Raw genomic sequence first — 230,686 nt, forward strand, 5'->3', positions numbered from 1 at the left:
CGCGAGACACATCGCTGACACTCCGCCGCCGACGCCACGCCGGACCGCGTGTCCCACCGGCGCCCGTGAAGGAGCCATACTCGTCCCAACGTTTTTCGAGGAGAGAGGGGTCCGGCGACACGATGACGGTTGCGCGCCACACCCTGCTCGCCGCCGCGTATGACAGCTTGCGGGCCGCGGTCCTCGACGGCTCTCTCGCTCCCGGATCCCGGGTCACCGTCCGCCCGCTGGCCGAGCAGCTCGGACTCAGCCCCACCCCCATCAAGACCGCCCTGGCCGCGCTGGAGCGCGAGGGGTTCCTGGTCGCCGTCCCCCACCGCGGCTACTTCGTCCCCGAGGTCAGCACCGACGACCTGCTGGAACTGTACGAGCTGAGAGAGGCCGTCGACGGGATCGCGGCCCGACGGGCGGCGTCCGCCGCCGACCACACCCGGATCGCCGACCAGCTGGCACGGCTGGTGACCCGGCAGCGCCGGGCGGTCGCCGCGGACAACCTCCGCTCGTACGGCGACCTCGACCTGGCGTTCCACCGGCTCATCTGGGAGGCATCGGGCAGCCGGCGGCTGATGCCGATCGCGGAGAACCTGGTCGGCCAGGTGCGGCTGGGTAACCGGTTCTCCGCCCAGGCACCCGGCCGGCTACCCGTGGCCCTCGACGAGCACGAGGCGATCCTGACGGCGATCCGGGAGGGCGATCCGCGAGCCGCGGAGCGACACATCCGCCGCCACGTCCGCGCGGCGAGCCTGGCGTTGCGGCGGTACCTGCGCGCGTCCGGCGTCGCCGGGCGGGCCGGGCGGTAGCGCCCGGCCCGCCCGTGCGCGGTCAGCCGGGCGTCGGTCAGCCGGCGCTGCCTCGCCGGACACCATCCGCGCGACGTCTCGCCCGCGGCGCGGTCAGCCGGGCGTCGACGCGGGCAGCCGGTCGATCGCCTGGACCAGCAACGGGTACAGCGCCCTCGCGCCGACACGCCGCCCGTCGCCGGTGAGGCTGAGCACCACCACGACGTCGCCCCGCCGGGCGGCCAGCCAGGTGTCGCCCGCGTACGCCTCGTCGCCGACACCGGGCAGCGGCTGTCCCCGGTGGCGGGCCCGCATCGCCAACCGGCCGGGCAGCCCGCCCGCGGCCATCGTGTGGAGCACCGGCCGGTCACCCGGGCCGAGGAAGATGGCCGGCCGCACCACCAGCGCGGAGGCGTCGGCGGGCAGCGACCGGACGGTCACCGGGATGCCCAGCGCCTGGCTCACCTCGGTCCCCGACAGCAGGTCGGGCAGGCCCGCGCCCGGCGCGAGCAACAGGCCAGCCAGTCCCCTGCCGGCGGACCTGGCGTCCGGGTCGGGGCTCTCGACCCGGGCGGCGGCCGCGTCGGCCTCGGCGAGGGCGCGGCCGGTGCCGGGCGCGTCGACGGTCACCTGGGTTACCCGGCGACTCCACCGGCGCACGGTGAGGGTGACCGTGTCGCCGGTCTCCGCCTGCCCGGCCCGCTCGCTGGGCAGGCCCCACGCGGTGGTGCGGTCGCCGCCGCCGTCGTCCACGGCCAGGTAGTGCAGCCACGGCTTGGGCGGCTGGTCCTCGCCGCCGCTGGTGGAGCGCCAGACCTGCTTCCACAGCACCTGTCCGGTCACCGTGGCCGGGGCGGCCAGGTCGACGACGGTACGGATCAGCACGTACGCGCCGTATGCCGCCAGTACGCCGCCGACGACCAGGCCGCCGGCGCGCACCGGGTCGGCGAAGTCGGCCGCCGGACCGTCGCCGACGACCTGAGAACCCAGTGCCGCGGCCACTCCCCGGGCCCAGTAGTACAGCAGCACGAAGCCGACCCCGCCGCACAGGACTCCCCGCAGCACCAACCGGCCGGCCGGTTTGCCGTACCGCGGCCAGAACGTCGGGTACCGCACCCGTACCCGGTGCCAGACGCCGCCGTACGAGGACCACACCTGCTTGCGGTTGCCCATGCCGAGGTCGATGACGGCGGCGCAGGTACGGGTGGTGCCGAGCGCGTCGCCGTACGACAGGTACCGGTCCCACACCGCCACCGCCGCGGGCGGCAGGTCGCCGAACGTACCCGTGCGTTCCAGCCAGGTCCGCACGCCCAGCCAGCGGGCGGCGGCCTCGCGCCCGGCCGGGGTGTCCCGCTCGCCGAGCCGGCGGTTCGCGACGGTGGTCAGCACCGCGAACGCGATGACCCACCCGTACCCGCCGCTGACCAGCGCGTCGCCGCTGTCGTGCCGGGTCCGGGCCAGCATCGCCACGCACACGGCCACCCCCGCCCCGGCGGCGAGCGCGGCCCCGGTGAGCATGGACCGGATCCCCTTGCCGAAGCGGCGCTGGGACAGGCCGCGCTCGCGGGCGTCGGCGATGACCGCCGTCCGCAGCCGCTTGGCGAAGCCGGCCGCCTGCGCCTGATCGCGGAAGGTCAGCGCGGTCAGCGGCAGCACGTTGCCCACGGCCAGCCCGGCGACCCGTTGGTAGACCGCCCGCTCGTACGCGTTCAGCTCGGACACGTCGGCGTCGTGCAGGTGGATGGTGGTGTGCGCCGGATCGTTGCCCGGCTGGCGGAACTCCAGGAAGTGCCGGGCCGCCAGGTCGATGAGGGTCGACTCGGCGGCGTCCTCCGTCACCTCCCAGTGATTCGTCAGCAGGCTGACCACGGCGGGCGGCTCGGTGCCGGGCAGATCCTGGGTGGGCGGTGCGGGCTGTGGCCGGGACGGCCGGGTGGCCAGCAGCGCCAGCCCGTACAACGCGAACCAGGCACCCGCCGAGGCGACGCCGATCAGTACGGCGACAACGGTGTTGATGGTGATCACGAGAGTGTCAGAACCGGACCTGGACCGGGCCGCGCTCGTCGCCCAGCGCCTCGAACAGGTCCCGGGCCCGGAACCCGCCGACACCGGCGATGACATTGGTGGGTATCGACTGGGTGCTGGTGTTGTAGGTCTGCACGGCACCGTTGTAGAACTGTCGCGCGTACGCGATCTTGTCCTCGGTACCGCTCAACTCGCTCTGCAGGCCGGCGAAGTTCGCGCTGGCCTTGAGGTCCGGGTAAGCCTCGGAGAGCGCGAACAGCCGGCCCAGCGACTGGGTCAGCGCGTTCTCGGCGACGGCCCGTGAGGCGGCGGGTGCTCCGGCGGCGGCGACGGCCGCGTTGCGCGCCTGCACGACGGCGTCCAGGGTGCCCCGCTCGTGCGCGGCATAGCCCTTCACCGTCTCGACAAGGTTGGGGATGAGGTCGTAGCGGCGCTTGAGCTGCACGTCGATCTGGGCCCAGGCGGCGTCGACCTGATTGCGCTGGCGGATCAGCCGGTTGTAGGCCGCGAGCGCCCAGGCGGCGAGCAGCACGAGAACCAGGCAGACCAGGCCGCCGAGGACGAGGGCGAGGATTTCCATTCCAGGGGGTGCCTTCCGGGGAAGAAGCCAAATGATCGTGGCCCGATGGTGGCTGCCGATCGGCCGCGCTTCAGCTAACTGTCCGCCATCCGATAGTGCAAGATCGCAAACCGGGGCAAGCCCCGCATCCCTTGTGGTGTACCGGGTTGCCGGGGTGTGACGTCGCCCTGACCGGAATCTGTCCGGTGCGTGGACCGGCGATCCGCGACAGTCACCCGGTCGATGGGTTGAGGCCGGATCCGCGCCCGGAGCGCCGGCACCGCGTGCCAGGCTCTACGTGGCGGTCGCGACCCGCCGGGGGGTGCGCGGGTCCATCGACAAGAGCGGGCGGGTTTTCCGCGCCACCTGGTCACCCCATGCCCGGTCCCGATGGAGTGATCATGGCGACGTCTCCCCCACCGGCATCCGGGCCCCCCAACGGAGACGCCCCGCTGGCGGCGCCCGCGCCGACCGCCGAGCCCGGCAACAAGTGGTGGACGCTCGTCGCGGTGTGCCTGGGCACGTTCATGCTGCTGCTCGACATCACCGTGATCAACGTGGCACTGCCGGATATCCAGCAGGCGCTGGGCTCCAGCTTCGCCGGACTCCAGTGGATCGTCGACGTGTACGCGCTGACCCTCGCCGCGCTGCTGCTGCCCGCCGGCAGCCTCGCCGACCTGTACGGGCGGCGGCTGCTCTACGTCATCGGGCTGGCGGTGTTCACCATCGCGTCGCTGTTGTGCGGAGTGTCGGTGTCGACGCTGATGCTGCAGATCTCCCGTGGCGCGCAGGGGGTCGGCGGCGCCATCATGTTCTCCGTCTCGCTGGCGCTGCTCGCGGACGCCTTCCGAGGCAAGGACCGGGGCGTCGCGTTCGGGGTGTGGGGCGCGATCACCGGCCTCGCGGTGGCGATCGGCCCGCTGCTGGGCGGTGCGCTGACCTCCGGGCTGTCGTGGCGCTGGATCTTCTTCATCAACCTGCCGATCGGCATCATCGCGGTCGTGCTGACGTTCGGGCGGGTACGCGAGTCCCGGGTCGCGCACGCCCGGCGCCCGGACCTCCCCGGCTTCATCGTGTTCACGCTCGCGCTGAGCAGCCTGGTCTACGGGCTGATCGAGTCGAACGAGCGGTCGTTCTCCGACACCCGGGTGGTCGGCTGCCTGGTCGGTGCGGGTGTGCTGCTGGTCGTGTTCATCCTGATCGAGATGCGGGTGCCGCACCCGATGTTCGCGTTGAGCCTGTTCCGCCTGCCGACCTTCAGCGGCGGCGCGGTGGCGGCCGTTGGCATCAGCGCCTCGCTGTTCTCCATCCTGCTGTACCTGGTGCTGTACCTGCAGGATGTGCTCGGGTACAGCGCGTTCAACACCGGCCTGCGGCTGCTGCTGGTCTCCGGCGGCATCATGCTCACGACTCCGGCCGCCGGGCGGCTGAGCTCGCACATCCCGGTCCGGTTCCTCATCGGTCCGGGGCTGCTGCTCGTAGGGATCGGCCTGCTGCTCATGCGCGGCCTCGACGCCGGCTCGTCGTGGACCCACCTGATCCCGGGCATGCTCATCGCGGGCGCCGGTACCGGGTTGGTCAACCCGCCGCTGGCCTCGACGGCCGTGGGCGTCGTCACACCGGAGCGGGCCGGCATGGCCTCCGGCATCAATTCGACGTTCCGCCAGATCGGCATCGCCACCGGCATCGCCCTGCTCGGCACGCTGTTCACCGGCAAGGTGACCGCCGACGTGCTCGCGCAGACCCAGCGGGTACCGGGACTGTCCGGCAAGGGGCAACGGCTGGCCGACGCGATACAGTCCGGCAACGACCGGGGCGCGGTCGCCGCGCTGCCGCCGGCGCAGCGCGGCACCGTCGAGCGCATCATCCGCGGCTCGTTCACCGCCGGGCTCGACCGGATCCTGCTGGTCGCCGCCATCATCGCGCTGGCGGCGTCGGTCATCGCGTTCGCCACCATCCGCAGCAAGGACTTCGCCGCGCGCCGGCCCGGTGGGCCAGCCGCCTGAGCGCAGCAGGGCCTGTGGCGGAGCCGGTCTGTGCCGGCGCCGGTCTGTGCCGGCGCCGGTCTGTGGCGGCGCCGGTCTGTGGCGAAGGCGAGCACGGGCATGCAACACCGCTCGATTCCCGAACAGTCCCGTAGGTGACTCTTCTGCACGGTGCCGGTGCGTCGGCGGATAACCTGACTCGTACCGTGAAGCCGGGTGGATGGGTAACGCAACGCCAGTCCACCCGTACCGGTCGGGTTTCGCTGGGGGGCGAGCCGCGGCTGGTGGAGGCGGCTCCGGTGTGGGGGCCGGAGCCGCCGTCCACGGGACGCTCAGGTAGGTCGGAGCGGGTCTGTACTCAGGTGTCGAGCGCTCAGGTGTCGAGCGCGCTGAACTGGATGCCGGCCAGCCGCCATCCCTCCGGCAGTTCCACCCAGGTCTGGCTCAGCCTGACCGTCAGCGTCATCGCCTCACCACGCCACGACGCCTCGCCGCGCCGGACGCAGCGCACGATCGCCGCGCGGTCGTAGTGGCGAACGTCCAGCTCGGTCGTCTCCAGCGAGAGGTACGTGAAGTCGGCGTGGGTGTCGATCCACTGCCGCTTGTCGAGCAGGAAACCCCGGTCGCCGATGGACATGAAGTCGTCGGCCAGCAGGGCGTCCAGGCGGCCGGTGTCGCCGCGCAGTTCGGCGTCGTCGAACGCCCGCACGAGTGGGAGGAGGTCGGTACTCACCCGACCATCCTGCCACCGGCCCGCGGTTGTTCCACCGGCGGAGGCGCGTCGAGCGCCGACAGGTCCAGCCGTCCGGACTGGCCGTAGAACTCCGCCGGGTTGCGCCAGAAGACCCGGTCGACGTCGTCCCGGCTGAAGCCGGCGGCCAGCATCGCCCGCGCGGTCGCGACGGTCAGCAGGGGGTCCGACCGTCCCCAGTCCGCGGCCGAGCTGACCAGAACCCGGTCCGTGCCGTACATCTCGAGGAAGTCCACCATCCGCTGCGGGGACATCGTCGCCTCGGGATAGATGGAGAATCCCATCCAGCATCCGGCCTCGCGGACGATGGCGGCGCTGACCTCGGTCAGGTTGTCGATGACCACCCGGCCCGGTTCGATCGTCGACTCTCCGACCACCGCGAGGCTGCGGCGCGCGGCGCGAAGCCCTTCGCAGCACGGGATGCGGACGAACGCCGGAAGTCCGTGCGCCACAGCGAGACCGAGCTGGGCGGCGAACGCCTCGTCCTCGGTAGGCGTCATCGAGTCGTACCCGATCTCCCCCACCGCGACCACGCCGTCCCTGTCGAGGTACTCCGGGAGCAGGTCGATCACATCGTGGCAGCGCGGATCGTTGGCTTCCTTCGGATCCAGCCCGAGCGCGGCATGGTGGCGGATGCCGAACTGGACGGCCCGGAACGGCTCCCAGCCGATGAGGGCGTCGAAGTAGTCAGCGAACGACGCCGGGTTGGTGCGTGGCTGCCCGGGGCAGGACGCCGGCTCGACCACCGCGCGGACACCGGCCGCGGCCATGCGTTCGTAGTCGTCGGTGGTCCGGGACGTCATGTGGATGTGCGCGTCCAGGATGCGCGGCCGCCACGGGGAATCGTGGGCGTCGCGCTTCCCGGCCACGCCACTCTCAAGCGTAGTCACGCTACCTATCATGCGACCGCTTCCGATCATCGCCAAACCCGCTGACGAAAAAACCACGCCGTGGCCCCCGATTCAGACGTTTCCCCCGGTGTCTCGCCCGTTCACCGGCGCCGGCCGCGTGCGGCAGCTCCCCCGGCCCTCGCCTTCGATCCGCGCGCTCCGGCGGGCGCCGGTCGACCGGCAGCGGAGCGCGCGGGCGCCTTCTGGACGGCGTCGGAGACGGCGTCCGCGGGTGCCTCCCGCGTCACGGCCGCCCTCCGCCGGCTCGCGACCCGGCGGGCGTGCGCCCGCAGCTGCGGTTGGCGCTGCTTGAGGCTCACCAGCACCGGGGTGGCGAAGAAGATGGACGAGTACACCGCCGCGCCCATGCCGACGAACAGCACCAGGCCGAGATCCTTGAGGGTACCGGCGCCCAGCAGACCGGCGCCGATGAACAGCAGGCCGCCGACCGGCAGCAGAGCCACCAGCCCGGTGTTGATGGAGCGCATCAGCATCTGGTTCACCGCGAGGTTCGCCGCCTCGCCGTAGGTCTGGCTCGCGCGGGTGGTGATCCCGCGGGTGTTCTCCTGGATCTTGTCGAACACCACGACGACGTCGTACAGCGCGAAGCCGAGAATGGTGAGGGCGCCGATGACCGTATTCGGCGAAACCTCCCATCCCACCAGGGAGTAGACCGCGGCGGCGAACACCAGGTCGAAGGCGAGCGAACTGACCGCCGCGACCGCCATCCGCCACTCGAACCGGATGACCAGGTACCCGATCACCAGGATCAGGAAGATGCCCAGGCCCAGCAGCGAGCGCTGGGTCACCTGGGAACCCCATGCCGCGCTGACCCGGTTGTCGCCGATCTGCGAGGCCGGCAGGTGCAGGGTGCCCTCCACCGCCGACTTCACGGCGGCGGTCTCGTTCGCCGTCATCGGCGAGGTGCGGACCAGGTAACTCGGGTGGTCGCCGCCCAGCCGCTGGGCGGACACCACGGACGCGTGCGGGTCGACGGCGGTCACGGCGTGGGCGATCGCGCTCTGGGCGCCGTCCAGCGTGGTGGCGGACGCGGGTACCTGGAACTCGGTACCGCCGCGGAAGTCGATGCCCAGGGTGAAACCCCGCAGGCCGAAGCTGAGCAGGGCGACCAGCAGGACGGTGCCGGCGACGCCGAACAGGATGCGGCGCCGGCCGACGACGTCCAGGCCGGCCTCACCGCGGTACAGGCGCGCGGCCCAGCCGGATGCCTTCGGCGGCGGGGCCGCCACCGGTGTGGCGGTCTCCGCCGGTGCCGGGGTACCGGTCATCTCACACTTCCTTCGCTCGGGAGGCACCCCGGCCGGCGCCGAGCCGCCCGGCCTCGGTCCGGGCCGGTGCCCGGCGCTCGGCGATCCTGCCCAGCCCGCTCACCTTCGGCGACAGGAACGCCTTGGTGTTGGCGAACAGCGTCATCACCGGATGGCGGAAGAGGAACACGACGACGAGGTCGAGCGTGGTCGCCATGCCGAGCGCGAACGCGAAACCCTTCACCGTGCCGACCGAGACCAGGTACAGCACGATCGCGGCGAGGATGGTGATGACGTTCGCGGACACGATGGTGCGCCGGGCCCGCGCCCACGCCCGGGGTACCGCGCTGCGCGGGCCGCGGCCTTCGCGTATCTCGTCCTTGAGCCGCTCGAAGTAGATGACGAACGAGTCGGCGGCCACGCCGAGCGACACGATGAAGCCGGCGATGCCGGCGAGGGTCAGCGTGAAGCCGATCTGCCGCCCGAGCACCACCAGGAAGCCGTAGACCAGCGCGGCGGACAGGCCGAGACTGAGCACGATGACGGTACCCAGCAGCCGGTAGTAGAAGAACGAGTACAGCACCACGAGCAGCATGCCCAGCCCGGCCGCGAGCAGGCCGGCGCGCAGTTGGTTGCGGCCGATCGACGCGGAGATGCTCTGCGCCTGGCTCTGCTGGAACGTCAGCGGCAGCGCGCCGAACTTCAACTGGTCGGCCAGCAGGTTGGCCTGGCTCTGCGAGAACCCGCCGGTGATCTGCGCGTCACCGGTGATGACGCCTTGGATCGCGGGCGCCGAGACGACCTGGTTGTCGAGCACCACCGCGACCTGTTGCTGTGCGCCGTTGTCGTACGCCTGCTCGCTCAGGCTGGTCCACTTGTCCTGCCCGGAGCCGGTGAACGACAGGTTCACCACCCAGGCGCCGGTCTGCGGGTCGGTGGCGGCCTGCGCGTTCGCGACGTCGGTGCCGAGCACCTTCGCGGAGTCCAGCAGGTACTTCGTGGACTGGTCGCAGGCGACCGCCTGGGTACCCGCCTGCTGGATCGAACCGGCGGCCCGCTTGTCGAGCTGGTCGCACGTGATGTACGGGACGTTGAACGCCACCTCCGGTGGCAGCACCGCCACCTCGGCCGGGGACAGCGAGGCGAACGGTTGCAGGGCCGCGACGCTGGCCGGATCGCCGCTGGCGTCCGCTGGCCCGGTCAGCGCCTGCGCCGCCGGGTACGCCGCGCCCAGCTTCTTCTCCACAGTGGACAGTGGCACGGTACCGGTGGTGGACGTGCCGGCCGGCGTCGTACCGCCGGCGGGCGGCGCCACCCCGGGCGTCTGGTCGAGTACCTCGCGGAAGCGCAGCTGCGCCGGTACGCCGATCTGCTTGATGTCGTCGTTGGACTGGCCGGGCACCGACACCACGACGTCCCGGTCGCCCTGGGTCACCACCTGCGCCTCGCTCACGCCGAGCCCGTTGACCCGGCTGGAGATGATGCGTCGCGCCTCCTCCAGCCGCCCGGCGTCCGGCGCCTTGCCGTCCGGCGTACTGGCGGACAGCGTGACCTGGGTCCCGCCGATCAGGTCGAGCCCGAGCTTGGGTGCCAGCCGCTGGCGCAGGCTCGAGTCGCCCTTCACCCCGGCGAAGAACACCAGGGACGCGAGGACCAGGAACACCAGCCCGAGTACGGCCAGCGGTCGTCCCGGATGGGGACGTCCGCGAGAGGGTGCCACGATGCGCGTCTCCTTCACGAACTGCCGGGGCGGTCGGTCGCCTGCCGGGACACAGTGTGTGCGCACGCACCGGTGTGGTGGCGGCGCGCGGAACGGCGGAGCGGGACGGGGTCACCGTGCCGCCGGGCGGTCGGCGGCACGGTGGGCTCGGCAGGTTCGCCGTCCGGCAGCGGCCGGGCGCCACGGTCGCGCCCGGCCAGGTACGCGTACCCGAAGCAGCCGACCATCCCGGCCACGATCACGATGCGTACCACGATGTCGGCGGTGTGGTGGGTCACCGAGTCACCGCACAGGTGGTTCGGCCGCCCAGGGCGCGCCGGCCGCACGCGACGCGCTTCCGGGCGGTGACGTTGTCGGGGTTCCCGGCCGCACGGGCTCGGGCGATCGAGGACATAGTTCTTCCGGAGAGGAGGGTGAGGCAGCGTGAACCGGCCTCCGGCGCGGAGGCGGACGGGTCGAGGTGAGTGGGCGGCGCGGCGGCCTAGGTCGGCTGGTCCCGGTTGTCAGACGGCGCCGCGGTCGCGAGCACCGGCACCGAGGTCACAGACACCCCGGTGCCGGTGCTCGCGACCGTGCCGGAGTCCGCCCGCGACGCGGCACCGGCCGGGGGCGGTTGCGCCGCCGGCTGGCACCCGCGATGTGGGCGGCCCTCACTGGTCACCGGGCAATTGAAGCGCCCGCGATTCGGCGCGTCCAGGCTCGAAGCCGCTTCTTGACGGCATTTCGACGTCAAAGCAACGCGGCCCCGACGGCGGGGCGGCGGCGCCGACCGCGGAGCCGGCGGGACCGACCGCGGAGCCGGCGGGACCGACCGCGGAGCCCGGCGGGACCGGGCGGCTCGCGCGGACGGCGGGGCGGTGTGAGTGGGCCCGGTACCGGCGGCATCCGCCGATCCGTCATGCTGGCGTCGTGGACGGGATCAGGCCGGAGTGGCGCAGTACCACCCTGGCCCGGGTCATCGACCGACTCGAAACGGAACTCGCCCGCGCGTGGGCCGACCTACTGACCGACCAGCGCATCGCCGCCGGCTCGCCGGACGAGACCGCGCTGTGCTGGTTGGTGGTCGAGGATCCCGCCGCGCACGACTGGCGGGTCGTCGACGCGGCGCTGGACCGCCTGTCCTGCGCCGACTGCGGCCACATTCTCACCAGGGGGCCGGCCGCCTGCGAACGGTGCGGCTTCCACCACAACATGCGCTTCGGGGCGCGGGAGGTCGATCGGGCCGGCGTTCCGCCCGGCAACGAGCACGCCATCCGCGTCGCCTTCGCTGTCGCCCGCGCTCGTGCCCGGTACTCGCCGCGGGCACGGGTCGGCTACGAACTCGTGCTTCCCGCGCTCGTCGCCGGTGCCCTGCCGACGACTCCACAGGCCCAGGCCGCGAAAGCCCTGATCAACAAACTGACACCCGAGGAATGCGACCGGGTGACGACCCTCACCGAGGTCGAACGGCTCGCGCACGGCCGCCGAGCGGGCAGCCGCTGAAAGGGCGGTCGCCGAAAGGGTGGCCGGCGAGAGGGTGGGAGCCGAGCGCGCGGCCGGCGACGGCAGCACCGCGCCGGCAGAGACGCGACGGCCCAGCAGAGACGCGGCTTCCCGGCCGCGTGCGGTCGGGAAGCCGGTCAGGCGCCGCGCTGGGCGGCGTCCGCGTTGCGCCGCGGCAGCTTCCAGTCCGGCCGGATGTAGTGGCAGGTGTAGCCCTCCGGGTAGCGCTCCAGGTAGTCCTGGTGCTCGGGCTCGGCCTCCCAGAAGGGTCCCGCGGGGCTGACCTCGGTGACCACCTTGCCCGGCCACAGCCCGGACGCCTCCACGTCGGCGATCGTGTCCTCCGCGACCCGGCGCTGCTCGTCGTCGGCGTAGAAGATGGCCGACCGGTAGCTGAGCCCGATGTCGTTGCCCTGGCGGTTCTTCGTGGTCGGGTCATGGATCTGGAAGAAGAACTCGAGCAGGTCGCGGTATGACACCTTGGTGGAGTCGAACGTGATCTCGATGGCCTCGGCGTGGGTGCCGTGGTTGCGGTAGGTCGCGTTCGGTACGTCACCACCGGTGTATCCGACCCGGGTGGCCAGCACACCGGGCCGCTTGCGGATGAGGTCCTGCATCCCCCAGAAGCAGCCTCCGGCGAGGATCGCCTTCTCGGTCGTGTCAGCCATGGCCGCGCTCCCCTGCCTGGTCGAATAGTCCGCGGTACTCACCATAGCCCTCACGTTCGAGGTCGCCCACCGGGACGAAGCGCAGCGCGGCGGAGTTCATGCAGTACCGCAACCCGCCCTTCTCCGGCGGCCCGTCGTCGAACACGTGACCGAGGTGGCTGTCCCCGTGCGTGGACCGGACCTCGGTGCGCACCATGCCCAGCGCCGAATCCTGCACCTCGACCACGTTCTGCGGTTCGATCGGGGTGGTGAAGCTCGGCCAGCCGGTACCGCTGTCGAACTTGTCGCTCGACGCGAACAGCGGCTCGCCGGACACGACGTCGACGTAGATGCCCGGGTCCTTCTTGTCCCAGTAGGCGTTGTTGAAGGCGGGCTCGGTGCCCGACTCCTGAGTCACCCGGTACTGGTCCGGAGTCAGCCGGGAGACGGCCTCCGGATCCTTGCGATACTCCTTACCCACCGCCGTCGCTCCTCCCAAATCGCATACGGACATCGGGGACGGGGCTTCACACAGCCGGCACGCGGCAAGGAACCGGGCCGGTGTGGTGGGGGATGCGGAAACGAGTCCGGCGCCGTGGCGCCGATCCCCTCCATTGTCGCACCGGGAGCGGAGGTACCGCTCGACTTCGGCGGTAAACCACGGGTTGTGCGCCGTCCGGTTCCGGCCGGCCGCTCAGGGCCGGCGCCGCCGCCGGGCTACCGCACGGCTTTGCCCGCGGCGTCCCAGTTGGCGTGCAGCCGGTCCAGATAGGACTGTGCCACCGCGCCGGGCCTGGCGCCGTCGGCGAACTCCGCCATGCTGCCACCTCCGGCGTTGTAGCCCAGGGCGAGCAGTTCGTCTTTCGTGTACCTGGCGGGCCAGTGCCGCGGCAGGTCGGTGGCCAGGTCGTGCAGGTACCAGGCGGCCGCCTCGATGGCGAGGCCCGGATCGTCGGGCAGCTCCGTCCAGTCCCGGTCGGCGAAGTCCCGGCCCCGCTTGGCGTCGTCGAACGCGGCCCGGTGCATGTTGGCGATCCCGAACGCGGCGTTGGGGTCGATCTTCTGCCAGGCCCGTTCGAGGTTCGGGTCGTGCGGCTTGTACGACTCGTTGTAGAGGATCGCCATCAGCAGTTGCGCGTCGATCCCGGCCCGGCGTGCGTACGTGCGGACCTGGGCCGCGAAGGTGGCCGGCTTGTCCGGGTCCGGGCTGGCGGTGGTGCTTCCGGAGGCGGTGCTTCCGGGGCCGGTGTTTGCGGAGGCGGTGTCGCCGGACGCGGCGGAGCCGGTCGGCCGGGGCGGAGCGATCGGCTTGCCGGACCGGGCCGCCCCGGCCGATCCGGAACCCTCGGGGTGAGGGCCGCCCGCGGCACTGCCGGAGTGCGCGCACCCCGTGCCGGCGAGCACCGCCGCCGTCGCGGCCGTCACCGCCAGGGTGCGCCGCCACCCGTACCGCGTCATGCCGCTCACCCCCCGCCGGTCCGCCGTCGCCGTACCGGGCCATGGTATGCGCCGGGCACACCCGGGCAGGCGAGGTTGCCCGGTACCCGGCCCTACTCGGCGCGCAACGCGTTCGCCACCCGGGTCCGCGCCGCCCATCCGGCCGGTACCAGCGCCCCGGCGGCGGCCAGGACGGCCCCGGCGGCGCCCAGCGCGACAAGCTCGGCCACGCCGTACACCGCGACGATCGCGCCGGGCAGGTCGGTACCGGCGGCACGGCCCATCACCGGCAGGATCCAGTGATGCAGCGCCACCCCGGCCGGTGCCGCGAGCACCCCGGCGACGAGCCCGAGGCCCACCATCGAGCTGACCACCATCGCGCGCAACTGCCCCGGGGTCATCCCGAGCGCCTTGAGGACGCCGATGTCGTGGACCCGCTCCCGGGTGTTGAGCACGACGGTGTTGAGCACCCCGAGCGCGGCGACCCCGCACAGCAGGACGGTGAGCGTCGCGATGAGCGCGTCGAGGATGATGAACGTGCGGTTGTCGTTGTCCTGCGTGCGTTCCTCGACGTAGACGCCCTCGTCCGGTGAGAATCTCCGCTGGAGCGTCTCGGCCCACCGGGCGGAGTCCCGCCCCGGGTCCAGCCCGACCTCGAACCGTTGCGGGGTGGTCTGCCCGGCCACCGGGCCCATGGTGGTGGCGCCGGCGACCAGGTCGTACGCGGTCTGGCCGTCGAGGAACGAGCCGACGATCGTGACGGCGCGCTGCCCCGCGTCGCCGGCCAGGGTGACCCGGTCACCGACCCGGTGCCCGGTCTGGCGCAGCAGGTACGAGGAGGCGACCACCTCGTCCGCGGCGTGGTACCAGCGGCCGGAGACCATCGGGAACCCGGCCCAGCTGGCGTCGGCGTCGTAGGTCTGCACGGTCACCGCCGCACTGATCCCGGCGAGGTGGGCGCTGACGTCGGTCTCCCCGGCGACGTGCGCGGTACCGGGCTGGGCGGCGATGGTGGCCCGCACCTCCGCCGGGTCGGCGGTGCCCGCCGGGACCGGGCCGGTAGCCGGGCCGGTCGCCGGAGCCGGGCCCCCGGTCGACGGGGCCGGACCGGCAGTCGACGAGGCCGGACCGGCAGTCGACGGGCCCGGACCCGGTCCGGTGCGCTCGACGTGCTTGCCGCCCGACTGCGCCAACTGGACCACAACCGGTACGGCGTCGACCCGGGTGAATCCGCTGTGCACCCGGTGCAGCGACGCGGTGAGCCCGACCGCGAACACCAGGGTGCCCGCGCCGAGCAGGACCGCGACGACGGTACCCGCCGCCCGTGCCGGCCGGGCCAGCGGCATGCCCAGCCCGAACGCCAGCGCCCGCGGCAGCCGGGCCGCGGCCAGCAGCCGGCGCACCCGGAACCCCCGTCCGGAGCGCGGGGCGCGGCCGGTGCTGATCGCCTCGTTCGCCGGCAGCCGCCCGGCACGCAGCGCCGGGCCCAGCGCCGCGACGGCCACCAACAGCGGCGCGCCGGCGGCGACCGCGACCAGCACCGACACCGGTACGCCGCCGACGTTGGCCGGCAGGTTGTAGGCGCGCTCGGTCTGGCCCAGCAGCGGTACCGCGAGCGCGAGGCCGGCCCCGATCCCGGCCGCGCAGCCGACCAGGGCCGGCACCGTGACCTGGGCGACGTAGGCGGCCACCACCTGGCGGGGGGTGAAGCCGAGCGTCTTGAGCACCCCGATGGTCCGCATGCCCGAGACCACGGCGCCGTTGACGATGTTCGCGGTGATCAGCACCGAGAGGATCAGGCCGAGGACCGCGAACGCGGTGACGAACGGAACGAACGCCGAGATCGACCGGTTCGCCGCCTGGCGGACGGCCAGCCAGCTCGCCGAGCCGGCGACCGCGCCGGGCGGCAGCGCGGCGGTGACCGTGGCGAGGTCGGCCGCCATCGTCCCGGTGGTGCCGGCGGAGGCGAACCGGTAGAGCATCTGCCGGGAGGTGGTGGCGCCGGCCGCGTGCAGCACGTCGGCCTGCGTGGGCCACACCCACCCGTCGGCGGTACCGGTGATGGAGTCGGCGATGCCGACCAGCCGCACGGTCGGATCGCCGGGCAGGTTCAGGGTCACCTCGGTGCCCAGGTTCGCCGGGTCGGCCAGCGGGCCGGCGAACGCGCGGGACAGCACCAACTGCCCGGGTCCGGTGAGCCAGTGCCCGCTGTCGAGGCTGAGCCGGTCGACCGCCCCGTCCCGCGCCGACCGGCCGGCGATCGTGCCGGTACCCAGCATCACGCTCCAGGCGCTTCCGTCGCCGGTACTCGCCGACGCGACCACCTCGTCGAACGGCCCGGCGGCTGCGGTCACCCCGGCGGTGTGCGCGGTGGCCGCCAGGTCGCCGGCCGGGACGCCGGGCGCGGCGGTGACGCTCAGCTGCGCGCCGGCGGCCTTCCGGAACGCGGTGTCGAACGGGGCGTGCGACACGGCCAGCAGCCCGAGCGCGACCACGCAGGTGGCGGCGGTGAGCAGGACGACGGCCGCGATGATGACGGTCTGGAGCTTCCGGCGGGCCACCGCCGCGCGGGCCGCCACGACGATGGCACTCATGAGGCCACCACCGCTCCCGCGTGGCCGCTCTCCCGTGCCGAGCCGTCCCGCATGGTGACGGTCCGGCGCGCGCAGCCGCCGGCCATCGCCGGGTCGTGGGTGACGAGCAGCAGCGTCTGCCCGTCCGCGTTGAGCTCGCGCAGCAGGTCGCACACGCCGGCCGCGGCGGCCGCGTCGATCGCCCCGGTCGGCTCGTCGGCCAGCAGCAGCGCGGGCCGGTTCATCAGCGCGCGGGCGATCGCCACCCGCTGTCGCTGGCCGCCGGACAGGCGCGCCGGGTACGCGTCGGCGTACCGCGCGATGCCCAGCGCGTCGAGCAGTTGCGCGGCGCGGGCGCGGGCCTGGGCGCCGCGCGCCCCGGTCAGCTGCGCGGGCAGCAGCACGTTGTCCCGGACCGTCAGCTCGTCGAGGAGGTGGAAGAACTGGAAGATGATGCCGATGTGCTCGCGCCGGAACCGGGCCAGGCCGCGTTCCGACAGGGTGTCCAGGCGCACCCCGGCGACCTCGACGGTGCCGCCGGTCGGCCGGTCGAGTCCGGCGATCACGTTGAGCAGGGTCGACTTCCCGCTGCCGGACGGGCCCATCACCGCCACCGCGTCGCCCGCGTGGACGGTCAGGTTCACCTTCGCGAGCGCCGGCGGGCCGGCGGAGTCGTACGTCTTGTCGATGTCGGTCAGGTGGATCACAGCGGGCATGGCAGCCGCCCTCCGGTCGCAGGTCAGGTGTGTGATGACCGGTGACGGTAGGCCGCCGGACCGGCGCCGGTCGTCGGGCGCGACGATGAGTGCGGGTCGGCCGTGGCGATGAATCCGCATGCCGGATGCGCCGCGCGGATGACCCGGGTACGTAACGCGGCCGATGCCGGCCGGCCCACCGCTTGCCAGAATGGGCGCGTGGACCTGCCCGTACGCCGCCTGGCCGCCGCCCTGCGGTCGCCTGCCGCCCGGCCGCGTACCGCCGACGTGGCGCTGGCGGCGGGGCTCGCGGTCGCAGGGGTGCTGTGGGTGGTCGTGACGGTCCGGCACCCGTCCGGGGACGATGCCGGCCCGCTGAAGATGCCGTTCCCGCCCGGGATCGGGTTCGACCGGCCGCCGCCGCCGATTCCCGGAGTGCCGCCACAACCGGAGGAGCACGTCGAGTGGGTGCGGCCGCTGCTGGTCAACCTGTTCGCCACCCTGCCGGTGGCGATCCGCCGGCGGCTGCCGTACCTGGCGTTCGCGGCGGCCCTGACCGGCGTGTTCGCGATCCGCGAGGGGCTCGTCCTGCCGGGCTTCGTCGGCATCCTGATGTGCGCGTACTCCACGGTCGCGTATGGCCGGCGCCTCGCCGTGGCACTGGGCATGCTGCTGGTCGCCGCCGCGGCGGCGGCCGCCGCGTTCGACGAGTCGATCCCGTCCATGCCCGGCTGGCTGACGCCGTTCGCCGTGCTCGCCCCGATCGGCCTCGCCGCGGCGACGATCCGCAGCACCCGGGACCGCGCGGTGGCCGCCGCCCGGCGGGCGGACGCGGTCGTCCGGGAGCGGGACGCGGCCACCCGCGCGGCGATCGCCGAGGAGCGTGCCCACATCGCCCGGGAACTGCACGACCTGGTCAGCCACCACGTGAGCGTCATGGTGATCCAGGCGGGCGGGGCGGGGAAGATCCTGGACAGCCGGCCCGACCTGGTCGCGGCGGCGCTGGCCGCCATCGAGGCCAGCGGGCGCGACGCGATGGCCGAGCTGCGCCACCTGCTGGGGTTGATCGCCCCGCTGGACGACACCCTGCGCCCGCAGCCGGGCCTGGCCGACCTGGACGCGCTCGCCGGGTCGGTACGCGCCGCGGGCCAGCCGGTCACCCTGGACCGGGTGGACGGCGCGGTGCCGCACGGGATGGAGCTGACCGTGTACCGGATCGTCCAGGAGGGGCTGACCAACGCGATGCGGCACGCACCCGGCGCCCGTACCACCGTGCACATCCACCGGGAGAACGCGAGCACGCTGACCGTCCGGGTCCGCAACGAGGCGCCCACGGACCTGGTCGGCGACTGGTCTGGGTCGTGGCGCGGCGTCAGACGCGCCGAGCCAGACTGGTCGGAAGGACCGGGTGCCGGCCACGCCGCGCCGGCCGGACGTGGGAGCGAGACGACCGCGGCACGGTCCGAGGGCGGCCGGGCGCCCGAGGGCGGCGGGGCTGGGCTGGTCGGGCTGCGCGAGCGGCTGCGCCTGCTCGGCGGCACCCTCGAGACCCGGCGCCGGGTCGGCGGCGGATTCGAGCTGTGCGCCCGGATCCCGGTGGAGGCAGGCGCCACGGACGGAACCGGGAGCACCGGGGCGACCGCAAGCACCGGCACGACCGAGGGGTCCGGCACGACCGAGAGGACCGGGGTGACGGGATGACCGGGGTGACCGGCGAACCGCGGCTGCGGGTCGTGATCGCCGACGACCAGGCACTGGTCCGCAGCGGCTTCGCGATGATTCTCGCGGCCGCCGACATCGACGTCGTGGGCAACGCGGCCGACGGCGCGGCCGCGGTCGCCGCCGTGCGCCAACTGCGGCCCGACCTGGTACTCATGGACGTCCGCATGCCCGAGGTCGACGGCCTGGAGGCGACCCGCCGCATCCTCGCCACCGCGCCGACGACCACCGGCGGAGAGCCGGTACGCGTGATCATCCTGACCACGTTCGACCTCGACGAGTACGTGTACGCCGCGCTCCGCGCGGGCGCCAGCGGCTTCCTGCTCAAGGACGTCACGCCCGACCACCTTGTGCACGCCCTGCGGCTGGTGCGTACCGGCGACGCCATGCTCGCGCCGAGCATCACCCGCCGGCTGATCGCCCGGTTTGCCCAACCCGGCGCCGGCCGCCCGCCGCTCGCCGGCGACCTCGCCACGCTGACCGCCCGCGAGCGGGAGGTCCTCGTCGAGATGGCCGCCGGCCAGTCGAACCGGGAAATCGCCGAGGCGATGTACCTGTCCGAGGCGACGGTGCGCACCCACGTCGCGCGGATCCTCGCCAAGTTGCACGTCCGCGACCGGGTCCAGGCCGTCGTGGTCGCCTACGAGACCGGGCTCGTGCAGCCGGGACGGTCCGGCACCGGCTCTACCCCGTTGGTACGTCACCAGAAACTTGGGTGACCGCCATCGACGTGTCATTCCCATGCCACGGGCGCGCCGGCTCAAGTCCATCTATTGATCTCAAGATTCCCAGTCATGACAAAGCTGAACCGCCGCACCTTCGTTCTCGGTGGGCTCGTGACAGCCGGCGCCAGCGCCCTGCCGGTCGGGGCCAGGGCGGCCCTCGCCGCGGGCGTCACGCCGTACCCGTTCACTCTCGGGGTGGCCTCCGGCGACCCCGACTCGTCCAGCGTCGTGCTCTGGACCCGGCTGGCTCCCTCGGCCACCAACGCCGACGGGCAGGGCGGCATGCCCAACGCGAACGTGGCCGTCGACTGGCAGGTGTCGCGCGACTCCACGTTCGGCACGCTCGTCGCGTCGGGTACGGTCACCGCGCAGTACGCCAGCGCGCACTCCGTGCACGCCGTCGCCGGCGGGCTGGCGCCCGACTCCGACTACTACTACCGTTTCCGGGCGCAGGGCTACATCTCGCCGGTCGGGCGTACCCGCACCGCGCCGGCAGCCGGCACCACGGGGCGCGACCTGCTGATGGCGTTCACGTCCTGCGCGCACTACGAGTCCGGCTACTACACCGCGTACCGGCGGATGGCCGACGACAACCCCGGCCTGATCCTGCACCTCGGCGACTACATCTACGAGGACGCCGCGACCGCCGGTTCGGTGCGCCAGCACCTCGGCGCGGAGTGCGTGACCCTGGCCGACTACCGCCGCCGGTACGCGCAGTACAAGTCCGACCCTGACCTGCAGGCCGCGCACGCGGTGGCGCCGTGGATCGTGGTACCCGACGACCACGAGGTGGAGAACAACTACGCCAGCAACGTACGCGCGGACAACAGCCCGGCGCTGACCGCCGCGCAGTGGACCGCCCGGCGCACCGCGGCATACCAGGCGTACTACGAGAACATGCCGCTGCGCCCCACCTCGGTACCGTCCGGCACCAGCATCCAGCTCTACCGGCGGCTGCTCTGGGGCAAGCTGGCCGCGTTCCACATGCTCGACACCCGGCAGTTCCGCGACGACCAGTCGTGCGGCGACGGCACCAAGGTGTGCGCCGACGCGGACTCGCCGACCCGTACCATCACCGGCGCCACCCAGGAGGCGTGGCTGCTCGACGGCCTCGGCCAGCACCTGGCGACCTGGGACATCATCGGGCAGCAGGTGTTCTTCGCCCGGCATTTCACCGCCGACGGCGCCGGCAGCATGGACGCCTGGGACGGGTACCGGGCCTCGCGCTCGCGCATCCAGCAGGGCTGGGTGGACCGGGCGGTACGCAACCCGGTGGTGCTCTCCGGCGACGTGCACCGGTCGTACGCGAACAATCTCCTGGCCGACTACGCGAACCCGGCGTCGAAGGTCATCGGTACCGAGCTGGTGTCCACGTCGATCAGCTCGGACGGCAACGGTTCCGGGTCGACGACCATCCCGAACGGGGCGAGCAACCCGCACGTCAAGTTCTACAGCGACCGGCGCGGCTACGTGCGCGCCACCATCACCGCCAGCCACCTGGCGGTGGACTTCCGCAGCGTGGCCACCGTCAGCGAGCACGGCGCGGCGGCGACCACCACCCGTTCGTTCGTCATCCAAGACGGCCAGCCCGGCCTCGTCAACGCCTGAGAGGGACCAGATGCATTCCGTGCGTGCGCACGCACTTCTCCGTCGCCTGCCGAGAGTCGCCCTGCCGAGAGTCGCCGCGGCCGGCACGCTGTCCGCCGCGGTGGTCGGCGCGACCATCCTGCTCGGCGCCGGTCCGGCGGTCGCGGCGGGGCCGACCATCTGGATGACCGCCAACAGCGCGTCGGCCGGCGACCAGGACGGCGCGGCCATCGCCGCGAACCGCGCCGGGGATGTCGCGGTCACCTGGGAGGACGACCGGGACAGCACCGACCCCGGCGACAACACGCACTCGGAGATCTACCTCCGGCTGTTCCACAATGGAGTGTCGAGCTACGAGGTCAAGCTGTCCGGCGGCGGGACCGCGGGCACCAACTGGAGGCACCTCACCCCGGACGTCGGGCTGGACGACCGGGGCGACGCGGTCGTCGTGTGGGCCGATGACCCGGACGGCAACGGGTTCTACAACGTCGCGTACCGGGTGGTGTCGCCGGCCGGCGCGATCCTCGGTTCCGGGCACGCGAACGCCGACTCGGGCGGGCAGCAGATCAACCCGAAGGTGAGCGTCGACCCGGACGGCGCCCCGACCAGCGCCACGGCCGTGGCGTTCACCGCGGTGTGGGAGGACATCCAGGGCACCGCGGCGGCGACGGTCAAGGCCGCCGGGTTCACCGGCACCGCGACCAAGGCGTACGAGGTGACCGTGAACCAGGCCGGCGGATCGCACCACCGGCCGGACGTCGCCGTGTCCGCCTCCGGCGACGCGACCGTGGTGTGGGACGAGGACACCGACGGGAACGGGTTCTACAACATCGGCCTGACCCGGCTGGCGAAGGCCAACGGCGCGGTGACCCTGTCCCGACGCTCGGCGAACACCGTCGCCGACGGGCAGCAGGAGCACCCGGCGATCGCGGCCAACTTCAACGGCGGCTTCACCGTCGCGTGGGAGTCGGACCACACCGGTACCCCCGGGGTCTGGGCGCGCTCGTTCGCGGCGAACGGCACCGGGTCCTCGGCCGAGGTCCAGGTCTCGTCGGGTACCGGTGCCGCCAACCCGTCGGTGGGCGTCGACGACCAGGGTGACGCCGTGGTGGGCTGGTCGGTCGCGGGTACCGACCCGGCGGTGTGGGCACGCGGGCTCAACCCGGACGGCACCACCGCCGGCCGGCTGCCGGCCCAGTCGTGCAGCCAGGTCACCACGGGGCGCCAGGAGGAGTTGGCGGTGGCCTCGTCGCCGTTCGGCCAGCTTGCCCTGGCATACACCGACGACAACGACGGCAACGGATTCGATCAGGTGATCCTCGGCCTCGGCGCGAGCAACTCGGACTGGTAGCCGCCACCCGGTGCCGGGCCGGGGCGGTGTCCCCGGCCCGGCACCGGCCGGCCCGGTACCGGCAGCCCGGCCGCGGCCGGCGGGCACGCAGGGTTCACGGGCCGTCCGGCCGTGGTTCGCGCAATCGCGAGCCTCCCGCCCCGGCGCCGGGTTAGCGTCCCGGCAGGCGCGCCGCACCGACCCGTTCCGGCCGCGCTTCCCGAAAGCCCAACCATCTCCAACCGATCGGACACCTGACATGGTCAGTGCGCTCGGGCAGTCCGTGCCACCCACGGGAGACCGGCCACACCGGACCCTGCTGGCCGGCAAGCGCCCCCTGCCCGCACACGTCGCCGTCTACGCCTTCGTCACCGTACCGTTGGTGGCCCTCATCGTCGCCGTACCGCTGTCCTGGGGCCACGGCCTGACCTGGCTGGACGTGATCCTCACCGCCGCCTGGTACACGGCGACCTGCCTCGGCGTCACCGTCGGATTCCACCGCCACTTCACCCACCGTTCGTTCAAGGCGACCCGCCCGCTGCGCATCGCGCTGGCCGTGGTCGGGAGCATGGCGGTGCAGGGGCCGATCCTGCACTGGGTGGCCGACCACCGGCGCCACCACGCGTACTCCGACCGGGACGGCGACCCGCACTCGCCCTGGGCGTTCGGCACCTCCCCGGCCGCGCTGGCGCGCGGCTTCTGGCACGCCCACCTCGGCTGGATCCTCAACCGGGACCTCACCAACCAGCGGCGCTTCGCCCCCGACCTGCTGGAAGACCGCGACCTTCGCCGGGTGGACGACCTGTTCTGGCTGTGGACGGTCATCACCCTGGCCGGGCCCGCGCTGATCGGTGGCCTGGTCACGTGGTCCTGGTGGGGCGCGGCGACCGCGTTCCTGTGGGCGAGCCTGCTGCGGGTGGTCCTGCTGCACCACATCACCTGGTCGGTGAACTCGGTGTGTCACCTGATCGGCGACCGGCCGTTCGCGTCCCGCGACAAGTCAGGCAACGTCTGGCCGCTGGCCATCCTGAGCATGGGCGAGTCCTGGCACAACCTGCACCACGCCGACCCGACCTGCGCCCGGCACGGCGTCCGGCCCGGTCAGATCGACATCTCCGCGCGCCTGATCTGGATCTTCGAGAGGGCCGGCTGGGCCTACGACGTCCGGTGGCCGACCTCCGACCGGCTGGCCCGGCTGAGCGTCGCCGCGGGTGCCGACGGCTGACCGTCCCGCCCGCAGGGCGGTCCACAGTGGACCACTTCGTTCAGTCCACTGTGGACCGGCCGGAAGCGCGGCGAGCAGTCCCAGACTCACCCACACGTACGCGTTGCCGCCAATCGCACCGGCCAACCCGGACGGGAACGGCGACCACAACCAGATCAGGCCACCGCACAGCAGGGCGTAGGAGCACACCGCCCCGGCGAGCAGCGGACCCCGCCGGCCGGGCCGGCCGGCCAGCGCGCGATCGGCGAGCAACGCGAACGCGGGTACCAGCCAGACCAGGTGGTGCACCCAGGTGACCGGGCTGATCAGGCAGGCCGCCACCCCGGTGAGCGCGAAGCCGCCGGCGTGGTCGCCGCGGGTACCGGCCCGCCACGACCGGTACGCCCACAGCGCCAGTACGAGCACGACCGCCGCCGCCCAGGCCGCCCCGCCGTACCGGTCGCCACCCAGCCGCGCCGCGGCACCCCGCAGCGACTGGTTCGACACGTACCCGGTTACGCCCACCCGGCCGGTGTCCCACAACGCGCCGGCCCAGTAGACCCGGCTGCTGCCCGGTGCCACCGCCGCGGTCAGCACCGTTGCCGCCAGGAAGGTCGCCCCGGCGACGGCCGCGGCACGCCAGCGCCGGGCGAGCAGCAGGTACCCGATGAACAGCCCCGGGGTCAGCTTGACCGCCGTGGCCAGGCCGGTGCCGAGTCCGGCGTACCGGCTGCCGGTGCGCAGGCCGCGCAGGTCGGCGAGCACGAGCACGGCCAGCACCAGGTTCACCTGGCCGAAGCTGACCGTGTCCCGTACCGGTTCGAACGCCGCCAGCAGCAGGGCGGCGCAGCACAGCGCGTACCCGCGGTGCCACCCGTGCCGCGCCGCGACCGGCTCGACGAGCCAGTACAGCACCAGGACTCCGGCCACCACGTTCAGCGCGACGCTGAGCGCGACGGCTGTGTGCCAGCGCAGCGGCGCCAGTGGCAGCATGCAGAGCGCGGCGAACGGCGGATAGGTGAATCCGTACCCGGTCCCCGGGCGCAGGTAGTCGTACAGCACCCCGCCGTGCACCCAGTACCGCACCGCGCCGTAGTAGACGCCCACGTCGAACCAGCCGCGCCGGCCCGGCGCGGCGACCTGGGCCACCGTCTCGGCCACGGCCGCGAGAGCCAGCGCGACCACCGCCCGGGGCCCGGGTCGCCACCGGCCGGGCCGTCCGCCCGGCGCCGGCGACAGGGCCGGGGACAAGGACGGAGACGGGGACGGGCCACCGGGCGCCTCGCCGACCCCGGCGGCCGGCCGGTCGCCGACACCGAGCCCGGTCACGCCGAATACTCCGGCTCCGGCCCCGGCGCCGGGCCACCGGCCGGGAAGGTGAGCACGCGGCCACGGACCCGGCCGGCGCCCCACAGCCCGATCCCGGCGGCGAAGGCGCCCAGCGCCGCCAGTGCCAGCCGCGCCCCGGTGGGCGCGAACCCGCTCGGCGGCACCGAGAACGCCAGAGCCACGCAGGCCAGGCGCAGCCAGCGGCCGGCGGCCCGATCCGGGCCGGACACCGCGATCGGCACCAAGCCCCAGAGCAGGTACCAGGGGCGGATCGACGGCCCGAGGACCACCACCGCGGTGAGCATGAGGCCGAGGGCGAAGACCACGCCGAGGCGGTCCCGGTACCACCAGAGCAGCGCGCACAGCGCCACGGCGGCGGTCATGCCGGCCCAGCGCCAGGCCGGCGCCGCCTCGGCGGCGAGCCCGCCGGCCCAGGCGCGCAGCAGCAGTCGGCTCGCCCGGCCCAGCACCTCGGTGACCGACCAGCTGCCCGGCGACGCCGGCGTGTCCAGCGCGCCCAGCCAGCCGTACCCGAGACCGGTCGCCGCGCTGACCGCGACCGTGGTGGCCGCCGCGATCCCGCCGGTACCCGCGAGCGCCCGTGCCAGCGGCCGGGGCCCGGTCACGCTGCCCGCCCACAGCGCGGCGACGGCCAGCAGCCCCAGCGCCGCCGGCGCCTTGACCAGAGCCCCGAGGGTGACCAGCACGGCGGCGACCACCGGCCTGCGCCGAACGGCCGCCGCCAGGCCGGTCGTCAGGAACGCGAGCATCAGCGCGTCGTTGTGCGCGCCGGCCACCAGGTGCAGCAGGACGAGCGGGTTCAACCCGGCCAGCCACACCGCGGAGACCGGCCGCACGCCGCTCGCGGTAGCCAGGCGCGGCAGCGTCGCGACCATCACCGCCAGCCCCAGTAGGGCCAGCAGGCGCATGCCGAGGATGCCGAGCAGGAGGTGTGACGAGGTGGCGGCGGCCACGGCCGCGGCGACGGTGAGGAAGATCGGCCCGTACGGCGTGGGGGTGTGTTGCCAGACCGCGGGGATGTTTGCCAGCAGCGGGCCGCCGAGTGCCGCCGGACCGGACCGGTACGCGTCGATCCGGGACACGGTCATCGCGCCCTGCGCCAGGTAGCTGTAGGCGTCCCGGCTGAACAGGGGCGGGGCGAGCAGCAGCGGGCCGGCCCAGGCGGCGAGCGTCAGGTACAGCTCGCGCAGGCTCGGTGGGTCGCCCGACTCGCGCAGCGCCGCGCCGAGGCGCGACCAGGCCACCACGAGGACGGTCACGCCCGCGTACACCAGGATCAGGCCGACCGCCTCGGGCCGGTGGAGGTGGCCGAGGCCCCGTGCCGGTACCCCGTGATGGACCGGCGCCGCCCCGGCCAGCAGCCCGCCCGCGGCGAGCAGAACCGAGCCGGCCAGGCCGAGCCCACGACATCGTCGCGACATCGTGGTCCCACCCATCCCCGACACCGGGGCAGCGTTCCATGCGGCGGTTGATGGCGGACGACGAGTTGACGAAGAGAGGGCAACGAATCGCCGTCCCACACGGGTGTCCCGCCGGGTGTCGCGCCCGCGCGCCGGTCAGCCGCCGGTGCGGGGCGGCCGGCGTACGGGCGCGCGGGGTGGGCGCCGGCTCAGGCGCGCGCCGCCTCGGCAGGCAGGGCGGTGCCGGTGAGCCGCTCCGCCTCGGTCCACAGCCGGGCCGCCGCGACATCGTCCCGCATCCGGCGGTTGAGCCTCGCGACCTTCGTCGGCCCGACCAGCTCCATGAATCCGCTCGGTCCGTAGTAGCCGCCGTTGACCGCGTCCGGGCTGGTCGCGGCGTACAGCAACGGCTCGGTCCCCTGCTCCGGTCCCTGCGTGGGCAGGATCGGCAGCCTGGTCATCGGCGAGCGCCGGGGCTTGTCTCTCCCGAGGCTGGCGCCGGCGGTCTGCAGGTTCGTGCGGGTGTAGCCGGGGTGCGCCGCGTTGCTGGTCAGGTGCCAACCACGTCGCGTGGCGACGGTCGCCAGTTGCCGAGCCAGGAACAGGTCGGCGAGCTTGGACTGCGCGTACGCGCGACCCGGACTGTACCGGCGCTCCCAGTTCAGGTCGTCGAACTGGATGCGCCCGAAGTTGGCGGTGCCGCTGCTCATCGTCGTCACCCGGGGCGCCGGCGCGGTCAGCAGCAGCGGCAGCAAGCGCATGGTCAGCGCGAACGGGCCGAGGTAGTTGCTGCCGAACTGAAGCTCGAACCCGTCGGCCGTGGTCATCCGGGACGGCGGCGTCATCACGCCCGCGTTGTTGATGAGCAGGTCGAGCGGGGTGCCGCCGAGGATCAGGGCGTCGGCGAACTCACGCACGCTGGTCAGGTCGGCGAGGTCCACGCGGCGGACCTCCAGCCGGGCGCCGGGGTGGGCGGCGAGGATCTCCGCGCGGGCGGCCTCGCCCTTGGCCGGAGTGCGCACAGCCATCACCACGTGCGCGCCGGCCGCGGCGAGTCGCTTGGCCGCCTCCTTGCCGGTGCCGCTGTTGGCGCCGGTGACGACGGCGAGAATGCCGGTCTGGTCGGGTACGACGTACATGTTTCGCCTCACTGTCCGATTTTTGAAGACCATCGGTCTGTTATTCGGAACAGTATCGGACCACCGGTCTCTTCGCAAGGGACCGGCGGTCTGTACGATATCGGTGATGGACACGCCCACCGAACCCGCCACGGAACACACTCCGTCGCAGCCCGCCGGATTCCAGCGAGCCCGCAGCGACGAGCAGCGGGAGGCCCGCCGCCGGGCGATCCTGGGCGTCGCGGCGGACATGGTGGGCGAGATGCCGGTCGCCGACCTCAGCCTCAACGAGCTGAGTCGCCGGGTCGGCCTGGCCAAGTCCAACGTGCTGCGCTACTTCGAGAGCCGCGAGGCCGTTCTCCTCGAACTGCTCGACAGCGCCTGGCGCGACTGGCTGGGCCGGCTCGCCGCTGCCCTGCCGGACGGCGTCGACGCGGCTGCCCCGGCGCGGACCCGGTACGAGCAGATCGCCACCGTCATCGCCGGTTCGCTGGTCGACGACCGGCTGTACTGCGAGCTGATGAGCGTCTCGGCGGCGGTCCTGGAACGCAACGTCTCCCCCGAGGTCGCCCGGCGGTACAAGCTGGCCGCGATCGCGAACACCAACGCGCTGGCGGAGCTGGTCGGCGCCCGGCTGACCGAACTGAGCCCTCAGGGGGCCCTCTACTTCGCCGCCGGTACCCTCGTCGCCACCGCCGGCCTATGGCCGCAGGCCCAGCCGTCCAAGGCGATGCTGTCGGTGTACGAGGAGCCGGCGATGGCGGTGCTGCGCCTGGACTTCGGCACCGCGATGTACGAGATGCTGGCCACCGTGCTCACCGGTTGCGTCGCCCGGTGGCCCGCCACGCCGCCGGAGTGAGCGATCCGGGGAACGGTCCGGGCGCGCGCCACGACGACGTCGCTGCCAGACTCGGACGGATGATGCGGATGAACCCGTTCCGGACCGCGGTGGTCGCCTGGGCCGCGGACGGTGCCGACGCCCCCGCGGCGGCCGAGGCGGTCCGGACGATGGACCTCCGGCAGTTGCGCCGGGTCGTGCTCGTCGAAGGGGTCAGCGACCGGGTCGCGCTGGAGACGCTGGCCGGGCGGCGGGGCCGGGACCTCGACGCGGAGGGCGTGTGCGTGCTGCCGATGGGCGGCGCGATGAGCATCGGCCGGTTCCTGCGATTGCTCGGACCGCAGGGCCTCGACGTCGGGCTGGCCGGCCTGTGCGACGTGCGGGAGGAACCGTACTTCCGGCGCGGCCTGGAACGTGCCGGACTCGGCGCCGACCTGACCCGGGACGCGATGGCGGCGCTCGGCTTCGCGGTGTGCGTCGCGGACCTGGAGGACGAGCTGATCCGCGCGCTCGGCCCGGACCGGGTGGAGGAGGTGATCGCCGCCCAGGGCGACCTGCGCCGGCTGCACACCTTCCGGAACCAGCCGTTCCAGCGGGACCGGACGGCGGCGCAGCAACTGCGGCGGTTCATGGGTACGATCAGCGGCCGCAAGGAACGCTACGCGGCGGCGCTGGTGTCCGCGCTGGAGCCGGACGGCGTGCCGGAGCCGCTCGACCGGCTGTTCGCCGGCATCCGCCCGCCCACCGCCTGACCGACCGGGGCAGGCCGCGCCCGCCGCGTGGCCCGCAGTGCCTGGCCCCCGGGGCGGGCCGCCGCGCTCGCGGCCCGCCCCGGGACGGTCAGCTCTTCGCGATCCGGCCGTCGGTGCCGTACGTGAACGGGTTCGGCAGCGTACCCACGTAGCTGACCAGCGGCACCAGCTCCGCGTCCGGGGTCTGCACCACGTCGCTCGCACCCTCCAGGACGGTGAACCCGTCGCCGCCACCGACCATGAAGGAGTTCGCGGTCGCGGTGTAGCTGGCGCTGGCGTCGTTGGGGATCGGCGCGCCGTCGTTGCCCGGTGCGCCGAGCCAGACACCGGTGATCGCGCCGGATCCCTGGCTGCCGCTGTAGCTGAAGTGCAGTCCGGAGATCTGCATGATGCCGCCGGTCCCCGCGGCCAGCTGCTGTCGCAGCAGCGCCCACACCTGGGCGCCGGTCAGGCTGAACGTGTCCACGTAGTCGTCCTGGAACGGCTGCATGGTGAACAGGTCGCCGTAGGTGACCTGCCCGGCCTGAAGGCCCGCCCGTACGCTGCCGGTGTTCACGAACGCCAGCTGGGTGTGCGCGTACGCCCGCTGGGAGTCGGCGATCAGGTCACCCGCCGGCGACTCCCCGGCCGCCGTCGCACCACCGTCGCGCTGTGACGGCACGTCGGCCGCGGCGGTGTTGATGACCCGCTGGGTCACCGGATCCGTGGCGGCCAGCGCGGCGTTGACGATCGCCTGAACCTTCGGGTCCGGCGCGACCGCGGGCGCCGACGGGTCGGTCGACGCGGGAACGGTGTTCTCCCACACCGGCCGCACCGACCCCCACGCCGCCGCGACCGTCCCGGACCGGCGGTCCATCAGCAGGTGGACCTCGTCGTACGCGCGGGTGAACGAGGACGCCTGGATCACCAGGGTGCGACCGACCCGGGTGTCCACGACGGTGTGGCTGTGCCCGCTGATGAGCACGGACACCGCCGGGTCGAGGTGCGCCGCGATGTCGTGGACGCGGTCGTTCACGACGCCGACGGGGTAGGTGGACTGGCTGCCGCCCTCGTGCACCACGGCCACGAACGCGTGCACCCCGGCGTGTTCGAGCTGCTTGACCACGCCGTTGATGGCGGTCGCCTCGTCGATGAAGTGCACGCCGGTCGTGCCGCCGGTGGTGACGATGGTCGGCGTGGTGACGGTGGTGGCGCCGATGAACGCGACCGGTACCCCGCCGACCCTCTTGATGGTGTATGGGTTCATCAGCGGCTTGCCGGTGGCGTCGCTGATCACGTTGGCGTCCACCACCGGGAAGTTCAACTTGTCGAAGGTGATCGAAGAGTCCACTGTGGACTGTCCACCGTTGACCTGGCGCAGCATCTCGGTCACGCCTCGGTCGAACTCGTGGTTGCCCAGCGTCCCGACGTCGATGCCCATGGCGTTCAACGCGTCCAGGGTCGGCTTGTCGCGCAGCAGGCCGGACGCCGGCGGGCTCGCGCCCACCATGTCGCCGGCTTCCACGGTGACGGTGTTCGCCGGGTCGGTGGCCTTGGCGCGCTCGAGGTACGTGGCGAGCGTCGCGATCCCGCCCGCGGTGTCCCGCGCCCCGCTGTACGGGTCCGCGTACGTCAGGCCGTCATCGGTCAGGTTGCCGTGCACGTCGTTGACCGCGAGCAGTTGACCGGTCGAGTACCGGTGGCCGTCGTCGAGGATGGACGTGAGTACCCGGCCCTGCGCCTGCAGCGGCGGGTCGAAGCCGCCCAGGACGGCCAGGGTCGGCGCCAGGTCGACCGCCCGTACCCCACGCACCGACGGGACGTGGGCCACGTCCGGGCCGCCCGCCACGAACGTGGCGTGCATGTTGATGTTGTGCTTGAGGTCCACGTCGTCGGGCAGGTACCCGTGCTGGCCGAAGAACTTCGACGGGGCGACGAGGGTACCCACCGTGTTGCCGTCGAACTCGTACGGCACCTTGGTGACCACGACGACGTCACCGGACCGGGTCGGGTTCAGCGAGTCGCTGCCGTCGACGTCGGCGAGCTGCGCCTTGGTCAGCACCTTCTCGACGACCGGCTTGCCGCTCGCCGGATCCTTCAGCCCCCGGTAGGCGCTGACAATCCTGTCCACGGTCGCCTGGTAGTTGGCCGGATCGAGGACACCGTCCGGATCGCGGCCCTTGAGGTTCAGGTAGATCTGGGCGGTGCCACCGGCCCAGCACGCCTTGGCGACCGTGGCACCGGCGGCGCTGTCCGCGGCCGGCCGGCAGTTGCCGGTCTGCTCGACGTCCTGCAGCCCCAGTTGCTTGAGGACCAGCGGTGCGTCGACCGCCTCCCACTGCGGCGCGAACCCGTGGTCGCTGGAGGCCAACACGTCCGGGTCCTTCAGCAGTGACCGCACCAGCCCGAGCCTCGCGTCGGCCGACGCGTACGCGCCGCGGAGGTAGCCCTCGCGCTGAGCCAGCCGGTTGTCCCGCGGCCCGGTACCGGCGACCCGGTCGTAGTACGGGTTCGCGCTGCCGTCCGGTGCCGTCGGCGTGAGCAGGCCGAGGATCTGGTGGCTCACCTCGTCGGTCTGGTCGGTGCCGGCCAGCAGGACGTCGGTGTGCGGCTGGAGCTTCTTCAGGACGTAGTTGAACACCGCGAGGTCGTACGCCTGGTTGAGCCCGACGGTCTGCGCGTACCAGGTGTCCTCGTCGATCAGGCCGGCCTCCTCGGGAGCGAAGTCACCGAAGATGGCCGGCGGCAGGTTGTCCGCGATGTACTTGGCCAGCCGGTCCTCGCCGGGCGCCCCGGCCGGCAGCGCGTCACAGGCCGCCGTCGCGCAGTGCGCGTTGGGCCGGGTCACCGACGTGAAGTACAGCTGGAAGCTGGACAGGTCGGCGGCGAGGTGCGTGACGTCCACGTAGAAGCCGGCGCTCTCCCCCGCGGCGCTGCCGATCAGGCCGTCGGATCCGGTGAGCTTGACCGCGCCGTAGGTGCCCGGCGTCAGGGTCGCCGCCGCCTTCGCGCCGTCCTTGCCGGCGGCGGTCGGCGTCATCACGACCCGGTCGTACCCCTTGTTTCCGCTGGCGTACACGTACAGGTCGTAGGTGCGCGTCGGGTTCAGGCTCGCCGACGTGGACGCGACCGTGAGCACGCTCTGGCGCGCGGGTGCCTTCACGCTCGCCGGTACGTGGGTCCAACCGCTCGCCGGCGTGAACGCGGCGACCTGGTACGAGAGGCCGAAGCCGGCCGCCGACGCCTGCTTGGTGGTGTTCGCCGGGTACTCCAGCACGCCGCGGGTGGAGTAGAAGGTCGCGTAGTCGACGGTCGGCCCGTTGATGTTGGCGTTCAGCCCGCCGGTCCACTCCAGCTGCGCCACCGTCTTGCCGGCCAGCTCCGCGGACGAGGCGACCGACTGCGCCTCCAGCACGTTGGTCGGGTCGGTGCCCGGGCTCGCCCCGTTGCCGTGGAAGGAGAACGACGTCGAGCTGCTGAACGGCTGGCGGGTGTCGAAGAACGTGTTGTTGGTGCTGCCGTGCACGCCCGGCCACGCCCCGGTGGCCATCGTGTACCAACCCTGCCCGGTGTTCGGCGGGAAGCCCTGGGTCAGCCCGTTGTCACCGGTGGCACCGTGGCGCATCAGCGACGCGTAGGTCGGCATGACGCCCCGCGCCGCGTAGCGCTGCATCAGGTCGGGACGCATGCCGTCGGAGCTGAACAGCACGACCGGCGTGTCGCCGTGCTGCTTCTGGGTCGCGGGCGCCGCGTCGGCGGCGCTGGCCGCGGCGGTGACCGCCAGGCCGAGCGCGGTGAGTGCGGCAGTGGCGAACGCGGCCGCGCGGCGGGACGCGGTGGCGGAGGGTCTGCGGGTACCGAACGGTGTCATCTCGCACCTTTGCGATCGTGAGACGGGTGTAGCGCGACTGGTCTGGGTCGTCGCGCGGCGACAGACGCGCCGAGCCAGACCAGTCGGAGACGGCCCACTCTTACCAAGGGCCGGACACGGTCGTCAATACACTTCGACCGTCCGGGCGGGTTCCGTTCCGCTGGCGGTCACGCGGCGTTCGTGGGCGCGCCACGGGAGCCGCCGACTTACCGGGCAAAGCGGGTCACGGCCGGTTTCACCGCTTGCTGTGCCGGCTCGCCGTTTCCTGGGCGAAACGGCGGGTTCGCGGCCTTCGCCGCCGGTCCCGGCACGGCTCGGTACCCGTGGCTTAGACTCCCCTGATGTCCCCAGCCGGTATGACCGACGAGAGCGCTGCGCTCCTTACCGCCCTGACCGCCCAGCGCAGGCACGTGCTCGGCATCCTGGAGGGCCTGTCCGACGACGCGCTGCGCCGGCCGGTCCTGCCGTCCGGGTGGACCTGCCTCGGGCTGGTCCGGCATCTCGCCCTCGACGTCGAGCGGTTCTGGTTCCGCGCTGTGGTCGCCGGCGAGCGGGTCGACCTGGAGACCGGGGACGGCGGCTGGCGGGTCCCGGCCGAGCAGCCGGCCGAGGACGTGTTCGAGCTGTACCGCGACGAGATCGCGCGCGCGGACGCCATCATCGCCGCCACGCCTCCCGACGCCGACGCGGCCTGGTGGCCGGTGGACGTGTTCCCCAACCAGCCGCCGGAGAAGCTGCGGGAGACCATCCTGCACGTCATCACCGAGACCGCGTGCCACGCCGGGCATCTCGACGCGGTACGGGAACTCATCGACGGCAAGACCTGGCTGGTCCTGACCTGACCGGACCGGGTTCCCTGAATTCCCATTTGACAGATGGGTTTTATCGGCTAATCTACCGGCATGGGTTCCGAGGCTTCCTGGTCGCCCGCCGGCGGTGCCGGCGCGCTGCCGTGCTGTTGTTGACGCCAGCCTCGAGGTAACCCCGCGGCGTTCGCCGCACCGCGTCGCGCGAACCGCTTCCGCGCACCCGATGCCGGGTTCCCGCGCGCCCGGTTGCCTTCCGCGCCGTCCAGTCCCGTTCCCCGCCCAGTTTCCGTTCCGCGCCCAGCTCGGTCCGCGCAGGCCGGTCCGCCCGGCCCGCTGACCGGCAGCCGGGCGAATCCACCATGCCAGGAGACTCCACGTGTTGACGCTTCCCACCGACCGGACGCTGGCCGGGTTGGCCGCGCTCGCCGAGCACTACGCCGGGGATCCCGCGCGCTGGCCGGTACCGCCCCGGTTCACCGCCGCCACCCGCTGGTACGCCCGGATCGCCGCCACCGCCGGCCACGAGGCGTGGCTGCTCACCTGGCTTCCCGGCCAGTCCACCGACCTGCACGACCACGGCGGGGCCACCGGAGCCTTCCACGTGGTCGCCGGCGACCTGACCGAGCAGACCCCGCCGGGCTCGGCCGGTACCGGGCTGGTCGACGCCCAGTACCCGGCGGGAGCCACCCGCCGGTTCGGCGCCCGGCACATCCACCGGATCGCCAACCCCGGCCCGGTACCCGCGATCAGCGTGCACGTCTACGCCCCGGCGCTGACCACCATGACCCGCTACCGGCTGGACGGTCCGGTACTGCGGGCGGTGCGCGTCGAGCGGGCCGGAGCGGACTGGTGAGCCCGACCGCGGCCGGGCCACGCCCGGCGGGCGCCCGCGGCATCGATCAGATCCTCGCCGAGGCGAGGTCCCGGCTGGACCGGCACGATCCGCTGCGCGCCGCCCGCGCACGGGACGCGGGGGCGGTGCTGGTGGACATCAGGCCGGCCGCCCAGCGGGACGCCTCCGGCGTGATACCCGGCGCGCTGGTCGTCGAGCGCAACGTGCTGGAGTGGCGGTTCGACCCGGCCAGCGACGCCCGGCTGCCCGTCGCCGACCGGTACGACCTCCGGGTCATCGTGTACTGCCAGGAGGGGTACACCTCGTCGCTGGCCGCGGCCGCCCTGCAGGATCTCGGCCTGCGCCTGGCCACCGACCTAGCCGGCGGGATCGTCGCCTGGCAGCGCGCCGGCCTGCCGGTGGTGTCCGGCGCGGCGAGGTAAGGCGCTCAACCGGCCCGGTCGGCGACCGCCGCCCCGGCGAGCCTGCCGAGCGCGGACAGGATCACCCGGGTGGCCGCGCGGGGCTCCTCGACCGACCACAGGTGCCCGGCGCGCGGGACCACGTGCAGTTCCGACCGGGCAAGGTGCCGGTGCAGCGCCGCCAGCGCGGCCGGCGACGCGAGCCGGTCGCGCTCGCCGCCGACCACGACGGTCGGCGCCGGTATCCGGCCGGCCACCGCCGCCATCGGCGTGTCCCGGATGCTGCGGTAGATCTCGACGATCGCCCGTACCTCGGCCCGCGCGGCGGTGTCGTAGTCGGACTCCAGGATCCGCCGGCGCACGCGGCGGTCGGCGGTGGTGAACATCGACCGGTCGGACAGGTACACGGCGGCCCGGCTGAGGAACCAGAACCGGGCCGCCCGCGCCGGAAGGGCCGCGCCGAGACCGTAGTACGCCCGGACGGGCCAGGTGTCGGGGCCGTTCCGGGACGAGACCGGGCTGATCAGCACTAGCTCGCGCACCCGGCGCGGGTACGCCGACGCCAGCGCCAGGGCGATGCTCGCCCCGAGCGAGTGCCCGACGACGGTCACGTCCCGCAGGTCCAGGGCCGCGCAGAAACCGTCCAGCACCCGGGCGTAGTTCTCCAGGCAGTGGGCGCCGGCAAGCGGCCCGGAGCGGCCGAAGCCGGGCAGGTCCGGGGACACCACCCGGGTGTCGGGCCACAGCCGGGTCAGGGTCAACAGCCCGTCGTGATCGGCGTTCAGCCCGTGCAGCAGCAGCACGGTTCGGGACGCCGCCGGCCGGTCGACGGCGGAGGAACACCAGTACGCCAGGCGCGTGCCGCCGACCGTGCTCGACATCTCCCGCATGACAACCAGAACCCTACCGACCGCCGCGCGGCCGGGTCGGGCAAACGCGGCACCCCACAGACCGGCTCCGGCTGCGCTCAGCCTCTACTGCGGGGGCCTGTGCTCACCTCCGCCACAAACCGGCTCCGGCTGCGCTCAGGCGCCAGCCGCGGTCACGACGAAGTCGGTCGCGAAGCCGAGCAACAGACCGCCGAGCAGGCCCCAGTACAGCGGCGTGACACGCCCCAACCGGAACGCCACCTTGAGCAGTTGCAGCACGACGTACAGGATCGAACCGGCGGCGAGAGCCAGGAAGCCCAGGTACACGGTGTCGTTGACGAACGACTGGCCGACCACCGTACCGAGGAAGGTCGGGCCGCCACCGATGAGACCGAGCACCACCAGCAGCCGCCAGCTGGGCCGCTCGCCGCCGCCGGCCAGCGGGCCGACGATGCCGAAGCCTTCGGTCGCGTTGTGCAGGCCGAACCCGATGATCAGCAGTACCGCCAGGCTCAGCTCGCCGCTGGCCGCGGACTGACCGATCGCGAGGCCCTCCGAGAAGTTGTGCAGCCCGATGCCCACCGCGATCAGCAGGGCCAGCCGTCGCGCCGGGTCGGCGAGGTCGAGCGGAGTCTTCGCCGGGCGTTCGGCGACCGACATCGCGCCCGGGCCGTGCCGCCGCGGCTGCCCGGCCGGCCGGCGCCGGGCCATCCACCGGTCGTAGTAGACGAGGCTGATCAATCCGAGTGCCAGCCCGACCGCGAAGACCGCACACAGCCCGGCGAACCGGGGCCAGCCTCCGCGGTGGCCGCCGGTGGCGGACGTCAGCGCCTGCTCGATCGGGTCGACCGCGTGGGTGAGCACGTCCCACAGCAGGAAGACCAGGATGCCGATGGCCACCGCGTTCAGCGTGGCGCGCAGGCCGTCCGATCCGCGGCGCAGCCGGCCGAGAGGCAGGCCGAGGAAGATGGTCAGGCCGGCGATCGCGCCGAGGCCGACGACTTCCGCTCCACTCATGTTTCCACGCTCCAGGGCAGGGCAGCCTTACTTAGGTTAGGCGAACATACCCTACGCGCTGTAGGAGCTGTCAACGGGCGGCCGACCGGACCTTTGGCGGCCACCCTTACACTACAGTTTGTAGGGTTGGATGCCCGCTGACCGGCCCCAGGCACAAGGAAGTCCCGCATGCACGCACTGGCCCACGTGGCCGTCGACGCCATCGGTACCGGCGTTCTCGATCCGAAATCGCTCATCCGCTCCTTCGGCCTGCTCGGCGTGTTCGTGATCGTCTTCGCCGAGACCGGGCTGCTGGTCGGGTTCTTCCTGCCCGGCGACTCGCTGCTGTTCCTCGCCGGGATCGCCGCCTCCCCGGTGGCCTCCGACCTCATCGGAGTCCACCTCCCCCTGCCCGCCCTGCTGGTCGGCGCACCCCTCTGCGCCGTCGCCGGGGCGCAACTCGGGCACCTGCTGGGCGCCCGCTACGGCCGCCGGATGTTCGCCAAACCGGACTCGCGGCTGTTCAAGGCCGTCTACGTGGAACGCGCCGAGTACTACTTCAACCGGTACGGGCGGGCCAAGTCCGTGGTGCTGGCCAGGTTCATCCCGGTGGTACGGACGTTCCTCAACCCGGTCGCGGGCATCCTGCGGATGCCGGCCGGGCGCTTCCTGCTCTGGAACGCCGTCGGCGGCGTCGTGTGGGCCGACGGCGTCGTGCTGGCCGGCTACCTGCCCGCGAAACGGCTGCGCGACAGCATCGGCGCGACCAACATCGACAAGTATCTGCTGCCCGCGATCGCCGTCATCGTGCTCATCTCGGTGACCCCGGTCGCCATCGAGTTGATCCGCGGCCGCCGCCGGCAGGCCGCCGCGGCCACCGGTGCGCCGGGTGGTGGCCTGACGCAGTCCACGGAGGCGGCATCCGCGCCCGACACCGACGGGAATCCCCACGACTGAGACTGCCGCCTCCCCGGGCGACGTCAGGGTTCCCCGTACGGGGCATCGCGGTTGGTTTCCAGGGATCAGCCCGGACGCCCCGAGGTCACCGCGCCACTAGCGTCGGACCAGTAGACGGTCACACCAGGTCCGGAGGGAATCACCGACAATGATCGAGGCAGAGGGGCTGACGAAACGGTACGGCGAACGCCTGGCCGTCGACAGCCTGACATTCACCATCCGCCCGGGGCAGGTGACCGGATTCCTGGGCCCGAACGGCGCGGGCAAGTCCACCACCATGCGCATGATCCTCGGGCTCGACACACCCAGCGCGGGCGTCGTGACCATCGACGGGAAGCCATTCACCGCGATGGACAACCCGATGCGTGAGGTCGGGGCGCTGCTGGACGCGAAGGCGATCCACGGTGGCCGCAGCGCATACCAGCACCTGTGGTGCCTGGCCCAGCTCGGCGGCATCCCGAAGCGGCGGGTCGACGAGGTACTCGAACTCGTCGGGCTGACCGGGGTGGCCCGCAAGCGGTCGAAGGGCTTCTCGCTGGGAATGGGGCAGCGGCTGGGGATCGCCTCCGCGTTGCTCGGCGACCCGAAGGTGCTGATGTTCGACGAGCCGGTCAACGGGCTTGACCCCGAGGGCATCCTGTGGATCCGCAACCTGATGAAGTCCCTGGCTGCCCAGGGGCGCACCGTGTTCGTCTCCAGCCACCTGATGTCGGAGATGGAGAACACGGCCGACCACCTGCTCGTCATCGGGCGCGGCCGGCTCATCGCCGACTGCCCGGTGCACGAGTTCATCCGGAAGAACTCGGAACTGGCCGTCCGGGTCCGCACCGCCGAGCCGACCCGGCTGGCCGAGCTGGTCACCGCCGAGGGCGGCCGCGTGACGACCGACGGGGACGGCACGTTACTGGTCACCGGGATGGGCACCGACCGCATCGGCGATCTGGCCTTCGACCACCAGGTCCGGCTGCACGAACTCGCCGCTCTGCGGGCATCGCTGGAGGAGGCGTTCATGGAGATGACGCGGGACAGCGTCGAGTTCCAGGCCGCCGTCCCGGCCGGAGCGGTCGCACCGGAGGTGGCACGATGACCACGCTGAACCTCACGGGCACGCTGCCCGCCGCGACCGGCCGGTCCGGCCTTACCAACGCGTTGCGCTCCGAATGGACGAAAATCCGGTCGGTGCGTTCGACGCTGTGGTCGATCGGCGCCATGGCCGCCGTCGCTGTCGGCCTCAACGCGCTCATCAACTGGCTGACGATCGACCGCAGGTGGGCACAGATGGTGCCCGGCGAACGATCCTCGGTTCTGGCGAACCCGCTGGACAACATCCTGGCCAGTCCGATGACGGTAGCCCAGTTCGCGGTCGCGGTCATCGGCGTGATGGCCATCTCGGCCGAGTACTCGACCGGCATGGTGCGCTCGACGCTGCAGGCGCAGCCCCGGCGCATGACGATCCTCGGCGCGAAGATTCTGGTCATCGTCGGGCTGATGCTCGTGGTCGGCGAGGCGTTGAGCTTCGCCGCGTACGCGACCGGAAAGGCGGTCATCGCGCCGCACGTCCCGGTACACCTGAGCGATCCGGGTGCGCTGCGGGCGGTGATCGGCGCCGGGCTCTACATCCCGGTACTCGCGCTGTTCTCCCTCGCGGCCGGCGCGATCCTGCGGCACACCGCCGCCGCCATCACCGCGGTACTGGGCATCATGCTGGTCGTGTCGAACCTCACCCAGCTGCTGCCGGACAGCTGGGGGCACCACATCAACGCGTACATGCCGATGAACGCCGGCAGTCTGGTGTTCCAGCAACACGTCGCGCCGAAGCAGTTGCTGACCCCGTGGCAGGGGCTGGGCGTGTTCGCCGCCGAGACGGCGATCCTCGTCGTCGTGGCCGCTTTCCTGATGCGGCGTAGGGACGCGTGAACCGTCGCTTTCGCTGAGGGGGCGGGTCGGTGGCAGCGTGGGGGCTTCCACCGACCCGCCTTTCCGCTTGGCGGATCTAGTTGGTGTGCTTGCGCTTGCCCGGCTCCTGCCTCGGTACCACCTGGTCGGTGGTCGGCTGGACCGGCAGCGGGAACTGCGCCGCCTCGTACTGGGCGAGGTTGAAGTCCCGGTTGGTGTCGGGCAGTCCCGGGTAGTCCCCGCCCGGCCGGTCGAAGTTGAACGCGGACGTGAGGTCGCCCAGGTTCTGCCGGCGCCACTGGCTGATGTTCGTCGCCATCACGCCGGTCACCTGCTCCAGGAACCGCAGCTGCGAGGTGTGGTCGAACGGCTCGGAGGCCACGTAGCCGCCGACGGTCCACGGCGAGACGATGACGCACGGTACCCGGAAGCCCGGACCGATCGGCAGGCCGCCGCCGTCCACTCCGGTCGCCGACGTCTTGGTGACGAACTCGTCCGGGGTTCCCGGCTTCGGGGTCGGCGGCGTCACGTGGTCGAACAGGCCGTCGTTCTCGTCGTACGACAAAATGAAGACGGTCTTCGCCCACACGTCCGGGTTGGCCGCGATGGCGTCAATCTTGCTGGCGATGTACTGCGCGCCGGCGGCGGGCATCCGGGCAGGGTGCTCGTCGTTGGCGACCGGGGGCATCAGCCAGCTGACCGTGGGCAGCTTGTCGTTCAGCGCGTCGTACTCGAACTGGCCCGTCGGCACCGCGGTCAGTCCCTTGACGTTCAGCGGCGAGGTCGGGTCCTTTGCCGCGTCCTGGAACTGCTTCATGTTCTGGATGAGCGCGAGGCCGGTGCAGCCGACCGTCTCGTGGTAGAACTTCCAGCTGACCCCTGCCGCCTCCAGCTGCTCGGCGTAGGTGGGCCAGGTGTAGGCACCCTTCGCCTCGCCGTTGTCCAGCGCCGGCCCGCCGTGCTCGCCGTTCGGGTCGATGGTCCCGGTCATCCACATGTACCGGTTCGGGTGCGTCGGCCCGAGCACGCTGCAGTGGTAGTTGTCGCAGATCGTGAAGGCGTCCGCGAGGGCGTAGTGGAACGGCAGGTCGTCACGGGTGAAGTAGCCCATCGTGTACCGGCCGTTGACGGCGCCGTTGGACGCTACGTGCGCGGGCACGAAGTTGTCCATGGCGCCGTTGTTCCACGCGTTGTGCTGTACCTGCCAGGCGTGGCTGAGCGACGGGATGGTCTGCGCGGCGCTCACGTGCGAGTCGAGGTGATACGGCAGCAGGTAGCCGTCCGGGTTGGACGGGTCGGGCTGGTAGAACACCGACTTGCCGTTGGAGATGCGGGCCGCGTGCGGGTCGCTGAAGCCGCGCACGCCGGACAGGCTGCCGAAGTAGTGGTCGAAGCTGCGGTTCTCCTGCATCAGCAGCACCACGTGCTCGATGTCTTCGATGCGGCCCTTCTTCTTGGCCGGCGCCGCGATCGCCTTGCGGACATTGGCCGGCAGCACCGTCGACGCGGCGGCCATGCCGGCGACGGCCGCACCGGAGCGCAGCAGCCGGCGGCGGGTGGTTCCCGGGTTCGCGGAGGCGTCAGTCATTCGGTTCGGTTCCTCACTGTCGTCGACCGGACGGCGTCCGCGTCCGGCGCCTCCACGCTGGTCACGGTGGCTGGCCGGGCTCTTCAGTCGAGGAGACAAGCAGGGGAACAGTTTTTGATCTTTCGGTGCGCGCGCACGCGTCGCGCGGGCGCCGGCGGGCCCCCGCGCGACGGTGTCAGGACGCGTGGATCAGGTACACCTGCTGGGTGCCGTCGCGCTGCGACCGGGTGGCCCGCCGGTCGCTGGTGAACACGACGACACCGGCCGAAACGGCCGGCCAGGTTCCGTTGCCGGCGATGGTGAGCCGCGCCGGCTCGGTCCACCCGTGACGGAGGTCGAACCGACTGGTGAACACCTTCCACCGCCAGTCCGACGAGCGGGTGTCGTACCACACCGCCCGTACCGTGCCGTCCGGGTCGCGGGACAGCCGGGGCCGCTGGCTCATCGCGGACGGCTCCGGCGCGACCGGCTGGTGGGCGGCCCAGGTCCGGCCGCCGTCGGTCGACCGGCTGGCCCGCAGCGACAGGTTGGCACCCGAGCTCCGCAGGGCACTGCTCTCCCAGATGGCCACCAGCCCGCCGTCGGTGTCCACCGCGACGGCGGGGTGCCGGTCGGCGACCGTGGTGTCGGCGCTGACCGGAACCGGAGCGCTCCAGGCGTGCCCCGGCTCCCGTACGCTCGCCAGGATCTGCCAGTTGTCCGGATCGGTACCGCCGCCGGGGGCCTGGCCGGGGGTCGGCGTGTGCCCGGTCCACAGTGGATCGGGATCGAACCGGTCGTCCTGCCACGCCACGACGACACGCCCGCCGGGGGCCACCGCCACGGTCGGGAACAGCGAGGCCGGCCAGCGCGGGGAACGGGCATCCGCGGCGGTGCCCGGGCTCGTCGTCTTGCCGGTGGCCGACAGGTTCACCGGGGCCTGGTCGACGCCGACCACCTGGGCGTACACGTCGAATGCCCCGCCGCTGTTGTCCGCCCAGACCACCACAGGGCGGTCGGCGGACAGCAGCGCGACTGCCGGCTGGATCGCCCGCCCGGATCCGCCGGAAAGCCGCACAGCGGGTTCAAACGAGTGCCCGCCGTTGCGGCTGTGTCGCAGGTAGACGGCCGGGCGGTGCGGCTGCTCCTGGCCGCGCTCGTCCTGCCACACCACCCAGACGTCGCGCCCGGACACGGCCACCCGGGGCGCCCGCGCGGTCGCAGAGCCGGCCGACAGTTCGACCGTCTTGGCCGGCTTGCCGTGCGCGGGCACCTGGCGGTACACCACGGTGGTCGACGCGTCGCCGTGCTGCTCCGCGACGACATGCGCGACTCCGCCCTGCACGGCCACGTCGGCGAAGCCCGCGAACCCGCCGTCCCCGCCGAGGACAAGTGTCGCGCGGTCGTCGCCGGTCGCCGGTGCGGGCAGGGCGATCTCCGGCTGCGGCTGCGCCGGCTGGCCGACCGAGAGGAACACCGGTGAGGTCGCCGCGCGCAACTGATCGGGCAGCGTCGGGTCGGCGCCGGCGCCGGAGGCGGCACCCGGCTGGCGGACCTCCACCCGGTACCAGGCGTGCGCACCGGTCAACCGGATCGGCACCAGGTACGTCTCGTCCGCCGACGCGGACGTGAACGTGGCGACCGGGCCGGCCGAGCGCCCCGGCGAGGCGTACACGAGCACCCGGGCCCCGGTACCGCGCTGGACCCGTACCCGCAGGCTTGCCCGGTGCGGCAGGGTCTGCCCGCGCACGGTCACCTCGTCGCCGCCGATGGCCTCGAACACGCCGTCGCCGTCGACGTCGGCCTCAAGCGTCGCGAACGGGCCGGTCTTGCTCACCGACACCGTGGTGTGCCCGGCCGCAAGGGCGTCGAGGATGCCGCGCACCGATCGCTGCTCGGCGAACACCCAGGTGGTCGGCTGGCCCGGGCCGGCGATGCCCCACAGTTCCCGGAAGTGGCAGTCGCTGGCCGCCGTGACGCCGAACCGGAAGCCCCGGTTCCACCGGTTCTCCGCGTAGTCGACCTGAGCGTCCGGGTCGGCCGAGACGTTGTAGACCTCGACCGTGTTCATCCCCTGGACGCTCGCGTTGTCGTTCGGTCCGCCGTCGGGCGTGTACTCGCCGTCGTCCGGGTGGGCCACCGACCACACCGCGTTCTGCGCGTGCACGTCCCACACCGACTGCTGGACGTGCCGGAACGACGCCGAACCGGGCGGGTTGGCCCCGTCCACGACGGTGTCGACGGCGCCGAGCACGATCGCGTGCGGCGAGCCGTTGGCCTCCTCCCCCGGGATCAGCAGCAGCTTCGACGACTGCCAGCCCGGGTCCCACTGCTGGTCGTAGGTGCGGTGATCGGTCAGCGGCAGGAAGTCCAGGCCGGTGCGCTCGGCCTGCCCGATCTGGTCGGCGACCGGCAGGTTGCCGGGCAGCGCCTGGCCGGACTCCTGCCGGGGCAGGCTGCCGTCGGACGAGTGGTCGTCGTGCGCGTGGGTGTCACCGGCCAGCCACGTCCCCTTCGGCGCCTTGCCGGCCGCGGTGGCGTCGTGCGCACCGGGATCGGCGGACGCGGGCGAGCCGGCCAGGCCGGTCGCGGCCACCACGGCTCCCCCACTGATCGCCATCAGTTGCCGGCGACTCAGTTCCATCTGATGTTTCCCCTCTGGACACCTGGTGCGCTGCCGGCGCGAGACTCGGCCGGGTTGGCGCGGCGTGGATCGACGCTTTGCCGGTCGGGCATGTCGATCTCATCGCGGCCAGGCTAGTGAGGCGTCCGTGAACGCCGGTCGGGCGTCGTGGTGCCCGGCCGGTGAACTCTGGCCGATGCCTCGGCGTCGACATCCCGATCCGCCCGCGACGGGCACTCGCGGGACGGCCTTTCGCGAGGTGACGGTCATTTCCTCGCGCCGGTGGACCGTTATGGTCGCAGGATGGATTCCGAAGCCGCCGCCACCCAGCTGCGCGACGCGCTCGTCGACGGGCTGCGCGACCACGACCGGTTCCGGGAACCCCGGATCGGGCAGGCGCTGCGAGCGGTCCCGCGGCACCGGTTCCTGCCGGTGACCGTCCCGCTGGAACAGGCGTACGCCGACGACGCGGTGGCCACGAAGTACGACGCGGACGGGGTACCGATCAGCTCGGCGTCCCAGCCCGCGATCGTGGCCATCATGCTGGAGCAGCTCGACGTACGCCCGGGCCAGCGGGTACTGGAGATCGGCGCGGGTACCGGCTACAACGCGGCACTGCTGGCCCGCCTCACCGGCCCGGCCGGCGGCGTCACCACCATCGACGTGGACCGTGACCTGGTCGACGGCGCCCGGTCGAACCTGGACGCGACCGGGCACCGCGACGTGCGGGTGGTGCTGGGCGACGGTGCGCTCGGGTACCCGCCCGGGGCGCCGTACGACCGGGTGGTCGCCACGGTCGGCGTGTGGGACCTGCCGACCCCCTGGCTCACCCAGCTCGCCGAGGGCGGGAAGTTGCTGGTACCGCTGCGGATCCGGGGCAGCGTGGCGCGCTCGATCGGGTTCGGGCGCACCGGGGGCCGCTGGCGCGGCGGCCCCTCGCAGCAGTGCGGGTTCATGCCGCTGCGCGGCGGCGTCGCCGACCCGTACCGGATGGTCCCGCTGACCACCGACCGCTCCGTCCTCCTGGAGACGCACCAGGAGCAGGACATCGACGCGGCGGCGCTGGCCGGGGTGCTGGAACGGCCCGGTGTCGAGCTCGGGACCGGGGTGCCGGTCGGGCCCGCCGAGTCGCTGGAGTGGCTGTACCTGTGGCTGGCCTGCGCACTGCCGAACGCGGTCAGCCGCCTGACGGCCACGCCGGACGCGCCCGGGTCCGGACTGGTGCGCCCGGCGCCGGCCCCTGGTCCGCTGGGTACGGTCGAGGGTGGCAGCCTCGCGTACGTCGCCCTGCTGCCCAGCCGGTCTGGGTCGTGGCGCGGTGCCAGACGCGCCGAGCCAGACCGGTCGAAAGGGCCGGCACCGGACCGGCGCGAGATCGGCGTGGTCGGCCACGGGCCGGACGCCGACCGGCTCGCGCACCGGATGGCCGACCAGGTACGGCTCTGGGCACGCGACCACCGCGCCGGCACGGCCGAGTTCGAGCTCCAGCCACTTTCCGCCGCGCCGGCCACGACATCGGCCGCCGCACCGGCCAGCGGGCGGTTCACGCTGCGCACGCCGACCAACCTGCTGGCCGTGACCTGGCGGTGAGCCCGGGGCTGCCTACCGGTCGGGGCGCGCCAGGCCGTGCCGGTACGCGTACCCCACGGCCTGCGCCCGGTCCCGCAGGTCCAGCTTGGTGAGCAGGTGGTTGATGTGAGTCTTGACGGTGGTCTCGCTGATGAACAGCCGGGCCGCGATCTCGGTGTTGGACAGCCCGTCGGCGATGAGGCCGAGCACCTCCGCCTGCCGCTGGGTCAGGCCACCGGGCAGTGCGCAGGAAGCCGGCGCGGCCGGTGACGCGGCCGGAGGTTCGGGCCGGTCCATCGCGCTGATCGCGTCGACCAGATGGTGCGCGACGGCCGGATCGATGGCCGCGTACCCGTCGACGACCCGGCGCAGGGCGCGCTCGATGTCGTCGGCCCCGGCGTCCTTGGTGAGGAATCCGCGCGCGCCGGCCCGCAGCGCGTCCAGCACCGAGCGGTCGTCGGCGTACGTGGTCAGCACGACCACCCGCACGTCCGGGTGCCGCTCCGCCAGCCGCCGGGTCGCCTCGACGCCGTCGCAGCCGGGCATCCGCAGGTCCATCAGGACCACGTCGGGCAGCAGGCTCCGGGTGAGGGCGAACGCCTCGTCGCCGTCCGACGCGCAGCCCACCACCTGCACGCCGGGCATCAGGCCGAGCAGCATCTCCAGGCCGTCGCGGACGACCCGCTGGTCGTCGGCCACCAGCACCCGGATCGGCGGTCCGCCGGCCAGTGGACTCGGGTCGGGCCGGCCCGGCGCGGGACCGCCGGACGCGGACGGCTCGGGACCGTCGGACGCGGGCCGGCCGGACTCGGCCGGCTCGGCGGCCACCGGTCCGGCCGCCGAGGGGGCACCGGTGCCCGGGCCAATCATGCCGGGATCTCCAACTCGACCAGGAACCCGTCGCCGGTCGGCGCCGCGGTGAGCGTGCCGCCGAGCAGCGCGGCCCGTTCCCGCATGCCGGTCAGCCCGTACCCCGGGACGGTCGCGGGCCCCGCCGGCATCCGCCGCCACGACCGGTTGATGTCCCGGATCCGCAGCCGGATCTGGTCCGGCTCGTGCGCCAGGTCGATGACGACCTCACCCGGGTCGGCGTGCCGGCAGATGTTGGTCAGCGCCTCCTGTGCGGTCCGGTAGATAGCCAGTCGCGCCTGCGCCTCCGGTTCCCGCCACTGGCCGGTGGTCGTCACCCGGCAGGTGACCCCGGTGTCGCGCTGGAAGTCGGCCGCCAGGGTGGCGAGATCCCCGGGGCCGGGTACGTCCTCGCCGCGCAGCAGACCCACCGCCTCGCGGGCCTCGCCGAGCCCGGACTTCGCCAGTTCCCGGGCCCGCTCGATCGCCTCGACCAGCTTCGGGTCGCAGGAGGTCCGGGTCGCCAGCAGGCGGGCACCCTCCAGCCGCACCAGCAGCCCGGACAGCGAGTGGGCGAGCACGTCGTGCATCTCCCGGGCCAGCCGCTGCCGCTCGGCCAGCGCCGCCGCGCGCAGCTGCGACTGGCGGGACGCGGCGAGGTCGACCAGCAACCGCTCGGCCTGCTCGTTGCTGTCCCGCAGCCGGCGCGCGCCGACGGCGAGGCTGTAGAGGGTCACCACCGCGATGACGCTGACGAGCGTCGCGCTGACCTGGCCGTGGTCGGTCGCCGCCCTGGCCGCCACGATGAACACCAGCGTGGCCGCGAGCAGCACCCCGCCGGCCCGGTCGGACAGTCTCGGGGCGGCCCCGCTGACCGCCACCAGGATGCCCAGCACGCCCAGTCCGCCGGGCTGTACCAGCAGCAGGGCGGCGGCCCCGGCGAAGAACACGGCGAACGCGGCGACCTGCGCCGGCACCGGCCACCGCGCGCTGGCCATGGCCGCGGCCCCGCCGCCCACCAGGGCGGCCAGTCCGAGGAGCACGTCCAGCGGCCGGCCGTGCAGGCCCGGCGCGGGGTGACCGCGCAGCACGGTGACGACGACGAGTACCGCGACCGCGACCGCCAGCGGCCGCCGGAGCCGTTGCAGCGAATCCCAGCGTGCCCGGGCCCGACGGAGCTCGGCGAGTGTGGTCGCCGGTGGGGCTGGGCTGTCCATCCGGCCACTGTACGGCGCGTACGGCCGCCGACCGGCCGGTCTACGGGTGGGTATCCAACTTCCACCCCAGGGTGGACGCGCCCCGCGCCGGCGGATCGATCCGTGGACCGAAGAAGACCCGGTACCCGGCGGCCGACACTGTGCCGGTCAACCGCTCGACCCGAAAGGCCACAGATGTTCCTGCTCTTCGGACGCAACCCCCTCGTCACCGGCATCGTCATACTCGCCGGCGTCGCCCTGCTCGCTTTCGGCATCGACCGAGGCAAGATCCTGATGATCGTTCTCGGTGTAATCCTCGTCGGGCGCGGCGGGCTGAACCTCGCCGGGTACTGGCGCCGGCACGACCGGGCCGGCCGCCGGTGAGCGCCGTCGAGGTGCGGCGCCTCGTGAAGCGGTTCGGCGCGTTTCCCGCGCTGGACTCGGTCGACTTCACGATCGAGCCGGGGACGGTGACCGCGCTGCTCGGCCCCAACGGCGCCGGCAAGACCACTGTCATGGACATCCTGGCCGGCCTCGCCCGGCCGACCAGCGGCACGGTCCGGGTACTCGGCGCCGACCCCCGGCACGGCCGGCGGGAGTGGCGGTCGCGGATCGGTGTCGTGGCCCAGTCCAACGGGATCGACCTGCAGCTCACCGTCGCCGAGGCGCTGCGGCTGTTCGCCCGCCACTACCCCCGGCCGCTGCCGGTCGCCGAGGTGCTGGACCTGATCGACCTGACCGACGACGCGCACACCCGGATCGGCGCGCTCTCCGGCGGCCAGCGCCGCCGGGCCGACCTCGCCGTCGGCGTCATCGGCCGCCCGGAACTGTTGTTTCTCGACGAGCCGACCACCGGGCTGGATCCCGAGGCGCGGCGCGGGCTCTGGCAGGTCGTGACCCGGCTCGTCGACCAGGGCACCACCGTCCTGCTGACCACCCACTACCTGGACGAGGCGCAGCACCTCGCCGGGCGGCTGATCGTGCTCGTCGGCGGGCGGATCGTCGCCGACGCCGCACCCGAACAACTGCGTACCCGCGACCTGGCCCCGACGATCCGGCTCCCGCTGCCACCCGGCGTCTCCCTCGACGGCCTGCCGGTCTCGCTGGCAGCCCACCGCGACCCCGAGTCCGGTGAGCTGCGCGTCACCAGCGCGGACCTGACCACCGACCTGGAGGCGTTGCTGGGATGGTCCCGGCACAACCGGATCGACCTCACCGGCCTGCAGGTGGGATCACCCAGCCTGGAGGACGCCTACCTCGCCCTCGTCGCCGAACCAACCGGGAGCCCGTCGTGACCGCCGCCGTAGCCACCACCCACGGGTCCAGCCACCGGATGCCGGGGCTGTGGTCGTTGCTGGCCTCTCAGGTCGGGTACCAGTTGCGGCTGCTGTCCCGTACCCCGCGGGCGATGTTCGGCAGCATCCTCATGCCGGCGATCCTGCTGGCGTTGCGGGTCGGCCAGGTCGATCGCGGCAGCGCCGGGGCGGCCGCGCGGACCGTGCCGCTGGTCGCCGGGCTCGCCGTACTCGGGCTGACCAGCACCGCGTACGTCACCTACGCCAGCAGTCTGGTCTCGGCGCGGCAGGACGGCGTCCTGCGCCGCTGGCGCACCACTCCCCTGCCGGCGGTCGGGTACTTCTGTGGCAAGATGGTCGCCGCCGTCCTGCTCGCCGAGGGCGCCGCGGCGGTCGTCATCGCGATCGGGGTCGCCATGACCGGCACCCATCTCGACGTCGCGGCCGTCCCGGTGCTGGCGGCGGTCATCGCGGTCGGCGCGTTGGCGTTCGCCGCCCTGGCGACCGCGGTGACCGTGCTCATCCCGACCGCCGAGTCGGCGTTCCCGGTCCTCGCGGTCACGTTCTATCCGCTCGTCCTGCTGTCCGGGGCCTTCGGATCGCTGTCGGTCGAGCCGGCCTGGCTCACCACGCTCCTGTCGTACCTGCCGGCGCAGCCCCTGGTGGACGCCGTCACCGGCGCCCTGCGCCATTCCGCCGGGGTGCCGCCGCTGCCCGGCCGGAGCCTGCTGGTGCTGGCCGGCTGGGGCGCGGTCGGGTTGCTGGCCGCGGTGCGGTTCTTCCGCTGGGAACCCACCAGGCCGCCGCACGGCCGGACCGACCGGCGCACCGGCGATCGATCCGCCGGCGGGTCGGCGGACCGGCCGCGGAGCCAGTGAGCCGACGACGGGCTCGGTCAACCGGCGACGGAGTCGTGAGCCGGCGTGGGTTCAGTGAGCCGGCGGCAGGGTGACGGACAGGCCCCGGCCGGTCCACCGCCCGGACGGGTCGCCGGCCTGGACCGTGACGGTGTGCCGGCCGGGCGCCAGCCCGGTGAGGACCAGGCCGGTACCGGTGACCGTGCTCGCCGTACTGACCGGGGTGAACACCGCGCCGGTCGGCACCGGCCGGCCGTCCAGATACACCCGGTATCCGGCGACGCCCCGGGCGTCGTGCGCCGTCGGCCAGGCCAGCGCGACACTGGTCGATCCGGTGCGTCGCGCCCGCAACCGGTCGCCGGGCGCCCAGGCCGGGATCCCGGTGTCGTACGGCGGATTCGTGGTGACCGTGAGACCGGCCGGGTAGCTCGTGGTGTTGCCGCTGGCGTCCACCGCCGCGACCGTGACGGTGTATGGCGTCCCGGGTCGCAACCGGGTGACCGTGACTCCGGTCGCGGTGCCCGGCGCGGTGGTCGCCGGCCGGCCGTCGACCGCGACGGCGTAGTGGTCGACGCCGTACGTGTCGGTGGCCGCCGGCCAGCTCACCCGGGCCCAGGTGGTCCCGAGCCCGCCCGGGACCAGGGTCACCGCCGCGCCGGCCGGTGCCTGCGGCGCCCCGGCATCCGGCGCTCCACCGGTGGTGACCCGGGCGGTGGGACCGTCGGCGGTGTTTCCGGTCGCGTCCACCGCCCGTACCGTCAGGTCGTAGCGCAGCGCCGGGGACAGGCCGGTGACCGTGGTCGAGCGCGTGCCGCCGGGTACCTGGGCCAGGGTCGTGGAGCCGGAGCGGATCAGGTAACCGGCGACCGCCGTGTCATCCGACGCGGCCGGCCAGCTCAGGGTGGCCGTGGTGGCGGTCGCCGAGGCGGTCAGCGTGGCGCCGCGCGGCCAGGCCGGACCGGCGGAGGCGTCCACGCTGACCGGGGTCGCGGTGCTGCCGCCCCGGAACGTCAGGCCGGTGGAGTTCGTGATGACCCACGGGTTGGGCGTGTTGTCGAACACCACACCGGTGAACGTGCTGTCCCGCAGGTACGCGATGGACGCCGGGTTGGCGTGCAGGAACTCCACGTCGGTGAAGTGCAGGCCCTGATGGTACCGGTCGGGTACGCCGATCACGCTGATCGACTGGCTGCCGGTACCGTCGACGGTCACGTGCTCGACCCGGACGTCGCGGAACTGCGCCTTGGTGGCCGAAGGCTCCACCACGATCGCGGCATTCGGATCGGAGTAGGCCGACGTGAAGATGAACGCCTGCGCGGTGACCGACCGGATCGCGTTGTCCCGGAACAGCACGTCGCGCCCGCCGCCGCCGTTGTTCGGATCGGTCTTCATCCGCAGCCCCACATCGGTGCCGTCGATGACGTTGTCCTCGGCCACGATGTCCTCGATCCAGGCGCCGGTGTGACTGCCCAGCACGACCGCGCCGTGACCCTTGCGGAAGTAGTTGTCGGCGATCCACGCGTTGCGGGTGGGCGGATCGTTCGGTGCGGCGGCACCCAGCCCGGCGGCGAAGTTCATGTCGTCGTCGCCGGTGTCGAAGACGTTGTTGATGACGGTCAGTCCATTGCCGTGGGTGAACTCGACGCCGTCGGCGTTGTTCACCCCCTCGGTGAGCAGCCGCACCCCGTTGACGGTCACGTTGTCGCTGTGCAGGTTCACCAGTGTGTGCTGCGCCGGGTTCACCGCCGTGAACCCTCCATAGTAGACATTCGTGACGCCGCGCATGGTGATGAGGTTGGACCGGGTGGCGTAGGTCGACGCGCTGCCCAGGGCGGCGGCCGCGGCCACCTGCGCCTTGGCCAGGATCCCGTTCGTCCCCACGGTGCTGGAACTGCTGGGCAGCGCGACCGGGAAGCCGTCCGGGTCGGGCCCGGCCTGCTTCCAGCCGTTGCCGTCGATCGTGCCGGGCCCGACCACCCGGATGTCGCGCAGGCTGCCGTAGTCGTAGGTGTGCGCGTTGATCAGGGAGTAGAAGCGCGGGTCGGTCGAGTAGTCGTACAGCAGGTAGTTGTACGGGTAGTCGGCCGGGGTGTCCGAACCCAGCAGGGTGGCTCCGGCGGCCACCTGCAGCGTCATGTCGCTGTGCAGCCAGATGGCGCCGGACTTGAACACCCCGGCCGGAATCAGTACCTTCCCGCCCGGCGTGCACGCGTCGATGGCCCGCTGGATGGCGGCGGTGTCGACGGTCGTACCGTCGCCGACCGCGCCGTAGTCGGTCACGTCGAAGACCCGGGGTGCCGGCGTCGTGGACTGGGTGACCGGGGCGCTGTCGGCCGACTCGCGCCCGGCGGAGTCGACCGACCGCACGGTGAACCGGTACCGGGTGTGCGGCGCGAGGCCGGTCGCGGTGAACGTGTCCATCACCGCGCGCACCTGGGCGGCGTTGGCCGGATCGGCGTAGAACCGGTCGAGGTACGGCTTGGCCGGCGAGGTGGACGCGTCGCTGGCCAGTCCGAGGCGTCGCCCGTTCAGGTACACCCGGTAGTCCACGATTCCGGCGTGGTCGCGGGGCTTCTCCCAGACCAGGGTCACGCTGCTCTCGTCGTACGCGAGGGCGGGCACCCGTACCCCGGTCGGGGCGGCCGGCCGGGTGCCGTGGCCGGGTGCCCCGGAGGCGGCCGCCGGGCCAGCGGTCAGCGCCAGCACCAGCACCGGGGCGAGCAGGACCGGAACCGGGGCGGTCAGCCGGCGGAGCGCGGGCGACCACGCGAGGAGTCGGGCAACGGGCACGGCATCTCCCAGAGTGCGGCCGGACGCACCGGCGGAAAGAGTCCGGCGTGCGGTCGTGGCCACGCCGGCCGCGGTCGGTGGAAAGCGCATTCCGGAACCACCGTGGCAGCAGCGCCCGATACCGGTCAAGGAATTGCGTGTGCAGGTTCGTTGCAGTCCGGAAGGGCAGCCGTCGAAAGGGCACCGCGTCGATCCGCTCCGTCCTTTCCGGACAGGCTGCCGTTCCCGGGCAACCATCGGCAGCGGTGGGTGCGTATATACCTGGCGTGACCTACCTGAGGAGGGCCGCGTGACCGACCGGCCGGAGTACGACCGTTTCGTCGCGGAGCGTTCGCCCCGCCTCCTGCGCGTCGCCTACCTGATGACCAGCGACTGGGGAACCGCCGAGGATCTTCTCCAGTCCGCGCTGATCAAAGCGTGGTTCGCCTGGTCGCGGGTGTGCGGCGACCCGGAGGCGTACGTTCGCCGGATCATCGTCACCACCCACATCTCGTCGCGACGACGACGCCGCACCGCGGAGATCCCCTGGGACGATCCCGACTCGCGCCGGTCGCCCGCCGGCGCGGACCTGGCCGGCGCGTACTCGCCCGATCTGGCCACGCAACAAGCGGAACGGGACGCGGTGTGGCAGGCGCTGCGCCGGTTGCCTCGCCGGCAGCGGGCCATCCTGGTGCTGCGGTACCTCGAAGACCTGACCGAGGCGCAGACCGCGCAGGCCCTGGGCATCGCGGTCGGCACCGTCAAGGGCCAGGCCAGCCGGGCGCTGGCCAAGCTGCGCGAGATTTCCGACCTGCGTCCACAATCGGAGGAGTTGACCCGATGACAGACTTTGAGGACCGGTTCCGTGGCTTCCTGAGGGACCTCACCGACCGGGCCCCCACGGCGCCGCCGGATCGCGGCGCGGTGCTGCACCGCCGGATCGCCCGGCGTCGGCGCATCCGCGTAGCCGGCACGACCGGTGCCGCCGTCGTCGCGCTGGCCGGCGTGTCGGCGGGGTTGGTGACGCTACGTCCGGTGGCGCACCACGCACCCCGCATCGCCGGTACCTCCGCCACCGCCGCGCCGTCGCACGCGGCGCTGGACGGCGCGAAGAACATCCTGCTGGCCGGAGAGGGCCCGGACGGCACGAACGATCGGGGCTCGGCCGACTCGATCATCATCCTGCACCTGGCCGCCGATCACCGCAGCGCGTACCTGGTCCCGATACCCCGCGACGCCTACGCGCGGATCCCCGCGTACGACAACGGCGCCAGCCGGTACCCGGGCGGGCAGGACAAGATCGGCGCGGCCTACCGGTACGGCGCGCGGGGCCTGAGCGGGACGGCCGCCCGGCAGCACGGACTCGACCTGCTCGCCAGGACCGTCACCGAACTGTCCGGCATCACCGTCGACGCCGCCTCGTTCACCGATCCGCTCGCGCTCCAACAGATCGTCAACGCCGTCGGTGGCGTCGACATGTACGTCGACGAGCGGACCGTGTCCGCCGATATCGGCTACGACGCAGCCGGACGGCAGGTGGCACCGCTCAAGACCAGCGCCGGTGGCGCGGTCGACCCGGTACCCGGGGTACGGGCGCTCATCTACGAGGTCGGCAATCATCACTTCAACGGCATCCAGGCGATGGACTATGTCCGGCAGCGGGTACTGCTGGCCAATGGCGACGGCGACTACGGCCGCCAGCGCCACCAGGAACAGCTCCTCGTCGCCCTGTACCGCAAGGTGGCCGGCAGCGGAATTCTCACCAACCCGCAGCGGCTCGCCGGCCTGCTGACCACGGTCTCCAAGACGGTGACCTTCGAAGGCGGCGGCGCGTCCCTGACGGACTGGCTGTTCAGCGTGCGTGGCCTGTCCACCGACAGCCTGGTCGGAATCGCGATGAACCGTGGCCAGTACCACCCTCTCGAGGTGCCGGGCGTCGGCTACGTGGAGCAACTGGACGGCACCAGTCAGCAACTGTTGGGCGCGGTACGCGACGACAGCGTGGGTCAGTTCGTCACGGCCCACCCCGACTGGGTGGTGTCCACCCGGTGAGCCGTCGCGGGTGACGGGAGCTCCGCGCGCCCGTCACCCGTCGCGGCGTGCGTTCTCAGGTCGCGGCCGTGGCGAGCAGCCGCTCCACGAGGGCGCGGGCGCTACGGGCCGGCCCGCCGTCGCCCAGCGCCTGCACCGAGGCGTACACGCCCTCCATGACGAGCGCCAGGTAGTCCGCGAGCTGTTCCGGGTCGGCGACCGGCACGGTGCGGGCGTGGTCGGCCACCAGTTCCCCGAACCGTTGCCGCAGCCAGGTCTTCTGCTCCACCGACGTCCGGTGCGCCGGGTGGTTCGCGTCCGGGAATTCGGCCAGGGCCATCAGGAACGGGCAACCCCGGCACTGCTCCGGACCCACCTGGTCGGCGATGGCGTCGAAGATCGCCAGGATCTGGTCGCGCGGCACGTCGCCACCGGCCCGCGCCGACTCGTCGAACCAGGACTGGTAGTACCCCTTGGAACGGTCGATGTACGCGGCGATCAGGTCGTCCTTGGACGCGAACAGCCGGTACAGAGTGGTGGGCGCGACTCCGGCCTCGGCAGCCACCCGGTCGACCCCGGTGGCCCGGATGCCCTGCCAGTAGAACAGCTCGTGGGCCACCCGGAGCACGTGCTCGCGAGTTTCGGTACCGGCACGTCGCATATGGTTCAGACCTCTTCCACGGCACCAACGCCGGGCCTATAGTAGCCCGATGTTAGGGGTCGTTCCCTAACATCGGGACCTGGCGCTCCGGCAACGGACACCAGGTGTGGCGCGACGGCCACGGGGGACGTCGACACCACCCTCCCGGCTGGCTCGCGGTGACCGGTGCTGGTCAACGACGGGTGCTGGTCACCGGCGACCAAACCACCAATCAGTGTGTGCGCACACACGGGTAGTGCCGTGTGTGCGCACACGCGCGTGTGCCCGGTGTCGGGTAGATGCCAGCCGGGCGAGCGGGCGGTGGCTAGAGTCCCGCCATGCCCGCCTCATCCCCCGCCCGGGTCGCCATCCGTCGCGTCGCCGATCTCGGCGGGGACGACTGGAGCGAGATCGGCGAGTTCGGCTCCCGCTACTTCGAGGGCGCCTTCGTCGCCAGCATCCGGTCGAAGCGGGATCTGGTGCAGCTCCGCGGCGACGACGGCCGGCTGGTGGGCATCGGAGCGGTCGAAACGTTCGACCTCGTCCACGCCGGCCGGACGGTCACCGTGATCCACGCCGGGAACGCGGCCTTCACCGACGAGACCCGAGGCCAGGGGTACGTGCAGCGGATCGGGTTCCGGTATTTCCTGCGGGCCAAGGCCCGGCACCCGCTGCGCCCGGTGTACGTGGCCTTCACGACGTTCAGCTGGCGCAGCTACCTGAGCCTGACGCGCAACTTCCGGTACTTCTGGCCGCGGTACGGCAGCCAGCCGCCGGAACTGGAGGCCGGTCTGTTGGCGGTGCTCGGCGCGCGCCTGCTGGACGACCGGTACGACCCGGCCGCCGGTGTGGGTCGCAACCTCGACCGGCGGCTGCGGCCCGACATCGCGCTGATCCCGCATCACCTCGCCGCCGATCCGGACGTCGGCTTCTTCGCGGCCCGCAACGCGGGCTACGCCAGCGGGGACGTGATGCTGTGCCTGGCACCGCTGAACGCCTCGAACTGGTGGACGGCCGCATCCCGGATCGTCCGGCGGCGGTTGCGCCGGTCCGCCCGGAAGCCGGCCGCGGCCGCCGTACCGGAGGCCGCTCGCCCGGCGGACGCACCCGCCGCTGGCCGCTGACCGATTCCGTGGCCGCCGCCGTTGCGTCCTGTCGGGCGCGGCGAGCACAGGCCCACCGAACACGCTGAGCGCTAAGCCGGCGTGAGCCGCGCGATCCCGGCCGCCCAGCGCCTGACCGCGGCCGGGTCGTCCGCGGTGACCGCCTGGACGCCCAGGGCCATGCACTGCCGCAGCTGCTCCTCGCTGTTGGCCGGCCAAGCGTCCACCGAGATCCCGGCCGCGGCGCACTCCGCCACGTGATCCGGCGTCAACCGGGTGATCCCCGGCGCGAGCCAGGCCGCGCCGACGGCACCGGCCTGGGCGACCAGGTCGTCCGGAGTCTTGCCGAGGATGAGCGCCCGCGGGAGCTCCGGCACCACGCGGGCCGCGACGCGCAGCGTGTCGGCCGAGGCGGCGGACAGCACGATCCGCTCGGCGACGCCGAGTTCGGCGACGATCCGGGCGAACGGTTCGAGCGCCGCGGCGTCCTTGACCTCGGCCTGGATCGGCAGCCGCACGGTGGTCAGCACCTCGCGGATGGTCGGGATGCGCTCGCCCAGGCCGGCGTCCAGGCCGCGCAGTTCGGCGAGGCTCATCGCGTCGACCCGTCCGCTGCCGTCGGTGGTGCGATCGACCGTGCCGTCGTGGATGACGACGACCTCACCGTCGGCGGACAGCCGCAGATCGAGTTCGATCTCGTCGGCGTCGTCCGCCTCGGCCCGCAGAAAGGACCGCAGGGTGTTTTCCGGCTCGGTCGCCATCGAGCCGCGATGGGCGATGATGCGGGGAATACTCACCGGCGTTCGCTCCTTGACCCGGGTTCCGTCTCGGCGGCCGTCAGACGTGCTTCTCGATCTGCGCCTTGACCTGTCCGGTCGCCTTCGTCAGCTGGCTCGCCACATCGTCGAAGACGCCCTGTACCGGGGCGTTGTCGGACCAGATCTTCTGCAGCCCGGTGTAGATCATCACGTTGCTGTTCGGCACCATGAGCCGCACCTCGTCCTCCTTGCGCACCTTCGCCAGTTGCTGGACGGCGACGTTGTAGTTCGGGTTGGCTTTGAGCAGTGTGGCCAGCTGCGGGTCGTTGACCGCCTCGCCCACCGCCGGCATGTAGCCGGTCTTCACACACCAGTACGCGGCGTTGGCCGGGTCGGCGAGGAACTTGATGAAGGCGAACGCCGCCTTCTTCCGCTTGCTCGTGGCGTACCGCATGATGGACAGCCCGCCGCCCCCGGTCGGTACCACCTGCCGCGCCTTGGCCGGCACGAACGCGGTACCCACCTCCCAGCCGCCCTTCTTCGCGGCCGCGACCGCCGTGCTGAGGCTGCCGGTGGAGGTCACCATGGTGGCCACCAACTGGTTGGAGAAGTCGGTGGTCGGGCTGTCGGCCATGTAGGCCATCTTGTCGTCGAAGATGAGCTTGCGCTGCCACTCCGCGGCCGCGACCGCCTCCGGCTTGTTGATGGTCACCGTGAGCCCGTCAGAGTATGAACCGCCCCACTGCCAGACCGATCCCTGGAACTGCCAGTCCCCGTCGACCTTCTGGTAGCACTCCATCTTGACCTGCTTGCCGCTGGCCTGGAGGCCCTTCAGCTGCTTGCTCCAGCCGTACCACTCGTCCCAGTCGGCCGGTCCACGGTCGGGCAACCCGGCCTTCGCGAACAGCGTCTTGTTGTAATAGAACAGCGGCGTCGATCGGGCGAACGGCAACCACCAGGTCTTGCCTTTCAGCACGCCCTCGGAGAGCAGTTGCTGCTGGTACACCGACTTGGCGAAGTCGCCGGTGAAGTAGCCGTCCAGCGGCTCCAGCAGATCGTTGAGGTAGAACCGGTGCCAGGTGACCTCCGAGAAGGTGACCAGATCGGGGATCTGCTTGGCCTGGACCGCCGCCGCGGTCTTCTGCGACGCCTGGTCGTAGGTGCCCTGGAACTGCACCTCGACGTAGACCTCGTCCTGGGAGTCGTTGAACTTCTGTGCCAGGGCGGACAACGTCGTACCCGGCGTGCCCGAGTACGCCGACCAGAGCACGACCCGGGTGCGCTTGGCGTACTTGTCCGGCACGTTGCCCTTCGCCTGGCCGTACCCGGAGTCCGACTTGCCGGAGCAGCCGAAGGTGGTCAGAGCCAGGGCCGCGGCACCCGCTCCGCCAAGCAGCGACCGGCGGCTGACAACAGTCGAGGTATCCATGAATATCTCCGTTCGCGGACGACCCAGCCGCCACGTCGGGCGCCGGGTACAGCAGTGAGATCGGAAGGTGAGCGGGTGGCCGGGGTCAGCCCTTGGTCGCCCCCTGGGTCAACCCGGCCACGAGGTGCCGCTGGGCGAAGAAGAACACCACCAGCACGGGTACCACGGCCAGCACGGCGCCGGCCAGGATGGCACCCCAGTTGTTGTATCCCTCCTGGGATTTGAGCAGTAGCAGCCCGACCGGCACGGTGCGCATGTTGTTGGAGTTGGTGACGATCAGCGGCCAGATGAAGTCGTTCCACTTGGTGACGAGCGTGACGATGCCGACGGTCACCACCATCGGACGCGACACCGGAAGCACGATCTTCACCAGAGTCCGCAGGTGGCTGGCGCCGTCCATCCGCGCGGCGTCGAGGATCGCGTCCGGCAGCGTCAGCATGTGCTGGCGCAGCAGGAAGGTACCGAACACCGATCCGAGCCCGGGCACGATCAGACCCTGATAGGTGTTGACCCACCCCAGGTCGGAGATGGTGAGGTAGTTGGGCAACAGGGTGACGTTGCCGGGCACCATCATCGCGCCCAGCAGCACCAGGAACAGCACCCGCTTGGCGGGGAAGCGAAGGAACGCGAACGCGTACGCGCACAGCGTGGCAAAGACCAGTTCCACCGCCGTGGCCACCGTCGACACCAGTACGGAGTTGACGAAGAACCGGCCGACGGGTGCGGCGTGCCAGGCGTCGCTGAAGTTCGCCCAGCGCAGGTGGAACGGGACCCAGATCGGCGGGTACCGGTAGATGTCCACTGTGGGCTTGAGCGCCGACGCGGCCAGCCAGTACAGCGGGCCGACGAAGACCAGTCCCACCACGATCAGCACCAGGTACATCGGCAGCCGGGACTTCGGCCAGCCGGCCCGGCGCGGCCGGGCGGTCGGGGTTCGCACGGTCATCGGTAGTGCACCCTCCGCTCGAGGAAGCGCGCCTGCAGGGCCGTCATGGCCACCAGAAGCACGAACATGATCATTGCCGCCGCGGCGGCGTGACCGGCGTCCGAGGCGACGAATGCCCGCTGGTAGATGAACCAGCTCAGCGTCGTCGTCGAGGTGCCGGGCCCGCCCTCGGTCATCAGCGCGATCACATCGAACGCCTGGAAGGCGCTGATGATGGTGGTGAGGAACAGGAAGAACGTGACCGGGGACAGCAACGGAAGGGTGATCTTGCGGAACAGCCGCCAACTGCCGGCGCCGTCCAGCGCGGCCGACTCGTACAGGTCCCTGGGCAGGTTCTGCAGCCCGGCGAGGTAGACGATCGCGATGAACCCGGTGCTCTTCCACAGGTACACGATGATCAGGCCGGGCAGCGCCCAGCGGGAGCTGGTCATCCAGGGCGGCGAGGTCAGCCCCAGCGGAGCCAGCAACGGCCGGATCAGGCCGTAGTTGGGATCGAAGATGAACAGCCAGAGGGTACCTATGGCCGCGCCGGACAGCACGTGCGGAGCGAACGCCATCGTGCGCACGAACCGGCGCCCGACGAGGCGCTGGTTGAGCAGCAACGCGGTCGCCAGTCCGAGCACCATGCTGCCGACCACCACGCCCACCACGAACACCACCGTCTGCCGCAGCGTCGCGAGAAAGTCCGGGTCGGTGAACAGGTCTCGGTAGTTCGCGAGGCCGACGAGGTCCTTGGTCGGCGCGAGCATGTTCCAGTCGGTCAGGCTGAGGTAGCCGTTGTAGATGACCGGCCAGTACGCGAAGACGAGGACGAACAGGAAGTTCGGTGCGATGAACGCGAGGAACAGCAGGTACTCCGGGTAGCGCCGGCGGCGCCGCGCCGGGGTTCCCCGGCCGCGGCCGGACCGGGTCGACTCGACCGTGGTGCCGCCCCGGGTCCCCTTCGTCGTCCCCCTCGCCGTCGCGGCATCGAGCGAAGCCATCCGCCTCGCCTCCCTTCACCGCGGCCGCCAGAACCGGCCCGGAGCGCATGCCTCACGCGGCACCGCCACCGGCCGATAGATGAGATATCGGCGTGAAAAACAACAGACCGATGTTGTGATCGGTGGTAAGTTAACATCGTGTTCACCGGTCGGCAAGGTCCGGTCAAACGGAAAAACGCCGGGACGCCACCATCGGCGAAACCACCGTCGGGGACACGGCAGTTCGAGACCCCACCGGCGGGGACTACGCCCTTGCGGTATCGACCACCCGGACGGTCACACCCTGCGCGGTCAGGTCCGCGACCACGTCCGGCGCCAGGCCGGAGTCGACGAAGACGGCGTCGAACGCGGTCAGCGGACACAACTCGTTGAGCGCGCGACGCGCGAACTTGGTGTGGTCGACCAGCAGGATCCGCTCCGCGGCCGCTGCCATCAGCGCGCGCTTGACCTGGATCGTGTCGGTGGAGGTGTGGTAGCAGACGCCGTCGGTCACCGCGGTGGTGGACATGAACAGCAGGTCGGCCCGGATCGGCTGGACCGCCTCCAGCGTGCGCATGCCGAGGAAGGCGTCGTAGGCCGGGTAGTAGGCGCCGCCGAGACCGACCAGGTCGATGCCGGGCGCTCCGGCGAGCAGCTTGATGGTGGCCAGAAAGTTGGTCACCACGGTCACCGGCAACCGGCCGGGCAGCAACTCGGCCAGCGACAGGGCCGTCGTGCTGTCGTCGAGGATCACCGCCTGCCCCGGCCGGATCAACTCCACCGCGGCCGCCGCGATCGCCTGTTTGGCCGGCCGCATGGCATTGCTGCGGTGGCCGAAGTCTCCGTGGAACACCGCGGACGGCTCGGCCGTCGCACCGCCGCGCACCTTGCGCAGCCAGCCCTGACTTTGCAGCACATCGAGGTCGCGGTGGATTGTCATGGAACTCACGCCGAACGTCTCGACCAGATCCTGGATGCGCGCGGAGCCGTGCGCCGCGACGTGATGACGGATGTGCTCCTGGCGGGCCCGCTGGTCTCTGAGGCTTGCCGCGCCGTCGACAGAATCGTGGTTGACGGTCATCGGTGCGGTCCTCCTGCTGTTGCGCGGCGGGCGAAGCAGGGTTCGGCCGACTTCCGGGCGACGTTCATGGTAATGCCCTCGAACCCTTTCCGTGGTCGTCAGATTACGGCATTGGCGGCTGGGCAATGTTATATCCGTGTGACATGATGCAACGATGTCACACGGCAATGATCCACAGATCGGCGGGCCGCGGCGGACAGGCACATGACCATCCTGGCCATCGACGCCGGCACCTCGTCGATCAAGGCAGTCGCCTACCACGACGGTCGCCAGGTCGGCACCGGTTCCGTCGACACGCCGGTGCAGCGCACCGGCAGGTACCGCGAGCAAGACATGATGACGACGTGGAAGGCCACGGTGGCTGCCGCCCGGACGGCGCTGATCACCGCCACGGCTCCGGTCGAGGGCATCGTCACCACCGCGCAGGGCGACGGCTGCTGGCTCGTCGACAAGGCGTTGGAGCCGGTCGGGCCGGCCATCCTGTGGAACGACGCGCGCGCCACCGGGGTGGTCGACACCTGGCGCCGGGACGGGACGCTGGACCGGGCGTCGGCGCTGACCGGCTCGCCGACGTTTCCCGGCCTGCTCAACGCCGTCCTGGCCTGGCTGCGTGAGCGGCAGCCCGACCGGCTCGCCGCGGCGAGCGCCGCACTGACCTGCAACGGATGGCTGTTCGCCAAGCTCACCGGCGCGCTCGCGGTCGACGAGTCGGACGCGTCCGCGCCGTTTCTCGACCTGACGAGCCGCCGGTACGACGAGCGACTCATCCAGCTGTTCGGCCTCGACGACCTCGCCCGGCTCCTGCCGCCGGTCCGTCCGGACGAGCAACGGATCGAGCCGCTGCGCGGCGACGCCGCCGACGAACTGGGACTTCCGGCCGGGACGCCGGTCGTCGTGGCGCCCTACGACGTGCCCGCCACCGCGATCGGTGCCGGCGCACTCGAACCGGACCAGGCGTGTTGCGTCCTCGGCACCACACTGTGCGCCTCGATGGTGCTCGACGCGGTACCGGTACCGGATCAAGCGGCCGGCTTCACCCTCGCGATCAGCCCGCCCGGCCGGTACCTGCGGGCGTTCCCCACGCTCACCGGCGTGGAGGCGCTGTCCTGGGCGGCGGACCTGCTGGGCGTGTCCGGTCCCGAGGAGCTGGCCGCACTGGCGTCGACCGCCCGGCCGGCCTCCGATGACCTGCTCGTGCTGCCGTACCTGTCGCCGGCCGGCGAACGCGCGCCGTTCTGGGCACCGGCCGCCCGCGGGGCTGTCTTCGGGCTCTCCTTCGAGCACGGCCGCGCCGAACTGGCGCGTGGCATCTTCGAAGGGCTCGCGCTGGTGGTGGCCGACTGTGTCCAGGCCACCGGCCGGCGCCCCGATGGCATCCGGCTGTGCGGTGGCGGCGCGCGAAGCCGCCTGTGGTGCCAACTCATCGCCGACGCCACCGGTGTGGACGTCCTGCGCGGTACCGATCGGGAGGTGGGCGCGCTGGGCGCCGCGATCTTCGCCGAGGTGGCCCTCGGCCGGCACCGCGACCTGACGACCGCTGGCGAGGCGCTCCGGGGACCGGTCGAGCGGCTGGTCCCGGACCGGAACCGGGCCGACCGGCACCGGCGGTTGGCGGAGGAGTGGGTGCGTCGCCGGCCGCTCGCCTCGACCGTGTTCGCGGACGGCGCCGAGACCGCCGGTGCCCAGACTGCCGGCGCCCAGTCCGTCGGTGCCGGATCCGTCGGCGCCCAATCCGTCGACGCTCAGTCCGTCGGCGCCGAATCCGTCGGCGCCCAGACTGTCGGCGCCGAATCCGTCGTCGGCGCCGAGAGCGGAGGCGGCCGTGGCTGAGGCGTGGCTGGGCATCGACGTCGGCACGCAGGGCGCGCGAGCCGTCCTGATCGACGGCTCGGGCGGCGTCCTGGGGCAAGGCAGCCGTCCGTTGACGAGCGTCCGCGCGCCCGGACGCCACGAACAGGACCCCCGGGACTGGACGGACGCGGTGGCCGGAGCCTGCCGCCAGGCGCTGTACGGCGCGCCTGGGTACCGGGTCGCGGCACTGGCCGTGTGCGCCACGTCCGGCACGATCACCGTGGTCGACGGGCGTGGCCGGCCGCTGGCCCCCGGCCTCATGTACGACGACGTCCGGGCGGGCGCCCAGGCGGAGGCGGCCAACCGGGCCGGTGCCGAACTGTGGTCCCGGCTCGGCTACCGGGTGCAGCCGTCCTGGGCGCTGCCCAAGCTGCTGTGGCTGCTCGCCCAGCGGCCGGCGCTGCCTCCGGACGCACGGCTGCGACACCAGAGCGACGTGGTCACCGGCTGGCTGGCCGGCAACCCGGTCGCGACCGACTGGTCGCACGCGCTCAAGTCCGGATACGACCTCCTGGAGCTGCGGTGGCCGGCCGAGCTGCTGGACGCGCTGGGCGTACCGCAGCCGTTGCTGCCCGACGTGGTGGCGCCCGGACAGGTCATCGGTACCGTCGGCGTGGCCGCCGCCGCGGAGACCGGCCTGCCGCCGGGCACCCCGATCGTGGCGGGAATGACCGACGGCTGTGCCTCCCAACTGGCCGCCGGGGTGGTCGCCGCCGGCAGCTGGAACTGCGTCCTGGGTACCACGCTGGTGTTCAAGGGAGTCACCCCGGCGCTGGTCCGCGACCCGGAGGGTGCCGTCTACTCCCACCGCGCGGCGGACGGATCGTGGCTGCCCGGGGGCGCGTCCAGCGTCGGGGCGGGCTATCTCGCCCACGCGTTCGGAGACGCCGACCACGAGCGGCTCGACGCGCTGGCACGATCGGTGGAGTCCACGGCTCCGGTGCTGTACCCGCTGGTCGGCCGGGGCGAGCGCTTCCCTTTCGTCGCGCCCCAGGCCGAGTCGTTCGCGCTCGGCGAGATCTCCGGGACGGCTGAGCACTACGCCGCCGCGCTGCAGGGCGTCGCGTTCATCGAGCGGCTCGGCTTCGACTACCTGAGCCATCTGGGCATGCCGGTCGACACGGTGACGCTCACCGGTGGCGGCAGCGCCAGCCGGTACTGGTGCCAGGTGCAGGCCGATGTGCTCGGGCGCCCGGTGTCGGTCACCCGGCACGCCGACGCCGCGTTCGGCATGGCCGTGCTCGCCTCGCGACGCGACAGCCGCCAGGCCGGCGAACTGGCCCGGACGGCGGCGAAGCCGGTGGTCATCGAGCCCCGGGCACACGCCGCCGGGGCGTACACGGGGCGGTACCTGGAGCTGGTCGACGAGTTGACCCGGCGAGCATGGCTGCCCGAGACCATCGCCGAGACCGCCAGGGAGAGGTTCACATCATGACCCGCATCGTCCTGACCCGCCACGGTGAAAGCCAGTGGCACTCCGACAACCGGTACACCGGCACCTCCGACGTCGCCCTGACCGAACGGGGGCTCGCTCAGGCCGAGACGCTGGGCACCTGGGCACGCGACGCCGGGCTCGCCGCGGTGTGGGCCTCCGACCTGGACCGGGCCCGGCGTACGGCGCTGCCCGCGGCGGCCGCGATCGGCACCGAGGTCCGGATCGAGCCACGCCTGCGGGAGCTGGACTTCGGCCGGGCGGAGGGGCACACGCTGGAGGAGATGCGGGCGACCGATCCGGACGCCGTCGCCGCGTTCCTCGCCGATCCTGCCGGCTCGCCGATGCCCGGCGGCGAGTCGCCCGCTCTCGCGGCGCGGCGGGCCCACGACGGGCTGGCACACATCGCCGCCCGGCACCCCGGCGAGCGGATCCTCGTGGTGACCCACTCGACCCTGCTGCGGCTGCTGCTGTGCCGGCTGTTCGGGCTGCCCCTGATGCGGTACCGCTCGGTCTTCCCGTTCGTCCGCAACGCGAGCATCACCGAGATCGGTTTGCGGGGCGACGAGGTGACGCTGCTGGAATTCAACTCACCGATCGACCATGTGAGGAGCCTCGTTCCATGACCACCCGGGTACTGCTGGCCGGAGACCACTTCATCCGCAACGATCTGATGGCCGCCGCGCTCACCGAACGCGTCGACCGGCCGCTGGAGCTGCGCGAGGTGGTCGGCGCCTGGCCGTACGAGCCGTTCGGGCGGGTGGCCGAGGTCGACGAGGCGTCCGCGAACGAGGACGAGATCCTCGACGCGGTCCGGGACGTCGAGATAGCGGTGACCCAGATGGCCCCATTCACCGCCCGGGTGCTGGCCGCCGCCGAACGGTTGCGGCTCATCGTCTGCTGCCGGGGCGGCCCGGTCAACGTCAACGTGGCCACCGCGACCGAACGTGGCGTGTCGGTCGCCTACACGCCCGGGCGCAACGCCTCGGCCGCCGCCGAGCACACCGTGGCCCTGATGCTCGCGGCGCTGCGGCGCATCCCGTACACCCAGGGCACCCTGATGCACGGCGAGTGGCGCAGCGACCTCTACGCGTACGAGGAGTGCGGGCTGGAGATCGACGGCGCCACGGTGGGGCTCGTCGGGTACGGCGCGATCGGCCGACGGGTGGCGACGACACTGCACGCTCTCGGCGCCGAGGTGCTGGTGCACGACCCGTACGCCGATGCGGCCGACCTTCCCGCCACGCCGCCGGTGCGACTGGTCGGCCTGGACGAGTTGCTGCGTCGCAGCCAGATCGTCAGCCTGCACGCGCGGCTGACCGACTCCAACCGTCACATGATCGGCCGCCCCCAGCTCGCCCTGATGCCCGCGGGCGGCGTGCTGGTCAACACCGCGCGGGGCGGACTGCTCGACTACGACGCGCTGTGCGACGCGCTGGACGACGGTCACCTCGCCGCCGCCGCGCTGGACGTGTACGACGCGGAACCGCTCGCCGGGGACTCCCGGCTGCGGCACACGCGCAACCTGGTCGCCACCCCGCATCTGGCCGGCGCAACCCGGCAGACCGCCACCCACGCCATCGGCATGGCCGCCGACGAGGTGGCCCGGTACCTGGGCGGCGAACCGCTGGCGTACCTGGCCAACCCGGCGGTCGCCGCCCGCACCTGAAGTACCCGCGCCGAAACGCGTCGCCCGCATTCCCATCACCGTCGACGGAGGATCGAGCTTGACAGACAGGACACCGGCCCGCTTCGGCAGGAGGGCGCTGCTGCTGGCCGGAGGCGGCGCGTTGGCCGCCGCCGGTCTCGCCCAGGCGGCGCCGGCCGCCGCACACGCCGCCCCGACCGGTCGCCACGGATCACCGCCCCACCGGCCCTTCGACCTCACCCGCCCGGCCACCGCGCTGTTTCGCGCCAAGCCGCTGCACAACAACACGGTGCTGCAGTCGTTCGCCTTCGACGACCACAACCGGCGGCTCTACGCGGTGCAGCTGATGGCCGGCGGGCAGCAGTTGCCGGACGAACCGGCGCCGGTCAGCGGCGCGACCCGGGCCGCGAACGGCGACCTGTGCCTGACGCAGCTCGACCCGGCCGGCAACGAGACCGGCCACATGTTCCTCAAGGGATTCGGCCACGGCGTGCAGATCGGCGTCGAGCCGCACCGCTCGGGCGCGTACCTGTGGACCGAGGTGGCATCGGACAACTACGGCGGGACGAACGGCTGGGGGCAGCACCTGGGCCGGTTCCGTTTCGCCGACGGCGCCGTCCTGACCGCGTCGGACCCGCGCATCCGGCAGGTCGCGCTCATCCCGGGAACCGACCACACGACCGTGTCGGTCAACGTCCGCGAGGACCTGCTCCTCGTGCGGTACGCCCGATCCGGCGTGTTCCACTACGCGCTGTTCCGGCTGTCGGAGGTCAACCGGGGGCGGTGCCGCGTCCTGACCGACATCGCCCAGCCGACGCTGCCCGGCACGTTCCAGGGCTTCACCTTTTCCGGCGGGAACCTGTATCTGCTGACCGGCGACGCGTACGGCGCCGCCGGTTCGGTCAGCCCGGTCGGGAACACGCACATCTCCCGCGTCGACCTCCGTACCGGCGGCATCGTCGCCGATTCCCTGATCGAGGCCGGCGCCGACCTGCTCTTCCGGGAGCCCGAGGGCATGGCCGTCGCGACGCCGGATCCCCGCCGGCCCGGCAACCTGCGCCTGTGCTGGGGTTTCGCCTCGACGGTGTCGAGCACCGACACGGCGAAGCTGGCCAGCGTCTACTACCAGGACCAGCGGGGCTGAGGACACGGCGACGATGGGACAGCTCTTCGATCCGGCATCCGCGCTGCCGGCCGCGCGCCGGGCGGTGGACCTCGCGGTACACCTGCTGCGCACCAGCCGGCCGGGCACGCTCACCAGCAAGGGCGACCGGGACATGGCGTCCGAGATGGACTACGCGGTCGAACGCGCCCTGCGCCAGTACCTGCGCGACGAGACCCCGCACATCGGCTTCCACGGCGAGGAGGACGGCGGTACCGACCTGGCGAGCCAGACGAGCTGGATCCTCGATCCGGTGGACGGTACCGCCAACTTCGTGCACGGCATCCCGCTGTGCGCGGTCTCCCTCGGCCTCGTCCACAATGGACATCCGGTGCTCGGGGTCATCGCGATGCCGTACCTCGGCGAGCGGTACTGGGCGGTGCGCGGCCACGGCGCGTTCGACGAGAGCGGCCGGCTGTCGGTGCCCGGTACCCGCCGGCTGCCGGACGCCATCGTCGCGCTCGGCGACTACGCCGTGGGTACCGGGGCGGATCACGAGAACCGGCTGCGCATCGCGCTGACCGACCGGCTCGCGGCGAACGTCCAGCGGATCCGGATGGTCGGCTCGGCGGCGATCGATCTGGTCTGGCTCGCGGCCGGACGCTTCGACGCGTGCGTGGCGCTGAGCAACAAGCCGTGGGACACGGCGGCCGGGGTCGTCCTGGCCGCCGAGGCCGGCGCGCTGGTGGTCGACGCCGACGGCAGCCCGCACGGTCTCGATTCGACGGCGACGATCGCGGCCAATCCGGCGCTCATTCCCGCGCTGACCGGGCTGGTGAGCGCCGCGCGAGAGAGTCTCGCCACGGTACGGGGGTAGCCGGTCGGGTGCCTCCGGTGGGCCCGGGGGCACCCGGCCGGCTGGCGCGGGACTTCCGCGATCCGCTACGCCGCCGCCACCGCCAGCGCGTCCGGCCGGCGACCGTCAGGGCGGCGCGGGGTCGGCGTCGCCGCCGGAGATGGCGAGGATGCCGTCGATGTCGGCCAGTGCCGCGGTGAGTCCGCTGACCGATCCGGAACCCTGGATGGACAGGCACACCGTGACGGCGCGCGGGTTCGCGCCGTCGCCACTCTGCTCGATCGACAGGTCGCCGACGGTGAAGCGGTAGCGGGCACACTCCGCCAGCGCCAGGCGCAGGGCACCGCGTCCGGCCAGATAGGACAGCCGGAGCCGGGACGGGGCGTACTTCGACCGGGGCAGCCGGAGCGCCAACGGAGTGAAGGCCACGGCGACCAGGAAATGGCCCGCGGTGACCAGGATCGCCAGCAGCCACAGCCCGCTGCCCGCGGCCATGCCGATGGCGGCGGTCAGCCAGATGGTGGCGGCCGTGGTCAGGCCGCGCACCGCGTCGTGCCGCACGAAGATCAGGCCGCCGCCGATGAACCCGATGCCGGACACGATCTGGGCGGCCACTCGGGACGGGTCGAGCGTGACGTGGGTACCCAGCACGTCGCCGAATCCGTACTTGGACACCAGCATGATGAGTGCCGAGGCGAACCCGACGAGGCTGTGGGTACGCAGCCCGGCGCTCTTCTGCCGGATCTCCCGCTCCACCCCGACCGCGGTGGACAGTGCCAGCGCGAGAGCCAGTTCCCCCACCTGGGCCCAGCCCTGGCCGAAGAACGTCACCACGTGTCGGCCGGTCTCGCCGCGGCAGGCGACGCGGTGGGGACGGCGGCACCGCCGGTGGAGCCGCCCAGGATCGCGGCCAGCGCCCGCCGCTGGTCGGCGAGGTCGTCCAGGACGACGTCCGCACCGGCCGCGGCCAACGCTTCGCGGGAGGTCTCCCCCGTCGCCACCGCGACGATCCGTACCCCGTTGTCCCGGGCGGTCTCGACGTCCAGGCGCGAGTCGCCGACCAGCACGATCGGTCCCACGCGGTCGGCGCCGTACGCCGCCTCGGCACGTGCCCGCGCGACCGGCACCAGGGCGGGTCGGTCCTCGCTGTCCGAACCGAACGCGCCGGCCGCCAGGTCGAGCGGCGGCACCAGGCCGAACGCGGCGAGTTTGAGGCGCGCCGTGTCGACCTGGTTTCCGGTCAGCACCGACTGGACCACCCCGGCCGTGCGGGCCAGCGCCGCGACGACCGCGCGCACACCGGGCAGCACCCGGCCGTGCTCGGCGAACCGGGGCCGGGCCGCCGCGACGCCGGCCACCTCGCGCCGCAACGCCTCGGGCAGCAGACGCTCGGCGGTGGCCGGGTCGGCGCCGTACTCACGCAGGATGGACCGCAGGATCGGCCGGATGGTGCTGCCCTGCCGCACCGCGGCCGGGCGGACCGGCACTCCCACCAGGTCCGCGCACAGCGAGAACCACACCTGCCGGTCGACGGTGCCGATGTCCAGCAATGTCTGGTCGACGTCCCACAGCACCAGCACCATCGCTCACCGCACCGCCCGCTCGACCGGCACGACCAGTCCGGCCCGTGCCGGCAGGACCACCGGCACCCGGCCGGCCGCGGCGCGGGCCGCCGCGAACGACTCCTCGTCGTCGTAGCCGAGCAGGTGGCTGACGACCAGCAGGCCGACCCCGGCGGCGTCAGCCAGTTCGCCGGTCATCCGGGCGGTGAGGTGCCCGTGCTCGGCGAGCATCGCCGGGTCGGCCGTCAGGTACGTCGCCTCGCACACGAACACGTCGGCGTCGCTCGCGGCGGCGAGCACCCCGTCGCACCAGCCGGTGTCGGACGAGAACGCCAGGATCCGGCCGGCCAGGTCGAAGCGCAGCGACGCACTCGGCACCGCGTGCCGGGCGCGGTGAGCGGTGAGGCTCACGCCGTCCGCGATCGGCACCGCCGTCGCGCCGTCCCGCACCAGCGGCCGTACGTCGAACGCGGTCGCCAGCGGCCGGCCCACCACCGGATCGGTGGGTACCGCGGCCCACTCGTCGAGAGCGGCCAGCGTGTCGACGCTGTCCTCCGGTATCCACAGCGGGATGCGTGGCGGCGGTTCCTTTGTCAGCAACCGAGTGAACGCGAGCGGCACGACGTCGAAGGCGTGGTCCTGGTGCAGGTGGGTCAGAACCACAGCGTCGAGCCGGTGTTCCAGGCCCCGCGACACGAGCTGGGTCACGATTCCCGGGCCGCAGTCGACGAGGACCCGGACCTCGCCGTGCTCGACCAGGTAGCCGGAGCAGGCAGAGACCGCGTCTGGCCGGCCGGCCCGGTAACCCAGCACTGTCAGTCGGGTGTCAGTCACCGATACTCCCTTTGTCCGTCGGTGGTCACAGTGGTCAGGTCGGAACGCGGCCCGGGTACCGGCGCGGAGCCGCCGTCCCGGTGCCGCCGGGTTCCGATGGTCTGTTCCAGCGTGCGGTTCTTGGTCTCCGGTGCCAGGACGGCGGTGGTGACGAGGCCGAGCACGCCGGCCGCCACGAACAGCCACAGTGCGCCGGTCACGCCCCAGGCGGACACCAGGTCGGGGAAGACCAGCACACCGAGGATCGCGCCGATCCGGCTCACCGCGGTGCCCAGTCCGGTGCCGGCCGCGCGCAGGTCGGTCGGGAACAGCTCGGTGCAGTACACCATGTCCAGCGTGCCCGGACCCATGTTGGAGAACAGGATCGCGATCGCGAACAGCACCACGATGAGCGCCAGCGCCGGTGCGTGGGCGAGGGCCAGGGCCACCAGGACGGCCGTCTCGCCGGCGAACGCGGTGAGCAGCACCGGCCGGCGGCCCCACGAGTCGACGAACAGCACGGCGATCACCGCGCCCACCACGCCGAGCGCCGCGATGATCGCCGATCCGATGTCGGCTGCCAGCTGCGTGGAGCCGCCGAGCGAGGTCAGGATCGTCGGGCTGTACATCTGGATGCCGTAGTACGCCACGTCGTGGGCGAACCAGAACACGCACACGAAGAAGGTCGCGCTGATCAGGCCGCGGGAGAACAGCCGGCGCCACTGCCCGGTTCCGGTGGCGGGCTGGCCGGTGGCGGGCTGGCCGCCGGCGAACTGGCCGACCGGCCGGTCTGGATCGGGCAGCACCACGTCGGCGGCGGCGAGCCGGCTGCCGGGGGCCTCCCGGTTGACCAGGTCGGCGACGATCCGCCGGGCCTCGTCGGCGCGGCCGTGCGCGATCAGCCACCGGGGCGACTCCGGGATGCTGGCCCGGAACACCAGGGTCACCAGGGCCAGCGCGGCACCGACGAGCAGCATCCAGCGCCAGCCGCTGGTTCCGATCGGCAGGAACGCCACGCCGACGAGGTAGGCGGCGAGCGCGCCGACGTTCCACATCAGGCTCAGTACCACCACCAGCCGGCCGCGGTCGCGGGGGGACCCGAACTCGGCGGTCAGCGACGACGAGATCGGATAGTCCGCGCCGATGCACAGTCCGAGAAGGAAGCGGAACAGGATCAGTTCCCACACGTCGGCGGAGAAGGCTGCCAGCGCGGCGAACACGACGAACCCGATGAGGTCGATCAGGTACATCTTCTTGCGGCCGACGCGGTCGGCCACCCGGCCGAAGACCAGCGCGCCGACGAACATCCCGACGATCGCCGAACAGCTGGTCACGCCGAGCGTGAAGGACGTGAAGGTCCAGGATTTCTTCAGTACCGGCAGTGCGACGGCGATGACCGTCAGGTCGAAGCCGTCGAGAAACATTCCGATCGACGACAGCAGCGTCAGCCTGCGACGGAACCGGGACAGGTCGGCGGTGTCGAGCGTTGCGGCGGTCATCTGGTCAGCTCCCGCTCCGCGTGCTCGGGCGAAGGGGCTTGTCGACTGGGCATGGCGGCACCTCGGTCTCCTGCGGCGGCGGGGCGACCGGGGCCGGTCGTTCAGCCGCGAGTGAGAAATTATCGCTGTGCAGCGACAAGTTACCATCGGACGGCTTAATATGCAGGCACTGTTTTCGACAGAATCGGTTCGGCGGCCGCGAGTCGCATCCTCGCCGGCGGTAGTCTGACCAGCACCGCGCGCGAGCGCGGTGACCACCGGGTGGAGGGCACGGATGACGGACCGAGGGCGGCGCAAAGAGCCGGCCACGCGCCAGCAGGATGTCGCCGAATACTTGATGCGGGTCGGCACGGCCAGCGCGCAGGACCTGGCCGACCTGTTCGACGTCAGCCTGGTCACCGCGCACCGCGACCTCGACGAACTGGCCCGGCGCGGGCTGGTCCGCAAGTTCCACGGCGGCGTGACCGCCCTGCCCTCCAGCGTCTTCGAGAGCAACGTCGGTTACCGGAGACAGCTGGCGCTCGCCGAGAAGCGGGCCATCGCGCGGGAGGCCGTCGAGCTCATCGAGCCCGGCATGTCGGTGCTGTTCGACGACTCGACCACCACGCTCGCGCTCGCCGAGCTGGCCGCCGACATCGAGCCGCTGACCGTCATCACGAACTTCGCACCGATCATCACGCTGCTGATGGGCCGCAAGAACATCCGGCTCATCGCGCTCGGCGGGGAGTACAACGAGCTCCACGATTCGTTCGTCGGCGTGCCGTGCACCGAGTCGGCTCGGGCGCTGCACACTGACATCGGCTTCTACTCGTTCGCCGGTGTCGCCGACGGCGGCGTCCACCACCAGGAACAGGAGATCGTCGTCACCAAGCGGGCGATGCTGGATGTCGCGAGCCGCCGCGTTCTGCTGGTCGACCACAGCAAGCTGGGCAGATCGGCGCTGCACCGGGTCACCGACCTGGCCAGGTTCGAACGGCTCGTCACCGACGACGGCGCCGCACCCGAAGCGCTGCGCGCGCTGACCGAGCAGCAGATCGCCACCACGGTCGCCGCGCGTACCGGTCCGGACGCCTCTGGGTAGCGTGGTGCCCATGGCCGCACTGCCGCGGGATCTGCCCATCGTCGAGCGCGACGTCGTGCGCCTGGTCGTCCGGGACACGCTCGACCGCATCCTGCTCTTCCACACCCACGAACTCACCGCGCCGGAACTCGGCCAGTGGTGGGAACTGCCCGGTGGTGGCATCGACCCCGGCGAGACCTACCGCCAGGCCGCGGTGCGCGAACTGCGCGAGGAGACCGGCATCGCCGTCGCCGACGCTCAGGTCGGCGTACCGACGTGGACCCGCGACGGCTCGTTCCGCCACCGCCGGGTCCGCCGTCTCCAGCACGAGAGGGTGCTGGAGGTACGGCTGGAGGGACCCGGACCCGCCATCGACGGCGACGGCCGGCTGGACTACGAGAAAGAGGACTACTTCGACTTCCGGTGGTGGCCGGCCGCCGAGGTGGCCGCCAGCACCGATCGGTTCTACCCCGGGCAACTCCCCCGGTTTCTGACCCGCTTCCTGGCCGGCGACACGATCGACGAGCCGCTGGAAGTGTGGTCCTGACCGGTCCGGCTGGCGGCCACCGGCGTCACCGGCTGCGTTCGAGCGCAGCGGCTTCCGCCGGCCCGGCCGCCGCACGGCCGGGTCCCAGCGGATCGACGTTCGCGGCCTGAACCAGCGCGCGGACGGTCGCGGCGAGCACCGACTTGTCGCGCGCCACCGCCCATCCGGAGCGATGCCCCACCCGGAACTCCAGGTAGGTGATGGCGGCCGCGTCGCTGCCGGGACCGAGCGACTGCTGGGTCAGCCCGAGCACCTCGACCGGTACGCCCAACTCCGCCAGGATCAGCCGCAGCCCGTCGACCGGACCGTCCCCGGTGCCGGACCGCTGGACGATGCGGCCGTCGACGGTGAGCGTCACGGTCAGCCGGTCCCTGCCGTCCGCGGTGCGCTGGGTGCTCCAGGAGGACAGCGCGACGCGCCCGGTCTCCGGCGTCAGGTACACGGCCTGGAACAGCCGCCACAGCGCGGCGGCGGTGACCTCCTCGCCCGTGGTGTCGGCGTGCCGCTGCACGTGGCGGGCGAAGTCGATTTCCAGGCGCCGGGGCAGCTGGAGGCCGTGCCCGGTGTGCAGCAGGTACCCGACGCCGCCCTTGCCGGACTGGCTGTTGACCCGGATCACCGCGTCGTAGTCGCGGCCGACGTCGGCCGGGTCGATCGGCAGGTACGGGACCTCCCAGGGCGCGGCCGACTCGGGTACGCCGGCCGCGACCGCCCGGCGGCGGTGCTCGGCGAATCCCTTGCGGATGGCGTCCTGGTGCGTACCCGAGAAGGCGGTGTAGACCAGGTCACCTGCGTACGGGTGCCGTTCGTGCACCCCGATCCGGTTGCAGTCCTCGACGGTACGGCGGATCTCGTCGATGTCCGAGAAGTCGACCATCGGGTCGACGCCCTGGGCGTGCAGGTTGAGCCCGAGCGTGACGAGGTCGACGTTGCCGGTGCGCTCCCCGTTGCCGAACAGGCACCCCTCAACCCGTTGCGCGCCGGCGAGTACCGCGAGTTCGGCACAGGCCACCCCGGTACCCCGGTCGTTGTGCGGGTGTACGGACAGGATGACCGCGTCCCGCCGGTCCAGGTTGCGGTGCATGTACTCGATCTGGTCGGCGTACACGTTCGGCGTGGCGACCTCCACGGTGGCGGGGAGGTTGAGCACCACCGGCCGGTCGGGCGCCGCGTCCCAGAGCGTGGTCATCCGCCGGCACACGTCGAGCACGTAGTCGGGTTCGGTCAGGTTGAAGACCTCGGGCGAGAACTCGAACCCGATCCGCGGATCGTCGCCGGAGCGCCGCAGCACGTCCCGCGCCCCGGACTCGATGAGCGCGGCGAGTTCGTCGCGTTCGCGGCCGAGGACGACCCGCCGCCACACCGGGGCGGTCGCGGTGTACATGTGCACGATGACCCGGTGGCGCATGCCGCGGATGGATTCGAAGGTGCGCTCGATGAGGTCACGCCGGGCCGGGGTGAACACGACGATCGTGACGTCCGGCGGTGCCAGGTCACTTTCGGCCAGCAGCCGTACGAAGTCGAAGTCGGTCTGTGAGGCCGACGGGTACCCGACCTCGATCTCCTTGTAGCCCATGGCGACCATGAGTTCGAAGAACCGGCGCTTGCGGGCGGGGTCCATCGGTTCGACGAGCGCCTGGTTGCCGTCGCGCAGGTCGACGGGTACCCACAGGGGCGCGGCGGCGATGCGGTTGCCCGGCCAACTCCGGCCGGAATCAGGCACCGGAACCCGCGCGTACACGTCGCGGTAGCGGTGGGAGGGCATCTGCGAGCGGCGCTGGCGGTTCCACGCCGGTTGGCCGGCCGGGATCTCACCCGCCGGAGTGCGCAGGGTCCGAAAGGCTGTGCGCTGGGTCATGACGTAGGTCTCCTGTGGTCTCGACGACTGGCCAGACCGGCGCGCGGAACCCCCACGGCGGGGTGCCGGCCGATCGGGCCCCGCCGTGGCGGCTAAGGAGAAGCAGCGCGCCCCACGACACGACGGCTATGCTAGGCGGAGTCAACTCCTCAGACAAGCTGAGAAGTTCGAGCGATGACGGGAGACGTGGATGACCGATCGGATCCGCCGGCATCCACTGGCCGAGCAGGCCGCGGAGGCGATCCTCGCGCGGGTCGGCGCGGGCGAGTGGGCGCTGGGACACAAGCTGCCCGGCGAGACCACGCTGGCCGTGACGCTCGGCGTCGGCCGCTCGACCGTCCGGGAGGCCATCCGCGAGCTGGCCGGCCGGGGTGTCCTGGAGAGCCGGCAGGGGGCGGGCGTCTTCGTGCAGTCCACCCAGCCGGTCGAGGTCTGGCCGACGGTCATGCGCCGGGCCGGCATCGCCGAGGTCATCGAGGGGCGGATCGCCATCGAGTCCGAGGCCGCGCGGCTCGCCGCCGACCGCCGGACACCCGCCGACCTGCGCGCGATGCGGTCGCTGCTGCGCGAGCGGGAGCGGGCCGCCCGCCAGGCCGGCAACGAGGGGTACGTCGACGCGGACACCGCCTTCCACCGCGCGGTGGTCGCGGCCGCGCACAACTCGGTACTCACCGAGCTGTTCCAGGCGTTCGTCCCGCGGGTCCGCGGCGCGATGCTCGACATGCTCCGGCTCGCGCCAGCGCACCGCGGGCGTGCCGACCACGAGGCGCACGCCGCGATCGTCGAGGCGATCCGCGACCGCCTCCCGGAGGACGCGGCGACACTCAGCCGCGCGCATCTGGCCGCCATGCGGGACAGGGTGGTCGGTCGCCCGGCGCCGGAAGCGCGCGCGTCGGGCAGAGCCTGAACGTCGACGCCGCTTTACACCGCTGTCGCGTCGCCTGCCCGTTTCGCCGGCCTCCCTCGCGTGCGCCGGTCGGGACGATCAAGGCATGCGCGCTGGCCAGGCTATGATCGCGCCCATGGAAACAGCCTCGACACGCGCGGCCGGCTCGGTTGGCCCTGTCGAGACGCGGTACGTCGACCTGCCGGAGCCGGTTCAGCTCGACTGCGGTCGGCAGCTGCACCCGGTTCGGGTGGCGTACGAGACCTACGGCACCCTCTCCCCCAACCGGGACAACGTCATCCTGGTCTGCCACGCACTGTCCGGCGACGCCCACGCAGCCGGCATCGCGAGGACGCCGGGGCAGAGCGCGCGCGACGGCTTCGCCGCCGACGACCGCGACGGCACGGCCGGCAAGGCGCTCGGGTGGTGGGACGGCATGATCGGCCCCGGCAAGGCGTTCGACACCGATCGCTTCTTCGTCGTCTCCACGAACCTCCTCGGCGGCTGCCGCGGCACCACCGGACCCTCCTCGATCGACCCGGCGACCGGGAAGCCGTACGGATCGAACTTTCCCGTCATCACGGTCGCGGACATGGTGCGGACCGAGCGGGCGTTCCTGGACGTCCTCGGCATCGAGCGCCTCGCGGCGGTGGCCGGTGGCTCGCTCGGCGGTATGCAGGCCCTGGAATGGGCGATCCTCTTCCCCGATCAGGTCGACGCCGTGGTGGCCATCGCCAGCACCCACGCCCTGCACCCGCAGGGCGTGTCGTGGAACGCGATCGCCCGTGAGGCGATCATGCGCGACCCGGCCTGGCAGGGCGGCCACTACCACGGCACCGGGCAGACACCGGACGCCGGCATGGGCGTGGCGCGCATGGTGGGGCACGTCACGTACCTGTCCGCGGTCGCGATGAGCGAGAAGTTCGGCCGGCGGCTGCAGTTCTCCGACGACATCCGCTACACGATCGACGAACCCGAGTTCCAGGTCGAGAACTACCTGCGCCATCAGGCCGCGTCCTTCGTCAAGCGGTTCGACGCGAACACGTACCTCTACACGTCGCGGGCGTTGACATACTTCGACCTCGCTCGGCAGCACGGCGGCGGGTCGCTCGCGCGGGCGTTCGACGACATCTCGGCGCGGACGTTGCTGATCGCGTTCAGTTCCGACTGGCTGTACCCGCCGTCCGCCTCCCGGGACATCGAAGACGCGTTGCACGCGGCCGGGAAACCGGTCGAGTGTCACGTGATCGACGCGGCCTACGGCCACGACTGCTTCCTGCTCGAGGAGGCGCGGCAGACGCCGATCATCCGCCGTTTCCTGGCCGAGGACGGGACCAGCGCGTGACATCGAAGAAAGAGGCACATTTCGTGACCGGAGAGCCACCCCGCGGCGAGGAAGCGCACGCGTTCGGATTCGAGACCCGGCAACTGCACGCCGGGCAACGGCCCGACCCGAACACCGGTGCGCGAGCCGTGCCGATCTTCCAGACCACCAGCTACGTCTTCGAGGACCCCGAGTCCGCGGCGGCCTACTTCAACCTGCAGGAGTACGGCAACACGTACTCGCGCATCATGAACCCGACGGTCGCCGTGTTCGAGGAACGGGTGGCGAACCTGGAGGGCGGGTCCGGCGCGGTGGCCTTCGCCAGCGGCATCGCCGCACAGGCGGCCGCGCTGTTCACGCTGCTGGAGCCGGGCGACCACGTCGTCTCGTCCTCGGCCCTGTACGGCGGCTCGGTGAACCAGTTCAAGCACATGTTCCGCAAGATGAACGTCGAGCTGACCTGGGTCGACCCCGACGACCTGGACGCGTGGCGCCGGGCGGTCCGCCCGACCACGAAGGCGTTCTTCGGCGAGACGATCGGCAATCCCGCCGCCAACGTGCTGGACATCGAGGCGGTGGCGGCCATCGCGCACGAGCACGACCTGCCGCTGATCGTGGACAACACGTTCGCGACTCCGTACCTGTGCCGCCCGATCGAGTGGGGCGCCGACATCGTCATCCACTCGGCGACCAAGTTCATCGGTGGCCACGGCACGAGCATCGGCGGCGTCGTCGTCGACTCGGGCACGTTCGACTGGTCCAACGGTCGGTTCCCGGTGGTCGCCGATCCGTCGCCGGCCTACCACGGCTTGCAGTTCCACGAGACCTTCGGCGCCTACGGGTACCTGATGAAGCTGCGCGCGGAGACGCTGCGCGATCTCGGCGGCGCACTCGCGCCGTTCAACGCGTTCATGTTCCTTCAGGGGCTGGAGACGCTGTCGCTGCGCATGGAGCGCCACGTCACCAACGCGCTCAGGATCGCGGAGTTCCTGGAGCGGCACGACCTCGCCTCGCACGTGACGTACCCCAGCCTGTCGACGAGCAAGTACCGGCCGCTGGTGGAGAAGTACCTGCCCCGCGGCGCGGGCGCGGTGTTCTCCTTCGAGTGCGCCGGCGGCCGGGACGGTGGACAGGACCTCATCCGTGGCCTGACGCTCTGGTCCCACCTGGCCAACGTCGGCGACGCGAAGAGCCTGGTCATCCACCCCGCCAGTACGACCCACCGGCAGTTGAGCGACGACGAACTCGCCGCGTCCGGCGTCGCGCCGGGCACGGTGCGGCTCTCTGTCGGCACCGAGTCCGTCGAGGACCTGATCTGGGACCTCGAGCAGGGCTTCGCACACGTCGCCGCGTCAGCCGGAAGAAGGTAGTGGCAGGCATGACCGACCTCACCCGTTACCAGGACCCGCTGACGATCCAGCGGGTGCTCAACACCGCACGGACCATCGCGATCGTCGGCCTGTCGAAGAACGAACTGCGCCCGAGCTACTTCGTCGGCTACTACCTCAAACGGCACGGCTACCAGGTGATCCCGGTCAATCCCCGGGAAACGGAGATCCTCGGCGAGACGTGCTACCCGAGCCTGTCGGACGTACCCGTGCACGTGGACGTCGTGGACGTGTTCCGGGCGCCCGCCGCGCTGCCGGGCATCGCACGGGACGCGGTGGCGATCGGCGCCGGTGCCCTCTGGGGCCAGTTCGGTGTGGTCAACGAGGAGGGCGCGCGGATCGCGGAGGACGCCGGCCTGACCGTGGTCATGGACCGCTGCATGAAGATCGAGCACGCCCGCTACGTGGGCCGGATGCACTGGCTCGGCTTCAACACCCAGCGCATCACGTCGGTGCGCGCCGGGCTCCAGTAGCCCGGACCGGCGGGATGTAGGCCGGCGACTGTCCTATATCCGTGCCAGGCTGGGCGAATGACCGATCCGCAGCCGTTCCGCGTCAACGTTCCGCAAGCCGACCTCGACGACCTCCGCGACCGCCTCGCGCGCACCCGGTGGCCCGACCAGTTGCCCGGGACCGGCTGGTCGTACGGCGTCGACCGGGACTACCTCGCCGACCTGGTCGAGTACTGGCGGACCGGGTACGAGTGGCGCCGGCACGAGGCCCGGCTCAACGAGGTCGACCAGTACACCACCGAGGTCGACGGGCAGAGTGTGCACTTCCTGCACGCCCGCTCCCCCGAACCCGACGCGTTTCCCCTGGTCATCACGCACGGCTGGCCGAGCACGGTGTACGACTTCCTGGACATCCTGGGCCCGCTGACCGATCCCCGGTCGCACGGCGGCGACCCGGCCGACGCCTTCCACGTGGTCGCCCCGTCGCTGCCGGGCTTCGCGTTCTCCGGACCGACCCAGGACACCGGCTGGGGCATCGGCCGCATCGCGCGGGCGTGGGCCGAACTGATGCGGCGCCTGGGATACCACCGCTTCGGGGCACAGGGCGGCGACTTCGGCAGCATCGTCTCGCCCGAACTCGGCCGGGTCGACCCCGGGCGGGTCGCCGGGGTCCACGTCAACGCCCTGGCCAACGCGTCGACCCCGACCGACCCGGATGAGCTTTCCGGGCTCGCTCCGGACGAGCGGGACCGGGCCGAGCAGAACCAGGCGTGGTGGTACTCCCACTCCGGGTACGCGACGCAGATGTCCACCCGGCCGCAGACGCTGGCGTACGCCCTCAACGACTCCCCGGCCGGGCAGCTCGCCTGGAACCTGGAGTGGTTCGTGGACTGGGATCCGACCCGGACCGACCGGAGCCCGATCGACCGCGACACGATCCTGACCAACGTGACCGCGTACTGGCTAACCGGGACGGCCGGATCGGCGGCACGCCTGTACCGGGAGGCTAGAGCCGAGGCGTGGGGACGGCGTCCGGCCCCGTCGCCGGTACCCACCGCCGTGGCGAACTTCCTCGGCGACCGGGCCGTCCGTGGACTGGCGGAGTTGTCGAACACGGTCACCCGCTGGTCGACCTACCCGCGGGGCGGTCACTTCGCCTCGCTCCAGGCCCCGGACCTGCTGGTGACGGACATCCGGAAGTTCTTCCGGACCGTGCGGCGGTAGCCGGGCGGCGGCAGCGGAGGACCCGGACAGCGGAGGACCCGGACAGCGCGGGATCCGGCCGGAAAGAAGTCCGGCCGCGATGTCGAACCGCCGGGACCGGCTCCGACCTTCTCACGTCGAGACAGTTCCACGACCTTCGAGAAACGGAGTGACCCGATGCGGATCCGGGCGCGTACCAGCATCAGTGCCGACGGCTACGTGACCACGCCGGGCGGCTGGCCGGCACTGACCGCCGACCCGTCGTTCGTCTCCGGTCGCAGCCACGGCTTCCCGGAGTTCCTGTCCGGGTGCGAGGCGGCGCTGATGGGGCGCACGACCTTCGAACCGGCCCTGAACAACGACCGCTGGCCCTGGCCGGACCTGCAGGTGTTCGTGCTGGGCACGCACCGCCCGGCCGGTACCCCCGAGCACGTGGTCGTCGACAGCGATCCGGTGCGGCTGCTGGAGCGGATGCGCGCCGCCAACCGGGGCCGCGACGTCCACCTGGTCGGCGGCCCGCGCACGATCGAAACGTTCCGGGCGCTCGGCGCGCTGGACACGATCGAACTCCTGCTTCTCCCGCTGTTCCTCGGTGGCGGGATGCGGCTGACGGAGTCGCTGAGCCCGGCCACCGGCCTGGTCTTGGAGAGCGAGCGCGCGCTGCCCGGCGGCGCGGTGGAAATCGTGTACCGGGTCGACGCCCGGACCGGCGAGGTGCCCGGGCGCGACGCCGGATGGTCACCGGCGTCCCAACGCTGACCGGGCGAACCCAGCGGTCGCGCCGGCAGGTCAGCGTCGCCAGCCCTCGCTGCGGCTGGCCAACTGCGGATCCGTCGGCGGCGGCTCGACCGCACGGCCCTCGTACTGGGTGGACAGCACCACGTGGGAGTTCATCTCGCCGTGCGTGCCGATGCGCTCCAGCAGTCCCTCCAGGTGCGGCATCGAGGCCACCCTGACCTTGAGCATCGAGCACCAGTTGCCGCTGAGCTTGTGCACCTCGACGACCTCCGGGAACTCGTCGGAGTTGGTGGTCTTCAGCAGGCACTTGGTCAGGGCGCAGCGCAGTTGCACGAACGCGGTCAGCGGCAGGCCGGCGCGGACCGGGTCGATGCGCGCCTGGTATCCGGCGATGACCCCGGACTCCTCCAGGCGCCGCACCCGTTCCGCGACAGCGGGAGCCGAGAGATTGACCCGGCGACCCAGCTGGTTGAAGGAGAGCCGGCCGTCTTCCTGCAGGGCCGCGATGATCCGCCAGTCGGTCTGATCGAGGGGTCTGTTCACTCCGCAAGTCTTCACCGGATCTGCCTTGCGTTCAACAGGTCGGAGCGCCCGATCGGGCACCGCGCGCCATTCAACTCGACGCTGCGCCTTTCTAGCCTTGACGAATGCTGACTACCAGGGGCGACTCGCGTACCGCCCGCCGTTCCGCCGTACCCGGGCTGCTCACCGCCGGTGCGCTGATGAACGCCGCCATCGCCGTCGTGAGCCCGGTGAGCACGATCGCCGCCGCCCAGTGGTTGGGGACGGCGTGGGGTGCGGTACCCAACACCGCCGCGATCGTCGGCACCGGAGTCGGTGCGGTCGCGCTGAGCCGAGTCATCGGTCGCTGGGGACCGCGACGCGGGCTCCTGGTCGGGTACCTGTGCGCCGTGGCCGGCGCGTTGATCGCGGTACCGGCGTGTGCCCGGGGCGACGTGGGCGACGTCGTGTTCGGGATGCTGCTGCTCGGTCTCGGCAACGCGAGCGCTTTCCTGTCCCGGTACGCGATGGCCGACCTGTACCCGTCGCCCCGCCGCGGGTACGCGATCAGCATGCTGGTCTGGGCCGCGAGCGTCGGTGCGGTCGGCGGCCCGCTGCTGCTCACTCCGCTCGTCTCGGCCGCGACCCGGCTGGGCACGTCCGCGTTCGCCGGCCCGTTCGCGTTCGCGGCGGTCGCCGCGGCGGTGGCGGCGCTCTCGCTGTCCGCGCTTCCGGCCGGTGGCGGAACACCGGCCACCCGGGTGCCGGTGCGCACCCTGCTGCGCAGCCCCGCCGCCGCGCCGTCCCTCGCGGTGATGGCCACCGCGCAGGTGGTGATGGTCGCCATCATGACCGCGGCGCCGCTGGACATGCACGACCACGGCGCGGCGTTCGGTCCGGTCGGCCTGACGCTGTCCGCGCACACGCTGGGCATGTTCGCGCTGTCTCCGGTGACCGGGCGCCTGGTCGACCGGTTCGGCGCCCGGCCGGTCATGGGCGCCGGCCTCGCCGTACTGGCACTCGCCGCGGGGCTGGCCGCGGCCGGTGTGGCGGGGCGCGATCCGCTGCGTCAGGTGGACCTGTTCCTGCTCGGGTACGCGTGGAACCTCTGCTTCGTCGCCGGCAGTGCCGGGCTGGCCGGCGAGTTGCCGGCGGCCCAGCGCGCCCGGGTGGAGGGTGCCGTGGACGCGGCGGTGTGGGGCATGGCCGCGGTGGCCAGCCTGGCTTCGACGACGCTGCTGGCCACCGGCGGGTACCGGATGCTGGCCGCCACCTCGGGTGCGCTGATCGCGGTACCGGCGCTGGTCCTGGCGCTGCGCGCCGACTGGTCTGGGTCGTGGCGCGGCGCCAGACGGGCCGGGCCGGACTGGTCGGAACCCGGGAGTCGAACCTGACCGGTGCGGCCGGTCAGGGCGCGTGAACGTGGGGAAAGTCGGCTCTGCGGCCGAACGCGTCGGCCTTGCCCCACCGCCCGGGCACGTCCAGGACTTCCAACCAGCCGATGTGTGACGGCAGCAGCGGGTCGACGATCAGGCGGTCGCCGTCCGGCTCCATGCCCAGCATGGTCCGGATCAGCAGGAAGATGGCGCCCGTGGACCACGCCTGCGGGCTGCACGCCGTCGGGTACTCGACCGGATACTTGGTCAGCTCACGCTCGTACCCGCCGAACGCCTCCGGCAGGCGCCCGTCGAAGAACCGCGTCGCGTCGATGATGCCGCCCGCGATCTGCCCGGCCTCGTCCTTGAGCCCGTAGCGGCGCAGTCCCCAGGCGATGAACGAGTTGTCGAACGGCCAGACCGTGCCGATGTGGTAGCCGATCGGGTTGTAGCGCGCCTCCCCCTTCGCCAGCGTGCGCACTCCCCAGCCGGTGAACAGCTTGGGGCCGAGCAGGTGGCCGGCGATGGTCCGCACCCGCCCGTCGTCGACGATCCCGCTCCACAGCAGGTGCCCGATGTTCGACGACAGGGCGTCGACCTGGCCGCCGTCGCTGTCCAGCGCGAGGGCGTAGAACTGCCCGTCCTCCACCCAGAAGTCCCGGTTGAAGCGCTGCTTGAGGTCGGCGGCCTCCCGTTCCAACTGGTCGGCGTACCCGGGATCGTTCCAGAACAACCGGGCCAGGCGCGCGCCGCGCATCTTGGCGTCGTACGAGTAGCCCTGCAGTTCGCAGGTGGCTCTGGGAAAGCCCGGCAGCCTGCCGTCGTGGTACGAGATGGAGTTCCAGGAATCCTTCCAGCACTGGTTCTCCAGACCGGTCGTGGTGTTGCGCGGCGCGTACCAGACGTAGCCGTCGCCGCGGGCGTCGCCGTACTCGCGCAGCCACTGCAGGGCCGCGCGGGCCGGCCATTCCATCCGCCGTACAAGGGTGACGTCGCCGGTCCACCGCTCGTACTCGTCGAGCAGCACGACGAACAGCGGGCTGGTGTCGGCGGAGCCGTAGTACGGCGAGTGCGGCTGCTCCTCGAATGCCGCGCTCTCCCCGTACCGGACCTCGTGCAAAATCTTCCCGGGCTCACAGTCCCGGAAGTCGTCCAGCTTGGTGCCCTGGGTGACGCTGAGGACGTTCAGCGTCGAAGCGGCCAGCCCCGGTGCGAACGGCAGCGCCTGCAGGCTGGTGAAGATGCTGTCCCGCCCGAAGATGCTCATGAACCAGGGCAGGCCGGCCGAGGGCATGCTGCGGTCGTCCACCGCGGTCAGCGGCGTGTAGCGCAACGCCGCGAGGTCGACGAGACTCCGCCGGTACGACGTGAGCAGGTCGTCGTTGTCGGTCGCGAGCCGCGGCGCGCGGGCCAGCCACTCGTCCAGGTCACGCTTCAACTGGTCGCGGCTGCGGACCGGCCTGCCGGTCAGGCTCTCCCGGACGTTCGACCCGTTGAACCCCAGGATCTGCACCTCCAGAAGGGTGGTCCAGGTCTCCTGTGGACCGACCCGGATCTGGAACGTCATCCCCCGCTCGTCGATGTCCGCCGGGATCGATGAGGTCACGGCGGCCTCGCGCCGGAACGACTCCCGCTCGTAGCACAGCCGCAGGCACTGCCCGTCGACGCGGGTCGAGGTCGCCCCCCGCTTCCGGATCGAGCCGCTCTTCATCTCGAAGATGTCGGCGAAGTCGGCACCGACGTCCAGCCGCACCGTGAACTCGGCGGGAGTGTGCAGGTGGTTGAGGATCGTCAGCACCTCCTTCATGTCCTGGCAGACCGTACGCTCCCGGATGATGGACACGTCGGAGTCCGTGTAGGCGACGGCCGAGCCCGGCACCAGGAAGAACCGGGTGTGGTAGTAGTCGAGGTCGTCAACGGTCAGCGGACCGAGCCGCTGTCCGTTGAGGCTCAGGGCCCAGGTCGAGATGAACCGGGTGTCGAAGGAGAACAGGCCGGTCGGGAACGGGGCGTCGGCGTCCATGTCGCCGCTGCGGTCGCTGACGATGAAGGTGTTGCCGTCCAGGATCTGAACCGCGTTCCGGTTCATCGCCGCCCCCGGTCCTGCCGAGGGTCGTGGGCGCCGGGTGGGCCGGGCAGCGCGAATTCGAAGGACCGGGCCAGCCGGGTGTTGCCCTCGAAGACCACCCGGTTGCGCAGCCACGCCGCGTACATGTTGGCCCGGCCGGCGACGATCTCGCCGAACAGCGCGCGGTCGACGCGGATGACGCAGTCCGGCTCGCGGTCCTCCCGCGAAACGCCGACATCGCCGTTCTTGATCTCCAGAAACCACCGGTCGGTCGCGTTGTCGTCCCCGTCGACGTCGAACCGGATGACCCCGGAGACTTCCTCGAGATACCGGTTGTGCCCGCCGCGTTGGAGACCGTCGAAGAACGCGGCGATCGTGTCGGCCATCGGTACGCTCCTGCTGTTCGGGCCTGGGCATCCCGCGCTCGTGAGCAACGGGGGAAACCCGGTGTCCTTACCCGGACCCCGACCGACGAATCGCCCCGCGCCCGGCTCCTCCCTACGGCAACCGGGAGACCTGGTAGTGGTCGATGAGCCAGGTGCCGGCGACGTTCCGCACGATCACGCTGAGGTACACGCTGACCGTCGGCCGGTCGGTGAAGGAGAAGTCGACCGTCAGATACCCGAGAACCAGGTCCGGCGCGAGCCGGCGGGTCTGGAGGATGACGTACGCGGCGGTCATCCCGATCGGCTGCGACGCGTAGTACTCCGCGACTCCGGCCCTCCCCACGCTGTACGGGTGGAGGCCCTGGAAGATGGCTCCCTCGGTGAAGACGGCGGAGACGCCCTCCGGGTCGTGCGCGTCGACGGCCGCCTTCCACCGGTCGAGGGCGCCGCGCAGCGCGGTCGGTTCGTCAGCGTCGGCTGTGGTCATGGCTGTGCTCCTGTCGATGGTCATCGGGCTCGACACCCGTCCGGGTCGAGGATTCGCCGGGTCGGGTGCAAGTGCTGGCGGCCCGCACCCGGTTGGGCAGCGGTCCGAGGTGACGCGGGAAACGGCGGCGCAGGACGCCGGCCGCCACGGCGGCGGTTGCCACGACGGCCGCGCCGATCAGCAGCGCCGTGCGGTATCCGTCGCGCAGTACCGGCGTGACGATCAGTGGTCCGGCGACCTGCCCGACCGAGTAGCCGGTCGTGAGGACGGCCACCGACCGCGGCGTGCCCAGGTGGGTACCGACGGCCAGCGCGAGCGTGGCGATGCCCAGGAACGTACCACCGAACAGCACCGCGGCGGCGAGGTCCGCTCCGACACTGCCGCCGATCACCGGAAGCGCGATGCCGACCGCCTGCACGACCAGAGCCGCGGCCAGCAGCGTCGGCCGCGACCAAGTGCCGGCCAGCCACGCTCACAGCGCCGAGGACGGGACGGCGGCCAGCCCGGCTTTCTCGCGGGGACGGTCTCTCGCGGGCGGGTCAGTGTCCGGCGCTCTGTCCGCCGTCGACGTGCAGGATCTCGCCGGTGACGAACGGCGCCGACTCCAGATAGAGGACGGCGTCGACGATGTCGTCGATATCGCCCATCCGCCCCACCGGGTGCAGGCCCGCCAGGAACTCGTGCGTGGCCTCCGGGTGCATCGGAGTGCGGATGATGCCCGGCGCCACGGTGTTGACCCGGATGCCCCGGGTGGCGTACTCGACCGCGAGCGACCGGGTGACGGCGTTCAGGCCGCCCTTGGTCAGCGAGGCGAGCGCCGAGGGGACGTTGGAGTTCGCGTGGTCGACCAGGCTGGTGGAGATGTTGACGATGTGACCGCCGCCACGGGTCAGCATGGCGGCCACCGCCGGCCGGGTCACCTCGAAGAAGGCGCGCAGATTGACGCCGGTCACCGTCTCGTAGTCCTCGGCGGTGTAGTCGGTGAACGGCTTGGCGATGAACACACCGGCGTTGTTGACCAGCGTGTCGACGCCGCCGAACGCCTCGACGGCCGAGGCGACGACCCGCTGGGCGACGGCCGGGTCGGCGATGTCGCCGGGCACCGCGAGAACCAGCGGGTCGCCGGAGGGCGCGATCGACCGGGAGTTCGCCACGACGGCGTACCCGAGCTTGCGGTACGCGGCGACGAGGCCGGCCCCGATGCCCTGGGAGGCGCCGGTGACGATGGCGACTTTCTGGGTACTGCTCATGACACTCTCACTTTCCGGGTACGGCGGCTCCAGGATGTCGACCGCCGTCAATTCACGTACCCATGGTCGTTCGGGCGGGCCGGTAGCCGCCACGACCGGTTTGCTCTCTGCTGGTAGGCGCAGCCTCCCAGAGCCGTACGCTGGGCGGATGGAGCTACGGCAGCTGCGGTACTTCGTCGCGGTGGCCGAGGAGCTCAACTTCGGCCGGGCCGCCGAGCGGCTGCGCATCGCCGGGCCGTCGCTGTCGCAACAGATCAAGGCGCTGGAACGCGACCTCGGGGTACGCCTGTTCGACCGCGACCGGCGCTCGGTCAGGCTGACCGCGGCCGGGCAGGAACTCCTGGCGCGCACCCGGGCCCTGCTCGATCAGGCCGACAACCTGCGCCGCGCGGCGGCCGGGCTGGCCGGTGGGGAGCCGGTCCGGCTCGGGTACGTCAACTGGTGCCCGGCCGATCTGGTCGCGCGCGCCTCGGGCGTGGCCCAACTGCACGTCGACGCGTGGGTGCTGCCCTCCCACACGCAGGCCGCGCGGGTCGCCGACGGCAGCCTCGACCTGGCCATCTGCTGGGTACAGCGGGGCGACCTGGACACCTACGCGCTGGACGCGCGGCGCATCGGCGCGGACCGGCTGTATGCCGTGTGCCCCGGACCGCAGACCGCGCCGGTTCCGGCGAGCCAGACCGTCGTCCTGGTGGACGCGGACGCCGCGAGCTGGGCGTCCTGGAACCTGTACGCCGAACAGTTCGCGCGCTCCACGGGTGCCCGCGTGGTACGTATCGACGACGGTGGGGTGACCGGACCGAGCTTCTTCGACCACGTACGGCGGCTACGCCACCCGGTGGTGAACTCGCCGAAGGGGCAGACCACCGCACTGCCGCCCGACCTCGCGCAGCGCCCGATCGTGGACCCGGCGCCGCTCTGGAACTGGTTCCTGGTGTCCCGGCGCGACGAGACCCGGGCGGCGGTGCGGGCCAGCGTGGCGGCGCTGACCCGGCAGGTGGACGTGCCCGGGACCGGCGAGGCGGGCGTGTGGGTACCGGCCTCGGACCCGGTCGGCGGCCGGTGACCCTGACCCCTGACCGGGCCGGGCACGGCCGGGACCGTGCGGCACGGCTACAGGCCGCCGCCCGCGTCCCACAGCCGCTCGGCGCGGCCGGTGATCGAGTCAGCGGTCGCGGCGGCCCGGGCGTCGGACAGTGAGGCGATGTAGTCGATCAGCCCGCGGCCCACGGCGCGGCGCCGCCGGGCGGCCGGGTCGGCGCCCGCGAGCAGGTCCGGGGAGTCCCCCGCGATCGTGTCGTAGCCCATCGTGGCGAGGTCGATGAACTCCAGGAGGCGGCGCGGCGCGCGGGCGGCGTCGGCCCGGTCGGCCAGCCAGGCGTCGAAGCCGTCGACCAGCCGGAGCAGGATCCGGGCCTGACCGCGCTGGTAGAGCGCGAGGTCCGGGCGCTGCAGGACGAAGCGCTGGTGGACGAACTTGAGGATGGTGACCTCGTGCCACGCCTGCGGCAACAGGCTGACGTAACCGGAGCGCGGATGCGGGTCGAGGGTGACCGTGACGGCGTCCTGCAGCCGGGCCAGCCACTGGCCGGTGAACGCGCCGAGGGCACGCTCCGCCGCCCGGGAGCCGTCATAGGGGACGGCCAGCAGCCCGTCGATCAGGTCGGTGCGCACCCGGTCGGCGGCGGCGAAGAACGCGTCGTCGTCGGCGATCCAGGGATCCTTGGCGTGGATGCGCCGGCGCAGCGCCTCCAGCGACCGGCCGGGCGCGTCCGGGGTGAGCGTGTCGAGATCCTGCCGGGCGAGCCGGGCGGCGTGGGCGCGCCACTCGCGGAACTCGGTGGCGACCGCGGCGTACTGCAGGACACCGGCGCGGTGGAAGTCGTCGAGGTCGTGCAGCGAGTACGCGATGTCGTCGGCCACGTCCATCACCGAGCACTCGACGGTCTGCCGCAGCGCCGGCAGTCCCGGGTACGCGGCGCGGGCGTCGACCATCTCCGCCGCGTCGAGGAAGTAGGCGGAGAACTTGCTCGAACCGCCGTCGTCGTCGCCGGCACCCGCGCCGCGAGGCGGGTACGCGAATTCGGACGGGTGCGGTCGCGGGAACCGTACCCGGCACCACGGGTACTTCAGGACGGCGGCCCGCACGGCCGCGGTGAGGTTCAGCCCGCCCTCCGGATGCAGCGCGTCCAGAGTGGTGAGGATGCGGAAGGTCTGCGCGTTGCCGTCGAAGCCGTCCTCGAGGCCGTAGCGCTGCCGGGCGATGCGGTTGAGCACCGACTCCCCGAGATGACCGAACGGTGGATGGCCGAGATCGTGCGCGGACGCGGCCGCCTGTACGACCACCGGGTCACAGCCGCCGAGCCGGTCCAGCAGGTCGCGCCGGGGATCGCCGGGCCGGGTGATCCCGGTGGCGATGGCCCGGGCGACCGAGGTCACCTTGATGGTGTGGGTGAGCCGGTTGTGCACGCCCTGCCCGGCGCCGTTCGACGAGATCACCTGCGTGACCGCGCCCAACCGGGAGTAGTACGGCGAGAACCGGATCCGCTCCAGGTCGTCGCGGAACGCCTCGTCGGCGCCCAAGGCCCGCTCGGTCGTCTCGCCACCGGCGTCGGCGCGCTGTCCCCGGGTCACGGTCGTGGCCTCGACCGGCGGGTGCTGGCGGGCGGTTATGCGCTGGATCGATTGTGGTGCGGTCGCCGTCATCGCGCTCCGGCTCCGGTTGGCGCGGGCGCCCCGCAGGTCACAGCCATCTCCCGCATCTTAGTCGGCGTACCCCCGCGACCGGCCCGACCCCCACCGGACTAGGAGTTCCAGTTCCCGGTGCAGGCTTGCCCCGAACACGGTCCCCGGGTTCGGGGCGTCGGTGCCCGCCAGCAGAGTGACCCCCGCGTCGGCCAGTCGCCGCACGTTGTCCTCGGACGGAACAACGGGACAAGTAGAGGTTCACCCGACGTGAGGGTCCCCCGAGGTCGGCCCTGTGACCGGACCTGACGTCAGTCGAGCGCGATCGCGATCACGGCCAGGGTGGACAGGACCAGGCCGGCCCGCTGCGCGCCGTTGAACCGCTCGTGCAGGACCATGCGGGCCAACAGGACCGTGACGGCCGGGTACAGCGACACGAGCACCACCGTGGTGGACAGCATGCTGGAGTGCGTGGCGTAGAAGTACAGCAGGGTGGCGGCCATCCCGCTGGCGCCCACTAGAACCGGCCACCCGGGCGCGCGGATCGCGGCCCGCAGCGGCGCGCGCGTCTTGGCGGCGACCGCGAGGACAAGCACCAGCGAACCGGTCTGCTCCGACGCGACCGGCCACAGCCCGCTGCCCGCGCCGGCCTGGGCCAGGCCGATGAACATGACACCGAACGCGGCACCGGCGCCCAGGCCGTCCAGGAGTGCCGTGCGGGCGATGCCCTTACCACGCCCGTTGGTCGTGACGAGCACGATCGCCGGGAGGGAGACCGCGATGCCGACCAGGGCGGGCAGCGGCGGGCGCTCGCCCATCGCGATGCCCGCCGCCACCGGCAGCGCGGCCGCGGCCACGGCGGAGACCGGCCCGACCACGCTCATCTGCCCACGGGCCAACCCGCGGTACAACGTCAGCGTGCCGGCCCCGCCGCCGAGGCCACTGGCCAGTCCCCAGGCGACCGCGTGGACACTCGGTCCCGGGCCCGCGAACATCCCCAGCGCGGCCCACGCGATGAGGACGGAAGCCGCCGTGCCGACCAGGTTGACCGGGAGGGATCCCAGGCGGCGCGCCGCCAGGCCGCCGGCGAAGTCCGAGCCGCCGTACAGGAGGGCCGCGGCCAGGCCGAGGACGGTACCCATGGTCGTTCAGTCGCTCGCCGGCGTGGAACCGGTGGGGAGGCGGTACGTCAGGATGACGATGCCGGTGTTGAGCACGAGCGTGTCGGCGAGTTCGAACTGCGTCGTGACCGACGGCCGGAACAGCAGGTCGGTGGTTGTCGCGCGACCGACGAACATCGGATGGACCCACAGCCGCAACTCGTCGAGCAGGCCGTGCTCGAGCAGGGCGTACGAGAGCTGACCGAACCCGTACTGCACGATGTCCTGGCCCGGCTGCTCCTTCAGCCGGCGGATCTCCGCGATCGGGTCCCCGCTGATCACCGAGGTGTTGTTCCACTCCGGGTCGCGCAGCGTGCTGGACACGACGTACTTGGCCATGCTGTTGATCCGGTCGCTGTACGGGTCGCCGGACCGGGCCATCCACGCGGTGGCGAAGCCCGGGTAGGTGCGGGCGCCCATCAGCACCGCGTCGCAGGCGAACAGCAGGTCGGTCTGCACCGTGCCGCCGGTGCCGTCCGGCTTGATGCCGTTGTCCGGCCAGTCCTGCGGGTCCTGGATGACGCCGTCGAGGGTGATGTACGTCGAGTTGATGATGCGTCGCATTGAAGTACTCCTTATCGCGGTTGCTGGCTACACGACAACCCTGACAAGAATCGGTCCCGCGGGTAAGGTCCAGACCGGTGGACAGAGTCAGGACCAATTCCGGCGTTCTCGTCGTGCTCGACCACGACGCGCGGATCCCGCTGCACCGGCAGATCGAGGCGTCGATCCGGGACTCGATCCGCGCCGGCCGGCTGCCGCGCGGCTCGTCGCTGCCGCCGACCCGGGTGCTCGCCGCCGACCTCGGCGTGTCCCGCGGCGTGGTCGTCGAGGCATACCAGCAGCTGACTGCCGAGGGTTACCTGACCAGCCAGACCGGCGGGTACACCCAGGTAGCGGTCGGCCCGCCCGCCGCGGCGGCCGGGCTGCGGCTGGCCCGCGCGGCTCCCCCGCGAATCGATCTCAGCTACGGCCGCGCCGACGTCTCCAGCTTCCCACGGTCCGCGTGGCTGCGCGCGATTCGCGAAGCGCTCGGGTCCGCGCCGAACGACGTGTTCGGGTACCTGGCCGGCAGCGGCGTGCCGCAGTTGCGGACAGCGATCGCGGACTACCTGAACCGGGTACGCGGAACGCTGGCCCGGCCCGACCAGATCGTCATCTGCACCGGCTACGCCCAGGGCATCGCCCTGCTCGTCAGCGTGCTCGCCGCCGCGGGCGCCAAGCGGCTCGCGCTGGAGGACCCGTCGTCCGGCGACGACGCCCTGCCCGCGGCGCGGGCCGCCGGGATCGAGGTCATCGGGGTGCCCGTCGACGGCGACGGAATCCGGGTCGACATCCTGAGGGAGACCGGCGCCGACGCGGTCATCCTGACGCCCTCGCACCAGTGGCCCACCGGTGCTGTGCTGTCGGCCGGAAACCGGGCGGCCGTGCTGGACTGGGCCGCCGAGCGCGGCGCGGTCATCGTCGAGGACGACTACGACGCCGAGTACCGCTACGACCGGACACCGGTCGGGGCGCTCCAGGGGCTGGCTCCGGACCGCGTCGTGTACGCCGGGTCGGCGAGCAAGACTCTCGCACCGGGGCTGCGCCTCGGCTGGTTCGTCATGCCGGCACACCTGGCCGGGCCGATGGCGGACGCCAAGGTCGCCGCCGACCGCGGCAGTCCCGCACTCGAACAGCTCGCCCTGGCCGACCTCATCACCCGCGGCGAGTTCGACCGGCACCTGCGCCGGATGCGCCCGGTGTACCGGCGGCGGCGCGACGCCCTGCTGACGGCGCTGTCCCGGCGGCTGCCTGGGTTGGAACCCACCGGGGTGTCCGCGGGGCTGCACCTGGTCGCCTGGCTGCCGCCGCACCTGGACGAGGCGACCGTGGTGGACGCGGCCGCACGCGCCGGAGTCGGCGTCGACGGCGTGACACCGTACCGGATCGGCCACCCAGGCCCGGGCGGCCTCATCTTCGGGTACGCGGCCGTCCACGAGCAGGCCATCGCCGAGGGCGTCGACATCCTGGCGCGTGTCATCGCCGCCCTTCCGGCCGGTTCAGGCTGACGGCCGCCCTCGTTCGGGCCACCCTCGTCCGGGGCTCGGGTGGACGCCGAAGGCGCGGTCACCGGTGATGATCCCGGTGACCGCGCCCCGCCCGGCAGTGGTGTGCCTAGCCTCGCCCCGACATGCCTAGCCCCGCCCTGGCATGCCTCGCCCCGACACGCCTGGCCCCGCCCCTGGCATCAGGCCGTCGACAACGTGCACGACACGCGGCTCGACACGAGGTTGACGTTTCCGACGCGCCGGCAGTAGTCGGCCTTGCCGTCGGCGTTCGCGTCGATCCAGGCCCGCCCGGTGTCGTACCCCCAGTCCAGTACGTTCGACCGGATGGTCGCACCGAAGGCGGTACCCGTGGACAGCGTGCACTCCACGTAGCTCGACTGGAGGTTCACGGTACCCACCGGCCGGCAGTAGTCCGCCCGACCGTCCCCGTTGAAGTCCGCCCACGCCGTACCGGGAACGTAGCCCCAGTCCAGTACGCCGGACGTGATGGTCGCGCCGAAGCCGGTACCCGTCGACAACGTGCACGACACCCGACTCGACCGCAGGTTCACGTCGCCGACCCGCCGGCAGTAGTCCGCCCGACCGTCGCCGTTGAAGTCCGCCCACGACGGAACCTGACCCCAGTCCAACACCCCCGACGTGAAGGTCGCGCCGAAGCCGGTACCCGTCGACAACGTGCACGACACCCGACTCGACTGCAGGTTCACGTTCCCGACCTGCCGGCAGTAGTCCGCCCGACCGTCGCCGTTGAAGTCCGCCCACGACGGGACCTGACCCCAGTCCAACACCCCGGACGTGATGGTCGCGCCGAACCCGTCACCGGGCGCCAGTTCCTCGCCCGCTGCCCCGGCTGTCGCCGCCGGGGCGGATCCGAGGAGTATCGCGGCGACCGTACCCGCGACCCCGACGGCACCGAGCCACCCTCGTAGTCCTCGTCCCCATGCCATGTCATACCCCCGTCCACAAGACGCGAATGTCCGTCACCACTGGCTGAGGGGCGTGCCATCAACGGACGTTATGCCGCTCGCCGGACCGGCAGCCGGAAAGGAGTGCTTTTCACCCGACCTGCTGTGCTGGATCCGCGACGCGGCGCGGCGGCCTGTGCTGGATCCGCGACGCGGCGCGGCGGCCTGTGCTGGATCCGCGAGGTCGTGCGGCGGCTCCAGTTCGGCCGCCGGTGGCGGACCCGAACCGTGATGGCAGGATGTCCGCCATGGACGCCGCCCCGCCGAGTCGAGCTGCCCAGGTTCTCCGCGACGCCCGCCGTGCCGTCATCCTCACCGGCGCCGGAGTCTCGGCCGAGAGCGGCGTTCCCACCTTCCGCGACGACCTCACCGGGCTGTGGGCTCAATTCGACGCCGAGCGCCTCGCCACACCCGAGGCGTTCCACGCCGACCCGGATCTGGTCTGGGGCTGGTACGAGTGGCGACGCGCGCGGGTCCGCGCGGCCGAACCCAATCCAGGGCACCGGGCCATCGCGGCCATCCAGGACCGGATCCCGGACAGCGTCGTCATCACGCAGAACGTCGACGACCTGCACGAGCGCGCAGGCACCCGGTCCGCGATCCACCTCCACGGCAGTCTCTTCGCGCCCCGTTGCGTGTCGGAGGCGAGGCACCCGGCGACGTTTCCGGACGCGCGGGACGGTGAGGTCGCCGGCCCGGACGAGGGGCGCCGGATCCCGCCGCCGCGGTGCGCGACCTGCGGCTGGCTCGTCCGCCCGGGCGTGGTGTGGTTCGGCGAAGCCCTGCCCGAGGCGGCGCTGGCCGCGGCGGTCGAGGCCGCGGCCGCCTGCGACGTGCTGCTCGCGGTCGGCACCTCCGGCGTCGTGTACCCGGCCGCCGCGATCCCCGCGATCGCGGGGGAATCCGGTGCCACGGTGATCCAGGTCAATCCCGAACCGACCCCGCTGGACCGGGTCTGCGACATCAACCTGCGCGGCACCGCGGGACAGATCCTCCCGACCCTGGTCACGGCCGGCTGGGGTGCCGACCAGCAGCCGGCCGGTAGCCGAGGGCGGCAGGGCGGCGCTCAGCCGAGCGGCGTTCGGCCGCTGGTCTCCGAGCGGAAGCTGTGGCCGAGTTCGTCGCCGAGACCGAAGTAGTGCCGGAAGTTGTAGATCAACGGGTTCCAGGCGGCGGGGTCGATGTGGTCGGTGCCCGGTACCACGATCCTTGGATCCGCGTGCACGGCGAGAACCTGGGCCTCCACGATGACGAACCCGTCGTTCGTGGCGGTACGGAGGTGCGTGGCGCGGGCCTCCAACTGCAGTGGGCAGTCCGCGACGCGAGGCGGTCGTACGTGCACGGAGGCCAGCGGCCGGAATCCGGCGGCCTCGAACTTGGCCGGTTCGTACCGGAACCGCTCGCGCTTGTGCGCCGGTACCGGGTGGCGGCCGGTCAGCGGCGCCAGCCGTTCGACGGCCTCCCACTGGGCGGCGGCCGGAAAGTTGATCACCATGTCGGGGCGGGCGGCGAGGTTGCGCGCGCTCTGACCGCCGCCGCCGAGCCCGAGGACGACCACGTGACCGAGCGCCCAGGCGGAGGACATCGGGGCCAGGTTCGCGCTGCCGTCGTCGTTCTCGGTGCTCAGCAGTACCACCGGGGTACCGAAATAGAGGATCTTCGGATTGATCGTCAGGTGGTCGATGCCGTTGGCACCGCTGGTTCTCGGTTTCATGATCGCGGACGGTACCGACCCGACGCTTCGGCGGGCACCGAAGCGGACGCGCGCCACGATGGTCGGTGGCAGCCGGCCGGCGAGCCGGGCAGGCGGGCGCTGGCGCGTGAGCGGCCCGGGCTACGCCGACGCGTCGGGCGCCCTGCGCAGCCAGAAGGTCAGCCCGGTCGTCTCGTCGGTGAAGGTACGGGCGGCCGGCCACGTCGGTTCGCCGGTGGCGTAGTCGGTGGCGAGGACTTCCTCGGCGACCAGGCCGCCGTGCTCGGTCAGGGCGGTCGCGGTGTCCTCGTCGCCGGTCAGGTACCGGAGCTGGATCCGGTCGGACACGTCGAGTCCGCTCGCCTTGCGCGCCTCCTGGATCTGCCGGATCGCGTCCCGGGCCAGGCCGGCCCGGCGCAGTTCCGGGGTCAGGTGCAGGTCGAGCGCCACGGTCGCGCCGGTGTCGGAGGCGACGGCCCAGCCCTCCTGGGGTGTCTCGGTGATGATGACTTCGTCCGGGCCGAGTGCGATCGGTTCCCCGCCGACCTCGATGGTCGCCGTTCCCGTCGTGCGCAGCGCGTCGGCCAGCGCCGCGGCGTCGGCGGCGACGATCGCCTTGGCGACCTGCTGGACGTCCTTGCCGAACCGCTTGCCCAGGGTACGAAAGTTGGCCTTGGCCGTGGTGTCCACGAAGGAGCCGGAGACCGGATCGACCGTGCCGACGTTCAGCTCCGCGGCGATTTCCGCGAGCAGATCCTCGGGCAGGTCGGCGAAGCCGGTCGCCGACGCCAGCGCGCGGGACAGCGGCTGGCGCACCTTCACGCCCGACTCGGCGCGCGCCGCCCGGCCCAGCTCGACCAGCCGGCGCACGATCGCCATCTGGGCGGACAGCTCGGGGGCGAGCAGCGCCTCGTCCGCCTCCGGAAAGCGCGCCAGGTGCACCGACTGCGGTGCGTGCGCGTCGACCGGTACGACCAGTTCCTGCCAGACCCGCTCGGTGATGAACGGCGTGATCGGGGCCAGCAGCAACGTCACGGTGCGCAGTGCCTCGTGCAGGGTGGCCAGGGCGGCCGGGTCGCCGCGCCAGAACCGCCTGCGGCTGCGCCGCACGTACCAGTTGGACAGGTCGTCGACGAACGCGGCGATCAGCCTGCCCGTCTCCTGGGTGTCGAACGCCGCCATCGCCGCGTCCACCTCGCGAACCAGCGTGTTCAGCTCGGAGAGCACCCAGCGGTCGAGCACCGACCGGTCGGCCGGCGCCGGGTCCGCCGCCGACGGCGACCATCCGGCGGTGCGGCCGTAGAGCGCCTGGAAGGCGACGGTGTTCCAGTAGGTCAGCAGGGTCTTGCGGACAACCTCCTGGAGCGTGGTGTGCCCGACCCGCCGCGCCGACCAGGGTGAGCCGACGGCCGCCATGAACCAGCGCACCGCGTCGGCGCCGTGGGTGTCCATCAGCGGGATGGGTTCGAGGATGTTGCCCAGGTGCTTGGACATCTTGCGGCCGTCCTCGGCGAGGATGTGGCCCAGGCAGACCACGTTCTCGTATGGGGAGCGGTCGAAGACGAGAGTGCCGATGGCCATCAGCGTGTAGAACCAGCCGCGGGTCTGGTCGATCGCCTCGGAGATGAACTGAGCCGGGAAGCGGCTGTCGAACAGCTCCCGGTTCCGGTACGGGTAGCCGAACTGCGCGAACGGCATCGAACCGGAGTCGTACCAGGCGTCGATGACCTCCGGTACCCGGGTGGCGGTCGACCCGCACGACGGGCAGCCGAACGTCACCTCGTCGATGAACGGCCGGTGCGGGTCCAGCGCCGAGAGGTCCTCGCCGGCCAGGTCGCCGAGTTCGGCCAGCGAGCCGGCACACGTCAGGTGACCCTCGGCGCAGCGCCAGATCGGCAGCGGGGTGCCCCAGTAGCGGTTGCGCGACAGCGCCCAGTCGACGTTGTTGGTCAGCCAGTCGCCGAACCGGCCGTGTTTGACCGTCTCCGGCTGCCAGGTGGTCTTCTCGTTCTCGCGCAGCAACGCGTCCCGCACGGCGGTGGTCCGCACGTACCAGGACGGCTGCGCGTAGTAGATCAGCGCGGTGTGGCAGCGCCAGCAGTGCGGGTACTGGTGCTCGTACGGCTCGTGCCGGAACAGCAGGCCGGTCCGGCGCAACTCCTCGACCAGCGGCCCGTTCGCGGTGCGGAAGAACTGGCCGCCGACCAGTGGTACGCCGGCCTCGAACGTGCCGTCCGGCCGCACCGGATTGACCATCGGCAGCCCGTACGCCCGGCAACTGGCCAGGTCATCGGCGCCGAACGCGGGTGACTGGTGGACCAGGCCGGTGCCGCTGTCCATGGTGACGTACGACGCCAGGATGACGAAGTGCGCGTCCGGCACGTCGACCAGCTCGAACGGCCGCCGGTAGGTCCAGCGCTCCAACTCCTTGCCGGTGAACGACTCGCCGGTCGCCGTCCAGCCCTCGCCGAGGGCGGAGGCCACCAGCGGCTCGGCGACGACCACCGACTCCGTGCCGTCGGTGGCCACCACGTAGGTGGCGGTGGGGTGGACCGCGACGGCCGTGTTGGACACCAGGGTCCACGGCGTCGTGGTCCAGACCAGCAGCGACGCGCGCCCGGCGAGCGGACCCGAGGTGAGCGGGAACCGGACGTACACCGCCGGGTCGACGTCGGTCTCGTAGCCCTGGGCCAGCTCGTGATCGGACAGCGTGGTCTGGTCCCGCGGGCACCACGGCGCGACCCGGAAATCCTCGACGAGCAGCCCCTTGTCGAAGATCTGCTTGAGCGACCACCAGACGGACTGAATGTAGTCCCGGTCCATCGTCCAGTACGCGTCGTCCAGGTCGACCCAGTAGCCCATGCGCTCGGTCAGTTCCGCGAACGCGTCGGTGTGCCGGCCCACCGACTCCCGGCACTTGGCGTTGAACTCGGCGATGCCGTACCGCTCGATGTCCTGCTTGCCGGTGAACCCGAGTTCCTTCTCGACGGCCAGCTCGACCGGCAGGCCGTGGCAGTCCCAGCCGGCCTTCCGGGCGACGTGGTAGCCCTTCATCGTCCGGTAGCGCGGGAACACGTCCTTGAAGACGCGGGCCTCGATGTGGTGGGCACCGGGCATGCCGTTCGCGGTCGGGGGGCCTTCGTAGAACACCCACTCCGGCCGCCCGCGCGACTGCTCCAGGCTGCGGGCGAAGATGGCGTTCTCGCGCCAGAAACGCAGGATCTCGTGGTCGAGCGCGGGCAGGTCGACTTGGGCCGGCACTGGGCGGTACATGAACTCCTCCGTCGGGCACTGGAACGCGCCGGTCATGGTACCGCCAGGCCGGGTTCCGCCCGGCGTCAGCTCCCCGAAGTCTCCGGGAGTGGCGGCCGGTCAACCGGGTATGGGGCGGTCACGGCCCGTCGCGGGGAAGGGAGCAGTCGTGCGCATCGGCCTGATCTCGACGCCATGGACGCCGCTGCCACCACCCGCGTACGGCGGCCTCGAAGCCGTGGTCGACCACCTCGCCCGGGGATTCGCCGCCGCCGGGCACGAGGTGCTCGTCGCCGCGACCGAGGACAGTACCTGCCCGGTGCCCCTGGTGCCCGGTTGTCCGCCCGCCGACCCCGGGGGCACCTGGCTCACCGAGGCCGAACTGGCCCAGGTGGTGCGCGCCTATCGGGCGATGGACGGGATGGACGTCATCCATGATCACACCCTGGCCGGCCCGCTGTGCCTGCTCCGGCCGCCCGGTGTGCCCGTCGTCACCACCAACCACGGCCCGTACCGGGCGCCGCTGCTCGACATCTACCGGGCCATGGACCGGCACGCGGCCATCGTCGCGATCTCCCACCACCAGGCGTCGACCGCCGAGGGGGTACGCATCGCCCGGGTGATCCACCACGGCATCGACGTCGAGGCGATCCCGGTCGGCGACGGCACCGGAGGGTACTTCTGCTTCCTCGGCCGGATGAGCCCGCGGAAGGGCGTCCGGGAGGCGGCGCTGGTCGCCCGCGAGGCGGGTGTGCCGCTGCGCATCGCGGCGAAGATCCAGGACGGTACCGAGCGGGAGTACTTCGACGACGCCGTGGCCCCGTTGCTGGGCGGCGACGTCGAGTACGTCGGCGAGTTGGCCGCGACGGAGAAGTACGCGCTGCTCGGTGGCGCCACCGCCCTGCTCAACCCGGTGCAGTGGCCGGAACCGTTCGGCCTCGTCATGATCGAGGCACTGGCCACCGGTACCCCGGTGGTGGCCACCGCGTCCGGCGCGGCTCCCGAACTCATCGACGACGGTGTCACCGGTTACCTGCGGGGGGACATCGCCGGCCTGGCCGCCTGCCTGCCCCGGACGCGGGACCTGGACCGGCGGCGCTGCCGCGAGGAGGCGCGGCGCCGGTTCGCCGCGGACCGGATGGTGGCCGAACACCTCGACCTGTACGCCGAACTGCTCCAGGCGCGGCGGGCGCGACCGATCCGCCGGTGAAATCACAGGCGCCATGGTGAACTGACGGCAGTGGGACACGTATGAACGTGGGTCGGTACCGCCGTTCGAAGGATCATCATGAACTCTCGCCCGTTCCGTTTCGGGGCCGGTCTCTACTCTGTCGGCCAGTCGCGATCGGCGTGGCGCGATCGCGCCCGCGAGGTCGAGGACCTCGGGTACGACGTCCTCCAGGTGTCGGACCACCTCGGTGCGCTGGCGCCGTTTCCGGCGCTGGTGGCGGCGTCCGACGCGGTCGGGATCCAGCTGGGGACCTACGTGCTCAACGCGGGCATCCTGAGCCCGGCCTACCTAGCCCGGGACGTGGCCGACACGCACCGCCTGACCGACGGCCGGCTGGAACTCGGTCTGGGCGCCGGGTACGTGCCGCGGGAGTTCGAGGCGGCGGGGCTGCCCTTCGGCTCACCCGGCTCACGGCTGCGCAAGCTCGACGAGCTCCTCGCGGAGACCCAGGGGTTGCTCGCGGCCGAGCCCGACGCGCCGCAGCCACCGATCATGATCGCCGGTGCCGGCGACCGCATCCTCACGCTGGCGGCCCGCACCGCCGACATCATCAGCTTCCCGATCACGGCCGGCTTCGGCCCGGGCACCCCGGAGGAGGCGCTCGGTGCCCGCGTGCGGCGGGTCCGGGACGCGGCCGGCGAGCGGATGGCCGATATCGAGCTGAACCTGTTCGTGGCCGGAGTAGGCCACCGGGTGGCCGACATCGACCTCTCGGTGATCACCGCCGCCAGCGGCAAGTCGGCTGAGGAGCTGGCCGAGCTGCCAGGGGTGCTGGTCGGCGAACCCCGGCAGATCGCCGACACCCTGCTGCGCTACCGAGAGGAGTTCGGCATCAGCTACATCAGCGTCCTGGACGACCACATGCGCACGTTCGCCGAGGTCATTCCGCTGCTCCGCTGACCGCCGGCGGTCGGTCCCGAGTCGAGCTCCGGGCGGCTCGGCGCGGACGCCCGGCCCGACCCTTCACCGCGGCCCACAGCGCCGCCCAGCCCCGGTACCGCTGGAACGGCAGCTCGAACACCCGGCAGAACGCCCACGCGACGGCCAGCGAGACCGGCAGCGCCACACCCAGAGTGACCCAGAACGCCGGCAGGCCGGCGGCGACGTGCGGCCCGGCCAGCTCGCGGCTGACCACCAGCACGACGGGCAGGTGGATCAGGTAGAGGCTGTAGGAGAACCGGCCGAGGCCGCGTACCGGGCGCGTGGCCAGCAGCCACACCAGCGGGGCCGGCCGCCGGGTAGCCACGGCCGCGAGCAGCGCGGCGATCGCGGGGCCGGCCGCGAGGTCGATCCAGTAGTAGTGGCCCACCGTCCAGACCGAGCCGGCGAGGACCATCAGCAGCAGTACCGGGGCGGCGGCCAGCGCGGAAAGCCACTGCCACGGCAGGCCGCGTACCCGCTCGCCGGCGGCCATGACCCCGGCGCCCACCATGCCCACCGCGAACAGTGGTGTGAACAACGGGGTGAGGCCGGTCAGCTGGTTCACCGGGGACCCGGTCGGGTGAAGCAGGCCGATCGCGGCCACCGGCACCGTCACGGTGGCGAGCAGTGTCACCGGGCCGCCCCGTCGGCGGATCAGGAGCAGGAGCGGGAACAGCAGGTACAGCAGGGCCTCGACGCCGATCGACCAGAAGGCGCCGTTGGGCAGCGGCGCCGTGACGATGTCCTGCAGGAGCGGTCCGTAGACGAGCAGCGTCCGGGCGGTCGGCGGCCCGGAGTGCGGCTGGGGCGTCACGGTCCACGCGATCACCAGGCTGAACGCCAGGGCCGCCCAGTACGGCGGCAGGATCCGCCAGGCGCGCCGCCGGGCGAACCGGAGGATCCCGCCCAGCCGCCACCCGTCGCCGGCCGGCGAGATGGCCAGCGAGAAGCCGGACAGCACGAAGAAGAAGACCACCGCGAGGTGCCCGTACAGCAGCCAACCCAGCCATCGGGGGCCGTGGTCGGCCGGGAATCCGGGGAAGGTCAGCAGCCAGCAGTGGAACAACACCACGTACAGTGCGGCCAGGCCCCGCAGGCCGGCCAGCCCCGCCACCCGGTCACGCTGGGGCGCACCGGGTGGCCGGGTGGACTCGACGACGGCCGCGGTCAGTTCTCCAGCCGCAGCCGGACCGGGTACCGGCGCAGCCAGTCGTCCAGGCTGACCAGCAGCTCCATGCGGCGCCGGTTCGGCCCGAACCCGCTGCTCTCCATCCCGTTGTCGAGCATCTCGCGGATCCGCGCGACGTTGAGCAGGTCGACGGTCTGGGAACCGCGGTCGTCGAGGATCTCGTTGACCCGGTCGTGCAGCATCTGCCCGTACCGGGGGTCCTGGGTGGACGGGTACGGGCTCTTCTTGCGCTGCAGCACCGAGTCGGGCAGCAGGCCGGCGGCCGCGCCGCGCAGCAGGCTCTTCTCCCGCCCGTCGTAGGTCTTCGCCGTCCAGGGCGTGTTGTACACGTACTCGACCAGCCGGTGGTCGCAGAACGGTACCCGCACCTCCAGGCCGTGCGCCATGCTCAGCCGGTCCTTGCGGTCCAGCAGGATCTGCACCCACCGGGTCAGGTGCAGGTAGAACACCTCGCGCATCCGGCGCTCCCCCGGGTCGGCGGCCGGCAGGTGCTCCACCTCGGCGATGGCGGAGTGGTAGGTGTCGGCCTCGTAGCGGGGCAGGTCGAGCAGCTTCGCCAGGTCGGGCTCGAGCAGGTCGGCGGCCGGGTTGACGCCGCCGTTGGACCGGTACTGCGAGGCCAGCCAGGGGTACGTGGGCGCGGCCAGCGCGTCGGGATCGTGGAACCAGTTGTACCCGCCGAACACCTCGTCGGCCGACTCGCCGGACAGCGCCACGGTCGAACCCTCCCGTACGGCGCCGAACAGCAGGTACGCCGACGTGATCATGTCGCCCATCGGCGACGGCGCGTCCATGGCCATCATCGCGCTCGTCCGGTGCAGCGGGTCCATCATCGTGGCCACGTCCATCATGACCTCGTGGTGATCGGTCCCCACGTGGGCGGCGGCGGCCCGCGCGAACGGCGCGTCCGGGGCGTCCCGCCACGCTTCCGGCCGGAAGTTCTCGGTCTGCCCCACGAAGTCCACGGCGAACGAGCGCACTCGGCCGCCGCGCTCGTTCGGCGCGGCTGCCGCCAGCGCGGTCACCACGGAGGAGTCCAGCCCGCCGGACAGCAGGGTGCCGACCGGCACGTCGGCGACCATCTGCCTGGTCATGATGTCGCGCAACAGGTCGCGCACGGTGCCGACCGTGGTCTCCAGGTCGTCGGTGTGCTCGCGGGTCGGCAGCCGCCAGTATGCCCGCTCCTGAGCCCCGTTGCGGTCGACCACCAGCACGTGCCCGGGGCGCAGCTCCCGCATGCCCCGGTAGAGGCTCTCGCCGGGCGTCTTGACCATGGTCAGCGCGGCCCGCAGACCGTCCGCGTCCACCTCGGTCGGCACCGTGTGGTGCGCCAGCACGGACTTCGGTTCCGAGCCGAAGACGACACCGGCCGGGGTGGCGTAGTAGTACAGCGGCTTGACACCCATGCGGTCGCGGGCGAGCACCAGGCGCTCCCTGGCGATGTCCCACAACCCGAACGCGAACATGCCGTTGAGCTTGTCGACGAACGCGTCGCCCCACTCCAGGTATGCCCGCAGCACGACCTCGGTGTCGCTCTGGGTCCGGAAGTGGTGGCCGAGCCCGGCCAACTCCTCCCGCAGTTCCCGGTAGTTGTAGACCTCGCCGCTGTAGGTGATCGTCGCGGCTGCGGTGCCGTCGCGGTCCGCGGTCATCGGCTGCACACCGCCGACCAGGTCGATGACGGCCAGCCGGCGGTGGCCGAGCGCGACGTGCTCACCCAGCCAGACACCCTCGGCATCGGGTCCCCGCAGGGCCATCGTGCCGGTCATCGCGAGGATGTTCGCCCGCTCCCCGGCGAGGCTCCGGTCGAAGTCCACCCAGCCGACAACTCCACACATGGAATCCCTCGAATTTCGTCGATGTGAACACGGACGCACGGCCGTAAGCGATCTTATAGCCCGCGATGCTTACTTCTCCATGCCGGGTGCGCCGGCTTCCGCACGCCGGATGCGCCGCGCAGAGACGCCGCGTGCGCGGGACGAGAACCGCCAGCCTCCGTGCCGGCCGCCCCTACGGAACGTCGGGTATCGGTGTCGCGCGGGGCAACAGCCGACGCTCCACATCGGACAGTGCGGTACGCACCGCGCCGAGCGCGGTGGCCTCGTCGCCGAGCGAGGACAGGGCCAGCACCGGCTCGGTGAGGGTCAGCGGGCACAGGTGCCGGCGGATCGCGGCCAGCAGCGGCTCGCCGGCTGCCGACACCCCACCGCCCAGTACCACCATGTCGGGGTCGAGCAGCAACAGCAGCGCGGACAGTCCCCGGGCCAGCCGCTGCGCGACGGTGTCCACCGCGGCGGCCGCGGCCGCGTCGCCGTCGCGGGCGGCGGCGAACACCGCGGCGGCGTCCAACTCCTCGGGCCTGCGGTCGACGCGTGGCGCCGCCGGTCCCGGCGGGCTTCCGGCGGCGGAGCTGATCGCGGCCGCGCCGACCAACCGTTCCAGCGGCCCGAGTCCGGCCGCGTCGGAGTCGATGTCGGCTTCGCCGAACACGCTGAGGTAACCGATCTCGCCGGCCATCCCGCCGGCACCCCGGTGCAGCCGGTCGCCGATGATCAGGCCGGCACCGATCCGGGCACCCCACTGGACGAACACCACGGTGTGCACGCCGACCGCGACCCCACGCCAGCGCTCGGCCAGCACGGCGAGGTTCACGTCGTTCTCCACGTGCACCGGGCAGCGCAGCGACCGGCCGAGCGCGCCGGTCAGCCGGATGCGGTGCCAGCCGGGCAGGCTGGGCGCCATCCGTACCGCGCCGGTGCGCTCCTCCACGATGCCGGGCGTACCGACGGCCACCGACCAGACGTCCTCCCGGCGTACCCGGGCGGTGTTCAGCAGGTCGGTGATGGTCTGCCGGACGGCGGTCAGCACCTCTTCGCCGGAGCCGGCGAAGTGGTCGTCACGGCGGCGCTTGGCGACCACGTCGCCGGTCAGGTCGGCCAGCACGGCCAGGATCTTGTGCGGCCCGATGTCGATGCCGAGCACGTACCCGGCCCGGCCCCGGAACCGGACCAGGCGGGCCGGACGGCCGATCCGGGGCCGGCCGGCCGCGGTCTCGCCGGCACCGGTCTCCTCGGCGTACTCGGCCCAACCGCCCTCGACCAGTTGGGTGACCGCCTGCGCCACGGTCGGCCGGGACAGCCCGGTGCGCGCGGACAGTTCGGTGAGCCGCTGTGCCGGCCCGCCGCGCAGCGCGGTGAACACCTTGGCACAGTTGATTTCCCGCAGCAGCGCGGGGCTGCCGGTGACCTCGGCCGGTCCCGCGTCCTCGCTCACCTGTCCCCCTCCACCCTGCCAGTGCGGCACTGCCAGTGCCGCCCTACCCGGCCCCGCCCTGCCGATCGCCCGCCCGTCGCCGCTTGTCCGCCGTAGGCTACCCGCCCGGACCGCGACCGCTCACCGTCCACTGTGGGCGGTGAGCGGTCGCGGGACCGGGGCGCTGACCAAGACATCCGGCGCGCCCGAGGACCCGGCCGGGCAACGGCTCAGGCCGGGCTGCCGTACACGGTCACCTCGGTCAGGTGGAACGTACTGTTGGCCGAGTTGCTGAAGCCGATGACCCGGACGTAGCGGGCGGTGGCCTCGGTGCCGAAGGTCTCCCCCGCGTCGGTCACCGGACTGGTGCCCGTCCGGCCGCCGAGCGTGAACCAGTGCTCGCCGTCCAGGCTGCCGACCAGTTGGTAGGTGTAGTACCGGGTACCGTCCACGTAGTTGCGCACGTTGATCCGTGACACGCTCGTCGCGGTACCGAGGTCCACCTGCCACCAGGCGGCGTCGCTGGTCAGCGGCCCGCCCCAGTACGGGTTGTTGGACCGGCTGCCGTCGTTGGCGGCACTGGCCGGGTGGCCGTTCTCCGCACCGGACGCGGTGACCGGCTGGCGCAGGCTGCGCACCGTGTCCCCGGAGCCGTCCCGGGGCGCGTACGGCGCCACCCCGAACCCGTCGAACGTGGCGAGCCCCTGCCGGGCGGCGTCGCCGGCGCTGAAGAACATGCCGACATCGGCGGCGTCGGCGGTACCGGGCACCGTCGCGCTGCCCACCACCGTCCAGTCGGTACCGTCGCTGCTGCAGGCCCCGGCGAGGCTGGCCCCGATGCGGCTCAACCGCACGTACGTCACTCCGCCGAAGCCGTCGACCTCCCGGGACGAGTCGAGGCGCCCGTCGCCGTCGGAGTCCCAGCCGAACACGCAGCCGTGCTGGGGGGTGACGGCGATGTCGGCGTACCCGCCGCCGCCCCGCCCCGACAGGTCGGCGCTGGTCACCAGGCCGGCCCGGGAGTTGCCGGAAACTGTGTCCTGGTTGGTGATCCGTGCCTGCACCGCCTGCCCGCCGGCCAGCACGTCCGGCCGGTACACGGCGCCGTACTCGTCGACGGCGCCCCACATGTCGGCCCCGCCGCCAGCGATCCCGACCGTGACCCCGGACTGCGCGAAGGACGCGGCGCTGTTCGACACCGTCTGGTACGGCGCGGTCACGTCGCCGGTGACCAGGACCCGGGTGCCGGACGTCGCCGAGTCGCCGACCCCGCCCGACGACCACGCCGCCGTGGCACCGAACGACGGCACCGCGGCCGGTGGCGTGCCGGCCGGTACGGTGACCGCCCACCGGGTGCTGAACGTGCCCGCTGCGGCGACCCGTCCGGTGCTGGTGGCGGTCAGCGCCCTGACCCGGTAGCCCGCCGGCGCGGACAGCGTGACGGTCACCTTTCCGGTGGGGCGCAACAGGTTCTCGTTGTGGAACGTGGCGGTGACCGTGACCGTGCCGGCCGGTTTCACCGCGGTGGCGTCGGTGGCGGCGCTCACCTCGCCGGCGGGTACCTCGGCCACCTTGGTGGCCTGGTCGTAGGCGCTGCCGCGCGGGGTGGCCGGGTACCGCGTGGACCCGTGCGCCCAGTTCTGCGCGTACGCCGCCCAGTCGGTCGCGACCGGTGCGGCACCGGTCTTCAACGCGGTGTCCAGGCTGTCGAAGAAGGTCTGCCACCGGCCCCCGTAGTAGTCACCGACCAGGCCGTTGAACTCACGCCGGGCGTAGTCCTGCAGGGTGGTACCGGTCGCCCACAGCGTCACCAGCGACTTCACGTCGTACTGCAACTGGGTGTTCTCCGCCGGATCGGCGGCCTGGATCGCGGCCTGTGCCTGCCAGGCGCCGAGCAGGAAGTGGTCGTCGGTGCCGAGCAGCGTGTCCATCAGGCGCACCTGGTCCATCCACTGCCCGGTCAGCTGCTCGAACCGGGCGGTGTCCCTCGCCTGGTACGCGGTGTTGATAGCGGGCAGCATCGTGCGGCTGCGGTTGGCCAGCACCTGCCGGGCGACGTCGACCAGGTCGTAGCGGTACGCGGTGCTGTCCCGCAGTTTCGGGCTCACCTGCAGCAGGTCGCCGAGCGCGGCCTCGAAGGTGGCCGGGTCGTAGGGCAGCGCGGGCGAGGTGGTGGTCAGGCTCGGCTGGTTCTCGTACAACGAGGTCGGGTGCTTGCTGTCGACGCTGGGCGGCCAGTTGTAGACGGTGTTCGCGAGCACCTGCCAGGCGGCCTGCGCGTGCGGGTCCGCGGCGCCGTACCGGGCCTTCGCGTAGTCGGCGAACCACTGGCGCATGTCGACCGGCCCCGGCTGCCAGGGCATCTCGGTGAAGAAGTCGACCGCCGCCGGGTTGTTGTCGATGGCCTCCGGCATCAGCGCGATGCCGTCCTGCGCGGTGCCCGCCTTGGCCTGCCAGGCGTGGAACTTCTGGTTCCAGTCGGCGAGGCTGGCACCGAGGTTGGTGTGGCCGCCGAAGTTCCAGATGGTACCGAAGGCGTACGGCGTGCCGAGCCAGTCGGTGTCGCGGTCGGTGACGTTCGGCTGCTCCGACAGTCCGTCGAGGACCAGCATCTTGGACCGGTCGACGGCCGCCAGGGTGGCCGGAAGCGGGTTCTTCTCCCAGCCGAGGATCGCCCAGATCGCGTCCGGGTGCGCGGTGTTCAGCGCCCGCTGCACGGCCTGGGACGCCGCGGTCACGTTGACGCTGCCGGCCGTGCCGCCCTCGTGCAGCAGGTCCATCTTGTACATCGCGGAGTCGCCGAACAGCTTCGACTGCACCTGGTAGAAGGTGGCGGCCACCTGGGCGAAGTACGGGTTGGTCGGATCCAGCCAGTCCGGCCGCGGCAGCCCGTCCCAGGTGCCCTGCGGCACCGTGTTGGCACCGGCGTTGCGGGCGGCGAACTGCGCCGGCACGGTGCCGTAGTAGCCGGGCAGGACCGGCGTCATGCCGAGCTGGCGCAGCCGGTCGGCGATCTGCCGGCCGAGCCCCGCGCGCTGGTCGATGAGTTGCTGCGAGATCGGCGAACCGACGCAGCAGATGTTCTGCAGCAGCCACCACGACTGGTGGCCGGGCTGCGGGATCCAGCCCCGCATCTCCGCCGCGGTGTACCCGTACTGTTCGAAGGTCTGCTCGTAGACCGCCTCTTGCCCCTCGTACACCAGCACCTCGTTGATGCCGTGCAGGGCCAGCACGTCGATCCGGTGCTGCCAGTCGGCCCAACTCAGGTAGGGACCGGCGTAGCCCTCGTTGGTGTCGTTGAGGGCGAAGCGGTGCGCCACCGAGGAGTCGTGCTCGATCGGGGCGGCCGGCAGGGGCAGCCGGCCGGGCAGGTCGAGTTGCTGCCCGTCGAGCGAGATGTCCGCGTGCGCCACGTACTTCAGGTACCAGCCGAAGCCGGTCAGCAGCACGGCCGGGCTGGTACCGGTGATGACGAGCTGATGGTGTTCGTCGGCGATCCGGAACCGGTCGGGGCCGCTGCCCTTGCTCTCGGCGCGCAGCCGCACCTGTCCCGATTTGCCGCCGACCAGCCGGTGCAGCGCGTCGGCGGCGGGACGGGTGTCGAACGCGCCAGCGGACGCGGTGGGTGGGTCGGATGCCACCGGCGCGGCCGGCGGTGCGGCGGGCGGTGCGGCCCCCGCCGGTGTGGTCGCGCCGACGAGCAGGAGGGACGCGAACGCGGCCACGGCGGCCGCGGCGCGAGGGAGACGGCCGGTTCCGGTGGGCGGCAGCCACCGTCGATCTGGGAACATCGCCAGCTCACTTCCGGGAGGGGGTTGCGTGGCGTGAGGGTCACCGGCCCGCGGACCGGAATAATGTAACGTCCTTTCGAAACCCTCTTATCGATGAGGATGTACCTCTTCCCCCAGCCCCGTCAACACTTTCCGGGTGCCAAGATCCGCCGGCTACGGCATCGGGGCGAGGCGGCGCAGCCGCCGGGTCCACCATCCGGGACGGGTGTGCGCCCGGTTGCGCAGCCGGCGGTGCTCCCAGTGCTGGAACGCGACCAGTGCCGGCGCGAGCGCCAGCATGGCCACCGGCAGGTGAGCCGGGGCGCCGCGCTTCTCCCGCACGACGGCCAGCAGTGCCGCCACGCCCGACAGGTACAGGATGGTGTTGTAGGCGGGCATCATCTCGGCCCCCAACCCCTCGCACTCCTCCAGCCAGGGCAACCCGATCCGGGTGCGGCGGGTGGGCCAACCGCCCAGGTGCGCGGCCACGGCGGCGAGCCCGAAGCCGTTGACCGCGGCCGACACCGCGTCGGCGTACCGGTGGTCGGCGCCCGCGATCCGCCAGGCGCCGCCCCCGACCAGCAGCCAGAACCCGGGGGTGGCCGGTCCGAGGACCGAGGCGAGCGGCATGCCGACCCCGGCGCCCAGCTCGATGGCGACGTGTGCGGCCAGGCTCACCACGGTCAGCCGGGTCAGCGGTCGCCCGCCGTGCCGCGTTCCCGCCATCGACCGGTCCTCTCACCTTTGAGCGCAAGGCTCCCAGGTGATCGGCTCTACCCGGTTCGCGGCCGGACATTCACCGTCAACCGATCGTGAACCGGAGGGCACCGCTTCTGGAAGAACGCGGGCGCGCGTACCCGGGATCGGGTACGCGCGCCCTGACCGGCGTGGCCGGTGCTACGACACGTGCAGGGTCGCCGGGTCGGTCGTGGTGGTGCCGGCGACGTTGACGAACACCGCGCGGTACCCGGTGCCGTCGGCGGACGCCGGTACGCCGGCGACGCTCAGCGTGGTGCCGGTCGCGCCGGGCACGTCGGCCCAGTCACCGCCGGGTGCCATGGACTGCCAGTGAACCAGCGGGCCCGGATCGCCGGTGGCCTGCGCGGTGAACGTCGCGGTGCCGCCGGCCGCCACGGTCACGCCGGCCGGCGCGACGGTCACCGCCGGGGCGGTCGGTTCGGCGGCCGGGCACAGGTGCACCGGGACGACGTTGTCGCCGGTGACGCTCAGCCCGATCCGCCCGATCGCCTGGGCACCGACACCGATGTTCAGGCGCAGGTCGGTGGACCCGTTCTCCCGGTTGGACAGCGCCGCGTCCGGCAGCGGCACGACCGCGGTCTTCCAGGTGTCGGTACCGGTGTCGGTCACCCGTACCGAGTCCCGGAAGGCGTTGTTCGACACGTCGGCGAACGAGTCGTACTGGATGTCCCAGCTGCCGGTGCCGTGGTCGTAGTAGCTGACGTACGCGGTGGCCTGGTAGGTGCCGCCCGGTACGACGGAGTTGTCGATGTCGAAGTACATGTAGAACGAGCCGGATCCGGTGGTCGTCCGGGCGGCAAGGCCACCCGCCGTGGTCGCGGTCAGGTGCCCGTCGCCCTCGTCCCGCGCGGACGCACCGAAGGCGGTGTCCGGGTTGCCGAGGTCGTCGCAGACCACCGCGGTCTGGTCGCCTCCCGGACTGATGCCCAGCCCGAACACGTGCATCGCCGGCCCCTGGGTGACCTGCCCGTTGTCCGTGACGTGCGGCAGGATCACGTACCTGACCGTCTTCGCCGGGTCCAGCGACACCCACGCGGCGTACACGTGGACGGTCTGGTTGGTCCGGCCGGCGTCCGGGCCGCTGTTGATGTACTTCGCGGTGGCCGCGATCGACGTGCCGGTGGCCGCGTTCGCCGACCACCAGTCGCCGAAGGTCAGCGTGTACGGCTGGGTCGTCCCGTCGGCGTACACCACCGTGCCGTTGCCGGAGGTGGTCGCTCCGCTGCTGGCCCCGAGGAAGCCCAGCAGGCGGCCGGAACCGGCGACCGGCACCACCTGGCCGCTGGCCACGATGTTGTCCGGCACGTTCGGACCGGGCCAGGTGAACCCGATCCCGGCCGCGGTGACCTGTGCGCCGGGCGCGAAGCCGGCCGCGGCCAGCGCCTGCGCCGAGTAGCTGAGCGCGCCACCGTCGAACGTACCGGTGAACGGCGCGTTGTCGTTGCTGATGCCCGTGTTGTCGTACGCCGCGGCGACCGAGGCGTACGGCACTTGCACCTGGCCGCTGGAGTCGAACGCCCCCTCGCTGGAGGTCGCGGTGAAGCCGACGGCGTACGTGCCGGGCGTGACTCCGGTGCCCGGGGACACCTTCCAGCTGGCGGTGACCGAGGAGTTCGCGTCCACCGTCTTGGCGCTGGTCGGCGTGATCGGGGTGGCCGTCCAGCCGTCCGGCACGGTGATGCCGAGGGTGAGATTGTGGACCGGCTTGACGTTGCCGTTGGTGAAGGTCGCGGAGACCGTGGCCGTCGCGCCTGCCTCCATAATGGACGGTACGCTGCCGGTCAGCGTGTCCTGCACGACGATCGGCACGCTGCCGGCCACGCCGTTCACGGTCACCGTGATGGTCGCGACGCCGTTCTTGATGGCCCGGACCAGTCCGTTCTTGTCGACGCTGGCCACGCTCGGATCGCTGCTGGAATACTTCACCTTCGCCGTCGATAGGTCCATAAAGGACTGATCGTCGTTGACCGCCTCGACGACCCCGTCGGCCTTGACGGTGAGGTCGCGATCCGGTTCCTCGGACGCCTTGGTGTCGTCGGCCAGCCACTGGTTGCGCCCGGTCAGGTCGAAGGTCTGACCCGCCTGGTAGACGACCGACTCCGGCTGTACGGTCACGTACCGCACCTTCGGCTTGAGTGCGCCGGTGACCTTCACGTCGTTCTGCGCGACGATCGACGTCGCGCTGGTGCCCACCCGGAATTCGTAGTTGCCGTCTGCGACCGTCTCGCGGGAGTGCGCGGTGTCCCACAGCGAAAGGTCGCTGATGTCCACGGTCAGCGTGAGCTTCTGCGACTGGCCCGGCGTCAGGTTCTTCGTCTTGGCGAAGGCGGCGAGCCGGGACAGCGGCACGTCGGCGGTGCCGGCACCGGGTGTCGCGGCGTACAGCTGCACCACCGTGGAACCGGCGGCCTGCCCGACGTTCTTCACCGTGAGCGTGACCGACACCGTACCCGTGGCGGAGACCGACTTCTTGTCCGTGCTCACGTTCGTGACGCTGAACGTGGTGTAGCTCAACCCGTACCCGAACGGGTAGGTCGGCGTTCCGGTGAAGTACTGGTACGTGCGCCCGATGCCGCCGGTGCTGGACGCGTCCAGCCCGTAGTTCATCATCGCCGGCAGCTGCGAGTCGTCGCGGTACCAGGTGAAGTTCAGGTGCCCGGCCGGGTTCTGCGCGCCGAACACCACGTCGGCCAGCGCCTGCCCCTGGGCCTGCCCGTTGTACCCGCTGAACAGGATCGCCGGTACCTTGCCTCGCACGTCCTCGATGGCCACCGGACCGTCGGCCTGGATGACCAGCGCGGTGCGCGGGTTGCCCAGCGCGGCGACCTGGTCGATCAGGGAGTCGTAGTTGCCCGGCATGGCGATCGTCGACCGGTCCTTGCCCTCGCTCGCGTTCGAGCCGGTGGTACCGACGAACTCCAGCACCAGGTCCGCGCCGCCGATCGCGGCCTTCGTCGCGTCGGACAGCACCGCCGGGCCGGTCGCGGTGCTCGAGGTGCCTGCCGCGTCGAACGTCACGGTCGCGTCCGGGTCGGCCGCCTTCACCGCGTCGGTGATGCCCTGCACCGCGCTGACATGCACGCTCGGCTGGCCGGAGTAGCCGCCCAGGGTCACCTGATTGGCCAGGTCGCCGAGCACGACGACGTGTCGCGCCGTCGCGGGGTCGACCGGCAGCAGCGGCGCCGTGGTGCCGGTCACCGCGCCGTTCTTCAACAGCACCAGGGAGTTGTCGGCCACGGTCCGGGCCAACTGCTGGTGCTCGGTGCTCTCGATGACGGACTTGGTGATCGCGGTGTACGCGTTCTTCGCCGGCGGGTCGAACTCACCGGTGGCCATCCGCATGGTGAACAGCTTGACCAGGTCGGTGTCGATGACGCCCTCGGAGAGGATCCCGGCGTCGATGGCCGCCTCGATGTTGGGCAGGGTGGCCTGGTCGCCGGTGCAGTTCAGCGCGGTACCGGCCCGCAGCCCGTACGCCTCGGCGCCGGCGGCGGCCGGGATGGTGGCCCCGGTGGTGTCGTTCTTCCACAGCACCTGGGCGCCCTGCGCGACGGACGTCCAGCCGGGTGCCGCCCAGGCGTGGCCGCCCGGTGGCGGTTGCCACGCGGTCGCGATCGCGTCGCAGTCGGAGGTGATGTACCCGCCGAAGTCGAACGTCCGCTGGGCGAGCTGGTTGACCGTGTACGTGTCGACCGCGCCCGGTGTGCCGTTGATGGCGTTGTACGACGTCATCAGCCCGGCCACGTGGTCGTCCTCGATGAGGCTCTGGAACTGCTTGAGGTAGTACTGGTGCAGATCCGCCTCGGTGGTGACCGAGTCGCCGGACAGCCGGTTGGACTCCACGTTGTTCAGCGCGTAGTGCTTCGCGGTCGCGGCCACCTTCAGGTACGGGGTCATCGGCTGCCCGGCCATCGTGTTGCCCTGGTACCCGTTGACGAACGCGCCGGCCAGCTGGGACACCAGGTACGGGTCCTCACCGAACGCCTCGTCGGTGCGGCCCCAGCGCGGGTCGCGGTCGAGGTTCACGGTCGGCGCCCAGAAGGTCAGGTCGCCGTAGTCGTTCACGTCCGGGCCGAGGTTGTTCTGCCCGGTGCCGAACAGCGACTTGTCCAGGAAGCCGCGCGCCTCGTCGGAGATGGCGGTGGTCTCCTGGTACATCAGGCCCGGATCCCAGCTCATCGACGAGGCGAAGTTCGTCGGGAAGCTCGTCGCGTGCACGTCGTCCACGGCGCCCTGGCCGCCCTCGCCCGCGTCCGCGCCCAGCCGGTTGAGGCCGTGCTGCCCCTCACTCCAGTACGTGTACTGCTGCACCCCCAACCGGGCGATCGCCGGTGCGTTGTTGGTGTGCAGCTGCTGCACCTTCTCGGCCAGCGTCATCCGGGAGACGAGGTCGGCGGCGCGCTCGGCGAAGCTGTGGTGCGTGTCCAGGTAGACCGGGGTCGGTGGCTGTGCCGCCGCGGTCGCCGCCGGAGCGACGGCGACCGTCGCGACCAGGCAGGCGAGGCCGCCGAGCGCGGCGAGCGCCCAGGCTCTGTGCCGGCGGAAGTCATGCGGGGATAAGGCCATGAGGGATGCCTCCAGCAATGTCGGGGACGGTCATCCTGGGCAACGGCAACCGCCATCGGGCGGGGCGGAGCCGCGCGCACAGGATGCTGGCACTGCAGACGACATGCTGTCGCTGGCCGCGACGGAAGTCAAGATCTTACATCGGACGTTTGGCATGGCGCGAGAAACCCGAGATGATGTTGAAGATCTTGACTATGCCGATGGAGTGCACCAGACTCCCCCTATCGGGCACCCGGCACTTCCGTCCCTGAGACCGGCGTCTCAGCACGAAACCGAGGACCCGACTGCCATGAGACACAGCAGAACCGCCCGCCTGCTCGCCGCCGGCGCGGCGTGCCTCGCCCTCGGCCTGACCGCGACGGCCGCGCACGCCTCCCCCGCCGGTACGCCGCTGGTCGGCGACCCGACCGCGCTGGTGAACCCGTGGATCGGCACCGGCAGCGGCGGCGCCACGGTCGGCGACGTCAACACGTTCCCCGGCGCGGCGGCGCCGTTCGGCATGCTGACCTGGAGCCCCGACACCACCAGCCGGCCGACCGGCGGTGGATACTCCTACGCCGACTCGGCGATCACCGGGCTGAGCCTGACGCACCTGTCCGGAGTCGGCTGCCCGGTCGAGGACGACGTGCCGATCCTGCCGACGGTCGGCGCGATCGGCGCCAACCCGGCGGCGGCGCAGCAGCCGTTCAGCCACACCGGCGAGGAGGCCAAGCCCGGCTCCTACTCCGTGACGCTGGGCGACCGGTCTGGGTCGTCGCGCGGCGTCAGACGCGCCGAGCCAGACCGGTCGCAGGCGCAGCCGATCCACCTGGACGTCGCGGCCACCACCCGCACCGGCATAGGTCGGATCACTTTCCCGGCGTCGACACAGTCCAACGTCCTGTTCAAGGTGAGCCAGTCCAAGAACCAGGCCGCGGCGGCCTCGGTCGACATCGTCGGCGACGACGAGGTGACCGGCTCGGTGTCCACCGGCCACTTCTGCGCCACCCGGCAGCAGCCGGTGCCGGTGTACTTCGCCGCGCAGTTCAACCGGCCGTTCGCCGCGACCGGCACCTGGACCGGATCCACCGTCACCGCCGGGGCGACGTCGGCCAGCGGCACGAACAGCGGCGCCTGGGTCAGCTTCGACACCACGGCCGACGACACGGTCCTGATGAAGGTGGCGGTCAGCTACGTCAGCACCGCGGGCGCGCTGGCCAACCTGCGCGCCGAGAACCGTGGCTGGAGCGTGCCGGACGTCGCGCGGGCCACCAGCCGGGCCTGGCGCGACCTGCTGTCCGAAATCCAGATCGGCGGCGGTACCCACGACGAACAGGTCCAGTTCTACACCGCCCTGTACCACGCGCTGCTGACCCCGACCGTGTTCAGCGACGCGGACGGCCAGTATCCGGGGTTCGACGGCAAGACCCACACCACCGCCCGAGGCACGGCGCACTACACCAGCTTCTCCGGCTGGGACATCTACCGGTCGGAGATCCCGCTGTTGGCCATGCTGGCGCCGGAGCAGACCAGCCAGATGGCCCAGTCGCTGCTGGATGACGCCCGGCAGGGCGGCTGGCTGCCGAAGTGGCCGGTGGGCAACGCGTACACCGGCATGATGAACGGCGACGCCGCCGACCCGATCATCGCCGAGGCGTACGCCTTCGGGGCCCGCGACTTCGACGCCCGCGACGCGTTGTCGGCCATGGTCAAGGGCGCCACCGCCGTGCCGTCCGCCGACCAGCTCGGCCAGGGCTGGTACGAGGAACGTCCCGGACTGGCCGACTACCTGCGGCTGGGCTACGTACCCAACGACTCCACCGGTTCGGGTTCGGCGGTCGACAACGGCGCCTCGGAGACGCTGGAGTACGCGACCGCCGACTTCGCCATCTCCCAGCTGGCCTCGCAACTGCACGACACGTCCGTCGCGCAGACCTTCCGGCAGCGTTCGCAGAACTGGACCCGGCTGTACAACACCGGTTCCGGGTACCTCCAGCCGCGTGACCGGGACGGGCGGTTCCCGGCGAGCAACCCGCTGACCGCCGGGGTGAGCGACTTCGGCCAGTCCGGTTTCCAGGAAGGCAACGCCGCGCAGTACGTGTTCGCGGTACCGCAGAATCTCGCCGGGGTCATCTCGGCCATCGGCGGCGACGCCGCCACGGTCTCCCGCCTGGACACGTTCTTCACCCAGCTCAACGCCGGGCCCAACCCGCCGTACTACTGGGCCGGGAACGAGACCGATCTGCTCGCCCCGTGGGTGTACGACTACGCCGGGGCGCCGTACCGCACCCAGGACATCGTGCACAAGCTGCTGTCGACCGTGTACGCGAACAGTCCCGGCGGCGAGCCCGGCAACGACGACCTCGGCGCGATGAGTTCGTGGTACGTCTGGTCGGCCGTCGGGCTCTACCCGGTGACCCCCGGGTCCACCGCCCTGGCGCTCAGCTCGCCGCTGTTCCCGCGGGTACGCCTGAACCTGCCGCACCACACCGTCGACATCGACACGCCCGATGTCTCCGGCACCACCTACTACGTCCAGTCGATGACGGTCGACGGCCGCCCGGCGAACCGCACCTGGCTCGACGCCGGCACGCTGACCGGGCACTCCGGCGCGACCACCCGGCTGCACTACATGGTCGGCGACCGGCCGAACCGGCACTGGGCCAGCTCGCCGGCCGCCGCCCCGCCGTCCTACCCGGCCGGCCCGCTGGCGTTCCCGCCCGGCCTCACCCCGGTCGACCTGGCCTCGTCACCGTCCACCGTGACCGCGATCGCCGGCCAGCAGGTCACCGCGACCGTGTCGCTGACCGTCGGCGCGGGGTCGGCGGCGGCCGACCCGGTCGTTCCGCGCACGGTGCACTGGGCGGCCACGCCGCCGGCCGGCCTCACGGTCACCCCGGACCAGGGCACGGTCACCGTCTCGGCCGGCACAGCCACGGTCTCCGCCGGCACAGCCACGGTCTCCGCCGGCACGGCCACAGTCTCCGCCGGCACGGCCGCGGACTCCGCCGGCACAGCCACCGTGCCGCTGACCGTGACGGCCGCACCGGACGCGCCCCAGGGATTCAGCGCGATCGCGCTGTCGCTGACCTCGACGCCGGCGACCAACCTGCCCACCGTGAGCCTGCCGGTCACCATCATCGGCCCGGGCGACACGGCGACCGTCGGAACCGTGCTGGGCGCCACGAACACCGACTACGGCCTGATTCAAAACGAGGAGGGCGGCGACGGCGCGACCACCCCGGTGACGGTCGGCGGCCAGAGCGCCCGGCAGACGGTCCAGCTCGTGGCCAACGACCTGAACATGTACTTCAGGATCGATCCGCGTATCGCGCACGACCAGACCACGTCCACGACGTTCACGGTCGAGTACTACGACCAGGGCACGAACGGCTGGTCGCTGCAGTACGACGCGGGTACCGGCTCCGCCGCGTACACGACGGCCGTGCACGTCACCAACACCGGTACCGACACCTGGAAGACCGCGACGGTGACCGTGGCCAACTCGGAGTTCGCCAACCGGGAGAACGGCGCCTCCGACTTCCGGATCGCGTCCGGGTCACCCGTGATCATCCACTCGGTGCGGCTGGACGTCTCCGGGCCGGCCGTGCTGCCGGTCGACCTCTGGCCGCTCTGATCCCCCACCGGCCCGACCGCTACCGTGATCCCGGTGGCGCGCCCTGAATGTGAGGCGCGTCACCGGGTGGAGCGTACGGCGGTCCCGGGCGCCTCCTTGTTCCATGCGCACGGCCCGGATCCACCGGCCGCCGCGCCGGTCGCGAAGACCGCACGTCGAGGAGGAGGGCCGCGATGACCGTGGCGGACGAGAGCCCGGCCGGTGCCGACCCGGCCGACCCCGCCCGGCTCGCCGCCACCGTCGCGCGTGCGCAACGCGGTGACCTGATCGCCCTGCACGACGTCCTGGACGCGATCACGCCGTACGTGCGCCGGCTGTGCGGGCCGATCGCCCTGCAGGACGCGCCGGACGCCGCGCAGGAGACGCTGATCGTCGTCCTGCGCCGCCTCGGCGAACTGCGCGAGCCGGCCGCCCTGTTCGGCTGGGTACGGGTCATCGCCGTCCGTGAGGCGGTACGGGTCGCCAAGCAGTCGTCGCGAGCCGTCCCGGTGGAGTCGGTCGAGGTACCCGCGCCGGACGACCCGGCACTGGCCGCCGACGTCCGGGACGTGCTGAACCGGCTGTCTCCCGAGCACCGGGCGGTACTGACCCTGCGGGACCTGGAAGGGCTCGACGAACAGGCGGCCGGACAGTTTCTCGGCGTACCGGCCGGAACGGTGCGGTCCCGGCTGTTCCGGGCGAGGCGCAGTTTCGCCAGAGCGTGGCGTACGGAAGGGAGCGACCGGTGAACTGGCCGATCGGTGAGTTCGACGACCTGCGACGGCTGCGGGTTCTGCACGCCGCGCTGCCCGGCACCATGCTGGCCGAGACGGTGCTGCCGGCCAGCTTCGACCGGGTGTGGTCGGTCCTCGGCGACGTGGAGAAGGAGTTTCCCGGCCTGGTACCCGACGTCCGGTCGATCCGAGTCGTCGAACGCGACGGCGAACGGATGCGGGCGCTCGTGCGGGGCCGGTCCGGGCTGCGCGCGCCGTTCGAGATGGTCCTGCGGCCCGGCTGGTGCCTGATGCGCAGCCGGTTCCTCGTCTTCGGCATGGCCGCCGTACCGGCCGGCGACCACACCCGGTTCGGCTACCTGGCCGGGCTGCGCGTACCGGGCAAGCGCGTCATCGCGCCGCTGCTGGCACCGGCGCAGCGCAGGCTCGCCCGTGCCGTCCTGCACCGGTTCGAGCGGCGGTTCACCCCGGCCGGTCGGTAATGTGGCGCGGCTCACCGGAGTGTTCCCGACCGCGGCCGTCCTCTTGTGTGCATGCAGACCTACCAGCTGGCCGCCATCGCGGCTGCCGCGATCCTCGGCCTCGACGCCCTCATCCACGCCTACTGGCTGACCGGCCGGACCTGGCCGGCCCGTGACGTCCGGACTCTGTCCCGTGCCGTTCTCAACGCCGACGTGCCGTTCACCCCACGGGTACTCGTGCCCCTGATCCTCGTCCTGACCGTCGGGGCGACCGCCGTCCTGGCCCGGGCCGGCCTGCTCGACTCGTGGCTGCCCGGCTGGGTTCCGGGATGGGTGCCGGCGGTGGGGGCGATCGCTGTCGCCGCCGGTGCGACCCTACGTGCCGGCGCCGGCATCGTCTGGGCCCTGGGCGTCGGCGCCGAGCGTGGCTCCGCCTTCTACCGGCTGAACCTCACCGCCTACACCCCGGTGTGCCTGCTGCTGTGCGCCGCCGCCGCGACCGTGGCCGGGCACTGAGCCGACGTGAGGTCCTTTCGCACGACGACGTGAGCGGCTCCCGCAACGCCCCCCGACGATCCGTAGTTGAGTAGATCGTGGAGGACGGGTCGGACGCCGGCGCTCAGCGGTGGTCCCGGTGGCGGGCGCGACACCCGCGGCGTGGTCGGTGGACGGTCGTGCCCGCGCTGGGCGCGGTGGCCACCGCGGGGGCGTTGCTCGCGGGGCTGGCGCTGACCGGCCGGTTGGACCGGATCCCGCTGCTCAGCCCCGCGTTGGCGGACACACTCGAAGCCCTGGGGGCCGGCGCGCTGGTGGGTTCGTGGCTTCCGGGAGGCCGGCTCTCGGCTGCGGCTCGCGGCCCCGGACTCCCGCGGCGGCTCACCCGTACCCTGCCGGTGGTCGCCGGGTCGGCTGCGGCGCTCACCGGTGTGGGCGCCGTCCTGCTCCGGGTCACCGGTACCGTCACCGACCCGTACCCGCTGTCGTTCGCCCTCTGGGCCGGGCTGCTCCTGGCGGCCGCGATCGGGGTGCCGTTCGCCCTGCCGGGACCCGGCGCGGTACGGCGCGGACTGGCCGGGGCCGCGGTACCGCTGACCCTGGCCGGAGCGGTGTTGCTGGTCAACGACGAGTACGGGGTGTGGCCGACGCTCGGGGACCTGCTGGGCCACACCGGGATGGTCGACGCGTCGTCGGTGGCCGGCCGGGCCGCCTCCCACCGGGGCGTGCTCGTCGCCGCCGACCCGCCGGCCCTCCGCTCGCACTTCCGGCACCGGCCCGGCAGCGTGTACCTCCCGGCGGCGTACTTCACCGCGGCCCGCGCCGACCTTCCGGTGATCATCATGCTCGCCGGTACCCCGGGCAGCCCCATCCAGTGGCCCACCTCGGGCGGGGCGGTCCGCACCGCCGACGCGTACGCGACCGCCCACCGGGGCCGCGCACCGGTGCTGCTGTTCGTCGACCAGAACGGCTCCGACACGGACGACACCGAGTGCGTCGACGGACCGCAGGGCAACGCCGAGACGTTCCTGACCGCGGATGTGCCCGCGTACGTCAGGCAGACCCTGGGCATCCGCTCCGACCCCGATCGGTGGGCGGTCGCCGGCTTCTCCGAGGGCGGCACGTGCGCGCTCGACCTCACCCTGGGCCACCCGACCCTGTTCCGGCACCTGGTCGACCTCGGCGGCGACGCGCAGCCCGCGCTGGGCGGCCCGGCCCACACCCTGGCGGCCCTGTTCGGAGGCTCGGTCGCCGCCCGGGACGCGCACCTCCCCACCCGGTTGCTGGCCGGCCACCGCTATCCGGGCGTCACCGCCTGGTTCGGGGTGGGGATCGGCGACCCGGACCGGATCCCGGTCGCGCATCGTCTGGCCTCCCTCGCCGGTGCGGCCGGGATCGACAGCCGGGAGCTGACCGTACCCGGCGGGCACAACTGGCAGTTCGTCACCATCGCATTCGCACAGCTGATGCCCGCGTTGTGCGGCCAGCTCGGGCTCTCCTGACGGGTACGCGGATGCGCGGGGTGAACACGCGGGGCGCGTCCACGGGGCCGGGCGCGACCGGCGGCCGGCAGCGGACGAGAACGCTGCTGCCCGGTGTCTCGCGCAGTTGGCTGCCCACCCTGGTCGGCACCATCTGCCTGCTGATCGGGCTGGTCGACATCGCCGGGGCGATAGCGCCGCGCCTGCACAGCCGCCGGGTGGACGCCGTCGCCGACCTGGTGCCGGGCCTGGTCATCTCGCTGGCCACCGCGGCGACGCTGGTCCTCGGCGTGCTGCTGGTGGTGCTCGCGCGTGCGCTGCGCCGCCGCAAAAGGCGTGCCTGGCGGGCGCTGATGGTGCTGCTCCCGCTCAGCGCCGTACTGCACGTGCTGCGCTGGCACCAGCCGGTGGCGGCGGCCGTGAGCGTCGTGCTGTTCATCGTGGTACTGGCCAACCGCCGCCAGTTCTACGCCGAGTCGGACCCCCGGACCCGGTGGTGGGCGGTGTGGAACCTGCTCGGCATGACCCTGTTCAGCGTGGGCGCCGGTCTGGTCATCGTGAGCGTGCACCCGGACGCGGAGATCGGGCACTACTCCTTCACCGACCGCCTGCGGCACGTCGGGTACGGCCTGTTGGGCGTCGAGGGCCCGGTGCGGTACGCCTCCGACCGCGCCAGCGACCTGGTCTACTTCTCCCTGGCCGGGCTCGGCCTGCTCACCGCGGTCAGCACCGGCTACCTCGCGTTGCGCCCGCCGGGGCCGGCGGTGCCGCTTTCCACCGACGACGAACGGCGGCTGCGCGGCCTGCTGGGTCGGCACGGCGCGCAGGACTCGCTGGGGTACTTCGCCTTGCGGCGGGACAAGAGCGTGCTGTTCTCCCCGAGCGGCAAGGCGGCCATCGCCTTCCGCGTGGTCTCCGGTGTCATGCTCGCCAGCGGCGACCCGATCGGGGACGTCGAGGCGTGGCCCGGCGCCATCCGGACGTTCATGCGGGAGGCGGCCCGGCACGCGTGGGTACCGGCCGTGATGGGGTGCAGCGAGACGGGTGGCGAGGTGTGGACCCGGGAGACCGGCCTGGACGCCCTGGAGATCGGGGACGAGGCGATCGTCGAGGTCGCGGACTTCACTCTCGATGGGCGGCCGATGCGCAACGTCCGCCAGATGGTCAACCGGATCGAGCGCGCCGGGTACGACTGCCGGATCCGCCGGGTCGCCGACCTCACCGAGCGGGAGAAGCAGGAGATCCGGGCCTCGGCCGAATCCTGGCGCAGTACCGACACCGAGCGGGGCTTCTCCATGGCGCTGGGCCGGCTCGGCGATCCCGCCGACGGCGAGTGTGTCGTGGTGACCGCGCACGAGCGCCCGAACGCCGCCGGTACCGGGACGCCGTCGCCGGACGGCGACCTGCGCGCCATCCTCCACTTCGTACCGTGGGGCCGGGACGGCATCTCGCTGGACCTGATGCGCCGGGACCGCGGCGCGGATCCGGGGCTGAACGAACTGCTCATCGTGAAGGCGTTACAGGCGGCGCCGGGCCTGGGCGTCGCCCGGGTGTCGCTGAATTTCGCGATGTTCCGCTCGGCCCTGGCCCGCGGCGAGCGACTGGGCGCGGGACCGGTGCTGCGGTCTTGGCGCTCGGTGCTGCTGTTCCTGTCCCGGTGGCTGCAGATCGAGTCGCTGTACCGGTTCAACGCGAAGTTCCGTCCCATCTGGGAACCGCGTTTCCTGGTCTACCCCACGGCACGGGACCTGCCCCGGATCGGCATCTCGACGCTGCGGGCGGAGGCGTTCATCGCGCTGGACCCGCGCCGCATCCTGCGCCGCGCCGGCCGGCGACGCCGGCCCGTGTGAGTCCGCGCGGAGCGCACACCGAGTGTCCACAGTGGATGGTCATGTTGGACAGGCGGCGACCGCGATGAGACTCTGGTGCGAGTGATTGACATACGTCGATTTGGGGGATCACGCATGCTCACCAGGAAAAGACTCGCCGCCGCAGGGCTCACCACGGCACTCACCGCGTTCACCCTCACGGTGACCGCCTCGCCGTCGTACGCCGCTACCTGCACCACGTCCAGCCACTGCTACGGCGAGGTCGAGTACTACTCGTCCAGCGCCGTCTACGGCCTCAACCAGGGCCTGGACGTCCGCTGCCTCGGGCCGATGGGCGCCTCCACCTCCTCGAACTTCGTCACCGAGGAGATGTGGCTGGCCACCAACAACGGCTCCGGCAACTACTGGGTGGAGACCGGGATGGCGTACGGCGCCCCGCAGGGCTCCACCCGCTACTGGTTCTGGGCGGACAACCGGCCGAACGGCGGCGGCTACCACGAGCACGACCTGACGATCTCGACCGCGTTCGGCACCACGTACGACGACTACATCACCTGGGTCGGCAACAACTCGTGGCAGGTCCGCCGGGACAGCACCACGCTCGGCACCTCGACCGCCAACCCGGGATCCTCGCACGGCGGCAACGCCGGTGAGGAGCTCACCGTCAACAGCGGCTCGGCGTCGGCGATCACCGAGTTCCTGTTCAAGCAGACGTCCAGCGGCGGCATCTGGACCAACAACTGGCCGGGCGCCTCGGTCCGGACCGACAACCCGCCGTACGGCGGCTGGGAGAGCACCGGATACAGCGCCGACTTCTACAGCAACTGCGGTTTCGGGCCGGCCGACCCCGGACCGTCGTTCACGCCGTTCACCGCGGCGGCCGCTCCGACCGCCCTCACGACCATCGTGAGCCAACTGTCGGCCAGCAACGGTGTCGCCACTCCCCGGTCGGTCAGCTACGTCCTGACCACGCGGCAGGCCGCGGCGAAGCTCACCAGCCAGGCCGTCGTCGACAGCGACCAGCCGGTCTACCTGGTCAGCCTGCGGGGCGCGTTCTCCGCCAAGGCGGCCAAGACGCCTCGGGGAGCGGCGAAGCCGACCGGCGAGGTGATGACCGTGGCGATCGACCCGGCGACCGGCCGGATCACCGACTGGGGCATCGAGTCCGCCGCACCCGGCCTCGCCACGCTGGGCGCGGTGCGGCAGCTGAGCTGACTGTTCATCCGGAACGGAGCCGGCCCGGCCACCGAAGGCCGGGCCGGCTCACTTCCGCTGGTGGGCGGCTCACTTCCGCTGGCAGGTCACAGAGACGGCGCTGTCGGCCGAGGCGGTCACCGTGACGTGGGCGTCGACGCACGCGCCGTCGACCCCCTCCGCCGACAGCGTGTACGTGCCCGCCGACAGGGTGAACCGGAACTCCTGTCCATCGGCCACAGTCTGCCGAGCCACCTCGTCCCCGCCGCGCGACACGACGACCGTGCCCGGCGCCCCCGCGGGCGACGCCTGGGACATGCCTCCGGTGAGCACGATCATGCCGTGCACGCTGCCCGTCGGCCCCGCCTGGCCGGCGGACTGGGAACAGCCGGTCGCCGTGAGCACGACCGCCACAACGACGACGATCAGAACCTTACGGACATTCATGTCCGTAAGTGTACCGACTCAAGCCTCCCGCGCGTGGATGACCTGGCCGGTCTCCGGGAGGAGGCGGGGCAGCGCGACTCCCGCCCGGCCGAGCACGGCTCCGGTCATCGCCCGCGGTGCCCTCGTCCACTCCGGCAGCGGCATGCCCGTCGCGGCGGGTTGGATCCCGTCGGGAAGCGTCGCCACGTAACGGACCTCCTCGGCCAGGCCGGGCAGCCGGGCGGGGCCGGGCGGCCAGGTGACCGACCGGCGCAGCGTCGCCACGCCGTACCACGCCTCGCGGTGGTCGGGCGAGACGACGCCGGAGACCCAGATCGCGTCGTCCGGGTGGTCCGCGTTGACCACCGTACCGCCGTGGAGAAGGTGCCGGTGCTCACGGTAGAAGGCGACCCAGGCCGCCAGTTGCGCGAACTCCTCCGGCGAGACGGTACGCAGGTCGATCTCGATGCCGAGATGGCACCACACCGCGGTCTGGGCGCGGAACTGCAGGGTCTGGGTGCGGCCGGTGGTGTGCGACGGCGACGGGCCGACGTGCGCGCCGATCAGTTCGGGTGGTACCAGGAGCTTGAGGTACCGGTTGATCTGCTGCCGCTCCACCGGATCGTTGGTGTCGCTGCCCCACACGCGCTGCACGTGCTCCAGGATTCCCAGGTCGACCCGGCCGCTGCCGGACGCGCAGGACTCGATCTCCAGGCCCGCGTGGGCGGCGCGCAGTTCGTCCATGAGGCGGTACACGGCCAGCGTCTGCCCGTGGATGGCCGGGCGGCCCTCGGGTGCGTGGCCGGCCTCCACCAGCGTGCGGTTGTGGTCCCACTTCAGGTAGGCGATGTCGTACTCGTCGAGCAGCGCCAGCAGCGCGTCCCGGATGTGTGCGTACGCACCCGGATGGGTCAGGTCGAGCACGTGCTGGTACCGGGACGAGTAGCCGACCCGCCCGCCGACGGAGAACAGCCACTCCGGGTGGGCCCGCGCCAGGTCGGAGTCCAGGTTCACCATCTCGGGCTCCACCCAGAGACCGAAGTCCATCCCGCGTTCCTTGACGCGCTTGATGAGCGGGTGCAGCCCGTCGGGCCAGACCTCCGGCGACACGGTCCAGTCGCCCAGGCCGCTGTGGTCGTCGCGCCGCGAGCCGAACCAGCCGTCGTCGAGCACGAAGCGTTCCGCGCCGACCTCCGCGGCGCGGTCGACGAGTTCCCCCAGCACGTCGATGTCGTGGTTGAAGTACACCGCCTCCCAGGAGTTCACCACGACCGGCCGGGGACCGGCCGGATACGCGCGCCCCGACCGCACGTGGGCGTGGAACCGGGCGGCCATCTCGTCGAGACCGTCGCCGTAGGCGCCGTAGAACCACGGTGACGTGTAGCTTTCGCCGCGGGCGAGGACGATCTCGCCGCTCTGCAGCAGCTCGCCGCCGCCGAGCGCGCGGGCACCGTTGTAGAGGCGCTCGGCGTACAGCGACTGGTTGCCGCTGAACGCCACGTGAGCCCCCCACACCTCGCCGTCGCGGAACCCGAAGCCGCCGCGGCCCGCGATCAGCAGGTGCGCGGCGTCCAGCCCGGTACGCCCGCCCCGCTGCTCCCGCGCGTGCAGCCCGACCGGAAACGCGCAGCGCTGCGGCACGCGCTCCATTAGGTGCCTGCCGGTGAAGTCGAGCAGTTCGTCGGCGAGGCTCGGCACCGGCAGCACGATCCTGACGGCGTCCACCCGGTACGCCTCGCCGGTGTTGGTCACGCTCGCGCGGGCCCGCAGCAGACCGGTGGACAGCAGGTCGACGGTCAGCTCGAGGGACAGCTCGGCGTGGTCGTCGCGCGCGACGGCGCGCAGCCGGTCGGCGGTGCGCCCGTCCTCGGTCGGCGCGTCCCGGTGCACCGACGTGCCGACCACCCGGAAGGCCGGTGACCAGTCCCGGCCATCGCGGGAGCCCTCCAGACCGGGGCGCCCGAGCCAACCGGCCTCGAACTCGGGCAGGATCGACACGTTCCAGACCTGGTCGTTGGGATTGTGGTCGAACGGCGGCATCTGCGCGGTCTCGATCGCGCCGAGTTCCGCGTCGGACAGTTCGCCGAGACTCGCGCCCCAGTAGAGCAGGCGGGGCAGCCGGTCCTCGCCGGTGGCGAACACGACGCTGACGCCGGCGGAGTGGAAGTGGACGTGGTTGGGGGTCGGTGTGTCCGCCACGATGGGCCCTGGCTCCTGGAGATGAGGTACGTTGCGCACTGGTCAGCGATCCGCGGCCGCCGGCGGCACGGGTACGACCGCCGCGCCGAAGGCGGGCAGCGCCACCGGGGTGCCGCCCACGGTGGCCGTGACGGGTCCCGGGTGTTCGCTGATCACGATGGCGAAGCGGGCGCCGTCGTCACGGACGAGCGTGTCGACGATCAGCCGGGGGTCGCCGCCGTTGTCGATGGCGGGCAGCGCGCCGGCCTCGGCGGCCAGGGCCCGGTACAGGCGCACGGTGTCGTCCGGGTTGACCCCGGGCGTACGGGCGGCGAAGTACTCCACCGGGTAGCCGAGCAGCACGATCTGGCCGCGGCCGGTGGCCCGGGTGGCGAGGGCGGGCTGCCCGCCGGCGGTCGCGACGGCCACCGCCCCGGCCGGCTCGAACGGCAACCTGCTGCGGCCGGAGTAGCTGCCGGCGGCGCGGAACCGCAGCGTGTCCCCCGGGTTCAGCCCGCCGAACGAGCGGTCGAAGCGCACCTCGACGTCGTCGGTCTCGACCGGGTCGACGAGCCCGTAACGCAGGCCGTGCCGGATGCCGAACATGCCGTCGAAGTCGGGGTGCCAGGGTCCGCGCTGGCCGGGCGTGTCGCCGGAGAAGTACGAGACGTAGACCAGTGCCCCGTCGCGGGCCAGTTGCTCCAGACGTTGCCAGGTCGGCCCGTTCAGGCGCTTCCCGCACGGTACGAGCACGAGCTTCGCGTCCGGGATCCCGTCCGCCTCGCGGACCGGCAGCGGGGTCAGGCCGGCCAGCCGGGCCGACACGTACGCCTGGTGCAGGATCTCGAACTCGACGTCGGCGGCGCCCGCGTCGACGCCCGGAGTGTCCCCGTCGAGCCACTCCGGCACCACGAGGACGGTGTCGGTGTCGGCGCGGGTGCAGCGGGGAAGGTCGATCTCGCGCAGCGTGCGCGCGAAGGCGGCCAGCTCCCGGGCCGCCTGCTTCGGCTGCCGGTCCGGGGTCATGATGCCGAAGTGCAGTTCGAACGGGTGGTGGCTGTACGGCGGCTGGCCGACCAGGTCGAAGTCGGTGTTGTTCCAGGCGATGAAGCCGGTGGCGCCGGCCGCCAGCGCGGAGTGCAGCACCTGGCGGTAGTAGTCGCCCGCGTGCTCCTCCGAGGCGAAGTTGCTGGTGAGACCGAACTCTTCGAGCACCACGGGCAGCCCGAAGGTGTTGGCGAGCTCCAGCTTGAACGCGATGAGCAGGTGCTGGCGGATCAGGTCGTCGCCCATGCCGTACAGGTGCGGCCCGATCCAGTCGACGGTCTCGCGCAGCTGGCGCAGCCGGAACCCGTTGTCCTCGCCGTACAGGTCCACGCCCAGGACGCCGTCGCCGAGGGACACCGGCCCCCGGCCGCCGCCGGCCCGTACCGCCTGGGTCATCAGCTCGGCCCAGGCGCGGATGTTGTCCGGGTCGTCGCTGCCGCCGTAGAAATGCATCTCGTTGCTGATGAGCCAGCCCGCGATGGCCGGGTGGTCGGCGATGCCCGCGGTGACCGTGCGGATGTAGGCCGCCTGCCTGCCCAGCAGGTAGCCGTCGGCGTAGAGGTTCCCGCCGCGCCGCCACGGCGGGTCGAAGTTGCGCCCGGACATGCCGCCGATGATGAAGGTCGGGATGGTCTTCAGGCCGTGGCGCGCGTGCAGGTCCAGGAACGTGCGGAAGTGACCGATCAGCGTCTCGTCGACGCGGTACGGCTCGGGCTGGAAGTCGGGCCAGAAACAGAAGCTCCGGGTGACGGTCAGCCCGAGTTCGGCGAGCGCGGCCAGCTCCGCGTCGACGGTGTGCTCGTCGAACCGGCGCCACATGTACGGACCGCCGGCGGCGCTCCAGAAGTTCACTCCGATCCAGGGCTGGTCGGTGTCGGGCAGGCAACGGGTGGGGCGCGAGACCATGTGCTTTTCCTTGTGAGCTGAGGTGGGTGGATCGGTCGGCCGGGCCGCCGGTGTGCTACTTCACGGCGCCGGCGGTCAGGCCGCGGATGAGGAACCGCTGCACGGCGAGGAACCCGGCGACTACCGGGACGCTGACCACGACCGAGGCGGCCATGATCTGGTTCCAGTCGGTCACGTCGCGGGTGGCGTACTCCTGCAGGCCAATCGCGAGGGTACGGGTGGACTCGGTGGTCAGTACCGAGGCGAACAGCACCTCTCCCCACGCGGTCATGTACGCGAAGATGGCCACCGCGATGATCCCGGGACGGGCCACCGGCAGCACGATGCGCCACAGCGCTCCCCAGCGGGTCGTGCCGTCGACGAGAGCGGCCTCCTCGAGTTCGCGCGGGATGGTGTCGAAGAAGCCGATCAGCATCCAGATCGAGAACGGCAGCGCGAACGTCAGGTACGTGATGATGAGCCCGAACAGCGACCCGGACAGCGGGACACCGAGGTAGCGCTGCAGGTTGATGAAGATCAGGTACAGCGGCAGCAGGAACAGGATGCCCGGGAACATCTGGGTCGACAGCACCGCGAAGGAGAACAGGCGCCGCCCGGCGAACGCGAACCGGGAGACCGCGTAGGCGCCCAGGGTCGCCAGGACGACCGAGATGGCCGCCGAGCAGACCGACACGATGATGCTGTTGAGGAAGTAGTGCGCGAGCGGCACGGTCTGCCACATCTGCACGTACGCGTCCAGCGTGATGTGCTTCGGTACCCAGCTGAAGGTGTTCTGCACCTCGGACAGCGGCTTCACCGACGTGTCGAGGATGATGAGCACCGGCAGCAGGGTGAAGATCCCGATCAGGGTCAGCGCCACGCGCCGGACCCACCGCCCGGCGGTCGTCTCACGCATCGACGGCCTCCGTTCCCGTGCGCGTCGAGCGCAGATAGACGAATGAGATGATGGCCAGGAACACCAGCAGCAGCACGGACATCGCGGAGCCGAGGCCGAAGTTCCACTGCCCGAACGCGTTGCTGTAGATGTACATGCTGATCGGTTCGGCGCTCTTGGGCGGCGCGCTGCCGAACATGACGAACGGGGTGTTGAAGTCGTTGAAGGTGCCGATGCCGACGATCAGCACGACGATGAGGTTGGTCTGGCGGATCTGCGGCAGGGTGATCGACCAGAACTGCCGCACCATCCCGGCGCCGTCCATGACGGCGGCCTCGTAGAGTTCGTCCGGCACGCCCTGCACCGCGGCCAGCAGCATGATGAACGCGAACGGCCACGTCTTCCACACGGACGTGACCACCATCGCCCAGAACGCGTGCGACCCGATGAGCCAGAACGGCCCCGAGTGCAGGACGTGCAGATCGTCGACCAGCAGGTGATTGATCGCTCCGCTGTCCTTCTGGAACATGAACGTCCAGGTCATGATGCCGACGAACGCCGGCAGCGCGTACGGCAGCAGGAACAGCGAACGCAACAGCGAACGGCCCTTGAACTCCACCGACAGGAACACCGCCGCCGCCGTCGCGATGACCCAGGAGAAGGCCAGCACCAACAGTGTGTACGGGACCGTGACGAGGAACGAGTCCAGCAGGCCGCGCCCGACCGGGCCGGAGATGTCGACACTCACCCGGAAGTTGGCCAGGCCGGCGAACGGCGCGTTCGACCAGTTGCGGATCGTGTAGACGGTCAGGTGGTAGAAGGCCATCACCACCCCGGCGACCATCGGGACGATGTGAACGAGCAGTTCGAAGAAGACCGCGGGCGCGACCAGCAGGAAGGGCATCACCTTCGGGTTCTGCCACCACCCCGGCTTCGTGCCCCGCGCCGGCGACAGGCGCGGCAACCGCGTGCGGCGGTCGTCGTCGGTGACCAGGTTGGCCATGGGTCGTGATTGCCTTTCCGGGCTTGCTAGCCGTTGACCGGATCGATGGGCGGGCGCGGCAGGCGGATGCGGCGTGCGGCCAGCGCCGCCGCATCCGCTCCGTGGTCAGGGGTCACTGCCCGCCGGTGGAAGCGATCAGTTGTTTCTGCGCATCCGTCAGCGCGGAGACGATGGCGCTGGTCGAAGGCGCCGTACCGGTCGACGCGGTCTTCGCGATGAGGCTGGTGACCGCGCCGCCGAGCAGCGTCTCCATCTGGCTCTCCGATGGGTACAGCGGCATCGGCGCGCTGTGGTTCTCCAGGATTTCCCGGTACACCTTGGTCGTGTCGTCCTGGAACTGCGGGTCGTCGTAGGCGCTGGTGATCACCGGCAGCGTGCCGTAGATGTGATTGATCGCCACCTGCTCCGGCTGGCTGGTCATGAACTTCACCAGTTCCAGCGCCGCCTTCTGGTGTTCGGTGGACTGCCGCACGACGAGGTTGATGCCGGCGACGTGGCTCTGGATCGGCTTGCCGCCGGCCGGCAGCGGCGAGAACACCGGCACCTGCGCGATGCCGAACTGCGAGGCGTCCATGCCGAGTTGGGTCAGGCTGGTGGCCACGCCCTGCCCGATCGTCATCGCGGCCTTGTTCTTGGCGAAGTCGGACAGCGGCTGGGCGCCGTTCTGCGCGTTGGCCGGGTTGGCGATGCCGTTCCTGCCGAACAGGCCGACGTAGGTCGTCAGCGCGTCCGCGAGCTTCTGGTTGGCGAAATCGGGCTTGCCCGACGAGTTGTACAGCGGGCTGCCCGACTGCTCGCCGAGGATGAAGGCCCAGTGCGAGGCGTCCGTCGCGTTGCTGCCGTCGAGCGCGATGCCGTACCGGCCGGCCGTCGTCAGCTTCCTGCCGTCGGTGATCAGCTCGTCCCACGTCGCCGGTGGCTTGGCGATGCCGGCGGCGGCGAAATCGGCCTTGTTGTATGCCAATGAGTAGGACGTCGCGTACACCGGAACGGACATCGGCGTCTTGTTGGGCAGTCCGTTCTCGGCGAAGCTGGTCTGCACGAACTTGCTCTGGCCGCCGATCTGGTCGAGGACCTTCGGCGTGAACTCCAGGAAACCTCCGCTGGCGGCCAGCGACGGCGCCCAGGTGTTACCGATCTCCATGACGTCGGCGCCGTTGTTGCTGGTGACCGCGTTGAGGATGCGGGTCTGCAGGGTGGTCCAGGGAATGACCTCGAGCTTGACCTTGACCCCGGTCTGCTGGGTGAACTTCTTGAACTCGGCCGTCAGCGTCTTCTGCGTCTGATCGGCGCCGGTCCCCTGCAGAGTCGCCCAGTAGGTGAGCGTCTGCCCGGACACCGGGCCGGAATCGCCCGAGCCGCCGCCCGAACAGGCGGACAGGGCCACAACGGCAGCGGCGGCCACGGCCGTCACGCCCGCCAGGGAGCGCCGCCGGAGGCCGCGCGAACTGATCTTGTCACTAATCATGAGGTGCTGTCTCTCTTCTCTCCACACCTGTCTCTCACACACATGCGGGTGAATTGGTGCGACCCCCGGCGCGCGGTCCCCGCCGCCGGCCAAAGCTGGAGGGATTGGATGCCACCCCAACCGGCTGCGCCGTGTCACGCCAGGACGTTACTGGCGTGTGGACGGCATGGTACATAGAGGTTTCGTCTCCAGACCTGGACGAATCAACGGTCCGCCACCTGCCACTACCATGTCCGGATGCCTCCCCTCAACGGCTTCCCCGGCCAGCGCTTCCGAGTGCTTCCGGCACCACTGACCGCGAAGGCGCTGCGAACCGGGCTGACGTCGCGGCTCCTCGTCACCGACGCCGGCTACTTTCCGCGCGCTCGCGGTCACGGAATGACAAGGCCGGAGGGCGCGCCGACGTCGATCGTGATCATCTGCCAGGACGGTGCCGGCCAGCTCTGGTACGGCGAGCGGAGCTACCGGGTGGAGGCCGGCGACGCAGTCGTCATCCCGAGCGACGAGCCGCACCGGTACCGCTCGGACGACGAACGCCCCTGGACGATCGGGTGGTTCCACGCGGACGGGCTCGACGTACCGGAGCTGACTCAGGCGGCCCTCGGGCCGGCCCGGGTACCCGTCGCGCCGCTCCGCGACGTCTACACCGCGTGGCACCTCGTCGACCGGGTCATCGCCGCGCTGGAACGGGACGAGACCGAGGCCAGCCTGCTCGCCGCGGCCGGGGCGGCATGGAACGTGTTCGCGCAGATCGCCTCGGAACGCCGGCTCGGCCCGGCCGGCACCATCGAACGGGTCAACATCGCCCAGGACTACCTGCGCAAGAACCTCGCGGCGGCGCCGAGCGTCAGCGAACTCGCCCGCCTGGCCGGGCTGAGTACCTCCCACTTCGCGGCCGTGTTCCGCCGCTCGGCCGGCATGGGTGTGCTGGAGTACATCAAGCGCCTGCGCAACTCGCGGGCCAGGGAGTTGCTGATCGCGACCAGCATGCCGATCGCCGAGGTGGGCCGGTCCGTCGGGTACTCGGATCCGTTCTACTTCTCGCGGCAGTTCCACAGCATCAACGGCACGAGCCCCAGCGACTTCCGGGCGCAGTACCGGCAGCACACCGAGCGCTCGGGTTTCGACCGGCCTACCGGCGTTGATGGTGGCGCTCACACCCCCTAAAGCATCCTAGGAAGTCAGGCTGCGCGGCTCACGCCACCCGCCCCGAGACTCACGCCACCCGCCCCGAATAGCCGTCGCGCACGCGGGCGCGGCCGGTCATGCTACGCAAGTGAACCGTCCTACCGACCGCTCGATCGGCGCCCCGCAGTCCTCCGGCTGGCACCCACCCACGTCCCCGGCGCGGGCGAACGCCGCGCTGCTGGCCCTGTCCGTCGCGGCGTTCTGCTTCGTCACCACCGAGATACTGCCGATCGGCCTGCTGACCGTCATCGCGGGCGACCTGCACCGATCCCGGTCGCAGGTCGGCCTGCTGGTCACCGGGTACGCGGCGGTCGTGGTGCTCGCCGCGCTCCCGCTGACCGGGCTCACCCGGCGGCTGCCCCGCCGCTGGCTGCTGGGCGGTACCCTCGCGGTCTTCGCGGCCGGAGCCCTGACGTCCGCACTCGCCCGCGACTATCCCGTGCTGCTCGCGACCCGGATGGTCGTCGCGCTGAGCCAGGCCGTCTTCTGGTCCGTCGTCAACTCCTCGGCGGCCGGGCTGTTCCCGCCGAACCTGCGTGGCCGGACCGTCGCGCGGGTGGGGATCGGCAACGCGCTCGCCCCGGTGCTGGGTGTACCGGCCGGCACCTGGCTGGGGCAGCAGGCCGGCTGGCGCTGGTCGTTCGCGGTCATGGGTGGGATCGGGGTCGTGGTAAGCCTGGCGGTGCTGGCGCTGATGCCGACCATCCCGCCGGATCAGGCCGGTTCGGCCCGGGGTGCCTCGCCGGACCCGCGCCGCTACGCGGTCCTGCTCGCCGGCATCGTGCTGTGCGTCACCGGGTACCTCACCGCGATCACCTACATAACCCCGTTCCTGCTCGACGTGACCGGGTTCGGCGCGTCATCGCTGAGCCCACTGCTGTTCGCCTCCGGCCTCGCCGGCCTGGCCGGCACGGTCATCGTGGGTACGGTCCTGGACCGGCACCCTCGCCCGGCGCTGGTCACCCCGCTGGCGCTGATCGTCGCCGGGCTGCTGGGGCTGTACGCGACCGGCACGATGAAGCTGCCCGCGATCGTGCTGCTCTGCGTGACCGGGCTGGCGTACAGCGCGCTGGTGGTCGCGGTCGGCGGCCGTACCCTCCAGGTGGCGCCGGGCAACACCGATGTCGCCGGGGCGGGCGTCAACTCGGCGTTCAACGTCGGCATCGGAGCCGGCGCGCTGCTCGGCAGCGCACTGATCGGCACGCTCGGTACCCGCAGCATCACGCTCGTCGGCGGCCTGCTCACCGGGGCGGCCTTCGCGGTCCTGGCCGCCGAACCACTCCTGGCCGGGCCGCGCCTGGCAGGACGGCGCCCGGCCGGGCGGGGGTCGCCGGCCGTCGCAGGGCGAGAAGCCACGACGGTGGACGGGGCAGGCGGCGCGGACGGCCCCGGACCGGGGCGGCCCGCGCCGCCCCGGGCCCGGGTCAGCCGGTCGCGCACGGGGCGTCGTTGAGCAGGAATGCCGGGGGCGGCGCGTCGCTGGTCGTCCAGGTTCCCTGCATGCCCATCGACACGCTGCCGTGGGCCGCGATGACGGCGTTCCAGTCGGCGTTGCGCACCGTGACGGCCGAGCCGGACTGAGTGAACGTGGCGTTCCACGAGTTCGTGATCCGCTGGTCGCCGGCGAAGGTGAAGGCCAGCCGCCAGCCGCTGATCGGGGCCGACCCGGTGTTGGCGACCGTCAGGCTCGCGACGAAACCACCGGCCCACTGCGACTGGGTCGTGTAACTCACGGTGCAGGTCGGTGGCTGCGCCGACGGGCTCCGCGACGGGCTGACCGGCGTGCTCGGCGACACGCTGACCGGCGGGCTGGACGGGCCGGTCGGGCGGACGGGAACGGTGTTGGACACCGCCGACAGGTTGCCCGCCGCGTCCCTCGCCCGTACGTAGTACGTGCTGTTGAACGATGCCGGCGGCGACGACGGCGATGACGATGGTGGCGCCGTCACGATCGGCGGCACCGTGTACTCCGTCCCGGTCACCGTGGCCAGCAGCGTCGAGACGAACAGGCCGTCGAACCGGTAGACGTTGTACCCGGTGACGGCCACGTTGTCGGACGACGGCGACCAGCGCAGCGTCGTCGACGGAGTGTAGGTGGCGCTCAGGTTGGTCGGGGCCTGCGGCGGGACGGTGTCGGGGCCGGTGTCCGAGAGCGGGGTGACCACGGTGATCGCCGCACTCGCGGAATAGTGCCCGAGCCCGTCCACGGCGCTGACCTGCACCGAGTACTGCCCGGTCGGGATGATGCCCTCGGTCAGGGTCGCGGTGGTGACGTTCCCGACCGACGAACTGTAGGCGATGTCGTAGAACGCCCGGTAGTAGGTGATCCGGTACCCCTCGACGGCGCAGCAGCCGGGAGTCGAGGCGGTCCAGGCGAGGGTGATCGAGGTCGCGCCGACGTGCGTAGCGACCAGGTCGGTCGGTGCCGACGGCGGGAACGGTGACGTGTTCGGCAGTGAGGGTGTCGGCGTCGTCGCGGGCTGTGCCGCGGCGGGTGGACCGCCAGACGGTACGCCGGCCTCCGCCGCCTTGACGGCGATCAGGCCGGTGCCGATCACCGCGACCGCGGAGACGGCCGCGAGCAGGAATTTGGCTCGCCCGCCGCGGGGCACCGCCGGTGAATCCACGCCTGACATGCCCCAACGATGAGCGAGACATTGATGCTCGTCAAGATGTGTCCCGCCGGCTCGGGCTAGCGCCCCCGGCGCAGACGCCACATCAGCGACATACCGGCCACGGCCAGCACCAGCAGCACCACCCCGAGGATCACCTGCGGGGTCCGCGTGTCCAGGAACGCGCCGGCTCCGGCCGGCGCCACCCGCACCCGCGCGGGCCGGTGCGACCCGCTCGCCGACGGCGGGTTGTGCAGCCGGGCCGCCTCGTCCGCCGTGACGAGGTGGCCCACGCTCGCCGTGGCCGGCAGCCCGAAGCCCCAGTTGAGCAGCGCCTCGCCCTGCTTCTCGGCGCGCGCCGGGACGATCTCGGCACCCATCACCGTGACGACCAGCCGCCGGCCGCCGCGCTGCGCGGCACCGACGTACGTGTGCCGGGCCTGGTCGGTGAAGCCGGTCTTGCCGCCCAGCGCCCCTGGGTACTCGGTCAGCAGCTTGTTCTCGTTCTGGATCTGGAAGCCGTGCGGGTCGCGGGGCGGTTGAGCGGGCCACTGGAAACGCAGCGCCGTGTCGTAGCGGACGAAGTCCGGCCGGGCGAAGTCGGCGCGGGCGATCAGCGCGAGGTCGTACGCGCTGGTGAACTGGTCCGCGGCGTCCAGGCCGGACGGGGTGACCGCGTGCGTGTCGTCGGCGCCCAGCCGGTGCGCCTCCGCGTTCATCGCCGCGATCGTGGCCGGCACTCCCCCGCTCCCGCCGGCCACTCGGGCCAGCGCGTTCGCGGCGTCGTTGCCCGACTCCAGCAACAGTCCATACCACAGCGTGGAGACCGGATAGTGGCCGCCGACGACCATACCGACCGCAGAGGTGACCCGTGGCAGCTTCAGGTCCGCGGCGGTCGCCACGACCACCTGGCTCGGATTCAGCTTGGGCAACGCGGTGTCGGCCAGCAGCAGCTTCTGCACGCTGGCCGGCCGGCGCCGCAGGTGCGGGTCACAGGCGCCGAGGATCGCGCCGGTGTCCAGGTCGGCGACCACCCACGACTGCGCCGACGTGGCCGGCGGCGCCTTCACGGCGGCCGGTGCGGCGAGCCCGGTCGTGGCCAGCCCCGCGCCACCGACGACGGGGGCGGCCGCATCGCGGGGCGGGGACGCCGGCGTGGGCGGGATCGTCGGCGGCGTGACATGCGGGCACGGCACGATCGCCGCCGTCGTCGGGGACGCTGGACTCGCTGTCGGTAACGCCACCGGTGCCGCCAGCAACCCGGCGCTCACCAGTGCGACCGCGACACTCGACGCACTCACCCAGGCAGACTAGCCGGACGGGCCCTACCGCGCTCAACACCCTCCGGAGTGCGCGCCGGGCGGGGCTCACCGAGCTTCACCGCGACGACGCCGGCCACGATCAGCGCGCCGCCGGCCAGCTGGATCGGGCGCGGACTCTCGCCGAGCAGCAGCCAGGCGAAGACCAGGGCGGCGAGGACCTCGAACAGCGCCACGAACGAGGCGAGCCGGGAGCCGAGCCGGCGGGAGGCGGCGATGCCGGCGACGTAGGCGAGCGCGGCGGTGATGACCCCGAGCGCGAGTACCGGCAGCCACCACGGCACCCGGAAAGCGGCGAACGCGACCGAGGTCCTCGACGTGTCCAGCCGCACGACACCGGCGAGACCGGCGAGCATCAGGGTGGTGCCGCCGAGCAGGAGGCCCCCCGCGGCGAGCACGGTGGCGGGCAGCCCGTTGTCCTCCTTGGCGGACAGGACGAAGTACACCGCGGCCCCACCCATCGCGGCCAGCGCCCACCCGGTGCCCACCGTGCTGATCCGCACACCCGACCCGAGGCCGAGAACGAGCACCAGTCCGGTCCCGCCGACCACCGCGCCCAGGGCGGTCAGCCAGCCGGGACGCTGACCGTGCCGCAGCCACAGCCAGCCGATGACCGCGACCGGCGCCGTGTACTCGATCAGGAGCGCGACCCCGACCTGCAGGTGCGCGACCGCGTTGAAGTACGCCAGCTGGCAGCCGGCGACGGCGACCAGCCCGTACCCGACGATCAGCCGGAGGTTGCGCCACACCAGCGACCAGCGGCCGCGCAGCTGCACCACGGCGACCGGCACGAGCACGGCGGCGGCCAGCAGGATGCGGGCCGCGACCGCGGAGGCGGAGGACCAGCCGGCGTCCAGCAGCCCCCGCGCCAGCGAGCCGGACAGGCCGAACGACGACGCGGACAGCAGGGCGAAGCCGAAGCCGGACGTCAGCCGGCTGTCGCGGGTCGAAACCACCATGCGGCCGATAGTAGGCGGCGGTGAGGTAAGGCTCCAAAGAAGTTTCGGTCATGACACGCGGTCTGTTCATGGCGGGCGGGTGTTCGTGGCGGGCGGGCACGCTCGTGGCGTGCCCGCCCGTGGCGGGCGCGCTCAGCGCCGGGCAGTGCCCGTGCGTGTCCCGGATGACGTACCCGTGGTCGGCGGCGACGGCGTGGTCGTAGCAGCTCGCGCCGGACCGGCCGGTGTAGTGCTCGCTGCCCGAGCCGTCGGCCTGGGTCACCACCCCGCTGGTGCGGGCGAGCACACCGTCGGCGGTCAGCTCGTCGTCGACCGCGCCGACCCGTTGCCAGCCCCGGCCGCTGGCGGTCTGATCGTCGAGCCGGCGGACCTGGTTGACCCGGCCGCTGACGGTGAACGTGTCGGGCGCCGTACCCGGCTGGTAGTCGCTGGTCACCTCGATCGGGTACGACCAGCCGGACCGGGTGGCCCGCGGCACGCCGTGCGACGGCGTACGGGTCACCGTCGTGGCGCCGCTGTCCCGCTGGACCATCTGCTGCCGGGTGCCGTCGGCGCTGACAGTGTCCACATTGGAGTACCCGAGCCGCTGCGCGACCGTGGTGGTGACCCGGCCGGCGGACGTGTCGACGTACCCGCGGATAGTCCAGTCCCGGGCCACGGACGTGGTCACCGTGGTCGCACCGTCGGCGGCCGGCGCGCTGCGCGTGTCCACCCGGGGCGCCGTGTCCAGCGTGTCGGACAGCACCGCGCCCGAGGTCTGCGCGCGGGCATGGTCGACGTCGAGGAACAGGGTGCCGTCCACGGTCCAGTTGTCGTTGTTCCCGAAGGGGATCAGGGTGACGGTGTGCGGCCGCCCGTCGACCAGCCGGCCGACGAACGGGGTCAGGTCCACTGTGTACGGCTGGGTGCGGAAGGCGTCGATCGCCGGGATGGGTCGCCACATGAGCGGGCTGATCCCGCCGGTGTAGAGGACCGGGAACGGCTGCGCCAGGCCGGCCGGTACGCCGTCGAGCAGGACCTGGACCTCACGGTACGATCCGCCGCCGCACAGCGTGTCCGGATGCGCCGCGGCGAGTTCGTCGGGTACCGCGGTGAACCACTGCTCGTCGCAGCCGCCGCCCCGGGCGTACACCTCCATCACCGCCCGGGTCGTGTTGCGCGGTACGGCGACGCTGCCCTGCGCGGTCTGCCCCTTGCCCAGGATCCACCAGCCGGCGTCGCTCGTGGTCGCGGACACCGGTACCACCACGTCGTCGTGCGGGGCCGCCGGGTGCGCCCGGTCGGCCTGGTAGTACGTGATCGTCATGGTCATGTGGTAGATGCCGGTGTACGTGGCGTCGACGATGTTGCCGAGGTCGACCACCAGCGGTTGCGGCGTGCGCAGCAGCGGCGCGAACCGGCTGATGTCGGTGTCGACGTGCCAGTCGATGCCGTCCGGGTCGGGCTCCGGGGTGCTGGTGCGGAACACCTCGGCGCCACCGATCCACACCCCGGCGAGCCGGTCGTACTGGCGTCCGGCCACAGAGCCGGACCAGTCGAGGACCACCTTCGACCACGGCCCGGCGCAGCCGGCCGGCGGGCTCAGCGTCGCGCGGTACGGCTGGCCGTAGGAGTTGGCGAAGTCGTGCCGCATCACGGTCACCGCGCAGTGCCGGGTGTCCGGGCGGTCGACCGGTGGCAGGGCGGTGACCGGGTCGGCGTAGTTCACCTCGACCGGTGGGGTGTCCGCGCGCGCCGGTGAGCCGGCGACACCCACCACCGCGACTGTCACGGCCGCGACTGTCACGGCCGCGACTGTCACCGCCGCGACGGCCATTGCCGGCACCGCGAGCGCTTTCAGGAAAGTACGTCTCCACCTGGCGGTGGGGCGGAGCGAGGCTGTACGCATCGGTGCTCCTCTCGGGCAGTGCCGTTCACCGGGCGTCACGCGTGCGGCGTGATGCCGATGCCGTCGGGTGCGTTGCCGACCCGCACGTGGCCGGTGACCATACCGGTGGCGACGTCGAGCGTGGCGACGTCGTTCGCGCCGGTGTCCACCACCCAGGCGGTCGCCCCGTCCGGGCCGAAGCCGATGGCGTAGGCGCCGGCCCCGGTCGGGATGAACGCTCCCGGGGCGCCGCTGGCGACGTCGATCGGGGTGACGCCGCCCGACCCGGAGTCGGCGACGTACAGGGTGCGGTGGTCGGGTGTCAGCCGGATCGCCTGCGGGCCACCGCCGGCCGGGATGGTCGCGGTGGCGGTCCAGGTCGCGGTGTCGACGACGCTGACCGTGTTGTCCGCGGTGTTGGTGACGTACGCGTGCGCCGCGTCCGGGGCGAACGCCACGTCGAACGGCTGCGCGCCGACGGTCACCGTGTGCGTGACCGCCCCGGTCGCCGTGTCGACGACGCTGACCGTACCGCTGCCCTGGTTGGGTACCCACAGCTGCGAGCCGTCCGGACTCAGGGTGAGCCGTTGCGGGTTGGCGCCCACCCGTACCGGCGCGGAGGCGGTGTGCGTCGCGGTGGCGATGGACTGCACCGTGCCGTCACCGAAGTTGGACACCCACACCGTCCGGCCGTCCGGCTGCGCCACGACGGATGCCGCGATGGAGCCCACCGGCACCGTGGCGGTGACCGCGTTGGTCGCCGTGTCGATGACCGTGACGTCGTTCGAGTTGTTGTTCGCCACGTACGCCTCGGCACCGTCCGGAGTCAGCGCCACGCCGTCCGGTCCGCTGCCGACCGGGATCGGCGGACCGGCGGTGTGCGTGCCGACGTCCACCGGCGTGAGCGTCGCGTCGCTGTAGTTGGACACGTACGCGGTCGGGATCCGCTGCCCGGCCGCGGCGACGGTGACGAGGATGCCGGTCCGGGCGAGCACCGCCCCGCCCGCACCGGTTCCGGTGACCGTCGCCGAGTAGTAGCCGGCCGCCAGGTCGCTTCGCGCGCTGACGGTCACCGGAAGGCTCGCTGCGGCGCCGGCCGCCGCGGTGACCGTGGCACCGGTCGGGGTGACGGTCAGCCCGTCGGGTGCCGTGACGCTCCAGCTGACCGTCGCCGCGACGGTTCCCTGCGTGTTGTCCACGACCACCGAGCCGCTCGTGGAGCCGCCCGGTGCCAGGCGCAGTTGCGCCGGGTCGGTACGCAGGAACGCCCGGGTGGCCGCGGGGAACCGGACGGGACCGGCCGGGTACGACGGCGGGCGCGCACCGGTGGCGGTACCCCAGTGGTGGTCCGGAGCCGGCGACAGGTCGAAGGACAGCGTGGTGCGCCCCTTGCCGGGCAGGGCGATCCAGGTGCGCTGGGTGGCCGCGCCGTTGACGCGCAACCCGTGCACGTACGGGTTGGCGGTGGCGGCGGCCGGCGCGGTGACGCTCAGCTCGCGGCCCGCGCCGAGGTCGACCTCCGCGCGCGGGAACAGCGGGCTGCCGACGACCAGTGCGGGTACCCCGGGGGTCTGCGGGTACACGCCGAGCGCCGACCAGACGTACCAGGAACTCATCGCTCCGCAGTCGTCGTTGCCCGGTTCCCCGCCCGGAGTCGGCGCGTACAGCTGGGTCTCGATGCGCCGCACCGTCTCCTGGGTCTTCCAGGGCGCCCCGGCGGCGAGGTACGCGTACGGGGTGCCGAACGTGGGCTCGTTGCCCTGCCAGTGGTACGGCCGGTCCGGCCCGGCGTTGAGCTGGGTGAAGTAGTCGTCGAGCCGGGCGATGGCGGCGGCGTCCCCGCCGATGCCCTGGATCACTCCGCGCAGGTTCTGCGGAACCATCCAGGTGTACTGGGCCGCGTTGCCCTCCTGGAAGCCGTTCTGCCCGAACCCGCCGGTGTCCTGGAAGCCCGGCCCGGGCGGGAACGCGCCATCGGCGTCGCGCGGGGCGGCGTAGCCGGTGGCGGTGTCGAAGACGTTCGACCAGTTCTGCGACCGGGTCAGGTAGCGCGCCGCCGTGGCCCGGTCGCCGACCGCTGAGGCCAGCCGGGAGATGGCGAAGTCGTCGACGGCGTACTCCAGCGTCTCAGAGGCGCCGTTGGGTAGCGGGCTGATCGAACTCGAGCCGGTGTTGGGCACGTACCCGCGCTCCAGGTACTCGGGCAGCGACGGCCGCTCGACGTACCAGCCCTGGCCGGGCGGGCTGGTGGTGTCCTCGGCGCCCTTGCGCATCGCGGCCAGCGCGGCGGCGGTGTCGAAGCCGCGGGCGCCGAACGCGTACGCCGACGCGATGATGGCACCGGCCGGGTCACCGTTCATCACACCGGTGTAGCCGGCCGCGACCGGCCACTTCGGCAGCCATCCGCCCTGGGCGGCGTCGCGGACCAGCGAGGAGACCAGTTGGCTGGTCACGTCCGGCGCGATCGCGGCCAGCAGCGGGATCTCCGACCGGTAGATGTCCCAGCCGGAGTAGTTCGCGTACTGCGCCTGGCCGCGGGGCAGGGTGTGCACGGCACCGTCGAAGCCCCGGTACCGGCCGTCCGCGTCGGAGAACACGGTCGGCATGAGCATCGCGTGGTACAGCGCCGTGTAGAACGTGCGTCGCTGGTCGGCAGTCCCGCCCCCGATCCGGATCGCCCGCAGCCTGGTGTCCCAGTCGTGCGCGGTCGCCGCCGCCTGCCGGTCGACGTCCCAGGTGCCGGCCTCGGCGCGCAGGTTCGCCTCGGCACCGGCGACGCTCACGTAGGACACCGCGACCCGCACTCCCACCACCGGATCGTTCCGGGTGTCGAAGCTGACGTACCCGCCCGCGACGGTGCCCGACGCCGTGTCGCCCGCGGTCGTGTCGCCCGCCGCCGTGTCGCCCGCCGCCGTGCCGCCCCAGGTGCCATGGGCGGCGAACGGCCGGTCGAAGCGGGCCGCGAAGTAGAGGGTGTAGCTGTCCGGCTGTCCGCAGAACCGGCCGCTGCTCACCTGGCCGGTGACCTCCCGGTCGCCGGCCACGGCGAACGTCGCGCCGGCGCCGCCGTTGGCACTGCCGGCCACCTTGACCAGCAGGTTGGCCCGATCGGTCCGCGGGTAGGTCAGCTCCCCCAGGCCGGTGCGCGCGGTCGCGGTGAGGTCGGCCGTGACGCCGTTGTCGAGACCGACCCGGTACCGGCCGGGGCTGGCCGACTCGTTCGCGTGGCTGAACGCGACGCTGGCCGAGCTGGGGTCGGCGGGAAGCACCCCGACGGTCGGCAGGAACGGCACGTCGCCCGCGATGGAACAGCCGACTCCGGACAGGTGGGTCAGGCTGAACCCGGTGATGCTGGAGTCGGTGTACCGGTAGCCGCCGCCGGCAGGCCGCCCCGGCGTGTCCGGGCTCCACTGCACCATCCCGAACGGCGCGGTCGCCCCCGGAAAGGCGTCCACGTCGCCCACCACGTCGCCCCCACTGCCGGTACCGATGAACGGGTCGACCAGGGTGACCGGGTGGTCGACCAGGGCCGCCGCGGCACCGGTCGCGGCCGAGGCCGGAACCGCCGGGGCGGCGAGAGCGGCCACCACGGTGAGGCCGAGCAGGCCGGCACCGGCGCCGGTTGAGGCTCTGCGCGTTCTGCCGAACACGGACACGCGACGGGTTCGGGACATCGGCTCTCCTGTCCAGCGGCTGGTGCGCCGGGCGGCTGGGCCGGTGGCGCCCTTAACTGGATCTCACTATCGTCGATGGCCGATGTCAACCGCTCCCGAGCGCGCGAGCCCGGGGACTCGCTCAGTCGAACAGCTCGCTCAGGAAGCCGCCACGGTGGCGCTTGTCGTGGCGGCGGTCGTCGTAGTGGCGCTCGCGGTGATGCTCGGGACGGCGGTACGAGTCGTAACCGGCCGCGAACTGCGGGTCGGTCGACGGGTAACCGGCCGCCGGGTGGCTGTCGGCCTCCGCGTCGATCAGGCGGTCCAGCTCGCCCCGGTCGAGGAAGACGCCGCGGCACTCGGCGCACTGGTCGATGTGGATGCCGCCGCGCTCGTAGGTCCGCATGGTCGCGTGGCACTTCGGGCAGATCAGATCCACCGGCTCCTCCTGGTGTAGGTGACAGACGCCCCGTGGGAGGGGTCGGCGCGCCCCACCGCGCCGACCCCTCCCGCCGCCGGTACGGCGGCGCGCCTGCCCCGGGGAGTAGGCAGGACTTCCGCCGGCGGTCAGGTTCGAGGCAGGAGCCCGGCCTGGCCAAGGATGACCCGGGCCCGCTCGGCCTGACCGCCGGTCGCGATCACGTCGTAGTGCGCGGCGGCCAGCGACCGGACCGCGGAGAAGTCGCGGCGGCCGCGGGTGACCGCGTGTGCCAGGAATCCGAACAGCGCCCCCCACACGGCACCGACGAGCAGACCGGCCGCCACCATCGCCAGCCACCGGTGCCCGGTGGTGAACAGGCTCAGCAGGATGCCGACGAAGAGGCCGAACCAGGCGCCGGTACCGGCACCGGACAGCGCGGCCCGGGCCCTGGTGAGCCGGCCGGTGACCTTCTCGACCAGCCGCAGGTCCGACCCGACGATGCTCAGCTCGGCGACCGGGAACCCGTCGTCGGACAGCCGGTCGACGGCCGCCTGCGCCGCCGCGTAGTCGGTGTAGCGGGTCACCGTGTTCCACGCCATCGACGCCTGGTTGAACTCGGGATCCGCCACCGGCATCATGATCGGTCAACTCCTCATCGGCTGGCGTGCCGGCCGGTGCTGCCGACCGGCACGCCAGCAACTCTGCACCGGCTGTGTTCAGGGCAGCCGGCACGATCCGTGAAGAAACGATGAAGACGCCCCACCCGGCTCGGGGACAATGTGCCGATGGACAAGGGCGACCCCGCCGCGCGGGTACTGGTCGTGGAAGACGACCCGCTCCTCGCTCAGCTCGTCATCAAGTACCTGGAGCGGGAGGACTTCGCCGTCGAGCACGCCCCGGACGGCGTCGAGGCGGTGACCCGGGCCGGCCACTTCGCTCCCGACGTGATGGTCCTGGACATCGGGCTGCCGCGGCTCGACGGCCTGGAGGTCGCCCGGCGGGTGCGCCGGTTCAGCGACTGTTACATCATCATGCTCACCGCTCGGGACGACGAGGTCGACAAGCTCGTCGGCCTCGCGGTCGGCGCCGACGACTACCTGACCAAGCCGTTCAGCCACCGGGAGCTCGTCGCGCGGGTCAAGGCGATGTTGCGCCGGCCGCGCCACGCGGATCGCGCGGACGACGACGACGCCCTGCGCGTGGGGCCGCTGCGCGTGGACCGGGCCGCCCGCGAGATCCACCTCGGCGACCGGTCGATCACTCTGACTCCCCGGGAGTTCGACCTGATCGCCACGCTCGCCGCGAACCCGCGCCTGGTGCTCTCCCGTCGGCAGCTCATCGACGCCGTCTGGGGTACCGGCTGGGGCGGGGACGAGCGCATGGTCGACGTACACATCCGCAACCTGCGCCGCAAGCTCGGCGACGACGCCGCCTCGCCGCGCTTCGTCCGTACCGTGCGCGGTGCCGGCTACCGGATCGGCACCGGGCGGTGACCGGCGCCGTGCCCCGCCAGGCGACACTGCGTACCCGACTGGTCGTCGGCAACCTGGTGCTCATCGCCAGTGCGCTCGCCGTGACCTGGGCGGTGGCCACCGTCGCCGGCCCGCCGCTGTTCCGCGACCACATCGAGCAGGACCAGGCACTCCCACCCGGCCTGCTCGACCGCGCCGAACAGGCGTTCCACATCGCCAACCTGCTCCAGGTGCTGCTCGCGACCGCGATCGCCGCCGCTCTGACGGTCGGGTTGAGCCTGCTCATCACCCGCCCGATCAGCCGCACCATCACCGCCATGGCCGCCACCTCGGCCCGCCTCGCGCAGGGCGACTACACCGCCCGGCTGATACCGGGGCGCGCCAGCCGGGAGGTGCACACCCTCGCCGGCACCATGAACACCCTGGCCACCAGGATCCAGAACACCGAAGCCACCCGGCGGCGCCTGCTGACCGATCTCGCCCACGAGATGCGCACCCCGCTGGCCGCCATCGACGGCTACCTGGAGGCGATCCACGACGGCATCGAGACCGCCGACCCGCCGACCATCGCGATCCTGCGCGGCCAGCTGCAGAAGCTGGTCCGGCTCGCGGACGACATCAACGCGGTGTCGGCCGCGGACGAGCACCGCCTGAAGGTCGCCGTCCGGCCCACCCCGCTGGACGTGATCATCGAGGACGCGGCCGGGTCGCTGCGCCCGGCCTACTCCGCCAAAGGCGTCACGCTGGGCATCGCGGGCGCTCCCGGCACGCTCGTCGACGCCGACCCGGCCCGGATCGGCCAGGTACTCGTCAACGTGCTGAACAACGCGCTCCGGCACACTCCGCCGGGCGGCCGGGTCGACATCGGCACCGGTGCCGGAACCACCACGGTGGAGATCACGATCAGCGACACCGGCGAGGGGATCGCGCCCGAACACCTCCCGTACCTGTTCGAGCGTTTCTACCGGGCGCACCCCTCGGGCCGCCATCACGACCAGGGATCGGGCGTCGGCCTGACCATCAGCCGCGCCATCGTGGCCACGCACGCGGGTTCCATCGCCGCCGACTCGCCGGGGCCCGGACGCGGCACCACCGTCACCATCAAGCTGCCGGCCAGCAGGCTCTGACGCGCCGGTGCGTCGCCCCGGTACGTGGCCTCGGCGCGCGGCCCCGGTGCGCGGCCCCGGTGCGTCACCCCGGAAGTCCGGCAACCGGGGGCGAGGTCCCGGAGCGGCGACGGGCCAGCCGCCGGGCGAGAGGTTCAGCGGTACGAGCGAGCAACGGCCCAGCGACCGCGAGGATGAGCACGTAGGCGGCCGCGAGCGGGCCGAGCCGCGGCTGGACGCCGGCGGTGACGGCCAGGCCGGCGATGACGATGTTGAACTCACCGCGCGGCAGGAGCGCCGCGCCGGCACGGGCACGGCTGGTACGGGACGCTCCGGCGCGCGCGGCGGCCACCCAACCGGTGGCGAACTTGGTGACGATGCCGGCCAGGGCGAGCACCGCGGCGGCGCCGAGAACGGGCGGCAGGTCGGCGGGGTTGGTGCGCAGGCCGAAGAAGACGAAGAAGACCGCGGCGAACAGGTCGCGGAGCGGGGTGAGCAGGCTGCGGGCTGCGTGGGCCAGCGGTCCGGACAGGGCGATACCGACCAGGAAGGCCCCGACGGCGGCCGAGACCTGCAGTTCCTCGGCGACACCGGCGACCAGGATGGTCAGCCCCAGGACCTTGAGCAGGAGAACCTCGTCGTTCGGGCTGGCGACGAACCGTTGCACGATGCGACCGTGACGCAGCGCCAGATAGAGGATCGCCGCCACGGTCGCTATCGCGATGGCGAGCGCGCCCAGGCCGCCGAGCAGGCCGACGCCCGCGAGGAGCGCGGTGAGGATCGGCAGGTAGACGGCCATGGTGAGGTCTTCCATGACCAGCAGCGACAGCACCGTGGGAGCCTCCCGGTTGCCCAGCCAGCCCAGGTCGCCCATCACCTTGGAGGTGATGCCCGAGGACGTGACGTAGGTGATCCCGCCCAGAGCCACGGCGGCGACCGGCCCCCAGCCCAGGATCAGCGCCGCGGCCACGCCTGGAGCGGCGTTGAGGAGGAGGTCGATCAGCCCACCGCCGCCGGAGGTGCGCAGGCCGGCGGCGAGCTCGTCGGCGTTGTACTCCAGGCCGAGGCTGAACAACAGCAGGACGACACCGATCTCGGCGCCGGTGGAGAAGAACTCTTCGCTGGCCGACAGCGGCCACAGCCCGCCGGCGCCGAACGCGAGCCCGGCCAGCAGGTACAAGGGAATCGGCGAGATCGAGAACCGCACCGAGACGGCGCCGAGCAGCCCCAGGCCGAGGATGACCGCGCCCAGTTCGATCAGTAGTACCGACGTGTGCATGAGCCGCTCAGCCGGTACCGGTGAGGATGTCGGAGACCGTGGCGGTGCCCTCGGCGGTACCGATGGCGACGACGACGTCACCGGCGCCGAACACGAAGTCCGGGCGAGGGCTCGCGATCACCTCACGGCCGCGGACCACCGCCACGATCGACGCGCCGGTACGCGTACGTGCCCGGGTGTCGCCCAACGACCGGCCGTCGAACGGCGACCCGTCGGCGATCGGCACCTGGACGCTGACCAGACCCTCAACCTGCCGGTGCAGTTCGGCCAGGCGCTCCACGACCCGGGCCGCACCGAGCAGTTCGGCCAACGTGTTGGCCTCCTCCACGCTGAGCGCGACGGTGTCGGCGGCGCTCTCGATGTCGTCGCGGCGGTACACGATCAGGTCCCGGCGGCCGTTGTGGTGGGACACCACGCCGACCCGCCGGCCCCGGGCGGTGGCCAGCACGTGCTTGAGACCGATCCCCGGCAGCGGTACACGTTCGACGTCCACGAGCCTGTCTCCCTCTTCTCCGGGTGCCACCCGGGGCACCGCACTGGATTTCCTTTCCTGACTGCCACAAACGGCGGCGGGCCGGGGATCGCGGATCCGCGATCCCCGGCGAAGCCGCGGCCGGGCGCCGGCCGGTGCAGCCGGCCGGCGCCCGCTGGGCTCAGACGCTCGCCAGAGCGCCGTAGACCGATCCGGGGATGCCGGCGATCACCAGCAGCCCGAGCCCGACGACGCCCAGAGGGGGTTCGTCGCGTCGCAGCATCGCGGCCATCAGAACGATCCCCGCCGCGACCAGGAGCAGGGTGAAAACGAAAAGAATGATCAAGACAAGCCTCCGTGGCCAGGTGAGACCCCTCGGCGCCTCGGCGCGAGGGGGTACGGGTGAGGACCCCCACCTGAGGTGGGGGCGATCGACACCACGCCTCAACCGGAGGCTCACCGACGGCACCGACCGCGCCGTCCGGTGCGGGTCAGCGGCCGGTGGCTTCCCGGGCGTGGACACCATCCGCACCCACCGGTGGCGGAGCGCGTCCCCGCCGCACGGCCAGACCGGCCGCGGCCGGCAGTGTCTCGGGAGGCCGCGCCGGCAGCCACCGGGCCACCCGGTGCGCGGCGAACCCGGCGGCCAGCACCCCGACCTCGAACAACCCGAGCCGTAGAGTCCGGACCGGAAGGTGCCGCAACGGGCGCACGCCGACCACCGCGTCGGCGTCCGCCGGCGTCGCGACCAGCACGACCATGCCCGCCGTGGCGGGCCGTTGGCCGGCGACCTGTCCCGTGGCGGCCCGGTCGGTGCCCAGCAGCCCGAGCGCGAGCAGCACGGCCAGCAGCACGGGCAGCGCCCGCACCGCCTTCCGGTGCCGCATTCCGGTCACGTCGCCTCCGGCCACTCTGGGTTCCTCGACCCTACCGTGCCGCCGGTTACCATCGGCTGGTGATCCACGTCGAGTTGGACGAGCAGACCGTCGCGCGTACCCGGATCGCCATCAGCCCGCTGTGGGAAACGGTCTGCAGCCTGCACCTGTTGGCGCGCAGTCCGGGTACGGTGCCGTGGCCGTACACCGCCTGGGCGCGGCACGCCCGCACGGTTCTGTCCACTGTGGACGCGGTACAACCGGTGCGGATTCTGCTCGGCGACTGCGGCCGCTCCTCGCCGGACTTCTTCAGCCCCGTCCCGCCCTCGGCCACGCCCAGCCTGGAGGAGGAGTTGGCGGCGCTGGTCGCCGTCGACTCCGACACGATCGACGCCCAGGTCGCCAAGCACTACGGCGACGACGTGCCCGATGCGATCGCCGAGTTCCGCGACCGGCCGGGGCCGGCACTCCGCCGGTTCGCCGACGGCATCGCCGCCTACTGGGACGCGGCGATAGCCGACCGCTGGCCGGCGATGCGGTCGTCGCTGGACGAGGAGGTGCTGCTGCGGGCGAGGGCACTGGCCGCCGACGGTCCGGACGCGCTGCTGTCCGACCTCCACGAGCGGGTGCGCTGGCAGCCACCGGTGCTGACCCTCGTCAAGCCGAAGGACTTCAGGATCACCGCGCAGAACATGCGGCTGGTCCTGATCCCGCTCATCTTCTCGCAGGGTGCGCTGATGTGTTCGACCGACGATCCGGCCGTCGTCGCGGTGTCGTACCAGGCCCGCGGGGCGACCGCGCTCGCCGACGGGCCGGCGTCGGTGTCCCCGGGTGCCGACCGGCTGACCGTGCTGCTCGGGCGGGGCCGCGCCGCCGTCCTGAACGGGTTGGCCGAGCCGAGCACGACGGCCGGGCTCGCGACCCGGCTCGGGCTCGCCCCGAGTACGGTCTCCGAGCACCTCGCCGGGCTGCTGGCCGCGGGCGTGGTGCATCGACGCCGGATAGGTCGACACGTGCTGTACGAGCTGGAGCCGGCCGGGGTGGCGTTGGTGAGCCTGCTGCGATGAGGCCGGACACGGCCTAGCATTAGGCGGATCCCGAATCGATTCCGCCGCACGCCGGGCCCTGCCTAGCATCGCCGTCGTGTTGCAGTTCACCATCACCGCCGAGGTCGCCCGGCAGCGCAGGCGCGACCTCCAGCGGGAAGCGGACGACTATCGACGCGTCCGGCAGGTCCGTTCCCGGTCGCGGTGGACCTGGTTGGCGCGCGTACTCCGGTCACGCGCCGGCTCGACGCCCACGACGGAACGGAACCTAGGCCGGCTTGACCAGCGGTGCGTCCCGGGTGAACGGCCGGAACCCGACGCCGTAGTACAGCCCCCGCGCGTTCGGGTGCCCCGGCGCGCCGAGACACGCGACCGTCGCGTGTGTGGCCCCGGCGTCCCGCGCGAGGCGCATCCCGTGCAGGAGCATCGCCGTGCCGAGCCCGCGGCGCCGGTAGTGCGGGTGCGTCCCGACGGGTTCGAACTCGACGGTCTTGTTGACCTCGTCGAACCACATGATCGTTGACGCCGCCATGGTGCCGTCCGGCGCCTCGACCAGGACGTGGAGGTCGCCGCGGTACGCCGCCGTCCGCCGGACGCCCTGGTAGCCCTCGGCCGTGTACGTCGCCGGAGCCCAGGCGTCGATGTGGGCCCGTACCGCGGCCTGGGGCCCGGCCTCGTCGGCGGTACGGAACCGGAACAGCTCCGGGAGCACCGGCCGCGCCACGTCGACCAGGTCCCGCTCGTTGAGCTGGGTCCAGGTCCCGGTGTCGCCGAGCGACGCGGGGTCGGTCCGGTACCCGTGCGCCTCCCACCGCGGCAGCGCGAACTCGTCGGTGGCATTCGGCAGCACCGTACGCTCGAGGCCGGCCGCGACCCGGTCGTACCAGTCGATCACGTCGTCGACCAGCTCCGCGTGGTCGGGATGGACCTGGTACCCCAGATAGGCGCCGGTGATGTCCTTCTCCGACCCGTCGCTGCGCCTCACCCGGTGCGGCAGGTATGCCCAGCCCCAGGCGACCAACTCGCCGTCCGCGAACCACAGGCGACGCGGCCAGGTCGCGCCGTCGGAAGCGTGTCCCTTGCCCCAGATCCAGGCCAGCTCTCCGAAACTCGCGTCACTGTTGATCAGGTCCGGACGGACGGCGGTGACGCGCTGGGCGAGGCCCTGCATGAGCTGTACGTCCCCGGCGGTGAGGAGGTCGAGGTCACCCATGCTGCGCCACCATGTCAGGGACCCGGATCGGCGTCCAGCCATTTTCCGCGCGGCTTCCCCGCGTGCCATAGGCTGGTCGCGTGCCGGGCCGAATCGTGTTGTACGGAGCCACCGGCTACACCGGAGGTCTGACCGCGCGGTCGATGGTCGCCCGCGGGCTTCGCCCCGTCCTCGCCGGTCGTGACCGGGACCGGCTGAACGCGCTCGCCACGCGACTCTCCCCCGCCGGTGACGGAACGGCGCTGGAGACGGCCGTCGCGGACGCGGATCCCGGGCAGCTGCGCCATCTCATCGCACCCGGCGACGTGCTGGTGTCGACCGCGGGCCCGTTCGTCAAGGTCGGCCGGGCCGCCGTGGAGGCGGCCGTCGAGGCCGGTGCGGTATACCTGGACTCCACCGGCGAACCACCGTTCATCCGCCAGGTGTTCGAGGAGTTCGGCCCGCGTGCGCGGCGGTCCGGCGCGGCGCTGCTGACCGCGTTCGGCTACGACTACGTACCGGGAAACCTCGCGGGCGCCCTCGCGTTGCGGGACGCCGGCCCCGCCGCGACCGGAGTGCGGATCGGCTACTTCGTCGACGGAGCCATCCGGGGAGCGGCCAGCGCGGGTACCCGCGCGACCGTGGCCGGTCTGCTGCTGGAACCCGGGTACGCCCTGCGCGCCGGCCGGATCGCGACCGAGCGTACCGCCGCGCACGTGACGTCGTTCGAGGTGAACGGCGCCAAAAGGCAAGCCTTCTCGATCGGCTCCTCGGAGCACTTCGCGCTGCCGAGGCTGCGAGCGGAAGCGTCCGGGGCCGGCGGCGGCGAAACGCCCGCACCGCTGGCCGAGGTCGGTGTCTATCTCGGTTGGTTCGGCCGCGCCACGAGGCTCGTCCACTACGGTTGCGCGCTCGTCACGTCGCTGGACCGGGTGCCCGGCGTGCGCCGCGCGCTGGACGCCCAGGCGAGGCGGATTCAGCGCGGGAGGGCCGGGCCCGGCGCCGCCGGGAACCTCCGGTCGACGGTGCTGGCCGTCGCCGGTGACGCGGACGGCAGGACTCTGGCCACGGTACGCCTGACCGGGCCGGAACCGTACTCGTTCACCGCGTCGGTCCTCGCCTGGGCCGCGGATCGGGCGGCGACGCACGGTGTGCCGCGTTCCGGCGCGCTCGGTCCGGCCGAGCCCTTCGGGCTCGACGCGCTCGAGGACGCCTGCGCCAGCGCGGGATTCCGTCGCGAACCCGCCGGCGGTCAGCCTCCGCCGGAGCCACCCTCACCGGTCTGAGTGCGGCAGGCGATCCCGCGAGTCGGCGCTAGGGGGCAGCCGTTCGCAGGTTCTGGACCGCGAGGTCGGCGGCGTGCTGGACGAGCCTGATCCCGGAGTCCTGCGTCGCGTTGTCGTTGGACAACACGACGATAAGCCAGTCGTGCCCGGGTTCGACGATCCGGCCGATGCTGTTGATGATCCACCTGTCGTCGTCGGTCGTGCGCGCCAGCCAGCCGTTCTTGACGTACACCTCGGTCGCCCGGCCGGCGGCCGCGTCCGGTACCCCCCACCGCTGCTCACCGTCCACCTGACTCATCAGGCCCAGCAGATAGGCCCGGCTGTCCGCGTTGAGCGGCCCCGCCGGGTCGGCGATCAGCTCGAGCAGCCGGAGCTGGTCGGTCGCGGTTGTGGTGGTCAGCCCCCAGTACCCGTTCGTCCCGGGTGAGGTCTCGGTCAACCCGAACACGGCATCCGCCTGGGCCAAACCGGACTCCTCGCCGATCTGGTTCCACAGGGCACTGGCCGCGTCATTGTCGCTCTCGGTGATCATCTTGGTTGCCAACTGCTGCTGGGCCGGGGACAGGCCCGTACCGGACTGCTGCTCCTGCCAGAGCAGAGCGGCCAGGATGTCCACCTTGACGATGCTTCCGGTCTCGAACGCGTGGCTCTCCTGGTAGAGGATCTTCTCTCCGGTGACCCGGTCCAGCAGGGCGAAGGACGCGTGCGAACTGTACTGGGCCAGGTAGGCGGCCACCTGGGCACGGGCGGCCACCGCGGGGTCAACAGGCGGGCTGGGAGATCGGGACGGGGAACCCGACGGGGAACCGGACAGTGAGCCCGACGGGGAGCCGGACGGAGAGCCGGGTGCGGACGGCAGGCTCACGACCGACCGGCCGGAGGCGCTCGAACGGTTCGCCACCGCGTACATGGTCAGCATCGCGGCCGCGACAACGACCGCCGCGCTTGCCGCGCCTATTGTACCAATTCGCCCCATTTTGCGCATAAGGCGAAGTATTGACGAACACCCGTCCCGGGATCGCCGCAGTCCTTTCGCCGTCCCCCTTTCGGGTGGACGGCGCGGCAGCGGCGACGGGCATCGGCGACGAATCCGCGTGAATCGGCGCGCGGCGACGTCGAACCGTGCCGATCGGGCCGGCCGGGACCGACTGGTCTGGGTCGTTGCGCGGCGACAGAGACGCGCCGAGCCAGACGCGCCGAGCCAGACTGGCCGGATACCGTCGGGAGGCTCCGGAACCGCCGGGTTGCCCCGCCGTCGCGCCGGAGTGAACGATGAACGCGTGGTGACGATCGTTGACGCGGACGCACGGCGTTGGGATGACCTGGCCGAGCTGATCGGCGAGCGGGGCGACCCGTCGCGCTGCTGGTGCCAGTACTACCGGTCGCCGGATCGGTACGAGCACGGCGACCGGGACCGGAACCGTGCCGCGATGCGGCAGCAGGTGACCACCGCGACGGTGCCGCACGGCGTGCTCGCCTACGACGGGGAGCGTCCGGTCGGCTGGTGCGCGGTCGCCCCGCGCGGCGACTACCCACGGCTGGAGCGCATGCAGGGGGCCCGGGCGACGTCGGACGAGGACGGGCTCTGGTCGGTCACCTGCTTCGTGGTGCGGGTGGGGCATCGCCGGCAGGGCGTCGCCACCCAGCTGCTGCGGGGCGCCGTCGACCTCGCCCGGCGGCACGGCGCGCGGATCGTCGAGGCGTACCCGATCGACACGTCGCGGCGTCCGGCCGGAGCGGCGAGCCTGTACCAGGGGCCGCTGTCGCTGTACCGGCGGGCCGGCTTCGTCGAGGTCGCCCGGCCGACCGAGAGCCGGGCGATCGTCCGCCTGGACCTGTCCCGGTAGCGGTACCCGCCGGCGTTCCGGCGCCGACACGATCTCCCCAAAGGCCGGCCCCTGCCGGGCTTTGCCCCGGGCGGACGCATACTCTGGTGCCTTCACGTCAGCCGACCCGGATCGAAGCGGGAGGTCCGATGAGGATTCTCGAAGAGGTGTCGCGCACCCTCAACGAGTATCTGCTGGTGCCCAACCTGACCACGGCCGACTGCACCCCGGCCGCGGTCGATCTGAGCGCGCCGCTGGTACGCCACCGGGTCGGCGACCCGTCGGCGATCCGCATCGCGGTCCCGCTGACCAGTGCGATCATGGGCGCGGTGTCCTCGCCCCGGTTGGCCATCGCGCTGGCCCAGTGCGGCGGCCTGAGCTTCATCCACCAGAACCAGCCGATCGAGTCCCAGGCGGCCATGGTCGCCGCGGTCAAGCGGCACAAGGCCGGATTCCGGTTCTCCGACACCAATATCAAGCCCTCCGCGACCCTCGGCGAGCTGACCACCCTGCTCGACGCGGCCGAGCGGGACTTCGCGGTCGTCACCGACGACGGCTCCGCGCACGGCACCTTCCTCGGGCTCATCTCCACCCGCGACTTCCATCCGCAGCGCCACGGCACCGGCGACAGCGTCGAGTCGCGGATGCGCCGCGCCGCCGGCCTGGTCACCGCGCCGCCGACCGTGTCGCTGTCCGAGGCCAACACGCTGATCTGGGACCACCGCCTCGACGTGCTGCCGGTCGTGGCCGGCGACGGCCGGCTGGAGTCGATCGTCCTGCGCCGCGACTACGAGCTGCACAAGCGGTTCCACAACGAGTCCATCGACGCGGAGAAGCGGTTCCGGGTCGGTGCCGGCGTGAACACCCGCGACTACTCCCAACGCATCCCGGCGTTGGTGGAGGCCGGAGCCGACCTGCTGTGCCTGGACTCCTCCGACGGGTACTCGGTGTGGCAGCACGACACCCTGCGGTACGTCCGCGAGACCTACGGCGACCGGGTACGGGTCGGCGCCGGCAACGTCGTGGACGGGCGGGCGTTCCGCTACCTGGCCGACGCCGGGGCGGACTTCGTCAAGGTGGGCATCGGCGGTGGTTCGATCTGCATCACCCGCGACCAGAAGGGCATCGGGCGCGGGCAGGCGTCAGCGCTCATCGACGTGGTCGCCGAGCGCGACGCGTACGCCCAGCGGACCGGCGAGTACGTTCCGGTGTGCTGCGACGGCGGGCTGCTCAGCGACTACCACATGGCCATCGCGTTCGCGCTGGGCGCGGACTTCGTCATGCTCGGCCGGTACTTCGCCCGCTTCGACGAGAGCCCGTCGCCGCTGGTGCGGGTCGGCGGCCAGCTGTTCAAGGAGTACTGGGGCGAGGGCTCCAACCGGGCCCGCAACGTCAGCCGGTACGAGCACGGAGACAGCCAGCAGCTGGTGTTCGAGGAGGGCGTCGACGGGTACGTGCCGTACGCCGGCAGCCTCTACGACAACGTCGCCACCACGATCGCCAAGCTCAAGGCGACCATGATCAGCTGCGGCTCCACCGCCCTGCGGGCGTTCCACGACAACGCGGTGCTGGTACCCGTCTCCCACCAGAGCTACCTGCAGAACACCGCCGAGGTGCGGCTGCGCGACCGGCCGAGCGACCCCGGGCAGTAGGCCGTGACGCCCGGGCTGTAGACCGTGACAACCCGGGCGCACCGGGGCCGGGCGGATCCCGGCCCCGGTCTCACAGCGCCGGGCTCACAGCCAGCGTGGCAGCTCCGGCAGCTCGGCGGCGTCCAGGTCACGGCCGTCCGACCGGCCGGTCAGCCAGGCGGCCAACGCGGGCGGCGTGCCGCCGATCGACGCCGCCGGTGCCGGATCACCGAGGGTCCACTCCCGCCCGGAGCCCTTGGCGGCGAGCCGCAGCACGGGTGCCCCGGCCGCCTTCGCGAAGAAACCCAGGACGTCGTCGATCAGTGTCTCGCTGAAGTCGTCCGGCAGTTGCGCCACCGAGACTCCGGTGCCCAGGTCGAGCGCGTGCAGCCAGACCTCGCGGGCCCGCATCCAGGGCACCTCGGCGGCCGGGATGTCCCGGCCCTGCGCGGTACGCACGGTCGCGCCCCACTGCTGCGGGGTGACCTCACGGACGTGCGCGTCCAGCGCGGCGGCGGTGCCCGCCAGGTCGCGGCGCAGCGCGTCGGGCGCGTCCGTCGCCGACCGGGCGATGTCGTCGTTGCGTTGGGTCTGCGACGAGTACATCGGTGTCTCGACGCCGGTCTGCGCCCAGCGCAGCAAGTTGCCCAGGGCCGTGGCGTTGTGCGCCAGGTGGGCCACCAGGTGCCGCCTGCCCCATGCGGGCAGGCGGCACGGCTCCTCCAGCGCGGCGTCGTCGAGCGCGTCGACCTGGGCGAGCAGCAACGCGGTTCCGCCGGCCATCCAGCCAAGCGTCACCGGGATGTCGTGCCGGTCGCTCACCGGTTCGCGCCCGCGCTCTTGTCCAGAACGCACCGGTTGACGCACTCACCGATGCCGTCGATGCGGGTGGTCAGCGTCGCACCGTCCGCCAGGTAACGGGCCGGCTTGCGGGCGTGGCCGACACCGCCGGGGGTACCGGTCGCGATCAGGTCGCCGGGCATGAGCGTGACGATGGTCGACAGGTACGCGAGCAGGTCGGCGGGGCCGAACACGAGGTCGCCGGTGTCCGCGCTCTGCACCCGCTCGCCGTCGACCTCGCAGGACAGCGGGTACGCCGGCTCGTCGGTCCCCTCTGCGGTGACCAGCCACGGCCCGACCGGCGTGGTCGCCTCGAACGTCTTGCCCTGCAACCACTGCAGCGTGCGGTACTGCCAGTCGCGGGCGGTCACGTCGTTGACCACCGTGTATCCCGCGATCGCGGCCCGGGCCGCCTCGGGAGTGGCCCGCCGCAGCGGCGCGCCGACCACCACCCCGAGTTCGGCCTCCCAGTCCATCGCGGCCGACTCTGGAGGCAGTACGACGTCGTCGTACGCCCCGACGAGCGACCGCGCGTACTTGGCGAACAACGTCGGGTGCTCGGGAAGCTCGCGCCCCATCTCCAGGATGTGCGTGCGGTAGTTCAGGCCGACGCAGATGACTTTCTCCGGGCCCAGCACCAGCGGCGCGTAGTCCAGCCCGGAGACGTCGTGCGCCGGGCCGGCGGCGGACGCGGCGGATGCCCGCCAGCCGTCCTCGCGCAGCAGGTCGACCAGGTCGGTGTGGCCGGTCTCGACGGCCCGGTCCGCGTCGACGCGAACCACCCGGGTGCCGTCCGCGGTGCGGATCGTCGCGAGCCTCATCGGGCAACCTCCGTCTGCGTGCGCGCCAGGCCGAGAGCTTCGTAGACCGGTTCGTCGCTGAACCGGAACGCGTCCAGGGCGCTGCCGGCCCGTACGCTCACCGGCGCCCAGGACGGCACCGCGAACAGGTCACCGGTGCCGACCTCGTACCGGCTCTCGCCCACGCTGACCGTGCCGGAGCCGGAGAACACCTGCCAGACCGAGGAGCCGACGTGCCGGGTCGGGGCGGTGACCGTACCGGCGGCGAACCGGTGCATCTCGGTGCGGATGGTGCTCAGCGCGTCGCGCCCGGTCAGCGGGTTGCTGAACCGGACCGCCGCGTGACCGGGCTCCACGGTCGCGTCGTGCCCCTCGGCGGCGCAGGCCAGCTGCTCGCGCAGCGCGGCGTCGGTGTGCTCCCAGCGGTAGGCCATCAGCGGCGACGAGGCGCGCTCCGGCCGGGCCACCGGCACCAGGCCCGGGTGACCCCAGATGCGCTCGTTGTACGAGCGGTCCGGAGTGGCCGTCGTGGCGAGCTGGTCCGGGCCGAACTCGAAGAAGCCCGCGTCGAGCTGGTCGACCAGCGGGATGTCCAGCCCGTCGATCCAGGCCATCGGGGTGTCGGTGGTGTTGTGGTGTTCGTGGAAGTGCCAGCCCGGAGTCAGCAGCAGGTCACCTCGGCGCATCGCGACCGCGTCGCCGTCGACGTTGGTCCACACGCCCTCGCCCTCGACGACGAAGCGGAACGCGGTCTGGGTGTGCCGGTGTGCCGGCGCGGTCTCCCGCGGCCCGAGGTACTGGATGGCCGCCCACAGTGTCGCGGTCGCGTACGGCTGGCCGGGAATGCCGGGGTTCGCCAGCGCGATCGCCCGGCGCTCACCGCCCCGGCCAACCGGAACCAACCGGCCCGCCTCGGCGGCCAGCGGGTAGAGCGTGGACCACCGCCACAGCGCCGGTACGCCGGAGGGCTGCGGACTGGCCGGCATCAGGCCCTCACGCTGCGTCCACAGCGGTGTCAGGCCGGCGTCCGCGAAGTCGCGGTACAGCCGTGTCAGGTCCGGATCGTCCTCGACCGGTCGGGTTGTCTGCTCCGCCTGCGTCATCGAGGCGCCCTCCTCGGGTGTGGTCTGTGCGGTGCGCCGGCGACCTCGCCGCGCACGGCACCATTGCGGTCACGTCGAGGCTAGAACGGCCGGCGGACGCGATGGAATCCTCGCGTTCCGACATTCCATGGAGCAGAATATCGGCGTGACCCCGCAGCCCCCCGTCGGCACCGTCGGCGCGACCCCGCAGCCCCCCGTCGGCACCGTCGGCGCGACCCCGCAGCCCCCCGCCGGCACCGTCGGCGCGACCCCGCAGCCGCCCGTCAACTCCGTCGACCGCGCCCTGCGGCTGGCACGGCTGCTCGTGGAGCGGCACCGGCTGCGCGTGCACGAGGCCGCCGACGCGCTGGGCCTCGCGCCGTCGACCGTCCACCGGTTGCTGACCGCGCTCGTGGCGCACGGGTTCGCCACCCGCGACCGGCACCACGTGTACGCGGTCGGCCCGTTCCTGCGGGGGCTCGCGGTGCCCGCGCCGGCCAGCCCCGACCTGACCCACGTCGCGCACCCGCACCTGGTGGCGCTGTCCCGGCTGACCCGGGAGACCGTGCACCTGGTGATGCTGGAAGGCAACGGTGTCCGGTTCGTCGACGGGGTGGAGGGCGGGCAGACCATCCGGGTCGCGTCGCGCACCGGCATCGTGCTGCCGGCGCACCTGACCTCCGGCGGCAAGGTGCTGCTGGCCGAGCTGTCCGCCGCCGAGCTCGCCGGGCTCTATCCGCGCGGGCTTCCGTTGCGGGCCGGCGCCGCCGGGCCCGACATCGGGGAGCTGCGCCGCGAGCTGGGCAACGTACGCCGGCGCGGATACGCGGTCAACGCCGAGGAGACCGAGCAGGGGGTGAACGCGCTGGGCGCGTGTGTCCACGGGCCGGACGGCGCGGCGCTGGCCGCCGTTGTCGTAGCCGCGCCCAGCCAGCGGGTCAGCCGGCGCGCGCTGTCCGATCTGGCGCCGGCCGTGCTCGCCGCCGCCGCCCGGATCTCCGACGAACTCAGCTGAATCCCCCTGGACGCCGGCACGCGGCCCACAACGGCCCGGAACGGCCCGGCGGAGCCCGTGACATAGTGAGCCGCATGGCACGCACCCTGTACCGCGACGCGGCGCTCGCGGATGGCACCGGACCGCGGCTCAGGCTCGGCGTGAGCCTGCTCGTGGACGACGACCGGATCGAGTGGATCCGCCCGACCGGCGACGAACCGGACCCCGGCCCGGACGTCGAGGTCGTCGACGCGTCCGGGTGCACCGTCGTGCCCGGCCTGGTGGACAGCCACAGCCACCTGACGATGCCGGGCGGGGCGCACTGGATCGACCGCGGCTTCGATCCGGCCGACCGGCTGCTGCGGGTCGCCGAGGACAACGCGCGCCTGCAACGGGCCGCGGGCGTGCGCTGGGCGCGCGACGTCGGCTCGCCGGTGAAGACGGATCCGGTCGACGGCCGCACCCGCGGGCTGGCCCTCGGGGTACGGGACCGGTGGGCGGGGCACCGCGAGTACCCGTACGTGCGGGCGGCCGGTACCTGGATCGCGCGCGCCGGGGGCCTGCCGTCCGGGCTGGGCGTCGAGGTGTCCGACGGCGACGGGCTGCTGCGGGCCGCCATGGGGCAGCTCGACGACGGGGCCGACTTCGTGAAGCTGTACCTCGACGGTCCGGACCGGGAAACTTCGCCGTTCACGGTCGGCGAGGTACGGGCGGTGGTCGACGCGGCACACCGGCGCGGCGCCCGGGTCACCGCCCACTCCGGCATGCTGCCCGGTGCCCGGATCGGTGCCGAGGCCGGTGTCGACTCCCTGGAGCACGGCTTCCAGCTGGACGCCGACGTAGTGGCCGCGATGGCGGCGAACGGCGTCGCCATGGTGTCGACGCTGGCGGTGCTGGAGTCCTGGCGCTCGTTCGCCAGCACCACGGCCCTGCCTCGCTTCGCCGAGCCGGCCGGCCGCTCGCAGATCGCCGCGCGGCGCGAGTGGGCGCACGAGAGCGTACGGCTGGCGGCCCGGGCCGGCGTACTGATCGCGGCAGGTACCGACTTCGGTGGCGGCTCGTTGCGGGCCAACCAGTTGGCCTGGGAGATCGAGTGTCTGGTGACCGCCGGCCTGGAACCGTGGCAGGCGCTGGCCGCCGCGACCCGCAACGGCGGCGTCCTGCTGGGCGAGCCGGAGGCGGGCGTCATCCGGGAGGGCGGGCCGGCCGACTTCGTTCTGGTGCACGGCGATCCGCTATCGGACCCGGCCGCGATGTGGCGGGTCTGGCTGGTTCACTAGGTCCCGCCCCGCCGATCGTTCGCCGGCCGGCGGGGAGCCCGTGCCGTCGCTAGGGCTGGCAGGCCGGGCACCAGTAGGAGTTGCGCCCGGCCAACTCCGACCGCAGGACCCCGGTGCCGCAGACCAGGCACGGCTGGCCGTGCCGGCGGTACACATACACCTCACCGCCGTGCCGGTCCATGCGCGGCGCCCGGCCCATCGCCTCCGGCGTGTGTCTACTGTGGACGGTGTCGATCCGCCCGCGCTGCACGCCCTCCTTCATCAGCGCCACCAGGTCGGCCCACAGCTCGGTGAACCCGTCGGGGCTCAACTCGCGACCGGGGCGGGTCGGCGGGATGCCCGCCCGAAACAGCACCTCGGACACGTAGACCAGCCCGGCACCGGCCACAATGGACTGATCCATCAGCAGGGCCGCGAGCGGGGCGGCCCGGCCGCGGATCCGCGCGTAGGCCGCGGCGGGGTCGGCGTCGTCGCGCAGCGGATCCTCGCCCAACCGGCCGCGCAGCGCGTCGACCTCGCCCGGGCTCAGCAGCTCGCACGCCGACGCGCCGCGCAGTTCCAACCAGTGGCGCCGGGTGGAAAGCCGCAGCCGGACCTGCCCGACCGGCGGCGGGGCGGCGCCGGTGCCGTCGGTGAAGGCGCCGTAGAGCCCGAGGTGGATGTGCACCGAGCGGCCGTCGTAGTGGTGCAGGAGATGCTTGCCGTATGCCTCGGTGTCTCGCAGGACCGCCCCGGACACGGCCGCGGCCCCGGCTGCGAACCGGCCCTGCGGGCTGCTCGCGCTGACCCGCTTGCCGGCGAACAGCGTCCGGTGCCGGTCGGCGAGGCGGTGGAGGGTATGTCCTTCGGGCACACTCGAGCCTAACGCGTGGACGGCACCGGGCCGGGGAGGGGCACGAGACCCCTCCCCGGCCGGTCCACCGGGTCAGCTCAGTCCTTCGGGTCAATCCTTCTTCAGGGCGTAACTGGCGGTGGTGGTCGTACCCTTCGTGATCTTCACGGTGCGGACCTGCGGCTGGTAGCCGTCCTTGGCGACGATCACCTGCAGCGGGTTGTTGCGGGTGTCCAGCCAGAGGGCGTACTGGCCGTTCTTGTCGGTTTTCAGGGTGTAGCTCGTGGCCCAGCTGTCGATCTGTACCGTCGCGCCGGCCAGGACGGATCCGTCCGCCGCCGAGGTGACCGTACCGGTGATCTTGCCCCAGGTCTTGGGCGGGTTCACCGTCATCGACACCTTGACCGCCGGCACCGGGTACGGCGTGTCCGTGGACAGGGCCACGTTCGCCGCGTACGTGCCCGGCTGGGTGATCGCGGCCACACTGGCGTCCACGGTCACCGTCACCTTCGCGGTCTTGCCCGGCGCCAGCGTGAGGCTGGTCGCGTCCTCCGACAGCCACGGCACATCGCTCGCACCGCCGCAGTCGGCGAATCCGGGCAGCACCGAGCTGATCGGCAGCGGCGGCGCGAACGCGCCACCGGGGTTGCCGCCGACCTGGTAGAAGCCGCAGGCGCTACCGCCGCGGTAGAACGCGTTGTTGGCGTTGGGCAGGGCGCTCCACGAGTCGCTGCCCGGGTCGTACGCGAAGCCCTGGTTGGTCACCGTGAGGCTGTTGTTGGTGACGCCGGCCGAGACCAGCAGCATCCCGTTCGCGACCGTGTAGTTCGAGCCCCACATGTCCATCGGCAGGCTGGCCACCGGCGACCAGGAGTCGGTGCCCGGGTCGTAGGCGTAGGCGTGCGCGATGCCCGCCCCGCTGTTGACCGTGCCGCCGGCGCAGTAGAGCTTCGCGCCGAGGCCGCCGCACGACTCCCAGGACACCGTCTCCGGGTACGCGGCGGCCGGCGACCAGGTGTCCGACACCGGGTCGTAGACCTCCACGTCCGTGTTGCCGCAGGTGCTGGTGCAGCCACCGACGACGTACAGCTTGCCGCCCAGCACCGCCGCGCCGGAACCGGCGTACGGCTTGGGATCCGGCGCCCCGGTCGTCCACCCGTTGGTGGCCGGGTCGTAGATTTCCAGCTTCGAGTCCGGGTTGCCGTTGACGTCCCAGCCGCCGGCCACGTAGAACTTGCCGCCGATGAACGCGGCGGCCGGCTTCTCCCGGGTGTCCGCCGCGCTGGCCAGCGGGCTCCAGCTGCCGGTGTCCGGGTCGTAGACGTACATCGCCGCGGTGTCACCGTCGCCGGTGAAACCGAACGCCGAGTACAGCTTCCCGTCGTTGACCCCGGCGACGTTGTCCTGGATCGGGGTCGGGTAGTTGGCGATCGCAGTCCACGGCGCGTCCGACGGCGTGTTGTCCGCCGGCGCGGACTTCGCCGCCGGTGCCACCGGCTTGCCGCCCGCCATCAGCGCGTGCGGCGAGTACTTGCCGTTGACCCTCTGCACCGGCGCGCCGCTTTGGGCCATCAGCGTCGAGCCGCCGTCCTGCTCGCCGATCGTCACGGTGGCCGGTGCGGTGCCGGTGTTCTTCAGGGTGACCGTGGCGCTGGCCGTGCCGCCCCAGCCGACCGTCTTGTCGATGCTCGACGTGCTGGCCGTCACCTGGCCGGCCTTCAGCGAGAAGTCCGCCCGGGTGGCGTAGTTGGCCGCCACCTTCGGGGTGGCCGTCGCGGTGGTGTACCGGCCGGCCGCGGCGGTGAACTGGTGCGCGCCGGTGGCCGGCGAGAACAGCCAGTAGAAACCGTCGCCGAGGTTGGTGTCATCCGGCGTGGCGGAGGTGGTGGCGGTGACCCCGGCGGAGTCCACAGCGGACACCAGCGCCCCGACCACACCCTTGCCGGTGTTGGCGTCGGTCACCTGGCCGAAGACGATGCCACCCGCGATCGTCGGGTCGCAGGTCCGGGCGCCGATGAACACGTTGTCCAGCTGCCACCACCAGCCGAAGCTGCCGGTGAAGTGGAACCGCACCAGCACCGAGGACTTCCCCGCCGCCTGCGGCACCGGGATGTCGACGTGAGCAGTGCGCAACGCGTCGGCGGTGTGGCGCCAGACGTTGCTCCACGTCGTGCCGCCGTCGACGCTCACGTCCACGTCGGCGGTCTGGCCGTTGTAGGGGTCGTAGTCGGTGTCGAAGCTGACCGACGGGCTGGCCACGTCGCTGAAGTCCGCGGCCGGCGCGGTCAGGGTGGTGTCCTCCGTGTTGGCCGAACCGGCGTGGTCGCTGTCCACGATGGCGAAGCCACCGCTGCCGCCGGTGAGGTTGCCACGGTCACCGTCGTCGGTGAACGCCCAGCCGGCCGTGCCGCTGCCGTTGTCCACCGTCCAGCCGGCCGGCGCGGTGGTGCCGTCGAACGGCTGCGTCGTACCGGAGTAGTGCACCTGGTAGCCGGGCGCGTCACAGGCCAGCGTGTCGACCGGTACCGTGATGTTGCCCTGCGCCCCGGAGTCGCCCACCGTGACGCGGGTACCGCCGGTGCTGTACCCGCTGTAGGCCGGCGTGGCCTGCAACTGGTAGGTCTCGCCCTGCGGCAGGTCCATGCTGTAGTGCCCGGTGGCCGGGTCGGTGAAGACTCCCCCGCCCGGTACGCCGGCCGCGGTGACCCTCGCGTACAGCGGCCAGCCGTGCCCGGAGCCGTCGGTGACCGTGCCGCTCACGGTCGCGTGCGGCAGCGCGGTCAGCGCGAAGTTCTCCGTCACCGAGGCACCGTCGCCGACACTGACGCCGGTGACGGACGCGTCCTTGTACCCGTACCCGTGCACCGTCACGTCGTAGCTGCCGACCGGCACGTGCAGATCGTAGTGCCCCTGCGCGTCGCTGGTGGTGTTGGTGTCACCGGCCGACACGGTCGCTCCGGCGACGGCCGCCCCGGTGCCGGCGTCGGTCACCGTGCCGGTCACGTCGCCGTGCGGCCCGGTGGCGAACGCCGCGATCCCGTTCGGGGTACCGAGGCCGGTCGGGCCGTCGTACCCGGCGCCGGCGGTGCACAGGTACGCCGGCGTACAGGTGCCGTTGTTCCCCGTCGTCACGTCGTTGAGCGACCCGGTCTTCGCGTACGGGTACGAGTTCGGGTACGTGCCGGTGACCGGGGTACCCGCGTCGGCGTACACCGAGGCGATGATGGGCGATGCCGCGCTGGTGCCGCCGTACACGCTCCAGCCGGTGTTGCCGTAGGTCTGGTACACCGCGACGCCCGTTGCCGGGTCGGCGACCGCGGACACGTCCGCCTCCGCCCGGTTGGCGCAGCCGGTGTCCGTCTGGAACGACGGCTTCGCCTCGTACAGCGAGCAGCCGCTGCCCGGAGCGCCGAACGAGTCGTTCCACACCGACTCCGACCAGCCGCGGTCGTTGCTCGCCCGGGTCAGCGCGGTGCCGCCGACCGCGGTCACGTACTGGGACGCGGCCGGGTAGCTGACCCCGTACCCGTCGTCGCCAGTGCTGGCGACGACCGCGACGCCGGGGTGGTTGAAGTGCGGGTCCGACGCGGTGGTTTCGGTCGGGTCCTCGCCGCTGCCCGGGGTGCTGTCGTAGCCGCTGCCCCAGCTGTTGGACACGTACTTCGCACCGAGCGCGACCGCCTCGTCCTCGGCGGCGTACAGGTCGGTGTTGTTGTTGGTGTCCGCCTCCACGAGCACGATGTGCGCCTGCGGGGCGACGGCGGAGACCATGTCCAGATCCAGCGAGATCTCGCCGGCCCAGTCGCCGTTCGGGGTCGGGTAGTCGGTGCCGCCGCGCTGGTTCACCTTGCGGAAGCAGCCATTGTCCGTGGTACAGGCCGGCAGCCCGTACTGCTGGCGGTACACCGCCAGGTCGGCCTCGGCGTTCGGGTCGTCGAAGGCGTCCACGATGGCGACCGTGGCACCGGCTCCGCCGTCGGCCGGCAACGCGTAGGCGCTGCGCAGGTCTGCCGGGCCGTAGCCCTGCGGGGTGGTGTCGGCGGGGCGCACGCCGCGCGTCCCCGCGATGTCGGTGCGGCGCAACGCGAAGCAGGCCGACTGGCCCTTCTTCGCGGTACCGCAGACCGCCACGACGGTGTGCTTCGCCGAGGCGGTACCGGCCGCGGTGGCCGGTCCCGCCTTGGCCGGGGCGGCGGTGGCCGCGGCCGGTAGGCCGAGCACCGCGGTGGCGACGACGAGAGCCCCGGTCAGGAACCAGGTTCTGGCTCTGGCCGGGATTCGTCCGGGATGGGATTGGTGCATCAAGGTCCTCCAGCCTCGTTGCACGGACGACCCTTGTTGGGGTCGACGACAGACGATCTTCGCCCGCCGTTTTCCCACCATGCGAAGGCACACTTAAATGTGTCAACGCATTCACGGAGGGCAACATGGGAAGCGACTCATATGCGCACCGCCTGCGTTAACGCCCCAACGTGGCCCGCGGCAGGATTGAACAGCGACACCTGCCGATGGCACGGCCGCCAGCGCCGTCCGGCGTGAATGCGTCACGGCGGAAAGCCGCCACCCGGCCGCGTTGATTTCCGAAGTACCGCTGGTGAATCTCTTCTTGCCAGCGGATTCCCCGGGCTCACCGTCGAGCTGCCCGCCTGGCGCCGACCGCGGCTACCCGACTGGAGCATCCGTGCACTTTCGACCACCCCTCCCCCGGCGCGGGCGTACCGCGCCGGTGACGCGCCTGATCGCGGCGGCCGCCGCGCTGGTGCTGGCCACGCTCGTGACCCAGGTGCCGCGCGAGCTGGCCAGCGCCGCGCCGGCCGCCGGCACCCAGGTGGCGACGCAGGCGCTGTGCGGCCCACCGGCGCCGGGCCGGTTCACCTGCTTCGCGCTGCGGCGCACCGACGTCACCCGCACCGACGCGACGAAGTCGGCCGGCGCGCAGGCGCGCGGCACCATTCAGGCGGCACCCGACGGGTACGCGCCGGCGGATCTGCGCTCCGCGTACGGGCTGCCGGCCGACGGCGGCGCCGGCGCCACGGTCGCCATCGTGGACGCCTTCGACGACCCGAACGCCGAGGCCGACCTGGCGGTGTACCGCCAGCAGTACGGGCTTCCCGCGTGCACCACGGACAATGGCTGCTTCCGCAAGGTGGACCAGCAGGGCGGCGCGGGCTACCCGGCACCCGACGACGGCTGGGCCGGCGAGATCTCGCTGGACCTGGACATGGTCTCCGCCGTCGCCCCGCAGGCACACATCCTGCTCGTCGAGGCGGACGACAACGGCACCGACAGCCTGGGTACCGCGGTCAACACCGCGGTGGGCCTCGGCGCCCGGTACGTGTCCAACTCCTACGGCGCCTACGGCGACGACCCCAGCTCGCCGGCCTACGACGAGGCGTACTTCGACCACCCCGGCACGGCGATCGTCGCCAGCTCCGCCGACGACGGGTACGGGGTGGCCTACCCGGCCTCCTCGCCGTACGTCACCTCGGTCGGCGGCACCAGCCTGACCCGCGACGGCAGCGCCCGCGGCTGGTCGGAGACGGTGTGGAACAGCGTGGCCAACACCGCGGACGGCCCGCACTGGGGAGCGCCCGGATCGGGGTGCTCGCAGGTCGAGCCGAAGCCCCAGTTCCAGACCGACGCCGACTGCCCCGGCCGCTCGGTCGCGGACGTGTCCGCGGTCTCCGACCCGGCCACCGGTGTCGCGGTCTACAACAGCTTCTCCGACGCCGGCTGGAACGTCTACGGCGGCACCAGCGCCGCGTCGCCCATCATCGCGGGCGTGTACGCCGACGCGGGCACCCCGGTCGCGGGCAGCAACCCCGCGTCGTACCCGTACCTGAGCCCCGGCGCGCTGAACGACGTGACCACCGGCGACAACGCCAGCTGCTCGGACCGCTCGCTGTGCGGCTTCGGTACCACGCCGGACTGCACCCCGCGCTACGAGTGCGTGGCCGGCCCCGGGTACGACGGGCCGACCGGCCTGGGTACCCCGAACGGGCTGGCCGCGTTCCGGCCCGGGGCGCACGGCACCGTCGCCGGCACCGTGACCGACGCGTCCACCGGCCGGCCGGTGGCCGGGGCCTCGGTGACGCTGGGCGCCTACCACGTCACCACCGACTCGGCCGGCGGCTACCAGTTCGTCGTACCGGCCGGCTCGTACCCGCTGGCAGTCACCGCGTACGGGTACGCCGACCGCAACCTCGGCGACGTCGACGTGGCCGACGGCGCGTCCGTGACCCGCGACGCGGCGCTGACCCCGGTGCCGACCCAGACCATCTCCGGCACCGTGCGCGACGGCGGCGGCCACGGCTGGGGCGTGTACGCGAAGGTGACCGTCGACGGGGTGCCGGGCACCGCGTTCACGAACCCGGCCACCGGCGCGTACACGGTCAAGGTGCCGATGGACCACCCGTACACGGTGCATGCCACCGCCCTGTACCCCGGCTACCAGGCGGCCAGCGCCGACGTGACGGTCGCCGAGTCCGGCGCCACGGCGAACCTCACCCTGCCGCTGTCCACCACCGGGGCGCTCGCCCCCGGGTACGCCATCGCCTACCACGGCGGCGGCCTCCAGAGCTTCGACACCAGCACGACACCGGACGGCTGGACGGTCACCAACCACACGCCGGCCGGCGGCTGGCAGTTCGACGACCCGCTCAACCGCGGCAACTCCACCGGCGGCACCGGCCACTTCGCCATCGTGGACGACTACGCGCTCGGCTGGGCGCAGGCGGACACCGAACTGGTCAGCCCGAGCTACGACTTCACCGCGGAGAAGACGCCCGAACTGGACTTCGACACGGCACTGCCCTCGCTGTACCGGCTGGACGACCCGACCGCCGACGTCGACGTCAGCACCGACAACGGCCAGACCTGGACCACGGTCTGGCACCACACCGACGTCATCAACGGACCGGCGCACGAGGTGGTGCCGCTGAACGCGTTCGCGGGCAAGCCGTCGGTGCGGGTGCGCTTCCACTTCACCGGCGGGCTGACCGGCACCTGGCAGCTGGACAACGTGGCGGTCGGTACCCGCAGCCTGCAGACGCTGCCCGGTGGCCTGCTGGTGGGCCGGGTCACCGACGCCAACACCGGAGCCGGCGTGCTCGGCGCGACGGTCAGCGACCCGACGGCGCCGGCCGGCGCCGGGCACAGCGTCGCGACCCCGGGCGACCCGGCGCAGCCGAACGGCCTGTACTGGCTGTTCTCCGGCGGCACCGGCAAGCGGCAGTTCACCGCCGGCCTGCCCGGCTTCGGGTACCCGGCGGTGACCGAAAAGGTGTCGGTCGCACCCGACGCGGTCACCACCGCCGACTTCGCCCTCCACCCCGGCAAGCTGCGGGTCAACGAGAACGCGGTCGGCGACAGCGTCGCGTGGGGCGCCTCGAAGACGGTCAGCCTGACCGTGAAGAACACCGGCGGCTCCCCGGCGACCATCACCCTGGGGGAGCAGGCGACCGGCGGGGCGCCGAGCCCGGCGGCGGGTGCCGCGCGGCAGCGGGTGAAGTCCCGCGTGACACCGCTCTCGGTGGCCACCGGCGCCTCGGGCACCGCACCGGCCGCCGGCGCGCCCACCGACCAGGCGTGGCAGCCGGTGACCGACCTGCCGACAGGCACGTACGGCGGGATCGCCACGGTGATCGGCGGGGTGCTGTACGCCGGGCTGGGCGAGGCACCCGGTGGCCAGTGGAGCAACGCGCTGTACTCGTACGACCAGGCGACCGCGAGCTGGACGGCGCTGGCCAGCGCGACCACCAAGCGGTTCGGCCCCGCGTACGGCGTCATCCGGGGCAAGCTCTACGTGACCGGCGGCCGGGACGCGGCCGGCAACCCGATCGTCGGCGGTGAGGTCTACGACCCGGCGGCGAACACCTGGTCGCAGATCGCCGACGCGCCGGTGGCGTACGGCAACGAGGGTTCAGCGGTACTCGGCGACAAGCTGTACGTGATCGGCGGCTGCGACTGGGGCGGCTGCGGGTACAACGCCGTGCAGGTCTACGACCCGGCGACCGATACCTGGTCGGCGGGCAAGCCGTACCCGGCCCCGGTCTCGTTCCCCTCCTGTGCCACGGTCGACGGCACGCTCTACTGTGCCGGCGGCGCGTACGAGCCGGCGAACGCGGTGGGCACCGACACCGCGGCCGGGTACAAGCTGGATCCGGCGACCGGGGCGTGGACCCGGATCGCGGACGCTCCGGTCGACTTCTGGGGCGCGACCGCCACCGCGGCCGGCGGGCGGCTGCTGACCGCGGGCGGCAACGTGCTGTCGGCCGGGTCGCTGACCAACGAGGCGTACGCCTACGACCCGGCCACCGACGCCTGGTCGGCGATGCCGAACCTGCCCGCCCCGGTGATGGAGGCGGCCGGCGCGATCGGCTGGTACGTGGTGGGCGGGCTGAACGGGTACGGCGTGCCGCAGGCGGGCGCGCAGAAACTGCCCGGGTACGACGCTCCGCACGCCGACGTGCCGTGGCTGGCCGAGAACGCGGCCACGCTGACGATCGGGGCCGGGAAGTCGGCCACGGTCAAGGTGACGCTGGACGCCACCGCGATGGGTCCGGCCGACGCCGGTGACCACCGCGCGAACCTGCTCATCGACACCGACACGCCGTACGGCTCGGTGGCGGTGCCGTTCACCATGACGGTCACCGCCCCGGCCGGCTGGGGCGAGCTGACCGGTACGGTCACCGGCACCGGCAGCCCCGCGGCACCGCTGGCCGGCGCGACCGTTCAGGTGGACACGAAGAACGGCCACACCACGCTGAGCACCGACGACAAGGGCCAGTACCGGCTCTGGCTACCGGCGAAGGACAACCCGTTGACCGTCATCGTGGCGGCGACCGGGTACCAGCCGGACACCAGGACGGTGAAGCTGGTCAAGGGCGGGGTGGTCACCGCCGATTTCGCCCTGGCACCGCGCTGACGGGGACCGACCATCCCCTCAGGCCAACCCCGGGCGAGCCGGCCGCGATCCCGCGGCCGGCTTGCCCGGCACGGGCTCAGCCGGCCTGCTGCTCCGGCTGCTCGGCCGGCTTCCACCAGCCCCGGCTCGCGGCCAGGACGCCGGCCTGGAACCGGCTCGTCGCGCCGAGCCGCTGCAACAGCGCCTGGACCCGGCGCTGGATCGTGCGGTGGCCGATGCCCAGCTGCCGCGCGATCGCCTCGTCGGACAGGCCCATCGCGAGCAGCGCGATGATGCGGCGCTCCTCGTCGCCGAGCGCCTCGCCGCCCCGCGCGGTGGCCTGCTCCGGAATGAACGGCTGGGCATGCCGCCACAGCGTCTCGAACAACGTGGACAGCGCGTCGAGCAGGGCCGACGGGTACACCAGGATGCACGAGTCCAGCACCTGCGGGGTAGCCAGCAACGGGATCAGGCCGGCCTGGTCGTCGGCCAGGATCATCTTCATCGGCGCCTCGGGCAGGAACCGCACCTCCTCGCCCGCCGCGATGTCCTCTTCGATGCGCTGCGCCCCGCCCGACGTGACCAGCGCCCGGTGCGCGTGGATGAACCGGCTGCGCACCCGACGCCCGCCGATGTTCACGCTGGAGTTGACCCGTTCGCCGTCGCTGGCCTGCGCGTACGGCGGGGCGTCGATGCCCCGGATCTCCCGCTCCGCCCGGCGGAACAGCTGCTGCCCGCAGCGTGCCACGCCGTCCGGCCCGGTGATGACCTCGATCAGCGAGGCGGAATCCCGGCCCACCCGGGCCTTGCGGTGCCGCTCGGCCAGTTGCTGGGCCAGCGCCCGTACCCGCTGGATGTCCCGTTCCCTGGCCAGCAACAGCACTTCGAGGGCGTGGTCCGGCGGCAGCGCGGTGTATCTCGCCGGGCGGCCCGGCATCCGGGCGACCAGGCCACGATCCTCCAGCCGGACCAGCGCCCCCTTGAGACTGTCGTGGTCGATGCCGGTACGGCTGGCCAACTCGTCGACCGTGAGCGGCGCCCCGTCGACCAGCGCCAGGTACGCGCCCTCTCCCCAGAAGTCGACACCGAGAACCTCAAGCACGCGCACCTCCGGGACGATCCTGCCGGCGGCCAGTATCGCCACACCGGTAGCCGTGACGCAGCAGAAACGGAGCGTGGTATCGATCTCAGTCGGCCCGGCAACACCCGCACGGCGATCCGCTGCTACGGTCGTCACGCGATGATCACGCAACGAGGGGCGCGGTGACCGTGCCACAGCCCAGCAACCAACTGGGTGCCGTGGGCGTGAGCCCGCCGCACGAGCAGGTCTACCGGTACCTGATCCGGGCGGGGCACAGCCACACGGTCCGCGAGGTCGCCGAGGCCCTGGGCCTGTCGGTGCGGGCCGCCCGGGACCTGTTGCGGGTGCTGGAGGATCAGGCGCTGGTCACCCGGGTACCGACCCGCCCGCCCGGCTACTCGCCGAGCCCGCCCGAGCTGGCGCTGGAGACTCTGGTGACCCGGCGCAGCGAGGAACTGGCGCAGATCCGGCTGTTCGCGAAGGAACTGCAGGGCGAGTTCCGCGAGGCGGCCGAGGACGGCAGCGCCGCCGATCTCATCGAGGTCATCGTCGGGCGCGAGCAGTCCATGCGGTACTTCATGCACCTGGTACACACGGCGAAGTTCCAGTTCGACTCGCTGACCAAGCCGCCGTACGTGGCCATCGACGACCCCACCGACGTCCTGCACGCCGAGGACGCGGGCATCCGCCGCGGCGTACGGTCCCGGTCCGTCTACGAGAGCGGGGCGCTGGACGAGTCGCTCACGCTGGCCGTCGCCGAGCACAGCATCGCGATGGGCGAGGAGGCGCGGGCCGTCGGCAACGTACCGATGAAGCTTGCCCTGTTCGACGGGCGCATCGGCTTCGTCCCGCTCAAGGTGGACGAGCCCGGCCTCGGCGCGCTGGTGGTGCACCCCTCACCGTTGCTGGACGCGCTCATCGCCCTGTTCGACAGCATCTGGGCGCGGGCGGTGCCGCTCCAGTCCCTGCGCGACGGCCCGCCGCCGGAGGAGTTGAACGAACGCACCCGGCAGGTACTGCTGCTGATGTCGGCCGGGTTGAAGGACGAGTCGATCGCCCGGGTGACCGGGATGAGCCGCCGTACGGTGCAGAAGCACGTCACGTCGGCGATGACCATGCTGGGCGCCCGCACCCGGTTCCAGGCGGCGCTGCTCGCCCGCGAGCGGGGCTGGGTCGGCAGCGCCCTGTCCCATCCCGAGCCGGGATCGGCCGTGTCCGCGTAGTAGGGCAGCCGTACTCCGGCAGGCGTGCGATCACGCCAGATGCGACAGCAGCAGTTCGACGAGCTGTTGGGGACTGCGGAGCGGCAGGTAGTGGTCGGCGTTTGAGACGACCACTTCGCAGGCGTCGGGGATGCCGGCGACGAGCCGCTCGGCGATCGCTGCGATCTCCGGGTGGTCGTGGTCGCCGTGGACGACCAGGGTTGGGGCGGCGATGTCGCGCAGGCGCGATTCGGCGTCGCGGTTCGGGAAGTGTGCGAAGAATGGTTCGCTGGCGACTCGGCGTTCGGCGTTGTCCGCCACCATGGCCTCGATGAGCTCTGCGCCGGGTGCCGTGCGGCCCAGGGATGCCCAGATCGACAGTTCCAGCGCGGCCAGGGCCGCCGCATCCCGTTGTCGGCGGGCGGTTGCGTAGGCCGAGGACTGCGCGTCCTCCGGCCAGACGTGGCCGCTGACCGACGCACCGACCAGGGCCAGCGCGCTGACCCTCTCGGGGTAGGCGAGCGCGAAATCCAGCGCTGTCTCCCCGCCCATGCTCAGCCCGACCAGCGCGGCCCGGTTCAGGCCGAAGTGGTCAAGGACGGCGCCCAGGTCCTCGACATCGTCGAAAGGCCGGTCCGGCAGGCTGGAGCTGCCCAGACCGCGGGCATCGTAGCGGACGACGTCGTGGTTGCGGACCAGCTCGGGAACAATCGCATTCCACAGACGGGCATCCATGCCCGCGCCGTGCAGCAGGACGACGGGGCTGCCGGTGCCGCTGCGTTCGGCCCTCAGCCAGCCGCCGCCCGGCGCGGGAACATCGACTTCGACCGCGCCGGGGGGATCCGGCCTGTTGGTGTTCGATCTCATGACGCGATCATCTCAGAACGCTCAACGAGGATCCCGCGCTCGAAGCGGGCTCCGGCCCTCACGAGGGCGACCAAGTGCGGGGCGTTGACCGCGCCAACGCTCCCGGGCGGACTCGATGAGCCTTGAACGTCGTGGCCAGAGCGGCCGGGCGAGAGCAGCGTCCAGAGGTGGCGCGGGCGACCTCAGCAGTGCCAGCGCACCACGTCGGTGCCGGTCGGGCCGAGCGCCGCGCCGATGAGTGTCCTGCCGTCGTCGCTGATCCACGTCGCCCAGGCGGTCGGGCCCTGGTAGCGGCCCACCGACAGGTTCAGCGCCCTACCGTCCCGGATCGCCGTGTCGCCGCCCAGGCCGTGCGCGGTGACCAGGTCACCCCGCGCGTTGACTCCGCGCGCTCCGGCGCGGGTCAGGCCCGGGAACGTCTTCACCGCGCCGGTGCGCAGGTTCCACCGCGCCGGCGTCTCGGCGTCGACCAGCTGATCCGTGATGCCGACCCACCCGGCGGCCCAGTCGCCCCGGACCGCCAGGGCACGGCCCTTCTTCACCTCGGGGTCGGGCGGCAGAGCCAGTGCGTGGCCGTCGCCGCTCGCGTTCCAGACCCAGGGGACCCCGGCGCCGCCGGTACCGACGACCGTCCCGTCGTCGCCGATCGCCGCCGCCGAGCCGGGCGCTGAGCCGATCCGGCGTACCGCGCCCGGCGCCTCCGCCGGCCAGATCACCGGTACGTCGCCGCCGGCCCCGGACGCGTCGCCGACGATGTCTCCGGCCGCGTCGATGCCCTCGGCGTCCGAGTCGCCGTACCCGGGCAGTCCGGGCAGCCGGGTCGTGCTGCCGTCCCGGTAGACGAACGCGGACCGGTGCCCACCGTGCGAGACGGTCCCGACCGCCGTACCGCCGGCGTTGACCGCCGCCATTCCCACGTCCTCCGGGCCACCCGCACCGTCCGGGAGAGGAATCGGCACCGCCTTGCCCCCGTGCCACAGCACGGGAACGGGTCGGCCGTCGTCCCTCGGTTGCTCGGTGACGACGTACCCGCCGGACGGGTCGACCAGGACCCACTCCGGCGACCGCTCGCCCAGTGCCAACCCGGAGAGCGGCTCCACGGTGCACTCGACGGCGGTCCCGGCGGCCGACGCGGGCGGTCGCGACGGTGTCCCGTGCGTCCGGTCGACCGCGACGACGGTGCCCACCGCGGCGATCGCCACCAGCGCGACCCCGCCCAGCCACCACACGGTACGGCGGCCTCCGATGCTGCCCTTCGGTTCGCGTTCGTCACTGGACATATGACCCGGCAGGCTACCAATCACCGGCAGATACGGCCACCCCGCCTCCAATCACCCGCGAACGCCCGGATCGCCACATCCGACACTGCCGTCCCAGCGCTCACTACTTGCGGCGTTGGGCTGCGCGACCACCGGCTGCCGTCCGATGCTGAGCGTGCCCGGCGCCACTGCGGCGGGACGGCCGCCTGGGGTGGGGGAAGCGGCATGGCGACGTACGAATACCGGTGCCCGACCGACGGCGCGTTCGAGGTCCGTACCCCGATCGGCGAGGCGGCGCCCAGCGTCCGCTGCGGGGCCTGCGACGGCCCGGCCGCCCGGGTCTTCTCCGCGCCCCTGCTGGCCGTCACGCCGCCCGCGCTGACCGCGGCGATCGACCGGGCCGGGCGCAGTGCCGAATCGCCGGAGGTGGTCTCCCAGATCCCGAGCCGGCGGCCGGCGCACCGACGTTGACAGGAGGTGGCGATGCCCGAGGTCCTCTTCTCCCTGGATTCCTCGCGGAAGTTCCCGGACCAGGACGTGGTCGGCCACAACAGGTGGCACCCCGACATCCCCGCGGTCGCCTCGGTGCGTCCCGGCCAGTCGTTCCGGGTGCACTGCCGGGAGTGGTTCGACGGTGAGATCCACAACGACGACTCCGCCGAGGACGTGCGCGACGCGCCACTGTCGATCGTGCACGCGCTCAGCGGGCCGTTCGCGGTCCAGGGCGCCGAGCCCGGCGACCTGCTCGTCGTCGACATCCTCGACGTCGGTCCGATCCCCCAGGAGACCGGGCCGCTGGCCGGTCAGGGCTGGGGGTACACCGGAATCTTCGCCAAGCAGAACGGCGGCGGCTTCCTCACCGACTACTTCCCCGACGCGTACAAGGCGATCTGGGATTTCAGCGGGCAGAAGGCGACCTCGCGGCACGTACCCGGAGTGTCGTTCACCGGGATGGTGCACTCCGGGCTGATGGGCACCGCGCCGTCGGCCGCGCTGCTGGACAAGTGGAACAAGCGCGAAGCGGCGTTGCGCGCCACGGATCCCGACCGGGTGCCGCCGCTGTCCCTGCCGCCGCTGCCACAGGACGCCATCCTCGGATCGCTGACCGGCGCGGACTTCGACCGGGTCGCCGCGGAGGGGGCGCGGACCGCTCCGCCCCGGGAGAACGGCGGCAACCAGGACATCAAGAACCTGACCAAGGGGTCGAGGATCTTCTATCCGGTGTACGTCCCGGGCGCGAACCTGTCCATGGGCGACCTGCACTTCTCCCAGGGCGACGGCGAGATCACGTTCTGCGGTGCGATCGAGATGGGCGGGTTCATCGACCTGCACGTCGACCTCATCAAGGGCGGCATGGACACCTACCAGGTCTCCGAGAACGTCATCTTCCTGCCCGGCAACAACAATCCGCAGTACTGCCAGTGGCTGGCCTTCTCCGGCATCTCGGTGACCACCGGCGGCGAGCAGCGGTACCTCGACTCGCAGCTGGCCTTCCAGCGCGCCTGCCTGCACGCCATCGACTACCTGACCACGTTCGGGTACAGCCCGGAGCAGGCGTACCTGATCCTGGGCGCGGCGCCGATCGAGGGCCGGTTCTCCGGAGTCGTCGACATCCCGAACTCCTGCGCCACCATCTACATCCCGACCGAGATCTTCGACTTCGACGTGCGCCCGTCGGCTCACGGGCCGGTGAAGATCAATCCGGGCAAGGGCGCGCCGACCGCGAAGTTCTGAACACAGCGGCTCGGCCGGCTCAGCCGGCCGGCTGTGGCTCGGTGGACAGGCCGGACGCCGCGAGCCGCTGGTACATCCGGGCCAGCCGGTCCGGATGGTGCCGGAAGTCCTGGTTCACCCACCAGACGAGCAAACCGAGCGCGGCGCTGGCGTAGAACTCCACGACGACGTCTACGGCCAGGTCCGATCCGGCTGCCGCCAGGTGCGGGCGCAGGTGCCCGTGGAGCAGGTCGCTCACGAGCTGGTGCAGGTGCCGCTCCACGAGGCTGCCGCCGCGCCGTCCACACAGCGCCCGGTACAGGTCGCGGTGCCGGTGCGCGTGGCCGAAGAGGATCGCCGCCGGCCCGGCCGGGTCGACGTCGGCGTCCGGCGTCATCGCGTCGAATTCGCGGCGCAGGTCGTCGCGCAGGTCGTCGAAGCACGAGACGAGCAGCGCCTCCTTGTCCCGGTAGTGCGCGTAGAAGGTCGACCGCCCCACGTCGGCCCGATCGAGGATGTCCTGCACGGTGACGCGGTCGTAGCCCTTGTCGAGGATGAGCGACACCAGCGCTTCGCGCAGGATCCGTCGCGTGCGCCGCACCCGGCGGTCGGGTTCGGTGCCGCGTCGGTCCTGAATGGTCATGCCGGTGCCCTCCCGCGTCTCCGTTGCCGAACAAGTTGCCGAACAATCGGCCGCGCTCCGTCCGGTACCGGACGGTCGCGGCGTTCTGGTTGTTGACCCGCCGCCACCCGGTCGCAGCATACTCGAACACGATGTTCGGCAATGAACATCATGTCTTGGACGATGCCCATCCCCTCACCCCCTCTTTCCGTTGCCGACTAAGGAGACTCTCGACATGCCCAGGGTCTACGACCACCGCGCCAACATGCTGAGCCTGTTCACCAACGCCGGCCGCTACGACCGGCTGACCACCCGGCTGTTCGGCCGGGTACACCGACGCGTCGCCGCGGACGTGGCCGCGGCCGGACTGCCGGCCGGAAGCCGGGTACTCGACGTGGGTACCGGCCCGGGCCGGGTACCGCTGGCGATCGCGGCCGCCACGGCGTGGCTCACCGTCGACGGGCTCGACGTGTCCCCCGCGATGATCGAGTACGCCCGGCACGCCGCCGCCGAGGCCGGCCTGGCCGACCGGGTCACCTTCGTCGTGGGCGACGTCGCCGAACTGCCCTACCCGGACCAGTCGTTCGACCTCATCGTGTCGACGATGAGTCAGCACCACTGGGCGAACCCGCGCGCGGGACTGCGGGAACTGCACCGGGTGCTGCGCCCCGGCGCCCGGGCATGGATCTACGACGCGCGTCCGGCGCTCCACCGGGCCACCACCGCCGCGCGGGGCGCATTCCCCGAGGGGAACATACGCCGCGAACCCGTTCGCACCGGACGGTCGCCTGTCACGTTCACCGGACGGCTCGTCGCGCGGCGGCCCGCCTGACCCGATCCTCCACTGTGGACATTCGGTGGGCATCCAGTGGGCATCCGGTGGGCATCCGGTGGGCCCAGCCGCGCTGTCGCGGCGGCCCCCGGCGAGCTCCGGGCAGCGCGCCGGCCAGCGCTCCGGCCAGCGCTCCGGGCAGCGTCCGGCCGTCACCGTCGGGGGCATCGGGTAGGCTGGCCGGGTGATCCCGCTGGAGGCCGTCGCCGCTGCGTACGCCCAGTGGATCGCGCCCGACCTGCCGCTCTACGGCAACGATCACGAACGCACGGATTTCGCTCCCTGATCGGGCGGCCGCACCCGTCGCCACCCGTCACCCTTCACCCGGAGCGTTTCCGTCATGCCCACACACCTCGACGCGTCGGCCGGTGCGGCCCGCGATCCCGACACGAGCGACGCCGCCAGCGTGACCGACACCCTCGGCGTCAGCGACACCGCCGGCAGGACCGACACCGCCAGCGAGACCGACACCGCCGGCAGGAACGGCACCGCGAGCGAGACCGCCGACACGAGCGACACCGCGAGCGACACGACCGACACGAGCGACACCGCCGGCACGAGCGGCGTCGCCGCGGTGCTGCGCGCCCCGCAGGCCGTGCGGGTCCTGGTCGCGAGCCAGGTCGGCCGGCTCCCCCTGTCCTCCGCGCCGCTCGCGCTGCTGCTGTTCGCCCGCGACGCGATGAGCATCGCGATGGCCGGGATCCTCGTCGGCGGGTACATCGCGGGTACCGCCGTCGGACAGCCGCTGCTCGCCCGCGTCGCCGACCGGTGGCGGCAACCGCCGGTGATGTGGGCGGCCGTCACCGTCTCCACCGCCGGCTTCGCACTCGCCACGCTGCGCCCGCCTCCGGCCGTCGCCGTCATCGCCGCCGTGCTGGCCGGCGTCGGGGCGCCACCGTTCGAGTCCTGCCTCCGGGTGCTGTGGCGGGACCTGATCGCCGAACGGCTGCTGCAGGCGGCGTACACCCTGGACGTCGCCCTGCAGGAACTCATCTTCATCGTCGGCCCGATGGTGGCGCTGGGCGGGTACGCCCTCGCCGGTGCCCGGGGCGGGCTCATCGCGACGGCCGTCGCTCAGCTCGCCGGTACCGTGCTGTTCTCCACCGCGCCGGTCGTGCGCCGGTGGCGCGGCACCCCGGCCCGCCGTCACTGGGCCGGTCCGCTGCGCTCGGCCGAACTGCGGCTGCTGCTGGCCGCCACCCTCCTGGTGGGCGCGGCCGTCGGCGGTACCGAGGTGGCCGTCGCCGGGTACGCCGACGCACACGGCTCCCGCTCGTGGGCGGCCTGGCTCCTGGCCGCGCAGGCGGTCGGGGCGCTGACCGGCGGGCTGCTCTCCACCCGGTACCCGCTGAAGGATCCGCGCCGTGCCCTGCCGGCCCTGGTCGCGCTGATGGCCGCCGGGTACCTGCCGCTCCTGCTGGTCGCTCCGCTGCCGCTGATGGCGGTGGCGCTCGCGGTCAGCGGGCTGATGCTGCCACCCGCGCTGACCGCCGTGTTCATCACCGCCGACGGGGTGGCTCCGGCGGGTACGGCGGCCGAGTCGTTCGCCTGGGTGGCCACCGCGTTCGCCACAGGCAGCGCGGTGGGCTCGGCGGTCGACGGCGCGCTGTGCCAGGCGGTCGGCGGCGTCGCGATCGGCTTCCTCCCGGCTCCCGCGATCGTCGCCGCGGCTGCGGCACTGCTGTGGTACCGGCGCCATCGCCGCCAACTCGGGGCGGCGCGACCCGGCGTGGTCACCGCCGGCTGACGCGCGTCGCGGGATGCCTGCCTCGGGTCGGCGCGGTCCCGCGCGATGTTCGCCTCTGCCCGGTTGGCCTCTGCCCGGTTCGCCGCTGCCCGGTCCGCCTCTGCCCGGCGCAGGCCACCCCGCACGGTGGGCCGCCGCGGTTAGACTCGGCCGATGGCAGTGCTGGACTGGGTACTCAACTCCGACCCCGCCATCCGCTGGCAGGCGCTGCGGGACCTCGCCGGCGCACCGGCCGACGCCGTGGCCGCGGAGCGCGCACGGGTGACCACCGACGGCTGGGGCGCCCGGCTGCTGGCCCTCCAGGGGGAAGACGGCCAGTGGGACGGCGGCGCGTGCTTCCCCGCACGCTGGGGTGAGACCGCCGACGGCCAGTCCGGCGAGGAGGCGGGCCAGCCGTGGACGTCGACGCTGCCGACCCTCCAGCTGCTGCTCGACTTCGGCATCGACCCGCACGACGACCGCGTGCGCCGGGCTGTCGGACAGGTCCACGAGCATTGCCACTGGGAGCACGCCGGGCAGCCGTTCTTCGACGGCGAGGTGGAGGCGTGCATCAACGGCAGGACCGTCGCGCTCGGTGTCTACTTCGGTCAGGACGTCGAGGGGGTGGTCGCCCGGCTCCTCGGTGAACAGCTCGACGACGGCGGCTGGAACTGCTGGACCGAGTTCGGCTCGGTCCGCTCGTCGTTCGCCAGCACGATCTGCGTACTGGAAGGGCTGCTGGCGCACGAACGCGCGACCGGCGGCTCGGCGGAATCGATCGCGGCCCGGCGCCGGGGCGAGGAGTACCTCCTCGAACGGAGCCTGTTCCGCCGCAAGAGCACTGGTGAGGTGGTCGACCCCGCCTGGCTCCGGTTCTCGTTCCCGACGCGCTGGCACTACGACGTGCTCCGCGGCCTGGAATACTTCCGGGCGGCCGGGGATCCTCCGGACAAGCGGGTGGACGAGGCGGTGCGGTTGCTGGAGTCCAGGCGGCAGCCCGATGGCACGTGGCCGCTGGAAAACACTCATCCGGGCAAAGTCCACTTCGCGCTCGAAGACGGCGACGGCCGGCCCAGCCGGTGGAACACCCTGCGGGCGCTGCGCGTCCTCGACTGGTACCGGTGACCGGCCGGCTGCTCCGCGGAACTGTTGACGAAGTCGATCATCGGCGTACGCTGTCGGCGTGTTCGCAGGCATGAGATCGAAGTACCCCTCGTCCGCGGTCAGGCGCCCGCGACTGCCGGCCATCCTGACCGCCGTGGCGGCCGGGTTCGCGCTGATCGGGGCGCCGGCAGCGGCGTCCGCCGCGGCGCCGATCCCGACCGCGCGCTCCTTCACCGGGGTACCCGGCGTCGGCGCGCTGTTCCTGAACGGAATCTCCCAGCCGCACTCCTGCACCGCCGACGTGGTCAGCAGTCCGAGTCGCGACCTGGTGCTGACCGCGGCGCACTGCCTGTCGGGTGACGGAAAGGGCGCCCAGTTCGCGCCGGGCTACCACGACGGCCAGACGCCGTACGGGGTGTGGCAGGTCAGCGCGGCCTACGTGGATCCGCACTGGCTGTCCACACAGGACCCTCAGCACGACTACGCGTTCCTGCGGATCGCGCCGCAGCGGCGGGGCGGGCGCCTGGTGCGGCTCGGCGACGTCGTGCCCGGGTACCAGCTCGGGTTGGCCCCGCGCCCCGGTGACCGCGTACGGGTCGTCTCGTACCCGTACGGCATCGACGACAAGCCCATCACGTGTACCGTGCCGACCTACACGTCCACCGGCTACCCGGCGTTCGACTGCCACGGATACGTCGGCGGCACCAGCGGCTCGGGCTGGCTGGCCCGACGCGGCCGGTCCCAGGTCGTGGTGGGCCTGATCGGCGGCCTGCACCAGGGCGGCTGCGTCGAGTACACCTCCTACAGCCCCCGCTTCGACCGCGACACCCTCGCGCTGTACCTGCGGGCGGCGCGCGGCGCCGCGCCGGACGTCCTGCCGGAGCCCGGCAGCGACGGCTGTTAGAACCTGACCCGCACGACGGTGCGCCGGACCCCTTGGGATCCGGCGCACCGCTCATTTGGCGCCACCACTCATTTGGCGCCACCGCACCTCCGGCACGCCGTACCTCCGGCACGCCGCCCCGCGCTCAGCCCCGCAGGTCCTTGAGGGCGACCCGGGTGAACGTGAGGTTCTCGTTGGCGCCGGCGTCGCCGGTCTCGTACAGCACCCCGACCGTGTTGTTGTCCAGCTGGACCAGGTCCGAGTAGGCGGCCGGCAGGCCGGTCAGGTCGTACCCGGCCGACCAGGTGACGCCGTCGTTCGTGCTCGTCCGGATCGCCATCACCGCGCGGCTCGCCGGGTCGGCCGGTCCGGAGTAGAGCAGCGTCGCGTGCGGCCCGGTCACCTGAAGCACGCTGCCCTCCACCACCGGGGTGGTGATGGTGTCCTGCGGATGCAGCGGCCCCGCGAGCGTGGTACCGCCGTCGGCGGAGTAGCCGTCCACCCGGTTGCCGGGGCCGGTGCCGTTCTGGTCACGGCTGTTGACGTACAGGCGGCCGTCCGGCAGCTGCGCGATCGTGCTCTCGTTCGGGTTGCTGTACCCCTCGGTGGTGTCGTCGGTGTACCCGATGTGCCAGGTGGCACCGTGGTCGTCGCTGTACAGGTCGTTGCCGCCGTAGTACTTGCTCTCCGCACCGGTGTCCGTCGAACCGGCCGCCGGGGCGACCGAGTTGTTCGCCGGTACCACCAACCGTCCCTTGTGGACACCCTGGGTCAGCGCGATCGCGTGCCCGGGCCCGGTGGCGTACCAGCGCCAGTTCGGCAGCTTCGCCTGGTCGGTGATCTCCCGGCGGGTCGACCAGGTGTGCCCGTCGTCGGTGCTGGTCTGCACGAAGATGCGCCGGGTCTGCGCGGCGGTCACCTGCCCGGCGAGGATCTGCGCCTCGGTGACGTTGCCCGCGTTGAAACAGGTGACCAACACGATGTCGCCGGTGGCCGGATCCACCACCGGCGCGGGGTTGTCCGCGGTGTCGGTGCCCGCGTCCGCCACCACGGACAGCGGACCCCAGGTGCAACCGCCGTCGGAGGACCGCTTCGAGACGACGTCGATGTTGCCCGAGTCGGAGGACGAGCCGACCCGGCCCTCCGCGAACGCGACCAGCGTGCCCTTCTTCGTGGTCACCACGGCCGGGATGCGGAAGCTGGAGTACCCCTCGGTACCGGAGACGAACGGTACCGATGAGGCGCAGGTTGCCGTGGCTGGCGCGGCCGTCGCCGTACCGTCGGGCGCGGCGAGCAGGTACCCGCCCGCCAGTACCGCGGTGGCTGCGAGCGCGCCGCCGACGATTCTCGACCGTCTTGAGGTCAGTGACATGGATGCTTCTCCTTGACGTCGGTGGGGGGACGAATCAGGACGGTGCGACGGTGGTGAAGGGCAGGCGGAGCACGAGACCGTCGGGGAGGTAGACCCGAATCGGACATCCCACGTAGGATGTCCTCGACACCGTAATCACCACCGCCACCTCCTGGCAAGAGCGCGCGACCGCGACGGGTGCCGCGGACCGACCCGTACCGTCCATAGTGGACGGAGCGGATCGGGGGCCGGTACCGCGAAGACGCGGACCCGGCACCGGCCCGGCGGGTACGATCCCCCACAGGCAAGAGGTGCGTGAGGTGGGGAACGCGGTGGACGGACCGATACCGCCGGACCGGCCGATCGCACGGTGGGTCCTGATCTCAGCGGCGCTGTGCTCGATCGTGCTGACCACCGGATGGCTGATCGCCGACGCCGTGCAGCCGGCCACCTACAGCCCCATACATCAGACCATTAGCATCCTCGCCGGGCATGCCGGGGCGCACCGGTGGATCGCCACCACCGCGCTGCTGCTCGTCGGCGCCTGCTACCTGGCGACCGCGGCCGGGATGACCGCCCTGCGACTGCCGGGCCGCATCGGCCTGGCCGTGGCCGGCACGGCCGCGATCGGTGTGGCGATGTGCCCCGAGCCGGTGGTCGGCACGACCACCCAGCACATGGCGTTCACCACGGTGGGCGCGGCGACCATCGCGATCTGGCCGGCGCTCACCGCCCGGCGCGACCACGGTGGCTGCGCGGTGCTGAGCGTACCGGTCGCCGCGACGGTCACCGTCGCCTTCCTGGCGCTGCTCGCCTGGCTGTTCATCGAGGCGCAGACCGACGGGAGGGTCGGCCTGGCCGAGCGGATCGACTCCTCGGTCCAGGCGTGCTGGCCGTTCGTGGTCGCGGTCGGGCTGCGCCGATCCGCCCGTACCGCGCCGGCGCGGCCGGTACCCGAAGACGCCTCACCTGCCGAGGTTGGCTGAGTAGGCGCACATCACTCGGTGGCACGCAAACCCAGCTCCCGAGCGGTTCAGGTTGTACCGTGGCCGAATGACCCACGGAACGACACGGCGCTCTCTGCTCCTGCTGGGCGGCGCCGCACTCGCTTCGACCGTCGCGGGCTGTAACCGGGCCGGCAACTCGACCGCCGCCAACTGGATGGAGCCCGGCGGGAAGGTGCCGGGCACCAAGCCGTCCCCGAGCCCGTCGCCGTCACCGAGCCCGGTCGGCGACCCGGTACACGTGTCGCTGCTCAACGGCGACGGGGACGTCCGCGGCGTCGGCATGCCGATCATCGCGTTCTTCAATGCCAAGCTGACAGACGCCAAGGCGTTCAACGCGGCCACCAAGATCACCGCCAACGGCTCCCCCGTCCAGGGCAACTGGTACTTCGAGGAAACCGCCCGCGAGGGCGCGGCGATGGAGGCGCACTGGCGCCCGGAGACCTACTGGCCGGCCCACGCGAAGATTCACATGGACCTGCCGGTCAAGGGTGTGTCAGCCGGCACCGGGCTGTACTTCGACGACAGCCTGACCCTGGACATGTCGACCGGCACCGCGTATATCGGGACGATCGACGCCAGCACCCTGAGGATGACGGTGACCGCCGACGGCGCGCAGTTCGGGACGTTCCCGGTCAGTCTCGGCGCGACGAACACGCCGACGTCCAGGGGTGTCAAGGTCATCATGGAGAAGGGGCTGGACATCCCGATGCGGGGGCCGGGATATTACGACCCGCACGTCCAGTTCACCCAGCGCCTGACGTACGGCGGCGAGTATCTGCACTCCGCGCCGTGGAACGTGGCCAACATCGGGCACCGCAGCAGCTCCAACGGCTGCACCAACCTGCTGCCCGCCGACGCGCAGAGGCTGTACAACACGTTCGAGATCGGCGACGTGTTCACCTACCCGAACGCCAACGGGCCGGCCATGACGATCGGCATGGGCTACGGCGACTGGAACGTCCCGTGGAGCGAGTGGCAGACGGGCGGCGCGCTGCAGATCTGAGGCGCGTCAGGTCCAAGGTGCGTCAGGTCCAAGGCGCGTCAGATCCAAGGCGCGTCAGATCTGGGGCGCGGCCGATCTGACGAGCGGCCGATCGGACCGGCAGGGCACCCGGACCGGTTCAGGTCCGGCGCAGCACGACGACGGCGATGTCGTCGTCCGGCTCCGCCGGGGCGACCTCGGCGAGCAGCCGGTCGCAGAACCGTTCGAGGTCCGCGTCGACCGGTACCGCCGCGCGGGCCAGCAACGCGAGGCCGTCCTCGATGTCCTCGCCCCGGCGCTCGACCAGTCCGTCGGTGAACAGCACGATCGCCGTACCCGGGTCGAGCGTGAGGGTGGTGTGCGTCGCGCGCAGCCCGGGCAAGCCGAGCAGGCGCGAACGGTGCGTGATGAACCGGGTACCGCCCTCCGACACCAGCAGCGGGGGCGGGTGGCCGGCACTGGCCAGCCGGACGGTGCCGGTGGCCGGCTCGACGTCCAGCAGGCAGATGGTCGCGGTCTCGTCCGGGATCAGCCGTACCAGCAGCTGGTTCAGCTGATCGAGCACGGCTGCCGGCGGGTGCCCCTCGGACAGGTACGCCCGGGTGGCGTGGCGCAGCTCGGCCATGACGGTGGCCGCGTGCAGAGAGTGACCGGTTACGTCACCCACCGCGACGGCCAGACGCCCGTCGAGCTGGCACAGCTCGTAGAAGTCGCCGCCGATCTCGGCCTGGTCGCTGGCCGGCACGTAGCGCACCGCGAGTTCGTACCCCTGGACCTCCGGCAGCCGGGCAGGCAGCAGGCTGCGTTGCAGGGTCAGTGCCAACTGGTGCTCCTGCGCGTACGCCCGGGCGCCCTCGATCGCAGCGACGACCGTCTGCCCGATCTGGGTGAGTACCGGTACGTCCTCGAGGTCCCGGTCGTGCGGCACCACGACGAAGACCGGCGGTCGGTCGGTGCGTGGACGGGCGCCCAGGATCCGCACCGTCGGCTCGCCGCCCCAGCCGGATCCGGGCCACCCGGTGGCCGGTTGGTCGCGGAAGATCGAGCCGACCGGTACGTCGAAGCCCCGACCGGCCCAGCTCTCCAGGGTCGGGGTGGGGTCCGGCCGGTCGGTCACCGCGCACAGCCGGCCGCCGTCGGGTGTCTCGGCGCACACCGCGGCGGGCCCGCCGAAGATGTCCGCGGTACCGGCGGCGGCGGTGCGCAGCAGGTGGCGCAGGTCCGTCGCCGTGTTCAGGTCGACCGCCAGCCGGGCGAGCTTCCCCAGCCGGGAGGCGAGCCGCTCGGCCTCCTGGCGGGCACGGTAGTAGCGCAGCACGGCCTGGGCGGTGGCCAGCAGCTCGTCCGGGTCGATCGGCTCGACGAGGTATGCGTCCGCGCCCCGGGACAGGCCCTGGGTCCGGTCCACCGACTCCACCTTGGCCGCCGACACGTGGATGACCGGGGTGGCCGCGTGCGCCGGCTGCGACTTGATCCGCTCGCAGACGTCGAACCCGGTCATGTCCGGCAGCTGCACGTCGAGGACCACCAGGTCGACGTCCACGGCGTCCACCTGCCGGAGCGCCTCGCCGCCGGTCGCCGCCTCCAGCACCGAGTAGCCGGCCCTGCGCAGCCAGCTGGACAGCACGTACCGCTTCGACGGCGAGTCGTCGACGACCAGGACGCTGCCGGTCTCGCTCATCCGGTGCCCGTCCGCAGCGGCAGCGTCACGGTGAACGTGCTGCCCTCGCCGACCGTACTGGCCAGCGTCAGCTCGCCGCCGAGCAGCGCGGCCAGGCGCCGGGCGTACGGCAGCCCGAGTCCGGTGCCCACCGTGCCGGCCTGCACCTCGCCCCGGATCTGGTAGAACTCCTCGAACACGTGCTCGTGCTCGGCCTCGGGGATGCCGATGCCGGTGTCCGAGACCACCAGGTCCAGCCGGTCGTCGTCGCGCAGGCGGCCGGCCAGCCGTACCTCGCCGCGCACGGTGAACTTGATGCCGTTGGTCATCAGGTTGCGCAACACCTGGATGAGCATCGTCTCGTCGGTGACCAGCGCCGGCAGCCCGTCCGGCTCCTCCACCACCACGGTCACCTCGGGGCGGGTGGCCAGCGAGCGCATGGTGCCGGCCAGCGCGTGGAACACCCGGTGCAGGTCGACCTCGACCGGTACCGGCTCCAGCCGTCCGGACTCCGCCTTGGCCAGGTCCAGCAGTTCGTTGACGCGTACCAGCATGTCCTGCGCGGAGTCGCGGATCAGGTCGAGCTGGGTGCGCTGCTCGGCGGTCAGCGGGTCGGAACCCGGGTCGGTGACCAGCCGGACCAGGCCGAGCACGGCGGTGACCGGGGCGCGCAGCTCGTGGCTGACGTTCGCCAGGAACCGGGTCTTCGCCTCGCTCGCCTCCCGCAGCTGGGCCGACTTCTCGTCCAGCTCCGCGTAGAGCGCCACCACTCCGCGGTTGGTCGCCTCAAGCTCCTCGGACAGCTCGTTGTACAGCGCCAGGACGCCCCGGTTGGTCTCCTCCAGCTCGGCGTTGAGCCGCAGCAACTGGTCCCGGTGCGACTGCACCTGGTCCAGGGTGGCGAGCAGGTGCTGATTCTGCACGACAAACTCCTCGACCGGACGGCTCGGTACCAGCACGGCCAGCTCCCCGCGCAACTCCTCGATCCGTGCGGGGGTCAGCGCCGGCGCCGTGGCCGGAAGCGTGCGCCCCAGGGTGATGACGACCTGCCCCGACTCCTGGTCGAGCTGCCACGTGTCCACCAGGCGCTGGGCGACCGCGACCTCGTCGGCCAGCGCGTCCACCTCCCCCGGTTCGCCGGCCAGCCGCGCGGTCGCGGAGACCACCAGCCCCGGTGAGGGCCCGGTGTCCGCGTCGAACACCACCAGTACCGGGCCGAGCCGGGCGAACAGCTGCCGGCCCACCTCGCTCAGCGCGGTCGCGACCCGGATCTGGTCCTGGCTCTCCAGGCCGATGGCGCTGGCCACCTCGCGCCCGCGCTGCCGGACGACGAACACGTCGTGCTCCTCGCCGATCGCGGTACGCAGCAGCTGCACACGGGGTGTCACGACGGCCCCGCCAGCCGGGCCACCAGGACCCCGGCGTCGTCCCTGCGGATACCCGCGTCCCGCAGCAGCATCGCGGCGATCACCAGCGGGCTGCGGCGCAGCAGTCCCGGGTACCCGGACACGTCCCACCGGTCGGTCAGCCCGTCGCTGTGCAGGACCACGACCGCGTCACCGGCCAGCGGGTACTCGTACTCGCGGACGGTGCGCCGCTGGCGGTCACCGACGAACCCGGGTTGGGCGGTCAGGCCCCGCCGGCCGGTCGCGCCGACCACCCAGCCGGCGATGTTGCCCAGCGAGGCCCAGCGCACGGTACCGGCCGGGTCCAGGTCGATGACCGCGGTCACCGCGCCGCGGGTGTGCGAGACCGACCGGTGCAGGTGCTCGATGACCCCGGCCGGGCGGACGGGCGGCGCCGTCCGGAACGCGGCCGTGATCGCGCGGCTCGCGGTGGCGGCGAGCGGACCGTGGCCGAGACCGTCGCAGAGCAGCGCCTGATGCCGGCCGTCGATCTCGCGGAGCTGGTAGCCGTCGCCGCTGACCGTCTCGCCGGTGATGGGCCGGGTCAACCCGGCCGACCAGGCGTCCGGTGGCGCCTGCTGGCCCCACACCGCCGCGGTCAGCACCGTTCCGCTGCCCGGCCGGGAGTACGCGTCGACGGCGGTCGCCTTCCGGACGATGGCGCCGAGGCCGATGCCGAGCGTGCCGACGGTGGAGTGCCCGTCGCGCATAGACTCGCCGAGGTCGGTCATGCCCGGCCCCGAGTCGATCGCGATCAGCTCGATGCCGGCGTCGGTGTCGCCGCGCAGAGCGCGTACGTTGATCACGCCTTCCTGGGCGTGCTTGTGCAGGTTGCTGGCCAGTTCCGAGGCGACCAGCGCGAGGTCGGCGAGGCGCGGCTCGGGCAGCCCGAGGTCGCGGCCGTGGTTGGTCGCCGCCCGGCGGACCGCACCGGCGGTACCGGCGTCGGACACCGCCCACCAGCCGAGGTCTTCGGCATGGACCGGCGCCGGGGCGCTCATCGCGACCACTTGGTGACCGTGACGCGGGTACCCGCCCCCGGTCCGGTGTCGATGTCGAACTCGTCGACCAGCCGGCGCGCCCCGGACAACCCGAGGCCCATGCCCGTGCCGCTGGTGTACCCGTCGGTCATCGCCAGGTCGAGGTCGGCGATGCCCGGCCCGTCGTCGGCGAAGTGCACCCGGATGCCGTTGCGCCGGCCGTTCGTGACGGTGCTCACCTCGGCCCGGCCACCGCCGCCATGTACCAGGGTGTTGCGGGCCAGCTCACTGGCCGCGGTGACCAGTTTGGTCTGGTCGATCAGGGAGAGCTTCGCCGCCACCGCCCGCGACCGCACCAACTGCCGGACGCGTACGACGTCCTCGTCGGCGGTGATCGGCAGAGCCTCGACGTCTCCGCCCGAGTCTGCGAGTGCCATGACCGACGGTCAGTCCGATACCGGTCGCGGCAGGGCCGCACGGGAGCCGGCGTCCGGCGCGGGCGAGTCGCCCGTGCTGTCCGCGTCGCCGTACCCGTCCCCGTCGCCGTACCCCGCCTCACGCGGGCCGCCCAGGGCGAGACTGGGCGTGCCGTTGAGCATCCGCAGCCCGTGCTCGACGGTCAGCGCGGTGCGCACGCCCTTCAGGGACAGCCCAAGTTCGACGAGCGTGATGGCCACCGCCGGACGCATCCCGACCACGACGGTCTCGGCGTCCAGCACCCGGGAGATCGACGCGATCGTCGACAGCATCCGCCCGATGAACGAGTCGACGATGTCCAGCGCGCTGATGTCGATGATGACGGCGCGCGCGCCGGTGGCGACGATGCGCTCCGACAGGTCCTCCTGCAGCCGCATGGCGAGCTGGTCCTCCAGGTCGACCTGGATCGAGACGAGCAGGACCTCGCCGAGGGTGAAGATGGGGATCTGGTCCATCAGTCCCGCCGCACCGCCCGCCGGTTCAGCTCGAACCCACCCGCGCGCAGGGTGTGCATGAGCGCGTCGGCCAGGCTGGCCTTGGTGACGATGTCGCCGAACTCGATACCGAGCGCGACGATGGTCTGGGCGATCTGCGGCCGGATACCCGATATGACGCAGTCGGCGCCCATGAGCCGGGCGGCCACGACCGTCTTGAGGATGTGCTGCGCGACCTGGGTGTCCACCGCCGGTACCCCGGTGATGTCGATGATCGCGTACGGCGAGCCGGTGTCCACCAGCGTCTGGAGCAGCCGCTCCATGACCACCTGTGCCCGAGCGGAGTCCAGCGTGCCGACCAGCGGTACGGCGACGACCCCGTCCCACAGCTTGACCACCGGCGTGGACAGCTCCAGCAACTGCTCGGCCTGTTCGGCGATCAGCGCCTCGCGGGTCCTGGAATACGCCTCGAAGGTGAACAGTCCCAGCTCGTCGACGAACTGCGAGACGGCGACGAACAGGCGCAACGAGCCGGATTCCCCGGCGTCGAGCACGCCGAGCACCGCTTCCTTGAGCGCGAACACGCTGATCGCGGTCTCCGTGGCGGTGAACCCGTGCAGGGCGCGCTGCCGGGACAGCTCGCCGAGCACCGCCCGCAACTCGACCGCCGCCGGCGAGTCCAGCGTCAACTCACCTTCCGTGACCACGGTGCCACGCAGAGCGTCGTACAGCTCGCGAATCTGGCGCGCCAGTTCGGCCTCCGCCAGCCGGCCGCGCAGCCCGGTGCCCGCGTTCGCTGTCCACCGCTTCAACAGCTCGTCCCGGTGGTCCCGCAGCAGCCCGGCGAATTGGGTGGTGGTGCCGATGTCCATCGTCGCGCCCTCCGGTCGCGCAGTGATTGGTCCCGAAGGGATCTTCGGTCGCGCCGACTGTATCACCGGCTGTAGTGGTGCGCTGGTTTCGCTAAAACGCGCACCATCGCTGGGAATCCCCTACGATCCAGGCAGCAACGCCAGGTCGGTCGAGGCCGTGAAACGACACGCGCCGGGGGTCGGCGGGGCGGATGGAACAGATAGGGATCGGTCGTCAATGTCGCTAGCGATTGCCGTCAACGACGAGGGGACGCCGGCCGTGATCGCGGTCGGTGGCGAACTCGACATGAACACGTCGGGCGAGTTGTTCGACGCCGCCGCCGCGCTGATCGACGCCGGCCGGCGTCGGCTGGTGCTCGACCTCGACCAGCTCACGTTCTGCGACTCGGCCGGGATCACCGCGTTCGTCCGGCTGACCAAGCGGGCCGGCGAGGCCGGCGGTGCCCTGGCCCTGGCCCGGCCGGTGCAGATCGTCGAGTCCGTGCTCAAGCTCACCGGCCTGGTCGAGGTGATCCCGGTGTTCCCGACGGTGGAGCAGGCGCGGGCGGCCCTGGCGACGTAACCCCTAGCGACGCGACACGGCGAGCAGGAACGCCGCGGCGGTCCGGACGCCCCGGTCGAACGCGCGGACGGACAGCCGCTCGTCGGGTGCGTGCATCCGGTCGTCGGGCAGCGCGAACCCGATGAGGACGGTGGGTACGCCGCGCCGGACCGCCAGCTCGTACACCGCGGGGATGGTGCCGCCCGCACGCAGCAGCACGGGTTCGACGCCGAAACCGTGCCGGCAGGCGGCCCGCGCGGCGGCCACCACCGGCCCGGAGACCGGCAACTCCACCGGCGGCGCGGCGGAGGCCACGGTCAGCTCCGCCCGGGTACCGGGCCGGGCCAGCGCGCGGATCCGTCGGGTCAGCTCGGCGTGCATTCGCCGCGGATCCTGACCCGGCGCCAGCCGCAGGTTGAGGTGAGCGCGGGCTTGGGCCACCACCACCGCCCGGCCCCGCCCTCCGGTCAGCCCCGCGTCCAGCGCGGACACCACGAGCGCCGGGCGTACCGTGCCCCGCTCGTACGCGGTCCATCCGGCCTCGACCGTGCCCGGACCGGGTACGGCGGCCCGCGCCAGCGCCAACAGCTCACGGTCGGACGGGTCGCCCGGGGTCCGGCCCGGTCGCGGCCGGGTACCGGTATCCAGGCCGGCGCGCAGCCGCCCGTACCGGTCGTGCAGCCCGGCGACGATCCGGCACAGTTCCCGGGCAGGGTCGGCGACCACCCCGCCGTACGCGCCGGAGTGCAGGTCGGTCGCCGCGCCCCGGACGGTGAGCCGGCAATGCAGCGAGCCGCGCAGCGACACGGTCAGCGCCGGGGTGTCCACGTCGCGCATGCGGGTGTCGCTGACCACCGCCGCGTCCGGCACCCGGCCAGCCCACACCGTGTCGAGCACCCGGGCCAGGTGCGGGCTGCCGACCTCCTCCTCGCCGTCGAGCACCACGACGACGTTGACCGGCAGGGCACCGGCGACGGCAAGCCACGACTCGATCGCGGCGAGGTGCGTGAACAACTGGCCCTTGTCGTCCGAGACGCCCCGGCCGATGAGCAGGTCGCCGCGCAGGGTGGGCCGGAACGCACCGTGGCTCCACGCGGCGGCCGGCCCGGCCGGCTGGACGTCGTAGTGGCCGTACACCAGAAGGGTCGGACGCCCGTCGCCGGGACCGGCCCGCCCGACCACGGCCGGCGCCCCGGGAGTGCGCACCAGGCCTACGTTGGCCAGGCCGGCCGCGCGCAGCCGGTCGACCAGCCACCGCGCGGCCCGGGCGACGTCCGCGCGCCGCGCCGGGTCTGCGCTGACGCTCGGGATCGCGGCGAGCGCCGCCACGTCGGCCAGGTACCGGTCGCGGTGCGCCCCGGCGTGCGACAGCACCGCGGCGAGCACCTGGCGCTCCGGTCAGGGACGCTTGCCGTTGGCCGACATCGCCGACCCGCGGTACGTGCCCAGGCCACCGCGGCGCGAGTAGTTCGGGCCGCGGCGGCGCGGACGGGGTGCGGCGACGCCCACCGGGCTGTGCCGGTCCCAGGGCAGGACGCGTTCGGTCTCGCTGCGCTTGGCCAGACCCAGCGACTGCGCCGACGTGATCCACTCCTCCGCCGGTTCGGCGATCTCCAGCAGCAGCGCCTCGAACTCCGCCCGGGTCGATTCCAGGATGTGCGGTGCGCCGAGCCAGCGCAGCACCTGCCGGCCGGTGACACCCATCCGCTGGCGGGGCGAGGTCACCAGGCGCTCGTCGAAGTAGCGGATCAGAACTTCGTCGACCACGTCCCAGGCGTTCGCCGCCCCGAACAGTTCCTTGATGTCGGGGGCGTCGAGGATCCGGTACGCCTCGTCGAGCAACTGCATCAGCTCGACGCGCAACACGTTGAGGTGGCCGTACGAGGTGAACTTCAGGTTGTTGCGCAGGTCGAGACCGGCTCGCCGGACGATCGCGATGCTGCCGAAGCTCGGGTCGTACGCGCGCATCCGGATCACGTCCGAGATGCGCTTGTCCCGCCAGAACAGCGCCACCTGGTTGGAGAAGTGCACGAGCAGCTTGTGGAAGTCGGTGTTCGGCCGCGACCCGGCGGCACCACGCCCCGAGCCGTACCCGAGCACCCGCCGGTACGCGCCGATGCGGTCGTCCTGCGTGTACCGCAGCACCTCGCGCCGGTCGAACTTGTAGAGCCCGAACGCACCCGGGCCGTCGGACAGCCGCACCGCGCCCTGCTGGAACAGCTGCTGCAGCTTGTGCACCACCTTGAAGACACCGATCTTCTCGTGCTGGTACACGTAGTACAGGTCGCCGACGGCCAGGATCCGCTCGGAGGCGACGGTCTCGTCGTACTCCTTGACCCCGCGCGGCATCCGGGTCTCGCCCAGCACGGTCGCCGCCTGCGGACCGACACCGGCCAGCTGCGCGAGGCCGCCGTCGGGGGGCGGCGCGGCGGCCAGGTCGGCGGCGTCGATGACCGCCTGCATGTCGTCGAGCTGCTTGTTGATGGCGTCGGCGAGCTGCGGGTCGACGGACAGCTGGGAGGCCAGGCCGCTCGCCACCTGCTCACGCAGCGCCGCGAGCCGGTCGTACAGCTCGTCGTATTCCTTCTCGGTGCTCATCGGTCACTCCTGTCCAGCGTCGCAGCGCCCGTGTCCGCACTCTGGACGCGGATCCACTCGTGGTCCTCGACGCGCCACCGGTCTGGCTGGCCGGCCGCTCCGATCGCGCGGATCTCCAACGCGGTCGCGGTGGTCACGTCGTGGCCGTCGCTCTCGAACCGCAGCTGCCACACGCCGCCGCCCTGATCCACGGCGTGGTCGCCGGTCGCCACGACCAGAAGGCCCGGGCCGGTCAGCACGAACGCGTGTGCCGAGGGGTCGAAGTTGCTGACCGTCACCTCGAACGGCTCGCCGTCGAAGACGATCTCGGGTACGGTCCGGAACAGCACCGCCCGGAACGTGGCCCGCGCCAGCCGCGCGGTGATCCGCAGAGTACGCAACAGCTCGGCCGCCGCTGCCTCGACCCGCGCGGTACGGAACCCCAGCGGCAGGTCGCCGCGCACCTTGATCTTCAGGCTTCCCCGTTCGCACACCGGAACCAGCAGGTGCCGGGCGGCGTCGCGGAGCGCCTCGACAGTCGGTACGAACGCCGTCTCCACCGCGTCGCGACCGCCCACGTCGATGACGGCCTTCCCCTCGCTGCCGGCGAAGGCGCGCACCCACTCCAGCAGGCTGTCGACGAACAGCGTGGTGCCCGGTACCCGGACCGCCTGCCGCTGGCCCTTGTCGATCAGCACCGAGTCCAGTGCCGACTCCAGGTCGTCCACCAGGTCGTACAGCGCGGCGAGCTGGCCGCCCAGCACGGTGAGGGTGTTGCCCAGGAACACCCCGGAGCCGGCGAACACGTCGAGTTGCTGCCGCTGCGAGTCCCAGCTCATGACCAACCCCGCGACCCAGTCCGACAAAGTGATGAACGTGGTCTCGATGCGCTCGTCGGCCAGCGTGTTGACGCTGCGGTTGTCGGCCTGCAGGAAGCCGAACTGGTCGCGCACGCGACCGAGGTGCCCGCCGATGTGCCGCGCGTCGAAGTCCGTCGTGCTGAACCCCACCCGCGGGTCGTACGCGGTGAGCATGCGGAACAACAGATCGATGCGCTCCTCCCGGAGTACCGGCGAGGCCAGTTCGTACCGCAGCTCCTCCAGGTCATGACGGACCAGGCCGCGGAAGGCCGCACAGTCGTCCGGGTCCGCGTCGGGCAGCAGCGGCACCAGCGAGTCCAGCAGCGGCAACGCCTCGCGGACCGTGCTGGCCACCCGTGCCGCGAGCGACGCCTGCCCGCCGGTCACCTGGCCGAGGTCAGCCTGGACGGCGAAGCCGCGCGGAGTCCAGGTCAGCTCGTTGTGCCCCTCCACCCGCTTGATGGCGAAGCTGTTGGTGAGCGCGGCGAGGAACGCGGTCGGATCGTCCGGGCGCCAGCGCCAGCCGAGCGTGTCACTGATCCGCCGCAGCGCGGTGATCCCCGGATCCCCCGGGACGTCGCCGGCCGTGGTCGAGGCGACCTCTTTGGTGAGGATCGGGAACGGCAGGTCGGGCACGCTGGACCCGGGCGACGGCGAGTGCCCGTTGGACGACGTGGACCCGCCCAGCGCCTGCTCGGTCGGCACGGCGCCGTTGCCGTCCCCGCCCGTGCCGCCGCCACGTGTCTGGCCGGGCGTCGGGCGTGGGTCCGGCTTGCGCCTCGGGCTGGTTGGCATGACTACCTCCGTGGTGGCGATGTCTCAGCGGCTCGTGGTCAGGCGGACCGTCGGGACGGATTTCTGTTCAAGTACCTCGCGCCAGCAGCGCAGCAGGATCTGTTCGGCGTCGTGGAGCGGTTGTTCGCACCGGTCCAGTCCGGTGTCGACGGCCTGCCACCAGGCCCGCCAACCGTTGCCGTGGGGCGCCAGCGCCCGGCGCAGGGCCGTCGTCGCGGCATAGCCGCGCAGCTGCCGCTCGTACCGGGTGCGCAGGCCGTCGAGCGCGCCGGCGACATCGGCCAGCGCCGGGTCCTCGCCGAGGCCGGCCAATGCGGCCTCGATCTCGCCCAGCCCGTCGGTGACCTGTTCGCTCAGGCCGTCGGCGGCGGCGAGGTCTCCCGGGCGGTCCTCGGTCACCGTCACCGCCAGTTCCCGCCACGCCTGGCGCAGCCGCCGCAGCGCGGCGTCGAGCGCGGCGGTCTCGGTCGCGAGACTCATGACTGTCACCGCCTCGCCAGTTCGAGGAAGAAGTTGCGCATCAACGTCTCCGGATCGGCCCGGCCCTGCTCGACCGCGACCCGGACCGCGCCGATGAGAAACCGCTCGGGTACGACGCCCGGGTCGACTCCCCGGGCGAGCCGGTCGGCGGCCTCCTCGACCATCGCCTGCTCCTTGCGCTCGAACCGCAGCACCTGGCTCAGGGTGCGGTCACCGAGGCTGGGAAAGCGGGTCCCGGCGATCGCGTCGACCACCAGCGGCACGGTTCGGCTCGCGGTGCGCAGGACGACCGGCGGGATCGACGATCCCCGCGCGTTCGGGTACAGGCTGCGCCACAGCCGCTCGTACCCGGTCGCCTCGTCACCGAAGCCCATCCGGCGCAGCAGGTGGATGGACAGGAACGCCCGCAGGTACGGGGTCGGGTGCGGCCCGTCCGGCGAGTAGTGCAGCGACATGGCCGGGTCGCGGCCGATCACGTCGAACAGTGAGCCGACGAACGCCGGACCGCCCAGCAGCAGACCCGACAGGTCGGCGAAGCTCTCCCGGTTCCACCGGGTCCACACCGCCACCACGTCCCGGGGCAGCCGCGCGTCGAGCAGCCGCCGCGCGATGCTGCGCGGCACGGCCCGTTGCAGGCCCAGGTCGTTCTGCAGGTTGTGGCTGATCTCGTGGAGCACCGCGCCGAGCGTCCACGGGTTGACCAGCCGGTGGTACGGCAACTGCACCAGCGGGAACGGGTTGAGCTGCCGACCCAGCCGGCGCAGCGGGATGCCGCGGCGGTAGGTGGCCGGCGAGAACCCGGTGCGCATGTACGAGAACGGCGGCGGTGCAGGGATCGAGCGCGGTACCCCCAGCCCCAGGTACGCGTACTGGTAGCAGTCCAGCGCGATGCGGTCGCAGCCGAGCAGCCAGTCGGCGTACTTGGACTGGCGCTGGCCGAACAGTTCGAGGTAGAAGTCCCAGACCCGTTCGGTGGCACGTACCCAGTCGTGGGCGCGGGACTTGACCTTCAACAGTTCGACCAGGCGTTCCTGGGTCGGCGACTCCCCCGCGGCCTCGGCCGCCAGCCGCACCGCGCCGGTGACCGCGCGCAGTGGCCGGCGCAGCGTCTCCAGCAGCCGGTTGACGGCCAGGATGTGCCCCTCGGACGGGGTGGCCGCTCCCGCGCCGAACTCCGCGCGGGTGAACGGTCGCAGCGCCGCGAGGTGCCGTTCGACGTTGGTCGCCTGGCTGGACACCCAGGGCCGCAGCGGCGCGACCCTCCGACCAGTCTGGCTCGGCGCGTCTGTCGCCGCGCCACGACCCAGACCAGTCGCGCCCGGTTGCGCCTGCCTCGGGGCGCCCGCCGGACGCCCGACCGCGCGCCCCGGCGGGCTGCGGCGGGGCGGGGCGGGCGCGACACCGAGGTCAGCGAACACGGGAGCGGACTCTCCTCGATCGGGCCGCCGAGCGGATCGGGCGGCGGGCCGGCCGGCGGTAGGTGCCGGTACGGCGGCGGTTGCGGGCGTGCCAGCGCCGGTCGAACACGGCGACGGCGTTGGTGGCGCGGCGCGCGCTGTCCGGGTCGGACAGCACCCGGCTGGTCATGTCGCCGAGCGTGCGGAACACCGAGTTGCCGGTGATGTCCCGGCCGCCCGCCGCCTGGTCTGCCAGGCTCTGCACGGTGCGCTGGGCGATCACCGGCAGCGCGGAGACCAGCTTGCGGGTCTGCGGGTTGCTGCGCAGTTGGCGTACCACTCGGGTGGCGCCGCGCACGAGCGTCGGGGCGAGCCTGCGCACCAGCGGCGCGGCGCGCGGGATCAGCTTGGCCGCGAGAGGCAGCAGCGCGCCGATGAACGCCTCGGCCTCCGCCTCGCTTTCCGCGGACGCGGCCGAGTGGGCGAAGTGGGCCATCAGTTCGGCGTCCGGGTAGATGCGCCGGACCGGGTTGACGAAGTCCTCGCTCTCGCCTTCGGCCTCTAGCTCGGCCTCGGTTTCGAACTCGAACTCGTACTCCGCCTCTTCCTCGCCCTCGTCTTCGTACTCGTACTCGCCCTCGAGCTCGTCCTCGAACTCGGATTCGGCCTCGTAGGCGCTCTCCAGCTCGTCTTCCAGCTCACCCTCGATGGTCGGGTATCTCGTACTCACCGGTCCTCCTTCGGCTCACCTGGTGTGTCGCTGCCCCACGCGCGTCACTGTCGCGGTGCGGGCGGGTGTCGCGCCCCGGGGGACGCGCACGTCGGTCACCACCCGTACGGTCCGCGCGGGCTGCCCGGGGCGTCCGGGTACGCGTACCGGCGTGACGACACGCATCGTGCTGCTCCGCCGGGCTGTGTTCAGACCAGTTCCGTGACCGCCAACGAGCCGGTTGCGCACCGGGTAGCCCCGGACGGCGCGCGCACCGTGGTGGCGCGGCCGGCCGCCGGCGTACTGGTACCCGCCGCGGTGACCGTGGTGCGGGCCGTGGTGCGGGCCGTGGTGCGCCTTGGCGTACCGGCGCGCGCCGACGACGTTGCGCGCCAACGCGTGCCGGCACCGGCGGTGGCTGCCCAGCACCCGGGCGGTGTGCCGGGCCATCACCCGGCCGGCGTGGGCCGACGTGACCGGCGCGCCGGAGCTGGCCCGCCGGGTCAGCGTCTCCGCCGTGTCGCGCACGATCGTGGGTACCGCCCGCACGAACTCCCGCGCCTCCTGCGTGCCGTACAGCAGCCGCGTGATCACGGCAGAGCCGCGGACCAGGCCGGGCAGTACGCGGGCGAGTGCCCGGCGGTCGCGTGCCGACAGCACGGTCAGCGACGCCGCGCCGGCGAGTGCCTCGGCTTCGGCCTCACTGGCGGCCTGCGTCGCCATGGCGGCCAGCGCCTCGGCCTCGCACTGCGCCGCGGTCAGCGGCCGGCCGGTCGCCGCGCGGTGGTCCGCCTCGAGCTCGGACTCGCTCTCGCCCTCCGCCTCGCCCTCCAGCTGGCTGGTCAGGGCTCGCGCCGCCATGCCGGCGATGGGACCACCGACGGCGGTGGCGACGAGCGGTCCGGCGGTCTTGGCGAGCGTCTTGAGCATGGGCGCGGCTTTGCGTAGCAACCCGCCAAAGCGTTTGCGCAGACCCTTGAAGAATTCTTCGCCCTCGTCCTCGTACTCGGCTTCGTACTCGTCCTCGAATTCGGCCTCGTCCTCGTACTCGCTCTCGTACTCGCTCTCGCCGAGCAGGCCGCCGACGACCTTTCCGAGACCGCCGAGGAACTCTTCGCTCTCGTCCTCGTACTCGGCTTCGAGTTCGTCTTCGAATTCGCCCTCGAACTCGTCTTCGTACTCACTCTCGAACTCGTCCTCGAACTCGCCTTCCAGCTCGTCCTCGAACTCGTCCTCCCCCTCGCCGAGCAGACCGCCGACGAGTTTGCCGATGCCGCCGAGGAACTCCTCGCCCTCGGCCTCGCTCTCGTCCTCGCCCTCGCCGAACAGGCCGCCGACGATCTTCCCGAGGAACTCCTCGCTCTCCCGGGACACCGCGAGGTCGTGCTGATGTGCCATTGCCGGCTCCTCCCTACACAAGGGCTACCCGTACCAGTGCAGGACAGTCGACGCCGGCGCGGTAGTCGCCAGTGAATGGGGGCTCGGGCGTGTTGCCCTTCTCAAGCTGCCCTTGTCGAGTTGCCCGGACCGTGCTGCCCCGGGTGAGGCGCCGCGGGTGGGCTAGCTCGTTTGTGCGTCGGCCGGACATCCCAATGGCGCCTCGTGTCGCGCATCTGCTAGAACGACGACTTGTCGTCCTGGATGCTGCCCATGGAGTGTTGCCTCGTTCGGCGCGCTAAGGGGGCTCGATGGACGCGACGGCTCAGTACGTCACCGATCCACGCGCCGATCCCGGGCCCGACGAAACCCTGACACTGGCGCACGAACTCGTTCGCCAACTGGTGGAAGCGACGGGCAAGCCGACCGGGTCGAGTGAGGTTCTGCTCGATTGCACAATAGACGGCGTTCATTACCGACTGATCGGTTCGCCGTGCCCGGCACCGCAGAACGGTCGGCGCAGCGTGCCTGGCGTCCGCGGACTCAGCCCGCGCGAACTGGAAATCGCCCGTATGGTCAGCCTCGGCCACACCACCAAGACCATCGCCGACGTCCTCGACATCAGCCTGTGGACCGTGTCCACGCACCTGCGCCGGGTCTTCGCCAAGCTCGGCGTGTCGACCCGCGCCGCGATGATCGGCGTGCTGTCCGGAGACCCCGAACTGGCCGCCGTCACCGCGGACACGCCGCCCGGTCGGGTGTGACCGTCGGCTACCAGAGTTCCGCGCTGGCCCGCTACGCCCGGCACCGGGAGTTGATCGGGGAATCGGAATGGTGCTATGCGTTACCAGTCAGGCGGTTGGTTCCTCTTCGCACTCTCCACGACCGGCATTGCCGTGCGTCGCCGGCGACCTCATCCTGTGCGTGGCACCGGACGTGCGATCGGGAGGACACATGGCCAAGGAGAAGTTCGAGCTCGCGTTCCTCGCCGGGGGCGCGATGCTGGACGTGTTGAACAAGCGGCTGCGCCGCACCCCGGCCACGCCCCGCGAGGAGGTCGGCGCCGCCGCGTACGCGGTGAGCCGGGTGTTCGAGGAGCAGCGGGACCAGTTGACCGACGCCGACGCGGTGGCCCGGCAGATCACCGCGATCCGCGAGGAGCTGACCGCGTCCCGACCCAACCGGTACCTGCTGGCCGGGTTCGTCGACGAGCTGGCGTACCTGGTGCGCGACGTGGCCGAACTGGGCGCGACGGTGGAGTGCCTGCGCACCGCGATCGCCGGGTACCTCGACTGACAGATCCGATACCGCGGACGATCGCGGGTCGCCGGGCGCGCGGGGTGCCCGGCGACCCGTTCGCGTGTCGGGCCGCACTACCCGTCGATGGCCGAGCGCAGCTCCCGCAGGATGCGGGCGAGGGCGACGCGGTCGTGCTCGCTGAGTGTCCCGAAGACGCGGTCGGCCTCCGCCTGGCGGGCGACCCGGATCGCCTCCCCGGTCGTCGTGCCCGACTCGGTGAGCGCGACCAGTGTCACCCGCCGATCGCGGGGGTCGGCACGCCGCTCCACCAGGCCCAGGCCGGACAGGTCGTCCACGACCTCGGTGGCCGACCGGGGCGCGATGCGCAGATGGTGGGCCAGGTCGGACAGGCGCATGGCGCCGTGGCGCAGGACCGACTCGATCGCACGGGACTGGGACGGAGTCAGGTCCCAGGGCGTCAGGGTGAGCCGCGACTGGTGGCGTAGCGCGCGGGCGACGCTCCAGAGCGTCTCGGACAGGCTCTCGTCCTCCTGGGGCGGCTTCACGGGAAATACGGTAGCACCTGATCTTGTTGTTACCTCATAATGAGGTAACCTCAGCATATCCCGATCAGGAGGCTCATTTGGCATCGGATCTCCCCAGTCGCGGCCACGGAGAAGGCCGCTCATCCCGTCGCACCGTCACCGCCGCCGAGAAGGCTCAGGCGAAATCGGTCTCCCTGCGCCGTATCGGGCGCCTGTTCGCGCCGTACCGCGGCCTGCTCGCCATCGTCATCTCGATCATCGTGGCCTCGTCCTTCGTCTCGATGGCCTCGCCGTTCCTGCTGCGTGCCGTGATCGACCGCGCCCTGCCGGGACGCGACCTCCGGCTGCTCGTCTGGCTGGTGATCGGCATGGTCGCCGTGGCGGCCGTCACCTCGGCGCTCGGCGTGGTCCAGACCTGGATCTCGACCCGGGTCGGCCAGCAGGTCATGCACGTCCTGCGTACGTCGGTCTTCCAGCACCTGCACCGGCAGTCGATCGCGTTCTTCACCCGGACCCGCACCGGTGAGGTCCAGTCGCGCATCACCAACGACATCGGCGGCATGGAGTCGGTGGTCACCTCCACGGCCACCTCGATCGCCGCCAACCTGACCACCGCGGTCGCCACCGCCGTGGCGATGGTCGCGCTGTCCTGGCGGCTGTCCCTGGTCTCGCTCGTGGTCCTGCCCCCGGCGATCTACCTGACCCGACGGGTCGCCCGGATGCGCCGCGCCATCACCGCGGCCCGCCAACGCGAACTCGCCGACCTCAACGTCACCATCGAAGAGGGCCTGTCGATCAGTGGCGTACAGCTGTCCAAGACCATGGGCACGGGCGGCTCGCTCATCTCGCGGTTCACCGCGTCCTCCGCCCGGCTCATCGACCTGGAACTGCGCTCGGAACTGGCCGGACGCTGGCGGATGGCGTCGATGAGCGTCATCTTCGCCGCGATCCCCGCCGTCATCTACCTGGCGGCCGGACTGCCGGTCAGCGCCGGCACGATGACCATCGGGACCCTGGTCGCTTTCACCGCGCTGCAGTCCGGACTGTTCCGGCCGCTGACCGGCCTGCTGAGTGTCGGCGTGTCGCTGACCAGCTCGCTCGCCCTGTTCGCCCGCATCTTCGAATACCTCGACCTGCCGGTGGAGATCGACGACCCGGCAGACCCGGTCGACGTCGATCCGCCGGCCGTCGCCGGACACCTGCGGATCGAAGACGTGACCTTCCGGTACGCCGGCAACGACCGGGACGCGCTGTCCAGGGTCACCCTCGACGTGCCGGCCGGCACCACGCTGGCCCTGGTCGGCGAGACCGGCTCCGGCAAGAGCACGCTCGCCGCGCTGGTCGCCCGGCTCTACGACCCGACCGCCGGCCGGGTCACCATCGACGGCATCGACGTCCGCGACCTGCGGCTGACCGACCTTGCCGCGATCGTCGGCGTGGTCAGCCAGGAAACGTACCTGCTCCACACGACCGTGCGGGAGAACCTGCGGTACGTGAAGCCGGACGCGACCGACGACCAGATCGAGGACGCGGCCCGGGCGGCGCAGATCCACGACCTCATCGTGGGCCTGCCCGACGGGTACGACACGGTCGTCGGGTCCCGGGGCCACCGGTTCTCCGGCGGCGAGAAGCAGCGCATCGCGATCGCCCGCACGCTCCTGCGCGATCCGCGCGTCCTGGTGCTCGACGAGGCGACCAGCGCCCTGGACACGCAGACCGAACGCGCGGTGCAGCGGGCCTTCGAGGCGCTGGCCGAGGGGCGGACCACCATCACCATCGCGCACCGGCTGTCCACCGTCCGGGGTGCCGACCAGATCGCGGTGCTGGACCACGGTCGGGTGGTGGAGACCGGCACGCACACCAGTCTGGTCAACGACAACGGCCGCTACGCCGCCCTCGCGGCGTAGCGGATCCGGGGTCGCACGATCCGAGCGGTCGTGCCCCGCAGACGCGGGCCGGGAAACGGATCCGCGATTCCGCTCCGGGGCGCGGGGTGAGCGAAGAAGATAGCCGTATGTGGCGCATCTTCCGGTCTCCGCCCGTTCTCACCGAGGAGACCCACCGCGCCACCTCGTTCGAGGTCTTCTTCGATCTCGTGTTCATTTTCGCTCTCACCCGGATCATCGCGTTCATGGGGCATCCGCCCACGCCCCTCCGCATGGCGCAGGGGCTGATCCTCCTGCTGCTGCTGTGGATGGCCTGGACGACATACACCTGGCTCGGCAACCAGGCCAGAGCCGACGTCGGCCTGGTGCCCGCCGGTACCGTCGCCGCGATGGCCGCGCTGTTCGTCACCGCGCTGGTGATACCGGACGCGTTCCAGCACACCCACGGGGACATCGACCCGCCGCTGACCCTGTCCGTCGCGTACGTCGTGCTGCGGGTACTGGACATCGCCCTTTACTTCCACATCGCCGCCGGCGACCGGCAGATGCGCGTGACCCTGCGCATCTTCTCGGTTACCGCGGCTCTGGCCTGCGCGCTGCTCCTGGCCGGCGCCGTCGGCGACGGCCCCGTCACCCAGACCGCGTTGTGGGCAGCCGCGTTCGTCATCGACTTCGGCGGAGGCTTCCTCGCGTCGACGTTCAGCGGGTGGCGGCTGCGCAGCCCGAGCCACTTCACCGAACGGCACGGCCTGGTGCTGATCATTTCCCTGGGCGAGTCGCTGATCTCCGCCGGGTCGGGGGCCGGGGCGGCGGTCACCCACGGGTACGTGCTACTGGCCGCACTGCTCGGGTTCGTCACGGCCGTCTGCCTGTGGTGGTTGTACTTCAAGAACTCCGCGGCCCCGGCCGGCGAGGCGTTGGGCAGGGTGTCGACGGACCAGCGCGGCCGGGAGGCGAGCAACGCGTACAGCCTGGCGCACTTCCTGTTGATCGCCGGGGTCATCTACACCGCGCTCGGGATCGAACAGGCCCTCGCGGATCTGGCCCACGACATTCCGCGCGACAACCGGCAGCCGTGGCTCGGCTGGACGTCGGTCGTCGCGCTGTACGGCGGGGTGACCCTCTACCTCGCCGGCCGGGCGCTGTTCCTGCACTTCACCGTGCGATCGGTGCCCCGGACACAGCTCGTGGCGATCGCGGTGTCGCTGGTACTGCTACCGGTCGGGCACAGCGTGCCGGCGCTGGCCGCGATCGGGCTCCAGACCGCGTTTCTCGTCGCACTGGTCGGTTACGAATGGCAGCGCCGGGAGCGTCCGGAACCTCGACACGGAAACGACGCGCCGCTCATGACGAGCTGACCCCGAAGGTACCGGCAACGATGGGTACCAGCTCGTGAAGTGAGGCGATCACCGGCAGTGCGCCGACCGACCCGGAATCGCCCGGCCGAGTGCCTTCCGGCTGATCCTCGCGTGCCATGACCACGCCGCGGTACCCGAGACGCACGGAGGCCGCGACGAGTTCCGGGTCGTCGTCGATGAACAGGCACTCACCGGGATCGAGGCCGAGCAGGTCGCTGCCGGCCGCGTACATCCGCGGATCCGGCTTGCGGCAGCCCAGCACCTCGGACATGACGAACCCCGCGAAGTAGTCCCCGATGCCGGCCTCGTGGAGGACCGCGTCCAGCCCGGCCCAGGTGTCCGACACCACCGACATGGCCACTCCGAGCGTCACCAACCGGTCCAGCACCGGCCGCACGTCGGAGAAGACCTCGACGGCTGGTTTGGCCGGCGGTGCCTCCAGTTCACGCAGCAACGCCGCCGACGGCCGGTCGATGCCGAGCACCCGCAGGATCGCCCGGTGATACTCGGTGCGGTTGACCGTCGTCGTACCCGCCGCGGTCGTACCCGCCGCGGTCGGCACGCCCGCGTCGAGCATCCGCTGGCCCTCGGCGATCGCCTCCGCGAAGCGGTCCGCCCGCACCTCCGGGTGGTGCGCCGAAACGATGCCCTCGAAGTCGTACCGCGGGTTCCACCGCCCGCCCACCGGGCCGATCAGGACCCCGCCCGCGTCGAACAGCACGCCGTTGACTCGTCCCCGCATGACTCACGCCGCCAGGGTGCGGGCCAGCCAGGACGTGATGAGTTCGAACAGGCCCGGTGCCCGGCGCGGAACACCGGTGGCCGGGTCGGGCAGCATGATGCGGTGATCGGCGCCCGGGAACACCACGATCTGGTGCTGCCGGTGTCCCGACCGGGCGAACGCCGCCTCGTACGCCTCGACGCTAGCCCGGGTCGGTACATGGACGTCCCGCTCGCCGAAGATGGCCAACAGCGGGCAGCGCAGCGCCTCCAGCGCGGGTACCGGATCGTAGTCCGCGATCCGGGCGAAGAACGCCAGGTCCTTCACGTTGGTGACCTCGGCCAGCTCGGCCGCCCGGGTGCCGAGCAGGTGAACCTCACCGGCGAGGACGTCGGCCGGATCGTCGCCCGCCCGGAGCCGGTCGAGCACCCGGTGGAACAGGGCCAGGGCGGTGGAGATCTCCTCCTCGGTGTACCCGTCGTGCTCGCCCTCGGCGCGCACCTGGTACTCCTCGGACTCGGCGACGGTGACCCCGGGACCGGAGAGGGTCACCACGGCTTTGACCGCGTCGGATTCGACGGCGGCCAGTGGCGCCACCCAGCCGCCCTGACTGCCGCCGAACAACGCGATGCGGTCGGCGTCGATGTCGGGCTGTCCGGCGACCGCCGCGACCGCGGCCAGGGTTTCCTGCGCCCGCCCGTGCAGGGTCAGCCGGGTCCAGTCGCCGGTAGACTCGCCGCAGCCGGGCTTGTCGTACCCGAAGACGGCCAGTCCGGCGGCGGCCATGCGCTCCCCGGTGCTCTCCCAGTTCCTCGCGTACTCCCCGGACGAGGGCCCGGAACCTTCCACCATGACGACGGCGGGTACCGGCGCGTCGGACGAGGCGGTGGGCGGCAGGTGCAGGTCGCCGACGAGTCGATGGTCTCCATGCTGGAAGGCGAGTTCCCGGCGAACGGGTACGAACAGCATTCGCGAACCCTACCCCTGCAACGGGTCCCAGTGCGCCGCGTAGCGCAGCAGCGATTCGGCGAGCTCGGGATGGTCCTCCGCCCACAGGTCGTCGAAGACGAACCACTGCTGGAATCCAAACGCCTCACTCAGGTGCAGGCAGAGCTGAGCGAGGTGCTCGTCGACCCGAAGGAGCGTGCGGTCCGGGTCGCGGCCGGCGGTGTACCCGTCCGTCGCGTCGAGCACCTCCGTAGCGGCGGAGTGGGCGGCCGCATAGTCGTCCGGCAACTCGTACGACGGCGCGTTGAGGTCGAATCCCGGCCACCGGTTGCACCGCCCCAGAGCGGCGTCGATGGTCGCCTCGGTCGGCGCGACGAGAGCGCGCAGCACCCGCAGTTCCCACGGCCAACCGTCGCGCTCGCCGACCATCGGGCGTGGCATCGCCCGCCTCAGTACGGCGGCGAGATCGGGCAGTCGCACGCCCGGAAACACCATCGGCAGCGGGTTGAGGAACGACTCGCCGCTGTCGAACGTCAGGAACACCAGGTAGGTGCGTCCCACTCCACCCGCGTCCGGGGCGCCCGTCTCGACCGGGATTCCGTCGGTGGTGAATCCTCGCCCGGTGTCCGTCGCGTCGGCCGGCAGCGGCCACTCCGCGTGCAGAGGGTACGCCCAGCGGTTCGGTGCCGCGGCGGCGGAGGCGTCGTCGACGAACAGGTACGCGAGGTCGACCTCGTCGTCGTCCGTCTTCACCCGCAGAGTGCTCCCGTCGAAGCGGATGTTCTCGGCCGCGTCACCTTCGACGTACAGGTGCTCGTCGAGCAGGGCGCGCAGTTCCTCCGTGGTCTCCGGCATCGGAAGCTCGTGCTCATGCGCGGCGGCGAAGACCGACCAGAGCCCGTACACGTCGCCGCCGAGTTCCCGGTCGGCCCACGCGTCCGGGTCGGGTTCGTGCCAGCCACGCCGGAACCAGTCCAGCACACCGCGGTCCGGCAGCCGCCGCACCCGCCGGCTCAGCGGCCCTTCATAGTGCGACCGGTACACGAAAAGCACCGACGAATCCTAGCCTCGCTGCCGGCGGCTGAATCCACCCGAACTTTTTCCCTCCCGCGTGTCGATCGGGGTCCGGCGCTTCGTCGTACTCGTGGACGGCGTCCGACCTGGGCGCCCGAGCAGAGGGGGTACCGGCATGGGAAGGACCTCGGCCGTACGGGCACGGTGGGCGGTCACCACGGTCTTCGGCGGGAACGGGCTGATCATCGCTAGCCTCGCGGTGCGCACGCCCTCGCTCAAGCTCGACCTCGGCCTGTCCCCCGGCCAACTCGGGTTGGTCACCGCACTGTTCGGCATCCCGGCGGTGCTGGCCATGCAGACCGTCGGCGGGCTGGCGGCCCGGGTCGGCAGCGCGTGGATCGTCCGGGTGGCGATGCTGGTGCTGCCGATCGCCCTGGTCGGCGTCGGGTTGGCGCCCGGGCTCGGCTCGCTGGTGGCTATCCAGCTGGTGTTCGGCGCCGTACACGGGACGCTCGACGTGACGATGAACGCGCACGCGGTGGCGGTCGAGCGCGAGTTGGGCAGGCACATCATGAACAGCTGCCACGCCGCGTGGAGCATCGGATCGGTGACCGGCGCGCTGCTCGGGTCGGCAGCCGCCCAGCTGGGGATGTCACGGCCGGTGCACTACACGATCCTCGCGGCCGTGCTCGTACCGGTCGGGCTGCTGTGCGGTCCGGCGCTGCTGCCGGCCACGGTCGACCGGCACGCGGCAGATTCGCCGGCCTCGGTCGACCGGCACGCGGCAGACTCGCCGGGCGCGGGTACCCACGCGCGTACCGGCTGGCGGGCCGGCTGGACCCGGAAGATCGTGCTGTTCGGCGCGATGGGCGCGACCGTGCTCACCGGTGAGGCGGCGGTCGCCAACTGGAGCGGCGTGTTCCTGCACGACCACCTCGGGGCGTCGCTCGGTCTGGCGGGGCTCGGCTATGTCGCGTTCACCGGGTGCGAGACGGCCGCCCGCCTGGTCGGCGACCGGCTGCTGACCCGGGGCTCGGCGGCCTGCCTGCTGCGCGTGGGTACGGTGACCGCGGCCGCCGGGTTCGCCGTCGTCGTCGCGAGCCCGTGGCCGGCGCTGGGCATCGTGGGCTTCGCCGTGGTCGGGCTGGGGCTGGCCACGCCGCTGCCGGTGCTGTTCGGAGTCGTCGGTCACCTCGGCGCGGACGGCAGCGGTACCCGGGGGGCCGGCGCCGCCGCCATGGTCGCGCGGTTCAGCACCATGACGTACAGCGGGATCCTGCTCGCCCCTGCGGTGATCGGCTGGGTCACCGACCTGGTCGGGCTCACCTGGACCCTGGCGGGCCTGATCCCGTTGCTGGCCGCGGTCGCGTACGGGGCGGGTACCGCGACCCGGCCGGCGGTCACCGAGCGGACCGCGACGGTTCCGGTGGACGCGCCGCGGCCGGCGTAGCGACTGGTCTGGCTCGGCGCCTCTGGCGTCGCCCGACGACTCAGACCAGTCGGCCACTCTGCTGCCAGCAGATTGCCTTGGTACGGCGCCCGGAGGGACCACATGATCGGTCGTGACGCCGGGATCCCTCCGGCGCCGGAAGAGAAGGAGTGCGTCATGGCCGTTGCCGAACCCGTCAGAACCGGAACACTCGACGACCAGTTGGCCACGAGGCTGCTGCACCAGCGCATCATCGTGCTCGGCAGCGAAGTCGACGACCAGGTCGCCAACCGGCTGTGCGCGCAACTGCTGCTGCTGTCGGCGGAAGACCCGCGCGGCGACATCAGCCTCTACATCAACTCCCCCGGCGGCTCGGTCAGCGCGGGACTGGCCATCTACGACACGATGCGGCTGATTCCCAACGACGTCAGCACGCTGGCGGTGGGGCTGGCCGCGAGCATGGGGCAGTTCCTGCTGTGCGCGGGTACCCCGGGCAAGCGGTACAGCCTGCCGCACGCGCAGATCCTGATGCACCAGGGTTCGGCCGGATTCGGCGGTACGGCGGCCGACGTCGAGATCTACGCCGGACAGCTGGAGCGGATCAGCGCCACGCTCACCGGGCTCATCGCGACGCACACCGGACAGCCCGCCCAGACGGTGGAGAACGACAGCAGGCGCGACCGCTGGTTCAGTGCCGAGGAGGCCCGCGACTACGGCATGGTCGACCAGATCGTGGAGCGCCTGGAGGACGTGCGCCCCGCGGCAACCCGCCGAGCGATTGGACTGTGACGATGGCCCAGTACACGATTCCCACCGTGGTGGAACGGACCTCGACCGGCGAGCGGGCGTTCGACATCTACTCGCAGATGCTTACCGAGCGCATCGTCTTCCTCGGCACCGAAATCGACGACGGCGTAGCCAATGTCGTGATGGCGCAACTGCTGCACCTGGAGTCGGCCAGCCCGGAGTCCCAGATCCGGCTGTACATCAACTCCCCGGGCGGCTCGTTCAGCGCCCTGACCGCGGTCTACGACACGATGCAGTACGTCCGGCCGGACATCGCGACGTTCTGCATCGGGCAGGCGTCGTCCGCCGCGGCGGTGCTGCTCGCCGCCGGTACGCCGGGCAAGCGCTCGATCCTGCGACACGCGAAGGTGATGCTGCACCAGCCGTCGAGCCAGGCCCAGGGAACCCTGCCCGACCTTGCCATCCAGGCGAAGGAACTGGCCAAGGTACGCGCCGAGATCGACGAGATCCTCAGCCGGCACACCGGCCACCCGGTGTCGAAGATCCGGGCCGACACCGACCGGAACCGGACATTCAGCGCCCGTGAGGCGGTCGACTACGGCCTGGCCGACCACGTCATCACGAGTCGCAAGGCCAGCCCGGCCGAGTGGGTCGGCGCCCGCTGATCACGCGGCGAGCAGGCAGGTGACGTTGCCCGGGCCGCCCGGGCGGGACGGCAGGACCGCGCCGGAGCGGCCCTGCCCGAACGCCGCGCGGCGGCTCCGGACGGCGTCCAGCCGCACGACCGCGGCCCGCTGGGCGCGGTCGTCGACCAGGTCGCGCCGGACCTCGGCGAGTACGTCGGACAACTCGATCCGCAGCGCGTCGCACACCGAGGCCAGCACCTCGGAGGATGCCTCCTTGCGGCCGCGCTCCAGCTCGGACAGGTACGGCATGGAGACGTTCGCGGCGTCGGCCACGTCGGCCAGGGTCCGGCCCTGCTGCCGGCGGGTCCGCCGCAGCACGTCGCCGAGGACCTTTCGCAGCAGCGGTCGCGGCTGCGACTGCGGATCGCGCGGCTGCGGATCGCGCGGCCTCAGGTCGATCGTCGTCGGATCCGACATCGCTCATCCCCTCCGGGCCGCCGCAGTGCCTGTCCAAAGCTGTCCGTCCAAAGCTGTCCGTCCAAAGCTGGCCGTCCAGCGCTGCCTGTCCAAGGCTGGCCGTCCAGAGATGCCTGTCCAGAGCTGCCTCTGTCCGAAGCCGTCTCCGTCCGGATACGTCGCACAATACCGGCGGCCGAACGGCCGGGGGTGGTCGTTTCGCCACCGGCGTAAGGCGTAGGCAGGCACTCGGTCCCCTGGAGAGGAGACTTACGGCCGGGCAATCCAGCGATCCGCCGCGCTCTCGATCTTCCTCCGTCGCGACGATGGCGCTATAACTCAGAGATGCCCAGTCAGGACAACGTCATCGGCGAGGCGGCTCTGCCTCGAAGCACACCCGCCGATCAGGGCGTCGACGGCGCCGGAATCAGGGCCTTCATCGAGGCGGTGGCACCGATGAAGGGCGTGGAGTTGCACAGCCTGATGGTCGTGCGCCACGGCCACGTCGTGGCGGAACAGTGGTGGCGTCCCTACACGCCGGAGACGCCGCAGCTGCTGTACTCGCTGAGCAAGAGCTTCACCTCGACCGCGCTGGGGTTCGCCGTGGCCGAGGGCCTGGTGGACCTGGACGCCACCGTGCTGTCCTACTTCCCGGAGTACGAGGACGCCGTCGCTGACCCACGCTCCCGTTCGATCCGCGTCCGGCACGTGGCCGCGATGGCCAGCGGGCACGAGAACGACACGGTCGACCAGGCGATGAGGGTCGGCAACGGTGACCTGCTGCGCGGCTTCCTCCTCATCCCGCCGGACCGGGAGCCGGGCACGGTCTTCGCGTACAACCAGCCGTGTACGTACGCCCTGTCCGCGATCATCCGGAAGGTCAGCGGCGAATCGCTGACCGGATTCCTGCGACCGCGGCTGTTCACGCCGCTGGGCATCGACCGGGTCGAGTGGCACACCGACTTTCTGGGTCGCGAGTTGGGTTTCACCGGGTTGCACGCACCGACCGAGGCCATTGCCAAGCTGGGCCAGCTCTACCTGCGACACGGTGAATGGAACGGCCGCCGCCTGCTGCCCGCCGAGTGGGTGGCGGAGGCGACCCGCTCCCACATCCGCACGGACCAACCGGACATCGACTGGGATCAGGGCTACGGATTTCAGTTCTGGCGCAGCCGGCACGGTTACCGTGGTGACGGCGCGTTCGGCCAGTTGATGGTGATCCTGCCGGAGGCCGACGCGGTCGTCGCGATCACCTCGCAGAGTCCCGACATGCCGGCTCTGCTCGAGGCGATGTGGACCCAGCTGCTGCCCGCGTTGACCGCCGGCCGCGGCGGTGGGTGGTCGCCGTCCTCACCGAGCCTGCCGCTGCCGACCGACACGGGGCCGGCCGGGGTACTCGTCCCGACGACGTTCCTGCCCGGCCCGGACAATCAGCTCTCCACCCTGCGTACCGTGCGGGTCCGCGCGGACGACCTCGTCCTCACCGACGGCGGCGGGCACCTGACCGCCCGGCTGGGCGAGCCGCATGCCTGGTGCACGACCGGATCGGTAGCCACCGCACACGGCTGGGCAGACGGCCGGCTGCACGTGGACATCGTGTTCCTCGAGACCCCCCACCGGTTACACGTGATCCTGGACCCGGCGACGGAGAAGTTCGACGCTCGCTGGCAGACCGTACCGCTGCAGAGACCGCTGTTGTCCGTCTCCCACCTCCCCCGCTGACCGGGTCTTCGCCGGTTCCCCAGCGCGAAGCGTTGATCGGCGCTTTGTCGGACATAACACCCCAAACGGAGAGCCTCGTCCTGCACAATTTGAGGGGCGGGCTGCACCGGAGGGAGCGGCGGCATGGAGGAGGAAGCGCGCGAGCGGGCGCTGCTCACCGCCCTGACGACCGAGCACTTCGCACTCGAGACCGCCCGCAGCGCCACGGTCACGGAATCCGTCGGGCGGGCGACGGTGTTCCTGACGCTGCTGTCCGCCGCGCTGATCGGGCTGGGCTTCGTCTCACGCGGCGCCGATCTGATCAAGCCGTACCTCGGCTCGGTGCTGCCGACCCTGGTGATCACGGGCCTGTTCACCTTCGGTCGGCTGGTGCAGAACCTGAGGGAGAACTCGCTGCACCTCAAGCGCATCCAGCGCATCCGCGCCTATTACCACCGGCAGTTGGCGGGCGAGCACGACTTCTTCGCCGACGCCCTGGCCGGCGAAGGCGACGACCAGGCGATCGCCGCCGCCGTGGGCACCAAACCCACCCGCACGGATTAGACCGCGCGAGCGAGGGATCGCGCCGTGCTCCGGGAACACCGCGACGCCCCGGTGGTACCCGACAGCGCGGGCATCACCGGGGCATCGCCGTCCGTGGCATCGCGGTCCGGCGTTACCCGTGCAGCGCGGCGGCGTCGACCGGACGCTGGGTCTGCTCCGCCTCCCCGACGGCGGCCTCAGCCTGGGCACGCGCCTGGTTGCCGGACATCATCCGCAGCGGAACCTCCTTGAGGCTGGCCGACAGGATGACCGCGGCGATCAGCAGCAGCGCCACCACGCCGAACACCACGTCGCCGGCGGCGGAGAAGCCCGCGAAGAACGGGTGGCTCAGAGGCTTGGCCAGTCCGGTCAGGAACGAGGTGTCGTTCAGTCCGCCGCTGAGGTGCTGCTGCAGGGACGCGACCTGGTCGGGGTGCGCCGCGGCGGCGGCCCGGAAGGCGGGATCGTGCGCCGCGGTGGTGTAGTTCTGACCGATCCTGGTACCGGCCGCCGAGAACAGGATGGACAGGAAAATCGCGGTACCGAGCGTGCCGCCGACCGACCGGAAGAACGTGGAGGCCGCCGAGGCGACGCCCATGTCCTTCGCCGGTACCGAGTTCTGCATGGCCAGCACGAGGCTCTGCATGTTCAGGCCGAGACCGACCCCGAAGACGACCATGTAGATGTCCGTCTGCCACAGAACCGTGTCGGCACCCACCCGGGTCATCAGGGCCATACCGATGAGCATGAGAACCGAACCGACCACCGGGAAGATCTTGTACCGGCCGGTACGGGCGATCAGGCGGCCAGCCCCCAGCGAGGCGGTCATCATGCCGGCGACCAGCGGCAGCACCAGCAGACCGGACTTGGTCGGCGAAGCGCCCTTGACGATCTGCAGGTACAGCGGGATCACCGAGAGCCCACCGAACATGGCCATACCGATGACAGCGACCTGGGCCGAGGCCACGGAGAAGGTGCTGCTGCGGAACAGCCGCAGCGGCAGCAGCGCGTCGTCGCCCATCCGCCGCTGGATCCAGATGAACGCGACCAGCCCGGCGGCGCCGACCAGATAGCAGGCGAACGCCCGGGCCGACGCCCAGCCCCATGCCTCGCCCTGCTCGGCGATGAGCAGCAGCGGTACCAGGCCGATGGCCAGGGTGGCCGAGCCGTACCAGTCGACGCGACGCTCACGGCGTACGTGGTCGATGCGCAGCACCCGGGCGATCACGACGAGAGCGACCGCGGCGATCGGAACGTTGATGTAGAAGATCCACCGCCACCCAGCCGCGCCGAGGAAGCTGTCCGTACCCGAGAACAGGCCGCCCAGGACCGGGCCGAGCACCGAGGCGCTGGCGAACACGGCCATCATGTAGCCCTGGTAGCGGGCGCGCTGGCGGGGCGGGATGATGTCGCCGATGATCGCGAGTGCCAACGGCATGATGCCGCCGGCGCCGATGCCCTGGAATGCGCGGAAGCCCGCCAGTTCGTACATCGAGTTGGCCAGGCCGCACAGCGCGGAGCCGGCCACGAAGATGACGATGGCGACCATGAACAGCCGCTTGCGGCCGTAGATGTCCGACAGCTTGCCGAACAGCGGCGCGGCGATCGTCGAGGTGATCAGGAACGCGGTCGTCACCCAAGCCTGAGCCGACAGGTCGTGCAGGTCGTTGCCGATCGTCTTGATCGCGGTGGACACGATCGTCTGATCCAGGGCGGCGAGGAACATGCCCATCACCAGGCCGGACAGGATTGTCAGGATCTGGCGGTGCGTGAGCGCACCGTCGGAGTGTGTGCCGGTCGGGTGGTGTGCGACGGTCGTCATACAGTGGTGCCTTCCGGATCGGTGCTGCGGGGCGAATGGCGCGGGGCAGGCCCGCCCATCCAAGCGGTGTGGGTCTGGTCGTAGGCGGTGGTGAATCTCTGCAGCAGGCGGGCGAACTCGCCCAGTTCCCGCGGGTCCCAGCCGGCCAGCACCTGAGCGAAGAACGCCGCCCTGGCCTGCGCGTGCTCGGCGATGACCGCCTGGCCCGCCTCGGTGACCGCCAGGAGGCTGGCGCGCCCGTCGACCGGGTCGGCGCGGCGCTCCAGCAGGCCGTCGGCCACCAGCGCGGTCGTCTGGCGGCTGACCGTCGACAGGTCCGAATGCACGCTGGCGGCTAGCGCGCTGGCCCGCATGGGGCCCTCCGCGGCCACGGTACGCAGCAGAATCTGCGTCACCGACTCGACCTCGTTGCCGGTCGCGGCCAGCAGCTGGGCCTTGGCCCGGCGGACCGTCCGCAGGAGGTCTACCACCGAATCGGCCACAATGGCCACACCGGCGTCGTCGGTGACGTGTGTCCGGTTCGGCGGCGCACCCGGCGGCGACGCGGCCGAGCCCGGTTCTGCGATGACTTGCGCACGGTCGGCCACCGGACGTTCTCCCCCACTTGCTTGTACTCACCAACTACTTGCCTCATACAACAATCCGCGCGGGTGGGGGCAGCGCCAAACCCTGCGGGCGTGATCCGCATCGCACCCGCAGGTCACGAGCGGTCTCGGTAGCCCGCGTGGTGTCAGAAGCCCCGCTCCAGACGCGCCGAGCCAGACCGGTCGGTCCCTACGCGGCGGCGGGACGATTCCCCGGACGCGGATCCGTTTCCGCTGGCGGACCTTGCCCGGGCGATCGAGAGTTCGTTAACCTTACGAATGTTCGACGGCCTCAAGGCGATGCCCGACTGGTCCGGGCCGCTGCGCGGCGCCAGACGCGCCGAGCCGGACGGGTCGAACCCTGCACGCCCCGGAACACCGCTCCGGAACACCACCCCGCCTCGCCGGCTGCCTGCCGGCGCCGAACCATGCCTCGCCCGACCGATCGAGGGTGCCCGCACCGGCCGCCGTACCCGCGCGCCGGCGCGGCTGCCGCGCGCCCGGCGGGATCCGAGGCGCCGATCTGCATGGGAGCCAGGTCATGAGCCAGCAGGACCAACCGTGGAGCAGAGCCATCTACACCGCCGGGACGTTCCAGCCGCCGGCCGGCGGCGGCGTGCTTCCGGTACGGGACAAGTCGACCGGTGAGGTCTTCGCCGAGGCCGGCCGGGCCGACGCGAGCGACGTGGACGCGGCGGTGACCCGCGCCGTACCGGCCCAGCGGGACTGGGCGGCCCTCGGGTACGCCGAACGCGCGGCGGTACTGCGTCGGGTCGCCGCGGCGCTGGAGCGCGACGGCGCGATGCGCGAGCTGATCGTGCGGGAGACCGGTTCCATCCCGGGCAAGGCCGACTACGAGATCGGCGCGGCGATCAGCGAGCTGACCGAGGCCGCGGCGCTGGCCTCCCGCCCGTCCGGCGAGGTGCTGCAGACCGGGCACGCGGGCCGCACTTCCATCTCGGAACGGTTGCCGGTGGGCCTGGTCGGGGTCATCACTCCGTGGAACTTCCCGCTGGTACTGGGCATGCGGGTCATCGCACCGGCTCTCGCGCTGGGCAACGTGGTGCTGCTCAAGCCGTCGCCGGAGACGCCGCTGTCGGGCGGGCTGGCCATCGCGCGGCTGTTCGTGGAGGCCGGCGCGCCGGCCGGCATCTTCCAGGTGCTGCCCGGCGGCGAGGACGTCGGCCGCCGCCTGGTCGAGCACCCGGACATCCAGATGGTTCACTTCACCGGTTCGACGGCGGTCGGCCGGCAGATCGCGCAGACCGCCGGCGGCCTGCTCAAGAAGGTCTCGCTGGAGCTGGGCGGCAACAATGCCCTGGTCGTCCTCGACGACGCCGACATCGAGCAGGCCACGATGATCGGCGCCTGGTCGAGCTTCCACTACCAGGGGCAGACCTGCATCAGCGCCGGGCGGCACATCGTCGACCGCGCGGTGGTGGACGAGTACACGGCCGGCATCGTGGCGCGCGCCGCCGCCATCACCCTGGGCGACCCGGCAACCGAACCGGTCGGGTTGGGCCCGGTCATCAACGACGCGCAGTTGGCCCGGGGCAAGCGACTGCTCGACGACGCGGTGGCTGGGGGCGCCCGGGTGCTCACCGGCGGTACCGTCGAGGGTCCGTTCTTCCGCCCCACCGTGGTCGTGGACGTCGACCCGGCCTCCGCGCTGTGGACCGAGGAAATCTTCGCGCCGATCGTCGCGATCGTCGCGGTGGACGGTACCGAGGAGGCGGTCGCTCTGGCCAACGACACCCGGTACGGTCTGGTCTCCTCCGTACTGGGTGCGGACGTGCACCGGGCGACGACGGTGGCCCGGCGGCTCAATTCCGCGATGGTGCACGTCAACGACGCGACCCCGCAGGACGAGGCACTGGCGCCGTTCGGCGGCGTCGGGCAGTCCGGGCTGGGCGGGCGCTCGGGCGGCGACGCGAACCTCGAGGAGTTCACCGAGCGGCGGTGGCTCACCGTCTCCTCGGTGCCGGCGCACTACCCGTACTGACGCGCGGTGGCCCCGGCCGCCGACCGGCCGGGGCCAGAGCCCATAGACCGCAGGCTCAGCGCGCGAAGAAGGTCCGCAGCCGGTACCGGCCGCCGTGGTACGTGATGGCCGACGTGAACACCGGTCGGTCGGACGCGTCGAGCACGGTCTGCTGCATGACCAGCACCGGTTCCCCCACCGCCAGCCCGAGCCGGTCGGCCAGCTCGCGCCCGGCCGGCATCGCCTCGATCGTGCACTCGGCCCGCGAGATGTCCACACCGGCGTCGGTGAGCTGGCGGTACAGCGAGCCGGTGGTGAAGTCGATCCGGTCGAAGCCGGGGGCGAAGACCGTCGGTACGGTCGACGAGTCCACCGCGGTCGGCACCCCGTCCAGCAGCCGCACCCGGCGCAGCTGGAACACCGGCGTACCCGGGGCGATGGACAGCTTCTCCGCCTCGTCGAGACTCGCTGGTACGGTCTCCTGCCGGGTCACCTCGGAGGTCGCCGTGAGCCCCATGCGCTGCGCCGTCTCGGTGAACGACTCCAGGCTGTTGGGCCAGTCGCCGCGCCGCTGGCCGGTGCCGGCGATGTACCAGCCGCGACCGTGCGACGACGTCACCACGCCGTCGTCGACGAGCCGCCCCAGCGCCTTGCGCAGCGTCACCCGGCTGATCCGCAGGCGCTGGCACAGTTCCCGTTCCGGGGGCAGGCGCATGCCGGGCCGCAGCACCCCGTCGGCGACGTCCCGCATGATCGCGTCGACCGCCTGGCGCCACAGCGGCTCCGGGTACTCCGAGGCCAGTGGCGCCGGCGGCGGACCGGTACGGACCGTCATCGCTTTCCGTCGGCGGACAGCAGTACCGGCTCCCAGACCCCGGAGGTCATCGAGCGGTAGCAGGCGTCCAGGACGCAGTTGACGATGTGCCCGTCCTCGAACGTCTCCATCGGCGCGACGCCCTTGGCGAAGCAGTCGACGAAGTGGCGCATCTCCTGGGAGAAGCCGTAGGCACGCGCCTCCTCCGGCACCGGGTACACCCAGCCGGTGTCCGCGTCGGCCTTCTCCACCAGGTATCCGGCCGGGTTCTCGATGAAGCCCCAGACCGGGGTGGAGGAGGTGTCCGTGACGAGGCGGCCGGCGCTGCCCACGAGTTCGTGGCGCAGTTGCATGCCGCCCTTCTCGATCCAGGACGACTCCACCGTGGCCAGCTGACCGCCGGCGAACTTCAGCAGCGCGATCGCGGTGTCCTCGCCGGTCGTCTTGTCCGCGTGGGCGAGCGTGGCGCCCCAGGCGAACACCTCGGTGATCGGGTTGTCCTTGCCGAAGAAGTGCCGCGCGGACTCGATGGTGTGGCAGCCCATGTCCAGCAGCGCACCGCCGCCCGCGGTCTGCGCGTCCCAGAAGTGCGGCGCGTGCGGGCCGGAGTGCGCCTCGCGGGCCCGCATCGTCAGCACCTTGCCGATCGCGCCGGCCGCCACCATCTGGTGCGCCTTCGCGATGTTCGGCGAGAAGACCGAGCTTTCCGCGTACCCGTGCCAGACGCCCGCGCGCCGGACAGTGTCCAGGATCTCGGCCGCCTCCGCGCCGTTGCGCGCCAGCGGCTTGGTGCACACGATGCCCTTGCCCGCGGCGGCCGCGATGCTCACCGCCTCGGCGTGCACCTCGTTCGGCAGCCCGATGACGACGAGGTCCACCTCCGGGTCGGCGCACAGCTTCGCCAGGTCCGTGTACTGGCGGTCGATCGGGCCCCACTTCTGCGCCAGCTCGGCGGCCCGGGCCGCGTCGCGCGAGTAGTTGGCCACGATCCGCGCGTCGCGCACGTCCTGCAACGCGTCGGCGTAGGTGTCACCGATGAAGCCCGAACCCAACAGACCGACGCCGATCACCGTTCAACCTCCATGCTCGTCGATGGCGTCCGCGAATCGCGCCGCGGATCACCCCAGGCGAACCACAAAATACCACATGAGACCCGCAAGGGAACCCGCGCGATCCGCGGGCGCGTTGCCCTCGGCGACCCGGAAACCTCTTACTCCATGGGCATCCGTCGCCGGCAGCGGCACTCGTCGCGAGCCTGGCGAGGTCGCGCGAAAACCAGACAGGGTCTGCCAGTGGACGTGTTTTGGACTCCTTTGGTAGCGTGCGGTCTATGCCTGTCGCCGATGTGGTCTGCGTATCCCGCGGCACGACCTGACGGCGACGCTCACCCACCACCCGATCCGCAAGGGGGCATCCATGCCAGGCGATGTCAATATCGCTGTCCAGCTGTTCAGCGTGCGCGACCATCTCGGACCGGAACTCGGCGAGACGTGCAAGCAGCTCGCGCAGATCGGGTACAGCCACATCGAGCCGTACGACATCATCGGCGACACCCCGGCCCTGCGGCGGGCCATGGACGACAGCGGACTTCGGGCCGCCTCGGCCCACGCGAACGTGCTCACCGACAACCGCGACCGCATGATCGAGGCGGCCGGGCAGCTCGGCATCGGTACCCTCATCGTGCCGTGGGTCGAGGCCGCCCGGTACTACGACGACCGGGCCGGCATCGAGGAGCTGGCCGCCGGCATCAACGCCGCCGCGCGGGTGGCTGCCGACCACGGCATCCGGATCGGCTACCACAACCACGAGTTCGAGTTCGACCACCGGGTCGACGGGCGGCCCGGCTACGAGCTGCTGGTCGACCTGCTGGACGACGACGTCATCCTGCAGGTGGACTGCTTCTGGGCGAGCGTGGGCGGCACCGACCCGCTGGACCTGCTGCCCCGGCTCGGCAAGCGGGTGCGGTACCTGCACGTGGCGTACTCGCCGGTACCCGACCCGACGAAGCCCCCGCTGCTCGGCGGGGACGGAACCCTGCACCTGCCGGAGATCATCCGGGGCAGCGCGGACAACGTCGAGATGTGCGTCGTCGAGGTGGTCACCGAGCGGCCCATCTTCGACGCGCTGCGGGAGAACTACGAGTACTTCCGCGGGGTGCTGGTCGCATGACGGGCCCGGTGAAGGTCGGCGTCATCGGCGCCGGCAACATCTCCGACCAGTACCTGCGCAACCTCGTCGGGTACCCGGACGTCGAGGTCGTCGCGGTCGCGGACCTGGACACCGCCCGCGCCCGCGAGCAGGCGACCACGTACGGCGTCCCCTCCGCCGGTACGGTCGACGAACTGCTCGCCCGGCCGGACATCGAGCTGGTGCTGAACCTGACCATCCCCCGGGCGCACGCCGAGGTGGCGATGGCCGTCGTGCGGGCGGGCAAGCACGTGTGGGGCGAGAAGCCCATCACGATGGACCGGGCCTCGGCCCGCCGGTTGCTGGACGCGGCCCGCGAACGGGGCGTACTGGTCGGCAACGCGCCGGACACCGTCCTCGGCGACGGGATCCAGACCTCCCGCCGGCTGCTCGAGGCGGGCCGGATCGGCACCCCGCAGACGGTGCTGACCATCATGCAGGGACCCGGGCCGGACGCCTGGCACCCGCGCCCGCAGTTCCTGTTCGCCCGCGGCGCCGGGCCGCTGTTCGACATCGGCCCGTACCACGTCGCCACCATGGTGCACCTGCTCGGACCGGTCGAGGGAGTGCAGGCGTCCGGGCACCGGGCCCGGGCGGTGCGCACGGTCGGCTCCGGGCCGGACGCCGGCACCACGTTCCCGGTCGAGGTTCACACCCACGTCAGCGTGCTGATCCGCTTCGAGTCCGGAGTGGTCGGCACCACCCTGCTCAGCTTCGACTCGCCGCTGCGCCGGCAGACCTTCGAGATCACCGGATCCGAGGGGACGCTGAAGGTACCGGTGGACAGCTTCGACGGCGCCAGCGAGATCATGCCGGCCGGTTCGGCGGACCAGGTCTGGGAGCGGGTCGACCCGGACGGCGAGCCGCGCGGGTTCGGTGTCGGCGCGCTGGAGATGGCCCGCGCGCTGCGGTCCGGGCAGACTCCGCGGGCCAGCGGGGCGCTGGCCTACCACGTGCTGGACGTGATGCTCGCGGTCGAGGAGTCGATCGCGGCCGGCACTCCGGTGAAGGTGGACAGCAGCTTCGAGCCGACCCCCGCGCTGCCGGCCGGCTGGGACACCCGCGAGCGCACGCTGTGAGCGCCACGGCACCCCGGGGGGCGGGGACCGCCGAGTCGACGGGCGCGGTCGTGCGCGGGTACATCACGTACGCCAGCGCCCGGCACAGCCAGGCGGACACCCTGGAACGGGTCATCGCGTCGGTACGCGCCCAGGTGTCCGCGCGCCAGGCCGCCGGCGAGTTCACCGGGCCGGGGCCGATCTTCGTCGGCATCGGCAACAGCTTCGCCGCGGCGTGCGCACCGGTCTGGGCGCTGCGCGGCAGGGGCATCCACTCCTGGCGGCTGGCTTCCGGCGACTACCCGGTGCCGTTCCCGGACAGCGCGCACCCGATCATCGGCATCTCGCAGAGCGGCCGCAGCCCGGAGACCCTGGCGGTGCTCGCCGGGGCGGCCGGCCGGCCGCGGTACGCGGTGGTCAACAACGACCCGTCCCCGATGACCGCGGTGCTGCAGGACGTCGTCGGGCTCGGCAACATCGCGGACAGCTACGCCTCCACCATCGGGTTCACCGCCACGGTGGCCGCGCTGGGACTGATCGCCGACGCCTGGGACGGCGGCGCGGTGGATCCGGCGTGGGACGAGCTGCCGGCGCACTTCCGTGCCCTGGAGCGGCGGCTCGACGAGCAGCTCCCGGAGATGGCGGCGGCACTGGTCGGTGCGGGCTACGCCGACTTCGTCGGCGCCGGCCCGTCGCTGGGCTCGGCGGAGTGCGGCGCGCTGCTGCTGCGCGAGGTGGCGCGGGTGCCGGCCACCCCGATGAGTACCCGGCAGTACCTGCACGGTGCCATGGAGTCGGCCGGCGGCGGCGTGCACGTGCTGCTCGGCGACGAGCGTGAGCTGGACCTGGCCGATACTCTCGCCGGGGCCGGACATCCGGTCATCCTGGTCACCGGTGCGCAGCGCGTGCCCGACCGGCCCGGGGTCGGCGTCGTCCGGCTGCCCCGCGTCCCGGTCGCGCCGAGGGCCATCCTGGAGGCGCTGGTGATGCAGGCGTTGGCCGGCGAGGCGGCCGACCGGCGCGGCATCACGATCGAGGAGTTCGTGTTCCACAACAGCGACACGAAGGTCGCTCCGGAAGCCGGCACCCCGGCGTGACCGGACCCGCCGACGGCACTCCGGCGTTCCCGGACCGGACCGGTCCGGGAACGCCGGGCGTCACGTGTCGGCCGGGTCAGTCCGCGGCCGCCTGGCGCGGGCGGGACGGCGCGGCCGAGCGGGCGAAGAAAGTCCGCAGCCGGTACCGCTCGCCGTTGTACGTGATGGTCGACGCGAACAGCGGCCGGTCGGTGTCGTCGACCACCAACTGGCGCATCACCAGCACCGGCTTGCCCACCGCGAGGTCGAGGTGCCGGGCCAGCTCCCCGTCGGCGGGCCGCGCCTCGATGGTCGAGTCGGCCCGGCGCAGCTCGACACCGGCCGCCGACACCCGGTCGTAGAACGATGCCGTGGCAAAGTCCGCCTTCGGCAGGTCGGGGGCCAGCGACAGGGGGATCCGGGTGAGGTCGACCGCGATCGGTACCCCGGACAGCAGCCGTACCCGCTCCAGGTGAAACATCGGCGTACCGGGCGCGATCGACAACTCCTCGGCCTCGTCGAGGGTGGCCGCGACCGTTTCCGCGCGCAGCACCCGGGAACTGGCGACCAGCCCCATTCTGCTGGCGGTCTCGGTGAATGACTCGAGGCTGTTGGGCCATTCCTTGCGCGGCGGCGTGCCGTTGACGTACCAGCCGCGACCGTGCGAGGAATTGACCATGCCCTCGCGGACCAGTTCGCCCAGTGCCTTGCGCAGGGTCACCCGGCTGATATTGAGCTGGAGACACAGTTCCCGCTCCGGCGGCAGCCGCATGCCCGGGCGGAGGTTGCCCCTGGCGATCTCCTCCTTGACCAGGTTGGCCGCCTGAATCCACAGCGGATCAGGGTAATCGGGCCTGATCGACGTCATTGTGTCGTCGTCGACACTCATTTCGGCACGGCTCCCACCTGCTCTGGCGACGGTCAATGGTACTCATTGTGCCGTCCCCGCTCACTCAACCGATCCGACTGGCCGCAATCAGTCGACCAGTCGATCAAACGGCCAGTCGATCAAATGCGGCATCCAGGTTCGCGTCGACGCGCTTGCGGGCCGGGTCGGCGTCGTACCACTCGACGATCTGTCTCGCACCGGCCGAGAACGGCACCCGCGCGGCGAATCCCGGTACCAGCCGCTGAAGCTTCGTACTGTCGAAGAACAGCGAGTGCCCGAAGTCGTGCCGCAGGACCGGTCCCCAGTTCGGCACCTCGGTCTCGATGGACTCGCTGGACCGGTGGGCCAGCAGCGCCGGCACGCCCGCCGCTGCGGCGAGCGCCTGGTGGATCTGATCCCAGGTGAGGATCTCCCCGCTGGTGACGTTGACGCTCTCCCCCACCGCGTGGAGGTTGCCCAGCAGCGGCACGAACGCTCGGGCGAAGTCCTCGCTGTGCGTCAGGTTCCACAGCGAGGAGCCGTCGCCGTGTACCACCGCGGGGCGGCCCCGGCGCATCCGGTCGATCGCCGTCCAACCGGCGAGGACCGGCACCACCGTACGGTCGTAGACGTGCGCCGGGCGCACGATGGTGACCGGGAAGTCCCGCTCCCGGTACGCCGCCTCCAGCAGCGTCTCGCAGTCCAGCTTGTCCTTCGGGTACGGCCAGGCGTTGTTGCGCCGGGGGCTGGACTCGGTCACCGGCAGCTGCGGTACCGGCCGGCTGAACACCGAAGCGGTGCTGATGAACACGTACTGGCCGACCCGGCCCGCGAACATGTCGACGTCCGGGGCCAGCTGAGCCGGGGTGAACCCGACCCAGTTGACCACCGCGTCGTACCCGGTGGCGCCCAGCGCGATACGCAGCGCGGCCGGATCGCGGACGTCGGCGTGCACGTGCCGGGCACCGTCCGGCACCGGCCACCTGCCGCCGTCGGTACGGGTGACCACGGTCAGGTCCACACCCGCGCGTACCGCCTCGGCGGCGCACGCCGAACCGATCATCCCGGCTCCGCCCAGGAACGCGACTCTCAGGGCCATCTCAGCGCTCCGATCCGGCCGGGATCCGGCCCCGCGACAGGCCGTTTCCGACCAGGTACTGGTAGCTCTGCTGGAGCGCGGTGAACATGTCCATCCGGGACCGGTCCAGCTCGACGATGTGCCACCGCACGGACTCGCTCGCGCGCAGCGCGGCGGGGATGTCCACCGAGCCCTGGCCGACCGGGACCATGTAGTCCTCGTTGGTCTGCGCCGGCCCGTCCTTCACGTGCAGGAACCGCACCCGGTCTCCCAGGCCGCGGATGACCTGCGCCGGGTCGGCTCCGCCGAGCTGTGCCCAGTACATGTCCAGCTCGATGACCACCCGCGGGTCGAGCAGGTCGAGCAGGATGTCGTACGCCGACTGTCCGTTCGACCAGTCCGGCTCGGCGCGTCTGGCGCCGCGCGGCGACCCGGACCAGTCGCCAAAGACGTTGGCGAACTCGGCGAAGTGGTTGTGGTACCCGATGGTCATGCCGTACGCGGCGGCCCGCTCGGCGCCCTCGTTGATCCGCTCGACGCCACGGGCGATCGCCTCGGGGCTGTCGAACTCCTCGCGTTCCAGGCTCCACACCAGGGTCGTCGCACCCAGTTCCGCGTTCTCGTCGAGGATCCGGGTGGCGTCCGGGCCGGCCGGGAACGGCGCGTGCGCGCTGGACAGAGTCATTCCCAGCGAGTCGAGCAGCGCGCGCACCTTCGCCGGCTCGCGGCCGTGCAGGCCGAGCGGTTCGACCGCCAGGTACCCGAGTTCGCTGATCCGGGTCAGCACGCCCTCGAGGTCCTTGGCGGCCAGGTCGTGGAACGTCCACAGCTGGGCTGCGATGCCAGGCGGCATGGGGTTCTCCCTCACTTCTGTTCGGACTTGCCGGCCCAGGCGACGGCCTGGCGGACGATGCGACGGAACGGCGGCTGGCCCCAGGCCCGCATGTCGTGGCCGAGCGCGAGGTAGCACACCCGGCCCGCGCCGACCTGGCGCGCGTACAGCACCGGGATGACCCGACCGTCGTCGCGCTCGCGCTCGGCGAGGACGGTCACGTTGTCGTCGGCGAACTCGAACTCGTAGTACTCGTCGAACAGCTCGAAGTCGCTGACGCCGTCGGTCACCGGGTGGGCGCCGGTCATGCGTACCCGGAACTGTCCCTCGTGGTGGCCGGGGCCGTGCGACAGGTACCGGTTGCCCAGCAGTTCGTACATCGGCCGGTCGGCGGGGTCCAGCCGGTCCCCGACCGTTGCCAGCACGTTGGTGGCGTGGACGGCCACCACTCCCTTGCCCGCGGCCACCAGGTCGGAAAGCGCGCTCTGCTGGGCGGTGGAGAACTGCCCGCCGGAGGTGTAGAGGAGGTAGACGTCGGCGTCGGCGGTGACCGGCGTCGGGTTGACGAAGCGCTGCATGCCGGCCCCGCGCCCGGTGACGAACCCGGCCTCGGTCCCGAGTGTCTGGAACACCGAGACCGCGCTGATCAGATCGTGGTGGATGTCGTCGCCGTTGACGATCGCCAGGGCCCGCTTGGCCGCTGCGTTGTTCACGATGATGCCCTACTCGAAGATCGGGGGGTGCCGCCGTCGCGACCCGGCCGGGTCGCGACGGCGGCACGTGACAGTGCCGTTTCCCAGGCCCGGCGGCCTACTTGCCCGTCGGCTTCAGGTTCAGCGCGACGACCTCGTTCGGCTCGGCCGTCCAGTACGGGTTGGAGTCGGTCGGGAAGCCGGTCACCTTGGTGCTGTTCCAGTCGCCGTAGCCCTGGTAGTAGCTCAGCACGATCCACGGGATCCCGTCGACGAACCGGCCCTCCAGCCCGGCGATGGCGGCTTTGCGCTGATCGTCGGTGGTGGCCGCGATGTAGTCGGCGAAGTACTGCGACGTCTGCGGGTCCTCCCAGCGCTCGATGTTCTCGTCGGTCACGATCGGCTGCCCGATCGGCACCGAGTACTTCGGGTTCATCCACGCGTCGTACAGGCCGTAGGCGGTCTGGAACTCGGCGATCGGGTACCCGATGGTGGCCTGGTAGTTGCCCTTCTGGGTCAACGCGTTGATGGCGTCGACCGACACCCCGTTCACGGTCACCTTGATGCCCGCCTGCTTGAGGTTGGCCTGAATGACCTGTGCCGCGCCGACCTGCTCGGTGTACGCCGACGGGATGGTGATGCTGAACGCCAGCTGCTTGCCGCCCTTGGCGAAGTACCCGTCCGCACCCATCGTGTAGCCGTCGGCCTGCAGGATCTGCTTGGCCGCGTTGACGTCGTAGGTGTACTTCGAGTCCTTGTACTGCGGCGCGATCGAGTCGTTGAACAGCGGCAGCGGGAGCCCGATCGGGTTCGTGGCCGGCGGGCGGTTGGCCGACGCGGCGACCTGCGAGCGGTTGATGCCGTCGCTGACCGCCTTACGCACCTGCAGGTCGTTGAACGGCGCGGCCGCGTCGTTGGTGATCAGCCCGTCCGCGCCGATGACCGGCCAGAAGTGCTGGAACTGCTTGCCCTTCGCGGTGAACGTCTGGTCGATGTTGGCGATGTACGCGCTGGACCAGTCGACGTCACCCTGCACCAGCGCGGCGGCCACCGCGGTGTTGTCCTTGTACGTGACGAACCGCAGCCCGCCGATGGCCGGCTTGCCCGCCTGCCAGTACTTCGCGTTCTTCAGCAGCGTGTACCCCTGCGGAGTGAAGCTCTTGGCGTCCAGCGTGAACGGGCCGGTGCCGACCGGGCTCGGGTCCTGGTAGGTGGTCGGGTCGGACACCTTGGACCAGACATGCTCCGGCACGATCTCCAGCTGCACGATGGTGTCGAAGTTCGGCCGGGCGTTCTTGTCGAACGTCATCACCACGGTGTTGTCGCCCTGCGCCTGGATCGAGCTGAACTCGATGCCGTTGAGGTTCAGCGCCGGGAACTTCTTGACGAGGTTGTAGCTGAAGACCACGTCGGCGCTGGTGAACGCCTGGCCGTCGGTCCACTTGACGCCCTTGCGCAGTTGCAGGGTCAGGGTCTTGCTGTCCGACGACCAGCTCCACGACTCGGCGAGCCAGGGTTTGTAGGACTCCGCGCTGATCTTGCTGACCTGCACCAGCGGCTCGTAGATCTCGAACTTCGAGCCGACGGAGTAGGCGTTGATCGGAAGGTACGGGTTGAAGACGCGCTGGACGGCGTCTCCGGTGTGCGCCAGGTTGAGGATGGGCGCGCCGTTGTTGGACGCCGACACGCTGCCGGTGCAGGCGGCGCACAGCGTCGTCGCCAGCGTGGCCACGCCGGCCAGCGCGAGCAGCCGCGCTCTCATGAATCGCATCTGCGCATTCCTTCCGTGGAGGGTGGGGTGGGGTGCATCGGGTTCGCTGGGTGGGGTCACGGGTTCTGGCTGGCGGCCGGTGCGGCCGGATCCTTTTGCGGGGGCCTGTCGCGGCTGGGCCCGTTAGGGGTGGGCCTGTTGCGGCTGGGCCTGTTGCGGCTGGGCCTGTTCGTGCAGCCAGCACCGGGCCCAGTGCCCGTCGCCGAGGTCGAACCGGGGCGGCGCCTCGGCCGAGCACTTCGGCATGGCGAACGGGCAGCGGGGATGGAACCGGCAGCCGGCCGGCGGATCGATGAGGCTGGGTGGGGACGCCTTGTCCGCCGGCCGGGGCGCGGCGGCGTCGCGGTCCGGATCGGGTGCGGACGCGATGAGCAGCTGGGTGTACGGGTGCGCCGCCCGTTGGGTGACCGTCTCCGCCGGGCCGCCCTCAACGAGCTGGCCGGCGTACATGACGGTGGCCGTGTCGGCGAAGTACCGGGCGGAGGCGATGTCGTGGGTGATGTAGAGCAGCGCCAGGTTCCGTTCGGCCACCAGCCGGGCGAGCAGGTTGAGCACGCCCAGCCGGATGGACACGTCGAGCATGGAGACCGGCTCGTCGGCCAGCAGTACGGCCGGGTCGGCCGCCAGCGCGCGGGCGATCGAGATGCGCTGCCGCTGCCCGCCGGACAGCTCGTGCGGGTACTTCGCGGTGAACTGCGCGGCCGGGGTCAGCCGTACCTCGGCGAGCAGGTCGGCCATCGCCTGCTCCACCTGCGCCGAGGACTGGCCGGGGCGGTGGATGCGCAGCACCCGACCGAGGTGGTATGCGATGGTGTGCACCGGGTTGAATGACCCGAACGGGTCCTGCAGGATCAGCTGCACCTGCCCGACGTACGCGCGCAGCCGCCGGCCGCCGGGTGCCCGGACCGCCTTGCCGCGCAGCCGGATCTCCCCCGACGTCGGCTGGTACAGCTGGGCGAGCAGCCGGGCCACGGTGGACTTGCCGGAGCCGGACTCGCCGATGACCGCGGTGACCTGACCGGCGTACAGCGCCAGGTCGACGTTCTCGACGGCGTGCACCACCCGGCGCCGGCGGTCACGCAGCCGGCGCCGCACCGCGAAGTGTTTGGTGACGCCGACCATCTCCAGGACCGGTTCGGCGCGCCGCGTGGCGGGTGCCGGGGTGACCTCGGCCGTACTGTCTACTGTGGACACGATTCAGCTCCTGTCTGCCTCGGCCGCGGCCACCGGTTCGGAGTTCTGGTAGAGCAGGCACGCCACGCGGGTACCGGGCGATGTCGCGTCCACTGCGGGCGTGGTTGGCTCGCCGACCCGGGGCAGCGGCAGCAGCAACGGCTCGCGGACCCGGCACTCGTCGGTCACCGACGGGCAACGCGGGCTGAACGAGCAGCCGGTGGGCAGCGCGCGCAGGTCGGGCGGCGATCCGACGATGCCGGTCAGCTCGCGCTTGGAGCCGGACAGGGTGGGGAACGACCCGATCAGCCCGCGGCTGTACGGGTGGCTCGGCGCGCGGTAGAAGTCCTGCGCGCTGGCCTGCTCCACGATCCGGCCGGCGTACATGATGGCGATCTCGTCGGCCAGCTCGATGAGCATCGACAGGTCGTGGGTGATGAAGATGACCGAGAAGCCCAGCCGGTCCTTCAGCTCCATGATCTGATCGATGATCTGGCGCTGGATCACCACGTCGAGCGCGGTGGTCGGCTCGTCCATCACGATGATCTCCGGGTTCAGTGCCAGCGCGATGGCGATCATCACGCGCTGGCGCATGCCACCGGACAGCTCGTGCGGGTAGGCGGTGGTCCGGTCGGTGGAGATGCCGACCATGGTCAGTAACTCGGCTACCCTCTCCCGGCGCTGCCGCTCGCTCATCGACGGGCGGTGTGCCGCGATCGCGTCCTCGATCTGCACACCGATCTTGAGGATCGGGTTCAGCGCGTTCATCGCCGACTGGAAGACGATGGCCAACT

General features: G+C 72.1%; 193 protein-coding genes and 4 pseudogenes (1 of these 197 cut by a window edge). 85 read left to right on the forward strand and 112 right to left on the reverse strand.

Features of this window, described 5'->3' with window-relative positions; all coding sequences use genetic code 11:
• Window positions 1–122 precede the first annotated feature (122 nt).
• Complete coding sequence (locus Raf01_RS19485) at window positions 123–800, forward strand: GntR family transcriptional regulator (RefSeq protein WP_203919367.1); 678 nt, start codon at window positions 123–125, stop codon at window positions 798–800.
• A 93-nt stretch (window positions 801–893) separates the two neighbouring features.
• Here Raf01_RS19485 and Raf01_RS19490 read toward each other — a convergent pair whose 3' ends face one another.
• On the reverse strand, window positions 894–2,804 hold the full coding sequence (locus Raf01_RS19490) for a DUF2207 family protein (RefSeq protein ID WP_203919368.1): 1,911 nt from the start codon (window positions 2,802–2,804) through the stop codon (window positions 894–896).
• Between the two features lie 7 nt (window positions 2,805–2,811).
• Entirely contained in the window at window positions 2,812–3,384 is a 573-nt protein-coding gene (locus Raf01_RS19495) for a LemA family protein (protein WP_203919369.1), read from the reverse strand.
• 380 nt (window positions 3,385–3,764) lie between these two features.
• Between Raf01_RS19495 and Raf01_RS19500 the strand changes: the two genes are divergently transcribed.
• Window positions 3,765–5,369, forward strand: a complete 1,605-nt coding sequence (locus tag Raf01_RS19500) for an MFS transporter (protein WP_203919370.1) — start codon at window positions 3,765–3,767, stop codon at window positions 5,367–5,369.
• 352 nt (window positions 5,370–5,721) lie between these two features.
• Here Raf01_RS19500 and Raf01_RS19505 read toward each other — a convergent pair whose 3' ends face one another.
• The 5 genes from Raf01_RS19505 to Raf01_RS19525 form a co-directional block, all read right to left on the reverse strand.
• A complete protein-coding gene (locus tag Raf01_RS19505) occupies window positions 5,722–6,081 on the reverse strand; it encodes a nuclear transport factor 2 family protein (RefSeq protein WP_203919371.1) in 360 nt (119 codons plus the stop codon).
• Entirely contained in the window at window positions 6,078–6,968 is an 891-nt protein-coding gene (locus Raf01_RS19510; protein ID WP_505973666.1) for a TatD family hydrolase, read from the reverse strand. Before Raf01_RS19510 ends, Raf01_RS19505 begins: the two co-directional genes overlap by 4 nt.
• A gap of 122 nt (window positions 6,969–7,090) precedes the next feature.
• Window positions 7,091–8,278, reverse strand: a complete 1,188-nt coding sequence (secF, locus tag Raf01_RS19515) for a protein translocase subunit SecF (RefSeq protein WP_203919372.1) — start codon at window positions 8,276–8,278, stop codon at window positions 7,091–7,093.
• 1 nt (window position 8,279) lies between these two features.
• Window positions 8,280–9,977: a protein translocase subunit SecD gene (secD, locus tag Raf01_RS19520; RefSeq protein WP_203919373.1), complete on the reverse strand. Its 1,698-nt coding sequence runs from the start codon at window positions 9,975–9,977 to the stop codon at window positions 8,280–8,282.
• Between the two features lie 14 nt (window positions 9,978–9,991).
• Window positions 9,992–10,255 (reverse strand): hypothetical protein, encoded by a 264-nt coding sequence (locus Raf01_RS19525; RefSeq protein ID WP_203919374.1) that lies wholly within the window; start codon window positions 10,253–10,255, stop codon window positions 9,992–9,994.
• A gap of 631 nt (window positions 10,256–10,886) precedes the next feature.
• Between Raf01_RS19525 and Raf01_RS19530 the strand changes: the two genes are divergently transcribed.
• Entirely contained in the window at window positions 10,887–11,459 is a 573-nt protein-coding gene (locus tag Raf01_RS19530) for a hypothetical protein (protein WP_239133741.1), read from the forward strand.
• Between the two features lie 137 nt (window positions 11,460–11,596).
• Here the strand turns inward: Raf01_RS19530 and msrA are convergent, their stop codons facing one another.
• The 5 genes from msrA to Raf01_RS19555 all read right to left on the reverse strand — a co-directional run bounded on the left by msrA (window position 11,597) and on the right by Raf01_RS19555 (window position 16,832).
• Window positions 11,597–12,127 carry a peptide-methionine (S)-S-oxide reductase MsrA gene (gene msrA, locus Raf01_RS19535; RefSeq protein ID WP_203919375.1) on the reverse strand — a complete coding sequence of 177 codons (531 nt, stop codon included), beginning with the start codon at window positions 12,125–12,127 and terminating at the stop codon, window positions 11,597–11,599.
• Entirely contained in the window at window positions 12,120–12,587 is a 468-nt protein-coding gene (gene msrB, locus Raf01_RS19540) for a peptide-methionine (R)-S-oxide reductase MsrB (protein ID WP_239133742.1), read from the reverse strand. The genes msrA and msrB overlap by 8 nt, the downstream gene beginning before the upstream one ends.
• Window positions 12,588–12,823: 236 nt before the next feature.
• Window positions 12,824–13,564 carry a transglycosylase SLT domain-containing protein gene (locus tag Raf01_RS19545; RefSeq protein WP_203919377.1) on the reverse strand — a complete coding sequence of 247 codons (741 nt, stop codon included), beginning with the start codon at window positions 13,562–13,564 and terminating at the stop codon, window positions 12,824–12,826.
• A 92-nt stretch (window positions 13,565–13,656) separates the two neighbouring features.
• Window positions 13,657–16,137, reverse strand: a complete 2,481-nt coding sequence (locus Raf01_RS19550) for an ABC transporter permease (RefSeq protein ID WP_203919378.1) — start codon at window positions 16,135–16,137, stop codon at window positions 13,657–13,659.
• Complete coding sequence (locus Raf01_RS19555) at window positions 16,134–16,832, reverse strand: ABC transporter ATP-binding protein (protein ID WP_203919379.1); 699 nt, start codon at window positions 16,830–16,832, stop codon at window positions 16,134–16,136. Before Raf01_RS19555 ends, Raf01_RS19550 begins: the two co-directional genes overlap by 4 nt.
• Window positions 16,833–17,030: 198 nt before the next feature.
• Here Raf01_RS19555 and Raf01_RS19560 point away from each other — a divergent pair, with 198 nt between their 5' ends.
• The 5 genes from Raf01_RS19560 to Raf01_RS19580 all read left to right on the forward strand — a co-directional run bounded on the left by Raf01_RS19560 (window position 17,031) and on the right by Raf01_RS19580 (window position 23,397).
• Complete coding sequence (locus tag Raf01_RS19560) at window positions 17,031–18,512, forward strand: sensor histidine kinase (RefSeq protein WP_203919380.1); 1,482 nt, start codon at window positions 17,031–17,033, stop codon at window positions 18,510–18,512.
• Window positions 18,509–19,249, forward strand: a complete 741-nt coding sequence (locus Raf01_RS19565; RefSeq protein ID WP_203919381.1) for a response regulator — start codon at window positions 18,509–18,511, stop codon at window positions 19,247–19,249. Before Raf01_RS19560 ends, Raf01_RS19565 begins: the two co-directional genes overlap by 4 nt.
• A 75-nt stretch (window positions 19,250–19,324) precedes the next feature.
• On the forward strand, window positions 19,325–20,863 hold the full coding sequence (locus Raf01_RS19570) for an alkaline phosphatase D family protein (RefSeq protein ID WP_203919382.1): 1,539 nt from the start codon (window positions 19,325–19,327) through the stop codon (window positions 20,861–20,863).
• Between the two features lie 19 nt (window positions 20,864–20,882).
• Window positions 20,883–22,193 (forward strand): hypothetical protein, encoded by a 1,311-nt coding sequence (locus tag Raf01_RS19575; protein WP_239133743.1) that lies wholly within the window; start codon window positions 20,883–20,885, stop codon window positions 22,191–22,193.
• Window positions 22,194–22,431: 238 nt separating this feature from the next.
• Window positions 22,432–23,397 (forward strand): acyl-CoA desaturase, encoded by a 966-nt coding sequence (locus Raf01_RS19580; protein ID WP_203919383.1) that lies wholly within the window; start codon window positions 22,432–22,434, stop codon window positions 23,395–23,397.
• A 309-nt stretch (window positions 23,398–23,706) separates the two neighbouring features.
• Here the strand turns inward: Raf01_RS19580 and Raf01_RS50595 are convergent.
• The 3 genes and pseudogenes from Raf01_RS50595 to Raf01_RS19590 all read right to left on the reverse strand — a co-directional run.
• Window positions 23,707–24,789: pseudogene (locus Raf01_RS50595) on the reverse strand (glycosyltransferase family 87 protein); the annotation flags it as partial.
• Window positions 24,702–26,147: a polyprenol phosphomannose-dependent alpha 1,6 mannosyltransferase MptB gene (gene mptB, locus Raf01_RS19585; protein ID WP_203919384.1), complete on the reverse strand. Its 1,446-nt coding sequence runs from the start codon at window positions 26,145–26,147 to the stop codon at window positions 24,702–24,704. The pseudogene Raf01_RS50595 and the gene mptB, both read right to left, overlap by 88 nt.
• A gap of 188 nt (window positions 26,148–26,335) precedes the next feature.
• The gene (locus tag Raf01_RS19590; protein WP_239133744.1) at window positions 26,336–27,277 is read right to left on the reverse strand and encodes an SDR family oxidoreductase; all 942 of its coding nucleotides are present in this window, start codon (window positions 27,275–27,277) and stop codon (window positions 26,336–26,338) included.
• A 94-nt stretch (window positions 27,278–27,371) separates the two neighbouring features.
• Here Raf01_RS19590 and Raf01_RS19595 point away from each other — a divergent pair, with 94 nt between their 5' ends.
• Together Raf01_RS19595 and Raf01_RS19600 are read left to right on the forward strand one after the other, a co-directional pair.
• Window positions 27,372–28,103 carry a TetR/AcrR family transcriptional regulator gene (locus Raf01_RS19595; RefSeq protein WP_203919385.1) on the forward strand — a complete coding sequence of 244 codons (732 nt, stop codon included), beginning with the start codon at window positions 27,372–27,374 and terminating at the stop codon, window positions 28,101–28,103.
• A 68-nt stretch (window positions 28,104–28,171) separates the two neighbouring features.
• Window positions 28,172–28,834 (forward strand): ATP-dependent endonuclease, encoded by a 663-nt coding sequence (locus Raf01_RS19600; protein WP_239133745.1) that lies wholly within the window; start codon window positions 28,172–28,174, stop codon window positions 28,832–28,834.
• An 88-nt stretch (window positions 28,835–28,922) separates the two neighbouring features.
• Here Raf01_RS19600 and Raf01_RS19605 read toward each other — a convergent pair whose 3' ends face one another.
• A complete protein-coding gene (locus tag Raf01_RS19605; protein WP_203919387.1) occupies window positions 28,923–32,684 on the reverse strand; it encodes a 5'-nucleotidase C-terminal domain-containing protein in 3,762 nt (1,253 codons plus the stop codon).
• Between the two features lie 341 nt (window positions 32,685–33,025).
• Here Raf01_RS19605 and Raf01_RS19610 point away from each other — a divergent pair, with 341 nt between their 5' ends.
• The 3 genes from Raf01_RS19610 to Raf01_RS19620 all read left to right on the forward strand — a co-directional run bounded on the left by Raf01_RS19610 (window position 33,026) and on the right by Raf01_RS19620 (window position 34,768).
• The gene (locus Raf01_RS19610; protein ID WP_203919388.1) at window positions 33,026–33,526 is read left to right on the forward strand and encodes a mycothiol transferase; all 501 of its coding nucleotides are present in this window, start codon (window positions 33,026–33,028) and stop codon (window positions 33,524–33,526) included.
• Window positions 33,527–33,869: 343 nt separating this feature from the next.
• Window positions 33,870–34,346, forward strand: a complete 477-nt coding sequence (locus Raf01_RS19615; RefSeq protein WP_239133746.1) for a cysteine dioxygenase — start codon at window positions 33,870–33,872, stop codon at window positions 34,344–34,346.
• The gene (locus tag Raf01_RS19620; RefSeq protein WP_203919389.1) at window positions 34,343–34,768 is read left to right on the forward strand and encodes a rhodanese-like domain-containing protein; all 426 of its coding nucleotides are present in this window, start codon (window positions 34,343–34,345) and stop codon (window positions 34,766–34,768) included. The genes Raf01_RS19615 and Raf01_RS19620 overlap by 4 nt, the downstream gene beginning before the upstream one ends.
• 5 nt (window positions 34,769–34,773) lie before the next feature.
• Here the strand turns inward: Raf01_RS19620 and Raf01_RS19625 are convergent, their stop codons facing one another.
• Both Raf01_RS19625 and Raf01_RS19630 read right to left on the reverse strand, forming a co-directional pair.
• Window positions 34,774–35,628 (reverse strand): alpha/beta fold hydrolase, encoded by an 855-nt coding sequence (locus Raf01_RS19625; RefSeq protein ID WP_203919390.1) that lies wholly within the window; start codon window positions 35,626–35,628, stop codon window positions 34,774–34,776.
• A 144-nt stretch (window positions 35,629–35,772) separates the two neighbouring features.
• Window positions 35,773–36,633: a ZIP family metal transporter gene (locus Raf01_RS19630; RefSeq protein ID WP_203919391.1), complete on the reverse strand. Its 861-nt coding sequence runs from the start codon at window positions 36,631–36,633 to the stop codon at window positions 35,773–35,775.
• Between the two features lie 168 nt (window positions 36,634–36,801).
• Between Raf01_RS19630 and Raf01_RS19635 the strand changes: the two genes are divergently transcribed.
• From Raf01_RS19635 to Raf01_RS19645, 3 genes are all read left to right on the forward strand, one after another.
• Window positions 36,802–37,569 carry a DedA family protein gene (locus tag Raf01_RS19635; RefSeq protein ID WP_203919392.1) on the forward strand — a complete coding sequence of 256 codons (768 nt, stop codon included), beginning with the start codon at window positions 36,802–36,804 and terminating at the stop codon, window positions 37,567–37,569.
• A gap of 148 nt (window positions 37,570–37,717) precedes the next feature.
• Window positions 37,718–38,656 (forward strand): ABC transporter ATP-binding protein, encoded by a 939-nt coding sequence (locus Raf01_RS19640; RefSeq protein ID WP_203919393.1) that lies wholly within the window; start codon window positions 37,718–37,720, stop codon window positions 38,654–38,656.
• A complete protein-coding gene (locus Raf01_RS19645) occupies window positions 38,653–39,486 on the forward strand; it encodes an ABC transporter permease (protein ID WP_203919394.1) in 834 nt (277 codons plus the stop codon). Before Raf01_RS19640 ends, Raf01_RS19645 begins: the two co-directional genes overlap by 4 nt.
• A gap of 76 nt (window positions 39,487–39,562) precedes the next feature.
• Here Raf01_RS19645 and Raf01_RS19650 read toward each other — a convergent pair whose 3' ends face one another.
• Together Raf01_RS19650 and Raf01_RS19655 are read right to left on the reverse strand one after the other, a co-directional pair.
• Window positions 39,563–41,053 carry an alkaline phosphatase family protein gene (locus Raf01_RS19650; protein ID WP_203919395.1) on the reverse strand — a complete coding sequence of 497 codons (1,491 nt, stop codon included), beginning with the start codon at window positions 41,051–41,053 and terminating at the stop codon, window positions 39,563–39,565.
• A gap of 175 nt (window positions 41,054–41,228) precedes the next feature.
• Entirely contained in the window at window positions 41,229–43,676 is a 2,448-nt protein-coding gene (locus Raf01_RS19655) for a CehA/McbA family metallohydrolase (protein WP_203919396.1), read from the reverse strand.
• Between the two features lie 282 nt (window positions 43,677–43,958).
• On the opposite strand from Raf01_RS19655, the gene fxlM reads away from it, so the two are divergent.
• A complete protein-coding gene (fxlM, locus tag Raf01_RS19660; RefSeq protein WP_203919397.1) occupies window positions 43,959–45,245 on the forward strand; it encodes a methyltransferase, FxLD system in 1,287 nt (428 codons plus the stop codon).
• Window positions 45,246–45,257: 12 nt separating this feature from the next.
• Here the strand turns inward: fxlM and Raf01_RS19665 are convergent, their stop codons facing one another.
• From Raf01_RS19665 to Raf01_RS50600, 3 genes are read right to left on the reverse strand one after another with little or no spacing between them, the layout of a single operon-like run.
• On the reverse strand, window positions 45,258–46,094 hold the full coding sequence (locus Raf01_RS19665) for a response regulator (protein WP_203919398.1): 837 nt from the start codon (window positions 46,092–46,094) through the stop codon (window positions 45,258–45,260).
• Window positions 46,091–47,290 carry a sensor histidine kinase gene (locus Raf01_RS19670; protein ID WP_203919399.1) on the reverse strand — a complete coding sequence of 400 codons (1,200 nt, stop codon included), beginning with the start codon at window positions 47,288–47,290 and terminating at the stop codon, window positions 46,091–46,093. The genes Raf01_RS19665 and Raf01_RS19670 overlap by 4 nt, the downstream gene beginning before the upstream one ends.
• 40 nt (window positions 47,291–47,330) lie before the next feature.
• Window positions 47,331–47,462, reverse strand: coding sequence for a hypothetical protein (locus tag Raf01_RS50600; protein ID WP_275413007.1), 132 nt, complete (start codon window positions 47,460–47,462; stop codon window positions 47,331–47,333).
• 2 nt (window positions 47,463–47,464) lie between these two features.
• Here Raf01_RS50600 and Raf01_RS19675 point away from each other — a divergent pair, with 2 nt between their 5' ends.
• Genes Raf01_RS19675 through Raf01_RS19685 form a run of 3 tightly spaced genes read left to right on the forward strand, consistent with a single transcriptional unit; the run spans window position 47,465 to window position 49,442 of the window.
• Entirely contained in the window at window positions 47,465–47,653 is a 189-nt protein-coding gene (locus tag Raf01_RS19675; protein ID WP_203919400.1) for a hypothetical protein, read from the forward strand.
• Window positions 47,654–47,676: 23 nt separating this feature from the next.
• Window positions 47,677–48,564, forward strand: a complete 888-nt coding sequence (locus Raf01_RS19680) for an ABC transporter ATP-binding protein (RefSeq protein ID WP_203919401.1) — start codon at window positions 47,677–47,679, stop codon at window positions 48,562–48,564.
• On the forward strand, window positions 48,561–49,442 hold the full coding sequence (locus tag Raf01_RS19685) for an ABC transporter permease (protein WP_203919402.1): 882 nt from the start codon (window positions 48,561–48,563) through the stop codon (window positions 49,440–49,442). The genes Raf01_RS19680 and Raf01_RS19685 overlap by 4 nt, the downstream gene beginning before the upstream one ends.
• A gap of 51 nt (window positions 49,443–49,493) precedes the next feature.
• Here the strand turns inward: Raf01_RS19685 and Raf01_RS19690 are convergent, their stop codons facing one another.
• Window positions 49,494–52,211, reverse strand: a complete 2,718-nt coding sequence (locus tag Raf01_RS19690) for a fibronectin type III domain-containing protein (protein ID WP_203919403.1) — start codon at window positions 52,209–52,211, stop codon at window positions 49,494–49,496.
• Window positions 52,212–52,500: 289 nt separating this feature from the next.
• Between Raf01_RS19690 and Raf01_RS19695 the strand changes: the two genes are divergently transcribed.
• Complete coding sequence (locus Raf01_RS19695) at window positions 52,501–53,034, forward strand: SigE family RNA polymerase sigma factor (protein WP_203919404.1); 534 nt, start codon at window positions 52,501–52,503, stop codon at window positions 53,032–53,034.
• Window positions 53,031–54,242, forward strand: a complete 1,212-nt coding sequence (locus Raf01_RS19700) for an LCP family protein (RefSeq protein WP_203919405.1) — start codon at window positions 53,031–53,033, stop codon at window positions 54,240–54,242. Before Raf01_RS19695 ends, Raf01_RS19700 begins: the two co-directional genes overlap by 4 nt.
• A 55-nt stretch (window positions 54,243–54,297) precedes the next feature.
• Here Raf01_RS19700 and Raf01_RS19705 read toward each other — a convergent pair whose 3' ends face one another.
• The gene (locus Raf01_RS19705; RefSeq protein ID WP_203919406.1) at window positions 54,298–54,882 is read right to left on the reverse strand and encodes a TetR/AcrR family transcriptional regulator; all 585 of its coding nucleotides are present in this window, start codon (window positions 54,880–54,882) and stop codon (window positions 54,298–54,300) included.
• Between the two features lie 317 nt (window positions 54,883–55,199).
• Between Raf01_RS19705 and Raf01_RS19710 the strand changes: the two genes are divergently transcribed.
• Entirely contained in the window at window positions 55,200–55,985 is a 786-nt protein-coding gene (locus Raf01_RS19710; RefSeq protein WP_203919407.1) for a hypothetical protein, read from the forward strand.
• Window positions 55,986–56,056: 71 nt separating this feature from the next.
• Here Raf01_RS19710 and Raf01_RS19715 read toward each other — a convergent pair whose 3' ends face one another.
• The 5 genes from Raf01_RS19715 to Raf01_RS19735 form a co-directional block, all read right to left on the reverse strand.
• Window positions 56,057–56,761 carry a glycerophosphodiester phosphodiesterase gene (locus Raf01_RS19715; protein ID WP_203919408.1) on the reverse strand — a complete coding sequence of 235 codons (705 nt, stop codon included), beginning with the start codon at window positions 56,759–56,761 and terminating at the stop codon, window positions 56,057–56,059.
• A 40-nt stretch (window positions 56,762–56,801) separates the two neighbouring features.
• Window positions 56,802–58,151 carry an ABC transporter substrate-binding protein gene (locus tag Raf01_RS19720; RefSeq protein ID WP_203919409.1) on the reverse strand — a complete coding sequence of 450 codons (1,350 nt, stop codon included), beginning with the start codon at window positions 58,149–58,151 and terminating at the stop codon, window positions 56,802–56,804.
• Between the two features lie 85 nt (window positions 58,152–58,236).
• Window positions 58,237–59,097 carry a carbohydrate ABC transporter permease gene (locus Raf01_RS19725; RefSeq protein ID WP_203919410.1) on the reverse strand — a complete coding sequence of 287 codons (861 nt, stop codon included), beginning with the start codon at window positions 59,095–59,097 and terminating at the stop codon, window positions 58,237–58,239.
• Window positions 59,094–60,080, reverse strand: coding sequence for a carbohydrate ABC transporter permease (locus Raf01_RS19730; protein WP_203919411.1), 987 nt, complete (start codon window positions 60,078–60,080; stop codon window positions 59,094–59,096). The genes Raf01_RS19725 and Raf01_RS19730 overlap by 4 nt, the downstream gene beginning before the upstream one ends.
• A 244-nt stretch (window positions 60,081–60,324) precedes the next feature.
• A complete protein-coding gene (locus tag Raf01_RS19735; protein WP_203919412.1) occupies window positions 60,325–61,140 on the reverse strand; it encodes a DeoR/GlpR family DNA-binding transcription regulator in 816 nt (271 codons plus the stop codon).
• A gap of 204 nt (window positions 61,141–61,344) precedes the next feature.
• On the opposite strand from Raf01_RS19735, the gene Raf01_RS19740 reads away from it, so the two are divergent.
• Genes Raf01_RS19740 through Raf01_RS19765 form a run of 6 tightly spaced genes read left to right on the forward strand, consistent with a single transcriptional unit; the run spans window position 61,345 to window position 68,050 of the window.
• On the forward strand, window positions 61,345–62,970 hold the full coding sequence (locus Raf01_RS19740) for an FGGY-family carbohydrate kinase (RefSeq protein WP_203919413.1): 1,626 nt from the start codon (window positions 61,345–61,347) through the stop codon (window positions 62,968–62,970).
• Entirely contained in the window at window positions 62,963–64,426 is a 1,464-nt protein-coding gene (locus Raf01_RS19745; RefSeq protein WP_203919414.1) for an FGGY-family carbohydrate kinase, read from the forward strand. The genes Raf01_RS19740 and Raf01_RS19745 overlap by 8 nt, the downstream gene beginning before the upstream one ends.
• The gene (locus tag Raf01_RS19750; RefSeq protein WP_203919415.1) at window positions 64,423–65,049 is read left to right on the forward strand and encodes a histidine phosphatase family protein; all 627 of its coding nucleotides are present in this window, start codon (window positions 64,423–64,425) and stop codon (window positions 65,047–65,049) included. The genes Raf01_RS19745 and Raf01_RS19750 overlap by 4 nt, the downstream gene beginning before the upstream one ends.
• Window positions 65,046–66,092 (forward strand): 2-hydroxyacid dehydrogenase, encoded by a 1,047-nt coding sequence (locus Raf01_RS19755; protein ID WP_203919416.1) that lies wholly within the window; start codon window positions 65,046–65,048, stop codon window positions 66,090–66,092. Before Raf01_RS19750 ends, Raf01_RS19755 begins: the two co-directional genes overlap by 4 nt.
• Before the next feature lie 58 nt (window positions 66,093–66,150).
• A complete protein-coding gene (locus Raf01_RS19760) occupies window positions 66,151–67,215 on the forward strand; it encodes a phage baseplate protein (RefSeq protein ID WP_203919417.1) in 1,065 nt (354 codons plus the stop codon).
• A gap of 13 nt (window positions 67,216–67,228) precedes the next feature.
• A complete protein-coding gene (locus Raf01_RS19765; RefSeq protein WP_203919418.1) occupies window positions 67,229–68,050 on the forward strand; it encodes an inositol monophosphatase family protein in 822 nt (273 codons plus the stop codon).
• A 105-nt stretch (window positions 68,051–68,155) separates the two neighbouring features.
• Here the strand turns inward: Raf01_RS19765 and Raf01_RS19770 are convergent, their stop codons facing one another.
• From Raf01_RS19770 to Raf01_RS19785, 4 genes are read right to left on the reverse strand one after another with little or no spacing between them, the layout of a single operon-like run.
• Window positions 68,156–68,863 carry an MgtC/SapB family protein gene (locus Raf01_RS19770; protein WP_239133747.1) on the reverse strand — a complete coding sequence of 236 codons (708 nt, stop codon included), beginning with the start codon at window positions 68,861–68,863 and terminating at the stop codon, window positions 68,156–68,158.
• Window positions 68,857–69,612, reverse strand: a complete 756-nt coding sequence (locus Raf01_RS19775; RefSeq protein WP_203919419.1) for an HAD family hydrolase — start codon at window positions 69,610–69,612, stop codon at window positions 68,857–68,859. Before Raf01_RS19775 ends, Raf01_RS19770 begins: the two co-directional genes overlap by 7 nt.
• A 3-nt stretch (window positions 69,613–69,615) precedes the next feature.
• Entirely contained in the window at window positions 69,616–70,425 is an 810-nt protein-coding gene (locus Raf01_RS19780; protein ID WP_203919420.1) for an MBL fold metallo-hydrolase, read from the reverse strand.
• Window positions 70,422–71,903, reverse strand: a complete 1,482-nt coding sequence (locus Raf01_RS19785; RefSeq protein WP_203919421.1) for an MFS transporter — start codon at window positions 71,901–71,903, stop codon at window positions 70,422–70,424. Before Raf01_RS19785 ends, Raf01_RS19780 begins: the two co-directional genes overlap by 4 nt.
• 274 nt (window positions 71,904–72,177) lie before the next feature.
• Here Raf01_RS19785 and Raf01_RS19790 point away from each other — a divergent pair, with 274 nt between their 5' ends.
• Window positions 72,178–72,984, forward strand: coding sequence for a DeoR/GlpR family DNA-binding transcription regulator (locus Raf01_RS19790; RefSeq protein ID WP_203919422.1), 807 nt, complete (start codon window positions 72,178–72,180; stop codon window positions 72,982–72,984).
• Window positions 72,985–72,994: 10 nt separating this feature from the next.
• Window positions 72,995–73,510 carry an NUDIX hydrolase gene (locus tag Raf01_RS19795; protein WP_203919423.1) on the forward strand — a complete coding sequence of 172 codons (516 nt, stop codon included), beginning with the start codon at window positions 72,995–72,997 and terminating at the stop codon, window positions 73,508–73,510.
• Between the two features lie 25 nt (window positions 73,511–73,535).
• Here Raf01_RS19795 and Raf01_RS19800 read toward each other — a convergent pair whose 3' ends face one another.
• Entirely contained in the window at window positions 73,536–75,368 is a 1,833-nt protein-coding gene (locus tag Raf01_RS19800; RefSeq protein WP_373319541.1) for a 2-isopropylmalate synthase, read from the reverse strand.
• Window positions 75,369–75,558: 190 nt separating this feature from the next.
• Between Raf01_RS19800 and Raf01_RS19805 the strand changes: the two genes are divergently transcribed.
• The 6 genes from Raf01_RS19805 to Raf01_RS19830 all read left to right on the forward strand — a co-directional run bounded on the left by Raf01_RS19805 (window position 75,559) and on the right by Raf01_RS19830 (window position 81,380).
• Window positions 75,559–76,275, forward strand: coding sequence for a FadR/GntR family transcriptional regulator (locus tag Raf01_RS19805; protein WP_203919424.1), 717 nt, complete (start codon window positions 75,559–75,561; stop codon window positions 76,273–76,275).
• Between the two features lie 115 nt (window positions 76,276–76,390).
• Entirely contained in the window at window positions 76,391–77,599 is a 1,209-nt protein-coding gene (gene metX, locus Raf01_RS19810) for a homoserine O-acetyltransferase MetX (protein WP_203919425.1), read from the forward strand.
• A complete protein-coding gene (locus Raf01_RS19815) occupies window positions 77,596–78,948 on the forward strand; it encodes an O-acetylhomoserine aminocarboxypropyltransferase/cysteine synthase family protein (protein ID WP_239133748.1) in 1,353 nt (450 codons plus the stop codon). The genes metX and Raf01_RS19815 overlap by 4 nt, the downstream gene beginning before the upstream one ends.
• Before the next feature lie 8 nt (window positions 78,949–78,956).
• Window positions 78,957–79,439 (forward strand): CoA-binding protein, encoded by a 483-nt coding sequence (locus Raf01_RS19820; RefSeq protein ID WP_203919426.1) that lies wholly within the window; start codon window positions 78,957–78,959, stop codon window positions 79,437–79,439.
• A 57-nt stretch (window positions 79,440–79,496) separates the two neighbouring features.
• The gene (locus tag Raf01_RS19825) at window positions 79,497–80,642 is read left to right on the forward strand and encodes an epoxide hydrolase family protein (RefSeq protein WP_203919427.1); all 1,146 of its coding nucleotides are present in this window, start codon (window positions 79,497–79,499) and stop codon (window positions 80,640–80,642) included.
• A gap of 156 nt (window positions 80,643–80,798) precedes the next feature.
• Complete coding sequence (locus tag Raf01_RS19830) at window positions 80,799–81,380, forward strand: dihydrofolate reductase family protein (RefSeq protein ID WP_203919428.1); 582 nt, start codon at window positions 80,799–80,801, stop codon at window positions 81,378–81,380.
• A gap of 30 nt (window positions 81,381–81,410) precedes the next feature.
• Here Raf01_RS19830 and Raf01_RS19835 read toward each other — a convergent pair whose 3' ends face one another.
• Window positions 81,411–81,902, reverse strand: a complete 492-nt coding sequence (locus Raf01_RS19835; RefSeq protein WP_203919429.1) for an Lrp/AsnC family transcriptional regulator — start codon at window positions 81,900–81,902, stop codon at window positions 81,411–81,413.
• Window positions 81,903–82,006: 104 nt separating this feature from the next.
• On the opposite strand from Raf01_RS19835, the gene Raf01_RS19840 reads away from it, so the two are divergent.
• A complete protein-coding gene (locus tag Raf01_RS19840) occupies window positions 82,007–83,254 on the forward strand; it encodes an MFS transporter (protein WP_203919430.1) in 1,248 nt (415 codons plus the stop codon).
• Window positions 83,255–83,267: 13 nt separating this feature from the next.
• Here Raf01_RS19840 and Raf01_RS19845 read toward each other — a convergent pair whose 3' ends face one another.
• The 5 genes from Raf01_RS19845 to Raf01_RS19865 form a co-directional block, all read right to left on the reverse strand.
• Window positions 83,268–85,325, reverse strand: a complete 2,058-nt coding sequence (locus Raf01_RS19845; protein WP_203919431.1) for an amylo-alpha-1,6-glucosidase — start codon at window positions 85,323–85,325, stop codon at window positions 83,268–83,270.
• Window positions 85,322–85,690: an SCP2 sterol-binding domain-containing protein gene (locus tag Raf01_RS19850; protein ID WP_203919432.1), complete on the reverse strand. Its 369-nt coding sequence runs from the start codon at window positions 85,688–85,690 to the stop codon at window positions 85,322–85,324. The genes Raf01_RS19845 and Raf01_RS19850 overlap by 4 nt, the downstream gene beginning before the upstream one ends.
• 112 nt (window positions 85,691–85,802) lie before the next feature.
• Window positions 85,803–86,177 (reverse strand): YybH family protein, encoded by a 375-nt coding sequence (locus Raf01_RS19855; RefSeq protein ID WP_203919433.1) that lies wholly within the window; start codon window positions 86,175–86,177, stop codon window positions 85,803–85,805.
• The gene (locus tag Raf01_RS19860) at window positions 86,158–86,643 is read right to left on the reverse strand and encodes a YbfB/YjiJ family MFS transporter (protein WP_203919558.1); all 486 of its coding nucleotides are present in this window, start codon (window positions 86,641–86,643) and stop codon (window positions 86,158–86,160) included. The genes Raf01_RS19855 and Raf01_RS19860 overlap by 20 nt, the downstream gene beginning before the upstream one ends.
• A 73-nt stretch (window positions 86,644–86,716) precedes the next feature.
• Window positions 86,717–87,427 (reverse strand): SDR family NAD(P)-dependent oxidoreductase, encoded by a 711-nt coding sequence (locus Raf01_RS19865; RefSeq protein WP_203919434.1) that lies wholly within the window; start codon window positions 87,425–87,427, stop codon window positions 86,717–86,719.
• 148 nt (window positions 87,428–87,575) lie between these two features.
• On the opposite strand from Raf01_RS19865, the gene Raf01_RS50605 reads away from it, so the two are divergent.
• The gene (locus Raf01_RS50605) at window positions 87,576–88,493 is read left to right on the forward strand and encodes a LysR family transcriptional regulator (protein ID WP_203919435.1); all 918 of its coding nucleotides are present in this window, start codon (window positions 87,576–87,578) and stop codon (window positions 88,491–88,493) included.
• A 47-nt stretch (window positions 88,494–88,540) separates the two neighbouring features.
• Here Raf01_RS50605 and Raf01_RS19875 read toward each other — a convergent pair whose 3' ends face one another.
• The 3 genes from Raf01_RS19875 to Raf01_RS19885 form a co-directional block, all read right to left on the reverse strand.
• On the reverse strand, window positions 88,541–90,133 hold the full coding sequence (locus tag Raf01_RS19875) for a deoxyguanosinetriphosphate triphosphohydrolase family protein (RefSeq protein ID WP_203919436.1): 1,593 nt from the start codon (window positions 90,131–90,133) through the stop codon (window positions 88,541–88,543).
• Window positions 90,134–90,423: 290 nt separating this feature from the next.
• Complete coding sequence (locus Raf01_RS19880; RefSeq protein ID WP_203919437.1) at window positions 90,424–91,254, reverse strand: EamA family transporter; 831 nt, start codon at window positions 91,252–91,254, stop codon at window positions 90,424–90,426.
• Window positions 91,255–91,260: 6 nt separating this feature from the next.
• Window positions 91,261–91,836, reverse strand: coding sequence for a dihydrofolate reductase family protein (locus Raf01_RS19885; protein ID WP_203919438.1), 576 nt, complete (start codon window positions 91,834–91,836; stop codon window positions 91,261–91,263).
• Window positions 91,837–91,913: 77 nt separating this feature from the next.
• Between Raf01_RS19885 and pdxR the strand changes: the two genes are divergently transcribed.
• Entirely contained in the window at window positions 91,914–93,323 is a 1,410-nt protein-coding gene (gene pdxR, locus Raf01_RS19890; protein ID WP_203919439.1) for a MocR-like pyridoxine biosynthesis transcription factor PdxR, read from the forward strand.
• 179 nt (window positions 93,324–93,502) lie between these two features.
• Here pdxR and Raf01_RS19895 read toward each other — a convergent pair whose 3' ends face one another.
• Window positions 93,503–94,270 (reverse strand): FG-GAP repeat domain-containing protein, encoded by a 768-nt coding sequence (locus tag Raf01_RS19895; RefSeq protein ID WP_203919440.1) that lies wholly within the window; start codon window positions 94,268–94,270, stop codon window positions 93,503–93,505.
• Between the two features lie 266 nt (window positions 94,271–94,536).
• Here Raf01_RS19895 and Raf01_RS19900 point away from each other — a divergent pair, with 266 nt between their 5' ends.
• Window positions 94,537–95,427 carry an SIR2 family NAD-dependent protein deacylase gene (locus tag Raf01_RS19900; RefSeq protein WP_203919441.1) on the forward strand — a complete coding sequence of 297 codons (891 nt, stop codon included), beginning with the start codon at window positions 94,537–94,539 and terminating at the stop codon, window positions 95,425–95,427.
• Here Raf01_RS19900 and Raf01_RS19905 read toward each other — a convergent pair.
• Both Raf01_RS19905 and ileS read right to left on the reverse strand, forming a co-directional pair.
• Window positions 95,355–96,002 carry a flavin reductase family protein gene (locus tag Raf01_RS19905; protein ID WP_203919442.1) on the reverse strand — a complete coding sequence of 216 codons (648 nt, stop codon included), beginning with the start codon at window positions 96,000–96,002 and terminating at the stop codon, window positions 95,355–95,357. The genes Raf01_RS19900 and Raf01_RS19905 overlap by 73 nt on opposite strands.
• 120 nt (window positions 96,003–96,122) lie before the next feature.
• Window positions 96,123–99,254: an isoleucine--tRNA ligase gene (gene ileS, locus Raf01_RS19910; RefSeq protein WP_203919443.1), complete on the reverse strand. Its 3,132-nt coding sequence runs from the start codon at window positions 99,252–99,254 to the stop codon at window positions 96,123–96,125.
• 148 nt (window positions 99,255–99,402) lie between these two features.
• Here ileS and Raf01_RS19915 point away from each other — a divergent pair, with 148 nt between their 5' ends.
• Entirely contained in the window at window positions 99,403–100,443 is a 1,041-nt protein-coding gene (locus Raf01_RS19915) for a glycosyltransferase family 4 protein (protein ID WP_203919444.1), read from the forward strand.
• A 78-nt stretch (window positions 100,444–100,521) separates the two neighbouring features.
• Window positions 100,522–101,364 (forward strand): TIGR03621 family F420-dependent LLM class oxidoreductase, encoded by an 843-nt coding sequence (locus Raf01_RS19920; protein WP_203919445.1) that lies wholly within the window; start codon window positions 100,522–100,524, stop codon window positions 101,362–101,364.
• Here the strand turns inward: Raf01_RS19920 and Raf01_RS19925 are convergent.
• From Raf01_RS19925 to Raf01_RS19950, 6 genes are all read right to left on the reverse strand, one after another.
• The gene (locus Raf01_RS19925) at window positions 101,345–102,499 is read right to left on the reverse strand and encodes an acyltransferase family protein (RefSeq protein WP_203919446.1); all 1,155 of its coding nucleotides are present in this window, start codon (window positions 102,497–102,499) and stop codon (window positions 101,345–101,347) included. The two genes, Raf01_RS19920 and Raf01_RS19925, sit on opposite strands and share 20 nt — an antisense overlap.
• A gap of 53 nt (window positions 102,500–102,552) precedes the next feature.
• The gene (asnB, locus tag Raf01_RS19930) at window positions 102,553–104,412 is read right to left on the reverse strand and encodes an asparagine synthase (glutamine-hydrolyzing) (protein ID WP_203919447.1); all 1,860 of its coding nucleotides are present in this window, start codon (window positions 104,410–104,412) and stop codon (window positions 102,553–102,555) included.
• A gap of 172 nt (window positions 104,413–104,584) precedes the next feature.
• The gene (locus Raf01_RS19935) at window positions 104,585–105,847 is read right to left on the reverse strand and encodes an ROK family transcriptional regulator (protein WP_203919448.1); all 1,263 of its coding nucleotides are present in this window, start codon (window positions 105,845–105,847) and stop codon (window positions 104,585–104,587) included.
• A gap of 209 nt (window positions 105,848–106,056) precedes the next feature.
• Window positions 106,057–109,617 carry an alpha-N-acetylglucosaminidase TIM-barrel domain-containing protein gene (locus tag Raf01_RS19940; protein WP_203919449.1) on the reverse strand — a complete coding sequence of 1,187 codons (3,561 nt, stop codon included), beginning with the start codon at window positions 109,615–109,617 and terminating at the stop codon, window positions 106,057–106,059.
• A 153-nt stretch (window positions 109,618–109,770) separates the two neighbouring features.
• Complete coding sequence (locus tag Raf01_RS19945) at window positions 109,771–110,322, reverse strand: hypothetical protein (protein WP_203919450.1); 552 nt, start codon at window positions 110,320–110,322, stop codon at window positions 109,771–109,773.
• Between the two features lie 171 nt (window positions 110,323–110,493).
• Window positions 110,494–114,921 (reverse strand): glycoside hydrolase family 3 C-terminal domain-containing protein, encoded by a 4,428-nt coding sequence (locus Raf01_RS19950; RefSeq protein WP_203919451.1) that lies wholly within the window; start codon window positions 114,919–114,921, stop codon window positions 110,494–110,496.
• A 289-nt stretch (window positions 114,922–115,210) separates the two neighbouring features.
• Here Raf01_RS19950 and Raf01_RS19955 point away from each other — a divergent pair, with 289 nt between their 5' ends.
• The 7 genes from Raf01_RS19955 to Raf01_RS19985 all read left to right on the forward strand — a co-directional run bounded on the left by Raf01_RS19955 (window position 115,211) and on the right by Raf01_RS19985 (window position 124,731).
• Window positions 115,211–118,537, forward strand: a complete 3,327-nt coding sequence (locus Raf01_RS19955; RefSeq protein WP_203919452.1) for a GH92 family glycosyl hydrolase — start codon at window positions 115,211–115,213, stop codon at window positions 118,535–118,537.
• 173 nt (window positions 118,538–118,710) lie between these two features.
• On the forward strand, window positions 118,711–119,265 hold the full coding sequence (locus Raf01_RS19960; RefSeq protein WP_203919453.1) for an RNA polymerase sigma factor: 555 nt from the start codon (window positions 118,711–118,713) through the stop codon (window positions 119,263–119,265).
• Window positions 119,262–119,732, forward strand: a complete 471-nt coding sequence (locus tag Raf01_RS19965) for an SRPBCC family protein (RefSeq protein WP_203919454.1) — start codon at window positions 119,262–119,264, stop codon at window positions 119,730–119,732. The genes Raf01_RS19960 and Raf01_RS19965 overlap by 4 nt, the downstream gene beginning before the upstream one ends.
• A gap of 51 nt (window positions 119,733–119,783) precedes the next feature.
• Window positions 119,784–120,227, forward strand: coding sequence for a DUF3995 domain-containing protein (locus tag Raf01_RS19970; RefSeq protein ID WP_203919455.1), 444 nt, complete (start codon window positions 119,784–119,786; stop codon window positions 120,225–120,227).
• Between the two features lie 158 nt (window positions 120,228–120,385).
• Window positions 120,386–121,708 carry an alpha/beta hydrolase gene (locus Raf01_RS19975; protein ID WP_203919456.1) on the forward strand — a complete coding sequence of 441 codons (1,323 nt, stop codon included), beginning with the start codon at window positions 120,386–120,388 and terminating at the stop codon, window positions 121,706–121,708.
• A gap of 20 nt (window positions 121,709–121,728) precedes the next feature.
• Window positions 121,729–123,537, forward strand: coding sequence for a phosphatidylglycerol lysyltransferase domain-containing protein (locus Raf01_RS19980; protein WP_203919457.1), 1,809 nt, complete (start codon window positions 121,729–121,731; stop codon window positions 123,535–123,537).
• Between the two features lie 114 nt (window positions 123,538–123,651).
• Entirely contained in the window at window positions 123,652–124,731 is a 1,080-nt protein-coding gene (locus tag Raf01_RS19985; RefSeq protein ID WP_203919458.1) for a hypothetical protein, read from the forward strand.
• A 69-nt stretch (window positions 124,732–124,800) separates the two neighbouring features.
• On the opposite strand, the gene Raf01_RS19990 is transcribed toward Raf01_RS19985, so the two are convergent.
• The 6 genes from Raf01_RS19990 to Raf01_RS20015 all read right to left on the reverse strand — a co-directional run bounded on the left by Raf01_RS19990 (window position 124,801) and on the right by Raf01_RS20015 (window position 132,612).
• Window positions 124,801–125,157, reverse strand: a complete 357-nt coding sequence (locus Raf01_RS19990) for a hypothetical protein (RefSeq protein ID WP_203919459.1) — start codon at window positions 125,155–125,157, stop codon at window positions 124,801–124,803.
• Window positions 125,158–125,175: 18 nt separating this feature from the next.
• A complete protein-coding gene (locus Raf01_RS19995) occupies window positions 125,176–127,335 on the reverse strand; it encodes an alpha-galactosidase (RefSeq protein WP_203919460.1) in 2,160 nt (719 codons plus the stop codon).
• A 42-nt stretch (window positions 127,336–127,377) separates the two neighbouring features.
• A complete protein-coding gene (locus Raf01_RS20000; RefSeq protein WP_203919461.1) occupies window positions 127,378–129,267 on the reverse strand; it encodes a glycoside hydrolase 5 family protein in 1,890 nt (629 codons plus the stop codon).
• 55 nt (window positions 129,268–129,322) lie between these two features.
• Window positions 129,323–130,162, reverse strand: coding sequence for a carbohydrate ABC transporter permease (locus tag Raf01_RS20005; protein ID WP_203919462.1), 840 nt, complete (start codon window positions 130,160–130,162; stop codon window positions 129,323–129,325).
• Window positions 130,155–131,144 carry a carbohydrate ABC transporter permease gene (locus tag Raf01_RS20010; RefSeq protein ID WP_203919463.1) on the reverse strand — a complete coding sequence of 330 codons (990 nt, stop codon included), beginning with the start codon at window positions 131,142–131,144 and terminating at the stop codon, window positions 130,155–130,157. The genes Raf01_RS20005 and Raf01_RS20010 overlap by 8 nt, the downstream gene beginning before the upstream one ends.
• 112 nt (window positions 131,145–131,256) lie before the next feature.
• The gene (locus tag Raf01_RS20015) at window positions 131,257–132,612 is read right to left on the reverse strand and encodes an ABC transporter substrate-binding protein (protein WP_203919464.1); all 1,356 of its coding nucleotides are present in this window, start codon (window positions 132,610–132,612) and stop codon (window positions 131,257–131,259) included.
• Between the two features lie 237 nt (window positions 132,613–132,849).
• On the opposite strand from Raf01_RS20015, the gene Raf01_RS20020 reads away from it, so the two are divergent.
• Both Raf01_RS20020 and Raf01_RS20025 read left to right on the forward strand, forming a co-directional pair.
• Entirely contained in the window at window positions 132,850–133,779 is a 930-nt protein-coding gene (locus tag Raf01_RS20020) for an AraC family transcriptional regulator (protein ID WP_203919465.1), read from the forward strand.
• A 109-nt stretch (window positions 133,780–133,888) separates the two neighbouring features.
• A complete protein-coding gene (locus Raf01_RS20025; protein WP_239133751.1) occupies window positions 133,889–135,253 on the forward strand; it encodes an MFS transporter in 1,365 nt (454 codons plus the stop codon).
• Here Raf01_RS20025 and Raf01_RS20030 read toward each other — a convergent pair.
• The 3 genes from Raf01_RS20030 to Raf01_RS20040 are packed head-to-tail and all read right to left on the reverse strand — an operon-like array spanning window position 135,225 to window position 138,690.
• Window positions 135,225–136,436 carry a cellulose binding domain-containing protein gene (locus Raf01_RS20030; RefSeq protein WP_203919466.1) on the reverse strand — a complete coding sequence of 404 codons (1,212 nt, stop codon included), beginning with the start codon at window positions 136,434–136,436 and terminating at the stop codon, window positions 135,225–135,227. The genes Raf01_RS20025 and Raf01_RS20030 overlap by 29 nt on opposite strands.
• A gap of 56 nt (window positions 136,437–136,492) precedes the next feature.
• Complete coding sequence (locus Raf01_RS20035) at window positions 136,493–137,713, reverse strand: D-alanyl-D-alanine carboxypeptidase family protein (protein WP_239133752.1); 1,221 nt, start codon at window positions 137,711–137,713, stop codon at window positions 136,493–136,495.
• Window positions 137,710–138,690: an EamA family transporter gene (locus Raf01_RS20040; protein WP_203919467.1), complete on the reverse strand. Its 981-nt coding sequence runs from the start codon at window positions 138,688–138,690 to the stop codon at window positions 137,710–137,712. Before Raf01_RS20040 ends, Raf01_RS20035 begins: the two co-directional genes overlap by 4 nt.
• Before the next feature lie 50 nt (window positions 138,691–138,740).
• Between Raf01_RS20040 and Raf01_RS20045 the strand changes: the two genes are divergently transcribed.
• Window positions 138,741–138,893 carry a hypothetical protein gene (locus Raf01_RS20045; protein WP_203919468.1) on the forward strand — a complete coding sequence of 51 codons (153 nt, stop codon included), beginning with the start codon at window positions 138,741–138,743 and terminating at the stop codon, window positions 138,891–138,893.
• Window positions 138,894–139,492: 599 nt separating this feature from the next.
• On the opposite strand, the pseudogene Raf01_RS50895 reads toward Raf01_RS20045, so the two are convergent.
• The 4 genes and pseudogenes from Raf01_RS50895 to Raf01_RS20065 form a co-directional block, all read right to left on the reverse strand.
• A pseudogene (locus Raf01_RS50895) lies at window positions 139,493–140,578 on the reverse strand (peptide-N4-asparagine amidase); the annotation flags it as partial.
• A 35-nt stretch (window positions 140,579–140,613) separates the two neighbouring features.
• Entirely contained in the window at window positions 140,614–144,231 is a 3,618-nt protein-coding gene (locus Raf01_RS20055; RefSeq protein WP_203919469.1) for a GH92 family glycosyl hydrolase, read from the reverse strand.
• A 121-nt stretch (window positions 144,232–144,352) separates the two neighbouring features.
• On the reverse strand, window positions 144,353–144,649 hold the full coding sequence (locus tag Raf01_RS20060; protein ID WP_203919470.1) for a TFIIB-type zinc ribbon-containing protein: 297 nt from the start codon (window positions 144,647–144,649) through the stop codon (window positions 144,353–144,355).
• Between the two features lie 128 nt (window positions 144,650–144,777).
• Window positions 144,778–145,266 (reverse strand): YflT domain-containing protein, encoded by a 489-nt coding sequence (locus Raf01_RS20065; RefSeq protein WP_373319542.1) that lies wholly within the window; start codon window positions 145,264–145,266, stop codon window positions 144,778–144,780.
• A 150-nt stretch (window positions 145,267–145,416) separates the two neighbouring features.
• On the opposite strand from Raf01_RS20065, the gene Raf01_RS20070 reads away from it, so the two are divergent.
• Complete coding sequence (locus Raf01_RS20070) at window positions 145,417–146,124, forward strand: response regulator transcription factor (protein ID WP_203919471.1); 708 nt, start codon at window positions 145,417–145,419, stop codon at window positions 146,122–146,124.
• The gene (locus Raf01_RS20075; protein WP_203919472.1) at window positions 146,121–147,230 is read left to right on the forward strand and encodes a sensor histidine kinase; all 1,110 of its coding nucleotides are present in this window, start codon (window positions 146,121–146,123) and stop codon (window positions 147,228–147,230) included. The genes Raf01_RS20070 and Raf01_RS20075 overlap by 4 nt, the downstream gene beginning before the upstream one ends.
• A gap of 64 nt (window positions 147,231–147,294) precedes the next feature.
• On the opposite strand, the gene Raf01_RS20080 is transcribed toward Raf01_RS20075, so the two are convergent.
• The 4 genes from Raf01_RS20080 to Raf01_RS20095 all read right to left on the reverse strand — a co-directional run bounded on the left by Raf01_RS20080 (window position 147,295) and on the right by Raf01_RS20095 (window position 149,871).
• Window positions 147,295–148,488 carry a cation:proton antiporter gene (locus Raf01_RS20080; RefSeq protein ID WP_203919473.1) on the reverse strand — a complete coding sequence of 398 codons (1,194 nt, stop codon included), beginning with the start codon at window positions 148,486–148,488 and terminating at the stop codon, window positions 147,295–147,297.
• A gap of 7 nt (window positions 148,489–148,495) precedes the next feature.
• Window positions 148,496–148,981, reverse strand: coding sequence for a cation:proton antiporter regulatory subunit (locus tag Raf01_RS20085; RefSeq protein WP_203919474.1), 486 nt, complete (start codon window positions 148,979–148,981; stop codon window positions 148,496–148,498).
• A 160-nt stretch (window positions 148,982–149,141) separates the two neighbouring features.
• Window positions 149,142–149,306: a hypothetical protein gene (locus Raf01_RS20090; protein WP_203919475.1), complete on the reverse strand. Its 165-nt coding sequence runs from the start codon at window positions 149,304–149,306 to the stop codon at window positions 149,142–149,144.
• A gap of 145 nt (window positions 149,307–149,451) precedes the next feature.
• Window positions 149,452–149,871 carry a hypothetical protein gene (locus Raf01_RS20095; RefSeq protein WP_203919476.1) on the reverse strand — a complete coding sequence of 140 codons (420 nt, stop codon included), beginning with the start codon at window positions 149,869–149,871 and terminating at the stop codon, window positions 149,452–149,454.
• 44 nt (window positions 149,872–149,915) lie between these two features.
• On the opposite strand from Raf01_RS20095, the gene Raf01_RS20100 reads away from it, so the two are divergent.
• Window positions 149,916–150,902 carry an ArsR/SmtB family transcription factor gene (locus tag Raf01_RS20100; protein WP_203919477.1) on the forward strand — a complete coding sequence of 329 codons (987 nt, stop codon included), beginning with the start codon at window positions 149,916–149,918 and terminating at the stop codon, window positions 150,900–150,902.
• A 247-nt stretch (window positions 150,903–151,149) separates the two neighbouring features.
• Here the strand turns inward: Raf01_RS20100 and Raf01_RS20105 are convergent, their stop codons facing one another.
• The gene (locus tag Raf01_RS20105; protein ID WP_203919478.1) at window positions 151,150–152,094 is read right to left on the reverse strand and encodes a GNAT family N-acetyltransferase; all 945 of its coding nucleotides are present in this window, start codon (window positions 152,092–152,094) and stop codon (window positions 151,150–151,152) included.
• An 80-nt stretch (window positions 152,095–152,174) separates the two neighbouring features.
• On the opposite strand from Raf01_RS20105, the gene Raf01_RS20110 reads away from it, so the two are divergent.
• Window positions 152,175–153,359, forward strand: coding sequence for a saccharopine dehydrogenase family protein (locus tag Raf01_RS20110; RefSeq protein ID WP_203919479.1), 1,185 nt, complete (start codon window positions 152,175–152,177; stop codon window positions 153,357–153,359).
• A gap of 28 nt (window positions 153,360–153,387) precedes the next feature.
• Here the strand turns inward: Raf01_RS20110 and Raf01_RS20115 are convergent, their stop codons facing one another.
• Window positions 153,388–154,260, reverse strand: a complete 873-nt coding sequence (locus Raf01_RS20115) for a serine hydrolase (protein ID WP_203919480.1) — start codon at window positions 154,258–154,260, stop codon at window positions 153,388–153,390.
• Window positions 154,261–154,639: 379 nt separating this feature from the next.
• Here Raf01_RS20115 and Raf01_RS20120 point away from each other — a divergent pair, with 379 nt between their 5' ends.
• Together Raf01_RS20120 and Raf01_RS20125 are read left to right on the forward strand one after the other, a co-directional pair.
• Window positions 154,640–155,206, forward strand: coding sequence for a GNAT family N-acetyltransferase (locus tag Raf01_RS20120; protein WP_203919481.1), 567 nt, complete (start codon window positions 154,640–154,642; stop codon window positions 155,204–155,206).
• Window positions 155,207–155,334: 128 nt separating this feature from the next.
• Window positions 155,335–156,837 carry an IMP dehydrogenase gene (locus Raf01_RS20125; protein ID WP_203919482.1) on the forward strand — a complete coding sequence of 501 codons (1,503 nt, stop codon included), beginning with the start codon at window positions 155,335–155,337 and terminating at the stop codon, window positions 156,835–156,837.
• Window positions 156,838–156,921: 84 nt separating this feature from the next.
• On the opposite strand, the gene Raf01_RS20130 is transcribed toward Raf01_RS20125, so the two are convergent.
• The 3 genes from Raf01_RS20130 to Raf01_RS20140 are packed head-to-tail and all read right to left on the reverse strand — an operon-like array spanning window position 156,922 to window position 159,559.
• Window positions 156,922–157,599, reverse strand: a complete 678-nt coding sequence (locus Raf01_RS20130; protein ID WP_203919483.1) for a maleylpyruvate isomerase family mycothiol-dependent enzyme — start codon at window positions 157,597–157,599, stop codon at window positions 156,922–156,924.
• A 35-nt stretch (window positions 157,600–157,634) separates the two neighbouring features.
• A complete protein-coding gene (locus Raf01_RS20135) occupies window positions 157,635–158,477 on the reverse strand; it encodes a fumarylacetoacetate hydrolase family protein (protein ID WP_203919484.1) in 843 nt (280 codons plus the stop codon).
• On the reverse strand, window positions 158,474–159,559 hold the full coding sequence (locus Raf01_RS20140; RefSeq protein WP_203919485.1) for a cupin domain-containing protein: 1,086 nt from the start codon (window positions 159,557–159,559) through the stop codon (window positions 158,474–158,476). Before Raf01_RS20140 ends, Raf01_RS20135 begins: the two co-directional genes overlap by 4 nt.
• Before the next feature lie 145 nt (window positions 159,560–159,704).
• Here Raf01_RS20140 and Raf01_RS20145 point away from each other — a divergent pair, with 145 nt between their 5' ends.
• Complete coding sequence (locus Raf01_RS20145; RefSeq protein WP_203919486.1) at window positions 159,705–160,553, forward strand: IclR family transcriptional regulator; 849 nt, start codon at window positions 159,705–159,707, stop codon at window positions 160,551–160,553.
• 74 nt (window positions 160,554–160,627) lie between these two features.
• Window positions 160,628–161,812, forward strand: coding sequence for an amidohydrolase family protein (locus Raf01_RS20150; protein WP_203919487.1), 1,185 nt, complete (start codon window positions 160,628–160,630; stop codon window positions 161,810–161,812).
• A gap of 49 nt (window positions 161,813–161,861) precedes the next feature.
• Here the strand turns inward: Raf01_RS20150 and Raf01_RS20155 are convergent, their stop codons facing one another.
• The gene (locus Raf01_RS20155; RefSeq protein WP_203919488.1) at window positions 161,862–162,665 is read right to left on the reverse strand and encodes an Fpg/Nei family DNA glycosylase; all 804 of its coding nucleotides are present in this window, start codon (window positions 162,663–162,665) and stop codon (window positions 161,862–161,864) included.
• Between the two features lie 90 nt (window positions 162,666–162,755).
• Window positions 162,756–166,946 (reverse strand): carboxypeptidase regulatory-like domain-containing protein, encoded by a 4,191-nt coding sequence (locus tag Raf01_RS20160; protein WP_203919489.1) that lies wholly within the window; start codon window positions 166,944–166,946, stop codon window positions 162,756–162,758.
• A gap of 379 nt (window positions 166,947–167,325) precedes the next feature.
• Here Raf01_RS20160 and Raf01_RS20165 point away from each other — a divergent pair, with 379 nt between their 5' ends.
• Window positions 167,326–171,570, forward strand: coding sequence for a carboxypeptidase regulatory-like domain-containing protein (locus tag Raf01_RS20165; protein WP_203919490.1), 4,245 nt, complete (start codon window positions 167,326–167,328; stop codon window positions 171,568–171,570).
• Between the two features lie 76 nt (window positions 171,571–171,646).
• On the opposite strand, the gene Raf01_RS20170 is transcribed toward Raf01_RS20165, so the two are convergent.
• The gene (locus tag Raf01_RS20170; protein ID WP_203919491.1) at window positions 171,647–172,657 is read right to left on the reverse strand and encodes a helix-turn-helix transcriptional regulator; all 1,011 of its coding nucleotides are present in this window, start codon (window positions 172,655–172,657) and stop codon (window positions 171,647–171,649) included.
• A 155-nt stretch (window positions 172,658–172,812) separates the two neighbouring features.
• Here Raf01_RS20170 and Raf01_RS20175 point away from each other — a divergent pair, with 155 nt between their 5' ends.
• Complete coding sequence (locus Raf01_RS20175) at window positions 172,813–173,853, forward strand: helix-turn-helix transcriptional regulator (RefSeq protein WP_203919492.1); 1,041 nt, start codon at window positions 172,813–172,815, stop codon at window positions 173,851–173,853.
• Window positions 173,854–173,883: 30 nt separating this feature from the next.
• Here Raf01_RS20175 and Raf01_RS20180 read toward each other — a convergent pair whose 3' ends face one another.
• The 3 genes and pseudogenes from Raf01_RS20180 to Raf01_RS20185 form a co-directional block, all read right to left on the reverse strand.
• Entirely contained in the window at window positions 173,884–174,699 is an 816-nt protein-coding gene (locus tag Raf01_RS20180) for an alpha/beta fold hydrolase (protein ID WP_203919493.1), read from the reverse strand.
• Window positions 174,696–174,862 (reverse strand): annotated as a pseudogene (locus Raf01_RS49670) (IS256 family transposase); the annotation flags it as partial. The gene Raf01_RS20180 and the pseudogene Raf01_RS49670, both read right to left, overlap by 4 nt.
• Window positions 174,863–174,881: 19 nt before the next feature.
• Window positions 174,882–175,979, reverse strand: coding sequence for a hypothetical protein (locus Raf01_RS20185; RefSeq protein ID WP_203919494.1), 1,098 nt, complete (start codon window positions 175,977–175,979; stop codon window positions 174,882–174,884).
• A gap of 204 nt (window positions 175,980–176,183) precedes the next feature.
• Here Raf01_RS20185 and Raf01_RS20190 point away from each other — a divergent pair, with 204 nt between their 5' ends.
• Together Raf01_RS20190 and fmdA are read left to right on the forward strand one after the other, a co-directional pair.
• Window positions 176,184–176,429: an FmdB family zinc ribbon protein gene (locus Raf01_RS20190; RefSeq protein WP_203919495.1), complete on the forward strand. Its 246-nt coding sequence runs from the start codon at window positions 176,184–176,186 to the stop codon at window positions 176,427–176,429.
• Window positions 176,430–176,441: 12 nt separating this feature from the next.
• Window positions 176,442–177,692: a formamidase gene (fmdA, locus tag Raf01_RS20195; RefSeq protein WP_203919496.1), complete on the forward strand. Its 1,251-nt coding sequence runs from the start codon at window positions 176,442–176,444 to the stop codon at window positions 177,690–177,692.
• Window positions 177,693–177,711: 19 nt separating this feature from the next.
• On the opposite strand, the gene Raf01_RS20200 is transcribed toward fmdA, so the two are convergent.
• On the reverse strand, window positions 177,712–178,314 hold the full coding sequence (locus Raf01_RS20200) for a TetR/AcrR family transcriptional regulator (RefSeq protein ID WP_203919497.1): 603 nt from the start codon (window positions 178,312–178,314) through the stop codon (window positions 177,712–177,714).
• Window positions 178,315–178,528: 214 nt separating this feature from the next.
• Between Raf01_RS20200 and Raf01_RS20205 the strand changes: the two genes are divergently transcribed.
• The 4 genes from Raf01_RS20205 (at window position 178,529) to Raf01_RS20220 (ending at window position 182,859) form a co-directional block, all read left to right on the forward strand.
• Window positions 178,529–179,125 (forward strand): class I SAM-dependent methyltransferase, encoded by a 597-nt coding sequence (locus tag Raf01_RS20205; RefSeq protein ID WP_203919498.1) that lies wholly within the window; start codon window positions 178,529–178,531, stop codon window positions 179,123–179,125.
• Window positions 179,126–179,465: 340 nt separating this feature from the next.
• Window positions 179,466–180,872, forward strand: a complete 1,407-nt coding sequence (locus tag Raf01_RS20210) for an MFS transporter (protein WP_203919499.1) — start codon at window positions 179,466–179,468, stop codon at window positions 180,870–180,872.
• 153 nt (window positions 180,873–181,025) lie between these two features.
• The gene (locus Raf01_RS20215; protein WP_203919500.1) at window positions 181,026–181,976 is read left to right on the forward strand and encodes a prenyltransferase/squalene oxidase repeat-containing protein; all 951 of its coding nucleotides are present in this window, start codon (window positions 181,026–181,028) and stop codon (window positions 181,974–181,976) included.
• A gap of 70 nt (window positions 181,977–182,046) precedes the next feature.
• The gene (locus Raf01_RS20220) at window positions 182,047–182,859 is read left to right on the forward strand and encodes a trypsin-like serine peptidase (protein WP_203919501.1); all 813 of its coding nucleotides are present in this window, start codon (window positions 182,047–182,049) and stop codon (window positions 182,857–182,859) included.
• Window positions 182,860–182,983: 124 nt separating this feature from the next.
• Here the strand turns inward: Raf01_RS20220 and Raf01_RS20225 are convergent, their stop codons facing one another.
• A complete protein-coding gene (locus tag Raf01_RS20225) occupies window positions 182,984–184,210 on the reverse strand; it encodes a sialidase family protein (RefSeq protein WP_203919502.1) in 1,227 nt (408 codons plus the stop codon).
• Between the two features lie 299 nt (window positions 184,211–184,509).
• On the opposite strand from Raf01_RS20225, the gene Raf01_RS20230 reads away from it, so the two are divergent.
• Both Raf01_RS20230 and Raf01_RS20235 read left to right on the forward strand, forming a co-directional pair.
• Window positions 184,510–185,175: a DUF998 domain-containing protein gene (locus Raf01_RS20230; RefSeq protein ID WP_203919503.1), complete on the forward strand. Its 666-nt coding sequence runs from the start codon at window positions 184,510–184,512 to the stop codon at window positions 185,173–185,175.
• A 67-nt stretch (window positions 185,176–185,242) separates the two neighbouring features.
• Window positions 185,243–186,199 (forward strand): L,D-transpeptidase, encoded by a 957-nt coding sequence (locus Raf01_RS20235; RefSeq protein ID WP_203919504.1) that lies wholly within the window; start codon window positions 185,243–185,245, stop codon window positions 186,197–186,199.
• Between the two features lie 118 nt (window positions 186,200–186,317).
• On the opposite strand, the gene Raf01_RS20240 is transcribed toward Raf01_RS20235, so the two are convergent.
• The 6 genes from Raf01_RS20240 to Raf01_RS20265 are packed head-to-tail and all read right to left on the reverse strand — an operon-like array spanning window position 186,318 to window position 192,007.
• Window positions 186,318–187,859 (reverse strand): fused response regulator/phosphatase, encoded by a 1,542-nt coding sequence (locus Raf01_RS20240; protein WP_203919505.1) that lies wholly within the window; start codon window positions 187,857–187,859, stop codon window positions 186,318–186,320.
• A complete protein-coding gene (locus Raf01_RS20245) occupies window positions 187,856–189,226 on the reverse strand; it encodes a sensor histidine kinase (protein ID WP_203919506.1) in 1,371 nt (456 codons plus the stop codon). The genes Raf01_RS20240 and Raf01_RS20245 overlap by 4 nt, the downstream gene beginning before the upstream one ends.
• A complete protein-coding gene (locus tag Raf01_RS20250) occupies window positions 189,223–190,245 on the reverse strand; it encodes a SpoIIE family protein phosphatase (RefSeq protein ID WP_203919562.1) in 1,023 nt (340 codons plus the stop codon). Before Raf01_RS20250 ends, Raf01_RS20245 begins: the two co-directional genes overlap by 4 nt.
• Window positions 190,242–190,661 (reverse strand): anti-sigma regulatory factor, encoded by a 420-nt coding sequence (locus Raf01_RS20255; protein WP_203919507.1) that lies wholly within the window; start codon window positions 190,659–190,661, stop codon window positions 190,242–190,244. The genes Raf01_RS20250 and Raf01_RS20255 overlap by 4 nt, the downstream gene beginning before the upstream one ends.
• Before the next feature lie 9 nt (window positions 190,662–190,670).
• Window positions 190,671–191,156 (reverse strand): STAS domain-containing protein, encoded by a 486-nt coding sequence (locus Raf01_RS20260; RefSeq protein ID WP_239133757.1) that lies wholly within the window; start codon window positions 191,154–191,156, stop codon window positions 190,671–190,673.
• A complete protein-coding gene (locus Raf01_RS20265; RefSeq protein WP_203919508.1) occupies window positions 191,156–192,007 on the reverse strand; it encodes an STAS domain-containing protein in 852 nt (283 codons plus the stop codon). The genes Raf01_RS20260 and Raf01_RS20265 overlap by 1 nt, the downstream gene beginning before the upstream one ends.
• A 217-nt stretch (window positions 192,008–192,224) precedes the next feature.
• On the opposite strand from Raf01_RS20265, the gene Raf01_RS20270 reads away from it, so the two are divergent.
• Window positions 192,225–192,569, forward strand: a complete 345-nt coding sequence (locus Raf01_RS20270) for an STAS domain-containing protein (RefSeq protein WP_203919509.1) — start codon at window positions 192,225–192,227, stop codon at window positions 192,567–192,569.
• Window positions 192,570–192,572: 3 nt separating this feature from the next.
• Here the strand turns inward: Raf01_RS20270 and Raf01_RS20275 are convergent, their stop codons facing one another.
• Genes Raf01_RS20275 through Raf01_RS20305 form a run of 7 tightly spaced genes read right to left on the reverse strand, consistent with a single transcriptional unit; the run spans window position 192,573 to window position 200,764 of the window.
• Window positions 192,573–193,934 carry a M20/M25/M40 family metallo-hydrolase gene (locus Raf01_RS20275; protein WP_203919510.1) on the reverse strand — a complete coding sequence of 454 codons (1,362 nt, stop codon included), beginning with the start codon at window positions 193,932–193,934 and terminating at the stop codon, window positions 192,573–192,575.
• Window positions 193,935–193,946: 12 nt separating this feature from the next.
• Window positions 193,947–195,146, reverse strand: a complete 1,200-nt coding sequence (locus Raf01_RS20280; RefSeq protein WP_203919511.1) for a hypothetical protein — start codon at window positions 195,144–195,146, stop codon at window positions 193,947–193,949.
• Window positions 195,143–196,780: a hypothetical protein gene (locus tag Raf01_RS20285; protein ID WP_203919512.1), complete on the reverse strand. Its 1,638-nt coding sequence runs from the start codon at window positions 196,778–196,780 to the stop codon at window positions 195,143–195,145. Before Raf01_RS20285 ends, Raf01_RS20280 begins: the two co-directional genes overlap by 4 nt.
• A 24-nt stretch (window positions 196,781–196,804) precedes the next feature.
• Window positions 196,805–197,260 (reverse strand): hypothetical protein, encoded by a 456-nt coding sequence (locus Raf01_RS20290; protein ID WP_203919513.1) that lies wholly within the window; start codon window positions 197,258–197,260, stop codon window positions 196,805–196,807.
• A gap of 5 nt (window positions 197,261–197,265) precedes the next feature.
• Window positions 197,266–198,678 (reverse strand): hypothetical protein, encoded by a 1,413-nt coding sequence (locus tag Raf01_RS20295; protein ID WP_203919514.1) that lies wholly within the window; start codon window positions 198,676–198,678, stop codon window positions 197,266–197,268.
• Window positions 198,668–199,387 (reverse strand): hypothetical protein, encoded by a 720-nt coding sequence (locus Raf01_RS20300; protein WP_203919515.1) that lies wholly within the window; start codon window positions 199,385–199,387, stop codon window positions 198,668–198,670. The genes Raf01_RS20295 and Raf01_RS20300 overlap by 11 nt, the downstream gene beginning before the upstream one ends.
• A 15-nt stretch (window positions 199,388–199,402) precedes the next feature.
• Window positions 199,403–200,764 carry a hypothetical protein gene (locus Raf01_RS20305; RefSeq protein WP_203919516.1) on the reverse strand — a complete coding sequence of 454 codons (1,362 nt, stop codon included), beginning with the start codon at window positions 200,762–200,764 and terminating at the stop codon, window positions 199,403–199,405.
• Between the two features lie 290 nt (window positions 200,765–201,054).
• Between Raf01_RS20305 and Raf01_RS20310 the strand changes: the two genes are divergently transcribed.
• Together Raf01_RS20310 and Raf01_RS20315 are read left to right on the forward strand one after the other, a co-directional pair.
• Window positions 201,055–201,507: a helix-turn-helix domain-containing protein gene (locus Raf01_RS20310; RefSeq protein WP_203919517.1), complete on the forward strand. Its 453-nt coding sequence runs from the start codon at window positions 201,055–201,057 to the stop codon at window positions 201,505–201,507.
• Window positions 201,508–201,697: 190 nt separating this feature from the next.
• Window positions 201,698–202,039 (forward strand): hypothetical protein, encoded by a 342-nt coding sequence (locus Raf01_RS20315; RefSeq protein ID WP_203919518.1) that lies wholly within the window; start codon window positions 201,698–201,700, stop codon window positions 202,037–202,039.
• A gap of 77 nt (window positions 202,040–202,116) precedes the next feature.
• On the opposite strand, the gene Raf01_RS20320 is transcribed toward Raf01_RS20315, so the two are convergent.
• Window positions 202,117–202,548 carry a MarR family winged helix-turn-helix transcriptional regulator gene (locus Raf01_RS20320; protein WP_239133758.1) on the reverse strand — a complete coding sequence of 144 codons (432 nt, stop codon included), beginning with the start codon at window positions 202,546–202,548 and terminating at the stop codon, window positions 202,117–202,119.
• Between the two features lie 173 nt (window positions 202,549–202,721).
• On the opposite strand from Raf01_RS20320, the gene Raf01_RS20325 reads away from it, so the two are divergent.
• Together Raf01_RS20325 and Raf01_RS20330 are read left to right on the forward strand one after the other, a co-directional pair.
• Window positions 202,722–204,434, forward strand: a complete 1,713-nt coding sequence (locus tag Raf01_RS20325) for an ABC transporter ATP-binding protein (protein WP_239133764.1) — start codon at window positions 202,722–202,724, stop codon at window positions 204,432–204,434.
• A gap of 107 nt (window positions 204,435–204,541) precedes the next feature.
• Window positions 204,542–205,771: a low temperature requirement protein A gene (locus Raf01_RS20330; RefSeq protein ID WP_203919521.1), complete on the forward strand. Its 1,230-nt coding sequence runs from the start codon at window positions 204,542–204,544 to the stop codon at window positions 205,769–205,771.
• Here the strand turns inward: Raf01_RS20330 and Raf01_RS20335 are convergent.
• The 3 genes from Raf01_RS20335 to Raf01_RS20345 are packed head-to-tail and all read right to left on the reverse strand — an operon-like array spanning window position 205,758 to window position 208,493.
• Window positions 205,758–206,513, reverse strand: a complete 756-nt coding sequence (locus Raf01_RS20335; protein ID WP_203919522.1) for an HAD family hydrolase — start codon at window positions 206,511–206,513, stop codon at window positions 205,758–205,760. The two genes, Raf01_RS20330 and Raf01_RS20335, sit on opposite strands and share 14 nt — an antisense overlap.
• 3 nt (window positions 206,514–206,516) lie before the next feature.
• Entirely contained in the window at window positions 206,517–207,461 is a 945-nt protein-coding gene (locus tag Raf01_RS20340) for an alpha/beta hydrolase family protein (protein WP_203919523.1), read from the reverse strand.
• A gap of 9 nt (window positions 207,462–207,470) precedes the next feature.
• A complete protein-coding gene (locus Raf01_RS20345; protein WP_203919524.1) occupies window positions 207,471–208,493 on the reverse strand; it encodes a hypothetical protein in 1,023 nt (340 codons plus the stop codon).
• A 136-nt stretch (window positions 208,494–208,629) separates the two neighbouring features.
• Between Raf01_RS20345 and Raf01_RS20350 the strand changes: the two genes are divergently transcribed.
• The 3 genes from Raf01_RS20350 to Raf01_RS20360 all read left to right on the forward strand — a co-directional run bounded on the left by Raf01_RS20350 (window position 208,630) and on the right by Raf01_RS20360 (window position 211,295).
• On the forward strand, window positions 208,630–209,904 hold the full coding sequence (locus tag Raf01_RS20350; protein WP_203919525.1) for an MFS transporter: 1,275 nt from the start codon (window positions 208,630–208,632) through the stop codon (window positions 209,902–209,904).
• 102 nt (window positions 209,905–210,006) lie between these two features.
• Window positions 210,007–210,672: a ClpP family protease gene (locus tag Raf01_RS20355; RefSeq protein WP_203919526.1), complete on the forward strand. Its 666-nt coding sequence runs from the start codon at window positions 210,007–210,009 to the stop codon at window positions 210,670–210,672.
• A 2-nt stretch (window positions 210,673–210,674) separates the two neighbouring features.
• Window positions 210,675–211,295, forward strand: a complete 621-nt coding sequence (locus Raf01_RS20360) for a ClpP family protease (protein WP_203919527.1) — start codon at window positions 210,675–210,677, stop codon at window positions 211,293–211,295.
• 52 nt (window positions 211,296–211,347) lie between these two features.
• On the opposite strand, the pseudogene Raf01_RS49675 reads toward Raf01_RS20360, so the two are convergent.
• Window positions 211,348–211,658, reverse strand: a pseudogene (locus Raf01_RS49675) (helix-turn-helix domain-containing protein); the annotation flags it as partial.
• A 399-nt stretch (window positions 211,659–212,057) separates the two neighbouring features.
• On the opposite strand from Raf01_RS49675, the gene Raf01_RS20370 reads away from it, so the two are divergent.
• A complete protein-coding gene (locus tag Raf01_RS20370; protein ID WP_203919529.1) occupies window positions 212,058–213,434 on the forward strand; it encodes a serine hydrolase domain-containing protein in 1,377 nt (458 codons plus the stop codon).
• Between the two features lie 123 nt (window positions 213,435–213,557).
• On the forward strand, window positions 213,558–213,977 hold the full coding sequence (locus Raf01_RS20375) for a hypothetical protein (protein ID WP_203919530.1): 420 nt from the start codon (window positions 213,558–213,560) through the stop codon (window positions 213,975–213,977).
• A 112-nt stretch (window positions 213,978–214,089) separates the two neighbouring features.
• Here the strand turns inward: Raf01_RS20375 and Raf01_RS20380 are convergent, their stop codons facing one another.
• Window positions 214,090–215,778, reverse strand: a complete 1,689-nt coding sequence (locus Raf01_RS20380) for an MDR family MFS transporter (RefSeq protein WP_203919531.1) — start codon at window positions 215,776–215,778, stop codon at window positions 214,090–214,092.
• Window positions 215,775–216,365 carry a MarR family winged helix-turn-helix transcriptional regulator gene (locus tag Raf01_RS20385; protein WP_203919532.1) on the reverse strand — a complete coding sequence of 197 codons (591 nt, stop codon included), beginning with the start codon at window positions 216,363–216,365 and terminating at the stop codon, window positions 215,775–215,777. The genes Raf01_RS20380 and Raf01_RS20385 overlap by 4 nt, the downstream gene beginning before the upstream one ends.
• Window positions 216,366–216,903: 538 nt before the next feature.
• On the opposite strand from Raf01_RS20385, the gene Raf01_RS20390 reads away from it, so the two are divergent.
• Window positions 216,904–218,364: an aldehyde dehydrogenase family protein gene (locus Raf01_RS20390; RefSeq protein ID WP_203919533.1), complete on the forward strand. Its 1,461-nt coding sequence runs from the start codon at window positions 216,904–216,906 to the stop codon at window positions 218,362–218,364.
• Between the two features lie 55 nt (window positions 218,365–218,419).
• Here the strand turns inward: Raf01_RS20390 and Raf01_RS20395 are convergent, their stop codons facing one another.
• Window positions 218,420–219,178, reverse strand: a complete 759-nt coding sequence (locus Raf01_RS20395) for a GntR family transcriptional regulator (RefSeq protein ID WP_203919534.1) — start codon at window positions 219,176–219,178, stop codon at window positions 218,420–218,422.
• Window positions 219,175–220,227: a Gfo/Idh/MocA family protein gene (locus tag Raf01_RS20400; protein ID WP_203919535.1), complete on the reverse strand. Its 1,053-nt coding sequence runs from the start codon at window positions 220,225–220,227 to the stop codon at window positions 219,175–219,177. The genes Raf01_RS20395 and Raf01_RS20400 overlap by 4 nt, the downstream gene beginning before the upstream one ends.
• Before the next feature lie 346 nt (window positions 220,228–220,573).
• Here Raf01_RS20400 and Raf01_RS20405 point away from each other — a divergent pair, with 346 nt between their 5' ends.
• Genes Raf01_RS20405 through Raf01_RS20415 form a run of 3 tightly spaced genes read left to right on the forward strand, consistent with a single transcriptional unit; the run spans window position 220,574 to window position 223,499 of the window.
• A complete protein-coding gene (locus Raf01_RS20405) occupies window positions 220,574–221,326 on the forward strand; it encodes a sugar phosphate isomerase/epimerase family protein (protein ID WP_203919536.1) in 753 nt (250 codons plus the stop codon).
• Window positions 221,323–222,423, forward strand: coding sequence for a Gfo/Idh/MocA family protein (locus Raf01_RS20410; RefSeq protein WP_203919537.1), 1,101 nt, complete (start codon window positions 221,323–221,325; stop codon window positions 222,421–222,423). Before Raf01_RS20405 ends, Raf01_RS20410 begins: the two co-directional genes overlap by 4 nt.
• Complete coding sequence (locus tag Raf01_RS20415) at window positions 222,420–223,499, forward strand: SIS domain-containing protein (RefSeq protein ID WP_203919538.1); 1,080 nt, start codon at window positions 222,420–222,422, stop codon at window positions 223,497–223,499. The genes Raf01_RS20410 and Raf01_RS20415 overlap by 4 nt, the downstream gene beginning before the upstream one ends.
• Before the next feature lie 76 nt (window positions 223,500–223,575).
• Here Raf01_RS20415 and Raf01_RS20420 read toward each other — a convergent pair whose 3' ends face one another.
• From Raf01_RS20420 to Raf01_RS20450, 7 genes are all read right to left on the reverse strand, one after another.
• Entirely contained in the window at window positions 223,576–224,367 is a 792-nt protein-coding gene (locus Raf01_RS20420; RefSeq protein WP_203919539.1) for a GntR family transcriptional regulator, read from the reverse strand.
• Between the two features lie 103 nt (window positions 224,368–224,470).
• Window positions 224,471–225,445: an NAD-dependent epimerase/dehydratase family protein gene (locus Raf01_RS20425; protein WP_203919540.1), complete on the reverse strand. Its 975-nt coding sequence runs from the start codon at window positions 225,443–225,445 to the stop codon at window positions 224,471–224,473.
• A gap of 1 nt (window position 225,446) precedes the next feature.
• Window positions 225,447–226,277: a sugar phosphate isomerase/epimerase family protein gene (locus Raf01_RS20430; RefSeq protein WP_203919541.1), complete on the reverse strand. Its 831-nt coding sequence runs from the start codon at window positions 226,275–226,277 to the stop codon at window positions 225,447–225,449.
• Window positions 226,278–226,288: 11 nt separating this feature from the next.
• On the reverse strand, window positions 226,289–226,969 hold the full coding sequence (locus Raf01_RS20435; RefSeq protein ID WP_239133760.1) for a ThuA domain-containing protein: 681 nt from the start codon (window positions 226,967–226,969) through the stop codon (window positions 226,289–226,291).
• Between the two features lie 97 nt (window positions 226,970–227,066).
• Window positions 227,067–228,719: an ABC transporter substrate-binding protein gene (locus tag Raf01_RS20440; protein ID WP_203919542.1), complete on the reverse strand. Its 1,653-nt coding sequence runs from the start codon at window positions 228,717–228,719 to the stop codon at window positions 227,067–227,069.
• A 123-nt stretch (window positions 228,720–228,842) separates the two neighbouring features.
• The gene (locus Raf01_RS20445) at window positions 228,843–229,841 is read right to left on the reverse strand and encodes an ABC transporter ATP-binding protein (RefSeq protein ID WP_203919564.1); all 999 of its coding nucleotides are present in this window, start codon (window positions 229,839–229,841) and stop codon (window positions 228,843–228,845) included.
• Between the two features lie 75 nt (window positions 229,842–229,916).
• On the reverse strand, window positions 229,917–230,686 hold the 3' portion of the coding sequence (locus Raf01_RS20450; protein WP_239133761.1) for a dipeptide/oligopeptide/nickel ABC transporter permease/ATP-binding protein. 1,309 nt of this gene lie beyond the right edge of the window; only the last 770 of its 2,079 coding nucleotides appear in the window; its start codon lies beyond the right edge, outside the window; it ends in the stop codon at window positions 229,917–229,919.

This window comes from Rugosimonospora africana, from assembly GCF_016862975.1.
GTDB lineage: Bacteria > Actinomycetota > Actinomycetes > Mycobacteriales > Micromonosporaceae > Rugosimonospora > Rugosimonospora africana.

Bases quoted from the DNA above. Each gene is read 5' to 3' on its own strand.
- Raf01_RS19485 (WP_203919367.1), top strand. From the start codon at position 123: ATGACGGTTGCGCGCCACACCCTGCTCGCCGCCGCGTATGACAGCTTG.
- Raf01_RS19495 (WP_203919369.1), bottom strand. From the start codon at position 3,384: ATGGAAATCCTCGCCCTCGTCCTCGGCGGCCTGGTCTGCCTGGTTCTC.
- Raf01_RS19500 (WP_203919370.1), top strand. From the start codon at position 3,765: ATGGCGACGTCTCCCCCACCGGCATCCGGGCCCCCCAACGGAGACGCC.
- secF (WP_203919372.1), bottom strand. From the start codon at position 8,278: ATGACCGGTACCCCGGCACCGGCGGAGACCGCCACACCGGTGGCGGCC.
- msrA (WP_203919375.1), bottom strand. From the start codon at position 12,127: ATGGCTGACACGACCGAGAAGGCGATCCTCGCCGGAGGCTGCTTCTGG.
- Raf01_RS19545 (WP_203919377.1), bottom strand. From the start codon at position 13,564: ATGACGCGGTACGGGTGGCGGCGCACCCTGGCGGTGACGGCCGCGACG.
- Raf01_RS19550 (WP_203919378.1), bottom strand. From the start codon at position 16,137: ATGAGTGCCATCGTCGTGGCGGCCCGCGCGGCGGTGGCCCGCCGGAAG.
- Raf01_RS19555 (WP_203919379.1), bottom strand. From the start codon at position 16,832: ATGCCCGCTGTGATCCACCTGACCGACATCGACAAGACGTACGACTCC.
- Raf01_RS19565 (WP_203919381.1), top strand. From the start codon at position 18,509: ATGACCGGGGTGACCGGCGAACCGCGGCTGCGGGTCGTGATCGCCGAC.
- Raf01_RS19570 (WP_203919382.1), top strand. From the start codon at position 19,325: ATGACAAAGCTGAACCGCCGCACCTTCGTTCTCGGTGGGCTCGTGACA.
- Raf01_RS19580 (WP_203919383.1), top strand. From the start codon at position 22,432: ATGGTCAGTGCGCTCGGGCAGTCCGTGCCACCCACGGGAGACCGGCCA.
- mptB (WP_203919384.1), bottom strand. From the start codon at position 26,147: ATGTCGCGACGATGTCGTGGGCTCGGCCTGGCCGGCTCGGTTCTGCTC.
- Raf01_RS19595 (WP_203919385.1), top strand. From the start codon at position 27,372: ATGGACACGCCCACCGAACCCGCCACGGAACACACTCCGTCGCAGCCC.
- Raf01_RS19600 (WP_239133745.1), top strand. From the start codon at position 28,172: ATGAACCCGTTCCGGACCGCGGTGGTCGCCTGGGCCGCGGACGGTGCC.
- Raf01_RS19605 (WP_203919387.1), bottom strand. From the start codon at position 32,684: ATGACACCGTTCGGTACCCGCAGACCCTCCGCCACCGCGTCCCGCCGC.
- Raf01_RS19610 (WP_203919388.1), top strand. From the start codon at position 33,026: ATGTCCCCAGCCGGTATGACCGACGAGAGCGCTGCGCTCCTTACCGCC.
- Raf01_RS19625 (WP_203919390.1), bottom strand. From the start codon at position 35,628: ATGTCGAGCACGGTCGGCGGCACGCGCCTGGCGTACTGGTGTTCCTCC.
- Raf01_RS19630 (WP_203919391.1), bottom strand. From the start codon at position 36,633: ATGAGTGGAGCGGAAGTCGTCGGCCTCGGCGCGATCGCCGGCCTGACC.
- Raf01_RS19635 (WP_203919392.1), top strand. From the start codon at position 36,802: ATGCACGCACTGGCCCACGTGGCCGTCGACGCCATCGGTACCGGCGTT.
- Raf01_RS19640 (WP_203919393.1), top strand. From the start codon at position 37,718: ATGATCGAGGCAGAGGGGCTGACGAAACGGTACGGCGAACGCCTGGCC.
- Raf01_RS19645 (WP_203919394.1), top strand. From the start codon at position 38,653: ATGACCACGCTGAACCTCACGGGCACGCTGCCCGCCGCGACCGGCCGG.
- Raf01_RS19650 (WP_203919395.1), bottom strand. From the start codon at position 41,053: ATGACTGACGCCTCCGCGAACCCGGGAACCACCCGCCGCCGGCTGCTG.
- Raf01_RS19655 (WP_203919396.1), bottom strand. From the start codon at position 43,676: ATGGAACTGAGTCGCCGGCAACTGATGGCGATCAGTGGGGGAGCCGTG.
- fxlM (WP_203919397.1), top strand. From the start codon at position 43,959: ATGGATTCCGAAGCCGCCGCCACCCAGCTGCGCGACGCGCTCGTCGAC.
- Raf01_RS19665 (WP_203919398.1), bottom strand. From the start codon at position 46,094: ATGATTGGCCCGGGCACCGGTGCCCCCTCGGCGGCCGGACCGGTGGCC.
- Raf01_RS19670 (WP_203919399.1), bottom strand. From the start codon at position 47,290: ATGGACAGCCCAGCCCCACCGGCGACCACACTCGCCGAGCTCCGTCGG.
- Raf01_RS19675 (WP_203919400.1), top strand. From the start codon at position 47,465: ATGTTCCTGCTCTTCGGACGCAACCCCCTCGTCACCGGCATCGTCATA.
- Raf01_RS19700 (WP_203919405.1), top strand. From the start codon at position 53,031: ATGACAGACTTTGAGGACCGGTTCCGTGGCTTCCTGAGGGACCTCACC.
- Raf01_RS19705 (WP_203919406.1), bottom strand. From the start codon at position 54,882: ATGCGACGTGCCGGTACCGAAACTCGCGAGCACGTGCTCCGGGTGGCC.
- Raf01_RS19710 (WP_203919407.1), top strand. From the start codon at position 55,200: ATGCCCGCCTCATCCCCCGCCCGGGTCGCCATCCGTCGCGTCGCCGAT.
- Raf01_RS19720 (WP_203919409.1), bottom strand. From the start codon at position 58,151: ATGGATACCTCGACTGTTGTCAGCCGCCGGTCGCTGCTTGGCGGAGCG.
- Raf01_RS19725 (WP_203919410.1), bottom strand. From the start codon at position 59,097: ATGACCGTGCGAACCCCGACCGCCCGGCCGCGCCGGGCCGGCTGGCCG.
- Raf01_RS19730 (WP_203919411.1), bottom strand. From the start codon at position 60,080: ATGGCTTCGCTCGATGCCGCGACGGCGAGGGGGACGACGAAGGGGACC.
- Raf01_RS19735 (WP_203919412.1), bottom strand. From the start codon at position 61,140: ATGACCGTCAACCACGATTCTGTCGACGGCGCGGCAAGCCTCAGAGAC.
- Raf01_RS19740 (WP_203919413.1), top strand. From the start codon at position 61,345: ATGACCATCCTGGCCATCGACGCCGGCACCTCGTCGATCAAGGCAGTC.
- Raf01_RS19750 (WP_203919415.1), top strand. From the start codon at position 64,423: ATGACCCGCATCGTCCTGACCCGCCACGGTGAAAGCCAGTGGCACTCC.
- Raf01_RS19755 (WP_203919416.1), top strand. From the start codon at position 65,046: ATGACCACCCGGGTACTGCTGGCCGGAGACCACTTCATCCGCAACGAT.
- Raf01_RS19765 (WP_203919418.1), top strand. From the start codon at position 67,229: ATGGGACAGCTCTTCGATCCGGCATCCGCGCTGCCGGCCGCGCGCCGG.
- Raf01_RS19775 (WP_203919419.1), bottom strand. From the start codon at position 69,612: ATGGTGCTGGTGCTGTGGGACGTCGACCAGACATTGCTGGACATCGGC.
- Raf01_RS19785 (WP_203919421.1), bottom strand. From the start codon at position 71,903: ATGACCGCCGCAACGCTCGACACCGCCGACCTGTCCCGGTTCCGTCGC.
- Raf01_RS19790 (WP_203919422.1), top strand. From the start codon at position 72,178: ATGACGGACCGAGGGCGGCGCAAAGAGCCGGCCACGCGCCAGCAGGAT.
- Raf01_RS19795 (WP_203919423.1), top strand. From the start codon at position 72,995: ATGGCCGCACTGCCGCGGGATCTGCCCATCGTCGAGCGCGACGTCGTG.
- Raf01_RS19800 (WP_373319541.1), bottom strand. From the start codon at position 75,368: ATGACCCAGCGCACAGCCTTTCGGACCCTGCGCACTCCGGCGGGTGAG.
- Raf01_RS19805 (WP_203919424.1), top strand. From the start codon at position 75,559: ATGACCGATCGGATCCGCCGGCATCCACTGGCCGAGCAGGCCGCGGAG.
- metX (WP_203919425.1), top strand. From the start codon at position 76,391: ATGGAAACAGCCTCGACACGCGCGGCCGGCTCGGTTGGCCCTGTCGAG.
- Raf01_RS19820 (WP_203919426.1), top strand. From the start codon at position 78,957: ATGACCGACCTCACCCGTTACCAGGACCCGCTGACGATCCAGCGGGTG.
- Raf01_RS19825 (WP_203919427.1), top strand. From the start codon at position 79,497: ATGACCGATCCGCAGCCGTTCCGCGTCAACGTTCCGCAAGCCGACCTC.
- Raf01_RS19830 (WP_203919428.1), top strand. From the start codon at position 80,799: ATGCGGATCCGGGCGCGTACCAGCATCAGTGCCGACGGCTACGTGACC.
- Raf01_RS19840 (WP_203919430.1), top strand. From the start codon at position 82,007: ATGCTGACTACCAGGGGCGACTCGCGTACCGCCCGCCGTTCCGCCGTA.
- Raf01_RS19845 (WP_203919431.1), bottom strand. From the start codon at position 85,325: ATGAACCGGAACGCGGTTCAGATCCTGGACGGCAACACCTTCATCGTC.
- Raf01_RS19850 (WP_203919432.1), bottom strand. From the start codon at position 85,690: ATGGCCGACACGATCGCCGCGTTCTTCGACGGTCTCCAACGCGGCGGG.
- Raf01_RS19855 (WP_203919433.1), bottom strand. From the start codon at position 86,177: ATGACCACAGCCGACGCTGACGAACCGACCGCGCTGCGCGGCGCCCTC.
- Raf01_RS19865 (WP_203919434.1), bottom strand. From the start codon at position 87,427: ATGAGCAGTACCCAGAAAGTCGCCATCGTCACCGGCGCCTCCCAGGGC.
- Raf01_RS50605 (WP_203919435.1), top strand. From the start codon at position 87,576: ATGGAGCTACGGCAGCTGCGGTACTTCGTCGCGGTGGCCGAGGAGCTC.
- Raf01_RS19875 (WP_203919436.1), bottom strand. From the start codon at position 90,133: ATGACGGCGACCGCACCACAATCGATCCAGCGCATAACCGCCCGCCAG.
- Raf01_RS19880 (WP_203919437.1), bottom strand. From the start codon at position 91,254: ATGGGTACCGTCCTCGGCCTGGCCGCGGCCCTCCTGTACGGCGGCTCG.
- Raf01_RS19885 (WP_203919438.1), bottom strand. From the start codon at position 91,836: ATGCGACGCATCATCAACTCGACGTACATCACCCTCGACGGCGTCATC.
- Raf01_RS19895 (WP_203919440.1), bottom strand. From the start codon at position 94,270: ATGGCATGGGGACGAGGACTACGAGGGTGGCTCGGTGCCGTCGGGGTC.
- Raf01_RS19900 (WP_203919441.1), top strand. From the start codon at position 94,537: ATGGACGCCGCCCCGCCGAGTCGAGCTGCCCAGGTTCTCCGCGACGCC.
- Raf01_RS19905 (WP_203919442.1), bottom strand. From the start codon at position 96,002: ATGAAACCGAGAACCAGCGGTGCCAACGGCATCGACCACCTGACGATC.
- ileS (WP_203919443.1), bottom strand. From the start codon at position 99,254: ATGTACCGCCCAGTGCCGGCCCAAGTCGACCTGCCCGCGCTCGACCAC.
- Raf01_RS19920 (WP_203919445.1), top strand. From the start codon at position 100,522: ATGAACTCTCGCCCGTTCCGTTTCGGGGCCGGTCTCTACTCTGTCGGC.
- asnB (WP_203919447.1), bottom strand. From the start codon at position 104,412: ATGTGTGGAGTTGTCGGCTGGGTGGACTTCGACCGGAGCCTCGCCGGG.
- Raf01_RS19940 (WP_203919449.1), bottom strand. From the start codon at position 109,617: ATGTTCCCAGATCGACGGTGGCTGCCGCCCACCGGAACCGGCCGTCTC.
- Raf01_RS19945 (WP_203919450.1), bottom strand. From the start codon at position 110,322: ATGGCGGGAACGCGGCACGGCGGGCGACCGCTGACCCGGCTGACCGTG.
- Raf01_RS19950 (WP_203919451.1), bottom strand. From the start codon at position 114,921: ATGGCCTTATCCCCGCATGACTTCCGCCGGCACAGAGCCTGGGCGCTC.
- Raf01_RS19955 (WP_203919452.1), top strand. From the start codon at position 115,211: ATGAGACACAGCAGAACCGCCCGCCTGCTCGCCGCCGGCGCGGCGTGC.
- Raf01_RS19960 (WP_203919453.1), top strand. From the start codon at position 118,711: ATGACCGTGGCGGACGAGAGCCCGGCCGGTGCCGACCCGGCCGACCCC.
- Raf01_RS19970 (WP_203919455.1), top strand. From the start codon at position 119,784: ATGCAGACCTACCAGCTGGCCGCCATCGCGGCTGCCGCGATCCTCGGC.
- Raf01_RS19985 (WP_203919458.1), top strand. From the start codon at position 123,652: ATGCTCACCAGGAAAAGACTCGCCGCCGCAGGGCTCACCACGGCACTC.
- Raf01_RS19990 (WP_203919459.1), bottom strand. From the start codon at position 125,157: ATGAATGTCCGTAAGGTTCTGATCGTCGTCGTTGTGGCGGTCGTGCTC.
- Raf01_RS20000 (WP_203919461.1), bottom strand. From the start codon at position 129,267: ATGGTCTCGCGCCCCACCCGTTGCCTGCCCGACACCGACCAGCCCTGG.
- Raf01_RS20005 (WP_203919462.1), bottom strand. From the start codon at position 130,162: ATGCGTGAGACGACCGCCGGGCGGTGGGTCCGGCGCGTGGCGCTGACC.
- Raf01_RS20010 (WP_203919463.1), bottom strand. From the start codon at position 131,144: ATGGCCAACCTGGTCACCGACGACGACCGCCGCACGCGGTTGCCGCGC.
- Raf01_RS20015 (WP_203919464.1), bottom strand. From the start codon at position 132,612: ATGATTAGTGACAAGATCAGTTCGCGCGGCCTCCGGCGGCGCTCCCTG.
- Raf01_RS20020 (WP_203919465.1), top strand. From the start codon at position 132,850: ATGCCTCCCCTCAACGGCTTCCCCGGCCAGCGCTTCCGAGTGCTTCCG.
- Raf01_RS20030 (WP_203919466.1), bottom strand. From the start codon at position 136,436: ATGTCAGGCGTGGATTCACCGGCGGTGCCCCGCGGCGGGCGAGCCAAA.
- Raf01_RS20040 (WP_203919467.1), bottom strand. From the start codon at position 138,690: ATGGTGGTTTCGACCCGCGACAGCCGGCTGACGTCCGGCTTCGGCTTC.
- Raf01_RS20045 (WP_203919468.1), top strand. From the start codon at position 138,741: ATGACACGCGGTCTGTTCATGGCGGGCGGGTGTTCGTGGCGGGCGGGC.
- Raf01_RS20055 (WP_203919469.1), bottom strand. From the start codon at position 144,231: ATGTCCCGAACCCGTCGCGTGTCCGTGTTCGGCAGAACGCGCAGAGCC.
- Raf01_RS20065 (WP_373319542.1), bottom strand. From the start codon at position 145,266: ATGCCGGTGGCGGATCCCGAGTTCAACCAGGCGTCGATGGCGTGGAAC.
- Raf01_RS20070 (WP_203919471.1), top strand. From the start codon at position 145,417: ATGGACAAGGGCGACCCCGCCGCGCGGGTACTGGTCGTGGAAGACGAC.
- Raf01_RS20080 (WP_203919473.1), bottom strand. From the start codon at position 148,488: ATGCACACGTCGGTACTACTGATCGAACTGGGCGCGGTCATCCTCGGC.
- Raf01_RS20105 (WP_203919478.1), bottom strand. From the start codon at position 152,094: ATGGGTGACCTCGACCTCCTCACCGCCGGGGACGTACAGCTCATGCAG.
- Raf01_RS20125 (WP_203919482.1), top strand. From the start codon at position 155,335: ATGAGGATTCTCGAAGAGGTGTCGCGCACCCTCAACGAGTATCTGCTG.
- Raf01_RS20130 (WP_203919483.1), bottom strand. From the start codon at position 157,599: ATGGCCGGCGGAACCGCGTTGCTGCTCGCCCAGGTCGACGCGCTCGAC.
- Raf01_RS20135 (WP_203919484.1), bottom strand. From the start codon at position 158,477: ATGAGGCTCGCGACGATCCGCACCGCGGACGGCACCCGGGTGGTTCGC.
- Raf01_RS20140 (WP_203919485.1), bottom strand. From the start codon at position 159,559: ATGACGCAGGCGGAGCAGACAACCCGACCGGTCGAGGACGATCCGGAC.
- Raf01_RS20150 (WP_203919487.1), top strand. From the start codon at position 160,628: ATGGCACGCACCCTGTACCGCGACGCGGCGCTCGCGGATGGCACCGGA.
- Raf01_RS20160 (WP_203919489.1), bottom strand. From the start codon at position 166,946: ATGCACCAATCCCATCCCGGACGAATCCCGGCCAGAGCCAGAACCTGG.
- Raf01_RS20180 (WP_203919493.1), bottom strand. From the start codon at position 174,699: ATGAGATCGAACACCAACAGGCCGGATCCCCCCGGCGCGGTCGAAGTC.
- Raf01_RS20185 (WP_203919494.1), bottom strand. From the start codon at position 175,979: ATGTCCAGTGACGAACGCGAACCGAAGGGCAGCATCGGAGGCCGCCGT.
- Raf01_RS20190 (WP_203919495.1), top strand. From the start codon at position 176,184: ATGGCGACGTACGAATACCGGTGCCCGACCGACGGCGCGTTCGAGGTC.
- fmdA (WP_203919496.1), top strand. From the start codon at position 176,442: ATGCCCGAGGTCCTCTTCTCCCTGGATTCCTCGCGGAAGTTCCCGGAC.
- Raf01_RS20200 (WP_203919497.1), bottom strand. From the start codon at position 178,314: ATGACCATTCAGGACCGACGCGGCACCGAACCCGACCGCCGGGTGCGG.
- Raf01_RS20205 (WP_203919498.1), top strand. From the start codon at position 178,529: ATGCCCAGGGTCTACGACCACCGCGCCAACATGCTGAGCCTGTTCACC.
- Raf01_RS20210 (WP_203919499.1), top strand. From the start codon at position 179,466: ATGCCCACACACCTCGACGCGTCGGCCGGTGCGGCCCGCGATCCCGAC.
- Raf01_RS20215 (WP_203919500.1), top strand. From the start codon at position 181,026: ATGGCAGTGCTGGACTGGGTACTCAACTCCGACCCCGCCATCCGCTGG.
- Raf01_RS20220 (WP_203919501.1), top strand. From the start codon at position 182,047: ATGAGATCGAAGTACCCCTCGTCCGCGGTCAGGCGCCCGCGACTGCCG.
- Raf01_RS20225 (WP_203919502.1), bottom strand. From the start codon at position 184,210: ATGTCACTGACCTCAAGACGGTCGAGAATCGTCGGCGGCGCGCTCGCA.
- Raf01_RS20235 (WP_203919504.1), top strand. From the start codon at position 185,243: ATGACCCACGGAACGACACGGCGCTCTCTGCTCCTGCTGGGCGGCGCC.
- Raf01_RS20240 (WP_203919505.1), bottom strand. From the start codon at position 187,859: ATGAGCGAGACCGGCAGCGTCCTGGTCGTCGACGACTCGCCGTCGAAG.
- Raf01_RS20250 (WP_203919562.1), bottom strand. From the start codon at position 190,245: ATGAGCGCCCCGGCGCCGGTCCATGCCGAAGACCTCGGCTGGTGGGCG.
- Raf01_RS20255 (WP_203919507.1), bottom strand. From the start codon at position 190,661: ATGGCACTCGCAGACTCGGGCGGAGACGTCGAGGCTCTGCCGATCACC.
- Raf01_RS20260 (WP_239133757.1), bottom strand. From the start codon at position 191,156: ATGGACCAGATCCCCATCTTCACCCTCGGCGAGGTCCTGCTCGTCTCG.
- Raf01_RS20265 (WP_203919508.1), bottom strand. From the start codon at position 192,007: ATGGACATCGGCACCACCACCCAATTCGCCGGGCTGCTGCGGGACCAC.
- Raf01_RS20270 (WP_203919509.1), top strand. From the start codon at position 192,225: ATGTCGCTAGCGATTGCCGTCAACGACGAGGGGACGCCGGCCGTGATC.
- Raf01_RS20280 (WP_203919511.1), bottom strand. From the start codon at position 195,146: ATGAGCACCGAGAAGGAATACGACGAGCTGTACGACCGGCTCGCGGCG.
- Raf01_RS20285 (WP_203919512.1), bottom strand. From the start codon at position 196,780: ATGCCAACCAGCCCGAGGCGCAAGCCGGACCCACGCCCGACGCCCGGC.
- Raf01_RS20290 (WP_203919513.1), bottom strand. From the start codon at position 197,260: ATGAGTCTCGCGACCGAGACCGCCGCGCTCGACGCCGCGCTGCGGCGG.
- Raf01_RS20305 (WP_203919516.1), bottom strand. From the start codon at position 200,764: ATGGCACATCAGCACGACCTCGCGGTGTCCCGGGAGAGCGAGGAGTTC.
- Raf01_RS20310 (WP_203919517.1), top strand. From the start codon at position 201,055: ATGGACGCGACGGCTCAGTACGTCACCGATCCACGCGCCGATCCCGGG.
- Raf01_RS20315 (WP_203919518.1), top strand. From the start codon at position 201,698: ATGGCCAAGGAGAAGTTCGAGCTCGCGTTCCTCGCCGGGGGCGCGATG.
- Raf01_RS20330 (WP_203919521.1), top strand. From the start codon at position 204,542: ATGTGGCGCATCTTCCGGTCTCCGCCCGTTCTCACCGAGGAGACCCAC.
- Raf01_RS20335 (WP_203919522.1), bottom strand. From the start codon at position 206,513: ATGCGGGGACGAGTCAACGGCGTGCTGTTCGACGCGGGCGGGGTCCTG.
- Raf01_RS20340 (WP_203919523.1), bottom strand. From the start codon at position 207,461: ATGCTGTTCGTACCCGTTCGCCGGGAACTCGCCTTCCAGCATGGAGAC.
- Raf01_RS20350 (WP_203919525.1), top strand. From the start codon at position 208,630: ATGGGAAGGACCTCGGCCGTACGGGCACGGTGGGCGGTCACCACGGTC.
- Raf01_RS20355 (WP_203919526.1), top strand. From the start codon at position 210,007: ATGATCGGTCGTGACGCCGGGATCCCTCCGGCGCCGGAAGAGAAGGAG.
- Raf01_RS20360 (WP_203919527.1), top strand. From the start codon at position 210,675: ATGGCCCAGTACACGATTCCCACCGTGGTGGAACGGACCTCGACCGGC.
- Raf01_RS20370 (WP_203919529.1), top strand. From the start codon at position 212,058: ATGCCCAGTCAGGACAACGTCATCGGCGAGGCGGCTCTGCCTCGAAGC.
- Raf01_RS20375 (WP_203919530.1), top strand. From the start codon at position 213,558: ATGGAGGAGGAAGCGCGCGAGCGGGCGCTGCTCACCGCCCTGACGACC.
- Raf01_RS20380 (WP_203919531.1), bottom strand. From the start codon at position 215,778: ATGACGACCGTCGCACACCACCCGACCGGCACACACTCCGACGGTGCG.
- Raf01_RS20390 (WP_203919533.1), top strand. From the start codon at position 216,904: ATGAGCCAGCAGGACCAACCGTGGAGCAGAGCCATCTACACCGCCGGG.
- Raf01_RS20395 (WP_203919534.1), bottom strand. From the start codon at position 219,178: ATGACGGTCCGTACCGGTCCGCCGCCGGCGCCACTGGCCTCGGAGTAC.
- Raf01_RS20405 (WP_203919536.1), top strand. From the start codon at position 220,574: ATGCCAGGCGATGTCAATATCGCTGTCCAGCTGTTCAGCGTGCGCGAC.
- Raf01_RS20410 (WP_203919537.1), top strand. From the start codon at position 221,323: ATGACGGGCCCGGTGAAGGTCGGCGTCATCGGCGCCGGCAACATCTCC.
- Raf01_RS20420 (WP_203919539.1), bottom strand. From the start codon at position 224,367: ATGAGTGTCGACGACGACACAATGACGTCGATCAGGCCCGATTACCCT.
- Raf01_RS20425 (WP_203919540.1), bottom strand. From the start codon at position 225,445: ATGGCCCTGAGAGTCGCGTTCCTGGGCGGAGCCGGGATGATCGGTTCG.
- Raf01_RS20430 (WP_203919541.1), bottom strand. From the start codon at position 226,277: ATGCCGCCTGGCATCGCAGCCCAGCTGTGGACGTTCCACGACCTGGCC.
- Raf01_RS20440 (WP_203919542.1), bottom strand. From the start codon at position 228,719: ATGCGATTCATGAGAGCGCGGCTGCTCGCGCTGGCCGGCGTGGCCACG.
- Raf01_RS20445 (WP_203919564.1), bottom strand. From the start codon at position 229,841: ATGGTCGGCGTCACCAAACACTTCGCGGTGCGGCGCCGGCTGCGTGAC.